General features: G+C 43.3%; 185 protein-coding genes and 1 tRNA gene (2 of these 186 running past the window's edge). 96 read left to right on the top strand and 90 right to left on the bottom strand.

Going from position 1 to position 230,686, the window contains the following annotated elements; translation table 11 throughout:
* From eno to rpsF, 8 genes are all read right to left on the bottom strand, one after another.
* On the bottom strand, nt 1-1,018 hold the 5' portion of the coding sequence (gene eno / locus ABDD94_RS17330) for a phosphopyruvate hydratase (protein WP_345953301.1). 281 nt of this gene lie to the left of the window's left edge; 1,018 of the gene's 1,299 nt are visible here — the first part of the coding sequence; it begins with the start codon at nt 1,016-1,018; its stop codon lies off the left edge, out of view.
* Nucleotides 1,019-1,207: 189 nt separating this feature from the next.
* Complete coding sequence (locus ABDD94_RS17325) at nt 1,208-1,897, bottom strand: DUF2490 domain-containing protein (RefSeq protein ID WP_345953300.1); 690 nt, start codon at nt 1,895-1,897, stop codon at nt 1,208-1,210.
* Nucleotides 1,898-1,971: 74 nt separating this feature from the next.
* A complete protein-coding gene (locus ABDD94_RS17320; RefSeq protein WP_345953299.1) occupies nt 1,972-3,117 on the bottom strand; it encodes an ABC transporter permease in 1,146 nt (381 codons plus the stop codon).
* 93 nt (nt 3,118-3,210) lie between these two features.
* A complete protein-coding gene (locus ABDD94_RS17315; protein ID WP_345953298.1) occupies nt 3,211-3,972 on the bottom strand; it encodes an ABC transporter ATP-binding protein in 762 nt (253 codons plus the stop codon).
* A 263-nt stretch (nt 3,973-4,235) separates the two neighbouring features.
* Nucleotides 4,236-4,931 carry a monofunctional biosynthetic peptidoglycan transglycosylase gene (gene mtgA / locus ABDD94_RS17310; protein ID WP_345953297.1) on the bottom strand — a complete coding sequence of 232 codons (696 nt, stop codon included), beginning with the start codon at nt 4,929-4,931 and terminating at the stop codon, nt 4,236-4,238.
* Between the two features lie 104 nt (nt 4,932-5,035).
* Nucleotides 5,036-5,479: a 50S ribosomal protein L9 gene (gene rplI, locus ABDD94_RS17305; protein ID WP_345950842.1), complete on the bottom strand. Its 444-nt coding sequence runs from the start codon at nt 5,477-5,479 to the stop codon at nt 5,036-5,038.
* A gap of 17 nt (nt 5,480-5,496) precedes the next feature.
* Nucleotides 5,497-5,760 carry a 30S ribosomal protein S18 gene (rpsR, locus tag ABDD94_RS17300; RefSeq protein WP_311952365.1) on the bottom strand — a complete coding sequence of 88 codons (264 nt, stop codon included), beginning with the start codon at nt 5,758-5,760 and terminating at the stop codon, nt 5,497-5,499.
* Nucleotides 5,761-5,762: 2 nt separating this feature from the next.
* The gene (rpsF, locus tag ABDD94_RS17295) at nt 5,763-6,125 is read right to left on the bottom strand and encodes a 30S ribosomal protein S6 (RefSeq protein ID WP_345950843.1); all 363 of its coding nucleotides are present in this window, start codon (nt 6,123-6,125) and stop codon (nt 5,763-5,765) included.
* Between the two features lie 181 nt (nt 6,126-6,306).
* Between rpsF and ABDD94_RS17290 the strand changes: the two genes are divergently transcribed.
* From ABDD94_RS17290 to ABDD94_RS17280, 3 genes are all read left to right on the top strand, one after another.
* The gene (locus ABDD94_RS17290; protein WP_345953296.1) at nt 6,307-7,266 is read left to right on the top strand and encodes a kelch repeat-containing protein; all 960 of its coding nucleotides are present in this window, start codon (nt 6,307-6,309) and stop codon (nt 7,264-7,266) included.
* Between the two features lie 117 nt (nt 7,267-7,383).
* Complete coding sequence (locus tag ABDD94_RS17285) at nt 7,384-8,004, top strand: hypothetical protein (RefSeq protein ID WP_345953295.1); 621 nt, start codon at nt 7,384-7,386, stop codon at nt 8,002-8,004.
* A 246-nt stretch (nt 8,005-8,250) separates the two neighbouring features.
* Nucleotides 8,251-10,179 (top strand): DNA polymerase III subunit gamma/tau, encoded by a 1,929-nt coding sequence (locus ABDD94_RS17280; RefSeq protein WP_345953294.1) that lies wholly within the window; start codon nt 8,251-8,253, stop codon nt 10,177-10,179.
* 64 nt (nt 10,180-10,243) lie between these two features.
* Here ABDD94_RS17280 and ABDD94_RS17275 read toward each other — a convergent pair whose 3' ends face one another.
* From ABDD94_RS17275 to ABDD94_RS17265, 3 genes are all read right to left on the bottom strand, one after another.
* Nucleotides 10,244-10,738, bottom strand: a complete 495-nt coding sequence (locus tag ABDD94_RS17275; protein ID WP_345953293.1) for a hypothetical protein — start codon at nt 10,736-10,738, stop codon at nt 10,244-10,246.
* Between the two features lie 232 nt (nt 10,739-10,970).
* A complete protein-coding gene (locus ABDD94_RS17270; protein ID WP_345950848.1) occupies nt 10,971-11,669 on the bottom strand; it encodes a hypothetical protein in 699 nt (232 codons plus the stop codon).
* A gap of 2 nt (nt 11,670-11,671) precedes the next feature.
* Nucleotides 11,672-12,130 carry a hypothetical protein gene (locus tag ABDD94_RS17265; RefSeq protein WP_345953292.1) on the bottom strand — a complete coding sequence of 153 codons (459 nt, stop codon included), beginning with the start codon at nt 12,128-12,130 and terminating at the stop codon, nt 11,672-11,674.
* A 156-nt stretch (nt 12,131-12,286) separates the two neighbouring features.
* Between ABDD94_RS17265 and ABDD94_RS17260 the strand changes: the two genes are divergently transcribed.
* The gene (locus ABDD94_RS17260; protein ID WP_345953291.1) at nt 12,287-13,516 is read left to right on the top strand and encodes an NADP-dependent isocitrate dehydrogenase; all 1,230 of its coding nucleotides are present in this window, start codon (nt 12,287-12,289) and stop codon (nt 13,514-13,516) included.
* Between the two features lie 216 nt (nt 13,517-13,732).
* Complete coding sequence (locus ABDD94_RS17255) at nt 13,733-14,713, top strand: type I phosphomannose isomerase catalytic subunit (RefSeq protein WP_345953290.1); 981 nt, start codon at nt 13,733-13,735, stop codon at nt 14,711-14,713.
* Nucleotides 14,714-14,831: 118 nt separating this feature from the next.
* On the opposite strand, the gene ABDD94_RS17250 is transcribed toward ABDD94_RS17255, so the two are convergent.
* Nucleotides 14,832-15,314, bottom strand: coding sequence for an ABC transporter ATPase (locus ABDD94_RS17250; protein ID WP_345953289.1), 483 nt, complete (start codon nt 15,312-15,314; stop codon nt 14,832-14,834).
* Between the two features lie 134 nt (nt 15,315-15,448).
* On the opposite strand from ABDD94_RS17250, the gene ABDD94_RS17245 reads away from it, so the two are divergent.
* The 4 genes from ABDD94_RS17245 to ABDD94_RS17230 all read left to right on the top strand — a co-directional run bounded on the left by ABDD94_RS17245 (nt 15,449) and on the right by ABDD94_RS17230 (nt 17,893).
* Nucleotides 15,449-15,847, top strand: coding sequence for a hypothetical protein (locus ABDD94_RS17245; protein WP_345953288.1), 399 nt, complete (start codon nt 15,449-15,451; stop codon nt 15,845-15,847).
* A 705-nt stretch (nt 15,848-16,552) separates the two neighbouring features.
* Nucleotides 16,553-16,625: transfer RNA gene (locus ABDD94_RS17240), tRNA-Phe, on the top strand.
* Nucleotides 16,626-16,775: 150 nt separating this feature from the next.
* Nucleotides 16,776-17,261: a hypothetical protein gene (locus tag ABDD94_RS17235; protein WP_345953287.1), complete on the top strand. Its 486-nt coding sequence runs from the start codon at nt 16,776-16,778 to the stop codon at nt 17,259-17,261.
* A gap of 59 nt (nt 17,262-17,320) precedes the next feature.
* Nucleotides 17,321-17,893, top strand: a complete 573-nt coding sequence (locus ABDD94_RS17230) for a hypothetical protein (protein ID WP_345953286.1) — start codon at nt 17,321-17,323, stop codon at nt 17,891-17,893.
* Between the two features lie 522 nt (nt 17,894-18,415).
* Here ABDD94_RS17230 and yiaA read toward each other — a convergent pair.
* The gene (gene yiaA / locus ABDD94_RS17225; RefSeq protein ID WP_345953285.1) at nt 18,416-18,883 is read right to left on the bottom strand and encodes an inner membrane protein YiaA; all 468 of its coding nucleotides are present in this window, start codon (nt 18,881-18,883) and stop codon (nt 18,416-18,418) included.
* Between the two features lie 132 nt (nt 18,884-19,015).
* On the opposite strand from yiaA, the gene ABDD94_RS17220 reads away from it, so the two are divergent.
* From ABDD94_RS17220 to ABDD94_RS17140, 17 genes are all read left to right on the top strand, one after another.
* Nucleotides 19,016-20,521 carry a hypothetical protein gene (locus tag ABDD94_RS17220; protein ID WP_345953284.1) on the top strand — a complete coding sequence of 502 codons (1,506 nt, stop codon included), beginning with the start codon at nt 19,016-19,018 and terminating at the stop codon, nt 20,519-20,521.
* 160 nt (nt 20,522-20,681) lie between these two features.
* A complete protein-coding gene (locus tag ABDD94_RS17215) occupies nt 20,682-24,854 on the top strand; it encodes a two-component regulator propeller domain-containing protein (protein ID WP_345953283.1) in 4,173 nt (1,390 codons plus the stop codon).
* Nucleotides 24,855-25,008: 154 nt separating this feature from the next.
* Nucleotides 25,009-25,131, top strand: a complete 123-nt coding sequence (locus ABDD94_RS17210) for a hypothetical protein (RefSeq protein WP_345953282.1) — start codon at nt 25,009-25,011, stop codon at nt 25,129-25,131.
* 14 nt (nt 25,132-25,145) lie between these two features.
* On the top strand, nt 25,146-28,301 hold the full coding sequence (locus tag ABDD94_RS17205) for a TonB-dependent receptor (protein WP_345953281.1): 3,156 nt from the start codon (nt 25,146-25,148) through the stop codon (nt 28,299-28,301).
* A 7-nt stretch (nt 28,302-28,308) separates the two neighbouring features.
* A complete protein-coding gene (locus ABDD94_RS17200; RefSeq protein WP_345953280.1) occupies nt 28,309-29,994 on the top strand; it encodes a RagB/SusD family nutrient uptake outer membrane protein in 1,686 nt (561 codons plus the stop codon).
* Between the two features lie 45 nt (nt 29,995-30,039).
* The gene (locus ABDD94_RS17195; RefSeq protein WP_345953279.1) at nt 30,040-33,093 is read left to right on the top strand and encodes a TonB-dependent receptor; all 3,054 of its coding nucleotides are present in this window, start codon (nt 30,040-30,042) and stop codon (nt 33,091-33,093) included.
* A gap of 10 nt (nt 33,094-33,103) precedes the next feature.
* Nucleotides 33,104-34,849 (top strand): RagB/SusD family nutrient uptake outer membrane protein, encoded by a 1,746-nt coding sequence (locus ABDD94_RS17190; protein ID WP_345953278.1) that lies wholly within the window; start codon nt 33,104-33,106, stop codon nt 34,847-34,849.
* 52 nt (nt 34,850-34,901) lie between these two features.
* Nucleotides 34,902-36,728: a glycoside hydrolase family 2 TIM barrel-domain containing protein gene (locus ABDD94_RS17185; protein WP_345953277.1), complete on the top strand. Its 1,827-nt coding sequence runs from the start codon at nt 34,902-34,904 to the stop codon at nt 36,726-36,728.
* A 10-nt stretch (nt 36,729-36,738) separates the two neighbouring features.
* Nucleotides 36,739-37,818: an endo-1,4-beta-xylanase gene (locus ABDD94_RS17180; protein WP_345953276.1), complete on the top strand. Its 1,080-nt coding sequence runs from the start codon at nt 36,739-36,741 to the stop codon at nt 37,816-37,818.
* A 37-nt stretch (nt 37,819-37,855) separates the two neighbouring features.
* The gene (locus ABDD94_RS17175) at nt 37,856-39,067 is read left to right on the top strand and encodes an endo-1,4-beta-xylanase (protein ID WP_345953275.1); all 1,212 of its coding nucleotides are present in this window, start codon (nt 37,856-37,858) and stop codon (nt 39,065-39,067) included.
* Nucleotides 39,045-41,339: a glycoside hydrolase family 3 N-terminal domain-containing protein gene (locus tag ABDD94_RS17170; RefSeq protein ID WP_345953274.1), complete on the top strand. Its 2,295-nt coding sequence runs from the start codon at nt 39,045-39,047 to the stop codon at nt 41,337-41,339. The genes ABDD94_RS17175 and ABDD94_RS17170 overlap by 23 nt, the downstream gene beginning before the upstream one ends.
* 466 nt (nt 41,340-41,805) lie before the next feature.
* Nucleotides 41,806-42,405 carry a sigma-70 family RNA polymerase sigma factor gene (locus tag ABDD94_RS17165; RefSeq protein ID WP_345955991.1) on the top strand — a complete coding sequence of 200 codons (600 nt, stop codon included), beginning with the start codon at nt 41,806-41,808 and terminating at the stop codon, nt 42,403-42,405.
* 192 nt (nt 42,406-42,597) lie between these two features.
* Nucleotides 42,598-43,755: a FecR domain-containing protein gene (locus tag ABDD94_RS17160; protein ID WP_352432874.1), complete on the top strand. Its 1,158-nt coding sequence runs from the start codon at nt 42,598-42,600 to the stop codon at nt 43,753-43,755.
* 263 nt (nt 43,756-44,018) lie between these two features.
* On the top strand, nt 44,019-47,411 hold the full coding sequence (locus tag ABDD94_RS17155; protein ID WP_345953272.1) for a SusC/RagA family TonB-linked outer membrane protein: 3,393 nt from the start codon (nt 44,019-44,021) through the stop codon (nt 47,409-47,411).
* A 12-nt stretch (nt 47,412-47,423) separates the two neighbouring features.
* Entirely contained in the window at nt 47,424-48,944 is a 1,521-nt protein-coding gene (locus ABDD94_RS17150) for a RagB/SusD family nutrient uptake outer membrane protein (RefSeq protein ID WP_345953271.1), read from the top strand.
* Nucleotides 48,945-49,042: 98 nt separating this feature from the next.
* Nucleotides 49,043-49,981, top strand: coding sequence for a hypothetical protein (locus ABDD94_RS17145; RefSeq protein WP_345953270.1), 939 nt, complete (start codon nt 49,043-49,045; stop codon nt 49,979-49,981).
* 2 nt (nt 49,982-49,983) lie between these two features.
* Complete coding sequence (locus ABDD94_RS17140; RefSeq protein WP_345953269.1) at nt 49,984-51,213, top strand: M14 family metallopeptidase; 1,230 nt, start codon at nt 49,984-49,986, stop codon at nt 51,211-51,213.
* Nucleotides 51,214-51,345: 132 nt separating this feature from the next.
* Here ABDD94_RS17140 and ABDD94_RS17135 read toward each other — a convergent pair whose 3' ends face one another.
* Nucleotides 51,346-52,548 carry an amine oxidase gene (locus ABDD94_RS17135; protein WP_345953268.1) on the bottom strand — a complete coding sequence of 401 codons (1,203 nt, stop codon included), beginning with the start codon at nt 52,546-52,548 and terminating at the stop codon, nt 51,346-51,348.
* A 241-nt stretch (nt 52,549-52,789) separates the two neighbouring features.
* On the opposite strand from ABDD94_RS17135, the gene ABDD94_RS17130 reads away from it, so the two are divergent.
* The 3 genes from ABDD94_RS17130 (at nt 52,790) to ABDD94_RS17120 (ending at nt 57,327) form a co-directional block, all read left to right on the top strand.
* The gene (locus ABDD94_RS17130) at nt 52,790-54,205 is read left to right on the top strand and encodes a family 43 glycosylhydrolase (RefSeq protein WP_345953267.1); all 1,416 of its coding nucleotides are present in this window, start codon (nt 52,790-52,792) and stop codon (nt 54,203-54,205) included.
* Between the two features lie 248 nt (nt 54,206-54,453).
* A complete protein-coding gene (locus tag ABDD94_RS17125; protein WP_345950875.1) occupies nt 54,454-54,711 on the top strand; it encodes a hypothetical protein in 258 nt (85 codons plus the stop codon).
* 534 nt (nt 54,712-55,245) lie between these two features.
* Nucleotides 55,246-57,327 (top strand): right-handed parallel beta-helix repeat-containing protein, encoded by a 2,082-nt coding sequence (locus ABDD94_RS17120; RefSeq protein WP_345953266.1) that lies wholly within the window; start codon nt 55,246-55,248, stop codon nt 57,325-57,327.
* Between the two features lie 30 nt (nt 57,328-57,357).
* On the opposite strand, the gene ABDD94_RS17115 is transcribed toward ABDD94_RS17120, so the two are convergent.
* The 11 genes from ABDD94_RS17115 to ABDD94_RS17065 form a co-directional block, all read right to left on the bottom strand.
* The gene (locus ABDD94_RS17115; protein ID WP_345953265.1) at nt 57,358-58,137 is read right to left on the bottom strand and encodes a WecB/TagA/CpsF family glycosyltransferase; all 780 of its coding nucleotides are present in this window, start codon (nt 58,135-58,137) and stop codon (nt 57,358-57,360) included.
* A gap of 380 nt (nt 58,138-58,517) precedes the next feature.
* Nucleotides 58,518-59,051 (bottom strand): acyltransferase, encoded by a 534-nt coding sequence (locus ABDD94_RS17110; RefSeq protein WP_345950878.1) that lies wholly within the window; start codon nt 59,049-59,051, stop codon nt 58,518-58,520.
* On the bottom strand, nt 59,051-60,151 hold the full coding sequence (locus ABDD94_RS17105) for a glycosyltransferase family 4 protein (RefSeq protein ID WP_345953264.1): 1,101 nt from the start codon (nt 60,149-60,151) through the stop codon (nt 59,051-59,053). The genes ABDD94_RS17110 and ABDD94_RS17105 overlap by 1 nt, the downstream gene beginning before the upstream one ends.
* Entirely contained in the window at nt 60,148-60,678 is a 531-nt protein-coding gene (locus tag ABDD94_RS17100; RefSeq protein ID WP_345953263.1) for a serine acetyltransferase, read from the bottom strand. The genes ABDD94_RS17105 and ABDD94_RS17100 overlap by 4 nt, the downstream gene beginning before the upstream one ends.
* A gap of 15 nt (nt 60,679-60,693) precedes the next feature.
* Nucleotides 60,694-61,752: an acyltransferase family protein gene (locus tag ABDD94_RS17095; protein ID WP_345953262.1), complete on the bottom strand. Its 1,059-nt coding sequence runs from the start codon at nt 61,750-61,752 to the stop codon at nt 60,694-60,696.
* Nucleotides 61,730-62,755, bottom strand: a complete 1,026-nt coding sequence (locus tag ABDD94_RS17090; protein ID WP_345953261.1) for a glycosyltransferase — start codon at nt 62,753-62,755, stop codon at nt 61,730-61,732. The genes ABDD94_RS17095 and ABDD94_RS17090 overlap by 23 nt, the downstream gene beginning before the upstream one ends.
* Nucleotides 62,756-62,761: 6 nt before the next feature.
* Nucleotides 62,762-64,231: an oligosaccharide flippase family protein gene (locus tag ABDD94_RS17085; protein WP_345953260.1), complete on the bottom strand. Its 1,470-nt coding sequence runs from the start codon at nt 64,229-64,231 to the stop codon at nt 62,762-62,764.
* Nucleotides 64,212-65,408, bottom strand: a complete 1,197-nt coding sequence (locus ABDD94_RS17080) for an O-antigen ligase family protein (RefSeq protein WP_345953259.1) — start codon at nt 65,406-65,408, stop codon at nt 64,212-64,214. The genes ABDD94_RS17085 and ABDD94_RS17080 overlap by 20 nt, the downstream gene beginning before the upstream one ends.
* Before the next feature lie 170 nt (nt 65,409-65,578).
* Complete coding sequence (locus tag ABDD94_RS17075) at nt 65,579-67,972, bottom strand: polysaccharide biosynthesis tyrosine autokinase (RefSeq protein ID WP_345953258.1); 2,394 nt, start codon at nt 67,970-67,972, stop codon at nt 65,579-65,581.
* A 34-nt stretch (nt 67,973-68,006) separates the two neighbouring features.
* Nucleotides 68,007-68,798, bottom strand: a complete 792-nt coding sequence (locus ABDD94_RS17070) for a polysaccharide biosynthesis/export family protein (RefSeq protein WP_345950886.1) — start codon at nt 68,796-68,798, stop codon at nt 68,007-68,009.
* Between the two features lie 39 nt (nt 68,799-68,837).
* A complete protein-coding gene (locus ABDD94_RS17065) occupies nt 68,838-70,220 on the bottom strand; it encodes an undecaprenyl-phosphate glucose phosphotransferase (RefSeq protein ID WP_345953257.1) in 1,383 nt (460 codons plus the stop codon).
* 367 nt (nt 70,221-70,587) lie between these two features.
* On the opposite strand from ABDD94_RS17065, the gene ABDD94_RS17060 reads away from it, so the two are divergent.
* The gene (locus tag ABDD94_RS17060) at nt 70,588-71,907 is read left to right on the top strand and encodes a right-handed parallel beta-helix repeat-containing protein (RefSeq protein WP_345953256.1); all 1,320 of its coding nucleotides are present in this window, start codon (nt 70,588-70,590) and stop codon (nt 71,905-71,907) included.
* Between the two features lie 55 nt (nt 71,908-71,962).
* On the opposite strand, the gene ABDD94_RS17055 is transcribed toward ABDD94_RS17060, so the two are convergent.
* The gene (locus tag ABDD94_RS17055) at nt 71,963-73,918 is read right to left on the bottom strand and encodes a 7TM diverse intracellular signaling domain-containing protein (protein WP_345953255.1); all 1,956 of its coding nucleotides are present in this window, start codon (nt 73,916-73,918) and stop codon (nt 71,963-71,965) included.
* A gap of 605 nt (nt 73,919-74,523) precedes the next feature.
* On the opposite strand from ABDD94_RS17055, the gene ABDD94_RS17050 reads away from it, so the two are divergent.
* The 5 genes from ABDD94_RS17050 to ABDD94_RS17030 are packed head-to-tail and all read left to right on the top strand — an operon-like array spanning nt 74,524 to nt 83,487.
* Nucleotides 74,524-77,712 carry a TonB-dependent receptor gene (locus ABDD94_RS17050; protein WP_345953254.1) on the top strand — a complete coding sequence of 1,063 codons (3,189 nt, stop codon included), beginning with the start codon at nt 74,524-74,526 and terminating at the stop codon, nt 77,710-77,712.
* Nucleotides 77,713-77,723: 11 nt separating this feature from the next.
* The gene (locus ABDD94_RS17045; protein ID WP_345953252.1) at nt 77,724-79,259 is read left to right on the top strand and encodes a RagB/SusD family nutrient uptake outer membrane protein; all 1,536 of its coding nucleotides are present in this window, start codon (nt 77,724-77,726) and stop codon (nt 79,257-79,259) included.
* A gap of 56 nt (nt 79,260-79,315) precedes the next feature.
* Nucleotides 79,316-80,554, top strand: a complete 1,239-nt coding sequence (locus tag ABDD94_RS17040; RefSeq protein ID WP_345953251.1) for a cytochrome c3 family protein — start codon at nt 79,316-79,318, stop codon at nt 80,552-80,554.
* A gap of 59 nt (nt 80,555-80,613) precedes the next feature.
* A complete protein-coding gene (locus tag ABDD94_RS17035) occupies nt 80,614-82,074 on the top strand; it encodes a glycoside hydrolase family 30 protein (RefSeq protein ID WP_345953250.1) in 1,461 nt (486 codons plus the stop codon).
* A gap of 9 nt (nt 82,075-82,083) precedes the next feature.
* Entirely contained in the window at nt 82,084-83,487 is a 1,404-nt protein-coding gene (locus tag ABDD94_RS17030) for a glycoside hydrolase family 30 beta sandwich domain-containing protein (protein ID WP_345953249.1), read from the top strand.
* A gap of 70 nt (nt 83,488-83,557) precedes the next feature.
* Here the strand turns inward: ABDD94_RS17030 and ABDD94_RS17025 are convergent, their stop codons facing one another.
* Nucleotides 83,558-84,118, bottom strand: coding sequence for a hypothetical protein (locus tag ABDD94_RS17025; RefSeq protein ID WP_345950895.1), 561 nt, complete (start codon nt 84,116-84,118; stop codon nt 83,558-83,560).
* A gap of 136 nt (nt 84,119-84,254) precedes the next feature.
* Here ABDD94_RS17025 and ABDD94_RS17020 point away from each other — a divergent pair, with 136 nt between their 5' ends.
* Nucleotides 84,255-85,544 carry an MFS transporter gene (locus tag ABDD94_RS17020; protein WP_345953248.1) on the top strand — a complete coding sequence of 430 codons (1,290 nt, stop codon included), beginning with the start codon at nt 84,255-84,257 and terminating at the stop codon, nt 85,542-85,544.
* A 61-nt stretch (nt 85,545-85,605) separates the two neighbouring features.
* Nucleotides 85,606-85,866, top strand: a complete 261-nt coding sequence (locus ABDD94_RS17015; protein WP_345950897.1) for a hypothetical protein — start codon at nt 85,606-85,608, stop codon at nt 85,864-85,866.
* 71 nt (nt 85,867-85,937) lie between these two features.
* Here the strand turns inward: ABDD94_RS17015 and pruA are convergent, their stop codons facing one another.
* The 6 genes from pruA to ABDD94_RS16985 form a co-directional block, all read right to left on the bottom strand.
* The gene (gene pruA, locus ABDD94_RS17010) at nt 85,938-87,572 is read right to left on the bottom strand and encodes an L-glutamate gamma-semialdehyde dehydrogenase (RefSeq protein ID WP_345953247.1); all 1,635 of its coding nucleotides are present in this window, start codon (nt 87,570-87,572) and stop codon (nt 85,938-85,940) included.
* Between the two features lie 253 nt (nt 87,573-87,825).
* Nucleotides 87,826-88,584, bottom strand: a complete 759-nt coding sequence (locus tag ABDD94_RS17005; protein ID WP_345953246.1) for a DUF3667 domain-containing protein — start codon at nt 88,582-88,584, stop codon at nt 87,826-87,828.
* A complete protein-coding gene (locus ABDD94_RS17000) occupies nt 88,584-88,832 on the bottom strand; it encodes a hypothetical protein (protein WP_345953245.1) in 249 nt (82 codons plus the stop codon). The genes ABDD94_RS17005 and ABDD94_RS17000 overlap by 1 nt, the downstream gene beginning before the upstream one ends.
* Before the next feature lie 282 nt (nt 88,833-89,114).
* On the bottom strand, nt 89,115-89,324 hold the full coding sequence (locus ABDD94_RS16995) for a hypothetical protein (protein ID WP_345953244.1): 210 nt from the start codon (nt 89,322-89,324) through the stop codon (nt 89,115-89,117).
* A 212-nt stretch (nt 89,325-89,536) separates the two neighbouring features.
* Complete coding sequence (locus tag ABDD94_RS16990) at nt 89,537-89,773, bottom strand: hypothetical protein (RefSeq protein ID WP_345953243.1); 237 nt, start codon at nt 89,771-89,773, stop codon at nt 89,537-89,539.
* 316 nt (nt 89,774-90,089) lie between these two features.
* On the bottom strand, nt 90,090-91,988 hold the full coding sequence (locus ABDD94_RS16985) for a rhamnogalacturonan lyase (RefSeq protein WP_345953242.1): 1,899 nt from the start codon (nt 91,986-91,988) through the stop codon (nt 90,090-90,092).
* Between the two features lie 165 nt (nt 91,989-92,153).
* Here ABDD94_RS16985 and ABDD94_RS16980 point away from each other — a divergent pair, with 165 nt between their 5' ends.
* From ABDD94_RS16980 to ABDD94_RS16960, 5 genes are all read left to right on the top strand, one after another.
* Nucleotides 92,154-92,717 carry a hypothetical protein gene (locus tag ABDD94_RS16980; RefSeq protein WP_345953241.1) on the top strand — a complete coding sequence of 188 codons (564 nt, stop codon included), beginning with the start codon at nt 92,154-92,156 and terminating at the stop codon, nt 92,715-92,717.
* A gap of 151 nt (nt 92,718-92,868) precedes the next feature.
* On the top strand, nt 92,869-93,411 hold the full coding sequence (locus ABDD94_RS16975; protein WP_345950903.1) for a hypothetical protein: 543 nt from the start codon (nt 92,869-92,871) through the stop codon (nt 93,409-93,411).
* A gap of 95 nt (nt 93,412-93,506) precedes the next feature.
* Nucleotides 93,507-94,571, top strand: a complete 1,065-nt coding sequence (gene lpxK, locus ABDD94_RS16970; protein ID WP_345953240.1) for a tetraacyldisaccharide 4'-kinase — start codon at nt 93,507-93,509, stop codon at nt 94,569-94,571.
* Nucleotides 94,534-95,349, top strand: a complete 816-nt coding sequence (locus ABDD94_RS16965; RefSeq protein WP_345950905.1) for a purine-nucleoside phosphorylase — start codon at nt 94,534-94,536, stop codon at nt 95,347-95,349. Before lpxK ends, ABDD94_RS16965 begins: the two co-directional genes overlap by 38 nt.
* 133 nt (nt 95,350-95,482) lie before the next feature.
* Complete coding sequence (locus ABDD94_RS16960) at nt 95,483-97,561, top strand: putative porin (RefSeq protein WP_345953239.1); 2,079 nt, start codon at nt 95,483-95,485, stop codon at nt 97,559-97,561.
* Between the two features lie 88 nt (nt 97,562-97,649).
* Here the strand turns inward: ABDD94_RS16960 and ABDD94_RS16955 are convergent, their stop codons facing one another.
* Nucleotides 97,650-98,906 (bottom strand): asparagine synthetase B, encoded by a 1,257-nt coding sequence (locus ABDD94_RS16955; RefSeq protein ID WP_345953238.1) that lies wholly within the window; start codon nt 98,904-98,906, stop codon nt 97,650-97,652.
* Nucleotides 98,907-99,081: 175 nt separating this feature from the next.
* Here ABDD94_RS16955 and ABDD94_RS16950 point away from each other — a divergent pair, with 175 nt between their 5' ends.
* Nucleotides 99,082-99,519 (top strand): peptidylprolyl isomerase, encoded by a 438-nt coding sequence (locus tag ABDD94_RS16950; RefSeq protein WP_345950908.1) that lies wholly within the window; start codon nt 99,082-99,084, stop codon nt 99,517-99,519.
* Between the two features lie 84 nt (nt 99,520-99,603).
* Complete coding sequence (locus ABDD94_RS16945; RefSeq protein ID WP_345950909.1) at nt 99,604-100,041, top strand: DUF5606 domain-containing protein; 438 nt, start codon at nt 99,604-99,606, stop codon at nt 100,039-100,041.
* A 76-nt stretch (nt 100,042-100,117) separates the two neighbouring features.
* Here the strand turns inward: ABDD94_RS16945 and ABDD94_RS16940 are convergent, their stop codons facing one another.
* Both ABDD94_RS16940 and rlmH read right to left on the bottom strand, forming a co-directional pair.
* Complete coding sequence (locus ABDD94_RS16940) at nt 100,118-101,032, bottom strand: cation diffusion facilitator family transporter (protein WP_345953237.1); 915 nt, start codon at nt 101,030-101,032, stop codon at nt 100,118-100,120.
* A 121-nt stretch (nt 101,033-101,153) separates the two neighbouring features.
* Complete coding sequence (gene rlmH, locus ABDD94_RS16935) at nt 101,154-101,627, bottom strand: 23S rRNA (pseudouridine(1915)-N(3))-methyltransferase RlmH (RefSeq protein ID WP_345953236.1); 474 nt, start codon at nt 101,625-101,627, stop codon at nt 101,154-101,156.
* 68 nt (nt 101,628-101,695) lie between these two features.
* On the opposite strand from rlmH, the gene ABDD94_RS16930 reads away from it, so the two are divergent.
* Nucleotides 101,696-103,513 (top strand): DNA mismatch repair protein MutS, encoded by a 1,818-nt coding sequence (locus tag ABDD94_RS16930; RefSeq protein ID WP_345953235.1) that lies wholly within the window; start codon nt 101,696-101,698, stop codon nt 103,511-103,513.
* Between the two features lie 135 nt (nt 103,514-103,648).
* Here ABDD94_RS16930 and ABDD94_RS16925 read toward each other — a convergent pair whose 3' ends face one another.
* Both ABDD94_RS16925 and ABDD94_RS16920 read right to left on the bottom strand, forming a co-directional pair.
* Nucleotides 103,649-106,210 carry a TonB-dependent receptor gene (locus tag ABDD94_RS16925; RefSeq protein WP_345953234.1) on the bottom strand — a complete coding sequence of 854 codons (2,562 nt, stop codon included), beginning with the start codon at nt 106,208-106,210 and terminating at the stop codon, nt 103,649-103,651.
* 358 nt (nt 106,211-106,568) lie between these two features.
* The gene (locus tag ABDD94_RS16920; protein WP_345953233.1) at nt 106,569-109,529 is read right to left on the bottom strand and encodes a class I tRNA ligase family protein; all 2,961 of its coding nucleotides are present in this window, start codon (nt 109,527-109,529) and stop codon (nt 106,569-106,571) included.
* Between the two features lie 646 nt (nt 109,530-110,175).
* Here ABDD94_RS16920 and dctA point away from each other — a divergent pair.
* Together dctA and sucD are read left to right on the top strand one after the other, a co-directional pair.
* Complete coding sequence (gene dctA, locus ABDD94_RS16915) at nt 110,176-111,429, top strand: C4-dicarboxylate transporter DctA (RefSeq protein WP_345953232.1); 1,254 nt, start codon at nt 110,176-110,178, stop codon at nt 111,427-111,429.
* 239 nt (nt 111,430-111,668) lie between these two features.
* Nucleotides 111,669-112,547, top strand: coding sequence for a succinate--CoA ligase subunit alpha (gene sucD / locus ABDD94_RS16910; RefSeq protein ID WP_345953231.1), 879 nt, complete (start codon nt 111,669-111,671; stop codon nt 112,545-112,547).
* 172 nt (nt 112,548-112,719) lie between these two features.
* On the opposite strand, the gene ABDD94_RS16905 is transcribed toward sucD, so the two are convergent.
* Nucleotides 112,720-113,139: a hypothetical protein gene (locus ABDD94_RS16905; RefSeq protein WP_345953230.1), complete on the bottom strand. Its 420-nt coding sequence runs from the start codon at nt 113,137-113,139 to the stop codon at nt 112,720-112,722.
* Nucleotides 113,136-113,693 (bottom strand): sigma-70 family RNA polymerase sigma factor, encoded by a 558-nt coding sequence (locus ABDD94_RS16900; protein ID WP_345950918.1) that lies wholly within the window; start codon nt 113,691-113,693, stop codon nt 113,136-113,138. Before ABDD94_RS16900 ends, ABDD94_RS16905 begins: the two co-directional genes overlap by 4 nt.
* A 108-nt stretch (nt 113,694-113,801) precedes the next feature.
* Here ABDD94_RS16900 and ABDD94_RS16895 point away from each other — a divergent pair, with 108 nt between their 5' ends.
* The 6 genes from ABDD94_RS16895 (at nt 113,802) to ABDD94_RS16870 (ending at nt 121,654) form a co-directional block, all read left to right on the top strand.
* A complete protein-coding gene (locus ABDD94_RS16895; protein ID WP_345950919.1) occupies nt 113,802-114,140 on the top strand; it encodes a hypothetical protein in 339 nt (112 codons plus the stop codon).
* Nucleotides 114,141-114,269: 129 nt separating this feature from the next.
* Nucleotides 114,270-116,699 carry a TonB-dependent receptor gene (locus tag ABDD94_RS16890; protein WP_345953229.1) on the top strand — a complete coding sequence of 810 codons (2,430 nt, stop codon included), beginning with the start codon at nt 114,270-114,272 and terminating at the stop codon, nt 116,697-116,699.
* Nucleotides 116,700-116,844: 145 nt separating this feature from the next.
* Nucleotides 116,845-117,225 carry a methionine-R-sulfoxide reductase gene (locus ABDD94_RS16885; RefSeq protein WP_345950921.1) on the top strand — a complete coding sequence of 127 codons (381 nt, stop codon included), beginning with the start codon at nt 116,845-116,847 and terminating at the stop codon, nt 117,223-117,225.
* 665 nt (nt 117,226-117,890) lie between these two features.
* Nucleotides 117,891-118,865 carry a ribonucleoside-diphosphate reductase small subunit gene (locus ABDD94_RS16880; protein WP_345950922.1) on the top strand — a complete coding sequence of 325 codons (975 nt, stop codon included), beginning with the start codon at nt 117,891-117,893 and terminating at the stop codon, nt 118,863-118,865.
* Between the two features lie 130 nt (nt 118,866-118,995).
* Entirely contained in the window at nt 118,996-121,374 is a 2,379-nt protein-coding gene (locus ABDD94_RS16875) for a ribonucleoside-diphosphate reductase subunit alpha (protein ID WP_345950923.1), read from the top strand.
* Between the two features lie 70 nt (nt 121,375-121,444).
* Nucleotides 121,445-121,654, top strand: a complete 210-nt coding sequence (locus ABDD94_RS16870) for a cysteine-rich CWC family protein (protein ID WP_345950924.1) — start codon at nt 121,445-121,447, stop codon at nt 121,652-121,654.
* Nucleotides 121,655-121,808: 154 nt separating this feature from the next.
* Here the strand turns inward: ABDD94_RS16870 and ABDD94_RS16865 are convergent, their stop codons facing one another.
* The 12 genes from ABDD94_RS16865 to ABDD94_RS16810 form a co-directional block, all read right to left on the bottom strand.
* Nucleotides 121,809-122,417 carry a DUF1801 domain-containing protein gene (locus tag ABDD94_RS16865; protein ID WP_345953228.1) on the bottom strand — a complete coding sequence of 203 codons (609 nt, stop codon included), beginning with the start codon at nt 122,415-122,417 and terminating at the stop codon, nt 121,809-121,811.
* A 130-nt stretch (nt 122,418-122,547) separates the two neighbouring features.
* Nucleotides 122,548-123,810, bottom strand: coding sequence for a rod shape-determining protein RodA (gene rodA / locus ABDD94_RS16860; RefSeq protein WP_345950926.1), 1,263 nt, complete (start codon nt 123,808-123,810; stop codon nt 122,548-122,550).
* On the bottom strand, nt 123,803-125,824 hold the full coding sequence (gene mrdA / locus ABDD94_RS16855) for a penicillin-binding protein 2 (RefSeq protein ID WP_345953227.1): 2,022 nt from the start codon (nt 125,822-125,824) through the stop codon (nt 123,803-123,805). Before mrdA ends, rodA begins: the two co-directional genes overlap by 8 nt.
* Nucleotide 125,825: 1 nt before the next feature.
* Nucleotides 125,826-126,341 carry a rod shape-determining protein MreD gene (locus ABDD94_RS16850; RefSeq protein WP_345953226.1) on the bottom strand — a complete coding sequence of 172 codons (516 nt, stop codon included), beginning with the start codon at nt 126,339-126,341 and terminating at the stop codon, nt 125,826-125,828.
* A complete protein-coding gene (gene mreC / locus ABDD94_RS16845) occupies nt 126,334-127,170 on the bottom strand; it encodes a rod shape-determining protein MreC (protein ID WP_345953225.1) in 837 nt (278 codons plus the stop codon). The genes ABDD94_RS16850 and mreC overlap by 8 nt, the downstream gene beginning before the upstream one ends.
* 101 nt (nt 127,171-127,271) lie before the next feature.
* Nucleotides 127,272-128,294 carry a rod shape-determining protein gene (locus ABDD94_RS16840; protein WP_345950930.1) on the bottom strand — a complete coding sequence of 341 codons (1,023 nt, stop codon included), beginning with the start codon at nt 128,292-128,294 and terminating at the stop codon, nt 127,272-127,274.
* A 198-nt stretch (nt 128,295-128,492) separates the two neighbouring features.
* Nucleotides 128,493-130,034 carry a bifunctional phosphoribosylaminoimidazolecarboxamide formyltransferase/IMP cyclohydrolase gene (purH, locus tag ABDD94_RS16835; protein ID WP_345953224.1) on the bottom strand — a complete coding sequence of 514 codons (1,542 nt, stop codon included), beginning with the start codon at nt 130,032-130,034 and terminating at the stop codon, nt 128,493-128,495.
* Between the two features lie 114 nt (nt 130,035-130,148).
* The gene (locus ABDD94_RS16830) at nt 130,149-130,838 is read right to left on the bottom strand and encodes a hypothetical protein (protein ID WP_345953223.1); all 690 of its coding nucleotides are present in this window, start codon (nt 130,836-130,838) and stop codon (nt 130,149-130,151) included.
* 166 nt (nt 130,839-131,004) lie between these two features.
* Nucleotides 131,005-131,853, bottom strand: coding sequence for an alpha/beta fold hydrolase (locus ABDD94_RS16825; protein WP_345953222.1), 849 nt, complete (start codon nt 131,851-131,853; stop codon nt 131,005-131,007).
* Between the two features lie 6 nt (nt 131,854-131,859).
* The gene (gene purN, locus ABDD94_RS16820; RefSeq protein WP_345950934.1) at nt 131,860-132,447 is read right to left on the bottom strand and encodes a phosphoribosylglycinamide formyltransferase; all 588 of its coding nucleotides are present in this window, start codon (nt 132,445-132,447) and stop codon (nt 131,860-131,862) included.
* A 44-nt stretch (nt 132,448-132,491) separates the two neighbouring features.
* Complete coding sequence (locus ABDD94_RS16815) at nt 132,492-133,007, bottom strand: hypothetical protein (protein WP_345953221.1); 516 nt, start codon at nt 133,005-133,007, stop codon at nt 132,492-132,494.
* Nucleotides 133,008-133,458: 451 nt separating this feature from the next.
* Nucleotides 133,459-135,042, bottom strand: coding sequence for an FAD-dependent oxidoreductase (locus tag ABDD94_RS16810; RefSeq protein WP_345953220.1), 1,584 nt, complete (start codon nt 135,040-135,042; stop codon nt 133,459-133,461).
* A gap of 189 nt (nt 135,043-135,231) precedes the next feature.
* On the opposite strand from ABDD94_RS16810, the gene yiaK reads away from it, so the two are divergent.
* Complete coding sequence (gene yiaK / locus ABDD94_RS16805) at nt 135,232-136,221, top strand: 3-dehydro-L-gulonate 2-dehydrogenase (protein WP_345950937.1); 990 nt, start codon at nt 135,232-135,234, stop codon at nt 136,219-136,221.
* Nucleotides 136,222-136,253: 32 nt separating this feature from the next.
* Here yiaK and ABDD94_RS16800 read toward each other — a convergent pair whose 3' ends face one another.
* Both ABDD94_RS16800 and panB read right to left on the bottom strand, forming a co-directional pair.
* Nucleotides 136,254-136,994: an RluA family pseudouridine synthase gene (locus tag ABDD94_RS16800; protein ID WP_345950938.1), complete on the bottom strand. Its 741-nt coding sequence runs from the start codon at nt 136,992-136,994 to the stop codon at nt 136,254-136,256.
* Nucleotides 136,995-137,119: 125 nt separating this feature from the next.
* Nucleotides 137,120-137,935 (bottom strand): 3-methyl-2-oxobutanoate hydroxymethyltransferase, encoded by an 816-nt coding sequence (gene panB / locus ABDD94_RS16795; RefSeq protein WP_345953219.1) that lies wholly within the window; start codon nt 137,933-137,935, stop codon nt 137,120-137,122.
* A gap of 293 nt (nt 137,936-138,228) precedes the next feature.
* On the opposite strand from panB, the gene carA reads away from it, so the two are divergent.
* From carA to ABDD94_RS16780, 3 genes are all read left to right on the top strand, one after another.
* Complete coding sequence (carA, locus tag ABDD94_RS16790; RefSeq protein ID WP_345950940.1) at nt 138,229-139,329, top strand: glutamine-hydrolyzing carbamoyl-phosphate synthase small subunit; 1,101 nt, start codon at nt 138,229-138,231, stop codon at nt 139,327-139,329.
* A gap of 194 nt (nt 139,330-139,523) precedes the next feature.
* The gene (locus tag ABDD94_RS16785; RefSeq protein WP_345953218.1) at nt 139,524-139,943 is read left to right on the top strand and encodes a hypothetical protein; all 420 of its coding nucleotides are present in this window, start codon (nt 139,524-139,526) and stop codon (nt 139,941-139,943) included.
* 154 nt (nt 139,944-140,097) lie between these two features.
* Nucleotides 140,098-140,313, top strand: coding sequence for a DUF2945 domain-containing protein (locus ABDD94_RS16780; RefSeq protein WP_345953217.1), 216 nt, complete (start codon nt 140,098-140,100; stop codon nt 140,311-140,313).
* 87 nt (nt 140,314-140,400) lie between these two features.
* On the opposite strand, the gene ABDD94_RS16775 is transcribed toward ABDD94_RS16780, so the two are convergent.
* Complete coding sequence (locus ABDD94_RS16775) at nt 140,401-140,685, bottom strand: hypothetical protein (RefSeq protein ID WP_345950943.1); 285 nt, start codon at nt 140,683-140,685, stop codon at nt 140,401-140,403.
* Nucleotides 140,686-140,990: 305 nt separating this feature from the next.
* Between ABDD94_RS16775 and fabG the strand changes: the two genes are divergently transcribed.
* The 4 genes from fabG to ABDD94_RS16755 all read left to right on the top strand — a co-directional run bounded on the left by fabG (nt 140,991) and on the right by ABDD94_RS16755 (nt 144,811).
* Nucleotides 140,991-141,734, top strand: coding sequence for a 3-oxoacyl-[acyl-carrier-protein] reductase (gene fabG, locus ABDD94_RS16770; RefSeq protein WP_345950944.1), 744 nt, complete (start codon nt 140,991-140,993; stop codon nt 141,732-141,734).
* Nucleotides 141,735-141,777: 43 nt separating this feature from the next.
* Nucleotides 141,778-142,023 (top strand): DUF3253 domain-containing protein, encoded by a 246-nt coding sequence (locus ABDD94_RS16765; protein ID WP_345953216.1) that lies wholly within the window; start codon nt 141,778-141,780, stop codon nt 142,021-142,023.
* A gap of 77 nt (nt 142,024-142,100) precedes the next feature.
* Nucleotides 142,101-144,212 (top strand): hypothetical protein, encoded by a 2,112-nt coding sequence (locus tag ABDD94_RS16760; RefSeq protein ID WP_345953215.1) that lies wholly within the window; start codon nt 142,101-142,103, stop codon nt 144,210-144,212.
* Nucleotides 144,212-144,811: a trimeric intracellular cation channel family protein gene (locus tag ABDD94_RS16755; RefSeq protein WP_345953214.1), complete on the top strand. Its 600-nt coding sequence runs from the start codon at nt 144,212-144,214 to the stop codon at nt 144,809-144,811. The genes ABDD94_RS16760 and ABDD94_RS16755 overlap by 1 nt, the downstream gene beginning before the upstream one ends.
* 40 nt (nt 144,812-144,851) lie before the next feature.
* Here the strand turns inward: ABDD94_RS16755 and dacB are convergent, their stop codons facing one another.
* Together dacB and ABDD94_RS16745 are read right to left on the bottom strand one after the other, a co-directional pair.
* Nucleotides 144,852-146,267 carry a D-alanyl-D-alanine carboxypeptidase/D-alanyl-D-alanine-endopeptidase gene (gene dacB / locus ABDD94_RS16750; RefSeq protein WP_345953213.1) on the bottom strand — a complete coding sequence of 472 codons (1,416 nt, stop codon included), beginning with the start codon at nt 146,265-146,267 and terminating at the stop codon, nt 144,852-144,854.
* Nucleotides 146,239-147,687 carry an amino acid permease gene (locus ABDD94_RS16745; protein ID WP_345953212.1) on the bottom strand — a complete coding sequence of 483 codons (1,449 nt, stop codon included), beginning with the start codon at nt 147,685-147,687 and terminating at the stop codon, nt 146,239-146,241. Before ABDD94_RS16745 ends, dacB begins: the two co-directional genes overlap by 29 nt.
* Before the next feature lie 471 nt (nt 147,688-148,158).
* Between ABDD94_RS16745 and ABDD94_RS16740 the strand changes: the two genes are divergently transcribed.
* The 4 genes from ABDD94_RS16740 to ABDD94_RS16725 all read left to right on the top strand — a co-directional run bounded on the left by ABDD94_RS16740 (nt 148,159) and on the right by ABDD94_RS16725 (nt 154,157).
* A complete protein-coding gene (locus tag ABDD94_RS16740; RefSeq protein ID WP_345953211.1) occupies nt 148,159-150,396 on the top strand; it encodes a sodium-translocating pyrophosphatase in 2,238 nt (745 codons plus the stop codon).
* Nucleotides 150,397-150,707: 311 nt separating this feature from the next.
* Nucleotides 150,708-152,237 carry an amino acid permease gene (locus ABDD94_RS16735; protein ID WP_345953210.1) on the top strand — a complete coding sequence of 510 codons (1,530 nt, stop codon included), beginning with the start codon at nt 150,708-150,710 and terminating at the stop codon, nt 152,235-152,237.
* Between the two features lie 96 nt (nt 152,238-152,333).
* Nucleotides 152,334-153,575 carry an MFS transporter gene (locus ABDD94_RS16730; RefSeq protein ID WP_345953209.1) on the top strand — a complete coding sequence of 414 codons (1,242 nt, stop codon included), beginning with the start codon at nt 152,334-152,336 and terminating at the stop codon, nt 153,573-153,575.
* A 3-nt stretch (nt 153,576-153,578) separates the two neighbouring features.
* Nucleotides 153,579-154,157 (top strand): MarC family protein, encoded by a 579-nt coding sequence (locus tag ABDD94_RS16725; RefSeq protein WP_345950954.1) that lies wholly within the window; start codon nt 153,579-153,581, stop codon nt 154,155-154,157.
* A 139-nt stretch (nt 154,158-154,296) separates the two neighbouring features.
* On the opposite strand, the gene ABDD94_RS16720 is transcribed toward ABDD94_RS16725, so the two are convergent.
* Nucleotides 154,297-154,599, bottom strand: a complete 303-nt coding sequence (locus tag ABDD94_RS16720) for a hypothetical protein (protein ID WP_345950955.1) — start codon at nt 154,597-154,599, stop codon at nt 154,297-154,299.
* A 131-nt stretch (nt 154,600-154,730) separates the two neighbouring features.
* On the opposite strand from ABDD94_RS16720, the gene guaA reads away from it, so the two are divergent.
* From guaA to ABDD94_RS16705, 3 genes are read left to right on the top strand one after another with little or no spacing between them, the layout of a single operon-like run.
* Nucleotides 154,731-156,260, top strand: a complete 1,530-nt coding sequence (guaA, locus tag ABDD94_RS16715) for a glutamine-hydrolyzing GMP synthase (protein WP_345953208.1) — start codon at nt 154,731-154,733, stop codon at nt 156,258-156,260.
* Nucleotides 156,217-157,491: a hypothetical protein gene (locus tag ABDD94_RS16710; protein WP_345953207.1), complete on the top strand. Its 1,275-nt coding sequence runs from the start codon at nt 156,217-156,219 to the stop codon at nt 157,489-157,491. Before guaA ends, ABDD94_RS16710 begins: the two co-directional genes overlap by 44 nt.
* A complete protein-coding gene (locus tag ABDD94_RS16705; RefSeq protein ID WP_345953206.1) occupies nt 157,488-158,681 on the top strand; it encodes an RsmB/NOP family class I SAM-dependent RNA methyltransferase in 1,194 nt (397 codons plus the stop codon). The genes ABDD94_RS16710 and ABDD94_RS16705 overlap by 4 nt, the downstream gene beginning before the upstream one ends.
* Before the next feature lie 6 nt (nt 158,682-158,687).
* On the opposite strand, the gene ABDD94_RS16700 is transcribed toward ABDD94_RS16705, so the two are convergent.
* Together ABDD94_RS16700 and ABDD94_RS16695 are read right to left on the bottom strand one after the other, a co-directional pair.
* Nucleotides 158,688-159,782, bottom strand: coding sequence for an AI-2E family transporter (locus ABDD94_RS16700; RefSeq protein ID WP_345953205.1), 1,095 nt, complete (start codon nt 159,780-159,782; stop codon nt 158,688-158,690).
* Nucleotides 159,783-159,866: 84 nt separating this feature from the next.
* The gene (locus tag ABDD94_RS16695; protein ID WP_345953204.1) at nt 159,867-160,742 is read right to left on the bottom strand and encodes a nucleoside phosphorylase; all 876 of its coding nucleotides are present in this window, start codon (nt 160,740-160,742) and stop codon (nt 159,867-159,869) included.
* 203 nt (nt 160,743-160,945) lie between these two features.
* Between ABDD94_RS16695 and ABDD94_RS16690 the strand changes: the two genes are divergently transcribed.
* Complete coding sequence (locus ABDD94_RS16690) at nt 160,946-161,602, top strand: CatB-related O-acetyltransferase (RefSeq protein ID WP_345953203.1); 657 nt, start codon at nt 160,946-160,948, stop codon at nt 161,600-161,602.
* 54 nt (nt 161,603-161,656) lie between these two features.
* A complete protein-coding gene (locus tag ABDD94_RS16685) occupies nt 161,657-161,839 on the top strand; it encodes a DUF6496 domain-containing protein (RefSeq protein ID WP_345953202.1) in 183 nt (60 codons plus the stop codon).
* Nucleotides 161,840-161,920: 81 nt separating this feature from the next.
* Here ABDD94_RS16685 and ABDD94_RS16680 read toward each other — a convergent pair whose 3' ends face one another.
* The 14 genes from ABDD94_RS16680 to ABDD94_RS16615 form a co-directional block, all read right to left on the bottom strand.
* Entirely contained in the window at nt 161,921-162,439 is a 519-nt protein-coding gene (locus ABDD94_RS16680; RefSeq protein ID WP_345953201.1) for a DUF2911 domain-containing protein, read from the bottom strand.
* A 37-nt stretch (nt 162,440-162,476) separates the two neighbouring features.
* On the bottom strand, nt 162,477-163,460 hold the full coding sequence (locus ABDD94_RS16675) for a Gfo/Idh/MocA family oxidoreductase (RefSeq protein ID WP_345953200.1): 984 nt from the start codon (nt 163,458-163,460) through the stop codon (nt 162,477-162,479).
* On the bottom strand, nt 163,460-164,458 hold the full coding sequence (gene mgrA / locus ABDD94_RS16670; RefSeq protein ID WP_345953199.1) for an L-glyceraldehyde 3-phosphate reductase: 999 nt from the start codon (nt 164,456-164,458) through the stop codon (nt 163,460-163,462). The genes ABDD94_RS16675 and mgrA overlap by 1 nt, the downstream gene beginning before the upstream one ends.
* Before the next feature lie 86 nt (nt 164,459-164,544).
* Nucleotides 164,545-165,852: a folylpolyglutamate synthase/dihydrofolate synthase family protein gene (locus ABDD94_RS16665; RefSeq protein ID WP_345953198.1), complete on the bottom strand. Its 1,308-nt coding sequence runs from the start codon at nt 165,850-165,852 to the stop codon at nt 164,545-164,547.
* Nucleotides 165,853-165,947: 95 nt separating this feature from the next.
* Complete coding sequence (locus ABDD94_RS16660; RefSeq protein ID WP_345953197.1) at nt 165,948-166,769, bottom strand: energy transducer TonB; 822 nt, start codon at nt 166,767-166,769, stop codon at nt 165,948-165,950.
* A 6-nt stretch (nt 166,770-166,775) separates the two neighbouring features.
* Nucleotides 166,776-167,174 (bottom strand): biopolymer transporter ExbD, encoded by a 399-nt coding sequence (locus ABDD94_RS16655; protein WP_345950968.1) that lies wholly within the window; start codon nt 167,172-167,174, stop codon nt 166,776-166,778.
* Nucleotides 167,171-167,884 carry a MotA/TolQ/ExbB proton channel family protein gene (locus ABDD94_RS16650; RefSeq protein ID WP_345950969.1) on the bottom strand — a complete coding sequence of 238 codons (714 nt, stop codon included), beginning with the start codon at nt 167,882-167,884 and terminating at the stop codon, nt 167,171-167,173. The genes ABDD94_RS16655 and ABDD94_RS16650 overlap by 4 nt, the downstream gene beginning before the upstream one ends.
* On the bottom strand, nt 167,881-169,176 hold the full coding sequence (locus ABDD94_RS16645) for a hypothetical protein (protein WP_345953196.1): 1,296 nt from the start codon (nt 169,174-169,176) through the stop codon (nt 167,881-167,883). The genes ABDD94_RS16650 and ABDD94_RS16645 overlap by 4 nt, the downstream gene beginning before the upstream one ends.
* 45 nt (nt 169,177-169,221) lie before the next feature.
* On the bottom strand, nt 169,222-171,030 hold the full coding sequence (locus ABDD94_RS16640; protein ID WP_345953195.1) for a hypothetical protein: 1,809 nt from the start codon (nt 171,028-171,030) through the stop codon (nt 169,222-169,224).
* A 23-nt stretch (nt 171,031-171,053) separates the two neighbouring features.
* Nucleotides 171,054-174,125 (bottom strand): tetratricopeptide repeat protein, encoded by a 3,072-nt coding sequence (locus tag ABDD94_RS16635; protein ID WP_345953194.1) that lies wholly within the window; start codon nt 174,123-174,125, stop codon nt 171,054-171,056.
* A 185-nt stretch (nt 174,126-174,310) separates the two neighbouring features.
* A complete protein-coding gene (locus tag ABDD94_RS16630) occupies nt 174,311-174,673 on the bottom strand; it encodes a response regulator (RefSeq protein WP_345953193.1) in 363 nt (120 codons plus the stop codon).
* A 687-nt stretch (nt 174,674-175,360) separates the two neighbouring features.
* Entirely contained in the window at nt 175,361-175,927 is a 567-nt protein-coding gene (locus ABDD94_RS16625; RefSeq protein ID WP_345950974.1) for an L-threonylcarbamoyladenylate synthase, read from the bottom strand.
* Nucleotides 175,920-177,047: a glycosyltransferase family 1 protein gene (locus ABDD94_RS16620; protein WP_345953192.1), complete on the bottom strand. Its 1,128-nt coding sequence runs from the start codon at nt 177,045-177,047 to the stop codon at nt 175,920-175,922. Before ABDD94_RS16620 ends, ABDD94_RS16625 begins: the two co-directional genes overlap by 8 nt.
* A gap of 122 nt (nt 177,048-177,169) precedes the next feature.
* The gene (locus ABDD94_RS16615; protein ID WP_345953191.1) at nt 177,170-177,988 is read right to left on the bottom strand and encodes a 2,3,4,5-tetrahydropyridine-2,6-dicarboxylate N-succinyltransferase; all 819 of its coding nucleotides are present in this window, start codon (nt 177,986-177,988) and stop codon (nt 177,170-177,172) included.
* A 196-nt stretch (nt 177,989-178,184) separates the two neighbouring features.
* On the opposite strand from ABDD94_RS16615, the gene ABDD94_RS16610 reads away from it, so the two are divergent.
* Genes ABDD94_RS16610 through ABDD94_RS16600 form a run of 3 tightly spaced genes read left to right on the top strand, consistent with a single transcriptional unit; the run spans nt 178,185 to nt 179,270 of the window.
* Complete coding sequence (locus ABDD94_RS16610; RefSeq protein WP_345953190.1) at nt 178,185-178,538, top strand: hypothetical protein; 354 nt, start codon at nt 178,185-178,187, stop codon at nt 178,536-178,538.
* Nucleotides 178,539-178,572: 34 nt separating this feature from the next.
* Nucleotides 178,573-178,995: an RNA-binding S4 domain-containing protein gene (locus ABDD94_RS16605; RefSeq protein ID WP_345950977.1), complete on the top strand. Its 423-nt coding sequence runs from the start codon at nt 178,573-178,575 to the stop codon at nt 178,993-178,995.
* Nucleotides 178,992-179,270 carry a SelT/SelW/SelH family protein gene (locus tag ABDD94_RS16600; RefSeq protein WP_345953189.1) on the top strand — a complete coding sequence of 93 codons (279 nt, stop codon included), beginning with the start codon at nt 178,992-178,994 and terminating at the stop codon, nt 179,268-179,270. The genes ABDD94_RS16605 and ABDD94_RS16600 overlap by 4 nt, the downstream gene beginning before the upstream one ends.
* A 143-nt stretch (nt 179,271-179,413) precedes the next feature.
* Here the strand turns inward: ABDD94_RS16600 and ABDD94_RS16595 are convergent, their stop codons facing one another.
* Together ABDD94_RS16595 and ABDD94_RS16590 are read right to left on the bottom strand one after the other, a co-directional pair.
* Nucleotides 179,414-179,884 (bottom strand): nucleoside deaminase, encoded by a 471-nt coding sequence (locus ABDD94_RS16595; protein ID WP_345953188.1) that lies wholly within the window; start codon nt 179,882-179,884, stop codon nt 179,414-179,416.
* 133 nt (nt 179,885-180,017) lie between these two features.
* Nucleotides 180,018-180,629, bottom strand: coding sequence for an OmpH family outer membrane protein (locus ABDD94_RS16590; RefSeq protein ID WP_345950980.1), 612 nt, complete (start codon nt 180,627-180,629; stop codon nt 180,018-180,020).
* Between the two features lie 151 nt (nt 180,630-180,780).
* Here ABDD94_RS16590 and gyrB point away from each other — a divergent pair, with 151 nt between their 5' ends.
* From gyrB to ABDD94_RS16560, 6 genes are all read left to right on the top strand, one after another.
* The gene (gene gyrB, locus ABDD94_RS16585; RefSeq protein ID WP_345953187.1) at nt 180,781-182,739 is read left to right on the top strand and encodes a DNA topoisomerase (ATP-hydrolyzing) subunit B; all 1,959 of its coding nucleotides are present in this window, start codon (nt 180,781-180,783) and stop codon (nt 182,737-182,739) included.
* A gap of 151 nt (nt 182,740-182,890) precedes the next feature.
* On the top strand, nt 182,891-183,229 hold the full coding sequence (locus ABDD94_RS16580) for a PadR family transcriptional regulator (RefSeq protein ID WP_345953186.1): 339 nt from the start codon (nt 182,891-182,893) through the stop codon (nt 183,227-183,229).
* On the top strand, nt 183,226-183,888 hold the full coding sequence (locus ABDD94_RS16575) for a hypothetical protein (RefSeq protein ID WP_345953185.1): 663 nt from the start codon (nt 183,226-183,228) through the stop codon (nt 183,886-183,888). Before ABDD94_RS16580 ends, ABDD94_RS16575 begins: the two co-directional genes overlap by 4 nt.
* Nucleotides 183,885-184,571 (top strand): hypothetical protein, encoded by a 687-nt coding sequence (locus ABDD94_RS16570; protein ID WP_345953184.1) that lies wholly within the window; start codon nt 183,885-183,887, stop codon nt 184,569-184,571. The genes ABDD94_RS16575 and ABDD94_RS16570 overlap by 4 nt, the downstream gene beginning before the upstream one ends.
* 72 nt (nt 184,572-184,643) lie before the next feature.
* Nucleotides 184,644-185,348, top strand: coding sequence for a 3'-5' exonuclease (locus tag ABDD94_RS16565; RefSeq protein WP_345953183.1), 705 nt, complete (start codon nt 184,644-184,646; stop codon nt 185,346-185,348).
* Nucleotides 185,345-187,252 (top strand): DUF294 nucleotidyltransferase-like domain-containing protein, encoded by a 1,908-nt coding sequence (locus ABDD94_RS16560; protein WP_345953182.1) that lies wholly within the window; start codon nt 185,345-185,347, stop codon nt 187,250-187,252. Before ABDD94_RS16565 ends, ABDD94_RS16560 begins: the two co-directional genes overlap by 4 nt.
* A 76-nt stretch (nt 187,253-187,328) precedes the next feature.
* On the opposite strand, the gene ABDD94_RS16555 is transcribed toward ABDD94_RS16560, so the two are convergent.
* The 3 genes from ABDD94_RS16555 to ABDD94_RS16545 form a co-directional block, all read right to left on the bottom strand.
* Nucleotides 187,329-187,757 (bottom strand): retropepsin-like aspartic protease, encoded by a 429-nt coding sequence (locus tag ABDD94_RS16555; protein ID WP_345953181.1) that lies wholly within the window; start codon nt 187,755-187,757, stop codon nt 187,329-187,331.
* 92 nt (nt 187,758-187,849) lie between these two features.
* Complete coding sequence (locus ABDD94_RS16550; RefSeq protein WP_345953180.1) at nt 187,850-190,102, bottom strand: BamA/TamA family outer membrane protein; 2,253 nt, start codon at nt 190,100-190,102, stop codon at nt 187,850-187,852.
* 4 nt (nt 190,103-190,106) lie between these two features.
* On the bottom strand, nt 190,107-195,365 hold the full coding sequence (locus ABDD94_RS16545) for a translocation/assembly module TamB domain-containing protein (protein ID WP_345953179.1): 5,259 nt from the start codon (nt 195,363-195,365) through the stop codon (nt 190,107-190,109).
* A gap of 126 nt (nt 195,366-195,491) precedes the next feature.
* Here ABDD94_RS16545 and dnaE point away from each other — a divergent pair, with 126 nt between their 5' ends.
* Entirely contained in the window at nt 195,492-199,076 is a 3,585-nt protein-coding gene (dnaE, locus tag ABDD94_RS16540) for a DNA polymerase III subunit alpha (protein ID WP_345953178.1), read from the top strand.
* Nucleotides 199,077-199,224: 148 nt separating this feature from the next.
* On the opposite strand, the gene ABDD94_RS16535 is transcribed toward dnaE, so the two are convergent.
* Nucleotides 199,225-201,327: an LruC domain-containing protein gene (locus ABDD94_RS16535; RefSeq protein ID WP_345953177.1), complete on the bottom strand. Its 2,103-nt coding sequence runs from the start codon at nt 201,325-201,327 to the stop codon at nt 199,225-199,227.
* A 688-nt stretch (nt 201,328-202,015) separates the two neighbouring features.
* Between ABDD94_RS16535 and ABDD94_RS16530 the strand changes: the two genes are divergently transcribed.
* From ABDD94_RS16530 to ABDD94_RS16515, 4 genes are all read left to right on the top strand, one after another.
* The gene (locus ABDD94_RS16530) at nt 202,016-202,444 is read left to right on the top strand and encodes a VOC family protein (protein WP_345953176.1); all 429 of its coding nucleotides are present in this window, start codon (nt 202,016-202,018) and stop codon (nt 202,442-202,444) included.
* 98 nt (nt 202,445-202,542) lie between these two features.
* Nucleotides 202,543-204,531: a DUF1800 domain-containing protein gene (locus tag ABDD94_RS16525; RefSeq protein ID WP_345953175.1), complete on the top strand. Its 1,989-nt coding sequence runs from the start codon at nt 202,543-202,545 to the stop codon at nt 204,529-204,531.
* Between the two features lie 31 nt (nt 204,532-204,562).
* Nucleotides 204,563-205,837 carry a DUF1501 domain-containing protein gene (locus ABDD94_RS16520; protein WP_345953174.1) on the top strand — a complete coding sequence of 425 codons (1,275 nt, stop codon included), beginning with the start codon at nt 204,563-204,565 and terminating at the stop codon, nt 205,835-205,837.
* A 79-nt stretch (nt 205,838-205,916) separates the two neighbouring features.
* Nucleotides 205,917-206,492, top strand: a complete 576-nt coding sequence (locus ABDD94_RS16515) for an NUDIX hydrolase (RefSeq protein ID WP_345953173.1) — start codon at nt 205,917-205,919, stop codon at nt 206,490-206,492.
* Here ABDD94_RS16515 and ABDD94_RS16510 read toward each other — a convergent pair whose 3' ends face one another.
* Complete coding sequence (locus ABDD94_RS16510) at nt 206,493-207,191, bottom strand: pseudouridine synthase (RefSeq protein WP_345953172.1); 699 nt, start codon at nt 207,189-207,191, stop codon at nt 206,493-206,495.
* 197 nt (nt 207,192-207,388) lie between these two features.
* On the opposite strand from ABDD94_RS16510, the gene ABDD94_RS16505 reads away from it, so the two are divergent.
* The 6 genes from ABDD94_RS16505 (at nt 207,389) to ABDD94_RS16480 (ending at nt 215,842) form a co-directional block, all read left to right on the top strand.
* Nucleotides 207,389-209,590: an ATP-binding protein gene (locus ABDD94_RS16505; protein ID WP_345953171.1), complete on the top strand. Its 2,202-nt coding sequence runs from the start codon at nt 207,389-207,391 to the stop codon at nt 209,588-209,590.
* Between the two features lie 125 nt (nt 209,591-209,715).
* On the top strand, nt 209,716-210,819 hold the full coding sequence (locus ABDD94_RS16500; protein WP_345953170.1) for a glycoside hydrolase family 43 protein: 1,104 nt from the start codon (nt 209,716-209,718) through the stop codon (nt 210,817-210,819).
* Nucleotides 210,820-210,967: 148 nt separating this feature from the next.
* Complete coding sequence (locus ABDD94_RS16495) at nt 210,968-211,423, top strand: PA2169 family four-helix-bundle protein (protein WP_345950996.1); 456 nt, start codon at nt 210,968-210,970, stop codon at nt 211,421-211,423.
* Nucleotides 211,413-211,931 (top strand): TspO/MBR family protein, encoded by a 519-nt coding sequence (locus ABDD94_RS16490; RefSeq protein ID WP_345953169.1) that lies wholly within the window; start codon nt 211,413-211,415, stop codon nt 211,929-211,931. The genes ABDD94_RS16495 and ABDD94_RS16490 overlap by 11 nt, the downstream gene beginning before the upstream one ends.
* A 40-nt stretch (nt 211,932-211,971) precedes the next feature.
* Nucleotides 211,972-212,511 (top strand): hypothetical protein, encoded by a 540-nt coding sequence (locus tag ABDD94_RS16485; protein WP_345950998.1) that lies wholly within the window; start codon nt 211,972-211,974, stop codon nt 212,509-212,511.
* 241 nt (nt 212,512-212,752) lie between these two features.
* Complete coding sequence (locus ABDD94_RS16480; protein WP_345953168.1) at nt 212,753-215,842, top strand: T9SS type A sorting domain-containing protein; 3,090 nt, start codon at nt 212,753-212,755, stop codon at nt 215,840-215,842.
* 10 nt (nt 215,843-215,852) lie between these two features.
* On the opposite strand, the gene ABDD94_RS16475 is transcribed toward ABDD94_RS16480, so the two are convergent.
* Nucleotides 215,853-216,566: a ZIP family metal transporter gene (locus ABDD94_RS16475; protein WP_345951000.1), complete on the bottom strand. Its 714-nt coding sequence runs from the start codon at nt 216,564-216,566 to the stop codon at nt 215,853-215,855.
* Entirely contained in the window at nt 216,566-217,129 is a 564-nt protein-coding gene (locus ABDD94_RS16470; RefSeq protein ID WP_345953167.1) for a phosphatase PAP2 family protein, read from the bottom strand. The genes ABDD94_RS16475 and ABDD94_RS16470 overlap by 1 nt, the downstream gene beginning before the upstream one ends.
* Nucleotides 217,130-217,249: 120 nt before the next feature.
* On the opposite strand from ABDD94_RS16470, the gene glmM reads away from it, so the two are divergent.
* Both glmM and ABDD94_RS16460 read left to right on the top strand, forming a co-directional pair.
* Entirely contained in the window at nt 217,250-218,638 is a 1,389-nt protein-coding gene (gene glmM / locus ABDD94_RS16465) for a phosphoglucosamine mutase (protein WP_345953166.1), read from the top strand.
* Between the two features lie 79 nt (nt 218,639-218,717).
* Nucleotides 218,718-219,851, top strand: a complete 1,134-nt coding sequence (locus ABDD94_RS16460; RefSeq protein ID WP_345953165.1) for a cysteine desulfurase family protein — start codon at nt 218,718-218,720, stop codon at nt 219,849-219,851.
* Nucleotides 219,852-219,922: 71 nt separating this feature from the next.
* Here the strand turns inward: ABDD94_RS16460 and ABDD94_RS16455 are convergent, their stop codons facing one another.
* The 4 genes from ABDD94_RS16455 to tgt all read right to left on the bottom strand — a co-directional run bounded on the left by ABDD94_RS16455 (nt 219,923) and on the right by tgt (nt 224,360).
* Nucleotides 219,923-220,219: a hypothetical protein gene (locus ABDD94_RS16455; RefSeq protein WP_345953164.1), complete on the bottom strand. Its 297-nt coding sequence runs from the start codon at nt 220,217-220,219 to the stop codon at nt 219,923-219,925.
* A 955-nt stretch (nt 220,220-221,174) separates the two neighbouring features.
* Nucleotides 221,175-222,098: an EamA family transporter gene (locus tag ABDD94_RS16450; protein ID WP_345953163.1), complete on the bottom strand. Its 924-nt coding sequence runs from the start codon at nt 222,096-222,098 to the stop codon at nt 221,175-221,177.
* A gap of 22 nt (nt 222,099-222,120) precedes the next feature.
* Nucleotides 222,121-223,230 carry an LptF/LptG family permease gene (locus tag ABDD94_RS16445; RefSeq protein WP_345953162.1) on the bottom strand — a complete coding sequence of 370 codons (1,110 nt, stop codon included), beginning with the start codon at nt 223,228-223,230 and terminating at the stop codon, nt 222,121-222,123.
* Entirely contained in the window at nt 223,230-224,360 is a 1,131-nt protein-coding gene (gene tgt, locus ABDD94_RS16440) for a tRNA guanosine(34) transglycosylase Tgt (protein ID WP_345951007.1), read from the bottom strand. The genes ABDD94_RS16445 and tgt overlap by 1 nt, the downstream gene beginning before the upstream one ends.
* Before the next feature lie 199 nt (nt 224,361-224,559).
* Here tgt and ABDD94_RS16435 point away from each other — a divergent pair, with 199 nt between their 5' ends.
* From ABDD94_RS16435 to rsmG, 3 genes are read left to right on the top strand one after another with little or no spacing between them, the layout of a single operon-like run.
* The gene (locus ABDD94_RS16435) at nt 224,560-225,681 is read left to right on the top strand and encodes a glycosyltransferase (protein ID WP_345953161.1); all 1,122 of its coding nucleotides are present in this window, start codon (nt 224,560-224,562) and stop codon (nt 225,679-225,681) included.
* The gene (locus ABDD94_RS16430; RefSeq protein WP_345951009.1) at nt 225,672-226,265 is read left to right on the top strand and encodes a sigma-70 family RNA polymerase sigma factor; all 594 of its coding nucleotides are present in this window, start codon (nt 225,672-225,674) and stop codon (nt 226,263-226,265) included. Before ABDD94_RS16435 ends, ABDD94_RS16430 begins: the two co-directional genes overlap by 10 nt.
* Nucleotides 226,266-226,904, top strand: a complete 639-nt coding sequence (rsmG, locus tag ABDD94_RS16425; RefSeq protein WP_345953160.1) for a 16S rRNA (guanine(527)-N(7))-methyltransferase RsmG — start codon at nt 226,266-226,268, stop codon at nt 226,902-226,904.
* Here rsmG and ABDD94_RS16420 read toward each other — a convergent pair.
* Together ABDD94_RS16420 and ABDD94_RS16415 are read right to left on the bottom strand one after the other, a co-directional pair.
* On the bottom strand, nt 226,893-228,599 hold the full coding sequence (locus ABDD94_RS16420; RefSeq protein ID WP_345953159.1) for a M56 family metallopeptidase: 1,707 nt from the start codon (nt 228,597-228,599) through the stop codon (nt 226,893-226,895). The two genes, rsmG and ABDD94_RS16420, sit on opposite strands and share 12 nt — an antisense overlap.
* Nucleotides 228,600-228,622: 23 nt before the next feature.
* Entirely contained in the window at nt 228,623-228,997 is a 375-nt protein-coding gene (locus ABDD94_RS16415; RefSeq protein WP_345951012.1) for a BlaI/MecI/CopY family transcriptional regulator, read from the bottom strand.
* A gap of 218 nt (nt 228,998-229,215) precedes the next feature.
* On the opposite strand from ABDD94_RS16415, the gene dprA reads away from it, so the two are divergent.
* Nucleotides 229,216-230,316 (top strand): DNA-processing protein DprA, encoded by a 1,101-nt coding sequence (dprA, locus tag ABDD94_RS16410; protein WP_345953158.1) that lies wholly within the window; start codon nt 229,216-229,218, stop codon nt 230,314-230,316.
* Here the strand turns inward: dprA and ABDD94_RS16405 are convergent.
* Nucleotides 230,309-230,686 carry the 3' portion of a histidine phosphatase family protein gene (locus ABDD94_RS16405; RefSeq protein WP_345953157.1) on the bottom strand. 105 nt of this gene lie beyond the right edge of the window, so 378 of the gene's 483 nt are visible here — the last part of the coding sequence; the start codon falls outside the window, past its right edge; it ends in the stop codon at nt 230,309-230,311. The genes dprA and ABDD94_RS16405 overlap by 8 nt on opposite strands.

Here is a 230,686-nt window from a genome sequence, read left to right as displayed (position 1 = left end):
CTAAAATAGAATTACCCACATTGGTATCAATGCCTTGTTGTAAACGGGTTACGTTAGTTACAAACAAATCATCACCTACCAACTGAACTTTATCACCAATTCTTTCTGTCAGCAATTTCCATCCATCCCAATCGTCCTCGGCCATGCCGTCTTCAATAGAAATGATCGGATATTTTTCGGCTAACTGGGCCAGGTATTCAACCTGCTCAGCGCTGGTACGGATAGCACCTTTTTCGCCTTCAAACTTAGTGTAGTCATATTTGCCGTCTACATAAAATTCAGATGCAGCACAATCAAACGCCAAAAAAATCTCTTCGCCAGCTTTGTAGCCTGCTTTTTCTATAGCTTTTAAAATGGTTTCAACACCATCCTCGGTGCCTTCAAAGGTCGGGGCAAAGCCGCCTTCATCACCTACAGCGGTTGACAGGCCGCGGTCGTGCAAAATCTTTTTCAGGTTATGAAATACCTCAGTTCCCCAACGTAAGGCCTCAGAGAAAGAAGGAGCGCCCACTGGCATAATCATAAACTCCTGAAATGCGATAGGTGCATCAGAGTGTGAACCACCGTTAACGATGTTCATCATAGGGATAGGCAGCGTGTTAGCATTAACGCCCCCAATGTAACGGTATAAAGGCTGGCGGCTTTCTTGTGCAGCAGCTTTAGCAACGGCTAATGATACACCCAGGATGGCGTTTGCGCCTAAGTTGCCTTTATTAGCGGTGCCGTCTATTTCAAGCATTACTTTATCAATGGCATTTTGCTCAAAAACGTCCATGCCTTGTAACTCTTTAGCCAGTTTGTCATTTACATTAGCTACAGCTTGTAATACGCCTTTGCCCATGTATTTGTTTTTGTCGTTATCACGCAGTTCAACCGCTTCGTGAGCACCTGTTGACGCGCCCGATGGTACAGCAGCACGACCTAGAGCGCCGTTCTCGGTTAAAACTTCAACTTCAACAGTTGGGTTACCGCGCGAGTCGAGTATCTGGCGGGCATGTACATTAATAATTAAGCTCATAATGCTATTATAATTTTTTGGTAAGTGTATGGGTATACAATTATTTGCGCGCTAAGATAAGGGCAAAAAATGATATTCAAAGTGTAAAAATTGAATACTTAGTGTTTTGTTTACAATAACTTAGTATGCTACCTGCGTAGCCTTGCAAATAAATAAAAATAACGTTTTAACGGGGCATCTTGTTCCTGACTACTTGCGCAGTATGTTATAAGTGGCAGTTAAGATAAGGTAATTCTTATCAGCGCTTGAAGCTAAATCATAATCACGCTGATTGATGTAGCCAGCCTGAAACGAGAATTCTTTACTAAATTTATATCCGAGCGAGGGAGTAAAGCGGTTCCTTTCTAAATTAGGTTGGTTGTTGTTAAAAAAAACTTCGCCAAAAGCGGCTGCAAAGAATGTATGTGGATCAAGCGCCGGTTTATTGATAGGTATAAAAACGTTGAGCCGGTAACGGAATCGGTTGCGATATGCGGAATTTACCCAGCGCTGCTCAATACGGTAGCGATGTTCCATTTTGATGCGGCTTATGTAGTGGTTGTAAGTAAATTGCTCCCATAAGCGGTTTTCGGTGGCTGATGGACCTTCATCTACTGCATCAAAGCCATAGGTGGTATAGCGGCCTCCGCCTATTAAAAAAAAGCTGTTATCGTCTAAATTATAGCTTACGCCCAGTTTCTCCTCATGGTAATAAAAGTTGCTCACAACCCCGTAGTTACGGTTTTGAGCTTCAAAATAGCCGCCAATCCGGTGTTTGGTATTACCCGGAAGATTAATTGTTATGATATTCCAACTGCCTAACCCATGATTAGTTCCCTGTCCATAGGTTTTAACCGCTGTAATTATGACTATTAAAGTAATGAATATCTGTCTTAACATAAAGCGCGCTTGTTAAGCTAATATTAACAAGCACACAAATATAAGGGTAGTTTAAACTTTATGTTAATTTATTGTTATTCCCATTTGAAAGATTTTACAGCTACTGCATAGATGACTATTCCCCATATAAATAGTATAAGCAACTGGTGTGTAACGTCTCCTAAACCGGCGCCTTCAAACGCTATTTTACGCATTGCGTTGTTTAAGTGGGTTAGGGGCAATGCATTGCTAACAGGTTGCAGCCATGTTGGAAATGCAGAAGTGGAGAAGAACGTGCCTGATAATAGAAATTGCGGTAGTGTAATAATGTTTGAAAGCGGCGGCACACTTGTTTCGTTTTTGGCCAAGCCTGATATGATAAAGCCAAAACCCATAAATATGACCAGTCCAATAAAAGCGAGCAACAACATATTTAAAACAGTGACGGCACCGTGTACCAGCGTAAAGCCAAACGCGTAATGGCCTATGCCAATAATTACAATTGCGCCGAGTAAAGCAAAAGCCACCCGGGCAAGCATCTCACCCAGCACAATGCTATACCTTTGTACAGGTGTAGCAAAAAAGCGTTTTATAACCAGTGTTTGGCGCAGGCTCAGGAACACAAAGGCGGTGCCGAATACACCGATGTTAAGCAAGGAGAAGCCAAGCTGACCGGGTAGAATAAAGTCGATGTACTTGTACTCGCGGCCTTTTACAACAGTTTCTTGCAGTTTAACTATTTTAGGCATGCCACTAAGCGCAAACGTATTAATTTGATAAATAGTACTGTTTAATACCGACTTAAGAATGTTGACTTTATCGGGCGATGCAGCACTGTACTGTGTGCTAACCTCAAAAGGTGATCGGTTTGCTGCTATTGGTGCTTGTGGCAAGGCAGAGAGCGGCGGGTATATAGTGAAGGAACCATTTACCTTGATGTTAATTACGGCATCTATACTGCCTTTTTTTAGATTTTTAAGCATATTAGCCTCATCCTGGTTATGTATAAGGTTAATGATTTTGCTTTGCTTTAAAGCGAGATAAACGAAATTAGTGGTATCACAGCCTTTTGCAACGCCTACATCCACACTTACTGCCCCGCCACCCACATTAGCGAAGATGACAATAAAAATAAGCGGAAACAGCAGGCTGAAAACTACAGCCGATGGACTGCGGAATATAGATCGTAAACTGGCTTTAGTTATGGCTAACGTTGCACGGGTATTACTATAATTGTTCATGTGATTAGGGTTGATTTGTTCGGTGGTTTATTTGTTTTAATGGATTGTAAGAGTAGGGAAAAGCTGATAGCGGTAAGCTGACAAGCAATTCAATTACTCCCTCCATTCCTTTCCCGTAAGGTTAATGAACACATCTTCCAGGTTAGCTTGCTTAACAGTTTTCTTGCGTTCAAAACCGGTGGCTACCAATTCATCAATAAAGCTGTCGGGGGTGTTAATGCCTATTACACGGCCACCATCAATAAAGGCTACCCGGTCACAAAGCTCCTCAGCTTCGTCCATGTAGTGGGTAGTAATTACTACTGTGGTTCTGGCATTGCGTATTTCACGAATAAGTTCCCACAGATTGCGGCGTGCCTGCGGATCGAGGCCGGTTGTAGGCTCATCCAAAAAAATAATGCGGGGGTTGTTAATTAGGGTGGTGGCAATAGAAAAACGCTGTTTTTGTCCGCCCGAAAGGTCTTTGTACTTGGCTTTCGCCTTATCAGTCAGGGCAACTTTAGCCAGCATATCCATGGGGTTAATGTGGTTGCCATACAGACCTGCAAATAGCTCCAGCAGTTCGGTTAAATTGAGGCCTGGGTAATATCCTGCCGCTTGTAGCTGAACGCCAATGCGCTGTTTAATTTGGTTGGCTTGCTTATCGATCGAAAAACCATCAACGCTTACCTCGCCGGATGTTTTGGAGCGAAGCGTTTCAATAATTTCGAGCGTAGTGGTTTTGCCTGCGCCATTGGGGCCCAGCAGACCAAAGATCTCGCCTTCGTATACTTCAAAGCTAATGCCCTTAACGGCTGTAAAATCAGCGTACTGCTTTACCAGATTGTTAACTGAAATGATAGGTTGTGTTGCCATGCCCTAAAAGTAAGGTTCAAGACGTGGCATAGGAAACTATTTTCGGTGAATGGCAGAATTTAAGGGGCGAATGGTGGGATAGAAGTTGTAGATTTTTATGCCTGATGAAGTTTGGTAATCAATTAAGCAGAAGAGAAGGATGTTTGGTCTTCTAAAACAATTATGAGAGGCGTTATACCGGAGCAAGATATGTATCAGGCAAGAGCTCTCACAATTGTTCATGATAGCAATTCTTTAAATTCCGAAAATAAAAGACAACAACATTAAAAATCAAGCGGACCTAACCTGCGCATGTTTTTCATGATGAGATAGCGACGGTGCCTGATAAAACGGGTAGGATTGGTAGCCGATCTTTTTAACGGACTGGGAAAGATAGCCGCAATAGCCGCCGCTTCGCGCCGGGTAAGATTAGCTGCAGGTTTATGGAAATAGTTTTGTGCTGCGGCCTCAGCACCATAAATGCCATCGCCCATTTCAATAACATTCAAGTACACCTCCATAATGCGTTGTTTGCTCCACAACAATTCCATAAGCATGGTAAAATATGCTTCGAATGCCTTACGGATGTAAGAACGGCCTGACCATAAAAAGACGTTTTTGGCCGTTTGCTGAGAAATAGTACTGCCACCAATAACCTTTTTACTCTTTTGGTTCTTGGCGATTGCTCGTTCAATGGCTTTAAAATCAAAGCCATTATGTTCCAGAAAAGACTGATCCTCGCCGGCTATAGCAGCTTTCTTCATGTTTATGGAAATTTCGTCAAAGTCTTTCCATTCTTTGTCAATTTTCCAGGTCTTTCCGGCAGCTTTGCGTTCAAAGCCCCTGCTCATCATGAGCCAGGTTACCGGCGGATTGACAAAGCGGTACAGCAGTACCCATAAAAACGAAATGCCTATAAATGCGATAACAAACAGCCTAACAAAGCGCCAGATCAGCTTGCCAATGCCTCTTTTAATCATGCCATAAAAGTAAATAAAAAAGGTGTTTAGCCTAAACTAAACACCTTTTCAATATTATAATGTTCTCAAATCCGAAATTGACATTCCGGATGCTGAAATCAAAATTACTCAGCTACTACTTCGAAAGGTACCTGAACTTTAACCTCTTTGTGCAGGTTTAAGATTGCGGTGTACTCACCAACAAATTTAGGATCCTCGTTAAAAGTAATGCGACGACGGTCAACCTCAAAACCTTGTTTTTTAAGGGCATCAGCAACCTGGATAGTGTTGATAGCTCCAAAGATTTTACCGCTTTCACCGGCTTTAGCACCGATAGTTAATTTAACGCCTTCTAAACGTGCAGCAACTTCATCAGCATCCTTACGGATTTTGTCTTGTTTAAACTGAGCTTGTTTCAAGTTTTCAGCTAAAACTTTGCGTGCTGATTCGGTAGCCAGGATACCAAAACCTTTTGGGATTAAAAAGTTACGACCGTAACCGGCTTTAACTTTAACCACTTCGTCTTTCTCGCCGAGGTTTTTAACGTCTTGTTTTAAAATAATGTCCATTTTGTTAACCTCCTATATTATTTTAACGAGTCAGTAACGTAAGGTAATAAACCAATGTGACGGGCACGTTTAACAGCCTGGGCCACTTTACGCTGAAATTTCAATGAAGTACCAGTTAAGCGACGTGGTAATACTTTACCCTGATCGTTAATGAACTTTAATAAAAAGTTAGCGTCTTTATAGTCAATGTACTTGATACCGTTCTTTTTGAAACGGCAGTATTTTTTGCGGTTATCGTCCACTTTAGGAGCGGTAACGTATTGAATTTGATCGTTTGCCATAATTAAGCTGCTGCCTCCTCTGTTTTAGGTTTTTTGTTGAAAGCACCGCTGCGTTTTTTCTCATTGTAAGCAATGGCATTTTTATCCAAAGCAATAGTTAAGAAACGCATTACACGCTCATCACGACGGAATTCAACCTCCAGTTTATTGATTAATTCACCCGGAGCGCGGAATTCGGTGAGGTGGTAGTACCCGGTCGATTTTTTTTGAATCGGGTACGCTAGTTTTCTCAAACCCCAATTGTCCTCTTGAACAATTTCGGCTCCGTTATCAGTTAAAAGCTTGCTAAATTTGGCAATTACCTCTTTAGCAGCCTCATCCGATAACAACGGGGTTAGAATGATTACGGTTTCGTACTGTTGCATTTTATACGTTTTGTTAATTAATTACCCGTGCAAAACGGGGACGCAAATGTAGAAATATTTATAGTAAAATGCAAGCCTGATTCGGATAATTAATTGAGCTTGTGTATGCTTGGCATGAAGTTGCCTGTGTTTTACTAATTTGGTAGTAAACTTTTTTAGTGGTTTAAAGTCTAAATATTATATGAAAAGAGCTTACCGCAGCCTTACCTGTATGGTTCTGGTTTTAATGTTAGTGCGCTTTGGTGCGCATGCACAAAGTACGCCGGGAGGTGCGGCATTAAACTTTACAGATTTTGCAGACATGCCCGAACGGGTTATATACTCATCATACGCTAATGATGGGCAGTATTTGTACAGTTTAAACGGTATGTTGTATAATAAGCGTATATCGCCAAAAGCTCTGCGGTTTGACCCGGCCACCAAAAAATGGCGGCAAATAACTGACAAGTTAATACCTAAAATTAATGCGGCCTCCGTTTATGTGCCATCAGTACACAAAATATATATTATGGGGGGTATGAAGGTATTTTCGAACGGCTTATTTTTCAATGTTGAGACTCTTGATACACAAACTGGAGAGGTAAGTATTTTAAAAACAGAAAATCCTAACCCGCAAATAAACTGTGCGCTGGCCGTTTGGGATAACAAGATCTATTTGTTTGGTGGTAGTGATAACGGCTATGGTTCGAGCAGGTTGTATGAGTTTGATGTAGCTACCGAGAAGTTTAAACGTTTAAAGGACATGCCTTTTACTGCGCAAACAGCCGGTACAGTGATAGACGGCGTGCTTTATACTTTTGGTGGTTATAATCCCTACAATAAGTTCATTTTTGATGAAGTTTATGCTTACGATATTAAGACTGATACTTGGAAGCGTGCAGGTAAGCTACCCAACCGGGTGTCGGCTACGGGCATAGCGTCAACCGGCAAAAACGTTTATGTTATTGGATCATACGGCGACCCCGATTTTATTGGGTATTACAATACCGATAGTGGTCAGTTCATTAAATTGAAAAGCAATATGGCCGGAAGGCGTTTTGCCAGCTCGGGAATTGTTGGCCATAAGCTATGGGTATATGGCGGTAGTAGCTCAGTAATTGATCCGGGAGTTATCAAAGTGCAGGCTGCTGACATTCAGTGAGAAATTTTTAAGTAGCTGTATTAAAAATTGTAAACAAAGTTTTGCTACCTATAGCATATGCTAAAGACTATGTACATGTACCGATAACTCTATATTTGCAGCAAACTAACACTTGTCATGCAAAAAATATCTTTGTTGCTTATTATGGCTTTTACTGCTATTACTACACTTAAAGCACAAACCAAGCCCGGCCCGGCCGAAAAGAAACTGACCGACAGTATATGCAATTGTGTAAATCAAGTAAATGTTAGTTCAATAAAAACAACTGAAGCTGCCAACGCGGCTATTATGGATTGTTTTACCAAGTATACATCCATACTTATGGAAATTGCCGAAGAGCGCAAAATTGAATTTACCAATGACGATGCTATGAGCCAGATTGGAACCGATATTGGCAAAAATCTACTAAAGCAGAATTGCAGCAATTTTATTAAGCTCTCTGTAATTTCAAATAAGCAGGATGAAAGTGCTGCCAATAATACCTCAGGAAGCACCACCGGCACCTTTAAGCGTATGGAGAACAAGGGGTTCAATTATATAGTTTTGCTGGATGCCGATAGCAAAGAGCGCACGTTTTTATGGTTGCGGCAGTTTGCCGGTTCAGAAAATTTGTCTAATCGTCCAGCTTTATACGCCGGTAAAAAGGTTAAAATTAACTGGAAGGAGATTGAAGTATACCTGCCGCAGGCAAAAGGCTATTATAAGGTAAAAGAAATCACCGCAGTCGATATTTTGTAACAACCCATTCGGCACATCACAGCTAAGCTTAGGAGTAAAGGCATTGTATTTAAGGGCACAGCAACTTGCTTGTGCCCTTAAATAACCATTACAATAATGCAGGTAAACTGTGATAAGTACTTGTATAAAGGTTGAAAGTGCAGGCCACTAATTTAACAATTGCATGTAAAGTTGAGGTTAAGTTTTAAGACAGTTGAATGATTTTCTGCCTTGAGCATTTCAGCAAATTTGCCTAACTTAGTGGCTGTGGATAATTTTATTGTTTCGGCTCGTAAATACCGCCCGGCTACTTTTGAAAGCGTTGTAGGTCAGCAACATGTGACCAATACGCTAAAAAATGCGATTAAAAACAATCAGCTGGCGCAGGCATTTTTATTCTGCGGGCCACGTGGGGTGGGTAAAACAACATGTGCGCGTATACTGGCTAAAACCATTAACTGCACTAACCTTCAGCCTAATGGCGAAGCCTGCAGTCAATGTGATTCCTGCCGCGCATTTCAGAACGGAAACTCTTTTAATGTGCACGAGCTGGATGCTGCATCTAACAACTCGGTTGATGATATACGCAGCCTGATTGAGCAGGTACGGATACCACCACAAGCCGGCCGTTACAAGGTTTACATAATTGATGAGGTGCACATGCTTTCACAGGCCGCGTTCAACGCGTTCCTGAAAACGCTGGAAGAGCCGCCCAATTATGCCATCTTCATCCTGGCTACTACTGAGAAGCATAAGATACTGCCAACCATACTTTCGCGTTGCCAGATTTTTGATTTTAACCGTATACGGGTAGAGGACATGGCCAATCACCTGGCCTCTATTGCCCAAAAGGAAAGCATAAGCTATGAGCCCGATGGGCTGCACATCATTGCCCAAAAGGCCGATGGCGGCTTGCGCGATGCCTTGTCCATGTTCGATCAGATTGTAAGTTTCTCGGGCGGTCAGGTTACTTACCGTTCGGTAATAGATAACCTTAACATACTCGACTACGATTACTATTTTAATGTAACCGATAGTTTGTTGGGCGAAGATACAACCAATACCTTGCTGCTGTTTGACGAGATCTTATCTAACGGATTTGATGGCAGTCATTTCATAACTGGCTTATCAGGGCATTTACGCAACCTGCTTGTGGCTAAGGATGCACCCACACTTAAGCTGCTTGAGGTAAGCGAAGGCATACGCCAAAAATACCTGCAGCAGTCTCAAAGAGCATCTGCATCGTTCCTGCTATCGGCCATGAATATTGCTAATCAGTGCGATTTAAACTATCGGCTGAGTAAAAACCAGCGCTTGCAAGTGGAGCTGGCCTTGTTAAAAATATGTCATTTGCCCTCGGTGTTTGCCGCTGCAAGTGTATCTACACAAACTTCACCACAGGGTGAGGTCTTAAAAAAAAACTCTAATGCAGGCGTAGCCGAGGTGCCAAAGCCGGCAAATGCTATTTCGATAGAGGTCCCAAAAGCTGATAAGGTTGTGGTGGCACCACCTGCAGTGCCGGTGGTAAATGAGCCTAAACCGGCTTATCAGCAGGCAACTCCATCGCTCCAGGCTACACCGCAACTTTCGGCAACACCATCGTTACAGGCACAGCCCATAGCAAAACATACCGAGGCGCTGCCGTCTGCATCGCCACAACCGGAGGTTAAGAAACCAGCACCAACCGTGGCCGAAAATCCGGGCATGGTAAAGCCGCTTGTTGCATCTTTATTAGCTACACCATCGCTAAGCCCGTCGCTAAAAGGGGGAGGAGGCGGTACGCTTGTGGTTGAAGAAGAGGAAGACCCTTACCTGTACGGTACCGATAAAGAGGATTTTACAACAGATGCTTTCTTGAAGTGCTGGCATGATTACGCAGCCAAGGTTAAAGCAGATGGTAAAGCGACGCTGGTTACCATACTTACCGCCAATGCACCGGTAATGCACAAACCTTATCAATTCGAAATTGCCGTAAGTAACCGTACGCAGGAGAACGTTTTCAGGGATGAGAAACCAGGCTTGATGAATCACTTACGCACCACGTTGCGTAACTTTGACATTGAAGTAACTACGCGTATAGATGAACAAACGGTAGTAAAGAAGCCTTATACCGCAATGGAAAAGTTTCAGCACATGGCAGCCAAAAACTCCCAGTTGATGGAATTAAAAAAGCGGTTTAATCTGGAGTTAGATTAAAACCGCTTTTTGATATATTCCTGTCAGTATGAACTGCTTTGTTCAGGCTGACAGGATAAGATTACTATTTCAAATATTCGTTATCTTCATCCTCGGCACTAACGTCGGAGTCAGATTTTGAATCGCCTCCACTTAAGTCAGCATCGTTTTTTGGATAACCTTCTTCGTCCAGGTCATCGCGGTCATCCTCAGGTGTGCGGGCAAGCGATTCGTCAATTGGGTCAAGCTCCACAATCTCACCGCTGTCAATATGCATTCCTAAACCATCAACATCTGTTTCGAGTGAGCGGTTCTTGTCATATTCCCCTTTGGTGTCATAAGGATTAGCCTCGTCATAACTTGAGTCGAAATCACTGCCTCCGGGCGCTGCCGTATCAAATAATTGAGGCGGATCATAATCCGGATCATCGTTTTCCACAGCAATTTCGTAACTGTCAGTTTCCGGGTCGTATTTCAAATCGTGTGATGATGTTTCGCCATCCAGATCATCTTTCATTTTCTTATCTCTGTCCAGGTTCTCATCATTAAAACCAGGATAGAAGGTATCGTCGTTTTTCATAGGTTTAAACTTTGTATATAGATGAACATTAAACATCCTGTCAAAGTTTTAAACGGTTTGAAATATTAAGACGAAAGCTCTTGACGCATCATCATCAACCACACCGTCATTCCCGAGCGTAAGCAAAAAATCTTTTCAAAGCGATGAACGAAACCAGTATGAAAAGACCTCTCCACTATTGGTCGAGATGACAGGTAGGTGTTAAGAAGATTAATTTTTTAGGAGGAACTATTTACCTTAATGTAAGCGGCTTGCGGTAGGAGGTGAAACCGCCAACTGCAAATTTAAAGCCCAGTACAAACTGGCTGTACAGGTCTTTACGGGTACCCGCCTTTATGCCGTCAAGTTGGTCGCCTAATACGTAATTAGCTTGCCAGCCAAAGTCCACTTTAATGGTAGGCTCGTTATAACTATTAAATATTTTTAGCTCGTAACCTAGTTTTAGCGGTATCATGAGTTCACTGCTGGTATTGCGGCCGGTGGATGTAAAATCGGGTATGTATAGCGAACTGCGGTTAATTTCAGTTATGTTGTTATAAATAACACCCAAGCCGGCACTCGCATAAACGTTTTTTAATGCGTTAAAAAATGGCTTGTTGTTGTAATCCATCAACTCGCCAGCTTGTATTTGCGCCCTAAAAGTTACCGCTGTATAATTGTTTTTAAACTGCCGGCCCGATAGCGTATTGAGCGAATCGCCGCCTGCCAGTTTACCAATTTGCACCTCAGCAATGTAATTTAAGAATGGAGTATGGTTGTAGGTGAAATTTATGTGTGCAGCAGGTGTTCCCTTAACCGTTTCGGCATCGGTATATGCATAATTGAGCGCTGCAGCAAACCCTAAATCATATTGGGCATAATTATAACCTAACTGCGCCTTTGCGAAAAGGAAGGAAAGGCAGATACCTATTGTTAAAAATAGCTTTTTCATTATTATGGTATCCGGCTGTAGGTGTAACGATTAGTTATGGTTGTGGTTACGCCCCCAACAGTGCTGGTAGTAGTTTCATAAATAACAAACTGCAGCGTGTCTATACTTTCCACTTGGTATTTCAACAGCAAATTTGCGCTTTTAAAACTTAGGGTTTGCGGGGTGGTTGAGGAGTTGGCAGAATAATAGCCTTCAAACACTCTTCCGTATAAGGTAGATGAGTAGGTAGCCTGGTTGTCGGTTTTAAATTCAAAATAATCCTTATCAGTAAAATCGGTTAAGTTAACCGTGGTAGGAGCATCTGCATCAACCTGGGTGGTGATCTCAAAATCAGTTAAAAACCACTTGCCCAGTAGTTTAAGGTTTTGCAAACTATCCGGAACAACAGCCGGATCCGTTTTGCAACCACTGGCAAATAGTATAGTTACCAGTAATAAAACGCCGTAAATCTTTTTCGTCATGTCTTTCGCCTTTAAAATTAGTGTTTTATTTATCGGCCACCAATTTTTCCTTGTTACGATTAAACAAAAGTTTAAGTTATAAAATAAATTCGGCTATAGGCAAAATGTATATATTTGGGCGTTTTTAAAATTAAATACAACTACAACAAACCCGATATGTCAAAAATTAAAGTAGAAAATCCGGTAGTTGAACTGGATGGCGATGAGATGACCCGCATCATCTGGCAATTTATCAAGGACAAATTGATATTCCCTTACCTTGATCTGGATGTTAAATATTACGATTTAGGTATTGAGTACCGCGATGAAACTAACGACCAGGTTACCATTGATGCGGCTAACGCTATCAGACAATATGGTGTAGGTATCAAATGTGCTACTATTACGCCAGACGAAGCCCGCGTAAAAGAGTTTGGCCTGAAACAAATGTGGAAATCACCAAACGGTACTATCCGTAATATTTTGGACGGTACAGTTTTCCGTGAGCCAATTGTAATGAGCAACGTTCCGCGTTTGGTTCCAAACTGGACAGCGCCTATCTGCATTGGCCGTCATGCTTTTGGCGATCAGTACCGTGCTACCGATTTTGTTACTAAAGGTAAAGGTAAATTAACCATCACTTTCACTCCTGAGGATGGTAGCGAAGAGCAATCGTTCGAGGTGTTTAACTTTAAGAGCGATGGCGTTGCCCTGGCTATGTATAATACCGATGAGTCTATCCGTGGTTTTGCACATGCTTGTTTTAACCAGGCGTTGATGAAAGGCTGGCCTTTATACCTGTCAACCAAAAACACCATCCTTAAAAAATACGACGGTCGTTTCAAAGATATCTTTGAAGAGATCTATCAAAACGATTACAAAGCTAAATTTGACGAAGCAGGTATTGTGTACGAGCACCGTTTAATTGATGACATGGTTGCATCTGCCCTTAAATGGAACGGTAACTTTGTTTGGGCTTGTAAGAACTACGACGGCGACGTTCAGTCTGACACCGTAGCACAAGGTTTTGGTTCATTAGGTTTAATGACCTCTACACTGGTTACACCCGATGGTACTGTAATGGAAGCTGAAGCTGCACACGGTACCGTTACCCGTCACTACCGCGAGCACCAAGCCGGCCGCCCTACATCAACCAACCCTATTGCTTCTATCTTTGCCTGGACCCGCGGTTTGGAGTTCCGTGGTAAACTGGATAACAACCAGGAGCTGATTGATTTTTGCCACATTTTAGAGCAGGTTTGTATTGAAACTGTTGAAAGTGGCAAAATGACTAAAGATTTGGCCATAACAGTAAAACCTAAAGTTGAGCATGGTACCGATTACCTGTACACCGAAGAGTTTTTAGAGGCTATCAACGAAAACCTGAAAGCTAAGTTGGGTAAGTAAGCCTAATTAGTTTTTACATAAACAAGCGATGCTCTACTTCCCCATAAGTAGGGCATCGCTGTTTATAGAATGTATTGTTCATGTTGAGAGCATCTTAAACACAGGTGTTGTACACCAACAACAAGTTGAGTGCAAGTAGTTTTATAACATAAGGTTTAAAAAACTAAATTTGAACAATTTTTATTTATCAACTTAGTATTTAATCAGTAGCTTATCATGTCGGTACTTTATCCTTTAAAATTCAAAACCATTTATAAAGATAAAATTTGGGGCGGCCAAAAAATCAGAACTTACCTGCATAAAGACTTTGGCGACCTGCCTAACTGCGGAGAAACCTGGGAAATATCGGGCGTAAAGTCTGATGTGTCAGTTGTAAACGGTGGCGCGCTTGAAGGGCAATCTTTAGCCGATTTATTGGAGCAGTATAAGGATGAATTGGTAGGCAAGGCGGTTTACGCGCGTTTTGGTAACATTTTTCCGTTGCTGGTAAAGTTTATTGATGCCAATGATGATCTTTCTATACAGGTACACCCTGATGATGAATTAGCCAAAAAACGCCATAACTCATTTGGTAAAACCGAAATGTGGTATGTGATTGAAGCCGATCCAGGTTCGAGCCTCATTGCCGGCTTTAACCAGGAAGTGAATGAGCAGGTTTATGTAGACAAGTTGAACAGCGGTCACCTTACCGATATACTTAACCGCGAGGATGTACAGGCGGGCGATGTATTCTTTTTACCTGCAGGCCGGGTACACACCATCGGAAAAGGCCTACTGATTGCCGAAATACAGCAAACATCAGACATTACCTACCGCATCTATGATTTTGACCGTGTAGATGATAAAGGCCAAAAACGCGAGTTGCATACCGAAGAAGCTTTAGCGGCAATTGATTACAAAAAGTATCCTGAATATAAAACCCAATACCAGCCTAAACAGAATGAGGCCGTACACCTGGTAAGCTGCCCGTATTTTACAACTAATGTGCTCGATTATACCGAAGGGGTGAGCAAGGATTATTCCTCATTAGATTCCTTTGTTATACATGTTTGCCTGGAAGGTAGCTACGAGATTAAATACAACGGCGAGACCTATTCAGTAAAGATGGGTGATAGTATTTTGTTGCCTAACAGTGTGAACGAGGTTGAGCTAACTACCTCAACCAGATTTAAAATATTAGAAAGCTATATAGCTTAATCATACAACCAGAACTCTTATTTCGAGCGTATGCGAGAAATCTTTTCATGCAACAGCCTTGTCAATATGAAAAGATTTCTCCCTATCGTTCGAGATCACAGATTTGAAAACTTCCTTACTATGCCAGTAACTGACCAAACAACTGCACATGCCAGCTATCCTTTAGCGGCACTTCCCATTTGGTTTGCAACTCAGCTATGTTTTGTACCAGGTTGTTGAATACAACGGTATCTGCAGTTATTTCGCCAGCTTTAATCAGTTCCTCAAACTCATTACGCGGAACCGAAAAGATGTTCCCGCCATTACGATAGGCCAGGTTAAAGCGGTCGAACAGGTTAATTTGAAACTGTTCTTCTAACTCTTTCAAAAAACGCACCGACTTATCAATAGAACAGCCGCTGGCACCAGCCTGGCTTTCATCAACTACTAATATAATGAAACGGTTGTATTTAACTTGCGCACCTGCTTTAAGCTGGTTGTTATGAGCGGTCCAGGCTTGGGTAAATTCCTGAAGCTGTTGTTGTAGTTGCTGAGTTTGATCATTCGTCAACTCTTTGTTTGATTGGTAGATCCACACTCTTGAATTTTGAGAAAATTGCATATACAAAGTTATCATTTTTGTAACTTCGGGATGAGGGTATTGTTGTCATGCTGAAATCAGGTTTTCGAACATATAGGGGGCTATTCGTAGGAGGGCTTATTGCCTTGGCAGGAGCGGCGCTTAGCTTCACTACAATGCTCGATAGGTTTCAAACCCTTACCTGGGGCAATAAATGCCTGTTCGAGGCTTATGACCCATCTGACGAGATAAAACTGCGCAGGTGGGAGCTTAATTTAACGCATGATGACTTTTTACGCTTCAAGAAAGTTTATCAAAACGGTAAGCAGGAATATTATTCCGTTAGCTTGCGCCGCTTCAAAGACATGGATTACCTGGGTACCACCACCCGCGGCATACTCCGCATAAAAACCCAAACCGACGATATTATTGTACAAACCTATAATGACCCTAAAGGCAATGTAGACTCTATGACCACCACGCTGATAATTCCTGTCAAAAATATGGAAGCCGAACGGTTGGATAGTTTGTACACTGCGTTGAATTTTTTGAAGATACCAACGGGCGCAAAGTAGTTCTTGTTTAACCACGGTTAGCTTAGCGTTCTTAGTGCCCAATTTTTGTCCATATCCGATCCCTCCATGAAACTGTTTACATGCCAGGATTATTGGCGGTGAAGATTGAAACCGTAGCCTTGCCATCTTTGATGAGTTGCTAGTACAAGCTTCCAATGCACGGTAGAGCGAATAATACGTTTCACCGAACCGTTACAATCATTAGCCAGCTCGATATATATAATGCCGCTTTTAGCAGAAGCGCTTAAGAAAGCTACATCAAAATAGAAGCTTTAAACCAAAGCGTATCGCCATCACATAAACCCGCTTGTCGATATGTAAATACATTTTTCAATTTCCTGCTGATGCATGGCTATCAAAGGTACTGACAAGATTATAGACCTGGCCCCGGTGAGAGGTTTGCGCATAGTCATTGCTTGTGACATAAAGCAGCACTAACATAGTAGGCCGATAACCCGATAACGAATGCACCATGCCTTTAAGCATAATTTGAGTTTGGGCAGGTAGGATAGAGCTGTTTTTTTAAAAGTATCTATCTCCTGATATATTTACTACAGGCTCTCGAAAAAAAATAATTACCTTATTCGTCTTGAAGTCAATTAATTAAGCCGCTGATTGAGATTTGGCAGGAGAAAAAGTGAAAATATTTTCAAAATAAATTTTCATAAATCAAAAAACAAGCTACATTTGCAGTCCCAAAACGACGGTATCATAGCTCAGTTGGTAGAGCAAAGGACTGAAAATCCTTGTGTCGCTGGTTCGATTCCAGCTGATACCACAAAATAGAAACCCTCTCAGAGAAATCTGAGAGGGTTTTTGTTTACAGGTTGTTGTAATAACCATAGCACAGCACGGATACTTTGTGTAATACAAGTGCAAATATTATTTATCTTAAAGCTTTCTTATCACTAACTTAAAAGTACTTACTATGGGGATTTTCGACCTTTTTAAGAAGAAAAAACCGGCTGTTGACAATCAGTTATTTTACAGTAAACAGTATCAAACAGAAATGTTAGCATATGCCCAAACCGTATATTTCCAAAAAAAACAGAGCTATGAAGCAGTAACAATAGAACTTTTCAACCAAGGACTGAGCAACGTACAGATTGCTGAGTTGATTGAGAAGCTTAAAAGTTTTAATGCCACAATGGTCACTGATTTCCAGGAGAAAGTAGATTCGGGTGAAATTATTGACATTAAGATAGACCCAGACGACGAGGACGTGAAAGGCAAGGTAGATGCCGGCCAAGTCGACAGATACATAGGTTACGGCGCTTATCAATTAGAGCAAGGAAATCTCGACAACGCACTTGAATTGCTTGATAAGGCACTTGAGTTAGATGATAAGGCAACTTTGGCCTATGCCAACAAAGGCTCATTGATGCCAAGAAAGGCGATAATAAAAAAGCCATAGAATTTTATGATAAAGCTCTTGTCTTAGAGCCTGGGAACGTAAAGGTACTGGAAAATAAAATGGATTTGCTTTTTGAAGATATCAGCCAGTCGGGTGAAGCGAAATTTATTGATACTGTCAAAACCATACTTATTTATGATCCTGATAGTCCGAACGCACTTATTTACATCATTCAATTTTATTTGAAGGAAGGCGATTTAACAAACGCGTTAAATTCACTAAAAAGATTATTCGCCAACTACTATTCTGAAGGAATTGTAATTCAATTATTGCTTGATACATTTAGCAATTTAACTAAACAAGATGCCTTAAAGGAGTTTGAGTTGTTTAAACAACAAATAAAGCCCGAGGCGCAATACCAGTTAGGATACTGCAAAGGACTTTATTTAAAGGGTATAGGTGACCGTCAATCTGCGTTTGAGGTGTTTGAAAACTTAAATAAAATACAGCCGTTCTCTTGGAACTACTATCGAATGGCAATTATGTCAAACCTTGAGAATAGAACTGCAGAATGTTTGCAATTGTTGAACAAAGCCTTTGAGTTAGAGCCGCAGATTAAAATGGATGCCAAACGATACCCGGAACTTCAAAATTTGTGGGAAAACGAAGAATTTATTGGAATTACCAAGTAAGGGTGTTGGTTATTACCATGACACTTTCTTAACAAAAAATTTAAAAAGTCTAAATTCGCTAATAATTGCAAATCAAATAGAAAATGGTTCGAGATTTGTAAAATCGCCACCAAAACGAGTATCAACTAAGATTAAAACCCTGTAAAGCTGATTTACAGGGTCTTTGTTTCAGACTTGCTTGAAATTGATCAAAGCTTCTCTATAGTTGTAGTACCTTAAAGGATGTCTGCCAAAGCGTTTTACTTTTGCAGGTACTAAATGGCTCAGATCCATATTCGGATGGTTAAGAACGAATGTCTTTTAAATGAATATACAATTCCCATTGGCGCTACCAACTTAATTGTAACTCCATTTATCATGTTTACTTAACGTTAACTATTGGTGCTCGTGAGTTTGGGAGCAATAAACTTTTCAGATATTTAAATAAAGGGTTGAAGTCGGCTGAGTAATTTAAGAAATTAGGGTACACAAAAAACCCCGCAGGCTTGCAAGGCAAGGCACTGCGGGGAAGTAACCGCTACGTTACAGTTCTTTATCTCCAATAAACTTTGCGTCGCGGGTATTCTTTTGTACAGCAATGGCCGAAAATATGCTGAGGCAGAAAGCCATTGCGTAAAAGCCTTTCTCACTTCTGGCGATGCCAGCATTCCATAAGCCAATCGTTAACAGAATCATTGAAGCTATGGTGGCAAACCAGCTCAGGCCGTAGTATAAGTCGGTCACTGCAAGTCCTTCGGCCCGGTCCCTTACACTCTTTTGCACGGAGATTACGGCGAATAGGCCAAACAATAAAATGGTAAAGTAATAGCCTTTTTCGTTCAGCTGCATACTGGCATTCCATAAGCCAATGCAATAGGCTACTGTTCCGGATAACAAGGCAAACCAGGAGGCACCTATAAACGCGGCAGTTGGTTTGAACGGGTTTCTACCGTTCTCAGTAAGTTTTGTGAAAGTTGAATTTTCGTCTGTTTTGTGTTGTAGCGGTTCCATGTTGTTTTTGTTTTAATGATTAATATGGAAGCAAATGTGCGCTATAAAACAGCACTTATAAACTCAGATTTTGCTGTTTACTGACGATATATTCTATGATAATATTAGCTTTATAAGTATTATTGCATCCTCATGGATCCACTTTCAGCGTTAATCAGTTTGCTCGATACTAACGATAAAAAGCTTTTCAGGCAGTTTTTAAAGCGCAAAAACAAACGGAACGATGTAAAGAATTTGCAACTACTGGATTTGATAGAAACTGACGATATCAGCAGGTTAGACCAACTCTATCATCCAGAAAAAAACAAGGACGCCTACCACGCTTTACGTAAAAGGCTGCAGGATAGCCTGCTCGTGTTCTTGTCGCAAAAAGCCTTCGAAAGCAATCAATCGGACACTTATGACGCGCTACGACTCGTGGTGGTAGGGCGTTTCCTGTTAGAAAACGATGTGGTGAAGGTGGGTTTCAAATGTTTGGATAAGGCAGAACGGCTGGCTGAGCACTTAGAGCAGTTTAACTTGTTGAATGAGCTTCTGCTATTAAAGCTGCAATATGCGCACTTACCGGAAGCCGAAGATTTTGAAGGTTTAACGGCACGCTTCCTGCACAATCAATCAGATATGCAACGCGAGGCCAAACTCAACATGGCCTATGCCTTTTTAAGGCATGAATTGCAGCAGATACACTTGGGAGGGAAGGTTGTTAATCTGAATACCTTAATGCTGACTACTATCCGGAAATACAAAATTTCGGTGCAGGATCTGATGACTTACAAGTCCGTTTACCAAATCCTTTTTATTGCTAATGAATACGCCGCTATACAGCATAATTATGGGTTAATAGAACGCTACATCGACCGGACTAATCAGTTTATACAAAGGCAGGCTAACCAAAAGAAAGCCTATCTCTTTTACCATATCTCCATTTTGTACTTTCTATCAAATTTCCATTTACGACAAAAGGATTTCGGAAAGAGTACGGCTATACTAAAGGAAATGATGGACTTGATGACTTTGGATATTCGTTATCATGCAGTGTTTTATTTGCGTTATCAGTTGCTCTCAGCCCTCAACCTATTCTTTACCGGTTTTGCTGATCGGGCAGTAGTCTTATTGCGGGAATCATTATCGGTTTCCAAACCTTCGTCTAAACCCGAGGACATTGAGGATATACGAATATGCCTGGCTATGTTTTTAGCCCTCTATAACAACCGCGAAAGCTTGAAGCAGTTAATGCTGCTAACACGTACAGACGCCTGGTATGAGAAGAAGATGGGCATGCTTTGGGCCATCCGCAAGAACCTGATGGAAATTTTGGTACAAGCACAATTCTCTAACATTGAGCTTGCTATGTCCCGCTTAGCCAGCTTTCGCCGCAGATACAGAAAGTACTTGCTTAAAACATCTGAAGAGCGTGTGCTGATGTTTTTAAGTTTGGTGGAGAGATACCTGTTAAATCCCGACGTTGTTTTTGAAACATCTTATCAAAAAAAGGTATTGAACCTTCAAGGCGAGACCGGCAATAGCGACATTTTTATTTTAAGCTTTATCAGTTGGTTAATAGCACAGTGTAAGAAGAAAAATGCATATCAAGTGGTGTTGCAACTAATTCAGGATGATAGCCAGTTACAAGAATAAGTGCGGGTACTCTTCCTCTTTCAATCTCCCTGTTCTCAAAATAATCCGGTCTGCATCTAATCTTTACTACATGGCTATCCATTGAGCAGGATAGCGCTAAATTAGCCGTTATTTTAGAAATTTAATTATATTTACCTGAACCAATTGTTAAAGCTAAAGTATGAGCGGATTTATGCAGCGAAAGCATACTTTCTATATACTTGTTATTTTCTTTTTATTTCAGTTTGCTGCCACCTTAGCTCAACAGCCACTGAGGTTTAATCATTTGTCTTTCAAGGAAGGGCTTATACAAAGTCCTGTAGCAACATTGTTTCAGGACGATAGAAACTTTGTTTGGATTGGTAACTGGAAAGGCTTAACCCGTTATAATGGCTATGAATTTACCACTTTTAAGCATCAGGAGAATAACCCCGAAAGTTTAAGTAATAACCGGGTAAATGCTATTTGCCAGGATAAAAAAAAACGGCTTTGGGTTGCTACCTCAAACGGGCTGAATATTTATGATCCTAAGACTGAAAAATTCAAGCATATAGGTATCCTGAACATCAAAGGCGGGCGCAATTATATCTCGTCTGTTATTCAGGATCATAACCGTAATATTTGGATAGCAACTTTTGGTGGTGTAAAACAGGTAGATACCGCAACTTTAAAAATCGAAGACGTTGCGGCTTTTAAAGGTGATGGCCATTCAGACATCAATAGTGGCATTACCTTTACACTTTTTCAGGACAGGTCATCCGTCATCTGGATAGGTACACGCCAGGGAGTTAAGCGATTCAATCCCCAAATCAAAGCAATAGTTCCCCTTCCACCATGTTTGGCTAACAACACAGAGCTATCTCAATCCAAGGTTCTGGTGATCAGGCAGGACAGGCAAAACAACATTTGGTTTGGTACAGAAACATCGGGCCTGTTTGTTTACAATCCTGCTACGGGCAACTGTCATCAATACAAGCATGATGATCAAAACGCTAGATCACTGCAGTCCGACTGGATTAAAGCTTTATTGATACGTAATGATAATACCATTTGGGTGGGTACCCGTCGTGGCTTAAGCATTTTCCACCCCGAAAGTGAAAAATTTGATAATTACACACACGACCCGGCCAATGCAAGTAGCCTGAACGACCACACAATCTGGAGTTTTTTGCAGGATAATGCGGGCGGAGTCTGGATAGGTACTTTTGCTGGTGGGATCAACATATCCTATCCCGGAAATAACAATTTTACCAACATCGGCGAACGGGTAGGTAACGAGGCCGGCCTAAACCACCCGGTGGTAAATGCCATATTAGAGGATACTGGCCATAAGTTGTGGATTGGCACTTATGGGGGTGGCCTTAACCTGGTTAACCGCGAAACGGGCAGCCACATTTACTACTCTGTTAAAAACACACGACAGGGCAATTCTAGCAACGGTGTAAAGTGCTTGGCGCAAGACAAGCAGGGCAACTTGTGGATTGGTACGCTGGATGGTCTTTGTAAATTTAACAAGCAAACTAAAGCCGTTACTTATTTTAAATTTGCCATTCATGAGGGTAAATTAAGTGAAAATCTGATTAATGCTGTTTTGCCCGATAAAGATGGCGTTTGGGCGGGCACCAACGGCGGAGGCTTGCAGTTTTTAAAGCCCGACGGTTCTTACACAACCCTTACGCACCAGGAAAGCGACAAGCACTCGCTAAGCGATAATTTTGTTACCGCACTGCTGTATGATGAAAAAGGTAACCTGTGGATAGGGACGCAAAGTGGTTTAAACTATTATAACAAGGCACAAAAACGTATAACAGCCTGCTATAAAAGAAAAGGACCTTTCGCTATAAGCCATAATACAGTTACCTGCCTGTTTTATGACAGTAAAAAACGTCTTTGGGTAGGTACGGAGGGTGGAGGCCTCAATTGCTTTGATGAAAAATCGGGCCGGTTTTACAATGTCAACACTAAGTTGGGTGTTACGGATGATGTAATACACACCATTGTGGCAGATAACACAGGTAAACTATGGGTAAGTACTGACGACGGCTTGTTCAGAATACGCTTCAGCAATCATCAATTTCCCTTTACCAGCCGTAATACACACATCACTCAGTTCACGGCCAATGATGGCCTTGCCAGCAACCAGTTTTTAACCAACTCGGGGCTCAAAACTAAAAATGGCGAACTGCTTTTTGGAGGCATTAACGGTCTAACTATCTTCAATCCCCAAAGCTTGCTTAAAAATAGCCATAAACCACAGGTGGTGCTAACCCGATTGTCGATCAAAAATAAGCCGGTGGCAATTAATGACGAAGATTCACCCTTAAAAGAAGCGATAACGGAAACGCGAAATCTTACACTTCAATACAATCAGGGCTATATTACGCTTGATTTTGCTGCATTAAACTTTAATAATCCTGAAAATAACCAGTATGCCTATAAGCTTGAAGGATTAAAAAGTAGCGATGATTGGCATTACGTGGGTGCGCAGCATAGCGCCAGCTACACCAATTTAGATCCGGGCAATTATGTGTTTAAAGTAAAAGCGTCCAATAACGATGGTTTATGGAACGATGAGCCAACGGTGCTTAACATTAAAGTATTGCCTCCGTTTTGGCTCACCTGGTGGGCTTATGCTTTGTATGCAATAACCTTTTTCCTTGTTCTGTATGTTATCATCAGGTTTTTTAAAGTACAGGCTCGCCTGGAGCGGGATCTGTATCACGAACACCTGCACAACGAACGGCAGCAGGAGCTTTACCAACTGAAACTGAACTTTTTTACCAATATATCGCACGAAATACGTACACCACTAACGCTCATTTTAGGTCCGCTGGAAAAGCTAATGGAAAGCACGCGGGAAAACTTCACCCTTTACAGGCAGATTGGTACCGTAAAAAACAATGCTGACCGCCTGCTGCGCTTAGTTACGGAGTTACTCGATTTTAGAAAGGCAGAAGCCGGCCACCTAAAAATGTACTATGCCGAAAACGATATTGTAAAGTTTGTAGAAGAAATCTTCCTTTCGTTTCAGAACCTGGCCATTAGCAAAGACATCAATTATAAATTTTCTTCGGTCTATCACCATCAAGAAATTTATTTCGACAAAGACCAGTTAGAAAAGGTATTCTTTAACCTGCTTTCCAACGCTTTTAAGTTTACACCTAACGGAGGCTGTATTACCTTAACTATACAGCAAAGTAGTGCAAACGAGGGCTGGATTGAGATCAGTGTAAAAGATAACGGCAGGGGTATTCCAGAAAATGGTCAGCAAAACCTTTTTCAGAACTTTTTCCAGGTAGAGGATGGCCAAAATCATCCGATAGGAACTGGTATTGGTTTGGCGCTTTCCAAAAACATTGTTGAGTTACATAAAGGAGAAATTGATGTACGCAGCAAAATGGCCACTGCCACTGCTGCGGGCGAAACTGAGTTTATTGTTTCTCTTCAAAAAGGAACGCAACACCTGAATGCTGGTGCCATTATAGAACATGATGCCAGCGGTGAAGATGCAGCCCAATATTATTTACATACAGAAGTTGACAATATAACCGAGAATCACAGTAATGCTTTAACCGTTGAAAGGGCTTATACCATTTTAGTGGTAGAAGATAATGATGAAGTACGAAAGTTTATAACCGAATCGCTCGAAAGCCAATACCGGGTAATAGGAGCAATGCATGGAGTTGAAGGGTTGACGACTGCACTTGAGTATTTGCCCGATTTGATAATTACTGATGTGATGATGCCCGAAATGGATGGCACAGAGTTTTGCAGGCAGGTAAAGAGCGATGAACGGTTGAATCATGTTCCCGTAATTATGCTTACGGCCCGGGCAAACTATGTGCATCAGTTAAGCGGTTTTGAACATGGCGCCGATGCCTATATTACTAAACCTTTCAGCTTGCAACTGCTGCAGTTACAGGTGAGCAACATTTTGGCATCCAAGCAGGCTATAAGACAAAGGTTTAGCCGGGAGTTGCTATTGCAGCCACAAAAAACAACACTCGTATCCCCAGATGATAAGTTTTTAGCCAGGCTCATGAGTGTTATTGAAAAGCACTTGGATGATGCTGGTTTTGGGGTAGCGGAACTGATTGATGAAATAGGCATGAGCAAAAATGTACTCTACAAAAAAGTACAGGCTTTAACCAATCTTTCTGTGGCCGATTTTATAAAGTTCATTCGCCTTAAGAAGGCCGCTCAGTATTTTGACGAAAACAAACTCTCAATTGCTGAGGTAGCTTTTGCCGTTGGTTTTAACGACCGGAAGTACTTTAGTAAAGAGTTTAAAAAGCAATTCAACTTGTCGCCATCAGAGTACCTGTCTAAGCATGCCCCCGAAGCTGCCAACTAACACGTTATAATTCGCAAACCCGTATCGGTAAAGTTTAAAATAAGCCGATTTTTGCTTTATGGCGAAGATTTTACCCCTATTTAAGGAAATTTGACGCCCCCTGTCCATGTAAAATCGCAACATATTTGCCTAACCAATTTAACTAATTTTTGAGATGAGAGACTTTTACCTTCACCAGGGCAAAGGCAACTTCGTGTTGTATACGCCTGCCTTACCTATGCACCCGGCATGTGTGCCCGGTCAATCAGCCTTTGGCAAATTCATAAAAACCACTTAACCAAAAACCACTGTATGGACAAATTTTACTCTGTAAAAGCGTCTGTTGGGAACAGTTTTTTTAGCAAGCTCAAAGCAATAGTAACTATCCTAATAACAGGTATTGTACTTTGCTCAGGTTTAAACTCGTTTGCTCAACAGGCCATAACGGTAACCGGTACCGTAAAAGATTCAAAAGGCGAGGCGCTGCCCGGCGTAAGCGTGCGCATCAAAGATTCGCAATCGGGTACTACTTCACTGGCTACCGGCAACTATAGCATCAGGGTGCCTAATGCCAACGCTACGCTGATATTCAGTTTTATTGGCTTTGGTACACAAGAAGTTGCCATTGCAGGCAGAACCCGAATTGATGTTACCATGGGCGATAATGCTACCGGTCTTAATGAGGTGGTAGTGTTGGGCTTTAACCAGCAACAAAAGAAATCATCATTAACAGCGGCAGTAAGTACCGTTAGCGGGCGCGAAATTTTGCAGTCGCCAACAGCTAATACTACCAATAGCCTGGTTGGTCGGGTAACGGGTGTTACCGCTGTGCAGCGCAGCGGGCAGCCAGGTGCAGATGGTGCCGTACTTAACGTACGCGGGCAGTCCACTTACAACAACTCAGGTGCTATTGTGGTGGTTGATGGTATTGAGCGCCCCAATTTTGGCGACATTGACCCTAACGAGATTGAAAACATCAGTATACTAAAAGATGCCGCTTCAACGGCCATTTATGGTATACGTGGTGCCAACGGTGTAATTGTAGTTACCACAAAGGTGGGCCGTATAGGTAAACCCAAAGTAAGCTATACCGGTAACTTCAGTTTGCAAAGCTATACCGGTATTCCTAAGGCGTTAAGCGCCTATGATAATGCTTACCTCATGAACGAGGGCATGCGTAATGATGGCGTTGCACCACGCTGGACCGATACTGAGCTGCAAAAGTTTAAGGATGGTTCAGATCCCTTAGGTTATCCGGATGTAAACTGGTTTGATTACCTCACGCGCAAATATTACCCGCAAACGCAGCATAACGTAAACATTAGCGGCGGTACCAATGTGATCAGATACGCTGTTTCTGCCGGCTATTTATATCAGGGTGGTATCTTCAAAAAGTTCGATTCGCCTTTTGGCATCAACTCACAACCCGATTATAACCGTTATAATTTCAGGAGCAACGTTGATATAAACCTGAGCAAAAGTTTAACGGTAAGCGTTAAACTTGGCGGACGTATGGAGCGCCGCTATCAGCCGGCGGGTTTGCGCGCTTCATCGGGCAATTTCTCGTACGATAACCTGGAAGGTATGATTTCGCGTATTTTACAAACGCCGTCATTTGCCTATCCGGTTATGTTGCCCGATGGTCGCATTGCGCAAAACTCCGAAGTGGGTACCAATATCTGGAATCCACTGGCTGTAATTACCCGCTGGGGTACTCGTAACGATGATAATAACACGGTTGAAAGTACCTTTAACCTTAACTGGAAACTGGATGCCATAACTAAAGGACTAACCTTTACTACCAATTTTGGTTACGACTCCTATTACACCAGCGCCACCCGCCGTAATGCCGTTTGGGCCGCCTATACTTACGATAGGCAAACAGGTGCAATAACGCTATCGAGCGATAGGCCGCGCGATGAGCCTTTGAGTACACTGATATCTGAAAGCGGCGGTACATTGCGTACCAATATCCAAACAGGGTTTAATTACAACCGCAGTTTCGGTAATGATCATAACGTAAGCGGGTTATTGTTAGGCACCCGCCAGCTCATAAAAGGTGAGGGCACTACACAATACACCATACCGCCACGTGCCGCTCAGGGCGTATTAGGCCGTATTACCTACAACTTTCGCGAAAAATATTTCTTTGAAGCTGATGCTGGTTACAATGGTTCTGAAAACTTTGCCAAAGGAAAACAGTATGGTTTCTTTCCGGCAATATCGGCCGGGTGGACTATCTCTAAAGAAAGCTTCCTGAAAAATGTAGAATGGCTGGACTTTTTGAAGATTAGAGGAAGTTACGGTAAAGTGGGTAATGATCAACTCGATCAGCGCTTCTTATTCCTTACCAATTACGCTATTACCACCAACGGTATACAGTTTGGCCAGGTAACTGCGCCAACCAACAACCAAATAGTTTATCTGCCAAATACCTCAACCCTTAACGGGTTAGGCAACCCAGATATTACCTGGGAGACCGGTATTAAAAGGAACATCGGTTTTGAGAGTGAGTTTTTTAATCATCGCTTGAAAGTAAATGTGGATTTCTTTGACGAAAAGCGTTCGGATATCTTAACCGACAGGCGTTCGGGCTTATTAGCATTTGGGCACTTATACCCATCGCTTAACGTAGGTGAAGTATACAATAAAGGTTACGAGGCCGAAGTTGACTATCAACACAAAATTGGTAAGCTAACATTGGGCATTAATACCCAGCTATCATTTGCACGCAACCGTATTGACAATGCCGATGAGCCAATTGGTGCGCCCGACTACCAAAAGCAGCAAGGTAAAAGGGTTGGCCAGTTCTTTGGTTATAAAACCAACGGATTCTTTACCTCTGAACAGGATATAGCCAACTCGCCTTTAGTAAGTTTTACAACTAAATCCATCCCCGGCGATTTGAAATATGTTGACGTTAATGGCGACAATGTAATTAACACGGATGACCGCGTAGCGATAGGTTATTCGCGCATACCCGAGTATACTTACAGTTTTACACCACGTGCATCATGGAATAATATCTCATTATCCATCCTGTTTCAGGGGGTAGCCAATGTAAGTTCGGATGTTTTTTTGTCTGAGCAAAACAATGGCCAGCAGATGTATGAATTCATGCTAGACAGGTGGACGCCACAAACCGCGGCCAGTGCAACATGGCCTGCTATACACTCACGTTCGAGCACGTACCCCAACTACCAGCTTAATGATTTTGTGCTGCAAAACGCGGCTTACCTCAAAATTCGTAACGCTGAGTTAGCCTGGATGTTGCCTTCGCGCTGGGTTAAGGCATTAAAAGTAGCGTCCATAAGGGTATTTGCCAACGGTCAAAACCTGCACACCTGGACCAAATTTAAAATGTATGTAGATCCGGAGAATGTGAACCTTTCTAACACGAGCTTCTCTAAGCAATCGCTTTACCCGTCATCACGCATCTACAATTTTGGTGTTAACCTCCAATTTTAAACTTGTTATGAAAGCTTTTAAATTATACACTATCATATGCACCGCTTTACTGCTCACCTCATGCAGTAAAGACTTTTTAGACCGCACCCCGGGTGTAACCCTACCTGAAGATGCCGTGTTTACAGATCCGGTACTGGCATCACAATATGCCATTAGCGCCTACGCTTACCTGGTGGACGATTATGTGCGCTTTGACGACCACCGCGGTACCACATCGCAGGCCTCAGACGAGGCCGTATCCGGTAACCTCGACCGCTCAGTGCTTTATCTGAACCAAGGGCTTTTTCATGATCATTCAGAAAGGGTAGCCTCGCTGAATGATATTGTGAACGTTTGGGACAGGGAGTACCAAGGGATTGCCATTACCAACATGATGCTTTCTAAAATGGCCACCGTGCCCTGGACAAGCATTCAAAACCCGGCACGTATAGAGGGTGAAACACGTTTTCTACGGGCATTTTTTTATTTCGAACTTATTAAAAGGTTTGGCGGTGTGCCGATTATAGATCGCGTTTATGGCGTTAATGAAGATATTGACCTGCCACGTGCAAGCTACAATGATTGTGTAAAGTTCATCATGGCCGATCTGGAGAAAGCCGAAACACAATTGCCTCGGGCAGAAGATTTGCCCCTTGCCGAGAACGGCCGCGCTACAATCGGTGCTGCCAAAGCGCTGAAGGCAAGAGTACTGTTGTATGCGGCCAGCGCTTTGAATAATGAAAGTAATGATTTATCTAAATGGGCACAAGCTGCCGCAGCCGCTAAAGCGGTTATGGATTTAGGCACTTACTCATTACAACCTACCTACAAAGACATTTTAAATGTAACCTCATCAACCGAGTATATCATGATGAAGGTTAGATCGACCCGTGTTAATACGGACGGTAAAATCATCGACTTTGCACAATCCCCAGGTTCGGGCGGAGCCAACGGGCAGATGAACCCTACCCAAAACCATGTGGATTTGTATGAAATGACCAATGGCAAGGCCATAGCAGATCCCACCTCAGGATATGACCAGCAGCGGCCTTACGCTAACCGCGATCCGCGTTTAACCTGGAACGTTATTTATAACGATGAAAATTATCAGTCTCGCAAAATAGAGATGTGGTCGCAAAACAATGCTAACGGTACCGTAACCTACGGCAAAGATTACAATGCCAACAACATAATTTATACTGCTACCCGCTACTATTGCCGCAAATACTGGCCCGAGGTTTACATTAACCGTGTAGCAGGTGCCACTTACCTGAACTTTCTGTTTTTTAGATATGCGGAGGTATTGCTCAATTATGCCGAGGCACAAAATGAAGCAGTTGGTCCGGATGCCAGTGTGTATGATGCCATAAACCAGATAAGGGCACGAGGCGATGTAAACATGCCACCCTTGCCCCTCGGCCTAACTAAAGATCAAATGCGCGAACGTATCCGTAATGAGCGTGCCGTTGAACTAGCCTTTGAAGATCATCGCTGGTATGACATCATGCGCTGGAAAAAAGGCCCCGAGATTGTGGCCCAGCCGGTTTATGGAATGAACGTGATAAAAAATGCTAACGGCAGTTTTACCTACAGCAAGGTGCTTTTAGGTTCCAACTACCAAAAAGTATTCAGGGATTATATGCACCGCTACCCCATACCACGCACCGAGATATACAAGAGTAAGGGCAAACTGGTGCAAAATACCGGGTGGTAGCGTAACTAACAGTCGGGAAATATTTCTCTTAACCCTAAATTCATTATGAGCTTAACCAAATACAAATATATTCTTTCGGTACTGTGCTGTTTGCTTTGGGCAGGTATGGTACTGGCCCAAAGGCCTGATGAGCAGCTTACCATTTCGGGTAAAGTGCTGGGCGCTAACAGGCAGCCACTGGCCGGCGTAAACGTTTACAAGCAAGAATCGGGAGCATCGGTTCAAACCGGTGCCGATGGTGGCTTTTCCTTTCAAGGTACAGCTACCGACGTTATTGTGTTTCAATACGCAGGATACATAACTATAACCAAAATAGCCCCGGAGTTATCAAACGCCAACGTGGTGCTCCAGCCCGCATTGATAGATGCTGGCGATGCCGACGATGTATATATACCATTCGGCATTCGTAAAAAGCGGCAGTTAACAGGTACGGTAAGTGCTGTTAAGGGAAGCCAGTTACCACAGTTGCCTTCATCAACTTTAAACAACGTACTGGTGGGCCGCCTTGCTGGCTTGTATATACAGCAAACTGATGTTGGGCCCGGTGCTGATGAGGCAACGTTTCTGGTACGCGGGCGCTCCTCATATAACAGCAACCAGCAACCAATTATATTGGTTGATGGTGTGCAGCGCAACTTTACCGATATGGATTTGAACGAAGTTGAAAGCATCAGTGTGTTCAAGGACGCAGCATCGCTTTCCTGGTACGGTATGTATGGTGCTAATGGCATTATATCGGTACGTACCAAACGTGGTTCAGCTACACGCACCCGTATTACGTTTGATGCACAGGGAGGTATGCAAACACCGTTAAGCCTTACCAGGCCATTGGATGCTTATACCTATGCTTCTTTATACAACGAGGCGCAGGCAAACAGCGGAGCAGCTCCTGTATATAACCAGGCTGCATTAGATGCTTACCGTAATGGAACAGATCCGATAGCCTATCCGAACAACAACTTTGTTGATCAGTTTATTAAAAAAGCTGCACCGGTACAGCGCTATGTAGCCACGGTTAGCGGTGGTAACAGCTTTGCACGTTACTTTACCATGATAAGCTATTTTAACCAGGATGGCTTATACAAAGGCGCCAACAACCCGGAGTATAATGCTAACAGCAATTTTCAACGGTATAACTTTCGTACCAATCTGGATCTGCATGTTAACAAAAATCTGGATGTGCAGGTTGACGTAGGCGGCCGTATTAACAGCTTGCGCCATGCCGATGCTACTAACTCAACTATACTGGGTGCTATTTATACCACACCGGCAAATGCCTATCCTTTGTTAAATCCAAATGGCTCATTTGGTGGTACTTCATTGTTCAGAAATAACCCGCTGGCACTTTTAACAGCCGATGGTAATGCCACCGATTTAACCCGAAGCCTGTTGGCCACCTTAACCGCCCGCCAAAAGGTAAACTTTATACCAGGCCTTTCTATAAATGTATTGTATTCATATGACATACGCAGCAATTATACCTCGGGCTATGCGCAGGATTTTGCCGTGTATGAACCGGGTGCAACCGTGGGTAGCTACTCGGCTTATGGCACAGCAACCCCATTAACTTTTGCCAATACCGATTTTAACAGCAACCTGCGCAGTAACGAGTTTTGGGGCGGTTTTGATTATGATAAGACGTTTGGCAGTCACGGCATCAATTTTACTACACGCTATATGCGTACTGTTATATCGGCCCCTGGTTCACTTGATGACAAGGCAGAGGGTTGGTCTAACCGGCTTTCTTATAACTACAACCAACGTTACTTCGTGGATGTAATTGGTACCTATTCAGGTTCGCAAGTGTTTGCGCCGGGTAAGCAATGGGGCTTTTTTCCAGCCGTGTCTGCCGGATGGATTGTCTCGGAGGAAAGCTTCTTAAAGTCGGCGAAGTTTTTAAACTACCTAAAACTGCGCGCATCATACGGCATAGTAGGTAACGATGACTATAGCCTGGGCCGTCGGTACGCTTATAACAACTACTTTAGCCGCGGGCAAACCGGCTTTATATTTGGTACCGGCTTTTCTGCACCAAACGCAACAACCCAAAATGCATTGGCCAATCCTGATCTTACCTGGGAAAGAGCCCGCAAAACCAGCATAGGCTTTGATGCCAAATTCCTGAACCAGATGTTTAGCCTAAGCGCTGATTATTTTCAGGAACTGCGTTCGGACTTGTTGACCAATTCGCTCACACCAAGTATTATAGGCCAGAACTTAATACAGGTTAATGCCGGCAAGGCACGCTATCGCGGTGTTGAAACAGAACTGAGCTTTTATAAAAAACTGAATAAAGTTGAGCTGAACCTATTTGGTAACTATACTTATCAAAAAAGCAAAGTTCTGGCTATTAATGAAGAGGCTGGTTTACCCGCTTACCAGAAACCGTTAGGCCATACTATTGGCAGTGTAATGCAGGTAAGTTCAAGCGGCCCTACCTACATTAGCAACTTTTTACAGGCCGACGGTGTTTTCCAAAGCGATGCCGAGGTTGCTGCTTCACCCGTACAGCGTTTTGCCGGTACAGTTAAAGCTGGCGATATCAAGTACAAAGATATTAACGGCGATAACGTTATTGATAATTTAGACTTTGTGCGTACCGATTACAATTATGTGCCCAAGGCTTACTATGGTTTTGGTGGCTCGGTGAAGTATGCAGGTGTTGATGTGGCTGTGATGTTTCAGGGAACAGCAGGCCGAACAATTTCTATTAATAACCTGGTAAACAGCGGCACTGCAAGTAATGGTTACCTTAACCAGTTTAGCGTTAACCGCTGGACACCCGCCAACGCTGACGCTGCGCTTTACCCGCGCCTGCTGGTGGCCGACCGCGCTAACAACACGCAAAACTCTGACTTCTGGCTGCGCAATGGCGATTACCTGCGCCTCAAGCATGCCGAAATCGGCTATACCTTACCCGCCCGTTGGGTTAATAAGATAAAGCTCTCATCATTGCGCGTCTACCTGAGTGGCTTTAACCTGCTTACGTTTGATAAGCTCGATGGTTTGGGTGTAGACCCGGAGATGCCACAATCGGGCTATGCATTTGCCTATCCCAACCTCAGGACCTACTCTGTTGGTATAAACGTGAAATTTTAATTGTGAACCTATGATGTTGAATGAGATGAAAAGTAAAAAATACACCTTTTACATAGCTATCATGCTGCTTACAGCGTTGGGCACAGGTTGCAAAAAGTATCTGGACGATGGTAGTGTTACCGAAGGCCCTATAACCGGCCAGCAGGTTTGGGCAAATAATGATTATGCCCGCGGTGTGTTAAACAGCGCCTACACCAATGTTCCCGATCGTTATGACATTGACGATAACGGTGCTATGCAGGCATCGGCCACCGATGAGGCAGTTAACTCCAACCTGAACTCAAGTGTCTACACCTTTACCAACGGCACTTGGAGCCCGTTTCGCACGGTTGATGATCTGTACAGTAACCTGTATACCGGCTTAAGACGGGCCAACCTATTCCTGGCTAATGTAAATGCCAGTAACATTGTTAGCGTACCTTCTGAAGTGGTGAAAGACCCGGATCCGGTAAAGGCCGCTTATGATTCGACCTTAACAGGCCAAAAAGCGAGATTGAAAGGCGAGGCATTTTTTCTGCGTGCCTACTTTCATTTTGAGCTGTTGCAACGTTATGGCCGTATTGTGTTGGCTACCCGCGTTTTTGAGAATAACGAAGAGCTTAACCTGCCCCGCAATACCTTTGCTGAGTGTGTAAGCCAGATAACGCTCGATTGCGACTCGGCAATTCAGCGCCTGCCTGCTTATACCGATTCCTACAGTAATACTTACAAAGGCAGGGCCACACAGACTGCAGCTATGGCGCTAAAATCGCGTTTGCTGTTATACGCTGCCAGCCCTCAGTATAATCCATCGGCCGATGTTGCGAAGTGGCAAACCGCCGCCAACGCTGCTAAGGCTATCATCGACCGTAATTTACACTCTTTAATTACGCCTTACAACAACATATTCCTGTTCGGCACAGCGCCATATAATAAGGAGGTGATCTTTTCCGGGCAACCCAGCAGCCGTAACGATATAGAGCAGAACAATGCGCCCGTTGGTTATGATGGTGCGCTGGGCAGAACCAATCCTACACAGGAAATGGTAGATGCTTTCGAAATGCGTACCACCGGTCGCCTTGTTACCGATCCGCTTTCGGGTTATAGCGCTACCAACCCTTACGCCAACCGCGATCCCCGCTTCGATCTGGTTATTCATTACAATGGCAAAACTTATAAAAGCCGCGCTATCGAAACATTTGTGGGTGGTCGTGATGGACTAGGGGCTAATGTGAATGCTACAAAAACAGGTTATTACATGCGTAAGTTTTTTAACGATGGGGTTACCTGGAACCAGCAAAGCAATACCAGTTCGCGCCGGCCATGGGTAATTTTCCGTTACGCCGAAATATTACTCAATTATGCAGAGGCGCTTAATGAGGTGCAAGGTCCTAACGCCGAGGTGTTAAGATACGTAAATTTAGTTAGGCAGCGTACAGGCGTAGCTTTGCCAGCCCTGCAAACTACCAACCCGACAGGGAATGCTTACGTACAGCCTACTAAAGAGGCCATGCGCGAGCGTATACATCATGAACGCCAGGTAGAACTTTGTTTTGAAGGCCATCGCTTTTTTGATGTACGGCGCTGGAAAGAAGGTGCCCGTTTCTTTAACGTGCCTGTAAATGGTATGCGCATTACAAAAAATGCTAACGGTACCTTTAATTATGAGCGCTTCCAAGTACAAAACCGTGTATTCGGAGATCAAAACTATCTATATCCCATTTCCCAGAACGAACTAAACCGGGCGCCTGCTTTAGGGCAAAACCTAGGCTATTAACAAACATCTACCCCGCCGGCAACATTATGGTTGCTGGCAACACAAAACCAGTATGCGAAAACTACACTACATACTTTTTACCATTCTGTTATTAAGTATTAAAGGCGCTGTTGCTCAAACAGCACTCATTCAAAACATTCAGGCACGTAAGATATTGAGCCTTAACGGCCGATGGAATTATATTGTTGACCCTTACGAAAACGGCTATTATGATTACCGGCATGAGGCTTTCGATCAGTCGGCATCAGGTACCGGTGGTTTTTATGATGATAAGAAGCCAAAGGACAAAGGCGAATTGATTGAGTATGATTTTGACTACTCGCCAACCTTAAATGTGCCGGGTGACTGGAACTCACAAGTTGAAAAGCTCGAAATGTACGAGGGAACGGTTTGGTACCGCCGTAAGTTTAAGGCCGATGTTAAAGCGGGTAAACGCTATATCTTGTACTTCGGCGCCGTAAATTACGAGTCGCATGTTTACCTGAACGGTAAAAAGCTGGGCACACATAAAGGCGGTTTTAACTCGTTTCAGTTTGATGTTACAGGTAAGTTGAAGGATGGTGAAAACTTTGTGGTAGTTAAAGCAGATAACAGCCGTAAGCAGGACGAAATACCCACCATTAATACCGACTGGTGGAACTATGGCGGCATAACCCGCGATGTATTTATAGCCGAAGTGCCTGATACTTACATAGCCGACTACAAAGTGCAGTTAGCCAAAGGCGATGCTGCGCACTTGGAAGGTTATGTGCAGTTAGATGGTAAAGACCTCTCGCAAACAGTGACATTGAACATACCCGAAGCGGGCGTAAAAATTAAGCTTAAAACTGATGGTAATGGGCGTGCTTTAATTAATCTGCCGGTTAAGAAATTAAGCTACTGGTCGCCCGAAAACCCTAAGCTTTACAATGTTACTTTAAGCAGTGCAAGCGATAACGTGGCCGACCGTATAGGTTTCCGCACCATACAGGTAAAGGGTACAGATATATTGTTGAATGGTAAGTCGGTTTTTTTAAGAGGTATTTCAATACACGATGAGAACCCGTTATTAAAGGGCCGTAACCGTTCAACCGGTGATTTAAAAATGCTGCTTACTTGGGCTAAAGAGATGAACTGTAACTATGTTCGCCTGGCGCACTACCAGCACAACGAAGAAATGCTGCGCCTGGCCGACGAGATGGGCTTAATGGTTTGGGCCGAAGTGCCGGTATACTGGACTATCTCATGGGAAAACGCTGCTACTTACCAAAATGCAGAAAATCAGCTTACCGGATTAATAACCCGCGATGCCAACAGGGCCAGCATTGTTGTATGGTCAATAGGTAACGAAACACCCGTAAGCGAACCACGGCTTAAATTTATGAGCAGCCTGGCCAGTAAAGCCCGCAGCTTGGATAATACCCGTTTAGTTGCTGCCGCCTTAGAAGTGCACCGCAAAGGAAATGAGGCTATTGTTGATGATCCGCTTGGCGAAAAACTGGACCTGGTAAGCTTTAACGAGTATGCAGGCTGGTACTGGGGTGGAGATCCATCAGGCATTACCAAGTACAACTTCAACATTAAATACAACAAGCCGGTAGTGATAACCGAGTTTGGCGGCGATGCCCTGGCCGGTTACCATGCTGATGCTAATACCCGCTGGAGCGAGGAATACCAGGAAGCATTATATAAGAACCAGATAGCCATGCTGGGCAAAATTACCGCCTTGCGTGGTATGACGCCCTGGATACTGGCCGATTTTCGTTCACCACGCCGCCAGCACCCGGTTTATCAGAATTTTTGGAACCGTAAGGGACTGGTGTCTGAAACGGGCAAAAAGAAACTTGCTTTCTACGTGCTCAAAAATTTTTATGATCAGGTACAACTGAAGTATAAATAACATCAACTTTATGAAAAAGCTTCTTCTGTTAGCCATGCTATCCTGTTCTATGGTGCTGGCTTGTTCAAAGCGCGGCGTAACCACCGATCCAAATCCTGCGGCACCTGTCGTACCAGTGGTTCCGGATAATACAACCTTGCAAAACAGCTTGCCGTTTCCGTTTGGTGCGGCGGTAAACATCGGGTTGCTAAAAACCAATACGGCGTATAGGGCCACTGTTGTAAAAGAATACAGCAGCTTAACGGCCGAAAATGCCATGAAAACCGGCAGTTTGCACCCACAGCAAAACACGTATGACTGGACCGATGCCGACTACCTGGTTGACTTTGCCAAACAGAACAACAAGCGTATACACGGTCATACCCTGGTGTGGTACAAATCTTTGCCGGCATGGATCACCAATTTTCAGGGTGATGCCGCTGCTTGGGAGAACTTGCTTAAAACACATATTCAAACCATAGTAACGCACTTTAAAGGTAAAGTAGCCTCGTGGGATGTAGTTAATGAAGCTTTTGAAGATGACGGTACTTTGCGCAACAGTATCTGGCTGCAAAAGCTGGGGCCTGATTACATAGCCCGCAGCTTTCAATACGCACACGAGGCCGACCCTGACGCCTTGTTGTTTTATAATGATTACGGTCATGAATATGGCCCAACCAAGCGTACCGCTATCTTGAACCTGGTTAATAATTTAAAAACAAGAGGTATTCCTATCAATGGTATAGGTATGCAAATGCATACGCGTTATAACCTGACCGAAAGCAACTGGCTAACTGCCATAACCACTGCGGCGCAAACCGGCTTAAAAGTTCATATATCTGAATTGGACATTGCCATGAACCCGGATGACAATCAGAGCCTCACCTTAACTCCGGCTTTGGCTCAAACGCAGGCACAAAAGTACGCATACATTGTAAAAGCATACAATGCCATACCTAAGACACAGCAATTTGGCATTACTACCTGGAACGTGTCAGACGCCGACACCTGGATAACCGGTAACTATAACCGACCCGACTGGCCACTGCCTTTTGATAACAATTACAACCGAAAACCTGCCTACCAAGGCATTTTAGATGGCGTAAAATAAACAGCTGCTAACCATATGAAACCAATAAATCTATATTATGAGAAATGTAACATTAACCTTAATTGCTGCTTGCATGGCGATGGGCGCCTGCAAGAAAGAAGCGGCAAACACAGGGCTTTCGAAGGACCTGATTGAAACCGGTAATTACCATGCCTTCGCTGATTCTGAAAAGATTTTAAAAGAGGCTAACCCCAACGTGCTGGTTGGTGCAGCAGTTAACTCTTCGTTGCTGGCAGAGGTGGGCTCTGCTTATCGTGAAATGGTTAAAAAGCAGTACAGCTGCCTTACCGCTGAGAACGACATGAAGATGAATGCTTTAAACACATCAAAGTATGTCTGGAACTTTACCGCTAAAAGCACTATTCCTCAGTTTGCCAAGGATTTTCATTTTGCACGTATTCATGGGCACGTTTTGGTATGGCACCGGGCATTGCCGCAGCATGTTACGGATATTCGTACGGCCAGTGCATCAAACGCGCAAAAGGCAGATACGCTACGGAATATGATGAAGCGGCATATTGACAAAACCATAGCTTACTACACCAACAACTTTAAAGATGTGAATGGCCAGCCGTTGGTAAAATCATGGGACGTGGTGAATGAGGCTTATGATGATGCAGGCGCACTGCGTACCGGCAACACTGCCGAAGGCAGCATTTGGATGAACTACATGGGCGAATCATATATTGAAACAGCTTTCAGGTACGCGAGGCAAGCAGCTAACGCCAATAACAACCCCGATCTGAAGCTCTTTTATAACGACTATGGTCATGATTATAGTGTGAGCAAACGCAACGCGATCTATAACAAAGTAATGGCCTTAAAAGCCATAACCGAAGGTGGCCTGCCCATTATTGATGGCGTAGCCATGCAGATGCATATACGTTACAATACACCTAAGGAAAACGTAGAGGCTGCCATTTTAAAAATGAAACAAACAGGCTTAAAAGTATTCATAGCTGAGCTGGATGTAAACCTGCGTTCGGCAGCCGAGCAAGATGCCAATACCGTATTATCAGCTTCAACAATAACCACTCGTGAGTTGCAGCAAAAGCAGCTTTACAAGGATGTAGTTGAGATATATACCCGTATAGTACCGGTTAACCAGCGATGGGGTATTACACTGTGGAATGTAGGTGATGCTGATTCGGCTTGGGGTGATGATGCCAGAGCCTGTTTGTATGATTTAAATTACTTAAGAAAAACAAACTTTTATTACTTCTTTGATGGCTTGCAGATACGGCCCTGATGGGCTCTGGCGAGAACTCAAAGACGATGATTATTCCTACAACATGTTTAGTTACAGAAAACTCCTTGGCACGCTGCTCATACTTGGCATATGGGCGGCAACGGCAAGCGCACAAAAGAAAACGATTAACCAGCGTGTGGATTCCTTACTACGGTTAATGACGCTGGAGGAAAAGGTAGGCCAGCTAAACCAGTACTCAGGTAAAGAGGTAACCGGTCCGGTAAGTGAGCGTAAAACCAACCAGCTTAATGATATCAAAAGTGGGCTGGTAGGTTCTATGCTTAACGTAAAAGGTGCTAAGGACACGCGCGAAATACAGGCGGTAGCTATGCAGTCGCGCCTTAAAATTCCGTTGTTGTTTAGCCTTGATGTTATACATGGGTATAAAACCATATTTCCTATCCCGTTGGCCGAAGCGGCTTCATGGGATATGGATGCCATCAGGCAATCGGCTCATATTGCTGCCAAGGAAGCAGCTGCAGTTGGTCAGCACTGGACGTTTGCACCTATGGTTGATGTAGGCCGTGATCCGCGCTGGGGCCGTGTAATGGAAGGTGCGGGTGAGGATACTTACCTCGGCTCAATGATTGCAAAAGCGCGGGTGAAAGGCTTCCAGGGTGAAAAGTTGGGTGGTATAGATGCGGTAATGGCCTGTGCCAAACACTTTGCGGCTTACGGTGCAGCCTTAGCCGGACGTGATTATAACGCAGTTGATATGAGCGATAATATGCTTTGGGAAACTTATCTGCCACCGTTTAAAGCGGCAGCAGATGCAGGGGTGGCTACCTTCATGAACTCGTTCAATACGCTTAATGGCATACCAGCCACAGGAAACACCTATCTGCAACGTGATATTTTAAAAGGCAAATGGGGCTACAAAGGCTTTGTGGTAAGCGACTGGGGGTCTATAGGCGAAATGGTTTCGTGGGGTTATGCAAGTAACAATACCGATGCGGCACTTAAAGCTATAACCGCTGGCAGTGATATGGATATGGAAAGCCATGCCTACATTACCAGCTTAGTGCAGCTTGTAAAAAACAAGAAAGTAGATATAAAACTCATCGACGATGCGGTACGACGCATTTTGTATAAAAAGTTTGAGCTGGGCTTATTTGAGGACCCTTACCGTTTCAGTAGCGAAACCCGTGAAAAGCTGGTGTTGAATGATCCTCAGCACAAGCTCATTGCGCGTGATGTAGCTCAAAAATCTATGGTGTTACTTAAAAATGAAAACCATTTATTACCTCTTTCCAAAACAATAAAAACCATTGCCTTAATCGGTCCGCTCGTTAAATCAAAGCGCGATTTGGAGGGCAGCTGGATACCGCAGTCAGACACTACACTGGTTACTAGTTTGTACGAAGGTTTAAAAAATAAAGTAAACGATAGTATAAACTTAATTTGTGCTGAGGGTACAGATGTTATGGGTAATCTAGGCGGCAACTTTGACGATGCTGTAGCTACCGCTCGAAAAGCTGACATTGTGGTAATGGCGCTCGGCGAATCTTGGGATATGAGCGGTGAGTCTAAATCAAGGGCTGATATTCGCTTACCTGGCCGGCAGGAAGCATTATTTAACGCCATCAGCGCTACAGGTAAACCGGTTGTAGTTGTACTAATGGCTGGCCGCCCCATGATCTTTAACCAGATTGCTGAAAAAGCCAAGGCTATACTATATGCATGGTGGCCAGGTGCCGAAGGTGGGAATGCTATAGCCAATGTGCTTTTTGGCGATTATAATCCGTCGGGCAAACTACCGGCAACCTTTCCGCGGGCAGTAGGGCAGATACCTTTAAGTTATGCCAGTTACACCACAGGCCGCCCCATCAAAAGTCCTAAAGACATTAAGTATAAATCAGCTTACATTGATGTGCCCAACACGCCGCAGTACGCTTTTGGGCATGGATTGAGCTATACTACATTTGCATATACCGATTTAAAGCTGGGCAAAAAAGCAGTAAAAAGAAATGAAATGGTAGGTGTTAGCTTTAAGCTGACCAATACAGGTAAGTACGCCGGCGAGGAGGTAGTACAATTATATCTTCAGGACCCGGTAGCTTCCTTGGCCCGCCCGGTTAAAGAGCTTAAAGATTTTCAGAAAGTATCATTAAAGCCCGGAGAATCCAAGATCATCAAGTTTCAAATTACTTACGATAAGCTTTGTTTCTACAACAGAAAGCTGCAGTGGGTGGCCGAACCCGGAAGGTTTAAAATTATGATTGGTAGCGCATCTGATGATATTAAGCTAAACGCCGAATTCGAGCTTCAGTAAATCGAACGCTGAAATCACATTCAGGCATAGCAGTGCCTGTTAGCTTCTACCCGGTTATTTTATCATTACCTAAGTTTGTAAGGATAGAAATAAATCCGTTTAATCAGAGGCAGGACTTATTAAAGTATTTACATTAAAAGCTAAAGCCGTTCCTTTTAGGTAACGGCTTTAGCTTTTACATTAAGTTGTATTTACTATAGCCATACTAAGAATCTCTGTTATGGGCAGCTATCTGACCGTTAAACTATTTGAGTTAGCAGGTGCTTCCTGGCATTTTAAGATTTATTATTTTTAAAGATAATTTTATTTAAAATGCATTTATGTTGACGTTATGTAAAAGGAATTGCATCAAAATGTTTTAAATTTCATAATAATGCATCAATTTATTGGGGAATTACTCTTAATAACATGTTTTTATTTAAATTACGGTCGTAAATGTGAGTTTAAGTGTTATTCTGTGAAAGTTATGCCAGCTTATGACGTTCAAAATGAAAAGTTGCTTCTTTATCGCTTATCAACTGGCGATGAAGCAGCCTTTAAGTTATTGTACGATGCATACAAGAACAAAATTTTCACTTTTGTAAGCAAGTTTGTGCACTCAGCAGCAGATGCAGAAGAGATTGTGCAGGAAACATTCATGGTTTTATGGAAGAATAGGGCGGGTCTTACGCTAATTGAACAGCCGCGCAACTATGTATATACTATAGCACGCAACAAAACTTACGATTATCTTTCCCGAATAGCCCGAAACGAGCAATCAATTACGCTGGCATGGAGCAACATGCAACAGGAGGCTAATACAACCGAAGATTCTTTATTAGCAAGAGAGTGTGGGCTATTGATCAACTCTGCACTTTCTCAGCTATCAGATCAAAAGCAGGCAGTTTTTAATATGAGCCGATCGGATCATATGAGCCATGAAGAGATTGCCGCAGCAACCGGCTTATCTAAAAGCAGGGTAAAAAATATTATAGTTGAGGTGCTAAAACATATTAGGTGTTATTTAACTCAAAATTCGGTAATAGTAAGCCTGTTGCTTATGGTAATTACCGGCAGCAGACCCTAATTTTCCAGCTTTTACTTGTAGCTGATAGCAAACTTATCAGGTCTTGTTCATCTCCTCTTTCACTTTTCTTAACAATTATAAAATATTTCCGGTCCTATATTGAGTTTTAACAGTCTATACTATTAAACAGCCAGGCTATGTACTGTCTGCTTAAGAAATATGTCTGTGGATAAAGAACGCCATAATTACCTTTTGAAAAGGTACACCGATAAAACATGTACGCAGGAAGAACTTCGTGAGCTGTTTGCCATTATCAAGCAAGGTGAAAGCAAAGACGACTTGTTGGCTTTTATGGATGAAACTTATAAATCCAGCGAGATCAATGCAGACGTGCATCAGGTGGACTGGGATAATGTTTACACTAACATAACCGGCGGTAAGCCAGCGAAACCTGTACAGACTAACACATGGATAAAGTATATGGTTGCCGCTATGCTGTTGTTAATAACCAGTTACGGTTTATGGACACTGCAGCGGCCACAACAACAGCATCAACAGGTTGCAGCTAAAAAAGATGTTAAGGCAGGTGGCAATAAAGCCGTACTAACATTAGCTAATGGCTCGCAAATAACTTTGGATAATGCAGGCAAGGGAATTATAAGGAAAGAGAACGGAATTGCCATTGATAAGGCTGGTGACGGCCTGCTGGTTTATGAAGCCGCAAATGATAAACAGGTGGCGGCTGTACAAAACAGCGATGTGCCCTATAATACATTAGCTACTCCTCGGGCCGGGCAGTACCACCTGGTGTTACCCGACGGCTCTAATGTGTGGCTAAATGCTGCTTCATCTATTACCTACCCGGTTGCATTTGCAGATAAAACCCGTAAGGTTACATTAAGTGGTGAAGCGTATTTTGAAGTTGCCAAGGATAAGACAAAGCCCTTTATAGTACAAACAGCCGATGCCGAGGTAAAGGTATTAGGAACTCACTTTAATGTGATGGCTTACCCAGACGATAAGGTTAAGGAAACTACCTTGCTCGAAGGCGCTGTACAAGTTGCCCATTTATCGCATCAGCAAATTTTAAAACCGGGTCAGCAGGCATTGTTTCAGGCAGGGGTAGACCAGCTTCAAATAAAAGAGATTGATGCAGAAGATGTGATAGCATGGAAAAACGGCCTGTTCTTATTTGATAACCATACCATTGATGACGTTATGAAACAGATTGAGCGATGGTATGATTTGGAAATTGAATATGCAGGTGCCAAGCCGCAAATGAGCTTTACCGGTGTAATACCACGTAACAGCAATGTGTCTAAAGTACTACATGTTCTGGAGCTTACAGGAGGTGTAAGGTTTGAAATTTCAGGCAATAAGATAATTGTAAAAACTATTCGTAAACATTAAAACTCCCCCGATTAATTGATGAAACCAGCTACTTAGAAGAGTATGCAATTACAATTCCAGATAAAAAACCCTCCCCGGTTGCAGTCGGAAAGGGCCATAAATGTCTGGTCTTAATTAAAACCCTCTATTGATTTAATGACAAACCCAAACACAACAAATGTATGAAACAACCTATACATTGTAAAGCCCTTGCCATGCCTTTATCGGCGCATCGAAACACGCATTCAAAGTATAAAAAAGGAGTAAGAAAGGCCTTCCTCATCATGAAAATTACAAGTCTTATAGTGTTGGTTTTTGCTTTACAGGTAAGCGCAGCAACCTATGCTCAAAAAGTAAGTGTATCTGTAAAAAATGCATCAATCAAGTCAGTATTTAAAAAGCTGCGCCAGCAAACAGGTTACTTTTTTATTTACAACAACGTTTCCTTATCAAACGCCAACAGCATTACTTTAAATGTAAAAAACACTGAGTTGAATGATGTGCTCAGCGCTGTGTTTAAAGATCAGCCCTTTACTTATGAGGTGCAGGAAAAAATTATCATCGTAAAAGAAAAAGCCGATCAGGTTACAGTAGTTAATTCAAATGCTATAAAAGTGGTTACCGGTATAGTAACTGCTGCCGATACAGACTTTCCGCTTCAGGGCGTAACGGTGCGTATCAAAGGCAGCCAAACCGTGGCAATTACAAATAAAGAAGGCCGTTTTTCCATTAACGTACCTGATAATGTCAAAACTTTACGTTTCAGCTTTTTGGGATATGCAACTTTAGAGGCTCCCATTGGTCCGGGCAACAAAATAAGTGTGAAGCTGGAGCCGCAGGTAACGCAGCTGAACGAGGTGCAGGTCGCCTTCGGCACATCAACCAAGCGTGAACTTACCAATTCAGTAGCGCAAATTACCAGTAAAGATTTTGATAAGAGAGCGATTACCAATTTAAACAGCGCTTTGGTTGGCGCTTTCCCTGGCGTCCAAACTAATGCTGGCAGCGGGCAACCGGGCGATGGTCCTGATATTCGTATTCGTGGATTCAGTTCTATCAACAATGGTAACGGGCCGTTATACGTGGTTGACGGGGCACCATACGAGGGTGTGATCAGTAATATCAACCCCGATGATATAGAGAGCATATCGGTATTAAAAGACGCTTCTGCAACGTCCTTATATGGTTCGAGGGGAGCAAACGGCATTGTACTCATTACCACTAAACGAGGCAAGCGTAACCAAAATAACATTTCGGTAAAGGCAATGCAGGGCATTATCTCACGGGGATTGCCAAATTATGAAACTGTAAATGCCTACCAATATTACCCTTTAATGTGGGAGGCCTTACGTAATACATTAGTAAGCGCTACCGTTACTACAGAGCAGGCGAACCGTATAGCATCCGGTCTGGATCCTGATCCCGGCCGTGGCGCTATCTATGGTGTTAAAGACGCATTGGGTGTAAATCCGTTTAACGTTGCCGATAATAACATTGTACTGCCTAACGGAATCATCAACCCTTCGGCCTCGTTGCTTTATCCGGATGATCTGAGTATAAAGAATGCTATCAAGCGTACGGGTGTACGTAGTGATTACACTCTAAGTATGAGTGGTGGCGCTGCCAAGAGCGATTATTTTGTGTCGTTAAATTACCTCAACGATAAGGGTTTTGCCATTGGTTCCGATTTTAGGCGTATATCGGGGCGGGTGAAATTAAACGCGCAGCCAAAAACCTGGTTAAACGCAGGTTTAAACATTTCAGCCAATCGTAGTATATCTAACCAGGCTAATGAAGCCAGTGGTATAAATGAAAATCCTTTTTATGCAGATTTAATTTTAGGCCCCATATATTCCGTTTACCGGCATGACCCGGTAACCGGCGATTACTTGTATGATAGCAATGGCAATAAAATATTTGATAACGGCGATTCACGTTCGGTAATGACCGGACGTAATATTGTTGCCGAAACCATGTACAACATAAACGAAATTAATCGTAGCGCTATACTGGGTAATGGTAACGTTGACATTACCTTTTTAAAAAATTTCAAGTTCAGTACCAACTTCAGCGTTAACTTGGGTAATTACAGGTCTATTGCTTTTGATAATCCTATTATAGGTGATGCCATTGGTGCGGGGCGTACCTCACGTACCAATACCACTTCAACATACAGCAACTTTAACCAGTTGCTTAATTACAGCAAAACGTTTGATAATCATAGGGTAAAGGTGTTATTAGGCCATGAAAACTATTATAATGGCTATGATAACTTCAATGCTGCCCGTCGCGGGCAAATTGTGCAGGGCTCCATCGTGCTCGATAATTATACAACAACTACCGATGTGGGGTCGTATGATCGTGAGTACAAAACCGAGGGTTATTTTTCGAGACTGGATTACGATTATAAGGGTAAGTATTTAGTAAACGGCTCGTTCCGTCATGATGGCTCATCGAAGTTCAGCCCTGATAAAAGATGGGGTAACTTTTGGTCTGTCGGTGCTGCCTGGAATATAGATCGTGAATCATTTTTCAAGTCCAAGTGGATAGATTATCTTAAGTTACGCAGTTCATACGGTAAAGTAGGTGCCGACAATCTTTCTGGTTATTTCTTGTACCAAGCCTTATACACTATTGGTTATAACAACGGTTCAGAACCTGGCGTGCAGCAAAGCACAGTAGCCAGTAATGATCTGCAATGGGAAACTAACAGCAGTGCAGATGCGGCAATAGAATTTGCCATGTTCAAAAGCCGGGTAAGCGGAACTATCGAAGTCTTTCACCGCGAATCGAGCAACCTGCTGTTCAGCCTGCCTTTGCCGCTTACTAGTGGTTTGCTAAACCGGAACGTAAACCTGGGCGGTATGCGTAACCAGGGTATTGAGGTGCAGGTTGCGGTAGATGCTGTAAGGAAAAAGAACTTCAATTGGAATATCAATGTAAATGCTACCACATTTAAAAATAAGGTAGTTACGCTACCGGCCGAATACAGAGGGCGTATAAACGGAACTAAAAGGTATGAAGAAGGCCGCTCTATGTATGAGTTTTGGTTACGCGATTGGTACGGTGTAAACCCGGCCGATGGTCGTGAGCTGTATTTTGCCGAAAACACTAAGGCCACCACGGGTTTGGTTTATATTGGCACCGATACCCTTACCACCAGTGCAACCAATGCCAAATATCACTACACCGGTAGTGCTATACCTAAGGTTTATGGCAGTATCAGCAATACATTTACTTATAAAAGCTTTTCGTTACAGGTGCAAATGATTTACCAGTTGGGTGGTAAAACTTTCGATAGTGATTATCAATCGTTAATGTATCAGGGTACTTACGGCCGGGCACTGCATGTAGATGCATTAAAACGCTGGCAAAATCCTGGCGATGAAACCGACGTGCCACGCCGCATAACAGGTGCAACCATGTACGATAGCGACCGCTGGCTGGTGAATTCCTCATACCTAAACCTGCGCACTGCCACCCTTAATTACAACATAAGCAAAACCCTGTCAAACAGGCTCGGAATACAAAATGCCCGGGTGTACGTAAGCGGCGAAAACTTGTTTATATCCACAGCCCGCAAAGGCCTCGATCCAACTCAAACTTTTACAGGTGCGCCATCATACACGTATGCCCCGGCTCGTGTGGTTAGCCTTGGTTTAAATGTAACCTTATAAATATAAAGTGCAATGAAATTAAAAAGATTAACCCAATACGCACTGTTATTGATATTAACTGCGTTTGCATCTTGTAAAAAAACATATTTAGATACCAAGCCTTCTGATCAGGTATCAGAAGCCGACGCTTTAAGTACCGTTGCCAATGCTCGTGTGGCTTTAAACGGTATATACCGGGCCATGTATATGCAGTATTCCGATCAGGAACAGGATGGTTTTCCGGCACTGATGATATTTTCTGATTTTATGGGTGAGGATATTGTGCATTCTGCAGCCGGAACGGTTTACTTCAGAGGTGGTTTACGGTGGACCGATCACCGAAGTGTTTCAAGCGACCTGAACTACTTTTCGTACCGATTCTTTTACAAGATTATTGCCAATGCTAATATGATATTGAGCCGTATTGACGATATGGATGGCGTAGCAGCCGAAAAGGCAGCCATTAAAGGTGAGGCATTGGCTTTACGCGGCTGGGCACATTACCAATCGGTACAATTTTTTGGCAAACGCTACGATGCAACTACGGTACCTAATTCGCAGCCGGGCATCCCGATTTTACTAACCAACTCGTTGGATGCACAGCCACGAAGCTCTGTTGAGGATGTATATAAGCAGATAACTACCGATCTAAATGCCGCTATAACGAGTTTGTCTTCTGCAGGTGCGCGTGCTTACAAAACACATATTGATTTAAATGTAGCCAAAGGTTTAAGAGCCCGTGTTGCCTTAACCATGCAAGACTGGCCAAACGCCGCTAAGTATGCTGCAGAGGCACGTGCCGGCAGCAGCCTGATGTCGGCTGCCGATTATTTTTCCGGTTTCAATAACCTGGCGAATGCAGAGTGGATGTGGGGAGCAAATCAACTGGCCGATCAACTACCTACTTACGGTTCGTTCTTTGCCTACATGTCGGCCAATTTTAATTCGGCGCATACTCGTCCAAATCCAAAGCTTATCAATTCTAAACTGTATGCTTTAATTACCGCTACTGATATACGTAAAAAATTGTGGTGGGACGGAACCACCGCCGATGCCGTGAATTTTCCGGGAGTTATCAATGCATCAACCGGACAGCCCGAACCTTCGCAGAGGAAGGCCCGCTACCAGCACCGTAAGTACCTGGTAAAAGATCCAACCGTAAGTGTAGGCGATATACCGTACATGCGAACAGCCGAAATGTATTTGATAGAGGCTGAGGCCAATGCTCGTGCCGGCCTTAACGATGCTGCGGTAACCGCCTTATTTCCATTAGCTGTTGCGCGTGACCCAAGTTATAAAAAGTCGACCAAAACCGGCCAGGCGCTTATTGATGAAATCATGATACAAAGGCGAGTGGAACTTTGGGGTGAGGGCTTTAGGTTTTTAGACCTTAAACGTACCAATAGCCCGCTCGATCGCAGTGGCACGGGTGCTACCGTTGCGTTAGCCACCGTAGGTATTACCACGCCAATTCCTGCAGGCGATGTACGCTGGCAATTTCTTATTCCGCGCAGAGAAATTGAAAGCAATCCATCAATAGAACAAAATCCTTAAAGTTAATGGTGTATGCAATAATGCTGCACTTTGTGTTAGTTAAATAGTTAATATGGGCATTTGTGGCTTAGGCTGCAAATGCCCTCTTTATTCCGTTTATGAAAATTTTTATAAAATATACCCTTGCATTTTTCGCATGCCTTGCTGCATATGCATACCCTAATAAGGCTCTTGCCTTACACTGTATAGCTGATACAACTGCTACTCTGAAGCCGGGTTCCGTTATTTATGGCTCTAACCGGTACACACAGTTTGTGGTGGGCGATCTTGCTTCTCCAATAATATTATCCTCTCCGCATGCAGGCACGTTGAGGCCCAACGAAATTCCAGACCGTACGGAAGGCGTATTAAAGTCGGACGTTTTTGTGACCGACCTTGTTCTAAAAATGGCCGATACTATTCAAAAGCTTACTGGCTTACGCCCGCACATTATCATTAATAATTTGCACCGCATAAAAATGGAACCTAACCGCTCTTTAGATGATGCATTTTTAACCAATGCTGATGCTATAGCCGCTTGGAACGATTACCAGGGCTTTATAATGAAAGCGCGTAAAATAGTAAAACAGCATGTTGGTAAAGGCCTGTATCTTGATATGCATGGGCATGCGCATCCTATACATCGTATTGAGGTTGGTTACCTATTGCGCCCGGCCGAACTGAACGAGGATGATGCAGCTATTGATAAAAAGGCAAGTCAATCCAGCATCAGGGCCTTGGCATTGAGTACAAAAAAGCCTTTTTCGGCACTAATAAGGGGCGATATAAGTTTGGGTACCCTGCTACAAAACGAAGGTTATCGTGCCGTACCGAGCAAGCAGGAACCTACTCCCGGCACCGACAAATACTTTAATGGCGGATATTGTACAGCTGAATATGGATCGCGCAACGGAGGCAATATTTCGGCTATACAATTAGAAACACCCGGTGTTGACGTAAGGAATACCCCGGCTTTAAGGGCAAAATCATCAGGAGCCATAGCAAGGGCGGCACTCAAATACCTAAGCCTGAACTATGGCATGAATTTAATTCGGTGATTATGAGTACTTCAGATAAAAAGTGGATTTATTTTACTGTGCTGGGGTTCTGTGTTTTATATGCTTGTACGATAACGAAGAAGGTGGAAGCCACTCGTGTTATCAACAAAGCGGTGATTGAAATGCAAGCCCGAAAAACCTTCGATTTTGATGCTGTGCATTTCAGCAACCAATTTGCGACCGCCCGCGCCAATGATGTTCTTCAGCAAGATGACAGTACATTTGCAATACTTATTAAACCCGAAAATACGCCTGTTAACCCAAGCCCATGGTACGCGTTTAAAGTTTGGGGCAAGGCAGGTAAGCGTATAACGATCATACTAAATTATGCAAATGTAAAACACAGGTACAATCCTAAAATAAGTTACCAAGCTAAAGTATGGACTGATATTGGCCGGGTTACTTTAAGTCGTGACAGTACCCAAGCCTCCTTTAAACTAAATCTAACCGGTGATACAGCATTAATCGCCGCACAGGAGATTATATCGTCCGCTAATTCTTATGCCTGGATGGATAGCCTGGCCCGCAGTCCGTTTATTAAGAAGTATGTTATTGGCAATAGCTTGCTGGGTAATCCCATTGTGGCCTTAACAACCACGAACGATGATGGTAAAAAGCTGGTTGTGGTATTAAGCAGGCAGCATCCACCAGAGGTGACAGGTTATATGGCCATGCAGGCATTTGTAAATAGCGTAACAGGCAATACTCCGCTGGCTCAAGCTTTTAGGAAACAGTACCGTTTAGTGCTGATTCCTTTGCTTAATCCCGACGGTGTTGATGAGGGTAATTGGCGTCATAGTGCTGCAGGAGTAGATTTAAATCGTGACTGGGATGCCTTTAAACAGCCCGAAACACAGGCTGCTAAGCAGTTCTTGACGAAAATGGTGGCTCATGAAGATGCCAAGGTGTATTTCGGAATCGACTTCCATTCAACTTATCATGATGTGTTTTACACTAATATTGATACCCTTCACACTACGGTGCCCGGGTTCACTAATAAATGGTTGAATGCCTTCCAACAGGCCATTCCGGGTTTTAAAGCAAGAGTGCAGGCATCGGGTAACGGAGGGAATGTATCTAAAAGCTGGATGATGCGTGCTTTAGGTACGGATGCCATTACCTATGAAGTTGGCGATAATACCTCGCGCCAGATGTTGCAGAACAAGGGTAGAGTTGCTGCAGAAAAGATGATGGATTTGTTATTAAAAGACAATAGGAGGGGTAAAGAATGATATGAGCTATCTATCGGCTCGCTTAAAAGGTCTGTGATTAATTAGCAAGGACCAGTTACCACCGGCACAGGCAAGTTCCTGTGTCGGCAATTAACAAGCATAATAGGCGTAGCGCTTAATAACAATTATTTGCTATAACAAGGTATTTGATTGACTGCGATTAATAATGGCGTTCGTGGCGCCTACAGCATCTTGCAGTGCTTCGGCATAAGGCAGGTGAAGCATTCGCTGTTGTATGTGGTCTGGCGTCTCTACCCGATCCCATAAGCCGGAATGGTGCCAGTAACTTAGATTGTCCCAATCTGGGCGGTCTATAATAGGGTAGAGGCAAACTCCCCATAACGGAAAGTCTTCTTCAAGCAATAACTGGCACTCTTTTGCAATAAAAGTGATCCAATTAGGCCTGTCGGTACCCGAGTGACTGGTTTCTGTTAATAATACCGGCCTGCTGTATCTTTCATGAGCTTCTTTTAACAAACTGCTTAATGAACGCCACCTGGGATCAGGCTCCAAGTTAGCCCAAGGCAAAAAGCCTTGTTGCCCAATTATCCATTGATTGTTGTAGTAGAAATTAAATCCTAACAGGTCAGCATACTCCGGCTTACCGCCCAACTCAGGGCAAATTCTTCCGCAAAGCATATCTACGGCCTGGTATTGCAGTTCGTGCTCTTTTAAAGCCTCTTCAATCTCCTCGTCAGTTGCATTTAAAGGAGGAACCATATTAACCAGCGGCTCGGTTGTGAGTATACGTATGGTAGGGTCTAACTCTTTCATAGCAGCAACTCCTTTAATATAAGCCCTCATGAGCTGGTATTTAACATCCCAGCCTTTTCCCGCACAATAGGGTGCTGTACCCCCGCACTCACCACCCAGCCACGAAAGGTAGCTTACCTCGTTAATAGGCGTTACGATTAGTGCGTCATCTGGTAGTTGTGAACGGTAAAATTTAACGAATGCGCAACACAGGGCAACAAACCGGTCTGAAAAATCAGGATGAAATGGATCCAGATCATCCGGAAAGCCGAAGTGACAAATATCCCAAACCTGTTGAATGCCATTCCTTTTACCACTTTGCAACATTTGTTCTACTGCCAACCAATCGTACTTGTACGGCTCAGTTTCAACAACACTCCAGCGGATTCCTTCACGCACAGTCTTTATTCCGAAAGGCTTTAGTAAAAGGTAGTCCGAATCGATATGTTGCAGGTGTCCGGTTTCGGTAAGTAAGTCAACACGCTTACGGTGTAAGTTCAGTTTGTCAGAGCATTCGTAACCGGCCATCCAGAACGAATGAAATGGTGATGTTTCAGCAGCGTAAGTAATTGAATTAAGCACTATATATAAAATAGGTTGAAATAAATATTAGTTTTCATGCCTTGCTGGCAGAGCAATAAACGATAGAACCAGCTTTTGTGTTTTAACTAAACCGCCGGTAATCGTTAATCCAAAATTTCTCGTATCATCGTCCTTCTGACGCTGTGTTTGTAAATTGACAAATATATAAGCAACTTTATCACTGGTTGCCAGGTGGTTTGCATTGATAGCATTATAAGGTTACCCAAATAAAAACTCGACTTTGAAAATAAATAGACACCTAATACTGGCGTTTGCATTATTACTAATTGCCTGCAACTCATTTGCGCAAAAGCTGGGCAAATACAACGCTATCTATTCGGGCATTCCGTGGTTTGATAATAATGGAAAGGTGGTTAGTGCACACGGAGCTAACATGGTGAAAGACCATGGCAAATTTTATATCTTCGGTGAAGCGCATTCTGATACCAGTAATGCGTTTGCCGGTTTTAATTGTTATTCATCCGCCGATTTGTATAACTGGAAATTTGAACGTATTGCCTTACCTGTTCAGGTCAGTGGCAAACTAGGGCCTGGCCGTGTTGGCGAACGTCCGAAAGTGCTGAGGTGCCCTAAAACGGGAGAGTATATAATGCTTATGCATACGGACAACTTAGCTTACAAAGATCCTTGCGTTGGTTATGCGACGGCTAAAAGTATTACGGGTCCTTACAAGTTTCAAGGGCCACTACTGTTTAACGGAGAGCCTGTGCGTAAATGGGACATGGGCACATTTCAGGACAGTGATGGTACTGGCTACCTGATTATACACAGCGGCCTCCTTTTTAAACTGGCCGATGATTACAAAAGCATTACTGAAAAGGTGGTAGACAATAAGTGGCGCGGACACGAATCTCCGGCGATATTTAAAAAAGGTGGCATTTATTTCTGGCTGGCTTCAGATCTGACGAGTTGGGAGCGTAATGATAATTTTTATTATACAGCTACAACGCTCAAAGGGCCTTGGATTGCGCGCGGTAATTTTGCACCCAAAGGCACCCTTACCTGGAACTCGCAAACTACGTTTGTAATGCCAATAACAGGAGCAAATGACACCACGATTATGTTTATGGGCGATAGGTGGTCATACCCGCATCAAGCTTCATCGGCCACTTATGTTTGGCAGCCAATTAGTGTAAACGGAAGTACTGCTTCCATTTCACAGTATATGGAGGGCTGGCAAATTAACACCTCTGCTGCAGTTGTACGAATAATTGATGCTAGGAACAAGGGTATTAACCGAGTTAGTAAAACGGGTATACAGTATAAAGGAAACTGGCAGCATACATTGTCTGATACGGTGTTAATAAGCAGATCTGATAAGAAAGGCGACAGTTTTTCTGTACAATGTAATGGTACACAGATTGGATTCTATGGGCAGGCCGGACCTGATGGCGGTTATGCCAGGGTAAGTTTGTTTGATAATAAAGGAAAAGCAATGCTGCATGCCATGATTGATACGTATAGCAAATATCCGGTAACAGGGCTTAGATTCTTGAGTCCTGTTTTACCTAAAGGACTGTATACATTAACCGTTTCGGTATTGGGAGAACATGGAAGCTGGTCAGATAAGCAAAGATCTGATTATGGTAGTAAGGGAAATTTCGTTTCGCTGGAAAAGATTACTGTTATGGACTAAATGGCTTGGGAAGACAGCATAATGTAGGGGCTTAAAACACACCGGTGAAATTCAACCTTCGTAGGTAAACGCAGTTGGTTATTAGTTGCTGTACCTGGTACACAAATCTGCAGAATTATTAAGCTTTTCTCATCAAAGTGAAGTATTTATTATTTCAAATTTGAAAATAATAATTTAAATTTAAAAAGTTTTATATAACCTTTTGACCCAGGTTGTCGTAAAACTTAATATTAGTAAATACCTGTTATATGAGTGCCGCAAATAATAGCTTAAAGTTAAATGGTCAGAAAATGCGTGACCTTGCTGATTACGTAAAATCTGAAATTCCGGGTTGTGGTTTTGCAATTATTGCTTTTGAAGTTGAAAATGGCCCCAAGGTTGGGAATTACGTTTCAAATGTGCAAGACGAATTCATGATCAAGGCGTTAGAGACTCAACTCAATGCTTTAAAGCGTGGCAAAACGTTTAAAACTCCCGAAGTCGAAACTTCCCAATTACAATCTTAAGCCAACTGTTGGCAAATACCTTCTTTGGTTTATTTACCTATTTCATTTAAAGTAAAATAATAAATAATAACGATATTATTTGTCTTTAAAGCGCTCTCCCTTCATTTTAATTAAAATAAAATTACAAATTCAGTGCCTTTGGCACGGGGTATTTATCTGGCCGCTTTTCTTTTCGAACATACGTTTCTCCAAATCTTTGGGTTCTGCATTGATCCACTAAACAGCCTTTTTAGTCAATTATCGGCTCTTCTTGTTAATAAATGGCTAAGCTGGCATACGTGTTATCTGCCTGGTTTTTTAAATTTTTATCCTTGGTGTAGTATTTTAAGGTCGCTGTGTTTGTTTTTTGCGACAATTTTTTGCTTTTGTGTAACCTTCTTTATAACTTAATCGTAATAACTAATATGACACAAAAAAACTACATAATAAGCACTAATAAGCTAGCTATTATTATCGCTTTAGTTATGGGAAACCTTTGTTCATGGTTAATTATTTATAGCCTATTTAGTTACTTTTTTATATAAGCGCCGATACATGAAAATATTTGATAACTTGTATAAAGCTATCGGTAAAACGATAGCTTTATGCTTGCTAACAGCACTATCTAACTCTGGATATGCTACAGTATATTACTTCTCCAGCTCAACTGGTAACGATGATTACAATAGTTTGCAGGCGCGCAATCCGGCCACACCCTGGAAATCCTTAAGTAAGCTAAACACATTTTTCAGGAACTTGAATTCGGGTGACTCTGTTCTTTTTAAAAGAGGTGATGTATTTAATGGCTCTATCATCGCATCAAAATCAGGCGCGGTATTTTCACCTATTTATCTTGGCGCCTATGGCAGTGGTAAAACACCCGAAATTAACGGCTTGGCCACATTAACCAACTGGAAACAGGTTAAAACAGGCGTATTCCAAACGGCATGTGAGGCAACCGGTTCATTGCTCTTAGTTAACGGCGCGCAAAAGCCTATGGGTAGATATCCTAATGCCGGTTACCTTTCATATGAGTCACACCAGGCTAACAGTTCAATTACTGACAAGGAACTCGCCGACGATATAAACTGGACTGGCGCTGAAGTGGTGATCCGTAAAAACAGGTGGATTATTGACAAGAGCCAAGTAACGTCACAGGCTGGTGGTACCTTAACCTATGCCGCCGGTACTCGCGATATGCCGACTAACGGATATGGTTATTTTATTCAAAAGAGCGCAAAAACACTTGATGTTTTTGGCGAGTGGTACTATGACGCTGCCGGAAAAAATATGCAAGTGTATTTCGGATCAAAAAATCCAAATGCGTTGGCTGTTAAAACATCGGTTGTAAACAACCTGGTAGATATACGCCGGTTCAATTACATCACTTTCGAAAATCTTTCGTTTACAGGCGCTGGCAATAACACTTTCAACATTATCCAGGCCAAAAACATTACCATTAAAAACTGTAGCATAGACATGACTGGCGCCGAAGCTGTATATGCAAACTACACGCCTTTTATGTCGGTTGAAAACTGTCAGATCAATCATTCATTAAGCAGTGGTATTTCTTTTGATGCCGGTTGCGCCAATTCGTCTATCCTAAATAATCACATCCAAAACACCGGACTAATAGCTGGTGCTGGTAAAAGTGGTTCGGGTACTTATGAAGCCATCACTTCGTTTGGCGATAACACCAAAATTGTAAAAAACACAATTGATAGTGTTGGATATAACGGCATATACTTCGGTGGTAACTCGTCTTATGTTAAGAATAATTATATAGCCTATTTTTGCCTTGTTAAGGATGATGGTGGTGGTATCTATATTGGCGACTGGACCAAGACTATCAACAAGAAAGTAATTGGTAACATTATACTACACGGTGTTGGCAATGCTTCGGGTGCAGGTCGGTCTACCTCTTTGCAGGCTGAAGGTATATACATTGACGATAACTCGCAAAGTGTAACTATAGCCAGCAACACTGTAGCAATGTGCAATAATAACGGTATTAAAATTCATAATGCGAAAGATGTAACCATCCACAACAACAATGTAGTGAATAATGGTGTACAGCTAAGATTAGAGCAGGACCATTACCTGGCAACCAGCAGCTACATCCGCAATAACAAAATTCGTAACAACACGTTCATGTCCGCTTCTCCGGTTCAGTCTACCGCTAAGTTTTCAACCCACCAGGATGATCTTAGCGAGTTTGGCCAACTTGACAGTAATTACTATTACCAGCCGGCCCGCAAAACAGCAACTATAGAGGCCGCGACAGTGAAGAACGGAAAAAATGATTTTAAAAATTATAACCTGGCTAATTGGAAATCAACCTCAGGTAAAGATATATCTTCTACAGAAGCTAACTCAGAGTCGATGTTGTTTGAGTACAATGCCAGCAATAGCAGCAAAACTGTGGTATTAAAAAATCGCTATGTGGATGCGCACAACAACGTTTATTCAGGTAAAATAAACATTGGTTCTTATTCATCGGTGGTGTTGCTTTTAAGCAGCAGGCAGCCCGCAAAAGTTTCGAGAGTGGCTGCAGTTGATGTGCCACGTAGTAACGCAGTAAGCTATTTGGCAGCTAATACCTCTCGCTCTGCATCTTCGGGCAGGCTGCAAAGGTAGGCAGCCTGCGGTGGCATAGTGAAGTATTTGCTAGTTTAACGACGCTTTATGCATAATAGACTTATAAGCGCTAGGTCTAAACTTTTCTTTCAATATTAATCCAACAAATACAGGTCCGTAGTACAGGTATCTTTTCCATAAGCGCTTTGGCTCATGCACCAAACGGCCCAACCACTCTAAACCCAAATTTATCCATACCTTACTTGGGCGTTCAACCGTACCTGCGTAAAAATCAAACACGGCGCCTATAGTGCATATAACCCTGGCATTGAGTTGTGCTTTGTGCTGGTAAGCCCATTTTTCTTGTTTAGGAGCAGTCATGCCTATAAACAATACATCTGGTTTGTAAGCGTTAACCGCTTTAACCATATCAGCGTTATCCAAATCGCTAAATTCTTTTTTGAATGGGGGAGAGTAAGAACCAACTTTAACGTTCGGATATTCCTTAGATAGCTTTTCTTTGATTTTTTTTAAAGTGCTTTCTGATGCACCCAAGTAAAAACATTTTCCACCATCCTTATTCAATTTTTTAAGCAGGAAACCATGTGCATCTGCGCCGGCTATCTTATGTAGTTTCTCGCCGGTTAAAAAGCGTGTAGCGGCAACCACACCAACGCCATCCGGAAGTAGTATGTCCGAGTGTTGCAATGATTCCTTGAAATCTTTGTCTTCAGCGGCCATGCAAAACGAGTACTGGTTTATGGTATTAATCAGCACAGATTTTTGGGGTAAATTGTCGGTCAAAAGATCATCAATATTATGATCGAAAATCGGATACTCGGATAAGCTGTATTGATTTTGAAGTAACATTTTTTACCTATGGTTAATATTGTTAATTAATGAATAATATTAATTCTATACTGTTAATAAAGTATTATTAATATCTAAAATCATGTTAAACTATGCAGTAAGCATGCCAATTAACTAATACGCTATAATATTTTCAAAAAATATTATATATTACTTTTTACAGTAACTTATTTGGTTCAATATCGTATAAGTTTTAGACAAGAAGTGTTTAAACTTCAATAGTATAGGTTTGTAAAATTTTTTAACTGTTCAGTTTAGTGAACAACGTGCATATAGGCACAAATCTACTAAATTTTAGCGAAATTTAATATGTTAAAAATTAAGCGTATTTCGCATCCGGAAATATTAGGAAACTGCAGTTAAGTTTACAGTAGCGAAAATTAGGCACTTTTTATATGTTGCTCTAATTCTTGTTGAGAATTGAATCGGTCTTTGATCTTTTTAGCAGGCACTCCTGCATAAATAGAGTAGGGTTCTACATTTTTGGTAACTACAGAGCCGGCTGCGATAATGGAACCGGTGCCGATTCTAACGCCACTCATAATAATACATCCATAGCCCACCCAAACGTCGTCACCTATAACGGTAAGATTGTCCAAGCCGAGCCAGTTATAGTCTTTATCACGTATTTGCGAGGCCAGTCTAACCGGTACGCCTACCTGCTGGTAATTATGATCGTACCTTCCTACCAGTGCAACACGGTTTGCCCAAAGTACGTTATCGCCAATAACCACGTCGCTTTCAATAAATGAGTCGCGGCCAATGTAAAAGTTTTTGCCAATAACTATTTTCTGCCGCGCCCAAATCCGTACCCTGATACCGCTGTGAAAGCCAGGACCAATCTGGTATCTGCGGTAAATTACTCTACGCAACAGCTCGTTTCTGAGTTTTTTTAAAGCAGTTATTAACCACATTACAATTTAATTGACTGATTAACTATTTGAGCGAGCTCCAAAGATACCTGCTTTTTGCTGAACGATTCACCTTTGGCAACATTATTATCCCGCATACTTAGTGCCAATTGGGGGTTGTTCAGTAATTTTTGTACAGCGTTGTATACGCTTTGGCTGTTTTGTGGTTCAACCCACAGGCAATTAACCGGCTCAGTCAGGTAGTCTGCCGCGGCGCGGGTAGGGGTAGTAATAACGGCTAAACCAGCAGCTACCGAATTAAACAGCGACATTGGAAACCCTTCAGGGAAATAAGTAGGAAAAACTAATATATCGCTGTTGGCATAGTAGCTAACCACATCCTGCTCGGGTATGAAACCGGTAAAAATCACTTTTTCATTAATGCCCAACTCCTGGCATCGCTTTTTTAAGTTTTCCTCTTCGGTGCCCCAACCCACTACTATCAATATCACATCGGCATTGTGCGGTAGTTTGGCAAAGCCTTCAATTACTTCATTAATACCTTTTTCGGGTATTAGTCGGCCAACAAATAGTAGAACCTGTGTGCTTTCTGTTACATTAAGTTTCGCTTTAAATGCCGGATCTTTTTTGAAATGATTAGTGCGTACAATATTCTTAGTTACAAACACTCTATCAGCTGGCAAAAAGCCCGAATCCACAATGTTAGCCTTTTCTTCTGACGACAAAAAAAGCCAGCCCGTTACATTTTTTCGTAAATAAGGGAGCACCAGCTTTTGCAAAGTACCTTTGGTGCTTTGCAGTACGGCCATGTCTGAACCATGCGATTTAAGCAGGAACTTTACAGGCTGCCGGTAAAAAGTTTTGAATAATGATATAGTTATAAAATCGCGTATGCCGGCAAGCGCTTCCAGCCTCGAGTTTAAATAAATAACATCGGGTTTAAACTGGCGGGCAGTTTTAATGAGCGAAAGCGCATTTTGCACAATTACTTTCAACCTGCCGGGCGTAGAAGTAACACCTTCTTTAGCTGCATAGCTGAACTGTCCGCAAGTATATCCAAGTTCCTGCAGGCCATCCAACTCATCTAACGCAATTTCAACATGGTGGCGGGTGGGCACACTAAATAATATACGCGGTTTCATACAGTTGTCGAATTTGTTAGGGCACTTGTTATTCTTCTCTCAACACCGGGGTTGCCGGTTACAACGCTGTAAGGTGATACGTTTTTAACCACCACAGTTCCGCAACCAATCTTAACATGGTCCTGAATTACAATGTTGCCTATTATGCACACGTTGCTGCCTATGTCTACATTATTTCCAATAATTGGCGAAGCGCTAAAGCCACCGTCTTTTAATTGCTTATTGCCAATAGTAGTGCTTTGCCTTAAGGTGCAGTTTTCACCAATCACAACCTGGTTGGTCATTACTAAGGCCTGACCATGATACAGGCGCAGGTTCTTGCCTATTTTAGTGTTCCATGGTATTTCTACACTAAAGAACCACTCTACCAAGATGCGGTAAAATAACAGGTACACAAAACCTATATAATAATAGATTTTACGGGTAGAGCAAAAATTAGCTATTCGGAAAAGCAGGAGTATAACACGGCCTTTTATATTGCCTTTGTTTGCATCCCAGTCTTGAAAAATAAAAGTAAAGAAGGACATATACGCTATAATAATTTATCCTGTTATGTACCTCCCGTAAGGTAGTTTACTAACAGCCCATGCTATAAAGCAGGTAATTAACAGGCAAATAATGGTAGTTAAAGGTATCCCTATTAACGGGGTTACCAAATTATAGTTCAAATTAAAGTGAACCATAAACATAAGTGGTAACGGGTGAATCAGGTAGATACTAAACCCGTACCGGGTCATAAAATTTCTTACGTTCAATAAAGTATCAGGCGGCGTACCGGTAAAGGCGCTTTTAATAAAAATAAAGCCACCTGCTGATAGCAAAACTACGTTAAGCGTAAGATATTCATACAAGGATGCTGTGAAAGTACCGGCCTTATGCGATAGTAAATACGTGCCTGTAAAAGTTATGAAAAAACCAGTTACTATAAGCGCCACCGCAAGGTATTTAAGTGCTTTAGTAATGATAACGCGGTTAGCCAGGTAATGGCCAAGTATTAAAAATCCAACATAACCACTAAAATACCGCAGCTCTATAGGAGATGAAGCAGGCACGGCCTTAAATTGATTTAAAGCCAGTGTAATAACCCATATAATTAAAAAGTATTGCAAGGCGCGGTTGCTGGCTTTTTGTATCCAGGGCTGTAGTACGGGTATAATAAGGTACAGGCCAATAAGCACATAAATGTACCAGTAGGAGTATATGGGGCCATCCAGCAATTGAGTGCTTAACCATGGGCTAATATTGCCAAATGCCGCCTGCCCCTCGTTTTTATATTTGATGCCGAAATTATAGGCCACATAAACACACCCCCAAAAAAAAGCCGGCCACAATATGCGGTTAAGTCTCTTTTTTAAAAATGCCGTTAAGGGTAATTCTTGCGGCAGCAATAACGCGCCGGTTAACATCAGGAAAAAAGGGACACAGCACCTAAAAGCCGACTCGTAGAAATTGCAAGCCCACCAATTGTTGGTAGCACCCACCTTATTAAACTCATTAACTACCCCATAAGCCGTAACATGGATGCCTATAACAAAGGTTATAGCTACAACCCGTAAGTTGTCTATCCAGTTAATACGATTATTGAGCTCCGGTAGCGGCATCTATAGTTGAGGGTTGTTTTTGAGTTCGTTTGGTTATTTCGGCACCGGTTAAAACGCTATACAAGTACATGATGTGCGTATACAGCCAGGGCGATGCAGTAAACATACGGTAAGCATACTTGTGCTTTCGCCGCACATGTCCATCTTTATTTATAAAATAGCTATAGTGCTTTAGGGTGTGCGTTACCCGGTTATATTGTTCGGGGTATGCATCCTTACCCGACAGCAGTAACAGGTTTAGTAATGAGATATTGGCCATCACATCGAAGGCCTGTGCCTCGGGCAGGCAGTTAACCGCTTGCTCTTGTACCCGGTTTACAATGCTGGCCGACACGGCTGTCGTCTCAAAATATCTAGGGCTAAACTGCCCAACACTCACCGAGTTATCACGCACCAGGTAGTTATATTTAATAGCGTTTTCCAGTACGGTATTTTGCGCTTTCAAAAATATCTGACTCAGGTACAAAATATCTTCATACATACGCCCGGCAAATTCAACAGATTTAGCTAATGCCGCCTTATAAACCTTTGTATTAGCGCTCATATCCAGCTCTCCTTTCAAAAATAGCGATAATGCGTGTTCCCGATCATATTTTTCTATCCCTGGCGTTTCCTGCGGCGCTACCACTTTATTAGGAAATATAGTTCTGAGCCTGCAAACAGATACATCGGCATTGTATGTCTTAATATTCCTCAAAAGCAGCTCATACATATCAGGGTCTATCGTATCATCACTATCTATAAAGCCTATATATTCTCCCAAAGCCTCGTTTAAACCGCGGTTACGTGCAGTAGATACACCTCCGTTAGGTTTGTTGATTAGCTTTACGCGTTTATCTGTTTCGGCAAAGCGCTGGCAAATGGCTGCGCTATCATCTTTTGAGCCATCATTAACCAAAATAAGTTCAAAATCGGTAAATGTTTGATCCAAGATGGATTGAATGCAAGCGGCAATGTATTGCTCTTTATTATAAACCGGTACAATTACAGATAGGGTAGGCATGTTGGCTTACAGTTTAATTTCATTAATTAGCCCGCCTGCATTTAATCGTTTTTGCCCAAAGGCGTATAACATAAATACAAGCGTTAAAATTGCAGCAAAACATACAAAAAACAAGTAAGGGTTCATTATAGAGCTGAAATACCAGCAGCTTACAATGGTTCCTAATAAAATGACGTAAAATAGCAGGCAATGGCTCACGGTCATTATTTTACGGCGTATAAGCGATACATCTTGCAGCACATGAAATGCAAAGAAAGATATGAATATGGAGTAGTTCACTATGTAAAGCTCCTTGTAAAAGTGTAAACCAATTAAGCAGCCAATCACATTAATAACTAAGCTTAGCAGATTAAACCACATATCCAATTTCTCGAGCCCGATGGCTACAATAATGTTGGCTTGTAAAATAACCGTAGGCAACAGCAGAAAGGTTAAAAACATTTGCTGCATACAAAGTGCCGCACCCGGATAATTATTACCAAACGCTAAAGGCACAATGAGCCCAGAAAATGCGTAGATGAAGGCATACGATAGGACCGCAAAAGCAGTATACAACATAAAAACCTTATGAAAGAAGCCCTTTAGATCTGCCTGCCTGCCTTCGTTGTAATATTTAATAAATTGCGGATAAACCGTTGATGCCGCTACTACCGGTACAATCTGTAGTACAGAGAAAATGCGAAAAGCAATTTCATAATCGGCCACATTGGCGAGGCTTAGTTGTTTGGAGATGATGATGTTACCAATTTTCCAGTAAATAATAGAGATACTGCCTATCACCATAAACTGCCAGTTTTTAACAACCAGCTGTTTCACATCCTCCCATACGATTTGCGCCTGCCAAAGCAGTTTTAAACTAATGCTGTTTGATGAGCCTACTTTAATGAACAAGCTTACCGTTAACAGACGTACCACAATCATCAATACCGATAACACCACGGTGCTTAGAGGATAAATGAACAGAAGGCAGCCTACCAGTAATTTTAAAAAGCCGTCGGCCGCTAAGATGACTGCCGTCTTCTTTTGCTCACCCTCTGCTATGTTCAAGGTTTTTATTGCATTAATAAAATTGTCAAAAATGATGTTGGTACCCAGTATAAAGCATAAGATGCGAATCTGCGCATCAGGATATATAACCAGTGCAAGCAGTATGTTTACCACCATAAACAGCAGGCCGAGGCCTGCCTGCATTTTCAAAAACTTACTGGTAAATGATAGCTTATCATCCTCCAATACATACTGCCTAATAAACCACTGACCCAAACCCATCGATGAAAATGCTGCTACGATTTGATATACCGTATTCGATATTAAAAACCGGGCAAACTCATCAGGATGGTACTTGCGTGCTACTATGGCGAAAAAAAGGCATACAAATACAATTTGTAAAATATTGGCAATAATTCCCCAAGCGCTGTTTTTAACCAGCGATGATTGCAAGAGCTTATTTTTCTTTTCAGGCTGCGCTGTTAGCATCGTAATCGTTTCGTGGGAATGATATAATCAGGATAAGCATGCTTGTTATCATGATGAGTAGCCGAAATTCGGATATAGTATAAACAGTGTAAAAGGCAACCATCCAGCTAATGAGCGCCGCAATCAACAATAAAACACGCCGGTCGTACACGCCTGTAAAAAAGTTAATGAACCCTTTAAGGATAGGTATGGCCAAAAACAATACAAATATGGCAAAGCCTGTATAACCCAGTTCAACCATAATTTTCAGGTAGCCGTTCTCGGGCTGTGTAAAGTAAACCAGCTCGTTGTTTTCCACCTCCAGGTACTGATCCTGTACGTGCCGCATAATATAGTTCTGATAGTTATTACTGCCAATGCCCAGGTAAGGGTGCTTTTTAGCAATTTGTAAAGCTTCTTTCCAAATAGAGGCACGGAATGAGTAGTCTTCAGAAATACTGCCAGCCCGTTCAAAGATGCCTGATGAGGGCGTGAATACCAGGTAAGCAATTAAACCCGCGCCTATTACAATGCTACCGTATAACCGGTACTGGGCTGACCCAAGCATGATTACAACAACCAAACCTAAAACAAGGCCCCCTAATGCAGCCCGGCTGCCGGCCAGTATTACACCTGCAACGGCAATGGCAAATACCAGGTAGTTAAGTACGGCTGTTTTACGTGGTGCGTTTTTCTCAAAGTATAAAAATAAAAAACTGCCCATAGCCAGAAACTGACCGCTGGCCTGCGAATCGTAAAATACGCCGGGGTAACGTATCGTCTTAAATACCGGGTCGACTGTGTTTGGTGCCAGTGAAGGATAGAAGGTAAGTTTAAGCCCTACAACTACCTGCAAAAGCAGGAAAGCCAGCGAAACGAAATACGCAACCTTTAACGCTTTTATGGCCCGGTAATGAAACGTTGGGTCTTTATAAATCTCAGTTAGCAAAAACCGGCCAAAAATGAATATGGTGCATGTTTTTACTACGTTAAGGTATGTTTTATCCGGAAACTCAGATGCCAGGCCACCTATAAGCGTAACAATGCCGAGTAGCAGGAATAGCAAAAAGTAAAGGTTGTTATTTACATTCAGGTTGATGGTTATAAACTCCTTAAGCAGGAACACAAGACAGTAAAGGCAAATAAAATCAAACACTTTAAAGCCACCCCAGGCCTCAATGGTTACTTTGAGATCCATGAGGGGCAAAAAAGTTAGGATGAATAACAGGCATGATTGTACTGTATTCCCTTTATAAAAAACGTTAATAAAGAACAGCAGTAAGGTTATGCCCGGTAAAATGAAAATCAATTTATCCGACATTGAAAAATATCAAACAGTATATTGTTAAATAAGTAAATGGCCGGTAATTAAAACCGGCTCATAAAGCGTTTAAACGAACCCGTAAATGTTGCTTTTTGTGGCTCAGAATAGTAGCTGTTGTCATAGCGGTAACCATAGCCGTACTTATTAGTGCGAATGCCATTGAATACCAAATTCAAATTAGCTATCTTTTCACTATCGTTAACCTCTTTGATAAAGGTGAGCTCTTCCTTACCGGTATACCCTTGTCTGATTACATAAAGATTAATATCCGTCAGTTTAGATATAATCATAGCATCTGTTACCAGGTGCAAGGGCGGAGAATCAATGATTACGTCGTCATAACGTTCGCGTAGTTCGGCAATCAGTTCGGCTAGTTTGTTGCTTTCCAATAATTCTGATGGCTCACTCGAAATTTCACCGCTTCCTATAATATCCAGGTAAGGGATGCCCGATGGCCGTATAATACTATCAAGATTGGCTTTGTGGGTTAAGTAGTCGGTTATGCCTATATGATCCGGCGACAGGTCAAAATTCATTAGAATTTTAGGCTTACGCAGGTCCATTTCTAAAATAACTGTTTTTCTGCGTAAGGCGGCTAATGCTACGGCTGTGTTAGTGCTCACAAAGCTTTTGCCTTCTTTAGCAATGCTCGATGTAAAGAGAGTTACACGGGCATGGTTATCATTGCCATCATGTAATGAACTGCTCTCCAAGCTGCCGTTGTGCAGGTTTAGCTTAATGGCAGATGGACTAAGCTTACGGTTTTGATGTAAATAGTACAAATTGGTGCGTAAGGTTCTGAATTGCTCGCCCAGCAAACTGTGCTTGTTGTTTACAACAATCACTTTGTTGTCACTGGTATCATATGAAACTTCACCCGCAATAGGTACGTCTACAGCACGCTCAATATCACGGCGACTGGTAACCTTATCATTAAAAGAATCGCGGAAGAAGATGAGCAGGAATGGCAACCCTATGCCGCACAGTAATGCAATGGCAGATATAAGCGCCGGCCGTGGCCATTTCACATCACCAACGGTAGCATTATCTACTATGCGGGCATCGGTAAAGGTAGAGGCATAGCTTAAAGCCAGCTCTTCCCGTTTTTGTAATAGATAAACATACAAGTTCTCTTTAATAGACTGCTGCCTTTTCATATCCACAAACTGACGTTCCTGAACAGGCAGGTCGCGGATAGAAGATTGTGTTCTGTTGTTTACTGATTGTAACTCACGTTTAGAATTTAGCAACGATGATTTTACACCGCTAATAGCATCTTTAATTGATTGCTTGGTTAGCGTAATTTGTTTGTTGATTGGGTTAAACATAGGGTTGCTCTCGGGCGTGGTGGCCAGCAACGCACTGCGTTTTAGTTGAAGCTCTGAAAGCTTGCTTACCAAATTTACCAGGGTAGGGTCGGAGATACCCATGGTTGATGGTGGATTGTCTGATGATGAATTTACATACTGCTCAATACCGTTTATAATATTAAGTTGCACGTTTACATCATTCAGTTTCGAATCGTTAGACTGGGTGTTTTCGAGATAGGTTTTAGCCTGGGTGCTGATGTCGGTTAATCCCTGGCTGCTGCGGTATCCCTGAACGCTTTTTTCGGCATGGCTTAGTTCTCCCGAAAGTGAAGATAAACGATTGTCGATAAAGTCGATAGTAGATTTGGTTTTACGCTTTTGCTCCGCCATTGCCGCATCGTTGTATGCAGTAATTAAGCCGTTCAAAAAGTCGCGTCCGCGTTGAGGTACTTCGTCACTCACAAATAAGCCAATAGTTGGTGCCGTTTTATCGAGTAAATGTGCATCAAGCGATTTAACGTAGTTGTTAGTAACCGCTTGTTCATCATCAACCTCAATAGTGATGGTTGAGCCAATATATTGGTCAATAAAATCTGTCGGTTTAAGTTTCCAGCTTCCAAACTCGCTTTTGTAAGGCGTGTTAAAAGCAACTGTTTGCTTTTGGCCGCTTAGGTTTTCAATCTCAAAGCTATTTTTATCTTTTATAAGCACTTCAAGAGAGTGGGCAGTAAGCATACCTGCTTTCTGCACCATCTCAAATTTTACCGGGGTTGACTCATACAAATCAAGTGTTTTTAAGCCTCTTTTGGTCTTGTAAGTGGTCCATAACTGAAATCTGTTCACTACCTGATTAATGAGGTTTTTTGAACGCAATATTTCAATTTCGGCCTCTGCATTTTTAGGAGAGGCCGATTGATCCAGTTCTGGTACCATAGATTTCTCTTCGGGCGACTTTTTTTCGTCTTTAACCAAAATGGTTGCGCTAACTTCGTAAACCCGGTTTGCAGTTTGCAGATAAGTATAGGCTCCGGCAGCGGCTAATATAAGCCCCAGTAAAAATAGGGGCCAGTGGTAGAGGTATCTTTTTAAAACAGACCTGAGATCTGTAAAATGACTTTTATTGTCCATTTTAACACTTAATTGTATAGTAACCGGTTAAGGCTTAGTTGTTATGAAATAGGGATATAGCAATGGCAATTAATGATAATGCCGAAATGATAAGTGATGCTTTTTGGTAACCGTTATCGGCGTTGGCTAATTTAAGTTTACCCGGTTGCACATAAATCAAATCATTTGGCTTCAGGTAGAAATATGGCGACTCGAACAATTTTTTAGAAGTCAGGTCGATAGGAACGTAAACTCTTTTACCATCAACTTCTCTTACCAGCACTACGTCATCGCGGTGACCGGTAATATTTAAATCGCCTGCTAAGCTTAATGCCTCAGTAATGGTTAACCTTTCGCTTGGGCTGGTATATACATTCGGGCGTAATACATCGCCTAATACGGCAACTTTAAAATTTACCAACCTAACAGATACTGTTGGTGTTGTTAAGTAAGTAGCCAGGCGCTGCTCTAGCATGGTAGCTACTTGCTGAGTAGTCATTCCGGACACTTTAGTTACACCTACTAATGGCAGCTTAACTTCGCCGTTCTGATCAACCACATAGCCATAAACAGGGCTTTCGGTTGTAGTGCCTGCATTTTGTACGTTGTTAGAGAATACATTGGCAGCGTCCTGATTTAAACTCGTTACGCTGATTGAGATTTGGTCTTTAGCCTGAATGGTTGGGAAAGATAAATTGTTGATTTCGGTACTGGTAATTTGGCTACGGCTCAAGTCCTGAAAGTATGGTACTTTTTGGTATGATGCACATGAGCTTAGGAACAGTACAGCTACTGCAACAAGCAGCTGAAAGAAGTTAGAAGATTTAATGGTAACGTTTGTTTTCATAATGGTACTTGTATTATATAGTAGATTTAAAATTTAACTTTAATAAGCGTTCTTTTCGCCCCTTATCATATTAATTATCGTCAGGAACACAATTTTAAGATCGAGCATAACCGACCAGTGTTCCATATACCAGATGTCGTGCTCCACTCGTTTTTCCATCAGGTAACTCTCACGGGTTTCACCGCGATAGCCGTTTATTTGTGCCCATCCGGTAATACCTGGTTTTAGAAATTGGCGCACCATGTACTTATCAATTATTTTACTGTACTGCTCGGTATGCGAAAGCATGTGCGGCCGTGGGCCAACAATACTCATATAACCCAGCAAAACATTAAAAAACTGCGGAAACTCGTCAAGACTCGTCTTTCGGATAAACCGGCCAATTGGCGTTATGCGGTCATCGTTTACACTGGCCTGCCGTTTATCACTGTCCCTATTCATGCGCATGCTTCTAAACTTGTAGCACCAAAATGGCCTGTTGTTACGGCCTGTGCGTAACTGGGCAAAAAACACCGGGCCGCGGCTTTGTAATTTAATAAGTACGGCCAGAAGCGGGTATAGCCAACTGAAAATGAAAACGATCACCCCAAGGCTAACAGCAATGTCAAATACACGTTTTTTAAACCTGTTTGTTATATCTTCCAAAGGCTCACGGCGTGCACATAACACTGCGAAGTCTCCCATGCGGTTAAATTTAAATTTTGATTCTAATCCGCTCAAATCAGGTACAAATTTCAGGCGTATGCAATTTTGTTCGCCTACTTTAAGCAGGTAGCTTAGGTTGTCTATCTTATCTGGCTTAACAGATATATAAACTTCCTCCACTCCATTTAATGCCGCGTTACGTATATATTGTACAGCATCCGACAGGTCAACATCCTCATTGCTGTGAGCGTTTGCCCTGTCCTTATCCAGGATACCTACAAAATTTAAACTGTTTTGTTTGATCAAATAGGACGCCAATTTTAGGCCACACTCATTCATACCCAACACAGCCACCGCTTTACCCATGTGTAAATTCTTGCTGTAAAGACTCATTATCAGTGTTCCGATAAAACGGCTGAGCAAAAATCCCATCACCATTACCGCATAAAAATAAATTAAGAATCGCCGCGGAAAATGAGTTTGCTCACAAAAGAAAAGAAACGTTAGAAACAGTACGAGGTGCAGTATAATACTTTGCGAGGTGGTTTTGTACACGCTTTCTAATTTATGAATGGTTTTATCGAAGTATAAACCATATATAGATGTACATAGTATCCATAATAAGTTGCTTATGATTAAATCATAGCGGTAGTCAAGTGTAAAAGTTGAATCATAAGTATTTGATAAATTGGAAGCAGCATAAAAACATAAATTGACCAGCAGCATGTCGCTAAAAGCGAGTGCATATCTCAGAATGTAAAAACTCCTTGTTTCCATGAATTAGTGTATAACTTATACTTCAAATTGTTTAAAATTCAATGCAAGTTTTATTTACTAATAGTTTAAATGCAACAATTTAAGCACAAGCATTCAACATTTATGCCAAAGCAGATGTTAATGGTAAACCCAAGGCTTTTGGTATCAGCTATAGTTTTTTAAAGGGCGGTTATAATTTATTGTGGGATGATATTATTAACTCATAATACATATATAATATATTATGGTTAATTAAAGCGGCAATTTGCGGCAGCAAACCTAAATATAAAATCCGACTTTGCGAATCGAGTTGCAATAAAAAATTGGCCAGGTCTTTCATTTAATTTCGCGCTGTTCTGAAATTTGTCTATTAAGTAATACTCCTTACATGAAATTTTTATACGCTTTTTGTTTCCTGATCCTGTGGCTGCCTGTTGCCGGAAAAAATTATTATGTAAGCAGCCGTACTGGTAACGACAGCTTTAACGGGCAGAGTCCGGCAAAAGCAAAAAAGCACTTGCAAAATGCCGCCACGCTAACCAAAGCTGGCGATACTGTTTTTGTAATGAACGGTGTGTATAGCAATGATTGTGACGTTTGTGATGTGCTCTCTATAACAAAAGGCGGCAAAAGGAATAAGTATGTTGTGTTCACTAATTTTCCGGGACACCACCCTGTAATTAAGTTTGATGGTTGGGCGGGTATATCTGTAAAAAAGGGTGCTAGCTATGTTCGTATAAATGGATTTGAAGTGGTGGGAGACAATGCCAACGTAAAATTGGCAAAAGCACTAGCGCAACCACAGGGTTGCGTAAATAAAAAAGGAACGCTCGATCCGCTTTACAATGGTAACGGCATTATAGTTCAGCCCGAAAAAAATAAGCGTTCGCACCATATTATTATCTCCAATAACACAGTACATGATTGTGGGGGTGGCGGTATTGGTGCTATACAAGCCGACTATATTATAGTAGAAGGTAACACTGTTTACAACACCAGCTGGTATACGGTATTTGGTACCAGCGGCATTGCATTTTACCAGTTTTGGAATTCGGACAGGGCAGGGGGCTATCATAACATTATCAGGCGTAATAAATGCTATAACAATAAATCATTGGTGCCGTGGATGAAAAACTGTCAGATTAGCGATGGAAACGGCATTATCATCGATGATTTCAGGAACAAGCAAAACGGCTCGAGATTAGGTAACTACCAAGGGCGTACCCTTATTGAGAATAATATTAGCTGGTTTAATGGCGGTACTGGCATACATACCTTTCAAAGCGATCATATTGATATTATCAACAATACGGCTTATTGTAACTCGCGTACCAAAGGGCTAAATGCCGGTCAAATTCTTTCCGGATTAAGCAACGATAATAAAATTATCAACAACATTCTGGTGTCAGATTCGACCGTTATGATCAACTCAAATTATGTTAATACTAATTTGACTTATCAAAATAATATACATTACAATATTACCTATCCTAAATATGAAAAACTGGGCATTACAGGCCCTGCCTGTATAAACGGTGTAAATCCGGGGTTTGTAAACCCGGCTAATTCACTTAAGGCCAGTTTTAAATTACTAAGCAATAGTATAGCTATTGATAAGGGCCATACCATAATATTTAGTAAAACAGATTTTGACGGCCGCATAAGAGATCAGGCTACCGCACCAGATATAGGGGCCTATGAGTATTAGTGGTTAGAAAGGTCGACTTCTTACTATCAGTTATTTATGCAAGTGTTAACAAAGGTTATTTTGTAACCATAGCCGGGCTTTTTACAGCGGTAACCGGTTGCTCTAAAATAAGTTTGCTCCATCCCTGGCGTGTGTTTTTCTTGCTCCGGTGTTTATGCTCCTCCATTACTTTTTTAATGCGCAGGGCATACTGCCAGCAGGTACTTTGCCTTATCTGCAATTTTTCGGACAATTGATAAGATGAAATAGTGCCTTTGGTGGTATAAATTAAATACACAATATAAAAGGCCTTGTTAATAGGAATGCGGTTGTTCTGAAATATAGTGTTAAACAGTACCGACTCTTCATAATTGCATTTGGTGCAACGGCGGCTATACGGCGCCCTGCCATGTTTATATGCGTCATGACTGCATTTTTTGCAGGCAAAGCCGTTAGCCCACTTAATATCCGCTAAGAATTTATTGCAGGTTTCCTGATCTGGGTACTTGGAGCTGAACTCCTCAAATGATAGCTCAGTTGAGAGTACCCGGGCATCGGTCACTTTCTCAATGTTGGTTTTAAGTTCAATATTGTCTTTTTCCAGTAACACATTCATCCGGGTAATCTCAGATGCCTGCTCTTCGAGCTGATGGTTTATAGTAACCAGTTCTTTGTTCTGATCTTCTATTATTTGCGACTGCTTGATGATCTCTTCTGATTTTTCAAGTACCTCCCGCGTGCGCTCATTTACCTTAATTTCGAGTTCTTTATTGATGGAGTCTTTCAATTTGTAATTGATATCCATTTGCCTGATGGTTTCGTCCTGCGCTTTTTCTTTCTGCCGGCGCAGCAACCGTACCTGATCGCCAATGGAGAAAGACAGGAACAGCATTTCGAGTACAAAGCTGAAACCAAGACTATAATTAGATACCACGCCCGGTATAATACGCGCATAACCCAGCACCGTAATTGCTTTAACAATAAAGCCAAGGGCAAGGAAAGTGTAGCCTAATACAAAAAACCGAGCCGGCTTAAAGCCATTGAGCCAGATACGCACGCCGGTAGCAAAAGCAATAGCCAGCGGAATAAATTCAACAAACTTGTAATAAAAAAGGCTATGATCAAACAGCAGGCAGTAAAGGAAATAGGCTGTTCTTAAGGCAATAACGTAATTAATAAGGCGGTGCAGCTTGGGCGCTTTTTTTCGTACATGCAAAAGTTCTTTAGTAAAAACCAAGGCAAAAAAGCTTAAACTGTACAAGGCTACGCCATAGGCGTACTGGTTCCAGTTAGGGGCGTTGGGCCATATATATTGAAAGGCGATACCATCTGTGCTCATCTCAAACACACCAACACTCAGTATATATAATACATAGTACAGGTACTGGCGCTTTTTAACCGCCATAAACATAAGCAGGTTATGAAAGCTGAAAATTAAGATAATGCCGTAGAACAGGCCATACGTTAAATACTCCGTTAAAGCATAATGTACAAAAAAGCTTACCGTACGGTACACGATAATCAGATTCACGCCATCTTTAGACCGCACCTTGAAATACAGGGTATGGTCGCCTTTAGGTAAGGCACGCAATTGAAACTCGAAGTTTTTATGCTGGTAAAGCCGTTGGGTGAAATTGTAATCGGCACCGGCGCGGCTTTCGTAATAGCGGCCATTTGAATCGGGTAAAAACGCAGTAATTTGATTAGTGGTCTGATCAAAAAACTCTATCACCGCTGCTTTATCGCCTATGGGTTCTGTAACGTGTATTTTTACCTTATACCAGTAAGTTGCGTTGGGTTCATTTTCGGGGTAATAATTGTAGTTAATTTTGAATTGATGGTTCCGGTCGGCACGTTGCGCATCGCCGAATGTTAGCGGCTTTTTACCCTCTTTAAGCACATTTACTTCACCATGTATAAAAATATGCTGCTCGATTTTGTTGTTTATCTCAACAGTGTTTTGAGCATTTGCGGTGTGCCAAAATATAATTACAAAAAGTACAAACAGACTAGTAAAAGTTTTTCTGCCCATAGAAAGTTGCCTACTGTTATAAGACGGTAAATAATAATTGGTTAGCAAAGCTGTGTAGCCATTAAGGCACCATCAGTATGCATTTGGAGCGTAAATATACGTTATAAAGCACCAAAATTTTAACGTATCCGGAGCATATTATTTTAATACGCTTTATGCAAAAATAGCTGTCAATTTAACACTTAAGCTTCGTTTTAGCGCAATAGAGGCGTTTTTGCCTAACCACTGTTGCCGCCATAAAACTTTTTTTTCAGGATTTTAACGTATTGCTTTTCTCCCCAGATAGGTTGCAAAACCTGTTATTGTATTAATAATGAGCATTAAACTTAACTAAGGACCTGTTCATAAAGCGTATTAATATCTGTGTAAATTATTTATTATCAGTAAGTTATAAATTTTTTTCTTGTTTAATTGAATCGAAATTCAATAATTTTGACTCATTAATAATGGCCGCCTCCCGGCCGCCATTTTAATTTAACCAATTAAAACGCCATGTTCAAATCTCTGTGCTATCTAACAGCGTACGGCTAAGTTATACGTCAACGCCAACAATGTAGCAGCCTTAGCTGCCGATCTTAACCCGTCAATTTTTAACAATAACATTTATGAGAAAAATTTTTACACTTATTATTTGCTTGCTCATAACCCAATATTCGATTGTGCTTGCTCAGTCTTCGGCCGTGCAGGGCAGGGTGAGCGACAAGGCCGGTGAGCCACTGGTAGGGGTAACCGTAAAAGCAAACGGAACTACTAATACCACCATTACCGATGTTAACGGCAAGTATTCGATAACCCCGGCTGTAAACGGAACATTGACCTTTAGTTATATCGGATTTGCGTCGCAGACTGTTACTATAGGCGGTCAGTCGGTAGTTAATGTTACCCTAACCGAAAGCCAGAACAATCTGAACGATGTAGTAGTGGTAGGCTACGGTACCCAAAAGAAAAGCGTGGTTACGGGCGCCATTTCAGGCGTTAGAGCATCCGATCTCGAAAACCAGCCTGTAATTCGTATAGAGCAATCGCTGCAGGGCCGTGCTTCAGGTTTAACCATCGCATCCAATTCAGGCCAGCCGGGTGCAGCTTCAACGGTGCGTTTACGTGGTTTCACCTCGTTAGGTAACGGTAAGAATGAGCCCCTGTGGGTAATTGATGGTGTGGTTATCGACAATGGCGGTATCGGCTACCTTAATCAGGATGACATCGAGTCTATAGAAGTATTGAAGGACGCGGCCTCGGCAGCTATTTATGGTACTCGTGCTGCTGCGGGTGTTATATTAGTTAGCACTAAAAAAGGCAAAGCCGGAACCATGAATATTAATTACAACGGCTACTACGGTACGCAACGTGCTGCAAAAAAGGTTGATTTACTAAACGCAACCGAGTATGCTACGTTAAGAAACCTGGCCTTTACCAATAATCCGGCTAATGCAAACCGGCCATTACCATTCCCTAACCCTTCGCAATACGGCGAGGGCACCGATTGGCAATCTGTGATATTTAATAACAGTGCACCTAAACAGATCCATGAGTTTAGCGTAAGTGGTGGCAGTGAGAAAGCTACTTTCTTTACCTCATTCTCTTACTATGATATTAAAGGTATCGTAGCTACGCCAATATCTAAAGCTAACCGTGCCAACATCCGTTTAAACTCAACCTACAAACCGGCAAAATGGATAAGCTTTGGTGAAAACTTAGGATATGCACACGGTGTAAACAGCGGCATTGGCGAAACTAACCGCGAGTACGGTGGTGTTTTAAGCTCAGCTGTAAATTTGGATCCTTTAACCCCTGTTGTCATTACCGACCCAGCCTCACAAGGCGCATTCTTCCCGGCTGCACCTCCGGCAGGTGTTTCGCCAACGGCGGCTTATACAGCAGCAGTGAGAGATCAGCAAGGCCGTTTTTATGGTATATCGCCATATGTAGCTAATGAGATGAGAAACCCGCTGGCTTATATCCAAACCCGTTTGGGTAACTATGCCTGGGACCACAACATCGTAGGTAATGCTTTTTTGGATATCGAACCGGTAAAAGGCCTGAGGTTCCACTCATCATTAGGTACTAAACTGGCATTTTACGGCAGCGAGACTTTTAACCCTTCCGTGTATTTTAATACCTCATCGTCGGTTCAGCCAAACTCGTTATCACGTGCTAACAACTACCTTATTAATTGGAACATCGAAAACACGTTATCTTATAACCGTGCTTTTGGCAAACACAACCTTACCTTGTTGTTAGGCCACGGCGAGTATAAAGACAATAATACCCGTGGTACAACGGTAACTTACTCCAACATTCCGGCCACCAACTTCGACGAGGCTTCGTTCCGCTTTAATGCATTACAGGCTAACCGCACCAGCGAAGGTCGCGATGGTACCGATCACCGTATTAACTCCCTGTTTTCACGTGTGCAGTATAATTATGACGAAAAGTACTTGTTAACTGCGTTAATCAGAAGAGACGGTTCATCCAGGTTTGGTGCTAATAACAAGTTCGGCTATTTCCCTTCGGCATCAGTTGGATGGGTACCAACACTGGAGTCGTTCTTCCCCAAAAATGATGTAGTGACTTTCCTGAAGCTTCGTGGTAGCTATGGTGTTACCGGTAATGACGGTATAGGCGATTTTGCTTTCGTATCACAAGTTGATGCAGGCGGTCAGCGTAACTATACTTTTGGTACCAGTACGGTGGAGTCGATTAACATCGGCTACAGCCCTGGCGTGCCTGAGAACCGTGATTTGCGTTGGGAAGAAACCAGCCAGCTCGACTTGGGTTTTGACGCTACCTTGTTTCAGAATTTAACTGTAGCGTTTGACGTATACAAAAAGAAAACTACCGGTATTCTTCAAAACCCACCTATTCCGGGCTATGCAGGTTATGGCAGTTTTGCACAAAATGCTGCCGATATCGAGAACAAAGGTTTGGAACTGGAGCTTGGCTACCGCAAAAAAATCGGCGACTTTAACTTTGGTGTAAATGGTAATGTATCATTCTACAAAAACAAAGTTACCAAGCTGCTGCCGGGTATTCAATTTATTAATGATAACAACGCTACTTTCCAAACACTGGGTGATATTACCCGTACAGGCTTAAACCGTCCATACAATCAGTTCTTCGGTTACGAAACTTTGGGTATTTTCCAAAGCCAGGCCGAAATTGACCGTCACGTAGGTGCCGATGGCGTAACTAAATTACAGCCTAACGCCCGTCCTGGTGATTTGAAATACGCCAACTTAAACAACGATAACACCATTAACGGTGATGACCGTGACTACATTGGTAACCCTAATCCAACCATGAGTTATGGTTTGACTATTAACCTGGCTTATAAGAACTTCGATTTTACTGCATTTGGCAGTGGGGTAGGTGGCAACAAAGTATTCCAGGGCTTAAGAAGGCTTGATTTGGCTACAGCTAATTATCAGACTAAATATCTGAATACCTGGTCGCCAACAAATACATCTGCAACGCTTCCAAGACTGTCTGAAGGTGAAAATACATTTAACTATACCCGTTTAACTAACCTTTACTTGGAGAATGGCAGCTATTTCCGTCTCAGAACAATTCAGCTTGGCTATAATTTACCGTCAAAATTGATCAGCAAAATCAGCATGAAAAAATTGCGTGTTTATGTGTTGAGCGAAAACTTGTTCACTATCACAAAATATTCCGGTTACGATCCGGAGTTGGGTGTGAGTGCTGATGCAGGTGGTGGCGCTGTGTTTAGCGTTGACCGTGGTGCATATCCACAAGCTCGCACGTTCTTATTTGGTGTAAACGTTGGATTTTAATTAACATAACGATGAAAAAGAAATATACATACTTAGCTGCACTGGTTATTGCCACTCAGTTATTAGGCTCATGTAAGAAAGATTTGGATGTTAATCCACAGAATCGTATCCTTTTAGAAAATTATTATAAAACAGAGGCCGATGCATTTGCCGCTCTAGTATCAGTTTACGACCGATTTGGCTTTCAAGCCAGCGGCCTGTACGACAAGGTGGCCATTATGGACGTAGCTTCTGATGACCAGGTTGCCGGTGGTGGTAGTGCAACAGATATTAACGATTTACAAGTTGTATCGAATTATTCGCTAAGTGCCAACGTTGGTCCGCAGGGTTATTTATGGAACCGTGGTTATTCAGGCATTTTTAGGGCCAATACGTTACTTCAAAAAATTGATGGCATTAATATGGATGCCGGTAAAAAAGCCCGCATTGCCGCCGAAACCAAAACTTTGCGTGCTATATTCTATTTTGACTTGGTTAGGTTCTTCAAAAATATACCATTAATTACAGGTATTGTTGATCCTAACGATTTGTATAATGTAGTACAAGCTGCACCCGCAGAAGTGTATGCACTTATTGAAAAAGACCTTACCGAAGCTATACCGGGTTTGCCTAACACGGTAGTAGCAGCCGAGAATGGCCGTATCACCAAAGGTGCAGCACAGGCATTGTTAGGTAAAGTATACCTATGGGAAAAAAAGTACCAGCAGGCTGCTGATCAATTGCAAATTGTGAATGGCCCAACTCCCGGACAAGCCAATCCCACTTATGGTTATAAACTGATACCCAACTTTGGCGATTTGTTTAAAACAACCAATAAATTCAATTCCGAATCTATTTTAGAGATTGTACACAGCGCAAACTCTTTGGGAGGATGGGGTGATGCGGGCGCCAGCGAAGGTAATTTGTTAAGTATTATAGCCGGTCCCCGCGGGTATGCAGCGTTAACTACAACTGCGCCCGATTATCATACCGGATACGGCTTTCTAAGTTTCTACAAAAGCTTTTTTGATCTGATTCATTTTGACCCAAGAAATAAAGCTACTGTTGCTAACCTGGATAGTTTGAAAACTAATGGTATAGCTAATTACCAAAACAGCTTTAACAATACCGGCTATTTTCTGGAAAAATTTGCGGGCCGTGTGTCAAACCGTACCACACAGCCTTCCGCAACCATCGACCTGAATTTTCCACATGATATTTACGAAATCCGGTTGGCTGATACCTACCTTCTTGAGGCTGAAGCGCTATTAAGTGCCGGTGCAAACGTAAGTGCCGGAAGCCGGGCCTACCAGCTGCTTAATGCAGTGCGCGCACGTGTAGCGCTTAACCCTGTAGCTGTCACTATGGATAACATAGAAAAAGAACGCCGCCTTGAACTGGCCGGAGAAGGCCATCGCTGGCTGGATTTGGTACGTTGGGGCAAAGCTGCGAGTGCCCTTGCATTTAAAGGCTTTGTGGCCGGCAAACATGAAGTGTTCCCAATTCCGCAAAGTGAGCTGAACAACACTAAACTCCAACAAAATAAAGAGTGGGGCGGGACTAAATAATTGAACCTTATAAACCAGGGTATGGCAAGTGCGTACCCTGGTTTGTTTTTGATTGTATGACAGGTAATATCAGGTCGGTCATTATAATAATTGCATTGCTGGCAGGTGTTCTTACACTTGCAGGTATTCAGTGCACCAATTCTGCCCAAGTTAAAGCCGATCCGAGGGGTGCAGCTTATGCGAGCGAAGCAAGTTGCGTTAAATGCCACAATGCCATTAGCCGCAACTATGCACATACCAGTCATTATACCACATCGGCACCTTTAACTGAGCATGCGCTGCCAAAAAACATAGTGGCTAAGGTGAATACATTCCTGTTTAACGATACGCTAAAAGTGAATGTAACGCAACAACCCGATGGTATGTATCAGGCCGCTTATAACGGTAATCGAAAATTACGTGCTGAGCGATTTGATGTGGCATTTGGTTCGGGCACAAGGGCGCAAACTTACGCGTACTGGCAGGGTAACCGGCTCTTGCAACTGCCGCTTTCTTACTTTAAAGAGATACACAACTGGGCCAACAGCCCGGGGTTTCCTTCGCAGGCGGCTAACTTTAACAGGGTAATCATTAGCCGATGTCTTGAATGCCATGCCTCATTTGCCGAAAATCAATTTGTACAAACCGGTAGTCTGTCGGTAACCCAGGAGTACGATAAAAACAGTATGATTTATGGTATTAATTGCCAGCGCTGCCATGGGCCGGCAGCACAACATGTAGAATACCAGGAGCAGCATCCGGATAATAAGCACGCCAAGTACATGGTAAGGTATCAATCATTAACCAGAGCACAAAAAGTAGACATGTGTGCTGTATGCCATTCGGGTAGCGATAAAGAGCTTCAGAAAACAACCTTTGCCTTTAAGCTTGGCGACAGGTTAAACGATTATTATGTGCCATTCGGCCAAACGAACGATATACCCGATGTGCACGGTAACCAGGCTAACCTGCTTAGCAGCAGTAAGTGCTATACCAATAGCGCCGTTATGACGTGTACAACCTGCCACAGTTCACACACAAAAGAAACTAATAAGCTAACGGCTTATACACAAAAGTGCATAACGTGCCATAAAGAGGAGAACCATACCTTTTGCAAAATGGCCCCTAAGCTTGGTGCGGCAATTAATAATAAGTGTATTGATTGTCACATGCCTGCTATGCCTTCAAAATTGATTACTTACCAGGTAACAGCAGCTAAACAGAGATCATCTTACTATCTGCATACCCACCAAATAGCTGTTTACCCCGATAAAACTAAGGAGATAACAGCCTTTATAAAAAGAACAAAAAGTTGATTGCGCTTAAAATATAATATGAATAATTACAAGCTACCGCAGGTAGCAAATCCAGTCTTATGAAAAAACAATTGTTACTACCCATTTTGTTAGGATGCGCATGCATAGCAGGAGCCCAAACTAAGCCCGTGGCAAAAAAGCCAGCGGAAGTTTCTGCCAGCCGTGTTAAAGTATTTGTAACGGCTAAGGGCACCGATTATCGCTTCAAGTCAACCGAAACACTAAACTTGGCTGTTACGCCGCAGCCTGTTGAAACTGAAGTGTCGGTATTTGTGGACCCAACCAAAACTTTTCAAACCATGGTAGGCATTGGTGGAGCCCTGACTGATGCCGCTGCCGAGACTTATGCCAAGCTGCCCGCTGCTAAACAGAAGGAATTTTTAACCGCTTACTATGATAAAGAAAAAGGCATAGGTTACACTTTTGCACGTACGCATATACAAAGCTGCGATTTTTCGAGCGGTAGCTACAGCTATGTACCCAATGTCGATCTGCAGTTAAAGTCGTTTGATATAAGCCATGATAAGCAATACCGCATACCTTTTATTAAAGCAGCACAGCAGGCTGCCGGCGGCAAGTTTACCCTGTTTGTTAGCCCCTGGAGCCCGCCTGCCTGGATGAAGGATAACAACGACATGCTGCATGGTGGTAAGTTAAAGCCAGAATATCGCCAAACCTGGGCAACTTTTTACACCAGGTTTATAAAAGCTTATGAGAAGGAAGGCATTCCCATTTGGGGATTGAGTGTGCAGAACGAGCCTATGGCCAAGCAGCGTTGGGAATCATGCATTTTTACGGCGGAAGAAGAACGCGATTTTGTAAAACAGTACCTGGGCCCCACCCTGCAGAAAGAAGGTTTGGCCAGCAAAAAGCTGATTGTATGGGATCATAACCGCGATTTGCTGTATCAGCGTGCCAGTACCATACTAAATGATCCGGCGGCGGCCAAGTATGTTTGGGGTGTAGGCTACCACTGGTACGAAACCTGGACCGGCGGTGGTATGCAGTTTGAAAGTACACGCCGTGTAAACGAAGCTTTTCCAAATACCCATTTGGTTTTCACCGAAGGCTGCATCGAAAAATTTGATTTTAACCGTTTGGATGATTGGGCATTGGGCGAAAAGTACGGCAACTCCATAATAAACGACTTTAATGCCGGCACCGTAGCCTGGACAGACTGGAACATACTGCTCGATGAAAAAGGCGGCCCCAACCATGTAGGCAATTTTTGCTTTGCGCCCATACATGCCGATACGCGCGATGGCAGCCTGCATTATACCAGCGAATACTATTACATTGGTCACTTTTCAAAATACATTAAAGCGGGTGCTAAGCGAATCGTAAGCTCATCAAGCCGCGATAAGTTGTTAACCACCGCTTACCTGAACCCCGACGGTAAAATTGCCGTAGTGGTAATGAATCCGGGAGATGCTGCCATATCTTATAAACTATGGTTAAAAAACAAGGCTGTAGCAGTATCAAGCCTGCCGCACTCTATTGCTACACTAATAATTGAGTAAGGCTACAACATGATTAATTTAAAAAACACACTGTTATCAGCTGCATTTACGCTATGCACAGCTGCGTTATTTGCACAACAAAAGGGTGCTGCAGAGATATGGCTTACTAATGCTGATCAGTCGGCTTTGTTTGAGAAGCAGGCTAAGACTCTCGCGTTTGAAAAAGCCACCGGCGCTGATTCTACTATCACAATTAACGCTAAAGAGGTTTACCAATCTATTGATGGCTTTGGCTTTTCCTTAACCGGCGGCAGTGCACAGTTGATGATGAAAATGTCGGCTGAGAGCCGCAAGGCGCTGATTAAGGAGCTTTTTGCCGCAAACGACAAAAATATTGGCATTAGTTATTTACGGGTAAGTATCGGTGCATCAGATTTAAACGAATTTGTTTTTTCATATGATGATCTGCCTGCCGGTCAGACCGACGAAAAGCTCGAAAAATTTGACCTGGCTCAGGATAAAAAAGACGTGGTGCCGGTATTAAAAGAAATTCTGGCGGTAAACCCCCGGATAAAAATATTAGGTTCGCCATGGTCGGCACCGGTATGGATGAAGGATAACGGCGATGCTCGCGGTGGCAGCTTGAAGCCAGAATATTTTGATGCCTATGCCCGTTACTTGGTCAAATACGTTCAGGCCATGAAAGTTCAGGGTATAACCATTGATGCCATTACGGTGCAGAATGAACCCCTGCACCCGGGTAATAATCCCAGTATGCTAATGCTTGCACCCGACCAAGCCAAATTTGTGAAGGCTAATTTAGGACCGGCATTTACAAATGCCGGGTTGAAAACGAAGATTATTATTTATGATCACAATTGCGATAAACCCGAATACCCAATATCTATCCTCAACGACCCGGAAGCTAAAAAATACATTGACGGATCGGCATTTCACCTTTATGCCGGCAAGGTTGAAGCACTAAGCGAGGTGCACAAAGCGCACCCCGACCGCAACGTTTACTTTACCGAGCAATGGATGGGCGCGCCGGGCAATTTTAAGCGCGATATATCGCAACACATTAATAAACTTACCATTGGCGCTACCCGTAACTGGAGCCGTAACGTAATTGAATGGAACCTGGCTGCAGACCCTAACAGTAACCCCCATACCGACCGCGGCGGCTGTAGTAGCTGTATGGGGGGCGTTACCATCGATCAGGATAAGGTAACACGCAACCCGGCTTATTACGTAGTGGCACATGCCGCTAAATTTGTAAGGCCTGGCTCGGTTCGCATAGGTTCTAACCTGTTGGCCAACCTACCTAATGTGGCCTTTAAAACGCCCGATGATAAAGTAGTTCTTATTGTAATAAATAATAGCAATGAAGTTCAAAACTTCAATATCAATTGTAACGGTCGCATAGCCAAGGCGGCATTAAATAGTGGTTCGGTAGCTACTTACGTGTGGTAAAACCTCATAAATGTTCAATAAAAAAGGGAGTAAGCCACGGCTTACTCCCTTTTTTATGTGACGGCAAAGCTTAGCTTTCCAGTTGGGTTAAAATGGTATAAAAAGCATGATAAACCAGACGCAGCTCTGCGGGGTCAATAAGGCCTTGGTTGATGTTCAGCTCTAAAAAAGGCTGTTCGTAGCCGGTCTCCTCAAGCGCGCGGTGATGTATGCCCAAATCAAAGTCTTCCAATGTGCTGAGCACCTGTCTTACTTCCGGGTCGGCAAAAAGCTCCCGTACTTTGGGTTCGTGGTTGGTTTTTATAATAACGTGCTCATCCAGATCGGGGTAACCGGTTTTTACACTGTCGAGGCCAAAAAAGCTGCCTATGCTGTCTAAAAAGTCTTCATCATGCACGGCAAACTTAAATTCGGGTGTTATAGATAAAGGGGCCGAAAGCTGGGTAGTTTCAGAACCACCTTCAAAGCCGCCGCCCAAGTCAATGTCAATGTAAAGCTCAATCTGTCTCGAGCCATGATTAATCAAGGCGTCGTAGCTTAAAATTTCTTCTTCTGTAGAGGTGAGGTCGGCCTCAATGGCTGCAAATACTTCCTGCTCGGTACTTCCTGTTATTACTCTTTGATCTTCCATAATTGGGTTGTGATATAGCAGCAACAAGTTGGTTATAATAATGTTTAAAGGCTGCCATTATTGGCTGTATTAAACTGCGTATTGCAACTACTGTTATAAATGCTATTTTAGTAGCAGCTGCCATATGCAAACTACCATGCAATCAACCACAAGCGTTAAATTACACCAGTTTAAAGCCATATTTGGCGGCTCGGTAGGCAATCTTATAGAGTGGTACGATTGGTATGCTTACTCTGTATTCTCATTATACTTTGCCTCAACATTCTTTCCAAAAGAAAGTGAAACGGCACAGTTGCTTAACACGGCTGGCATATTTGCTATTGGCTTTTTAATGCGGCCTATAGGCGGGTGGCTAATGGGAACCTATGCCGACCGTAAAGGGCGCAAAGCCGCGCTTACCCTATCAGTATTATTGATGAGTGCCGGCTCGCTAATGATTACGCTGGTACCGGGCTACAGGCAAATTGGAATAGCAGCACCCATTATACTGGTGCTGGCCCGGATGGTTCAGGGATTAAGCATAGGCGGCGAGTATGGCACAGCCGCTACATACCTGAGCGAGATAGCACCGCCCAACCGCCGCGGGTTATACTCCAGCATTCAGTACGTAACCACCACTATGGGGCAGCTTATTGCCTTGGCGATACTAATGATTTTGGAACGCTGGTTATTAACGCCGGAGCAATTGGCCGAGTGGGGGTGGCGCATACCGTTTGCCGTTGGTGCGCTGCTGGCCTTATCAGCCTTATACCTGCGTCGTAACCTGCCCGAAACGGAATCTTTTAGCGTAGAAACCGTATCGGTGGAAAAGCGGGGTACGTTTACCGAGTTAAAGAAATACAACCGCCAGGTACGTACCATAGTGGGGTTTACGATTGGGTTAACGGTGTCTTATTATACGTTTTCAACCTATGTGCAGAAATTTTTGGTGAACACGGCAGGTTTTACAAAGCGCGATTCTACCTTGATTACTACGCTTGCCTTGCTGGCTTTTATGCTCATGCAGCCCCTTGCCGGTATGCTGGGCGATTACATAGGCCGCAAACGCTTAATGATTATTTATGGTGTGTTGGCCATGGTTACCACAACGCCTATTTTGATGATGCTGGGCAACACCCACCAGGCATGGCTGGCTACCTTGCTCATTGTTATTGCTTTGGGCATCCTGAGTTTGAATACCTCTATTTCAGCAATCATCAAAGCTGAGTTGTTCCCTGTTAATGTACGCTCGCTAGGGGTGAGCTTTCCGTATGCATTTACAGTGGCGCTATTTGGCGGAACGGCCGAGTATGTTGCCCTGTTGTTTAAAAATGCGGGTCATGCCAGCTGGTTTTACTGGTATATTACCTTGTGTATTGCGTTATCGCTGGTGGTCAGCATCCGCATGGCCAACCCTGAAAAGCATTCTAAAATGGAAACTAAGTAAAAGCGTGACCAAACAAAGCCTTTCGTAATTGCTTTAATAGGATACATTAAACATAAATCATATGGCATCCGAAAATACAGTTCCTATTAATGAGGAAGAAAATGAAAATGCAGCCAGCCGCGATCCGCAAGACACCTCTTTAGGTTCGGCAGAATTGAATGACATTGAGAAGAATGAACAGGCAGGAGAAGTAGAAGCATGGAACCGTGCTTACGAAGCATCCACACCATCTTATGAATTGAACCTGGATGCCGGAGACTTTGCCGGCGGCACTGCAGGCGAAGCAGAGGGCGACCCTGATGATGCGAACCTGAAACAGTAAAAAAGAACCAGGAGCCAAAACATTGATGATTTTTTCAGTCTCATTTGAATCTGGCTCCTGGCTCTACTCTTTTAAAGTTCTTTTGTTAAAAACGGGTATCTATAATCCTTCGGTGGATCAAAGGTTTCTTTGATAGTGCGTGGGGATACCCAACGCAGCAGGTTAAGCATCGAACCAGCTTTATCATTTGTGCCTGAGCCCCGCGCGCCGCCGAAAGGCTGCTGACCAACCACTGCACCAGTAGGCTTATCATTAATATAGAAGTTACCGGCAGCATTACGCAAGCGTTGGCTGGCCATATTAACGGCATAACGGTCTTGCGCAATAATAGAACCTGTTAAGGCATAGGCCGACGTTTTGTCGATGATGTTCATGATCTCTTCAAACTGCTCATCCTCATAAACGTAAACTGTTAATACCGGACCAAAAAGTTCCTCGCACATGGTTACGTAGTAAGGGTCCTGCACCTGGATCACGGTAGGCTCTACAAAATAACCGATAGATTTATCGTATATACCACCCGCAATAATCTCAACATCAGCATTAGCCTTGGCCTCGTCAATATACTTAGCCAGTTTATCAAACGATGCCTCGGTGATTACTGCGTTCACAAAGTTTTCAAAATCTTCAACCGGACCTACTTTCAGAGTAGCAATATCGCGCTGCAATTTTTCTTTTACCGCAGGCCATAATGATTTGGGAACATAAGCGCGGGATGCAGCCGAGCATTTTTGTCCCTGGTACTCAAACGCACCACGTACCAAGGCTACATTTACCACATCGGCATCGGCGCTTGGGTGGGCCAACACAAAGTCTTTACCACCGGTTTCGCCCACAATGCGCGGGTAAGTTTTATACAGGCTAATGTTATTGCCAATGATTTTCCACAGGTTTTGGAACACATGTGTTGAACCGGTAAAGTGCAGGCCTGCAAAATCTGGGTGACTAAAAATTACGTCGCCAGCTACCGGGCCATCCACACTGATCATGTTGATAACACCCGGAGGAACGCCGGCCTCGTTAAAGATCTGCATCAGTACGTTGGCTGCATAAATTTGGGTAGGAGCAGGTTTCCATACCACCACGTTACCCATAAGGGCAGGGGCGGCGCAAAGGTTGCCGGCTATAGCCGTAAAGTTGAACGGCGTAATAGCAAATACAAAACCTTCCAGCGGGCGTTGCTCTACACGGTTCCATACACCTTTGCCCGATATAGGCTGCTGGGCGTAAATCTCCGTCATGAAATGCACGTTAAAACGCAAAAAGTCTATCAGTTCGCAAGCGGCGTCAATTTCGGCCTGGTAAGCATTTTTGCTTTGGCCCAGCATGGTAGCGGCGTTGATTTTAGCGCGGTACGGACCGGCAATCAAATCGGCAGCTTTCAGAAAAATGGCGGCACGGTGCTCCCAGGGTAAATTTTCCCAGTTGGCTTTAGCGCCCAAGGCAGCATCAATAGCCGCTTGTACATGGCTGGCATCACCCTCGTGGTAGGTGGCCAGCAGGTGTTTATGATCATGCGGTGGGCGTACTTCCAGTGTTTTGCCGGTGCGTACTTCCTCCCCGCCAATGTACATAGGTATATCCAGTTGCTGCGCACGAGCTTCATCCAGTGCAGCCTTTAAAGCGGCACGTTCCACACTGCGCGGACCGTAATTTAAAACCGGCTCGTTCACTGGCTCGGGTACATTAAAAAATCCTTTTAACATAGGGTGTTATTTTGATGCCGCGAAGATAGGGGTAAATGTGCACATGTGCGAATGCCCGTTAGGCAAATGACACAAGCATGTGAGTTATTTACTGAATGTTATGCAAAGGCTTTGAGTATTTACCAGTTAACCTGTATACGCACAGTTAAGGCAATTAAGCTAACCGAAAGCTGGCAAACTTGCGGCTAGCTTAATGCTGATAGTTGCAAGGTGTTAATTGCAAGAGATAAACCACGAAAATAGATTTAAAGCCTTAATGAGATTTAATGGTGAGAATAGCGCAAACTATACCTATTACAACCGGAATCATAAAAAAGGAAACTGGTACTAAAATGCTACGTATCAACAGCGATTTTTTTGAATAGCCTGATTTAGAAAAAAACTGGTAATAAAACCATACTGCGTAAAAAAACAAGAAACCTTGTATACCTATATAATAAATTGCAGCTAAGCCATTTATATTGTGATAAAAGATAGTAATTATACTAAACAGCAACAAAACTAATAACTCCGCTGATGACTTGTAAGAATTGAGTACCAGGTGTTCGGAGTAATTGAACTTAGCTTTTCTGAACCATATAAAACTGAAAAACGAGCTGATAGGGATCATAACCAATAAGGTCAACTTGGGATGTTCATTTACCACCCGCTCAAATTCAGTTATGCTTTGTTTACTGGTTTCCGACATGATATCAGAAACCTTAAAGTGTGTGTAATGGCTTAACAGGGTCGAAATACCAGTAACCAACAATATGAGGGTAACAAAATTGAAATAGTTTGCTCTTCTACCCATCACAAAACCCCTCACACTATGGCCTGGGTTAGTAAAAAGCTGTGCAATAGTATAAAAAAAGCCTTTATCTACATGCCAAACGCCGTGTATAAAGTCGTGCTCGATAAAATGTTTAAACGAGTACCGGTGCGTGTGTGCGCTTTGTCCGCAGTTGCCACAAAACTTTTCGGTTACGGGGTTGCCGCAGTTCAGGCAACTTGCTGCTACATGTAATTCCATTAGGTGGTTTGGTTGCGCTTTTTTATTTCGTTGTTAATTTCGGTAAGGCTAACAAAACCGGGCAAAAGGGTAATAGAACAGCCCAGGCCAACAGCTATAAAGGCGTAATTTTTTGTTGTTACAGCAACGTAAATCAAATACACTACGGCAAGAGCCATAAAAATTCCCAACGTAATGTAAACAGTAGTTAGTTTTTTCTTTCTCTCGCTTAGCTCTGTAATAGTCAGCAGGCTTAGGTCTTTTTTCATTGTGAAGGTTGCTTCAATAGTTATAAAAAGGGTGTATTTTACACTGGCAAGTTACAAAACTTGCTTTTAATTTGACAAATTGCATGTGAATTTAATTGTGAATTAATCATGTGCTGCATTTTAAGCAAGCGCTAAATCCCGGCGGCTTCTTGTTTCAGGTTATTTGGTTTAAACATAGCAATAACCGCACGCCAAATTAAAAGGCAGTGGGCTTCGGGCAAAAGGATTTATGGTTCGTAGAAGATAAAAGCACAGTATCAGATGCAAAATAGGGCCAGGTATCTAGTGCCTGACAGCTAATTCATTTACTAATTGCTGCTCCTGATTATGCCGGGTTGCGTAAGTAACGGCCTCCATACGGCTCTTGAACGACATCAATCTGTCATCTCCCTGGAAAGTGCTGTAACGTTCTTCCCCTGCGGCAGTTTTCCAAGTCACCACATGATAGCCATCGGGAATCTGCTTTTTAAATAAAACTAATTTGATTTTCATGATAGGTATAGGTTTAGCGAAGGTTTCCTCACTAACTATACGGTCCAAATATTTGTAACGCTGGGTTATAACATCACAAATCTACCTGTTCTTGCACTTACAACTTTTGATCTTAGCCTGCAAATCTTGCTGATCTTGTTTCAGCAAGCCCTAGGACAGGTAGTACACTAAGCAGGCAAGATGCTGAAACAAGTTCAGCAAGGCTTTAAATATTAAGTACGTTCTTGCAACTTCCGCTCATACCTGCCCCTCACTGCCTTGCTAATAAAGGTACTTAGCCCACGCCCTTGCCGGGCTAACTCCTTCATTTGTTCCACCATTACTTTGCCGGGTTTTTTGTAGGTGTAGGCGTATATATCGCCGCTGGCAAATTGCACCAGGATGCGGTCGGCCTCAATTTGGTAGGCTACAACGCCCGAGTCGCGGCTGGTATTTTGGTAGCGGGTCATGTGTACATAATAACCCTAAACAGCAATTTGTTTAGCATGAAACACTATTGCAGTAGATGCCTTCATTGTTGGGGAGCTGCTGCCGCCTGAGAGAGAACTGCCTCGAAAAACATGTTTATCCGGTATTTCATTGTTCAAGACAATAAACACTTGGCAAAAATGGCATATAGCGACTGCTTGAAATTCAGCATTATTATACTGAACTAAATCGTGAGTTTAGCGTGTATTTTATGAGTGATGATTATTAAGGGTGTTTCATAAAAATACATTTTTCATGAAACACCCTGATTGTTATGTTGGACAACAATTAAGATAGTTATTTTGCTTTCTCTCCAACAATTACAATGTTAGGTTTAGGCGGTGTTTTCATGCCCTCGCCTATGTAAAAGCTGGTATGGGGTGGCTGGTTGTAGGCTACGTTTTGCCAGGCAATACTTACGCGGTATTGCGGATCGTGCATAAAGGTGTAAAAGCGGTTCATGGCTGGTATGGTGGTGGTAAAGATACGCAGTTCCTTACCATCGCGTGTGGCGTAAATGGCTTCTTCGCGCCAGTCGCCCAGTATATCGCCGCTCAGTACTGGGTTTTGCTTGGTGCCGTTGTTGCTCACACAATCGTATAAGGCAGCGTTCAGGAGCATATCGGGTTTACTGTTGAGGTAATCCCATTTGGTTATGCGGGTACCGTCCAGCAACTCGCTCAACATATCATCGTCCCAAAAAATACCAAAGTTTACAGATGGGTTGCGCTCGGCTATCTTATTTCCTTTCACATCAAACATACCCGAAATACCAGCCCCGGCCACCCATGATTCGAATCCGCGGTAACGCGGGTCAACATCCAGCGAAAGGCCACGGCCTGGCCCCTCGCCATCATCGCCCGCCTTCACCGAACTCTTTTTCCAGATCATTTCGCCGGTGCGTGCGTCTCTAAAATTAGCCCCGGCATCACCAAAGCGTTCCTGTATGTCAAATACTTCCAAGCCAGGCCGGTCGGGGTCAAGGTCAGACACGTGCAGAGCATCTGCATGGCCTATGCCAGTGGTGTACAAGCCCTTGCCGTTATCGTCGAGCGTCATGGCGCCGTATACAATTTCATCTTTGCCGTCACCGTCTACATCAGTAACGGTTAGGTTGTGGTTGCCCTGGCCGCGAAAAGGACGGGTTTCGGGCGTGGCATCGCTGTCAAATACCCAGCGCTGTTTCAACTGGCCTTTTACTAAATCCCAGGCTGCAATAACGGTGCGGGTGTAATAACCGCGGCACATAATTAAGCTGGGGTGTTTGCCATCCAGGTAGGCTACTGCAGCCAAATAACGCTCGCCACGGTTGCCGTAGCCATCGCCCCAAATGGCTTTCATTTCTTCGGTAGTAGGGTCTTGTTTGGTAGGATGACGGCCGGGCACATAGGCTGTGGTATTAATGGCAGCGCCGGTTTGTCCGTTAAAAACGGTTAAGTACTCGGGACCTTGTAAAACGTGGCCGTCCTGGTTTCGCCAGGTTTTGCTAGAGTCTCCAATTACCTTGCCTTTACCATCCATACTGCCATCGGCTGTTTTGCAGGCAATTTCAGCTTTGCCGTCGCCATCCAGGTCATACACCATAAACTGGGTGTAGTGTGCACCCTCGCGTATGTTACGGCCAAGGTTAATGCGCCACAATAAGGTGCCATCCAGTTTGTAAGCTTCCAATATGGGTGGGGTGGTCATACCTTTATGCGAATTATCGTGCCCCATCCCAACCTGATGTACAATAACTTCGTACTCGCCGTCGCCGTCCAGGTCGCCTACCGAACCATCATTAGGCTTGTATCCGTCTGGGGTTTGTAATGGCACAGATAAATAAGGTTTGGCACCGGCACGCAGGGTGAAAGGAGCGCTTGCTTTGCCTTCTTTGCCATTTACTACTTCTTTTACAAAGTAAGCGGTTGTAGCAGTGGTATCGGTAAGTTGGTCTACATAATTTGTAGTTGCCATAACAGGCTCTTTATTGAGCTTTACAGCCGTTTTGTTCCCCGCTTGGCGGTATAAATTAAATGCCAGTTTATCGGGGTCGGTTCCCAGCAATCGCCAGCCTACGTACACTTTGCCGCCGCCCTGGTTAACGGCTACTACGCCGCGGCCCAGCTTTTCCATCATTTTTTGTGAAAATGCAGATGTGCCTGTACACAGCGTTGCCGCGCAGAGCAGGCACGCTGTCTTTAAATAATTTCGCATTTTAGGTAATTGGTTTTAATTGATGAGGTTAAAATAAATTTCGTAGGGCAAACAACTGTGATGCACTGTAGGGTAGTAGCCAAAATGTTACACTGATGCTGTAGCTGCGTAAAAAACAGGATTGTAGCTGCGTTTAATGTGTTGTAATGTTGTTATTATTGTAGAATGTTTAGTAGCTGCAACTTATTACGTATTAAAAGTGGTTTATTATCGGTTTTTGCGCTGGTAATAGTTTGTTTGTGCTTTGTAGAGAGCGGCACTGCGCAAACTAACCAGCTTGACGTTGACCGCTTGTACGAAAAGTATAAAGGCCATTCAGAAACCACCATTTTTGTGGGCGACCGTGAAATAACTGCCCGGGTGCTTATTGGCTATAATGGCAAAAATAAGCCGTACCGTATTATAGTTTACGGCGAAGCAGCAGCCGATACCGATTTACAAGAACTGGTTGATCAGTTGGGAGAGGCTAAAGTAAAATCGGGTTACCGAAAGCTCGGCGGCGCCAACGTGGTAAACTTTGATCAGAACGGCATGTATGAGAATAACATACCGGTGCGGGCATATCAAAAAGGTACACAGTACGCTAAATATGGTATTAAAGATATGGAAGCCCGTAATCAGCTTACTGGTGAAAATGGCACCGCCCGCTTCAATTCAGATTTTTTTTATTTTGAAGTAGGTGATACCGCGCGTAAAAGAACCAGCAAGCCTGAAAAATTTGATTTTTAAACTGCCGGTTGTTGTAGTAGTTAACTAATACGTTACCTAAGCAAAAATAGTGTTGTAAAAGGTATTTTGCGCTACAATAAACCTGTGATTTATGAAGTTATGTTGTATTATACGTATTATTGTACTTCGGTACAGGCGTTAAACAGCGTACATGAAAAAAGTTTACTTCATTATTATTAGCTTATTATTTGCGCAGGCTGTTGTGGCTCAAAAGAAAGCAACCGGTCCTGAACTGGATGTGGACCGCATTTACAACCTTTATAAAGATACCAGCGACATCGTCATCAAAACCGGCGGCAAGGAAATCAAAGCTAAAATCAAGATATCTTATAACGCCCTGGATAAGCCTTACTCCGTAATTGCCTACGGCGAGGCAGACGCTGATATGGATGAAGTATTACAAAAGCTGAAAACAGAGCTTGGCGTGGCCAAATTGCAGGCCGGCTACAAGCAATCGCCGGGCACATTTCCTGTGGCGTTTAATCCATCAGGCAGTTACGAGCATAACATCTTAATTTCATACTTTCAAAAAGGAACCCAATCGGCCAAGTATGGCATTCAGAAAATCATGTATAATGACCAGGATGTTAACGGCATATCTGTTCAGCGCCATGTGAGCGATTTTTTTTACTTCGAGGTTTGTGATGAAAGCCGCCGCAATGAAACAAAAGCAGGCGATAAATTTGTGTTTTAAACCGTCTCCATTTAAATCTGACGCATCCTTCACTTAAGCCGCTCTACACCTTCTGTTAAAGGCTATTTGCTTTTCGTATCTTTAGCCCTTTAGTTATGAAATACCTGCGCTGGTTATTATTTCCTTTTTCGCTGTTGTATGGGCTGGTTGTTATATTACGCAACTGGTTTTACGATACCGGAATATTTCAAAGCCGGCGGTTTACCATTCCGGTTATTTGCATAGGTAATCTGGATATTGGTGGGGCAGGCAAAAGCCCTATGACGGAGTACCTGGTAAGGTTGCTTAAAAACAATCATCAACTGGCTACCTTAAGCCGTGGCTATGGCCGTCAAACCAAAGGTTACCTGATAGCTGAGAAAGATGCTACTGCTGCCCAAATAGGGGATGAGCCTGCTCAGTTCAAACAAAAGTTTCCGGATGTTACCGTGGCCGTGTGCGAGAAGCGGGTTATAGGTATTGAGCAATTGCAAATCAACCACAGCCTGGTGATTTTAGACGATGCTTACCAGCACAGGGCAGTACAGGCGGGTTTTAATATTTTATTATTTGATTATAACCGCCTGCATGAACCCCACCTGCTTTTACCTGCAGGCAACCTGCGGGAGCCCTTTGTAGGCCGCTACCGGGCCGATGTTATGATAGTGAGCAAATGTCCCGTCAATCTGACGGCCAACCAGCAGCATGCGGCACTGCAACGATTAAAGCCATTTGGCTTTCAACAGGTGTATTTTACCGCGATAGACTACCTGGCTATGCTTGATTTATACGGAAAACCGGCTAAAACATTGCCCGATGCCGATACTGCCGTTTTTGTGCTAACCGGAATAGCCAACCCGCAGCCTTTATTGCAATATATTAAACAATACAGCGTACATATTGTACATCATAATTATCCCGACCATCACCAATTTAGCTTAAAAAATATTGCTAAACTTGCGCAGGATTATAACAACTGCAGTGCCGCAAAAAAGGTAATTATTACTACCGAAAAGGATGCACAGCGCTTAAGAGAACCCGAATTGCTGCCCTATGTACAAACCTTGCCTATATGGACTTTACCTATAGGCATAAGATTTTTAAACAATGGTGAACAGCAGTTGAACGAAACGATAAATAACTATGTTAAACAGTATAAAAAGCACAGTAGCTTACATTAAAAGCCGTATTGGCGAATTTGAGCCCGAGGCTGGTATTATTTTAGGCACCGGCCTTGGCGGCTTGGTAAAAGAAATGGAGATTGAAAAGCAATTACCTTACTCCAACATACCCGGCTTTCCCATTTCAACACTGGAGTTTCATTCAGGCAGGTTAATATTTGGTACTTTGGCAGGTAAAAAAGTAGTGGCCATGCAGGGTAGGCTGCACTATTACGAAGGATACAGTATGCAGCAGATCACTTTTCCGGTTAGGGTAATGAAAATGCTGGGCATTAAAACGCTTTTTGTATCAAACGCCAGCGGTGCGCTTAATCCGGATTTTAGAAAAGGCGATCTGATGGTGATAGACGATCATATTAACCTGCAACCTACAAACCCACTGGTGGGTACTAACGATGAGGAGCTTGGTCCACGTTTTCCGGACATGAGCGAGCCCTATAGCCGCCGTTTAACCGAAAAAGCTTTACAAATTGCAGCCGCTAACAATATTACTTGCCATAAAGGAGTTTATGTAGCGGTAACGGGGCCTAACCTGGAAACGCGTGCTGAGTACCGGTATCTGCGTATAATAGGCGGCGATGCCGTGGGCATGAGCACTGCGCCCGAAGTTATAGTAGCCAATCATATGGGTTTGCCGGTTTTTGCCATATCGGTACTTACCGACGAAGGTTTCCCTGACACGCTGCAGCCGGTATCTATAGAAGAGATTATTGATATAGCACAGCATGCTGAGCCGCATATGACACACATTTTAAAAGAATTGATTGCGCAGGGTTAGCGTAAACTATGTAAACAAGCAGAAATTACAAGAAGTGGTTTCTTTAAAGTTTCGGCTTGGCCGTTGAGCGGCGCGCTTCTTTTTTCTTGCCTTACTTAATTTAGATAACAAAGGTCTGTTTTGACTGATTTAAATGCTGAACAAGCTTAAATACCTTTTTACAACGTTGCTGCTGCTGGCTGTAGCTCATACGGCGTTTGCACAAATACCTGACCGCCCTTATGGTGCCGATACCCTGCGCAATGGCCGCAGCAAGCTCACCGATGCTCAGATGATAGACAGTACGCGCAAGCGCGAAGAAAATAAACGCGATACAGTCATCTACACATCTAAATTTGTTAAGGTGACCAACGAGCGCTTATTGAATGATAGCACGCAGGTATTTCCGTTGGATACCGGGTTGGTGAACTTTGAAAATTACAGCCCCCTTAATCAGCCACGTAGTCCGCGTATACACTTGGGCAGTACCGGCCTGCCACAACGCCCGCTGTTGTTTGAACCATTAAAAGGGGTAGGGTTTGATGTGGGTAACCATGCGCTTGATGTGTACATGATTACGCCACAGGATATTATGTATTACCGTACCCGGGTAGCCTATACGAACTTGTCGTTTTATAGCGGAGCCTTTGGTAACCCCAATGCCGATCAGATATTTAAGCTGGTACATACGCAAAACATAAAGCCAAACTGGAATTTTACATTCAACTTCAACTCAACCGGTTCGCGCGGCTTTTATCGCCGGCAAAACGTTAGTGATTTGAATGCCGCGGTGGCTACCTGGTACGAGTCGAAAAGCAAGCGGTATAACTTGTTAGCCAACGTTATATTCAATAATATGAAAGCGCCGGAAAGCGGGGCCATTGTTGATAATAATATATTTAACGCTTCAACATTTAATAACGATAAGCAGAACCTGCCGGTAAGGCTAAGCAGCGCTTACATAAACAACCGTAACAATGGCTTATATGTAAAGCAATTTTACTACCTGGGCCGTATTGATACCATAGTGAACCAGGCAAAAGATGCGCAAAAGATATTGCCCACGCAGCGCTTGTCGCACACTTTTTATTACAATGTTCAAAAGTACAGGTTCTATCAAAATGAGCCTGATAACTATTGGGTTTTTCCCGATTACTTCTTTAATTCGACCGTAGGGCAAGACTCTTTGGCGGTAACTGATATACGTAACGACTTTTCCTACAGCTTTTACCTCAGAGGAAAATCGGTCAGTTTTGTTAAAAACGAAGTGAAGTTGGATGTCGGCTTAACGCATGACTTATTTCACTATTCGCAATACATTATTGATTCTATAGACGTAAATACAAATTTGCGTAACCAGCAGCGCCGGGTGCAAAATGCTACTTATCAAAACATCAAATTAAACGCTAAATTCAGTTATCGCTTTAGCGACAGAGTAGGGTTGGAAGGTGACTTTCAGCAGGTGGTTCAGGGTTACAACTTCGGAGATTACCTGTATGATGCCAAGCTAACCTTGGCCGGAGGGCAAAAGGCCGGGCGCATAATTTTAGGTGCTTATGCACAAAACAACGAGGCCCCGCTTATTTTTAAAGACTGGATATCTAACCACTACATTTACCGTAACACGGGTATTGGCAAGCAGCAGATCAATAACATATCGTTCAATTACATTAACGATAAATTGCAGCTGGATTTAAAAGCAGAATACTTTTTGGTAAATGGTTACCAGTACTTTGCCGCGCAAACGCCTGGCGGTATTGATGCCGCACCGGCACAGCTCAGTTCGCCGCTTAACTTGCTTAAAATTAGCGCAGGTAAAAAGTTCGATTTAGGTAACTGGCACTTTGAAGACTATTTTGTTTACCAGCGGTCAGATTACCAGTCGACCTTGCGCACGCCGCAGATTTATAATTACATTAACATCTATTTTACCAAGCTGTTCTTTACGGTACTTAATACCAGCATCGGTGTTAATGCACGTTACAATACCGCTTACACGGCACCTAATTATGCCATAGGAATCGGCCAGTTTTATAATAGCACCGATATATCTTTTTTAACTTATCCGGTTATCACACCATATGTTAAGGCCACGCTTTTCCGTACCAACTTGTTCCTGATGTATGATTATGCCAACCAGGGGTTGCAAAGCAACGGTTACTACATGGTGAACCGTTACCCTGGCCCAGACAAGCTGTTGAAGTTTGGCGTGAGCTGGACTTTTTATAATTAATTCAGATATAATAGCTGCTTAAAGGATACTGTGCGCTATAGTATATTTGCTTGATTGAGACAAAAAAAGGTCATCAAAGCAAGATAAATTAAGTCTTCTGCTTTTTCTTTTTAGCCGCAGGGAATAACACGTTATTCAGGATTAAGCGATAACCCGGCGAGTTAGGGTGAAGTTTCAGGTCTGTGGGTGGATCCCCAACGGCGTGCTGATAATCTTCAGGATCATGACCGCCGTAAAAAGTCCACTGGCCCTTGCCATATTCTCCGTGTATGTAGCGGGCTTCGTTTTGGGTCTTCATTTCACCCATAATAGTTACACCCGGCTTTAACCGGCTTTTATTGTAGGCTGTTGTTAAACCCATAAAGCCTTTAATAACTTTATCATGGTTTTGGGTTAGCATGCTAGGTACGATATCCCACTTGGCTGAAAAATCAAATAGCGTAAAGAAATCGTGCGTACGCTCAACCTGCCGGTAAGGCGTTACGTCAATATCGCTAAATTGGTGCGACATCGGGTTCATATCCAGCCGGAAGTTTTGAAACGCAAAGGTTTGGCTGTAATCAAGCTTTCCCTGGGCACGGTAATCGGCCGGGTCGCCATCAAACATGGCCTCACAAATATCGGTTCCAGCCGAAGCCAGGGCAATGTCAAACGTATCAGTACCCGAACACATGGCAAATAGAAAGCCGCCACCACCGCAAAAATCATGTATGTGCTGTGCTACCGAGAGTTTCATTTGCGACACCTTTTTGAAGCCCAGCCTTCGTGCCGTAGCTTCTTGCGCTTTTACATCATCCTGGTACCAGGGCTGGAAGCGAAAGCTGCCGTAAAACTTGCTATACTGGCCTGTAAAATCTTCGTGATGCAGGTGTAACCAGTCATACTTCTGCAGGTCGCCTTTTATCACTTCCTCATCATAAACCACATCATAGGGGATCTCGGCATATTTGAGCACCAGGGTAACGGCGTCATCCCAGGGTAGCTTATTTTTAGGAGAGTAAACTGCCATTTTTGGTGCTTTTTCCAGCTTTACCACGTCCATGTTAACCGACGGATCGCTCACCTCGCTTAATATGGCGTTTACCTTAGCATCGGCCACCACTTCGTAGCTTACGCCGCGTATTTTGCATTCATCTTCAATTTGCTTGCTATACTTGGTCATGAAACTGCCGCCCCGGTAATTAAGCAGCCAATCAATAGACTCTCCGTTGCGTAAAACCCAGTAAGCAATACCGTATGACTTTAAATGATCTTTTTGTACCTCATCCATCGGCAGCAAAATTGAGGCTGCCCTTAGCATGGATGAAAAAAATATAAGGGAGAAAGCTAAGAAGTATTTCTTCATTTCGGATACCGGATATTCGATTTCAGATTGCTGGAGCCCTTTTTTTAAGTACTCTGTAACCAGGAGTATGAAGCGGGCTTATCAAATGTAACGATTAAATATTGAAGCTATTATAAATTTACGGTAATGCACAAAATGTTTAACTTTGCCACCTTGTTGAAATAATTGAGAAGATATGAGCAAAGCAATAATGAGAACCGAAAAGGGCGACATGACTATCGAATTTTACGATAAAGACGCTCCTAATACTGTAGCCAACTTTCTTAACCTGGCTAAAACCGGCTTTTACAATGGTGTAACTTTTCACCGTGTAATACCTAATTTTGTTGTACAAGGTGGCGATCCTACCGGCACAGGCGCTGGCGGTTCTGGTACCCGTATCAATTGTGAATTAACCGGCGAGAACCAATACCATGACCGTGGCGTGCTTTCTATGGCACATGCAGGCCGTAATACCGGCAGCTCTCAGTTCTTTATTTGCCACAGCCGTGATAACACTGCTCACCTTGACAGAAACCACACTTGTTTTGGTAAAGTGGTTGAAAATGTTGATGTGGTTGATGCTATCCGCCAAGGCGATAAAATTTTGAGCGTAGACGTAATTGAGGAATAATATACGGTTGTAAGTTTTGTGTTGTAAGTTGAATGCCTGGCTTTGCTTACAACACGAAACTTATAATTCACATACTTAAAAGAAATGAATTTACAAGGAATTGTATCGGTAGCGGGTAAGCCGGGCTTGTGGAGAGCGCTGGCCCAAAACAAAACCGGTTTTGTGCTCGAAAGCCTGGATGAGAAAAAGACCAAACTGGTTGTAAACTTATCGACCGCTAAACTGGCTGCTTTAGATGAGATTACCATTTTTAGTAACGATGAAGATATTAAACTGACTGACGTATTAGAGCGTATGAAAAACGCAGCATCAGTGCCCGAGGCTAAAGCTGATGGTAAAACGATGCGCGAGTTTTTCAGAGAAGTAGCGCCCGATCATGATGAAGAGAAAGTTTATGCATCGGACATGAAAAAGATCTTAACCTGGTTTCACCTTTTAAAAGACATGCCGTTGTTTAACGAGGAAGCAGCAGCACCTAAAGCTACTGAAGGCGAGGCCGAAGTAGCAGCGGTAGAAGAATAAAAGTTTAAGCGCTTAAATAACAAAAGCCGGCAGGTAGCCGGCTTTTGTTATTCAAAAGGAAATGATAGCAGCAGATTTAGCTGCATATCTTTTCGTGACATGGCTCGCCTGCAAACTCAGGCTCAAATGTGCTATGCTGAATGTCCAGGTGCTCAAGCCTGTGGCGCAGGTCGTGCTTTATATCATTGAAATTAGCCATTTCTTCTGTGTGTATAACCAGGTGGGCCGTTAAAGCGTTCTCTGTAGTGCTGAGCGCCCATACGTGCATGTGGTGAACATCTTTTACACCTTTGGCCTTTAGTAATTCTGCTTTAATTTTATTAAGCTCCATTTGCTTGGGTACGCCGTCAATTTCCAGGCGTATGCTATCCATCAGTAGCCGCCAGGTACCCGTAATAATAACCACTACAATAATGAGGCTCACGGCGCTATCTATCCAATACCACTTGGTAAAATAAATAATGATACCCGATACTACTACCCCTAATGACACCAGTGCATCAACAGCCATGTGCATGTAGGCTCCTTTTACGTTCAGGTCTTTTTCCTTATCTCGCATAAATAGCCATGCCGTAACGCCGTTTACCAGTATGCCAGCAAAGGCCACCCAAGCTACCGTAATGCCCGAGATAGGCTGGGGATGACCAATGCGCATGATAGCCTCATAGGCAATAATACCGACAGCGCCTACCAATATTATAGCGTTGAGTAATGATACCACAATGGTTGACCGCTTATAACCATAGGTATAAACATTGTTGGCTCTCATTTTAGACAGTTTGAAGGCCAGCAGGGCAAGGGCTAAACTGGCCACATCGCTCAGGTTATGGCCGGCATCGGTAAGCAGTGAGAGCGAATGATTGGCAAAGCCTACTACCGCCTCAACAACTACAAACAAGGAGTTTAGTATGATACCTACTATAAAGGCTGTGTTCAGGTGATCGAGCTTTGGCGCGTGATCGTGGTGGTGATGTGCGTGGTCGTGACCCATAATTTTAGCCAGGCTAAGCGTAACTGCTCTATATTGTATTTAACTCAAATATAACAAGCTATATTACTTATGTAATTGGATTATTCGAGGATTGTTTTGTAGTTGTAAATAACAGCGCACACTATTGATGATGATAAGGCTCCCCTTTAATGATGGTGTATGCCCTGTAAAGCTGTTCCACAAAAAACAGGCGTACCATTTGATGCGAAAATGTCATGCGCGATAAGGCCAGTTGTGCATTGGCTCGTTGATATACGCTGGCATCAAAACCATACGGACCACCTATAATAAACACGATGTTCTGCACTGAGGTTATCGCTTTTTTATCCAGGTAATCGGCAAACTGAACAGAACTAAATTCCAGGCCCTTTTCATCCAGCAAAACCACATGGTCTGTAGCTGTGATTTTTTTCAATATCAGCTCGGCCTCCTTGCTTTTCTGCTGGTCTTGCGTTAGGGCTTTGGTGTTTTTGAGTTCGGGCAGATCAACCATATCCAGCTTGGTATAGTGCTTTAGTCTTTTCACAAACTTATCAATCCCTTCCCTAATATAAGCATCTTCGGTTTTACCTACGGTAAGCAAAACGATTTTCATGCTGCAAATAAACGCTAAAAATGCCGGGCTCGTAAAATTTCGTTTAATTTGTTCAAATTTCAGCCGCTATGTCTACAAATGTCTTATCTGTTTATACGCAGAATATCAGTCTTTCCGAGCAGCAAATTAAGTACTACCAACAAAGGGTAAACCTGTTTTCTGTATTGCGCTTAGTAGCGTTTGGCTGCCTGCTGGCGCTGGTTTACTGGTCGGTAAAAATTGGGTCTTTAGGTATGTTTGCCATAGGAGCCGTTGTAATAGGCGCGGTTTTTAACTGGCTGGTAGGGCAGCAAAACCAGTTTGATAAACAACGAAACTATTACGAGAGCTTTAAGGCCGTTAATCAAAACGAGATAGAGAGCGTAAATGCGCATACCAATATATATGATAACGGACAGGCTTACGCTGATGACAAGCACTTTTATACCGCCGATCTTGACATATTCGGTCAGGCGTCCCTTTATCAGCTTACCAATCGTGCTGCTACAGTGCCTGGCAAAAACTTGCTTGCTCGCTGGCTCAAAGCGCCTGCCAGCAAACCCGATATATTAAGCCGCCAGGAAGCTATTGAAGATATTGCTTCCAAAACTGGGTGGAAGCTTAAAATGCAGGCCATGCTGCTGTTTAACAATAAGCAGGAGACCGATGAACTGGACAGGTTGTTTAGCTACCTCAACAAGCCGGTAATCATTCCGGGCGAGGCCTGGCTGCGCTATTATGTAAAAGTTGCGCCTTGGATAATGATTGTCGCCATCGTAGCCTCCTTTTATTATGCGCCGGTTAAGCATCTCGCTACGTTTTTAGGTTTGCTTAATTTTGCGATCACAGGCTTAACCAGTAAGGCAACCCAACAAACCGATCTTATAGCAGGCAGAATAGGCAACACACTGAAAAGCTATGCCGATATTTTTAAGAGCATAGAGGAGGAGCAGTGGGCGGCCAAGTTGAATATTGCACTTGCACAGGAAATAAAACCAGCAAACGGCAAAAGCACCGCATTGGTTGTTGCAAAACTTTCCGCACATATCAATAGCTTAAATGCCCGTTTAAACCTGGTTGTAGGTTTTGTTTTGAATGTAGGGCTGGTATGGAATGTGCGTTATGTAATAGCCATTGAAGACTGGAAGCGCAATAACCATGAAAATGTAGAGGCAGCGTTTGGTGCAATTGCCGGGTTTGAAGCCTTGCTGAGTGTTGCAGGTCTGCGTATTAACCACCCTGAATGGTGTATGCCACAGATAGCCGAAGGGGCGGATTATACGTTAACTGCTGAAGCAATAACCCACCCGCTAATAAAGAGAACAGTTGCGGTAGCTAATGATTATACGTTGGTTAATACTCGTACGGTAGATATTATAACAGGCTCAAACATGGCCGGCAAAAGTACCTTTCTGCGTACGCTTGGTATTAATACTGTGCTGGCTTTAGCCGGTGCACCGGCTTGTGCACAGGCTATGCAGGTTTCGGTAGTGCAATTATTTAGTTATATGCGCATTAAGGACTCACTTAATGAGAGTACATCTACATTTAAAGCAGAGCTTGATCGTTTGCAAATGCTGCTGCAGGCAGTAGAGGAGCAGCCAAACATCTTCTTTTTAATTGATGAAATGCTCAGGGGGACCAATTCAGTTGATAAATACCTCGGCTCGAAAGCGGTGATAGAACGGCTGGTTAGCCGCCGCGGAGTAGGCCTGGTGGCCACGCATGATTTGCAGCTGGCCGAGCTCGAGAAGCAATACCCTGACTACATACGTAACTTTTACTTCGACATACAGGTGCAGGATGGTGAGATGCTGTTCGACTACAAACTTAAGCCCGGCGAGTGCAAAACCTTTAATGCATCGCTGCTGCTGGAAAGAATAGGCATTAAAACGCAGGCTGAGTAACAGCATAGTTGATCTTTCCGTAGCGAAACAAGTTCGGCATAACACTATAAGGACTAAAAAGAAAACGCCATTCCGGATCTACGGAATGGCGTTTTCTTTAAAAGCCGTCTTGTTTCGCGGCTCTGTTGTATTTGCTTATTGACGAGGTGCACCGCCTTGGCCACCTGGGGCACCGCCCTGGTCGCCGCCTTGCAGTAAGTCGTCGTTGTTTACGCCTTTTTTCTTGGTTTGCTGACCATAAGTAACACTACCAAAGTTGTAAGTAAACGAGATACCGAATGATTGCAAAGGATATCTGATTTTCTGAGTTTGGTTTAGGTTAGGTGTATTGATCGACTGATCCAGCTTTAAGTATTTCTGGAACGGTGACAATGCGTTTAATCCTAAGGTGAATTTTTTAGCAATAATCTCTTTCTTCACACCAAAGCCAAATAAGTTAAAGGCTGGGTTTTCGCCTTGTATGGTACGGCGTGGCGAGTTAAATACACCAAAGAATTCAGTTGTCCAGCCACCTTTTATAGTTGCCGAAGCACTCAGGAACGCATTATATTGAAAATAAGTAGTGCCGGTAGCAGTTTGCTGGGTCTGATTGGCAGGGTTAACGGTTGGCCGGTAAGTATAACCATTAACACTTCCTCTGATGGTTAAAGGCTTCCACGGTGTAACCGATCCAAAAAAGCTTGCACCGAATGATTTGTTGCTACCTATGTTTTGAAAAACTGTTCTTGATGCTGATCCATTAGGGTTGCTTTCGCTTCTCAGATCGGGGTCATTAATGGTTTGAACAATGCCTTCAATCAAATTATTAGTGTACTTGTAATAAGTTGATAAGTTAATTACAGACGTTTTAATAAAGGTTGTATAGCCCAATTCAATGGTTTGGGTAACCTCCGGTGATAACTCCGGATTACCTTGTGATTGGTTTTGGTTATTAGCCTTGTTAATAAACGGATTTAAGAACTGTAAGCTTGGGCGTTGAATACGCTTGTTGTAACTTAATTTGTATGTCTGCGTGCCTTTTACGGTTTTTGACAGTATAAAGCTAGGTACAAAGGTTGTATAGCTTTGTGAAAACGGCTGAAGGTTTCTTTGAACTAAGTTAGTGGGGTCACCATCAATTTGTGTGTTTTCAACACGTAAACCTGTTTGTAACGAGTAGTTTTTAGGTAAAGTAAAGCTTAAAACTGTGTATCCGGCATAAACATTCTGGCTGTAATCATATTTGTTAGATGCCGTATCGTTAAGCGTATAAGGTCCCTGGTTAATGATCTGCCCTTGTGCGTTTATCTGTCTGAAAACGTCATAATCGCTGTTTATTTTTCTTAAAATAGCTTTACCACCAGCTTCTAGTTTAATTACCTTACTTAAAGGATTAGCATAATCAGCTTGAGCGGTATATTCATCATTAACGCCGTTGTTGCTACCTTGTTGGTTAGGGAATGCCCTTGGCGGAACGTTAAAATATTCAGAGGTATAATCTGATGCTATTTTACTATGGCTCCACTGTCCGGCAATGGTCAGTTCTTCGCCTTCTTTTTTAAATTTATGAGTGTAGTCGGCATTGTAATCAAAACCGCTAAAAGAGGCTTTATTAAAGTTGTTGCTGGTATAAGCAAAGTTTTGTGGTATAAAGCCCACCGGATTAATTCTGGTGGTTCTAAAAGAGTTGGTAGCGCCTCCGTTGGTTTCAAAACCACCGCCATTGATTCTAAGTGTGGTAGTAAAACTATTGTAGTTATTTATATCATAGCTGGCATTTACGGACCCAATAGTTCCAAAGCGCTTAGTTCTGGCGCTTGAGTTCTGAACGTTTGTGGTTGTAGTATCATTGCTTCTGCGGGCACTTTCAAAATCAACCAACGAAGTTTGAGGCCATGCGAAGTTACTGCCAATGTTAGCGCCTAAGCTAAAACGGTTCTTTTTGTAGTTGATATTAACGTTGCCATTGTTTTGACGGGTACCAACTCCACCACTTACTGAGCCGCTTAAGCCCGATACGTTTTTGCTTTTGGTAATGATATTGATGATACCGCCTGATCCTTCTGCATCGTACTTGGCAGATGGAGCAGTGATTACCTCAATACTTTTGATCTGATCAGCAGGGATGGTGCGCAATACGTCAGCCAAACTGCTTGATAGGGCACCTGATGGCTTACCATTTATCAATACACGAACATTTTGGTCGCCACGCAGAGATGGTTTACCGTCTAAGTCTACCGATACCAGCGGTACTTTACGCAGCACGTCGGTAGCGTTGCCACCAGCAGATGTTACGTCTTTCTCGGCATTGTAAACAATCTTATCCAGCTTGTTTTCAATGATGGCTGTTTGGCCGGTTACAGTAACGGCGCCCAGGGTTTTGCCACTTGGGGCAACTATAACGGTACCTACGTTGTTATCGGGTTTGCCAGGAGTGGTCTCAACCGGATCGATAGTTTTGGTTGGGTAACCAATATAGGTAACCGCAATTTTATATTTGCCCGGCGCAATATTGTCCAGTCTGAACGAGCCTTTACCGTCGGTTAGGGTACCGTTCAACACCGCTTTTCCGCCGCTGCGGTAAAGGCTTATGGTAGCATAATCTAAAGGTTTTTTAGTAACAGAGTCGATAACCGTACCTGAGATGCGACCTGTGATTTGGGCGCTGGCACTCAGCATGGTACCTATTAATGCAATTAGGGTAAAAAAACGTTTCATTTATAATGATTTTGGTAGTAAGATTGGATAAGGATTGATTTGTTACAGCCTTATCACCTATTTTTTTTAAAATATGCGTAAAGCACCTTTTGTATCACAAATGTTGCAGATTAAGCTAAAGGCATGCTGCTGTGTGGTAGAGGTGATCATGCAGCAAAGGTGCATTGCAGATTTAAAACAGCGGTATGTTTTTGGGCGAACGGTTGTTTTTGTGGCGCAAATGGTGCGAAAGAATGTATTAATGCATTTATAAATGTCATCTGGAGCAGATAGCGAGATACCTTTAAAAAGTAAGCTGATCACTTAAAAAAAGACTTCCCGCTATCAGCTCAGATGACAGTATGGAGAAGTGAAATTCTTATATCACAATATTTACGATACGGCCTTTTACTACAATTACCTTCTTCGGTGTCTTACCTTCAAGGTATTTTTGTACATCGGCATGGGCCAGTACAAGAGCTTCTACTTCTTTTGGCTCCATAGTCAACGGCATGTTGATATTTAGACGGGTTTTACCATTTACCGATATAGGATAAGCAAATTCATCTTCTACCAGATAAGCAGCGTTAAATACCGGGTAAGCAGCGTAGGATAAGGTGCCGGCTTCGTTGCCCAGTAAGGTCCAAAGTTCTTCACAAATATGCGGAGCATAAGGAGAGAGGATGATGACCATATCCTGCAATATGCTGCGCTTATTACATTTCAAATCGGTCAATTCATTTACCGCAATCATAAAGCTGGAAACTGAGGTATTGAACGAAAAACGCTCCACGTCTTCTTCAACCTTACGGATTATTTTGTGCAGTGCTTTTAGCTCCGCTTTAGTTGGCGCTTCATCAGACACCTTAAAATCCCACTGCTCATTGTGGAACAAACGCCAAAATTTGCGCAGAAATTTAAAGACGCCCTCAATACCGTTGGTGTTCCAGGGTTTACTTTGCTCCAGTGGACCTAAAAACATCTCGTACATACGCAGTGTATCGGCGCCGTAACGCTCAATCAAATCATCGGGATTTACCACGTTGAACTTTGATTTCGACATTTTCTCAACCTCTACATCGCAAATAAACTTGCTCTCGTACTGTGTATCATCATTAGGATAACTAACGCTGCCGTCTTCTAAAATCACGATAGCACCGGCGTTATCCGGCCGCCATTTACGGAAAGCAGCTACGTCAAGTGCATCATTGCTTACAATGTTTACGTCCACATGCAGCTTGCTGAACTCCATTTCGCCAAGCTCTGCACCTTCGGGAAGCAGATCTTTGTAAAAAAGTGCAATTTGCTCAATAGTATCAAAGTCGCCCTCTTTGTAAAGCTCATAAATACCTTTAGAGACATAAACTTCGGGTTTGGCAAAGTTCTCATCGGTATTTAACAGCAAGGGGTTCAGCCTATAAGTAAAGCTCGAACGACCTTGTATCATGCCCTGGTTAATGAGCTTTTTGAACGGCTCTTCCTCAACGGCTAAACCTATATCCTTCAAAAACTTGTTCCAGAAACGGCTGTACAGTAAGTGCCCGGTGGCATGCTCCGAGCCGCCAATATACAAGTCAACGTCTTTCCAGTAGTTGATAGCTTCTGTTGAAGCAAAAGTATTGGAGTTTTGTGCATCCATGTAGCGGTACCAATACCAGCTGCTGCCGGCCCAACCTGGCATAGTGCTTAGCTCATACTCGTACGCATCCTGATATTTCCAGCCGTCGGCACGGCCCAGTGGTGGCTCGCCGCTTTCAGTTGGCAGATATTTGTCTATTTCGGGCAGTATAAGCGGTAATTCGCTTTCATTGATCAGATAGGGCAAGCCGTTTTTAAAGTAAACTGGTACAGGCTCACCCCAATAACGCTGGCGACCAAAAATGGCGTCACGCATTCTGAAGTTTACCTTGGCTTTACCAGCGCCAATTTCTTCCAGTTTAGCTACAACTGCAGCAGTAGCTTCCTTATAACCTAAACCGTTAATGAAATCAGAATTAATATACTTTCCGTCCTTGGTGGGGTCGGCCTCCGTTTCGATGTTCTGAATATCGATGATAGGAACAATAGGTAAATTGAAATGCTTGGCAAACAGGTAATCTCGCTGATCGCCTGATGGAACGGCCATAACGGCACCTGTTCCGTAACCAGCTAATACATAGTCGGCAATCCACAGCTGTATCTTTTCGCCGTTTAGCGGGTTAAGTACATAGCTGCCTGTAAAAGCGCCCGACACGGTTTTAGTATCGGCCATGCGGTCCAGTTCTGATTTCTTTTTGGTTTGAGCAATATAAGCTTCCACTGTTTCTTTTTGCTCAGGCGTGGTTAAGCTTGGCACCAGTTCATGCTCGGGTGCTAGTACTACAAACGTAACACCAAAAATGGTGTCGACGCGGGTGGTGAAAACCTCTATGTAGTTGTCTGTTCTCTGTTGTGAGCTGTCAGATAAATGACCACTGTTAACTGCTAACGGAAAACGCACACTCGCGCCAACGCTTTTACCTATCCAATTGCGCTGCATTTCTTTCAGAGGCTCGGGCCAGTCAATGGTGTCCAGTCCCTGCAGCAGGCGCTCGGCGTAAGCGGTAATGCGCATGCTCCACTGCATCATTTTCTTTTGCTCAACAGGGTAGCCGCCACGTTCTGAAAAGCCGTCTTTCACCTCATCGTTAGCCAACACCGTACCCAGTGCTGGGCACCAGTTAACGGTGCTTTCGCGCAGGTAGGTTAGGCGGTATTTTAACAGTTCTGTTTGTTGCTCTTCTTCGCTCATGGCGTTCCATTCGGCAGCGGTAAAGGTTAATACCTCATCATCGCAAACGGCATTGATGCCGGCAGAGCCGTTGGTGGCAAAATGAGCAGTTAGTTTTTCAATAGCTTCTGCTTTCTCATCGGCCTTGTTGTACCATGAGTTAAACAGTTGCATGAAGATCCACTGCGTCCATTTATAATAATCGGGCGAACTTGTGCGCACCTCGCGGCTCCAGTCAAACGAAAAGCCTAGCTGATCCAGCTGACGGCGGTAAGTGGCAATGTTTTGCTCGGTTGTAAGAGCTGGGTGCTGACCGGTTTGTATGGCGTACTGTTCGGCCGGTAAGCCAAACGAATCGTAGCCCATAGGGTGCAGCACATTAAAACCCCGCAGGCGTTTATAGCGCGAAAAAATATCTGAAGCAATATAACCAAGCGGGTGACCTACGTGTAAACCGGCTCCCGAAGGATACGGAAACATATCGAGCACATAATACTTTGGCTTGGCCGATTGGTTATCGGCTTTATAGGTGTGATGGCTTGCCCAAAATTGCTGCCACTTATTTTCGATTTCTTTAAACTGATAATCCATTTCGCAGGGTCTCAACAAATAATGCGCGAAACTACGAAAAAAATCAGAAGCTACTTTTTAAGCGTATAAGTAAATTCAGCAGATAAACTGCCTGTTTTACTTTCTGCTATTCTATTTAACGAAAGCTATCTGCAAGAGATTATTAACCCGGCACTAATTGGTTTGTGCGGCCTGACGTATTAGCTGAACAGGGTAAATAGAAAATTCAGCATAACTGTAGTCCACCGCAAATTTGCTATCTGGCAAACTATTTTAGTCCGAATGTGTATGTACTGATAACTAACAGAAAATCAAAAACTTGCTTCATGCGAAAATAATTTTTATTATTGTAATCCTGAACCTGCTAATTACTTAAATGGATCTACTATCCGCCAGAAAAAGACCGGGTAAAAATGGCCGGCTACCTCTTTGTCCCGTTTGCGGGCACGAGTTTAAATATCGTGTAAAGCGCAGCCGCGTGGTAAAAATCTTGCTCTTTTGGCTAACCATGAAACGTTATTTTTGTGAACACTGCTTGGAGCGCTACTATGTTCGTAAGCCTCAGTATGCTGATTAATCTATAAAAGTTACTTCTCTAAAACGGCTTTAAGATTTACTTTAAGCAACAATTATATTTATACTTGTTGCCTAATGTCATGCCCGTTTTATGAAACGTTTACTCTCTAATCTTACTTTTCAGGTTATTGCTGCCATTTTGCTGGGCGTGCTGGTAGGATTGTATCTGCCTGAGTTTGCCCCCGCAGCACAACGTATCAGTAAAATGTTTATCAGCGTAATTAGCATGCTGATAGCCCCCATCATATTTTTTACCATAGTGCTAGGTATTGCCGGTATGAACGATATGAAAAAGGTGGGCAGAGTGGGCGGCAAGGCTTTGCTGTATTTTGAGCTGGTAACTACTTTTGCCCTTGTTATAGGTGTAACGGTTGCTAATTTAATTAAACCAGGTGCCGGCCTAAATATGCAACTCCCGACCGACCTAAGCAAGGTAGCCCAATATCAGAAGCAAGCCGGCGAGATGAACTGGGGCGACTTTTTTACACACATTATACCCAGTAATTTTATAGGTGCCTTTGCTGAGGGCGACATTTTACAAGTGCTTTTTATAGCTGTTTTGTTTGGCTTCGGGCTAAGCCGCATGGGCGGAACCGGCCAAACCTTGCTGCAAAGTTTTGATAAAATTGCCAAAGTGTTTTTTAACATGATGCATATTGTGATGAGGGCCGCACCGCTCGGAGCTTTTGGCGGCATGGCCTATACCGTAAGCACATATGGTATAAAAACATTAAAACCCTTGGCTATGCTCATGGGATCGGTTTACCTTACCATGGCGCTGTTCATTTTTATAGTGCTGAATGCCATTTGCTATTTTTTTAAATTCAGCTTGTTTAAATATCTCCGGTACATTCGCGAAGAAATATTGATTGTGCTCGGAACATCATCCTCTGAACCAGCATTGCCGCTAATGATGGAGAAGTTGGAAAAGCTGGGTTGCGCCCGTTCGGTGGTAGGACTGGTTATCCCTACGGGTTATTCCTTTAACCTGGACGGTACTACTATTTACCTATCTATGGCTACCATATTCCTGGCGCAGGTTTTTCATGTGCCGCTAACCATAGGGCAGGAGCTTACCATTATAGGTATACTCATGGTAACGTCAAAAGGTGCAGCGGGCGTAACCGGCAGCGGCTTTATCGTACTAACGTCTACACTCGCCGCCATAAAGATTATCCCGGTAGAAGGCGTGGCCCTGCTGCTGGGCGTAGATCGTTTTATGTCTGAAGCGCGGGCTATTACCAACGTAATTGGCAACGGCGTAGCTACTATGGTGATAGCCATCAGTGAGAAGGCATTTGACCGCAATAAATACGAGGCAGCCACAGCGAATAGCTCCTCATAAATATCTTAGTGAGTAGTAGGCAACAAGGCAAGGTATACGGACACTCATACACATTTCTTCTCATTCTGTGATGCTCGGCCTTCGTATGTATAGCCTGTACTTGGTGTCTGAAACCTGTACTTAGTACAAAACTGCCACTTTCGCTGCTTCGTAACCTAAGCCCCTGCTCCAAATTCTTCATTACATTCACTTGTGCCTTATTTCTTTTTTTATAGCTTTGCCGTACAAAAACTAAAACCATGAGTGTTCTCGTAAATAAAGACTCCAAAGTAATTGTACAGGGTTTTACCGGCAACGAAGGTACTTATCATGCATCGCAAATGATTGAGTACGGAACCCAGGTAGTAGGTGGTGTTACGCCCGGTAAAGGCGGTCAGCAGCACCTGGAACGCCCGGTGTTTAATACCGTTAAGGATGCGGTTGACCAAACCGGCGCCGATGTATCTATCATTTTTGTACCACCTGCGTTTGCAGCAGATGCCATTATGGAAGCTGCCGAAGCTGGTATTAAGGTAATTGTTTGTATTACTGAAGGTATACCAACCAAGGATATGATACAGGTTAAAGAGTATTTAACCGACAAAGACACTCGTTTAATTGGCCCTAACTGCCCGGGTATTATTACTGCCGATGAGGCTAAGATAGGCATCATGCCCGGTTTTATCTTTAAAAAAGGTAATGTGGGTGTGGTATCAAAATCAGGAACTTTAACTTACGAAGCGGTAGACCAGGTAGTAAAAGCCGGTTTAGGCATTACTACAGCTATTGGTATTGGTGGCGACCCTATCATTGGTACTCCAACCAAAGAAGCGGTGGAATTGCTAATGAACGATCCGGAAACACACGGTATCATCATGATTGGTGAAATTGGTGGCGGTATGGAAGCTGATGCTGCCCGTTGGATTAAAGAAAATGGTACTAAACCCGTAGTAGGCTTTATTGCCGGCCAAACCGCGCCTCCGGGCCGCAGAATGGGTCATGCTGGTGCTATTGTGGGTGGTGCTGATGATACAGCTGCAGCCAAAATGAAAATTATGGCCGAGTGCGGTATCCGCGTGGTAGAATCGCCAGCCGAAATTGGCGCTGCCATGGCAGAAGAATTGGCTAAGTTAGCGTAGCTGAAACTGCAAAGCTAAGAATAAGAGCCAAGTATGGCTTGAAACATATAAAGATCCCGGTCAACTATGGCCGGGATTTTTTGTTTGCGCTGAATTTTAAAATAAACTTTCTGATAGTATCTTGCTGCTTCAATAACAGCCGTTTCCAATCAACTACCTTACTTACCTTGGCTTAGCCAACTTGCTTTTCCTTCACCAGTTTCCAATCTAAATACTGCACCGCTATTAAGCCCAGCGCTGCAAATACAATAGCCCATTTGTAAGGGCTTATGGCATAGGCAAGCTGGGAGGCAAGAGGTGTACGGGCGTAGTAAAGCATAACAAACGTCAATATGGTGCTAAACATTACAAGTAATGCCAATAAGCCATATAATCCACGGCTTTGTGCCCGTTCCGTTTGCGCTTTTACCCGCCGCATTACCCCGGCCGAAAAGTTATAAGGCAAGCCTTTGACCGGCTCTTGTTTAAGGGCCTCAAATACCAGTTGATAGGCTTGCCATTCATTCTGCTGTTCTTGAGCCACAGGCAAATTTGCTTGGTTCAAGCTATTGTCCAGCAGCTTTTGCAGTTCATCATCATTTAGTTCTTTCATAACTGTTCGTCTTTCAGGTCCTGTTGTATTTTTTCCTTAAGCCATTTTCGCCCCCTGAAAAGGTGGCTTTTTATATTGCTTTCGGGTATGCCGGTTATCTCCTCAATTTCCTGGTAGCTAAACTCGTTTAAGTGATATAACGTAAGTACGGTTCTGTACTGTACGGGCATTTGCGCAATGAGCAGGTTAACATATTCGGCAGTGTTTTTACGGGTTAAGGTAAGCTCTGGTGTATCGTAGGTAAAATGGAAGTTCTCAATATCATCTGGGTAGTGTGTTATCCTTTCGGTTTTGTTTTTGCGTAAGTGGTTAATGGCTGTAAGGTAGGCTATACGGGCAATCCAGGTTGATAGTTTAGATTGAAACGCAAAGTTGTGCAGGCTTTTATGCACCTTTACGAACACTTCCTGGCAAATATCTTCCATGTCCTCGCGGTTGCTGATAAGCCGGTTCACTACAAAAAAGACCAGTCGCTCATATTGTTTCACCAGCAGTTCAAAGGCTTGCATATTGCCCTTTAAAATACTGGAAACGACCTCCTTTTCATTAAACATGTACAAGTAGTCACAGGTTGTGCAGTAAAGGTTGCAATTAATTTTTATAAATTGTTGCAACCCTTTGGGGCCGAGTGTTGACTACTGGGCAAATTAAAGCACAAAACCATGAGATATATTGAAAGCATAACTATTACGCTGGCGTTTTTTTTAGCGCTTGTGGTGATCATAATGGCAATACTCAATTTTATTTTAAAAATGCGTATCCTCAATTCAGATAGTAGGGATACCTATGCCTACTTTTTCAAAAAAACGAGTGACTATAAAGGAGCGGCTCTTAAATGGGCTATCATGTTGTTTTTTGCCGGATTAGGTCTTATAGTCATTCCATTTGTGCCATTGGACGAAATGGCCGTTAACTCGCCCTTGCCTTATGGTACCGAAGCTGTATTTCTGGCCATGGGCTTTTTTGTGTACTACCTGGTAGCACGCAAGCCGCAAGCTTAATCTTCTCGGTTCGGATCAGCCTGTTCCAACCATAGCTCCCAATTTATTAACCGTCAATATTTAAAAAGTGCATTTAGCCTTTAAGGGGATTGCTATGCCTTTTACTTCCAAAATTTTAAGCTAATAGAAATGAAAAACAACCTTATCACCCTGCTTGTGGCAGTTCTTATCATATGTACAAACCAAGCGGTGCAGGCGCAAAAAGCTGCGGCTTACAAAATATATGGTACAGTAATCGACTCCGCAAACAACAAGCCTGCAGACCTGATTACGGTGAATCTAAGAATTGCCGACAAGAACATTAAAACAACATTAACCGCCGTAGACGGCTCTTTTAGTGTGGAAGTAACCGAGCCACAACCCTATAAACTGGTGATAGTAGGGGTAGGATATCAAACCAGAACCATAGCGGTTGCTATTAACACGGCATCGGTCCTCCACATTAATGTAGGTACAATAGCTTTAATTAGGCAGAACACACAACTGAAAGATGTGGTGGTGGCGGGTAACAGGCCAACAATAAAGCAGGAGGCCGGCCGCATTATATATGACCTCACGGCCGATCCTGAAAGTAAGGGGAATAACCTGATGACCATGATGCGCAAAGTGCCCTTTATTTCAGTAGATGCCAGCGACAATCTTTTACTTAAGGGCAATAGCAGTTTTAAGGTATTTATTGATGGTAAGCCTTCCAATATGGTTGAGAATAACTTAAAGGCTATTTTGCAAAGTATGCCTGCTTCTACCATTGAGCGTATTGAAGTTATTACCAACCCACCAGCCAAGTATGATGCTGAAGGGCTGGCGGGAATTATTAACATAGTTACCCTGAAAAAGATAGGTGACGGATACAAAGGTACATTAAACACCAATGGCAATTATCCGGTTGGTGGGCCGGGCTTGGTTAGCAGCTTTTCGGTTAAGCAGGGCAAAGTGGGTTTTAATTTTAACGGGGGTGCTAATTATAGCCGTTCGCCCGCTGTACAGAATTTAAATAGCAGGCAAACCTTTGGCTCCAATGCTACCTTGTTAACACAAACAGGTAACCGTAAGCCTGAAAGCCGCACAGGTTATATGGGCACAGAGTTAAGCCTGGAGATCAACCCGCGTAATTTGCTCACTGCACAACTAAGTATTAATGGCTATCATTTTGATAGCGACTATAGCCAGCAATCTTTACTTGCCGGCAATACAGGCACCTTAGAAAGCTATAATCTGTATAACAATAATACGGGCAGTAATAACGGCTTCGATGTTGGGCTAAACTATCAGGCCGGCTTTAAGAGCGATAAAAGTAAGTTGCTTACCTTTTCGTACCGCTACACTAATTATGGAAGTATTCGTAACGGACAAATAGATATTGCGAACCCCGTAAATTATAACCAGGCCGACTACGAACAGGATAATAGTACACAAACCGCCGAACAAACCCTACAGATTGATTATGTACAGGGCATTAAAGCGCTGGTTATTGAAGCAGGGCTAAAAGGTATACTGCGCAAAAGTGAAAGCGATTTTCAATACCTGTTATATAATGCGGGTACCAGCAAGTTTGAGCCTTTTTCAGAATTTTCGAACCAGTTTAATTACCATCAAAACGTGTTTAGCGCATACAATTCCTACCAATATAATTTAAAAAGCTGGAGTGTTAACGCTGGAGTCCGTTTAGAAAAAACCTTTATCAATGCTAATTTTATCTCATCCGGTACTGTTATTAGTCCCAATTACTTAAACGTAGTGCCATCGGTATCGCTCAACAAAACCTTTACAGATAAAAGCAGCCTGAGCGTTGGCTATAACCAGCGTATCAAGCGTCCGGGTATAAACCGGCTTAATCCTTTTGTAGACAGGTCTAACCCTAACTATGAAAGCACCGGTAACCCAGCGTTGCAACCGGTTTTAATCAATAATTTTCAGTTAACTTATAACCTGCCTAAAAAGTTAGCCGTTACCATGGGGCTGAGTTATTCTTTTATAAATAACATCGATCTAAGGGTTTATATAACAGATCCGGCTACTGGCATTACCCGTAGTACCTATCAAAACATGGGTAAGGCAAGTAATTTAAATCTCGATTTTAACCTCAGTTACCCGCTTACACAACGCTGGAACCTGAGCGCTAATGGCAACCTGGCCTACTTTAACGTTATGGGCGTGGTAGACAATGCCGAAATCGAAAATAAAATGCTGACTCGAAATGTTACAGTTTCTACCAGTTATAAGCTGGATAGGGGCTGGCGTTTAAATGCCGGTGCCGTAAATATTGGCCGTAACATTACCGACCTGCAAACCAAAGCTAACGGATTGTTACATACAAGCTTTAGCGTTAATAAGGAGCTGATTAAAAATAAACTGAACTTTGCAGCCGTGATCAATAATCCATTTACCAAATACCGCAATAACGAGCAAAGAACCATAGGGGCAAACTTTACGCAATTGAATATTACCCGCGATTATTTTCGCAGTTATAGCGTAAGCCTTAATTATAACTTTGGCGAGTTAAAGAGTAACATTAAAAAGAATATAAGAGGGATAAAGAATGACGACGTTTCGAACTGATAAAATTGTTGGCTGTGACGTTGGTCAGGCTCGCGTCAATAAGCAACCATTGCAAACCAATCAAGTCAAATATTAGTATATTAGGTAGTCACTGCAAAACTTTTCAATTAGTGCAATCAAAACAATCGGTGACGTGATAAATAAAATGGAAGACAAAAAATATAACGAGTTAACACCTGCCGAAGAATACGTAATATTACATAAAGGTACCGAGCGCCCTTTTACCGGCGAGCTTTTAAATAATAAGGCGCAAGGCCTGTATGTATGCCGCCGTTGTGATGCGGCCTTGTACCGTAGCGAGGATAAATTTGAATCGTTTTGCGGCTGGCCAAGTTTTGATGATGAGATACCCGGAGCAGTTACCAAAGAGACGGATGCTGATGGCCGCCGTACGGAAATACTGTGCTCAAACTGTGGTGCGCATTTAGGCCACGTGTTTACGGGCGAGCGTTTTACCCCTAAAAATACCCGTCATTGCGTCAACTCTATCTCGATGAAGTTTGTACCACTTAACGAGGCTAAATAATTTTTAACTACGATATCGAAAGCCCTGTTAAGCTTATAGTTTAACAGGGCTTTTTGTGGTTATAGAGTACCGGTTGCCTTTGGTAAATAAGCGTTACCATTTGTCATCCAAATGTATGTGTTGCACTATGGTTTTAATTGCACGGGTTTAAATGTTTACTTGAAATTCTTAAGAGTAAAAATATTAAACTAAATAATTATTAATTCGCGTAAAGCATCATGTATTACTGCTTCTTACCTACTATGCACATTATTTTAAGTGAGCTTTTTGTTGAGGAAAATTATGTACTTGATGCTTTTATGCCCTTAAATTGCTGATTTACATAACCCTTGAATGTAGGTAGCTTTTCGGCAAAAATAGTTCCCTACACTGATGTTGATAACTATTTGGGGCATGTGAAAAACTACGTTAAACCACCATGAAATCCAAACGTAGTTAGTATGTACATTTGATACCATGAGTTCTTCACAGAATTCATCACAGTTATCGGCTGTCTCCGGTAAAGCAAGGGTAGTTAGGCAATCTAAGTCTGCTGGCCCCGAAATGTGCAGGTGAAGTAACTAAAAACCACCACTATACAGCAAACACAATAACCTGATTAACAGTTGGGCGGCTGGGTTGGCTGTCGGTATTTGAGAGAGAAATAAGATATTAAAAGGATGAATATGAGCCAGGAAAACGAAGTATTATTAAAAGAGAACAAAGACCGTTTTGTTATCCTGCCGATCAATTACCCGGCAATTTGGGAGATGTACAAAAAGCATGAAGCCAGCTTTTGGACAGCAGAAGAAATTGATCTATCAGACGACCAAAAGCATTGGGATGGTCTAAACGATGGCGAACGTCACTTTGTATCGCATGTGCTTGCTTTTTTTGCGGCCAGCGATGGTATTGTGAATGAAAACCTGGCCGTAAACTTTATGAGCGAGGTACAGGTGCCAGAGGCGCGTTGTTTTTACGGTTTCCAGATCATGATGGAGAATATCCATTCAGAAACCTACGCCTTACTGATTGATACGTATGTTAAAGACCCGGTAGAGAAAGATCGTTTATTTCATGCTATTGACACCGTGCCTTGCGTGGGTAAAAAAGCGCAATGGGCTTTAAAATGGATCAATAACGGAACCTTTGCTCAACGCCTGGTTGCTTTTGCTGCCGTAGAAGGCATCTTCTTTTCCGGAAGTTTCTGCTCTATCTTTTGGTTAAAAAAACGTGGCTTAATGCCGGGCTTAACCTTCAGTAATGAATTGATCTCTCGCGATGAAGGTATGCATTGCGAATTTGCCTGTTTGTTGTACTCAATGTTAGAGAATAAATTGAGCAAAGAAGAAGCTACCGGAATCATTACTGAGGCTGTAGAAATTGAAAAGGAATTTATTACCGATGCGCTGCCAGTTAGATTAATTGGTATGAATGCCGACTTGATGAGCCAGTACATTGAGTTTGTGGCAGATCGCTGGTTACAGGAACTAGGATATGACAAAGTGTACAACGCTACCAATCCGTTCGATTTTATGGAAATGATATCATTGCAAGGCAAAACCAACTTCTTTGAAAAACGCGTTGGCGATTATCAAAAGAGCGGTGTACTTAACGCGCAACCTTCGGGTCAGGCATTTTCATTGGATGAGGATTTTTAAGAAGCGCTATCAAGTACCTAGCATCAATTATCACGATTAACAACATCATAAGTAATTAACAATATTCAACATAAGCAGCTAGTAAAAGTGTCCATACTTAATATTAGCTACTAAATAATAAAACATCGCCATGTTTGTAATTAAAAGAGACGGAAGAACGGAGTCGGTAAAATTTGATAAAATTACCGCGCGTATTGAAAAATTATGCTACGGCCTAAACCCGCACCTGGTTGACCCGGTAGATGTGGCCCGCAAGGTAATTGAAGGTTTATACGACGGAGTAACCACTTCCGAACTGGATAACCTGGCTGCAGAAACTGCTGCATCACTAACCACTAAGCATCCCGATTATGCTTTGCTAGCTTCGCGTATAGCAGTATCAAACCTGCATAAAAACACGGTTAAGTCGTTTAGCGAAACTATGCGTAAGCTTTATAATTACAAAGATCCTAAAACCGGCAGAAACGCATCTTTAATAGCCGATGATGTTTGGGATGTAATTGAAGCCAATGCCGATGTATTAGACAGCAGCATTATTTATGATCGCGACTTTGGTTTTGACTATTTTGGTTTTAAAACCCTTGAGAAATCATACCTGTTAAAGTTAGACGGCCGCATCGCCGAGCGTCCGCAGCATTTGTTCATGCGTGTATCGGTAGGTATCCACAAAGAGGATATTGATAGCGCTATCAAAACATACAACCTGATGAGTGAGCGTTGGTTTACGCATGCTACACCAACCTTGTTTAATGCAGGTACGCCAAAACCTCAAATGTCATCATGCTTTTTATTAACCATGAAAGATGATAGCATTGAAGGTATTTACGATACGCTTAAACAAACTGCACAAATTTCACAAAGTGCCGGCGGTATTGGTTTAAGCATTCACAATGTACGTGCAACCGGTTCTTACATCAGCGGTACTAACGGTACCAGCAACGGTATTATCCCAATGCTGCGTGTGTTTAATGATACTGCCCGTTACGTTGACCAGGGTGGTGGCAAGCGTAAAGGAGCTTTCGCTATTTACCTGGAACCATGGCATGCTGATGTTTTCGAATTTCTTGACCTGCGCAAGAACCACGGTAAAGAAGAAATGCGCGCACGCGATCTATTCTATGCCCTGTGGATTTGCGACTTGTTCATGAAACGTGTAGAAGCTAACGAAGATTGGAGCTTATTCTGCCCGCATGAAGCACCAGGCCTGGCCGAGTGTTTTGGTGCAGAGTTCGAAGCTTTGTATACTAAATACGAAAATGAAGGCCGTGCACGCAAAAAAGTAAAAGCACAAGAACTTTGGTACGCTATATTGGATTCACAAGTTGAAACCGGTACGCCTTACCTTTTATATAAAGATGCGGCTAACAGCAAATCAAATCAGCAAAATTTGGGTACCATTAAAAGTTCAAACTTATGTACCGAAATTATGGAGTATACCTCCGCTGATGAGGTAGCTGTTTGTAACCTGGCGTCGCTGGCATTACCGCGCTACGTAATAAACGGTAAGTTTGATCATGAAAAATTATATGAAGTAACCTATCAGGCTACTTTAAACCTGAATAAGATCATTGACCATAACTACTACCCGGTTAAAGAAGCCGAGTATTCTAACCTGCGTCACCGTCCTATTGGTTTAGGTGTACAAGGTTTGGCAGATACGTTCATTTGCCTGCGTATGCCATTTGAAAGTGACGAGGCCAAGCAACTGAACAAAGAGATTTTTGAAACCATCTACTTTGCAGCCATGACGGCTTCAAAAGACCTGGCTATTAAAGATGGTGCTTACGAAACATTTAAAGGCTCGCCACTTTCTGAAGGTAAGTTTCAGTTTGACCTGTGGGGTGTTAAACCTGCCAGCAGCCGCTGGGATTGGGAAAACCTACGCTTGGATGTAATGAACCATGGCGTGCGTAATTCCCTGTTGGTAGCGCCAATGCCCACAGCATCAACATCGCAAATTTTGGGTAACAACGAGTGCTTTGAGCCTTATACCTCAAATATTTATACCCGCCGTGTATTAAGCGGTGAGTTTGTGATTGTGAACAAGCACCTGTTACGTGACCTGGTTGACCGCAACCTTTGGAACGGTAACATTAAAGATCAGATCATTACCGCAAACGGATCAATACAGGGCATTGCCGAAATTCCGGCCGACTTGAAAGAACTGTACAAAACAGTTTGGGAGATCAAAATGCGTAACATCATTGATATGGCTGCCGACCGTGGCGCTTACATTTGCCAGTCGCAATCGCTTAACTTGTTTATCAATGCGCCAAATGCATCTAAGTTAACATCGATGCACTTCTATGCCTGGAAAAAAGGTTTGAAAACTGGTATGTATTACCTGCGTACACAGGCAGCATCGCAAGCAGTTAAGTTTACAGTAGAAAACCAAGGCGGCAAAAACATGGATCCGGTTATTCCGGCCCAGGTTGCCACCGTTGCAGATGATGTGCCAGCCGGCCCAACCTGCTCAATGGAAGAAGGCTGCGTAACCTGCTCTGCATAAGCACAACCTCTTACAATAAATGACTAAGCCCTGAAGTATTATTACTTCAGGGCTTTTTATATTTGTAATCATGCACACCACGTTTCAAAAGCACGAAATAATACAATGCGACCGCTGTCGCACGGCTTTTGAGTGCAAGGCCAATTCTTACACGCGCTGCCAGTGCAGCGCGGTTCAGCTCACTATAAACGAGGTGCAATACGTGGCAGAGCTGTACGACGGCTGCCTATGCGCCAACTGCTTGCTCGAGTTGCAAAAGGAATACCAGGAAGGGCTATAACTTAAACACGTACAAACTTCCTGACGGTCTCAACATACTTGTTCATCCGACCGGCAGTGAGGAATCTTTCCACTCGGTGAGCTTGTTAATTCGAAAGGACCTCTAACTACCGTTTGAGAGGATACCGACTTATTATCGTGGACTACTTGAAATTTTATTTCTGATACTTCCAATTTTTTGACTTGCCCTCACTTAAAAGTGCTACTGCAGATTGCATACGCTTTAAGCGGGTGGCTTCCGTTTTAGCACCGGTAATCCACTCCAGGTATTCCTTTTTGTGCGAGTAAGCGTACTGGTTAAATTGTGTCTCAGCTTTCGGATGGCCTTTCAGAAAATCAACAAAGTAATCCGGAATAAGCAGTTCCGCTTTTTCGGCAGGTTTACCTTTTACCACTTTTACACCCTTTTCGTTGAGCGCCACAGCCTCGCGTATATACGCTATCAAAATTTCCGCCGAAGGCATATCAGTTACAGCGGTTATGCGTCCCAACTGGCCCGTGGCATTATTATCTTTAACACTAAGCAGGTTATGGGGATCGGTGAGTAATGAACCTTTCCAAAAACCGAACGCACAATGCTGCTTAAACGAGGCCATGTTGCAAACGGCACCTTTGCACTCAAAAAAAGGCATGCTCCATTTAATAGTTTCTTCAATTTCTGGACAGGCTTGGTGTACTAACTCGCGTAAATGAATAAGAATGGGTTTTGCAAAATCGGCCGCTTTGCCAATGTAGGCGTCGTGTTGTGGGTTACAGGATGGCATTTTTTTTACTGATTGGTACTACAAGTTAAGCAACCGTTTTAAAAATAACAAGCAGGCCAATTTAACGCTTGCAGTAGAGCAGCGAAGTTAATTACATTGGTTATTATAATTTGAGTTTATAAACTGCTTGTTATAGCACGTGGCCTAACCGGTTCGAGTCCAGCTTAATCAGAATGAATAACAGGATAGTAAAGCTCCACAGCGACGAACCGCCATAGCTAATAAAAGGTAAGGGGATGCCTATAACCGGCACCAGGCCTATCGTCATACCGATGTTGATAACCAGGTGAAAAAAGAGGATGGAGGCTACCCCGTAACCGTAAACGCGCGAGAAAGGCGATCGTTGCCTTTCGGCCATCATGATGACGCGCATGAGCATAAACATAAACAGGCCAATAACCACCACCGAGCCTGCAAAGCCCCATTCCTCGCCAATAGTACAAAAAATAAAGTCGGTACTTTGGGCGGGTACAAACGAGTACTTGGTTTGCGTACCCTGTAAATAACCTTTACCCCACAGCTTACCCGAACCAATGGCAATCTTAGACTGATTAACATTATAACCCGCTCCCCGGGGGTCGCTCGATATACCCAAAAGCTCGTCGATACGGGATTTTTGATGCGCTTGGAGTACGTTTTTGTATAAGAAGTTAACGCTGAATATAAAGGCAATAGAAACTATTAATGCGCCCACTAACGCAATAATAGCGTCTCTTCGCAAGCGCAGCAGGTAAACCACTAAAACGGTTAAAACTACCAACGCTCCAATTAAGTACAATTGATTAAACAATAGTGATAATACAAACAAGGCTATAAGCACACCTGCAATAATGAGAAAGTAGGGTGAAAGGCCTTCGCGATAGAGTACAAATATAAGCGAACAAAAAACGAGTGTAGAACCGGTATCGGGCTGCAGCATAATAAGCATCATGGGTAATGCAATAATACCCGCCGCTGTAAAAAAAGATTTAGGTTCTGTAATACGAACGTTTACACCGCTTAAGTATCGAGCCAGCAACAGGCAGGTACTAAACTTGGCAAATTCGGAGGGTTGAAGCCTGAAGCTGCCCAACGGTATCCAGGCCTGGTTGCCGCCCACATTGCGGCCAACTACTAAAACTACTAATAACAACAGTACGGTAACAACATAAAATACCGGAGCCAGGCCGCTAAAAAAGCGGCTATCCAAAAGCAAGATAACAGCGCCCAATACAATGGCCGATAGGATGAATATGAATTGCTTGCCATAATTGGTATCCAAATCAACAATACTTGGATGCGTTTCGTCAAAAACGGCAGCATGAATGTTAAACCAGCCAATGGTGCAAAGGGCCAGGTAAAGTAATACTGTTAACCAGTCTACATTAAAGAAAAAACTACGCTGATTATTCATCCTCTCTTCGTTTTGGCTCATAAGCCAGTATCTTGTTTACCGTATCGTTCTTGTTTTTCTTACCTGCCGACCGCAGTTCGGGTTTAACGCTGATGGTATCGGCCTTGCGTTTTTTTATGCTGTCCTTTCTGAGGCTATCTCTGCGCAAACTATCTTTTTTGGACAGCTTCTTTACCGGAGGCTTCCATCCCGGAGGAGGGGGGAGTAAGTTGGCGTTGAGGATGTAACGTACCTCGGCCTTAGGTTTGGTGATAGTGTCGCGCAAGTATTTTTCAACCAGATAGCTGGCAATAGGGGCTGCCCATGAGGAGCCGTAACCCGCGTTTTCTACCACTACGGCAATCGCAATTTTGGGGTTTTCGCGTGGGGCAAAGGCTACAAATACCGAGTGATTCTTGCCATGCGGGTTCTGTACTGTACCGGTTTTACCACACATTACAATGCCCGGTATGCGCGCCTGTGCAGCTGTACCACGGTCAACCACATCCTGCATGCCATCAATTACAGGCTCAAAATATTGTGCATCAATACCCACATAGTTTCTTTGTGTATATTCTTTTTTTATGATCTGCTTATCGCCAATGGCCTTAATTAAGTGAGGTTTGTAGTAAAACCCATGGTTGGCTATTACCGCTTCTATATTGGCCATCTGTAAGGGTGTGGCCAGTAATTCTCCCTGGCCAATAGCCAGCGAAATAATAGAGCTTGACCGCCAGCGATTTTTGCCGAACACCCTGTCATAACGTAATGGAGTCGGCACGTTACCTTTGTACTCAAACGGAAGTTCCACATCCAGCTTAACCCCAAACCCAAACTTGTTCACTTTTTCTTTCCACGTGGTGAGGGTGTTACGGATGTTTCTCGATCCGTTAACGTTCATCAGCTTATCAAACACATTACAAAAATAAGGGTTGCATGATTGAGATATGCCTTTTCTGAGATCGGTGACACCGTCAAAGTGCTCGCAATTTACCCTATGGTTACCCGCCATGTAGTAATGCGGACAAAAGAATGTTGTTTGTGGTGTAATTATACCTTCCTGCAAAGCAATAAGCGCATCCAAAGGCTTAAATGAAGAACCCGGCGGATAGGTAGCCTGAATGGGGCGTACAAAGGTTGGCTTGTATGGGTCTTTCAGCATTTTGGCCATGTTGTTTCCACGTTCGCGGCCAGCCATAAGGTTAGGATCGTATGTGGGGCTGCTTACAAAGGCCAGGATTTCGCCCGTTGATGGCTCAATGGCTACTATGCTGCCTACTTTATTCCTCATTAACTGCTCGCCCAATTTCTGTATGCGAATATCCAGCGATGATATCAGTCGCTCGCCTGCTACGGCTACAGTATCATATGCGCCATTGGCAAAGCTGCCTTTTTTTACATTGCGCGAATCAACCATGTCATTCCGCACACCGCGCTGTCCGCGCAATACTTCTTCAAATGACCTTTCGATACCTGAGATGCCTACATAGTCGCCAGGGCGGTAAAAGCCCCCCGACTTCTCTATAGTGGCTTGGCTGGCCTCACCAATGTAGCCTAAAAAGTGTGCAGCAACAGAGTCGGGGTAGGTACGTACGGTGCGGGCCTGTACGGTAAACCCTTTAAATTCATCAGACAATCTCTCCTGCAAAGGGGCGTAAAGCTGCACCGAAATCTGTTTCTCAAAGACAGACGCGCGGAAAGGAGAGTATTTTTTGGCTTTTTCAAAGCGTTTATCAAAGCCAGTTTTATCAATGCCAATCAGGCGGCAAAACTCCAGCGTGTCAAAGGGCTTTACCTCCCGGGGGGTAACCAAAATATCATATACGGGTACGTTTTGCACCAGTATTTTATTGTTGCGGTCAAATATAGGGCCGCGGGCAGGGTAAATAATAGTACGCCGTAATACGTTGCCTTTGGCAAATAGAAAATAGCGGTCGTCAATTATTTGTATATAAAACAACCTTGCCAGCAGTATGAAAGCAATCGTAATAAAAATAGCGGTAATTACGTAGCGTCGCTCAAAATAGCTGTTCATTTTAACGTTCTTTCCTTCTGTAAAATAAAAAGCTGGATATTAATATCAAAAATAAGGTAAATACTGAACTTGACAGGAAACGCAGTAAAGTATATTGTATTTCGTTTAAACGAAATACCTCGAGGTTGAAAAGAAAAAAGTGATGGAACAGGGTAAGTATAGCAGCATAAGTAAAAAACCACCTGAAGCCCATGTTGCCCAGCGTAGGCTCGGGCTCGTTATCAAATCCATCTTTTTGCACCGTTATGCTCACAAACAACACCCGAACAAATGCCAGTACCACACTGGCTGCAGCATGCAGGCCGGGCGTGTCATAAAACGCATCAATGGTTAATCCCATTAAAAACGATAAGGCAAATAGCAAGAGGTTCGGCGTTTCGAGCGGGAGCAGCAGAATAAACAAGATATACAGGTAGGGTACTGATAAGTTGTACAGGCTGATGTTCTTTAACAGAAATACCTGTAAAAGCACCAGCACAATAAAGCGAATGAGGTTATATATCAATGCTCTACTCATCTTGTTTTTCCTGCCCCTCCAGTGCCTGGCGCTCTAACGAAAGTTTGTTATTTACTACGTACACGTATTGTAGTTTGCTAAAATCGACCGCTAAGTTAACCTCCATGTTAAGGAAGAAACCGCCACTCTTTGCATGCAGGTTACTTACACGGCCTAGCGGTATGCCGGCAGGGTACAAGCTGGAGTAAGTGGAGGTAACTACCCATTGGCCAATGTGCGGTTTAACATGATTTGGCACATCCTTCAGTAAGCCTTTATGCGGATCGATATCATCACCCCATACCAGGCTGCCAATGTCTTTGGTATCGGCCAGCATGGCACTCACTTGCGAATCTTTGTGTAACAAAGATTGCACGATAGATAAATGCTCTGACGCATAAATGATTTTACCTACCACACCCGAGCTGCTGATTACGCCCATGCCTTTGGTGATACCATCTTTGGTGCCTTTAAGTATAGTGATATAATTGTTGCGCTTATTTACCGAGTTGTTAATTACACGTGCCTCGGTGTAGGTGTACTGCTGTTTGTAAACACTGTCGGTAACGGTGCGTTTAGCCAGCGTATCAGCATAGTAGGCCGAGTTAAGCTGGCCCCGCAGCCTGGCATTTTCACGTGCAAGGCTGTCGTTAACGTCTTTAAGCAATAAATAGCTATTTAACTCGTTCACCCGGGCATACATGCTGCCGGTAATATCATTAGCCGTATTAATGTAAGTAGCCCGCTGAAACGAGTTGTACTTTACATAAATAACCAGCGCCGAAACCTCAAAAATAAGAAACAGGAAAAATGCGTTGTACTTACTGATGAAGATCAAAAGGTTACGCATGGGCTATATGAGATGTGAGAACTGAGATGTAAGATGTGAGATAATTTATTACAAGGCTTGCGCATTGGCTCATTTCTCACATCTGTAATCTCATATCCAAATTATTGCATTAAGAATTTATAGTTACCGATATTTTTAAGGGCGGTGCCGGTGCCGCGTACTACCGCACGAAGCGGATCTTCGGCCACGTGTACCGGTAATTTGGTTTTGGCTGCAACGCGTTTATCCAAACCACGCAGTAATGCGCCACCACCTGTTAAATAGATACCGGTCTGATAAATATCAGCAGATAGCTCCGGAGGAGTGATCTCGAGGGCCTTTAAGATAGCTTCCTCAATTTTAGAGATTGATTTGTCGAGGCAGTGAGCAATCTCAGTGTACGATACAGTAATTTGCTTAGGTACCCCGGTCATTAAATCGCGGCCTTGTACTGCAAAATCGCCCGGAGGATCGGCAAGCTCAGGAAGAGCGGCACCAACCTCAATTTTGATCTTTTCGGCCGTACGGTCGCCAATCATGATGTTATGCTGACGGCGGATATATTGCACAATATCAGAGTCAAAATTATCACCTGCTACACGGATAGACTGATCGCACACAATACCTGATAGAGCAATAACGGCAATTTCGGTAGTACCGCCGCCTATATCGATAATCATGTTACCCATGGGTTCTTCCACATCAATACCAATACCAACAGCAGCTGCCATAGGCTCGTGAATAAGGTAAACCTCTTTAGCGCCTGCAATTTCGGCCGATTGATGTACCGCCCGTTTTTCTACCTCAGTAATACCTGACGGAATACAGATTACCATACGCAAAGAAGGGAAAAACCAGCCCTTGCCTTTGTTAATCATCTTGATCATACCGCGTATCATGTGCTCGGCTGCATCAAAGTCGGCAATTACGCCATCCTTTAGCGGTCGTACTGTACGAATATTATCGTGTGTCTTACCTTCCATCTGCATAGCCTGCCTTCCAATGGCAATTACCTTGTTGGTTTTTCGGTCAAATGCTACGATAGATGGTTCGTCGACCACTACTTTGTCGTTATGTATAATGAGGGTATTTGCAGTTCCTAAATCAATAGCAACTTCTTGCGTGAAAAAATTAAATAAACCCATTGAATGTTTGTGTCAAATAATCTGCAAAGATTAAAAAATTATGTGTAAGTATATCAATAAGCGTTTGCATTTCAAAACAAACTTCAAGAGACAAGGGCCGAAAATTAATAGTGAAAACGATGGCATTTTTTTGACGCCTATTGTACTTTGTAAGTACCGCTCTCTTACTTTTTGGCTCTTCTTTCCTGGTTCTGTTCCTTAATGTTTAAAATGCCTAACGCCAGTTGTAACCATGGCAATGCCGCGGGCATTAGCCATGTCAATTGAATCCTGGTCTTTGATTGATCCGCCCGGTTGTAAAACTGCTGTTATCCCAGCTTCGGCAGCTATCTCTACACAATCTGGGAAGGGGAAGAAAGCATCCGAAGTCATTACAGCGCCATTCAAATCAAAGCCGAAATTACGGGCTTTGTCAATAGCCTGACGCAAAGCATCAACCCTTGAAGTTTGCCCAACGCCGCTGGCCAGCAGCTGGTTGTTCTTAGCCAGTACTACCGTGTTCGACTTGGTGTGCTTTACTACTTTATTGGCAAAGAACAGATCTTTAAGTTCATGCTCAGTTGGCTGTTGCTGCGTCACTGTAGTCATTTGCTCCGGACCTTCGATCACCAGGTCCTTATCCTGCTCAATTACGCCGTTGAGCAAGGTTTTAAACTGCTTAACACCGAGCTCAACCCGCTGGCGGATGAGTATTATACGGTTCTTTTTGGCTTTTAGTATCTCGATAGCTTCATCAGTGTAGGCCGGAGCAATCAATACCTCGAAGAAAATTTTACTGATTTCTGTCGCAGTTTCGGCGTTAATTTCCTCATTGGCAATAATTACACCACCAAATGCTGATACCGGGTCACAAGCTAAAGCATCAATCCAGGCTTCTTTAATAAACGACCGTGTAGCAATACCACAGGCATTAGTGTGTTTTAATATGGCGATGGTAGGGTCGGTAAATTCATCAATCAGTGCAACGGCTGCATCCACATCAACCAAATTGTTGTAGGATAGCTCTTTACCGTGCAGTTTGGTGAACATAGCATCCAGGTTACCATAGAAAGTGCCTTGCTGATGTGGGTTTTCGCCATAACGTAGCGTTTGGCTGGTTTGTATGCTTTGTTTAAATACCGGTAAAGGCTGGCTCTGGTCATCTTGCGCTATATTAAAGTATTGAAATATAGCCGTATCATAGTGCGATGAGATGTTGAAGGCTTTTTGTGCAAAGTTGCGGCGTTGGTCAAATGTGGTTGCTCCATTTTGAGTTTTCAACAGTTCTTCAAGCTGCTGGTAATCATCTTTGGATGCCACAATAACTACGTCTTTAAAGTTTTTTGCCGCTGCACGTATAAGTGATATACCGCCAATGTCAATCTTTTCAATTACATCGGGCTGTTCTGCACCCGAGCGTACAGTTTCCTCGAAAGGATATAGGTCCACTATAACGAGATCAATTTCTGGTATTTCGTATTCGGTCAGCTGCTGCTCGTCGCTTTCAAAACTGCGGCGGGCCAGTATGCCGCCAAATACTTTAGGGTGGAGTGTTTTTACCCGGCCACCCAGTATAGAAGGGTAGGATGTTAGGTCTTCGACTGCTATTACATCAGCGCCCAGGCTGCGTATAAATGTTTCTGTTCCGCCGGTTGAGTAAATTTTAACCCCCAGGCGTTTTAATTCGTGAATAACAGGTTCCAGGTGGTCCTTGTAATAAACCGAAATTAAAGCATTTTTTATTTGAACAGACTGGCTCATGTAATAATGTTTTTTTTGAGCCGCAAAGGTAGTGATTTTAAAAAAGAATAGCTGTTTGCCTTTGTTGTTTTGTATTGAAATAATGTTTGATGAATTTTGAAATTTCTCGTAGGTCTACCTTCTTAAAGTTGAGTACACATTTACAACAACATTCATGACGACTTTGCATTCCACCGTGGTATGGTTAACGGTAGCAGGGATAAATTCTTTAGAGTCTTCGTCAAACTCTTTGTCAGTCACTAAATAAAGCTTGCTGGTGTTATTAACCGTAACCAGTGCTTCATGCTTAATTAGTTTACCCTCCGGACTAACCGTGAAAATATGATCGCATGGAAATTGGTTTGTGTTAGGAAAGTCATTTGTCAGGGTTCTTACCAAATTGGGTTGTGCGTTAACAAATGAATTTAAGCCATAATAGGAGCCACCAATTTTTACAGGATAACGTACAGTATCGCCTTGATGCACGCTATCTGTGAAATGATATTTCAGATACTTTGCATCGTCCGGGTTATAATAATATAGCTTTTTATTACTGTAATTATAGTTCTGCACAGGTTCGCCTTTATAATTATAAAAAACCCAATGCCCAATTCTTTTACCCTGACTATATAGACCTTGAGCTATTAGCGTGTCTTTGCTATCGACAGCTTTATAAAGCCCGTGTCGAATTTTTTTATCTGATTTAAGAACTTCAAATTTTTCGGTGTAAAAGCTTAAGTTCTTATTAGTTCGCTTAACCGTTTCTTGCGCATGGCTGGCTGGCAGGTTAAATAACAAAATCAAAAGGAAAAATAACCACTTCATGGGACGACTAAAAAATTATTTCAGGCGAAATCTCATAAAATAAAAGCTGATATGCAAACAAGCCCAATCATTAAATAGCAATCCGTTGATAAGCTGCCTATTTGAATATAGTATCTTCTGTAACCACCTGGTTTTTTTCAATTGAATTAGGCTTACTCTGGTCATTCTAAATTGATTTGGGTGAACTAGAGCTTAACCATTCTGAAATGAGCTTAGCTAAGGCATCGGGCTTTTTTAGCCAGCTAAAATGGTTTAATGGAGATACATTTAAAGTGATTTCATCTAAATGCATGTGTTCTAATGGCGCTGTAGGGAATTTGTTTACCAAGTTAATTACGGAGGTGTAAGTAGCCAGCTTATCCTCTTTAACAGACAAGGCCAGCACCGGAATGGAAAGGTTATGCAAAGCCTCATCATAATTAAAAGCCGATTCAGATAGGTTGTATTTTCCAGTTAAGGCGTTGCTGCACCAATCTTTCATAACCATTCGGGCTTCGTTACCGGCAAATCCTATTTTATAACCTGGAAAATATCCGCAGACGTTAGCCAGACGATAAAATGTGCAGCCGGCCAAAAATACCTTGAGTTGTTCTTTGCCGCGCCAGCCCTTGTAATAAACGTTACATGATGTAATTAATATTATTGAGCTAACCAGCCTATGGAACCTACTGGCAAACAGTGCCGCAATTTGCCCGCCTAAGCTATGGCCTATAATGATTTTGGTGGTCGAGGGAAAATGAAGTTCGGCTTGTTCAACAAGGTCTTTTACATCAAATATAAGGCGCTCGTAACCGAAGTTGACTTTACGACCTGGTCTTACGCTTGAGTGGCCCGAGCCTCGCCAGTCCATAGCAATAACATTAAAGCCTGCTGTTTTAAGATTGTCGGCAAACTTTTTATAAAGAATAGCCCGGGTGCCCATAGCGGGCAAAAGTATAATGGTAATTTTTGCTGTACCGTATGTAAAATCAAAGGCTTTGTTGGTTGCGCCGTCACTGTGATGAACAACCATCATAGCAATTTAAGCCTTCAGGCTTTTCATTTTAGCAGCTAAGCCTTCGATCACCTTCGGAAAGTGGTGGTGCTCTAGTTGCTGCCCTTTAAGTTTGATGGAGTCGAGCGTGTCGGCAGAGTCTATCTTGAATTTGGCCTGGTGTATGATTTCTCCCTCGTCAAAGTGCTCGTTCACAAAATGTATGGTAATGCCCGATTCGGCTTCACCATCGGCCAGTACGGCTTTGTGCACATGATCTCCATACATGCCTTTGCCGCCGTATTTGGGTAGCAGAGCTGGGTGTATGTTTATAATTTGATTGGGGAAAGCCTTGAGCAGTGAAGCTGGCACCAGCCATAAAAAGCCGGCCAGTACAATCAAATCAACTTCCATCGTCTTGAGCAGTTTTACTACATCATCCGTCTGGTAAAACTCCTGGCGGCTGAAGATGTGTGTTGGTATCTCAAAATTATCGGCCCTTTGCAGTACAAATGCATGCGGGTTGTTGGTTAATACCAATACAATTTCGGCTTGAGTATGGTGTTTAAAGTACTCCATAATCTTTTGGGCGTTCGATCCCGATCCTGAAGCAAAAATGGCTATTCTGGTTTTCAAAGCTGCAAGTATATGTTTGGAGATAAATATAACATTTTTGGGATTTAATGAATAAACCCGTACCGTGTAATTTTGCGCCTTAATACAACAACCGGGGTTTTACGAAACGTATCAATAATCACCGTTTGTAATATGAGCGAGTTTCGGCCCAGGTTAATCACCTGCGAACGGGAGAATGGCCTTATGGTGCCAATCTTAGTGGTGTCCTTACAAACCAAAGGTGAGCGTAAGAAAACGGAATCATAATCATTTGAGGTTAGCTCCCAGGTGCTGCTTGCGCTATCGTTAATGCAGCTATAATACTTGTATGTGCATCTGGCGTCATCGGTAAACTTAAACGACTGTGCAAAACCGCAGTTAGTGTTTAAAGTGTCTCTGCGTATGGTGGTGTCGCCATGCAAGGTTTCAACCCGCATTGAGGCAAGGCGCCATATGCCGTTACCCGTTAGCAGATTGTTTATGCTGGTATCGGGCTCCTTTTTGCACGAACTCACCAATGCGCCCGTGAGCATAAAGGCAATAACGATTAACACAGGTAGCTTACTTTTGATGGTGTACACGGTGCAAAAATACAAAATCCCGCAAACTACTGGGTACGGGATTGTACATATATAAACGCTGCTTGCCGTTATAAATTGTATGCGTCGAATAGTATACGTTACTCTGTTTTTAATTTCTTGATGGGATTGGCCAGCGCTACCTTAACCGATTGAAAGCTGAGCGTAAAAGCAGCAATTAAAACCGCCGTTAAGCCTGCTAGTGCAAATACCCGCCAGCTAATGGCGACAGGTAAGTAAAATTTTGCAGCGATTTGTGCCTAGCGAGCCATGCGGCTGGCGATGCCATAACAATGGAAGTATAATAAGCCGGATGGAATCCTTAAATAACAGTAACGTGATCTGCACAACCGAAGCTCCCAGTACTTTGCTGATACCATAAACGTTCAAAAAGCGAACACTTGTGTGTTCGCTTTTGCTTAAGTATACGATACGTATTCTTTTTGAAAATTATTTATTGTTCCGGAACCTTCACCTCTTCGAGATTTGAATTGGCCGGGCCGTTCATTAATTCGCCTTTACAGCTAAAGCGTGATCCATGGCAGGGGCAATCAAATGATTTTTCGTCGTTGTTCCATTGTACTACGCAACCCATGTGCGGGCAAACCGCGCTGTAGGCGTTAAAGGCGCCGGCTTCATCGCGGTAAACGGCTACCTTTTTAAGCTTGCCTACTATGGCCGCTTCGCCGGGTTTAATATCGGTCAGCTTTTCAACATCCGATGGCAGCAGGTAATCAACAAACTGCTTTAGCGTGGTGTACTGTTCTTCAATGTAGGTTTTGGTAGTTTGTAGGGTCACCGTAATACGGCTGGGGTCGTACAATTCTGCCCAAGGGTTTTGTTTGCCGGTAATCAGATCGGTGATGAGTATGCCAGCTAAGGTTCCGTGCGTCATGCCATTACCTGAGTCGCCGGTTACAATGTAAATGTTTTCATCACCAGGATTCTTACCAATATAACCCATATCATCCACAGGCTCCATTACCTGGCCCGACCAGCGGTAAACTATTTCCTGTGCTTGCGGAAACCGTTCACGCAGCCAGGTTTCCAAACGTTGGTAGCGTTCTTCCTCAACCTCTTCCTCTTTGTTGGCCTGGCCGGTTTTATGGTCGGCACCGCCGTGTATCAGTAAGTCATACTGGTCGTCAAAAGGCTGGGTACGTACATAATTATAAGGCATAGTAGGCCAAACAGAATTTTGATCGCCGGTATCCCACCACAGCGCTGGTTCAATAGCATCCTTAGGCACTTTTGCCACAATAACATAAGTGCGGTAAGGCGCTTGCTTGGTGTGCATGGTTGCCCAGTCGTTAAAAGGGGTGTTGGTAGCTACCACAATTTGTTCGGCTTCTACTTTGAAGCCGTTGGCTTCAACCAAGCCTTCTTCAACCTTGTCAGCACGGGTTTGAGTGTAAATCTTGCCACCCAGTCTCACAAAGGCTTCAGCCAGGCCGTTCAGGTATTTTAAGGGATGAAACTGCGCCTGGTTAGGATAGCGCAGGCTTGGTCCGCTTTCAGACGGAATACCCGGTACGCTGTATACCATTTCGGTAGCTATGCCCACTTTGTGTGTTGCGTCTAATTCTTCATCCAATGATTTTTTTTCATCGCTGGGGTGCAAAAATAAGTAGCCGTTAACCCGCTTAAAGTCACAGTCTATGTTTTCTTCGGTCACAATTTTTTCAACCAAATCTATAGCGGCGGTATGACTTTCGGCAGCGTAGCGTGCTTTTTCTTCACCAAACAAACTTTCTATTTCGCTATAAAGATCATCCAGTGCATTCACTATATGGGCTGTAGTGCGACCGGTTTCGCCACTACCAATCAAACCATCCTCAATAACCACCACCTGTTTGCCGGCTTTGGCCAGGCAGTAAGCCACGGTAAGTCCCGAGATGCCTGCGCCTATAACGGCCACCTGTGTTTTAATATCGCTAGTTAGTTTCTCGAAAGACAGCGGTTGTGCCGTTGCCGTCCAGCAGGATAAATGCGTGCCCGATGTGGTCTGACCATCGGTATTGATTTGGTTTTGTTCCATGTTATTCAAGTAGATAAATGATTATAGAAATAACCCTGGATGGGTGTGTAAGGTTTTAAGGAAATGAAGACCGGGAATAACTGCTGCACGTTCTAAGTTTTACGTTATCATAAAAACCATCAAGCAGCATAATCCTTTAAATAAACAGCATTTGTTAACTTACCCTCAATATATAGTCATCGTACACCTATGAGAGTACCTTTTGAAACCCTGCAGGCCGAATTTAAGCGCGTGCTACTTAGCCTTAACTTTTCAAGCGAAAAGGCGCAGCAATGTGCTACCCTTTTTGCCGAAAATAGCCGTGATGGTGTTTATACCCATGGATTAAACCGTTTTCCGGTGTTTGTGCAGTATGTGAAAGATGGCTTAGTACATCCCCATGCTGAACCTACACCCGAGCAGGGCTTAGGCTTGGTAGAACGCTGGGACGGCCACCTAGGCCCCGGCCCGCTAAACGCCCGCTTCTGTATGGACAGGGCTATCAAATTGGCGCAAGAACATGGTATAGGCTGCGTAGCCATACGCAATACTAATCATTGGATGCGCGGCGGTACCTACGGCTGGCAGGCAGCGGACGGTGGTTGCATTGGCATTTGCTTTACCAACACCATTGCCAATTTACCGCCGTGGGGTGGTGTAGACCCACGTTTGGGTAACAATCCTTTAGTGATAGCTGTACCCCGTGCAGAGGGGCATGTGGTGCTGGATATGGCCGTATCGCAATACTCATTTGGCAAGCTGCAGCAGTATAAAGCAAAAGATGAGGAGTTGCCCTTACCGGGTGGTTATGACCAACAAGGGGCGCTATCGGTTAATGCTGCGGATATTATGGAGAGTGGCCGTTTGCTACCGGTGGGCTTTTGGAAAGGTTCGGGCTTATCGTTAATGCTTGATCTGCTGGTAACGGTGTTAAGTGAGGGCCGCTCCACGGCAGAGATTACGAAGAGCCAGGCCGAATACGGCGTATCTCAAGTGTTTATTTGCATAAAGCCTGCCAGCGATGCACAAATAGCCGGTTTAATAGAACAGATCGTCAGCTTTACAAAAACCAGCGGTTTGGTTGATGATCAGCAGTCTATTCGCTATCCTGGGGAAAGTACCTTGAAAACCAGGTTACAAAATATGAAGGAGGGGATCCCAGTAGATGAAGAAATTTGGAATAAAGTACTGGAGCTATGATTGCTAGATGTTCCCTGGTATTGGCCCGCGCCTTAGTTTTCTTTCAAAACAATTTCACTATCCTTATCCTGTACCAGGTGAGCAAACTTTTCCCAAAAACCGTCTTTAGGTAGTGGGGCTTTGATATCAACAGGTTCCTTTTTTACCGGGTGAATAAACTGGAGGCGACGCGCGTGCAGGCAGATGCTCTTTTTTAAACTACCACGCGGATAGCCATATTTATTATCTCCAACTATAGGGCAGCCCAAGGTAGAAAGCTGTACCCTTATTTGGTGCGGCCTGCCGGTTATAGGGTTAACTTGTATAAGGTAATAGCCGTTTAATTCGCCTGTTAGGCGGTAATGCAACTCCGAGCGCAGGCTGCCCTGTACCTCGTGCCCATGAGCCTTGGTTACATTCTTTTGCGGATTTTTAATCAGCCAGTGTACCAGGTTGCCGTAAGGTGGATCGGGGCGGTTACGTACTACGGCATAGTAGGTTTTACGCATTTCGCGCGTTTTAAACATCTCGTTTACCCGCTCAAGCGCTTTGCTCGTTTTAGCAAACAGGATAACGCCGCTTACTGGCCTGTCCAGCCGGTGTACCACACCCAAAAAGGCGCCGTTTGGTTTGTTGTATTTTTTAGCCAGGTAACGTTTTACTTTCTCATCTAATGGCTCATCGCCGGTATCATCAACCTGCACAATATCTCCCGCGCGCTTATTGATGGCAATCAGGTGATTGTCTTCATACAACACATCATTATCAGTAACGTCGGCGTATATTTCTTGCATAGGTTTTTGTAGTTGGAAAGTCAGTGGGCCGTAAGTCAGTTAGTGTATATAAAAATACGGATTTAGAGAGTGATTGTTTTATTCAGTATGAGCCATGATCGAAGATGGACTTTCGTCTCTTATAGCTAATATTGTTCTTTTTCGTTCGGAAAAGCCTTGGCTTTTACATCGCCAACATAACCTTGAATGGCATCGTTCATCACTTCATACAAAGTGGCGTATTGGCGCAAAAAACGCGGACGGAAGCCTTTGTTTATACCCAGCATATCATGTATTACCAGCACTTGTCCATCGCAATGCTGCCCAGCACCAATGCCTATGGTAGGTATTTGCAGGCTTTGTGAAACCTCTTGGGCCAATGCAGCCGGAATTTTTTCTAACACCACCGCAAAACAGCCCAGCTCTTGCAATTTCTGCGCATCCTCCCGTAGTTTTTGTGCCTCAGCTTCTTGCTTGGCGCGTACGGTATACGTACCAAATTTGTAAATAGATTGAGGCGTTAAGCCCAGGTGACCCATCACTGGTATACCTGCCGTTAAGATACGTGTAACAGATTCTGCAATTTCTATACCGCCCTCAAGCTTTACGGCATGCGCACCCGATTCTTTCATGATACGTATGGCTGAGCTTAAGGCTTCTTTTGAATTACCTTGATACGAGCCAAAGGGCAGATCTACTACTACCAGGGCGCGGTTGGCGGCTCTAACCACAGATGAAGCATGATAGATCATTTGATCTAACGTTATAGGCAATGTGGTTTCATGACCAGCCATTACGTTAGAAGCTGAGTCGCCCACCAGGATTACATCCACACCGGCATCATCCACAATTTTGGCCATAGAATAATCATAGGCGGTAAGCATGGCTATTTTTTCGCCCTTGCCTTTCATGGCCTGTAATATGTGGGTAGTAACGCGTTTTATTTCTTTGTTAACTGACATGTTTTAAATAAGGTCAAGAGTAAAGAGTTAGTAGTAAAGATCAGGACTTACAGAAAATATGTTAAGCAGCCTTTGGTAGCTCACCGTAAATTCTTAACCATGATTCTAAATGTTACAAAGGTAGAAACTACCCATCATATAATTATTGAAAATTTACATGGCGTAAACATAAAAATAACGTATTTTTGCGGCGTGAATACAGACGCAAGTTTACTGCTGCTACAACACTGCTTTCACGGAGCTGCAACGCAGGCCAACCGGCCCATCATTCATCCTTTTATTTTTTTTGTAAAATGACTAACTACACAAAGTTACCGGCTATTTTATTACTGGCTGATGGTACTGTTTTTCATGGTAAAGCAGCCGGAAAAATAGGTACTACAACCGGGGAAATATGCTTTAATACCGGTATGACGGGCTATCAGGAAATTTTTACCGATCCATCATACTTCGGACAAATTATGGTAACTACCAATGCGCACATTGGTAATTACGGCGTAACTAACGAAGAAACCGAATCGAATAAAATACAGATAGCCGGTTTAGTTTGTAAGAATTACAACATCGCTTATAGCCGTAAACAGGCCGATGAGTCAATTCAGGATTACTTCCAGGAGCAGAATATTTCATGTATTTCAGATATTGATACCCGCCAGTTAGTACGTCATATCAGAGATAAGGGCGCTATGAATGCTATTATCTCATCCGAGATTTTAGATGTTGAAGAACTGAAAGCCCGCTTGAATGCCGTACCATCAATGGATGGACTGGAGCTTTCATCGCAGGTGTCAACTACAGAAACTTACACTTTTGGTAACGAGAACGCTGCATACCGTGTTGCCGTGCTCGATTTAGGTGTGAAGAAAAATATTCTGCGCAATTTTTCTGAGCGCGATGTATACGCCAAGGTTTATCCAGCCAAAACATCGTTCGAGGAAATGGAGAAAGATTTTCAACCTAACGGTTATTTTATTTCTAACGGTCCCGGCGATCCATCGGCCATGCCTTATGCTATTGATACGGTAAAAGAAATTCTGGAAGCCGACAAACCTATGTTTGGTATTTGCTTAGGTCACCAGTTATTAGCTTTGGCAAATGGTATACCCACCAAAAAAATGTTTAATGGTCACCGTGGACTAAATCACCCCGTGAAAAACATAGTGAAAGACCACTGCGAGGTAACTTCACAGAATCACGGTTTCGGTGTGGTGCAAGATGCTGTTCGGGCTTCTGATAAAGTAGAAATTACCCACATAAATTTGAACGATCAATCTATAGAAGGTATTCGCGTGAAAGACAAAAAGGCTTTTTCGGTACAATACCACCCGGAATCATCGCCTGGCCCGCATGATAGCCGTTATTTATTTGATGACTTTGTTGATTTGATGAAGTAAGAAAACAGATAGGGTTAGCACACAGCTAACCCTTTTTTTATCATAAGCGTAAGTTTATCGATACAATTTCTAATTTTAACGGTGGTTTATTGTTTATTTAATAGTTAACAGGTAGCTTTACAGCACAATTAAACCTATTTGATTTTTCTGTAGTCGAAATTGTGTAGAAAAGTTCACGTTACAACCGCCTGAACATGAAGAAAATTTTATCAGTACTTACCATTTTAACTGTGCTTACAGCCGTTTCTTGCCAGAAATCGGAGCTGAAGGACGTGGTAAATGCCGATAACTTCTTTAGCGTGAAGCAAGCAGCTATAGCCAGCGTAAACGGCCCTACCACGGCTACTGTTAATCAGAACGTTGCCTTCACCGTATCATGGCCTTACACCGGTAATTGCGAAAAATTTAGCAAGTTTGAGGCAGATAGCCTGAGTGATACCACAAAAATCAAATTATTTACATCTACTAACATAGCCGACGACTGCACCGGCAAAGAAGTGCAACACTCGTCGGTATATAAGTTTAGGGCAAAAAAGGCAGGCACTTATTTTTTAAAATTCGTTGGTCCTGATAGTAATGCCCGCCCAATTGTGGATACGCTAACTGTAAAGTAGCTTTTTAATCATTCTGTTAAGCTGCTCCGAATGGTTGCTGACGTATTACAACCTCCATCTTGCCTCCTGATAACATTTTTGTAAAGCCACAACTCGTTGTTTTAAAGTAAATTGTTGGCCGGCGTTTTGTGTAATCTTACCTAAACATACTACTATGAAAAAGGGAGATAACGTACACTGGGCGTGGGGAAAATCAGAGGCAGAAGGCAAAATAGAAGCTAAGCATACCGAGCCGGTAAAAAAGAAAACCAAAGGCACCACGGTAAAACGCAATGCCAGCAAAGACGAACCCGCCTATGAGATAAAGCAATCCAACGGCACAAAAGTGCTCAAATCAGAAAGTGAATTGAAAAAGGGAAATAAAAAATAAAGTCAAAAATCAGGAAATAAGAGCCAAGGGCAAGATTGTTTACATCGCAATGTTAGCTCCTTGGCTGTTATTTCTTGACTCTATTACTTATTCCTTGATGTATACCTCTCCCTTATACGGCGTGATGGTATCGTAAAAATTGTACCCCGCTACGTGTAACAGGTAGTAGGTCATGATATCGCACCAGCAAATCTCGTCATGAAACATGGGCACTTTGGGAAATTTGCCTTCCTGGCGGCTTTCTTCCTTGTTGTAATTATATTCGCCTTCATGCTGTTTAATCCATTCCCTGAATTTGTCAAACTCGGCAGGTTCCGAAAAAACGATCTTGAAATGCGTTTCCTCTTTAACCTCTTTTAAATCATCATTCATATAATGATGGTATTTATGCCTGTGACGAATAATTTTGGCTGTATACATATACTTGGCTCCGCTTAATGTGTGTTAGCCTAACAAAGAAAGTTGCCTTGCGTTTGAACGAATAATAAGTATCACTGAAATTAAAAAATTTCTCTATACCGCACCGTTCACTGGCTAATATGTTCGGTCAATGAAATAACGACAAATTTAGGTCAACAACTACTTAAATCCTTGCTCATTAAGTCTACTTGTCATCACGCCTATGAACTAAAAACTAATTTCCCTACCTTCACGCCCTCTTATATTATCCTAAAAATATGAAATTGTTAGAAGGAAAAACCGCATTAATAACCGGTGCTTCAAAAGGCATTGGCCGCAAAATAGCCGAAAAGTTTGCCGAGCAAGGCGCTAATGTAGCATTCACTTACTTATCGTCGGTAGAAAAGGGCCAGGCGCTGGAGCAAGAACTACAGGCGTACGGTACCCAGGTAAAAGGTTACCGCTCTGATGCCTCCAAATTTGATGAAGCCGATAAACTCATTAATGATATAGTAGCCGATTTTGGCAAACTGGATATTGTGGTGAACAACGCCGGCATTACCAAAGACGGCCTATTGATGCGTATGACCGAGGAGCAATGGGATGAAGTGCTGAACGTAAACCTGAAATCAATTTTCAACGTAACCAAAGCAGCATCAAAAATCATGATGAAAGCTCGCCAGGGTGTATTCATCAATATGAGCTCGGTGGTAGGCATTCAGGGCAATGCCGGCCAGGGTAATTATGCAGCCTCTAAGGCGGGTATTATAGGCTTTTCTAAATCAATGGCTAAGGAGTTGGGTTCGCGCAATATACGTACCAACGTGGTAGCCCCCGGTTTTATCAAAACGGAAATGACCGAGGTGCTTGACCCGAAAGTGGTTGAAGGATGGACTCAAAATATTCCATTAAAACGTGCAGGTGAAACCGAAGACATTGCCAATGCCTGTGTTTTCTTGGCGTCAGACATGAGCACTTATATAACCGGTCAGGTAATATCGGTTGATGGTGGGATGGCTTAACAAAAGAAACAAGAATTAAGAGCCAGGAACCAATATTTTTTGTTTGGATAAAAGTGCAATACAAGAACGTGTGCTAAGCATGGCTACCGAGCGTGGAGCAGATAAAACCGTCTGCCCGTCGGAAGTGGCCAGGGCTTTGTTTCCTGCTAACTGGCGCAAACATATGGATGAGGTACGGGAGGCCGCCGTTGCACTGCAGCAACAGGGCAAGGTTGTCATCACCCAAAAAGGGGAGCCGGTTGATGTAAATCACATTAAAGGGCCGGTACGTATCAAAATAATAAAGTGAGTAGTTAAGGAGTTGATTGGTGAGTTGTTGCCAAAATTAAATAACTTTAAAAGCGATACCCCCTGAGGGTAACAACAATGAACTACTTAGCTACTCACTACTTACTATTCAACAGTATAACCTGGGGTTCGGTATCGGGCTGGTGGACCCTGCCTTGTTTGCTATTGGGCGGGCTTTATGCCTGGCTCATGTACAAGCAGCCAAGCCATCTATCTTCCAATTTCCGTTTTTTACTGTCTGGTTTTCGTGCGGTAGCCGTTTTTCTGATCGCTTTCCTGCTCGTATCGCCATTGGTTAAAACGGTTAAATATCAGCCACAAAAACCGCTGGTGCTGATAGCGCAGGATAACTCATCGTCCATAAATACTTTTAAACCGGCCGGTTTGAACATCAGCCAGTTTAACAGCACACTCGGCACACTTAAGCAATTGTTGGGTAACGATTATGAGGTCCGCGAGTTTAACTTCGACAGCAATTTGCACCCAGGGCTTTCCACCACATACGGGGGCAAGCAAACCAACATTGCCTCTGCATTACACCAATTAAATGAGCGCTTTGTAAACCAAAATGTTGGTGCGCTTATCCTTTCAACTGATGGTTTGTATAATCAAGGAGCCGATCCGCAATACGAGGCACGCAATCTTAAAACTAGTATTTATACCATTGCCCTGGGCGATACTGTGCCCCGTCGTGATTTAGTAATTAGCAACATTAATTACAATAAAACGGCCTTTTTAGGCAACGATTTTATGCTTGAAGTACTGGCCGAAGCTTACCAAAGTCAGGGCGAGGTATTAAGACTTAGCATTACCGAAGATGGGCGTAGTATTTATAATCAAAATATACCAGTTGCATCAGCAGCCTTCCGTAAGACCATATCGGTTAAGCTGAACGCCGATAAAAAGGGCATACATCAGTTTACCGTGAAACTCGCGCCGGTAAGCAACGAGCTTTCGGTGCAAAACAATACTGAAACTGTTTATATTGAGGTGCTGGACGCCCGGCAGAAGGTACTGCTGGCCTATGCATCACCACACCCCGATATTAGCGTTATTAAACAACTCATAGAGCGCAACAAGAACTACGAACTTAAAGCTGTACAACTGGATAAGCTATCCACTGTAAAGCTTAGTGATTACGGCATTATCATCCTTCACCAGATAACGGCTGCCGATAATCTGTCGCTTAAAAGCTTTATAACACAAAGCAAGGTACCACTATGGTACATCGCCGGCGCGCAAACCGACCTGCAAGATTTAAACCAAGAACAAAATACCATACGTATTATAGCAGGCCGTACCGATGTGCAGGAGGAGTTTGCCGTGCCGGTAACCGGTTTTTCCCTCTTTACCCTAACCGATTCTACGATAAATAAATTGGGTAAGATGCCGCCGTTAATGGCGCCCTTCGGTAATTATGGATCAGCTGCCACGGCATCTATACTGCTCAAACAAAAAATAGGCAGTGTAAGCACAACCTACCCACTAATGGCCTTTAACGAGGCGGATGGCCGGCGCACAGCAGTGTTAGCTGGCGAGGGCCTCTGGCGCTGGAATTTATCGGAGTACCAGGATTACGGCTCGCACTATGCTTTGGAAGAACTTTTTAGCCAAAGTATTCAATACTTAACGGCTAATGCTAACCGCCAACGTTTTAGAGCTTACCCTGCTAAAAATGTTTTTGATGAAGGAGAGAATATACTGCTTAATGCCGAACTATACAACGAGGCGCTCGAACTGGTGAATGCCCCTGACCTGAATATCAACCTCAAAAGTACCAGTGGTAAAAATTACAGTTATCTGTTCAGCCGTAGTGGTAAAAGCTATCAGTTAAATGCCGGTATGCTGCCGGTAGGTAATTACAGTTACACGGCAAATACAAAACTGGGCAAGCAAGCCTTTAGTGCAAAAGGGCAGTTTACTATTAAGCCATTAAATCTCGAAAGCAGGCAAAGTACCGCTAATCACCAGTTGCTTTACAACCTTTCCACTCAGTCGGGCGGGCGCATGCTACAGCCTGCACAAATCAATCAGCTGGCTAATCTGATCAAGAAGAATGAAAATATTAAAACCATTGTATATGACGACCAGCGCTTTAGCGACCTGATTGATAGTAAATGGCTGTTTGCACTCATTGTTGTTTTGTTAGGCATGGAGTGGTTTTTACGCAAGCGGGAAGGGGAGGTGTAATGTTGAGCGTAACCTCCGTTATAGAGCTACTGGGTACTATAGCCTTCACCATATCGGGCGCTTTCTCGGCCATGCAAAAGCGGCTGGATGCCTTTGGGGTAATTGTAATAGCTTTTATAACCGCTATTGGCGGCGGTACCATACGCGATGTGCTTATTGGCTATACACCTGTAAGCTGGATGCGCAATTTGAATGGTCCAATCCTCATAACCGTGACTGCCGTTGTGGCCATCCTATTCAAAAGGAATATCAAGAACTTTAAGGTTACGCTGTTTGTTTTTGACGCCTTGGGTTTGGGATTATTTACCTTAATTGGCTTGCAAAAAGGTATAGATGCCGGCCTGAAACCTGGTATATGTGTCATACTGGGCACTATTACCGGGTGCTTTGGCGGTGTACTGAGGGATATTCTGCTTAATAACATCCCGCTCATATTCCGCAAAGAAATTTATGCCACGGCCTGCATTGTTGGCGTCGTCGTTTACTTTGCCCTCATACCGTTTATGGATCCCAATTGGGCTAAAGTAATAGCCATAGCTATAATTTGTAGCATACGTATATTGGCCGTTAGGTATGATTTGAAGCTGCCGGTAAGGTAGAAAAGATGTCTTGGTCCTGAAACCAACACCTTATCATAACTTACTTCAACTCGTCCAAAACCTTAAACAGCTTTTGCCTTACGGTGCTGGTTGAGCCATTGTAATTGTTAATGATAGCCGAAAAACACAAACGGCGGCCGTTATGATCTTGGTAACCTGCGTAGGCCACCACGTCGGCTATAGTGCCGCTTTTCATGTGCATGCCGTTGTACAAGGGCAAACTATCATAAAAAGCGCTGAACCAGGGTTGCGCCACTGCTGATTGTAAAATGCTGGCCAGCGTATGGGTGGTTATGCGGTTGCCGGGCGACAGGCCGCTGCCATCATAAATATTCATGGAGTTGGCATCAATGCCACGTGCTTTCCAAAAGTTTTGCAACGTTTGTACACCGGCATTGGTTGATACTTTTTTGCCTGCTTTGAGCGCCATGGTCTTAAGTAACTGCTCTGCATACAGGTTAATGCTTTCTTTATTGAGCCAATATACAATCTGGCTAAGTTGCGGTGACGTTAAGGTAGCCAGCTTAGTGCTAATTGCAGGAGCTTGTTCTGCTTTTGTGTTGAGTGTAATTACCGATTCCGGCTCGCGGCTTACCGTAATACCTATGCGTTTCAGCGTATCAGTTAAGCGCCATGCGGCGTCGTAAGCAGGGTCGGGCAGGGCAACGGTGATGCTCTTTTTGGCCTTGTCTATAGCGTATGCGCCCCGTATGTACATCGATTTGTTACCAACCGGCAAGTAAGCGTAAGAGTGATCGCCCGAACCTGGGCCAGAGGTGGCAACCTCGCTCTTAAAATCAAAATAAGGCATGGCCGGTACAGTGCGCAATATTTTTACCGGACTGCCCACCACACCCGTTTCATATTTAATATCAAAAGTGTTTTCGCGCCAGCATAAGGCCGATGGACCAGCGCCGTAGTAATTGCCCAAATCCTGCCATATCCAGCCATCGGGTACAGACTGGGTATCAAAAAGGGAATCATCACCTATAATGCGGCCATTGATCTGTTTAATGCCGGCTTGTTTAAGGCTGTTAACCAGTTCGGCCAAAACGTGGCCCTCCTGCGTGTTAGGCCAGCGCCAGCTGCCCAGGGTAGGGTCGCCGCTACCTTTCATGATCAAGTCACCATTTAGCGTGCCGGCAGCATCTATAGCGCCGGTGTAACCAAATTGGGTTTGAAACTGGTAATCGGCACCCAGTAGGTTAAATGCAGTTATTGAGGTGGCCGTTTTTAACGTAGAAGCCGGTGCCAAACCCATTTTAGGATTTACGGCAAAAACCTGTTGACCTGTTGCCGCATCGAGCACGGTTAACGAGATGGAGGCATACTGGCACTGGCTGTCTTGTTGTAAGCGATTAAAAGCCGTTTGCAGGCTTTTTTGTAAAGTGGTTTGCCCTTGGGTATAAGTATTAACAAATAAAAAACTAACTATCAGAAAGTATGGTATCCTCATGCTTTACGTTGCGTTGCGATATATAATATATAGGGATGCCAATCAATACAATAAACAGGCCATAAAGTGTATATTCCCTTTTATAAATCAGTAATAATACGCAAAAGGCAAGCCCCATTAGTATATAAATAGCTGGAAGCACGGGATATCCAAAAGCTTTATAAGGCCGGGGTGCATCTGGACGTTTTGCCCTTAGTATGTATATGCCAATTATTGTTAACACATAAAATACAACTACCACAAACGAGATCATATCTAGTAAATCCCCATAACGGCCGCTTAAGCAAAGTATGCAAGCTACCAGGCATTGTATCCATAAGCCAAATTCAGGAACCGCGTTCTTATTTAAAGTGCCGGTTTTTTTAAAAAACAGGCCATCCTTTGCCATTGTGTAATAAACCCTCGCGCCGGCTAATATCAATCCGTTATTACAGCCGAAAGTTGAGATCATAATCATAATAGCAATAATAACAGTACCCACGTTGCCAAAAATAACGGTAGATGCAGCAACGGCTACGCGGTCTCTTTCGGCGGTTGCAATTTCTTGTAAAGGTAAAACGGCGGTATACATAACGTTAGCCGAAACATAAATCAGCGTGACGATCATGGTGCCTAAAAACAAGCTCAGGCCAATATTGCGCTGGGGATTCTTCATTTCTCCGGCAATGAAGGTTACATTATTCCATGCATCACTGCTAAAAATCGAGCCCACCATTGCTGTGGCTATCGCCCCCAATGCAGCGCCAATTATGTAATTAGAAGTGCTGCCGTTGGGATTTAATTTGTGCATGTCCCATGCGTGTGTCCAGTTGGTTTGCCATACATCAGCTTTAAAGGCAATAAAACCGAAAATAATGAGGCCAAATAAACTTAATAGTTTGGTTAGTGTGAATGTTGTGGTTATCAATTTGCCGCCTTTAACGCCCTTGGTGTTAATGTAAGTAAGCAATATGATAATTACGATGGAAACTAATTGAGCGGCACTTAGCGTAAAAGTAAAGCTACCGAGGGGGAGGCTAAGCAAAATATTGGCTTCACTAACCGCAGGTATCAGGTAAGCTGCAAACTTAGAAAATGCTACACCTACCGCAGCAATGGTACCTGTTTGTATTACTGCAAAAAAGCTCCAGCCGTATAAAAAGGCGATGAGTTTATTATAAGCTTCTTTAAGGTAAACATACTGGCCGCCCGCTTTAGGGAACATGGCGCTTAGCTCGCCATAGCTTACAGCTGCGGTTAAGGTCATAAAACCGGTAATTACCCAAACGGCAATCAGCCAGCCGGCCGACCCTACGTTGCGAATAATATCGGCGCTTACAATAAAAATACCCGACCCGATCATAGAGCCGGCTACCAGCATAGTGCCATCTAAAAGGCCAAGTTCACTTTTAAGTTTAGGTTGCGTAGAGGTTTGTTCCATTAATGGTTACAGCTTAAAAGCCCTAAGCTATTTAAAAATGTTTGCATTTTGAATGGGTAACAAAAAAATGGCGTTGGCGCTTAGCGTCAGTTAACCGTGCATACCCTTAATGAGCCACGCCGCACTCGTTGCTGTATGGTTATGCTGCAGGCAAGTTTATGCGTTAGGGTTGATAGCCGCTACCAGCCTTTAGATAAAACCTGCAGGTCTATACGCGGATGACTCGGACCCGGGGAACTCCCGTATAGAGGGAATCGAAACAAAGCCTGAATTATCCAGCCTGCTTATAAGCTTTAGCGGTATATATATACAATCAACGAAGATTAAGGCTTTTGTAAAGCTGCAACACGGGCATTTTGAATGTGGATATTTTATAATAAATACCTGAAAGTCAAGCCGTCGACTTGCAATATTCAATTATTTTTTCGCACATTCGTTAATACCAATCTTTTATAAACCAATTTACTTATTATGGATTTTTTGTACCACAATTTAATTTACCTTATTCCGGCTATGGGCCTCGTTGGCCTGGTAGCAATGGCGGTAAAATCGGCCTGGGTAACCAAGCAACCAGCCGGCGATGCAGGCATGAATCAGCTGGCCGGCTACATTGCTGATGGGGCAATGGCGTTTTTGCGTGCCGAGTGGAAAGTGCTGAGCTATTTTGCTGTAATAGCCATAGTGCTATTGGCGTGGTCGGGCAACGCGGTCGAAAACTCAAGTCCGGTGATTGCCGTTTCTTTCTTAATTGGCGCATTCTTGTCGGCTTTTGCCGGTTATTTAGGAATGCGCATTGCCACTAAAGCAAACGTGCGTACCACCGAGGCTGCTAAAACCAGCTTGGCAAAAGCCTTAAAAGTATCGTTTACCGGCGGCACCGTGATGGGCCTTGGCGTTGCCGGTTTAGCGGTTATGGGACTAGGCGCGTTGTTTATTTTATTCTACCACATTTACGTGCTTAAAACAGGCGGTAACGTTAACGGCGAGGCCATGTCAAAGGCACTGGAAGTGCTGGCCGGTTTTTCGTTAGGGGCAGAGTCTATTGCGCTGTTTGCCCGGGTAGGCGGCGGCATTTATACCAAGGCTGCCGATGTTGGTGCCGATTTGGTGGGTAAGGTAGAAGCCGGTATTCCGGAAGATGACGTACGCAACCCCGCTACCATTGCCGATAACGTAGGCGATAACGTAGGAGACGTGGCCGGTATGGGTGCCGATTTATTCGGCTCATACGTAGCCACCATTTTGGCTACCATGGTTTTAGGGCGCGAAATTGTATCACACGATAACTTTGGCGGTATTGCGCCTGTGCTTTTACCTATGGTAATAGCTGGTTTAGGTTTACTTTTTTCGATTGTGAGTGCCTCGTTTGTACGCATTAACAGCGAGACCGACAGCGTACAAAAAGCTTTAAATATCGGCAACTGGTCGTCTATTTTATTAACGGCTATTGCTACCTACTTTTTAGTGCAATGGATGTTGCCTAACGAAACATTTCACTTAGTACGTGATGAGGTTAGTCCTAATGTAACTAAAGCCGGGGCCTTACTGTTTACCAAAAACGGCGTGTTTCTATCTATCCTTGTTGGCCTAGTAGTAGGCACATTAATGTCTATCATTACCGAGTACTACACGGCCATGGGCAAGCGGCCGGTGTTGAGCATCATCAGGCAATCGTCAACCGGGCATGCTACCAATATTATTGCAGGTTTAGCTGTGGGTATGGAGTCGACTGTATTACCTATCCTGGTATTAGCCGCTGGCATATTTGGGTCATACCATTTTGCCGGACTGTATGGCGTAGCTATTGCTGCTGCTGGTATGATGGCTACTACGGCCATGCAGTTGGCTATTGATGCTTTTGGGCCAATTGCCGACAACGCCGGTGGTATTGCCGAAATGAACCAACTGCCCGAGGAAGTTCGTCACCGTACCGATAATCTGGATGCTGTGGGTAATACTACTGCTGCAACCGGCAAAGGTTTTGCCATAGCATCAGCGGCGTTAACCTCGCTGGCCTTGTTTGCGGCCTTTGTAGGCGTGGCAGGTATTGAGCATATAGACATTTACAAGGCAAATGTGCTGGCCGGTTTGTTTGTAGGCGGCATGATACCGTTTATCTTTTCGGCGCTGTGTATATCGGCTGTTGGCCGGGCAGCTATGGCCATGGTAGAGGAGGTGCGCCGGCAGTTTAGAGAAATACCTGGTATAATGGAGTACAAGGCTAAGCCTGAATACGAAAAATGCGTAGCTATATCAACCAAGGCTTCCATTCGTGAGATGATAGCGCCTGGCCTTATCGCGCTGATTACACCTATTATCATCGGCTTCGCTTTCGGGCCGGAAGTATTGGGCGGTCTGCTGGCCGGTGTGACTGTATCGGGTGTGCTGATGGGCATATTCCAAAGCAATGCCGGCGGTGCGTGGGACAATGCCAAAAAGTCGTTCGAGAAAGGTGTAGAAATTAATGGCGAAATGTATTACAAAAAGTCTGACCCGCACAAGGCATCAGTAACAGGTGACACAGTTGGCGATCCGTTTAAAGATACATCAGGGCCGTCTATGAATATCCTGATCAAGCTGATGTCTATCGTGTCGCTGGTTATAGCCCCGCATTTAAACCAGGAGGTAAATTCCAATAAGCATATACAGAAAGAATTACGAATGCAGTCACAAACCATACATGTTTTAAAGGCTGATAAAAAGGCCTGAAGAAAAAAGGGATGCGAAAGCATCCCTTTTTTGGTAATTAGTTATGTAGGATTGCTGGCAGACATCATTTTTATGCACAGAAACGCCAGAATTATGGATACTGTAAAGCACATTTAGTTAAATTATCTAAAACGCTTGGGCGGTTTTATAGCGACGCCTGTGCTATTGAAAATAGTTAACTTCATGAATTTGAACATGAATTAAAGGTTACATTATCATCATTTTAATGTTACAAGCGGTGTTTTATCTTTTCAATAAAAATAAGTACGTTTGGGGAAACATGATTAAATCTATACAACTGATCAAAGAACATGAGTTTATTTATTAAAAAGTCCATTCAGTCGTTGCTGGCTGCATCAGCTGAATCGGATAAGAGCTTAAAGCGCACTTTAGGCCCAACGGCGTTGATTGCCTTGGGTATAGGTGCAATTATTGGTGCAGGTTTGTTTGTGCGTACAGCTGCTGCGGCAGGTGGTAATGCCGGTCCGGCCGTAACCATTTCGTTCATCATTGCTGCTATTGGTTGCGCACTGGCTGGTTTATGCTATGCTGAGTTTGCCAGTATGATTCCTATTGCAGGCAGCGCCTACACTTACTCTTATGCCACCATGGGCGAATTTATTGCCTGGATTATTGGCTGGGACTTAGTGCTTGAATATGCCTTAGGTGCAGCTACTGTAGCCATTGGTTGGTCGCAGTATCTCAATGATTTGCTCATGACGTTTTTTGGTACCTCTATACCGTATGAATGGAGCCACTCGCCATTTCAGTCGGCAGGAGGTGTGCATGGTATCGTTAATTTACCGGCTATCCTGATCATATTTTTGCTAACCATGCTGCTTATCCGCGGTACTGCAGAATCTGCAGTAGTGAATAACATCATTGTAATGGTTAAAGTGGCTATTGTGTTGCTGATTATCGGTTTTGGCTGGCAATTTATAAACCCGTTAAATCACACTCCGTACATGATACCTGCTGATGCCGGTACTGTAAAACTAAGCACTGGTGTATTGCACGATTATGCAACCACAGGTAACCATGGTTGGTTTGGGGTACTACGTGGCGCTAGTATTGTGTTCTTTGCTTTCATTGGCTTCGATGCCGTATCTACAGCCGCTCAGGAAGCTAAAAATCCACAAAAAGATATGCCTTTGGGTATTCTTGTATCGCTGGTTATTTGTACTGCTTTGTACATATTGTTCTCTCACGTTTTAACTGGTATAGCTTCTTACAAAGAGTTTTTAACCCAGGGCAGCGAAGCTTCAGTTTCTTATGCAATCCGTCATCATATGCCGGGTTACGAGTGGTTGGCTAAGCTGGTAACCGTAGCTATTTTAGCAGGCTTTTCATCAGTTATCTTAGTGATGCTGATGGGTCAAACCCGTGTATTTTATACCATGAGTATTGATGGTTTGGTTCCTCCGGTATTCTCTAAACTGCACCCTAAACATCGTACACCTTATAAATCACAATGGTTATTTTTCGTTTTTGTATCGCTGTTTGCAGGCTTTGTGCCCGATAGTATCGTGGGTGATATGGTAAGTATTGGTACCTTGTTTGCATTCGTACTGGTATGTGTGGGTATATTCATCCTGCGTTCAACCGACCCTGACCTTAATCGTCCTTTCAAAACGCCATTGTACTTCATAGTATGCCCATTGGGCGCTATTGTTTGTTTATTCATGATTGCCAGTGAAGGCTGGGAGAATTGGGCACGCTTAATTGTATGGTTAATTATAGGCTTTATTATTTACTTTAGTTATGGTATTAAGCACTCTAAAGTACGTTTAGGGGCAGATAAAACACCACTGGATCCGCCAAATCCTAAATTTGTTGATTAATCAAATATTGTATATAAAAGAAAGGTTCTGCATATCGTGCAGAACCTTTTTTGTTTTCAATCCTTTGTTATCCGTACCAGCAACTACACAGCCTGAATGAAAGGAGATAAGAATTTATGGATACTGGTTTTTATATGTGTAATCAACTCTATGGGGTTTGGCATCATTGTGCCTTTATTATATGATTATGGTAAGAAATTCGGTTTAACGGGACAGACCATCGGTATTCTTACCGCTTCATTTTCTGTTGCCCAGTTTTTTGCTACGCCGCTATTAGGCGCACTTTCAGATAAATGGGGCCGTAAGCCACTCCTAGCTATAAGCCTGGCAGGTACATGTCTGTCCTTCCTGATGTTTGCATTGGCGCAAAATCTGATTATGCTGTTTGCCGCACGTGTTTTAGACGGCATCACAGGTGGAAATATATCAGTGGCCCAAGCCATGGTATCAGACCGCTCCACACCCGAAGACCGGGCCAAAAAGTTTGGTATCCTGAGTTCGGCATTCGGTTTCGGCTTTGTATTAGGGCCGGCTCTTGGGGGCTTGTTAAGCAAGCTGGGCATGCAGGTGCCCTTCTTTTTTGCAGCAGGTATTGCTTTAGTTGGTGCACTTTGTACGTTTTTCTTTTTAAAAGAAACCAAGCCTGGAATAGAGCAAGGAACTACGAGCCATGAGACAAGCACTGGTAACAATGGCGGTAAGGCAACTGGCAGCCAACAATCTAAAACAAACCATCAAAAACACAAGTTTTCTTTTGCATCGCTTATTACTTCATTAAAGATACCGGTAGTAGGTACTGCTGTATTTGTTGGGTTTTTACTAACCATGGCGCAGTTTATAATGATCATCGGCTTTCAAACCTTTTCGGTTGATGAGCTTAAGATTAAGCCCACACAAATTGGTTTGTTGTATGCGGGGTTTGGCATAACCGGCATTTTAATGCAATTGGCCGTGCCTTTTATAACGCGGGTTATTTCTTCAAAGGCGGTAATCCTTTTACTTTCAACTGCTGTATGTTTAGGTGCTATGCTTTTTACCGGCTTTACAAACGCTCTAATCCCGTTTGCGGCCTGCTTGTTTATATACGGTTTATTCAACGGCTTGCGTAACCCCATGCTCAACGCCATTATTGCCGACCGAAGCGACGATAACACGCAAGGCGAAATCCTGGGTGTAAATCAATCATATGCCTCGGTAGGGCAAGCACTGGGGCCTGTTGCTGCCGGTTTAATGACAGCCGTATCCATACACGCGGTGTTCTTTTTATCGGCATTTTTTATTTTGATGGGCTTTTTGCTTACCTTTCGCTTAAAAGCAAAAGAGAAGCAAACAACCTAATCCATGTTCAATACGTTCGATCCGCGGCAAATACTATCTGTAACCATGATTCTGTTTGCCATTATTGATATTCTGGGAGCTATCCCTATCATCATCGATCTGCGCCAGCGTGCAGGCCATATCGAATCTGAAAAGGCCTCTTTCACAGTATTAATTTTGATGATCGTATTCCTGTTCGTAGGGGAGGAACTGCTTAAAATTATTGGGCTCGATATATCGTCTTTTGCCATTGCCGGTTCGTTGGTCATTTTTATTATCGCTATGGAGATGATACTGGGCATTACCTTTTTTAAGGAAGACGAGCACATAGCATCTACCGTTTCCATCGTACCGCTGGCATTCCCCCTTATTGCCGGTGCCGGCACCATGACTACGCTGCTTTCGTTAAAATCTCAATACGCTACCGCTAACATCATTGTAGGCATTACACTAAATACCATAATTGTATATGTGGTATTGAAAAACGTGCAGTTGCTGGAAAAAATGCTGGGTAAAACCGGCTTGGGCGTACTGCGTAAAGCTTTTGGCATCATATTGCTGGCCATTGCTATCAAGCTGTTCAGAAGCAACAGTGGGTTGTAGGCAGTAATTGATTGTACAGAACGTATCTAAGTGAAACTTTTGATTGCCAGTTGCCAGATAAGGGTGCTCTATCAAATCCTTACTTGAGTTTAAGAGCAATGGTAAAGGCGGATTGGTACCTGTAGGTGATTATTGTACCTTACTTGATAACCTTATTAATTTGTATAAACACAGCCACACCATAAGCAATAACCATTACGGCGTTAACCACTAAAAGCCAGTTTAGCTCCTGAACGTTAAACTTTTTAACGGCCGCAGTAATCATCAATCCCACAAAGCCACCAAGTAACAACACCGGGAATATCAGTTGCCATTGAAGTAGATTAATATAACCTAGTTGTTGTAGTTTACCGGTATTTTGCATAATGCCAAAACCAGCCGCCAGAAGCAGGATAAATACCAATCTGATAACCAGCTTAGCTAAAAATTTGCTTAGTTTCATAAGTGCTATAAGCTGCAAAGTAATTCAAATTATCTGGCAATTTCATACAAATTATGTGCGTAACTGCGACTACTGCGGTCTTATCTTAAATCTCTTATCTCAAATCTCACATCTAAAAACTATCTTTGCCCATGCCTGAAAAAATTCTTATTCTCGATTTCGGCTCCCAGTTTACCCAGCTAATAGCCCGCCGTGTCAGAGAGCTTAACATTTATTGCGAAATCCACCCTTTCAATCATTTTCCTGAAGTTGACAGCACTGTAAAAGGTATCATCCTTTCCGGCAGCCCATATTCAGTTCGTCAGGAAGATGCGCCGCAGTTTGACTTTGCGCCTTACCATGGCGAAATGCCTATATTGGGTGTATGCTATGGCGCACAGTATTTAGCGCAGCATAACGGTGGCGAAGTACAAGCCTCAAACACCCGCGAGTATGGGCGGGCCAACCTGCAATACATTAATCAATCCAACCGGCTGTTCAAAAATGTTCCGGCTAACTCACAGGTTTGGATGTCGCACGGCGATACCATTACCAGCCTTGCCGATAATTTTGAGATTATTGCCAGTACCGATACCGTTGAGGTAGCCGCTTATCAAATAAAAGACACACAAACTTACGCCATACAATTTCACCCGGAGGTTACCCATAGTTTAGATGGCAAGCAACTGCTGCAAAACTTTTTGGTTGATATTTGCGGTTGCCACCAGGAGTGGACTTCAGAATCATTTGTAGAAACCACCGTTGCCGCTTTAAAAGAGAAGCTGGGCAATGATAAAGTAGTTTTAGGCCTTTCGGGCGGTGTAGATTCATCAGTAGCGGCTGTGCTACTGCATCAGGCAATAGGCAAAAACCTGTACTGTATTTTTGTTGACAATGGGTTGCTGCGCAAAGATGAATTTGAATCGGTGCTTGACTCTTACAAAGACATGGGCTTAAACGTAAAGGGCATTGATGCTAAACAGCGTTTTTATGATGCACTGGAAGGCTTAAGCGACCCTGAAAAGAAACGTAAGGCGATTGGCCGTGTATTTATTGAAGTGTTTGATGACGCTGCCCATGAAGTACAAGACGTAAAATGGTTGGGCCAGGGTACTATTTACCCCGACGTAATTGAATCCGTATCGGTTAACGGCCCATCGGCTACCATTAAATCGCATCACAACGTAGGCGGCTTGCCCGACTTTATGAAGCTAAAGGTAGTGGAACCCCTAAACACTTTATTTAAAGATGAAGTAAGACGCGTAGGGAAAACGTTAGGCATTGATGATAAAATTTTAGGTCGTCATCCATTCCCAGGGCCTGGTTTAGCTATCCGTATACTGGGCGAAGTAACACCTGAAAAGGTGGCTATATTACAACAGGCAGATGCAATTTATATCAACAATTTGCGCCAGGCTGGTGTTTACGATAAGGTTTGGCAGGCGGGCGCTATTTATTTGCCGGTACAATCGGTGGGTGTAATGGGCGATGAGCGAACCTACGAGAACGTAGTTTGCTTACGCGCCGTGGAATCCTTGGATGGCATGACGGCCGACTGGTGCCACTTACCATATGAGCTGCTTGCTAAGATATCAAATGAGATTATTAACAACGTGAAAGGAATAAACCGGGTTGTATATGACATTAGTTCAAAACCACCGGCTACCATTGAGTGGGAATAAGGCTCTCTGGCTGCTGGCCTTACTTTGGGTAAGCGCTTGCTCGCCCAAGGTAAATCCGGTAACCAAAACGCCAGCACGCAAGCCTGCGCCGGTTACAACGCAGCCCGCAGTACCACCGGTTGCGGCAACGCCTGTTAAGCCGCTAGTTACGCCTGCGTCTGCCAAAACATCAACCGTTGCTTTGCTATTGCCATTCAGCTTAGATAATTTGGGTTCGGTGAGAGGTTACCGTGCCGCCGATTTAAAGAAAGCGAACATTGCCATCGAATATTATCAGGGCTTTAAACTCGCGCTCGACTCGCTTACCAGCCGCGGTTATAACTACAAACTGCAGGTTTTTGACACCAAGGATGAGCCTGCTTACACGCACAGTCTGGCGGGTAATCCAAATGTGCGTGGCAGTCAGTTAATTGTAGGCCCCGTGTTTCCGGAAGGTATCAAGTCTTTCATCGGTAAGCCGGCCGCTTTGAACAAGCCTTTGTTATCGCCGCTGTCGCCGGCGTCGCCCGATGAGTTTGGAAGCGCTAACCTCATAACCATCAACCCACCGCTGGAGTATCATGCTCGGTCGGCCGCGTTGTATGTAAACAATAAGCTCAGGCCCCGTAAAATATTTATCCTGCGGTCGGGCTTCAGTGCAGATAACAAATACATCGACCCTTTTAAAAAAACGATTGACACCGCTAGTAAGCGGAAGATACAAGTGATTAACTTTACTGTATCGCATGGTAGCCTTACTGCTTTATTGCCCCAACTGAATAACAAAGTAGAGAACGTTTTTATTGTGGCATCGGTTAATCAATCGTTTCTGTCGGTCACTCTGCGGTCGTTGGATACGCTCTCGCGGCATTATCCGGTTACGGTAATTGGCCACCCTAATTGGGAAAAAGCCACCTTTTTAAAGGCAGACTTGTTGCAACGTATCAAAACGCACATAACTTCGGCTGATAGGGTAAATTACCGGTCGGCAGCTACCATTAATTTTATCAAAGCTTATCGTAAAACCTTTGCTAGTGAGCCCACTGCTTATGCTTACAAAGGGTTTGACGAAGGAATGTACTTTGGTGAAATACTAGGGCAGGATGGGAATGAAATGACCCGGTTGAACCAGCATAAGTTTACGGCCCTGCATAATGACTTTCAATTTATAAAAAAGCCAGGCCTGGGTTGGGTAAACACTCATGTAAGTGTGCTGAAATATGTAAACTTCGAGTTAAGGAAAGTAGAATGAAAGCCCTCAATCAGCTCAAAACATTTCAGCGCATATTAGCCGAGTTTCCAGAGAACACCCAGCTTAGTAAATTTTTACCTGGCTTTTTCAGGCAAAACAAGCAGATGGGCTCAACAGACCGGCGTGTGGCAAGCAGGCTGGTGTATAATTATTTTCGGCTGGGTAATGCCTTGCACGGCTTACCGGCTGAGGATCGCCTGATGGTTGCCGAGTTTTTATGCAATATCCAAATCAACTCTTTTTTGCAGCATTTTAAGCCTGAGTGGGCCGCCTGCGTACATTTTGAGGTGGATGAAAAGTTAAAAATGGTAAAAGCGGCGTATCCTGATTTCAAGCTTGAAGACATTTACCCCTGGCATGACCAATTATCGGCAGGGATAGATAAAGAGGCTTTCTTGAAGTCGTTTTTTATACAGCCCGATCTGTTTATACGTGTACGCAAAGGCTTTGAGCAGCAGGTGAAAGCCATACTAAGCAAAGCAGAGGTTATTTTTAAAGATGAAGGCAATAATTGCCTTACCCTGCCCAATGGTACAAAATTAGAAACCTTATTTCCAAACCAATACTGGTTTGATGTGCAGGACTACTCATCGCAGCAAACGGCACGTTACTTTAAGCCGCAAAAGTGGGAGAACTGGTGGGATGCCTGTGCTGCATCGGGTGGTAAGTCATTACTGCTGCATGAGCAGGAAGTAAATTTGAAGCTGGTAGTGTCAGACATTCGCGAATCGATACTGGCTAATTTGGACGAACGTTTCAGGCAGGCGGGGCTGATGAAGTATCAAAAGAAGATACTCGACCTGACACAAAATGCCGACTATATCATGCATAATTATGCCTTCGATGGCATTATACTGGACGCGCCCTGCACCGGATCGGGAACCTGGGGGCGTACGCCGGAACTCATTACGCAGTTTAACGGCCACCGTATTGAGTTTTTTCAGCGTTTGCAGCAGAGCATAGCCCGCAACGTAGTAAAGTACCTGAAGGGCGGAAAACCGCTTATTTACATTACTTGCTCAGCCTTTAAAGCCGAGAACGAGGACGCTGTGGATTTTATGGTAAAGGAGTTGGGCCTTAAGCTCGAAGAAATGCAGGTACTAAAGGGATATGAGCACAAGGCCGATACCATGTTTGTAGCCCGTTTAATATCTACCGCACCGGCCAAAGACGAACAAGTGTTGGAGTAGTCGAAGCTACTCCGTTTTCATTTCTTCCTGCGCTTCACGCTTATATTCATAATCGCCGCCTAGTAAGTATCCCCATGGCCGTAAGCCAGTAATGTGATCAAATATGATCTTGCATATGGCAATCACCGGGATAGACAGGAACATGCCTGATAATCCCCAAAGCATTTCGCCTAGTATAATACCTATAAAGGTAATCAGGGCATTTAAACGTACTTTGGAACCCACTACCATAGGCAGGATCACGTTCGAGTCGACCGCATGGATAGCAATAACCACCAGCGCCACCACCAGCGCTTTACTGATGGCGCCCGTAGCAAAGGTGATGAGGGAACTCAACACGAGTGCCGAAAATATGCCAACATAGGGTATAATATTAAATATGCCAGTAATGATGCCCAAAAGAATAGCATATTTCACCCCAATAATCCAAAAAGCGATGCAAGATATAGTGGCTACAATCACCATTTCCAGCAACAAGCCGAGGATATATTTGCGGAGAATGCTTTGTATGTTTTCTACCACAGCCTGCACTACAGGTGTCGACTCTTCATCGAATACATAAAGTACAAAGCGGAAAAGCAAACGCCTGTAAAAAAGAATCAGGAAGGTAAAAATGATGATAAACAGATAAAACAGGAGCAGAGATGATAATGCACCAAACGTTGTGCCCAATACGGTAGTGCCCGAAGCCACAATCTTATCGGTGGTGTCATTCACATACAGCATTTGTTTTTCCGCATTTACATGAAAGGTCTTTTGGATCCATACCTGCAGATCAACCAGTGATTTACTTACCTGTTCTTTAAGCTGCGGCCAATCATTAGCCAGGTTAGATATTTGTGTGCCCACCAGGTATATAATACCGCCTAAGAAAGTTACCATTAATAATATAGACAGAAAAGCTGCCATGCTGCGGGGTAATTTTATACGGCGCTCAAAAAAGTTAGCCAATGGCAGCAAAAGTATGGCAAACAGAAAGCCGAACATCAGAGGGTCGAGGAGTTCTTTACCCAGGATAATCAAAAAGCCGAGCGCCATGATACCAATGAGTATAAAGGCAAGTTTGGCATAAAAGGGCAGAGGCGTATTTTTAACTATCATGGGCTGGCTGGTGTCGCGTAATATGGATCAAAGGGTTAACATGACTCGTGGCTTTTGGTTTTGAAACGAAGTTGTAACTAAAAATTATAAAGCACTTGTGATGCGGTTAAGCACCTCACGTATGTGTTTGTCCATAATTTTAAGTGGCTGCCTGCTGAATTGATGTGTGACCCGGTTGGCCAGAATAATGTTGAACGATATGGCCTTATGATCCAGGTTGGCCCCTAAACCGTATATACCCGCTGTTTCCATTTCAAGATTGGTGATGGGTTGCTGGTGTATGCTAAAATCGCTGATAAGGTTGAGCAAATTGGGTGTAGAAGACTTAGCGCGCACTTGCCGTCCTTGTGGTGTGTAAAAGCCCGGTGCGGTAATGGTAATGCCTTGCGGTAAACCGGTAGCGAGGGCACTTATTAACTCGGCACTGGCCGTGGCAACATAAGGGCGTAGTTTAAAATGCGCCGGTAAGCTGTTGTTAAATGCAGTCAGTATCTCCGCTTCCTGCTTACTAAGGCTGTGCTCATAATAATGCATCAGCGGGTCCAATCCTATAGCCGCGGCCGATACCAGCAGGCTATCCACAGCAACATCGGCCTGCACAGCACCCGATGTACCTATGCGGATAATATTAAGGCTGCGTAACTTTTCGTTCACCGTACGGGTATTAAAATCAATGTTTACCAGGGCATCTAATTCATTCAGTACAATATCAATATTATCAGTGCCTATACCGGTAGATACAACGGTGATGCGTTTTTGGCCAATGTAGCCCGTATGTGTAGTAAATTCGCGCTTACCTTTTCTTAGTTCTATGTTATCGAAATGCTTACTTATTTCGGCCACCCGGTCCTGGTCGCCAACCGTAATCACAATGTCGGCAACATCCTCAGGTAAAATATTAAGGTGGTAGGCGCTGCCATCGGCATTTAATATCAAATCAGTTTCAGAGATGTAATTCATGACGCGTTAAAATTAGGCGTAATATGTTGTTTGCTTTAACAATAAATATCTAATTTTGTAAGGCCTTAAGCATAAGGCAACTTTACCAATGGTAATATAATCGACCTGCTGCACACGTTATTGCTTCTCATCTTCAGCCCCTTTAAGATTGCAGGTCGGTAATTCCCGGTTAACATTTTCTGGTACCATTTAAATTAACTGTTATGCTTTTAAAAGGTCCTAACCCGCATAAGATACACCCTTTAGAAAATTATCCTCATCTCGTTTTTCTAAAAAATATTATTACGCATCCCAATATCGAGGTGGGCGACTATACCTATTACGATGATACGCTCGATCCCTACAATTTTGAAAAGAACGTATTATACCACTTTGATTTTATAGGCGATAAGCTTATCATCGGTAAATTTTGTGCCATTGCCTGTGGTGCAAAGTTTATTATGAATGGCGCTAATCATGAAATTACGCCTATATCTACTTTTCCCTTCGGCATATTTGGAAATGGGTGGCAAAAGATAAATGAAGGTGTTGATCTGACTGAAAAATACCCTAACAAAGGCAACACAGTGATTGGTAATGATGTGTGGATAGGACATGATGCTACGCTGATGCCGGGTATTAAAGTAGGCAACGGCGCTGTAATAGCCAGTAAAAGTGTAGTGACCAGGGATGTGCCGGATTATGCCATTGTAGGTGGCAACCCTGCCCAAGTGATCCGGATGCGTTTTAACGAAGATACTGTTGAACGCTTGCTCGGTATAGCTTGGTGGAACTGGAGCGCCGAAAAGATAACCGAGCATTTGCACCTGATTAATTCCATAAATTTGGATGAACTGGAGACGGTAGCTCATAATAAATAAACCAATCTCTGTCTTAATTGTACTTATGGAAGTATCCACTTAAAATTGAGTACCATGGCAAAATATTCAGAAAAAGCACAGGAGAAAGTTGGCGAGGCCCTGCACGAAATGAAGGAAGGCAAGCTGAAGAGCGGCAAGAGCGACAAAAAGGTAACCAATCCTAAACAAGCAGTAGCCATTGGCCTTTCGGAAGCACGTAAAGACGGTGCGAAAGTGCCCAAGAAATCTTCAAAATAATACAGTTTTGTAAAAGACATTAAAAGAAAAGCCCCGGGTTTGTGCCGGGGCTTTTCTTTTAATGAGTATTGACTGATAGCCTTATTTCACTGTAAAGGCAACTAATTTATCGCCCCAGGCCAAGCTTACTTTGCCCGATGGGTCTACTGTAAATTTGAGCTGCTCCACAAAGCCGCTTGATTTACCCGGTTTAACATTTACACGCAGTACATCGTTTTCTTCTTTGTAAACCGTACCCCAGTTTTTGATGTCTTTATTAAATATAATTACCCACTCGTTCTCGTTAGGAATGCTATATAAGGCGTATTTGCCTGCAGCAAGTGCTTTGCCTTCCACTTTTACATCTTTGCTAAACTCAATTGTAGTCACCTCATTAGCGCCGGTACGCCACCATTTGCCGTAAGGAGCAATATCAGTACCAATGGTACGGCCTTTTACCGATGGCTGGCTGTAAGCAATGGTAATGTTAACACCGCTTTTGGTCGTAGCTTTAACGGTATCAGCAGGGCTGGGTCTTGGTTTTTTAGGCGTTTGTGCCGATGCCGAAATGGTAGTTAAAATAAAGCCGGTTATGGCCAATAATTTGAATAACTGTTTCATGGTTTATGTGTCTTTTTTATGGTAACTAAAGATAGTGTTATTTGCTGGGTTTGCTCGAAAAAGCGTCCATGATTTTCATGAGGGTTAGCGCCTCATCAATGGTGCAGGGATTTGGGCCTTCGCCATTCAGATAGCTTACTACGGCGGCAATCATTGGGTGCTGTATGTTTTCTGGGGGTACAAAATCAATTACCTGTTCGTCTTCGGCAGTTATTAAGGTAACCGTATTGCCGAATATAGGGAAGCTGATCTTGCCTTCACTGCCTATCATCTCGCAACTGTCAACGTTTTCGGTCTCGGCCACACTAAAGCACCATGAACCATTTACCACCACGTTGTTCTCAAACAATATGGAGCCACATACATGGTCATCGGCTTTATTGGTTTGGGTTTGGTTAAAGCCGAACCCCTGATAGTAAGCGGGGTTTCCAAAAAAGTATAGCATCAAATCTAACTGATGAGGAGCGAGGTCATGAAAATAACCACCGCCGGAAAGTTCGGGTTGTACACGCCAGTTAGGTGCTCCTGTGGTTACCAACGCCGGTTTGCGGCTTTGCCATAGCCTGAGTTGTACAGTACGCACTTCGCCAATCGCTTGCTGTTGTAATAGCTCTTTTACCTTTAAAAACATAGGCAATTGCCTGCGGTAATGGGCAACCACCAACTTTCCATTGTGCTTTTGAACTGCGTTAGCCAGTTCCTCAGCCTGTGCAGCGTTTAGCGTAACCGGCTTTTCTACATAAACGGGTAGGCCTCTTTTTAAAGCGGTTAGTGCATACTCCAGGTGTGATGAAGGCGGCGTAGCTATGTAGATGGCATTCACTTCAGTATCATTAAAAAGATCGGCCGCATTGCTAAACCATTTTCCAACGCCGTGGCGTTGGGCATAGTCGGCAGCTTTTTCGGCATCACGGCGCATTACGGCTACTAGTTTACTGCCCGTTACTTTGTTAAATGCCGGTCCGCTTTTCTTTTCGGTAACATCGCCAACGCCTATTATTCCCCAGTTAAGGCTCGCCATTAGGGTTTATTGTTTAAAATGTTTTCTATTTGAGTGAGCTCTTCGGTCGCAAAGACGCTATTGTGTAAACATTGAAGCGAGTCAGCCAGTTGCTCGGGCCTGCTGGCACCTATAAGAACGGAGGTAACGCGCTGGTCTTTTAATAACCACGCCAGTGCCATTTGTGCCAGTGTTTGGTTGCGTTGCAGGGCCAGTTCATTAAGCTGTTTAATTTGTGCCAGCTTATCATCGGTCAATTGCTTAGTTTGCAGATTTCCGGTGGTTTTAGCTGCCCTTGAATCTTGCGGTATGCCGTGTAGATACTTATCAGTAAGCATGCCTTGTGCCAGAGGTGAAAACGGTATGCAGCCAACGCCTTCCTGCTCCAGCACATCTAGCAGGCCGCCCTCTACCCAGCGCTCAAACATGGAGTATTTAGGCTGGTGGATAAGGCAGGGCGTGCCCAACTGCTTCAATATAGTAATTGCTTTTTGCGCTTCATCGGCCTTATAATTAGAGATACCTACATACAAAGCCTTGCCCTGCCGTACGATCAAGTCAAGTGCCATCATCGTTTCTTCAAGTGGTGTGTCAGGGTCAGGGCGGTGATGATAAAAAATGTCCACATAGTCAAGTCCCATGCGTTTCAGGCTTTGATCTAAGCTGGCTACCAGGTATTTTTTTGATCCCCAGTTGCCATACGGACCAGGCCACATGTCATAGCCGGCTTTGCTTGAGATGATCAACTCATCGCGGTAGGCCGCAAAATCCTTTTTTAATAGCAGCCCAAAGTTTTCTTCGGCCGAGCCATACGGCGGACCATAATTGTTGGCCAAATCGAAGTGTGTAATGCCGCTATCAAACGCCAGGTGCAAGATTTTTCGGTAATTTTCGAACACGTCTACACCGCCGAAATTGTGCCACAAGCCCAGCGACAGTGCAGGCAACTTAATGCCGCTTTTGCCGCAGCGTCGGTAAGGCATAGTTTCATAGCGGCTGGAAGAAGGTAGATAAGTCATGTAGTTGATGGTTTATAGTTCGTAGATACTAGGTTCATATTCTTTTTAATATAAACCATTATCCATGAACATCAGCTGTAAATATATCAAACTATTTCGGCCACTACAAAGGTGCTGCCGCCTGCAAAAACCAAATCTTTTGGGCCTGCCTGTTGTTGTGCGGCTTGCAGGGCTTCAGATACCGTTGGGTAGGTTTTACCCTGCAAGCCAACCATCATAGCTTGTTGTTGCAAAGACTGCACCTCAAGCCCGCGAGGAATATCTGGTTTGCAAAAGTAGTACGTGGCATCCTTAGGCAGCAGGTTTAATACCTTGGTAATATCCTTATCGTTCACCATGCCTATCACAAAATGCAAGTGCTCGTATGGTACGGCTGCAATGTTTTTCAGCACTTCCAATATGCCATCAGGATTATGGCCGGTATCGCAAATGGTAAGCGGGTGGGTGCTCAAGGTTTGCCAGCGGCCCTGTAAACCGGTTAGGATTTTAACCTGGCGTAAAGCTTCGGCTACATGTTTAACAGCAATATTAAATCCCTGTGTGTTTAACTCCTGCACTGCACACAGAACCGTCTTCACATTCTTAAGCTGATAACTGCCTGTTAAGTCGAGTTGTAAATTATGGGTAGCGTTGAGAGATTTAAAGCTTGCAGATAAATATTTATCATTTTCAAAGGCTTCCCGTTTCCTGGTGCCCGGTTCTATGCTTCCTTCATTCCATTGTTCGGATGCGAATATTAATTCGGCTCCTGCTTTTTGCGCCTTTTCAATAAATACCTGTGCTACTTCGGGCTGGTGTTCGCCAATGATGACCGGGATGCCCGGTTTAATAATGCCGGCTTTTTCGGCAGCTATTTCGGGCAGGGTATTGCCTAGCATGTTCATGTGGTCCCAGCCTATGTTGGTAATGATGGATAACAGCGGCGTAATAATATTGGTTGAATCGAGCCGGCCGCCCAGGCCCACTTCAATAACCGCAATATCTACCTCATGACGGGCAAAGGCATCGAAGGCCAGGGCTACAGTCATTTCAAAAAAAGAGGGTTCAATTTCCTCAAAATCTGTCCGGTGCTTTGCCACAAAATCAACCACCTCGTCTTCGCTGATCATTTGCCCGTTGATGCGAATACGTTCTCTGAAATCTTTAAGGTGAGGTGAGGTATACAATCCGGTTTTATATCCGGCAGTTTGTAACACCGCCGCCAATATATGCGATGTAGAGCCCTTTCCGTTAGTTCCCGCTACATGAACGCTCTTAAATTGGTGCTGTGGATTACCCAGCCGGTCGCAAAGGGCTATGGTATTGGTTAAATCTTTCTTAAATGCCGATGTGCCCACCCGAGTAAACATAGGGAGCTGGTTGTACAGATAGTTGAGCGTTTCTGCGTAATTCATTCTGGAAGATGTAGGCAATGATGGATTGCCATGGGCGCAAAGCTATCAACTAAAATTGAAAAGGAAAATTAGGCTGTAAGCCATTCAAAAAACTTTTACTGTACCCTGAATACAAATACTACAGTGCCTTGCTGCATTTCGGGGGCACTGTCTAAAGAGTTGAGGCGGGAGCGTTTTACGGCGTCTTCACATTTTTCGATCAGCACCTGGTCGGTTATGGTAGTACCACGGGCGCCGCCGCGGGCGTAGGTTACGTTACCGTCCTTATCTACGCGTATATCAACCACCACTTTTCCTGTATGGCGGCTATCATCACTAACCGATGGTTTGCTTACAAAGTTGCGCTGAGGCATGCCGGTAAGGTTACCGCCGTTGCCTGAGCCCGTACCGTTATAATTGTTGGTTAAGGTCGTACCCGTTGTTTTGCCCTGGTTGCCGGGTGTGTTGCCAGTTCCATCTCCCTCGCCTGTACCATTGTTGGTTTTGCCTTTGTAAAGGGCGTTTTGGTTTATAGTAGGCTTAGGTGGCTCTTTGGTAGGCTGCTGCTGTGTATTTACCGATTGTGTAGGCTTTTTGCTGCTGGCAATTTCAGGCGCATCCTCAGTGTTTTGAGTTACTACCTGTTTGCTGCTGTTGTCTGTTGTGTTCACCTGCTCGGTTGGCGGGGCAGGGGTTACTTTATCAGGCTTGGTATGGTTGGCATTTTCGGCAACAGATGGCTCCTCGGTGCTCATATAGTCATCGCCCATGCCTTCATCTACTGTGCCGTAATTTACCAGGATACCGCCCGTGCCGTCTTCTTCTTTAGCCGGATGCTGAAAGACAATAAAATAGCTCAAGCCTATCAGCAAAGCCAGTATAATGCCGGTTGCTAAAAAGGCCCTTGGGTAATTATTTTCTTCCTGACGGTAATCCATATCCTGTTATTTAGGCTCGGTGGCTAATACCAGTTTAATATTCAATTTCTGTGCTATGTCCATCACCTGTACCACATCCTGTATAGCAACCGTGCGGTCAACATGCAGTACAATAGTCAGTTCGCTGGCTATGTTTTTGTAACCGGCTAATGTAGGTTGTAAAGCATCAACCGCTACTTCTTTCTTCTCCACGTAATACCTTAAGTCTTGCGTAACCGAAACAGTAATGGTTTTTTTAGATACCGCCTGGCCTGATGAAGACTTGGGCAGCATCAATTTGATTACGTTAGGATTGGTAACAGTTGAAGCTATCAAAAAGAACAGCAACAAAAAGAACATAATATCATTCATGGCCGAGGTATGTACCTCGGCTGATGCACGGCTATGTTTTTTTCTCAGGTTCATTTGCTGGGCTCTTCTAACAGATCAATAAATTCAATGGCGTCAGTCTCCAGTTTCAAAATTACCTTCTCCACCATCATGTTCAGGATGTGGTAGCATACATAAGCTACTATGCCCACAAATAAACCAGCTGCTGAGGTCACCATTTTTACATACAAACCTCCTGATATAACGCCCATACTAATGTTATCTGTTTTAGAGATATCATAAAAGATCTTAATTACACCGGCAATGGTACCTAAAAAGCCGAACATGGGCGCAATACCGGCCACGATGCCAATAATGCCAATGTTTTTTTCCAGTTTGGCTACTTCAATTTTGCCAACGTTTTCAATAGCGCCTTCAATGTCTTTAATAGGCCGGCCAATGCGCAGCAAACCTTTTTGCAGCATGCGGCCTAGCGGCGTATTACTATTACGGGCAACCGCAACGGCCGAGTCCAATTTACCCGATGTTATACTGCTCCGGATCTGGCTCATCAGGTTCGATTCATCTTTAGCGGCCTTACGGATGGTAAAATAACGCTCAAAAAATATAACCAAACCTAAAACGGCCAGTATTCCGATAGGAACCATAACCCATCCACCTTTTATAAGCAGATCGCCAAAGCGTAAATCATCAACAGGGGCGGCAGTGGTGGCAGGCAGTGCTGCACGGTTTACCGAATCAACAACATTTTGAGCTGTATCCTGTAACAGCATAAATAGCATCATTTCTTTTTATTTCTTTTAGTTTCAACATAAAGATCGCTGCTTCTGAGGTGTTTCAGTTTCACGAGTCTTACTTTAGCTGCCTGTCCTTCGGCATAGGTTTTATAAAATCCAAGTCCAACCTTAACGTATTTAGTTGGATTAAAGTCTTTAACAATGCCAGCATTAATGCCTACGGCCTTGTAACGGTTTACAACTTTAATGGCTTCTGCCTCGTTGCTGAAAGCGCCGCTCATGAGCACATTGTTGTAACCCTTAGGGTTGGCCAATACTACCGAAGTGTTGTTTTTACCAGTTGCAACAGGCGTTTCCACCTCGGGAGCATACTCGGTTGAAGCCGGTAAGGCTTGTTTTTGTGCAGATGTATCTGGCGTTATTGGTGTTTGGTGCTGTTCGGTGCCGGTATCTGCTTTAACTGGTGTTTTAACCACTACAGAATCCATGCTTGGTGTAGTCGTTGTTGTATTGTCCGACGCTACTACAGCCGGACGGGTGGAGACGTTCTGTTTTGAATAGAATACCGCTACTGCTGTTGCAATAAGCACAGCTGCTGCTAATCCCCAAAACCAGGGCTTGGCGTAGAATGGTTTGTTAGTTTCTGCCGTACTGTTTGCAACTGCTATCGGTTGGGGCTCAGCCGCTGGTTTAACGTCGGCTGGCTGTTGCTCCACAACTGGTTTTGCTGGTTGAGCTGTAGGTTTAACAGACTGCCTTAACAGAGGTGAGGTTGCCGTTACCGGCCCTTCGGGTATGGCATTGCCTGCTTTTAAAGCGTCTTTTTCGACTGAGAATAAGGGCGTATTAACGGGTGGCAAAGCTGGTGCAGGTTGCGGCTCTGCCACCACAGGAGCATCGTCTGGTAAATGCTCCTCAGCTGTATTTGTAACCGGCTCTGGTTGAACAGATACTGGTGTGAAGCCAAATGGAGAGGTACTGGTATCTACATCAGGTACAGGTCTGAAGTTCAGTGTATCTTGTTCTTTAGATAACCAACCTAATCTGCCCAACATAACTTCGCCTATTTCGGCTTGTTGCAAAATGCTGTGCAGATAGCGGTCCATAAAATACCTGGCCGATGCACCCGATACCTTGCTTTTAGCAACCAGGTATTGTAACAGGCTTTCATCCTCTACCGGTTGTTGCTCAAACTCGGTTTCATAATAAGGTGGATACAGTTTGCCTTCATCAGCATTATAGTAGCCCCTTTTACGAACCTGCTTAAACACCCCTATCTGAGGGATGCTTACAGTGCCTTGTTCGTTAAGCAGCTCACTGATGTAAACAGATAAATCCATTTTTTAATAATGTCCGGGGTTTAATTTGCGGTGAGGCAAATATAGTTAAAAAGTGAACCCTGCACCGCCAAATATATTAAATCCGTAGTTGGGGTAGTTTAAGTAAGTTTGATATGTAGTGTTTAAAATATTGTTAACCTGAACAAAAACCGAGATTTGCTTGGTAGCTTTGTAATTTACACCACCGCTCAAATCGGCAAACGATTTTAGGGTAACTACCTGCTCATTGGTAAGCAAATCTTTAGTTGTGCCTCTAAAAAGTAAAGAACCGTTGATGTCCACTTTATCGTTGATATGAATAGCGGTACCGGCTGTTAATTTAAACTTAGGCAGGTTCCAGGGCTGTGCCTGGCTGGCTAGTTTATAATCGCGAAACTCCACACGTCCAAAGATATTTACATCGTCGGAAGCTTTGTAATCCAGCTCACCGTTAAAGCCGCTGATGCGGGCGCGGCCATCATCATAAACTACGTTAAAGCGGTGCAAAGTGCCCGGTATAGGCTGGTTGCCGGTTAAGGCCGGTTGTACATTACTTACAAACAACGGCAGATCAGAGACCGTGTTGCGGAAGATAGCGGCTTTGAACCCTAAGCCAGGTATAATGCGGCCCTTCAAACCCACGGTGATGTCAAGCTTATCAACCGAATTTTGAATACCGATATTCTGGTCGAGGAACGGATTGGCTTCTGATAGATTGCGCAAAGAAGTACGATTCACATCGCCTTTAGCTTCGGCAAACAGGCGCACAAAATCAGGTATTACCTGGAACTCCAGCTTTACGGCCGGAAAGATGAAGAAGCGCGATGAGAAGCCAAATTCCTGAGCAATATTTACGCCTGCATCAATTTTATAATTATCGCCCTGAAACTTTAAGTAAGGGTTTAAGCGTAAAAAGCTGTTGTTTAAAGAATATAAGCTGTCTTTTTGAGAGGCCAAGTCTAACGATGCACCCAAGCCTGCATAAAATTGGTTGATAGTTTGATTTAAATAGCCGCTTAAAACCACGTTGTTTTCCTTTGCTTTAAAGGCATTGTTAAACAGGTAGCCGTTCACCTTTAGGGCATAGGTAAGTACGCGGTCGGTATCCTGGTAATTGCGGGCCAACTCACCTTCGGCACTTAGGGTGTTATAATGCTGCTTCCTTGGTTCAGCTGCCGGGTTTGTTAGGGCCAGTGTATTATAGCCATAGTAATAATTGTTGCGACGCAAATAGTTTACACGCCCTGTGATGGTGTTAGCCTCGCCAATACTTTTGCCGAATACACCAACCTCGCTGCGGCTTTCATTTTGTTTAGGAAGGTTGCCCTGCTGACCGAAATGCTTTAAAAATGCACCTACCTGCAACGCTTCATCTTGCCCATTATTAAAATATGCCTCGCCGAAAGTTGTTTTTAGGCTTCCAAAGCCGGCGCGTACAAAGTTGTTAGCGGGTAAGGAGTCGCGTTCGGCAGGCATTTTCATGGCCTCCAACTGGCGTATATCACTGTTTTGTTCCAGGCGTTTATCAAGCGTAGTGTAGCTCAAAGGGGCTTTGTACGGTTGGGTATCATCGAGGTTCGGGTTACGGCGTATTTTAACGGCATCGGCCAGTACTGGTTTGTAAACCGTGGTTACCACAATCTCTTCAGATAGGCTACCGCCGTTTTGAGCGGAATTAGCGGGCGTTGTTTGACCTCCTTTTTTAGAGGTATCCTGTTTTGCTTTAGCTGCGGCATCTCCAAGCTTTTTTGCTGCCGGCTTGCTTTGAGTAGATTTTTGTGCCGGCTTTTTGGCCGGTTGCTTCACTTGTGCCTGTGCAGTTGCACTTGCAGCCAGTAATATTGTAAGTAATATATATATAGGTCTCTTTATCATGACTATGGGTTGGGTATTGCTCATTAATCCTGTTTGTTGGGGTCGGTACCGGTGGCGGGTGCGGTGCCGGTAGCCTCATTCAGTTTTTGCAATTTCTCTTTAGCTTTAGGCAGTATATCATCATCGCCCTTATAATTCTCAATTACACTTTGCAGGGTAGCTTTAGCCTGGAAGGTGTCTTTTAATGCGGCGTAGTTGTCAGCAATCAGAATGTAAGCCTTGGTTAGCCAGTAGTCGTAATTGGATAATTTTTTGGTTAAATCGAAGCAGGTGTTTAACGAGGCTTTGTAGTTACGCTTTTTATATTCAATTAAAGCAACGTTGTATTTCGCTTCGGCAGCTGCTACAGTTTTGGTATTGTTAACCGTATAATTAAACTCTTTTACAGCGGCTGTAGTGTCGCCTTTATCCAAGTGAGCTAAGCCGGCGTACAATCCGGTTTTAAACTTATCCTCTTCGGATGATTTTTCGTTTTCGCGAACGAGTTGAACATAATGCAGGGCATCATCGGCCATTTCCATGTGTGCATAGCACAGCAGCAGGTTATTAATAGCAAAAGTATAGTCGGCTTTATATTCAGAATTGGTTTCTAAACGTTTAAGGAATACAACCGCCTCGTTATATTTCTTTTGCGCCATATAAAGCTTAGCCATGCTAATGAGCGATTTTTCAGTGTATGCGCTGGTCCAATCGTTCAAAATAACATTGTAATCGGCCACTGCTTCATCCGGGCGGTTTAAGTTCACTAAGCTTTGCGCCCTTATAAAGCGCATTTGTTTATCGTAAATAGGGCGTTTGGCTTTATCGTAATAAGCACCTACGGCAGCAACGGTACCTGCCCAGTCGCCTTTTAAATACAAATTGTTGGCGGCAGTAGCCATAATGCTTTCCTGCTCAGCAGCGCTGTAATTACCAATCGGGGTAGTGCCGGCATAGTTAATAAAGGTTTGTGCATCGCCCTTATCGGTGTAAATTTTTTCGATCTGCTTAAGCGCTTGTTTAGCCTCTGGCGCAGAAGGGTAGGTTTGTACCACTTTTTTAAATGACTCTACAGCCAAATCGTCCTGGTTGGCGTTGTAATCAATTAACCCCATCGTAACCAACGCGCGTGGTACATAGCTGCTGTTTGGATACTTTTGTATCATTGATTGCAAATCGGCCTTAGCTTTATCACCCTCATTTTTCAGGAAGTAGGTATAAGCTATCTCGAAGGCGGCATCATCTGCGAAGTCAGAATTCGGGTAACGCGTCAGCACATCATTCATGGTGCTAATTTTTGCGTCGGGTGCCGATTGCAGGCCTTGTATCATACCGCGTTGAAACAGCGCATAGTCCTGACTTTGACTGCCACTGCTCCTCAAACGATCATAGTAGTTCAACGCTGTGCTGTAGCTCTTTAATACAAAATAGCTGTCGGCAATACGTGCTGTAGCATCGTTGATCGTATTTTTATCCTTTGGCTCGCCTGCTAAAAAGCGTTCAAAATAGGTAGCCGCTTTTTTATATTGCTCATCGCCAAAAGCAGCGTAGCCTAAACCGTAATTGGCGTAGTTATATACCCCGGATTGCTTGGCTTCCGGGTTAGCTAAAAAGTCCTCAAACTGCTCAACAGATTCGCCATACTTTCGTACCTCGTACATTGATTCGGCAAGCCAGTAGGTAGTTAGCGCCGTAATTTTCTCATCGCGCGGATGTTTTAAAGACCGTAAGAAGATGCCTATGGCATTCTCAAAAGCACGCTCATTGTAAAATTCCAAGCCGCGGTAATAAGTCACTTTTTGATAAGCTTCCGCAGCGCCGGGGTTAGTTGCAACTACGGGTTCGAGTATCTCAACAGCCTCCTTATAATTTTTAGAATTGAGCAACGCTTCGCCCAATAACGTTTTAACTTCGTCTAAACGTTTTGAACGCGGATAATTGCGCAGGTACAGGCGTGTTGCCTCTAAAGCCTGGTTGTTAAAGTCCAGTTCGTATGATAGCTTTGCATATTCAAAAAGGGCATCTTCTTGCAACTGCTTGTCAAAATCGAGCTTGGATGCAACCTGGAATGCGTTGCGGGCGGCTTGTTTGTTGTTAAGCTTTAAAAAGATACTGCCCAGAGTGTAATTACCACTTTGGCTGTAAACGTCGTTTTTATCAATCAGTTTCTCCAGTTCCTTTGTAGCCTTAGCATTGTTGCCTGTTTTGTAATACGCATAGCCAATCTGGTAGCTGTCTTGCGTGTTTTGTGTTTTGCCTAAGTCGCGTTCCTGGAAACGGCTGTAATATTTTACGGCGTTTGCATAATCGGCTTTGGCAAAATAAGAGGCGCCCACAATACGCAGCATATCTGTTTCGTGCTGTTGTTGTGTGCTGTTTAAAATAGGGATGGCGTAATTGATGACGTCATCATACCGCTTGTCTAAAAAATAAACTGCGGTAATGTAATACGGATAGCTATTCTCGTACTTTTTTGAATTTTTAAGTTTCTCAAAACTGGCCAGTGCTACATGGTAATCTTTGTTCAAATAAGCAATGTAGGCGTAATAGTAAGTGGCATCTTCAGAGAACTGCGATTTCTTATCCTTAATATCACTAAACTGCTGTTGGGCGTTTGGGTAATCGGCCAGCTCGAAATATGCGTAACCTTTGCGAAACTTGTATTCAACATATTCGCGGCCACTTAACTCGCTGCCATCAATTTTATTGAACCATAGCAGTGCATCGCCATACTTGTGTTGTTTGGCGTATGACTTACCAATCTGATAAAAAGCCAGTTTAGCTAAGGGATTTTCGGGGTGCTCTTTAATGAAACGCATAAACATGCTTTCTGCATCATCATTATTGAGTTCGAGCGCGCAAAGCGCTTCATAGTATTGTGCGTTTTCCTTCAGCAACGAAAGTTCAGATTCAAACTGAGGCTGATTGGCAGCCTTAAGGCGCGATTGTTCGATTAGACGAAACTGTTCGGCTGCGGCTACATATTGACCATTGTTAAGCAGCGTAGTAGCGGTATGGTAAGTGCGGTATATTTGAAACGAGGCGTTTTGCTGGGCCTTTACAGTAAGCGTGCCCAACAGCAATGCACACGCGGCAATAGGTTTGAGTTTAATCATAGAAAGCGTTTAACAAAAGCAAATGCAAAAATGCAATCCGTAGCATGTTTTCACAAACCGGATAGCATATTTTTAACGAAAGTAAAGATTAGATGGTATATGTAGGTAAAGTTTCTGGAACAAAGCGTTTACCTACAGCACATTAAATTTAAAGTATCCGAAACAGCTTGTTAAGGCTTTTAGAGTTAAGCAGCCAGTTGGCGCTGTATTTTAATGAGTAGTGTATTGATGTCAAACGGTTTAGCCAAGAAATCATCTGGAGCACATTCCTGCTTCAGAACGTCAGACACATTATGACTGGCTGATATCATGATCACCGGAATATCGTGCGTTCTCATATTCAGCTTAACATTCTTGCAAAGATCTCTGCCATCAAGGCCGTTCAGCATAATATCCATCAAAATGAGGTCAGGCAGTTCCTCATTTAATTTTTCAAAAAGTAGGTGACCGTCAGAGAGGGTGTTAACCTGATAGCCAGAATCTTCAAGTATCAACTGAAGTACTTCCAAAATATCCTGATCATCGTCTACCGCCAATATCCTATTCATCGCTATATATAAGTCTTATGTTTAATGGCTGCCTAACTCCTTGGTCTTACAAAGGTTTGTAATAATTGAAGTAAGCAGTTAACATGCATTTACAATATATAAGCCAAACAATATGCTTCGGCCGTTTTATAAGCTATTGTAAAGCAAATAGTGCTTTCTGACAGTTAAAATTAAGCTTTTAATTTATGGCGGGGATTAGAAAAACTAGCTATTTCGTTACCTAAGTACTTAGGTAGAGTGTAACAACATCTTTTAAAACGATGTTAAAGCACCTTTTTTGCACAAAAATTTATCATTTCTTAACAATTGCAAAATTTGCTGATGGGCGTATATAAAATGTGTGTTTTTTAAAAAACAACGGCCTGTTTTTTATACACTTCTATCAGTTTTCTGCTATAACGTTGATAGACAGTTGCTAATAACGAAGCCAGCCCATTTTGTTTACTTATTTTGCCTTACTAAATTGAAAATAAGAATTAGTTTGGTGACTGTTTCTCTGTAATAATTGATGATTGCTATTTCGTCATTGTTGTTAAAAGTTCGGCAACGTTGGATTCATCCTAATTGGCCAGCAGCTTGGCAATAAATGTTTCCCTGACAGGTATGGTTTTACACACAACTTAGTTATTAATAGGCATACCCGTAAAAGTTCTTTAAAAAATTTAAGGTATGATACAGGTATTAAACTTAACGTCTGATAAATTCAAACTTTCCGCTTGGATCCAAACGCATGATGGTAGACGGCTTTTTGGCCGAAAGGTCGTGCTGGTCGATATCAACTACATAATCCACACCATCAATAATTTCCGGCGATATTTGCTGAAAGTTTTGTGGCGATGGCTGTCCGCTTATATTAGCAGAGGTTGATACCAGCGGTTTGCGCAGGCGTTGTATAAGTTGCTGGCAAAAGGGGTGTTTACTGACACGCACACCAATGCTGCCGTCCTCGGCAATAAGAGCCGGTGGGAGATTTTTAGCGCCGGGCATAACCAGTGTTAACGGGTTTTCTGCAAACTCAATTAAATCATAAGCAATGGCCGGTACCTCACGTATATAGCTTTCCAGCTTGTTCTCCGTATCCAGCAAAACAATCATGCTTTTTTCTTGAGCACGCTGCTTTAGTTTATATATCTTCTCTATGGCTTCGGTATTGGTAGCATCGCACCCTAAACCCCAAATAGTATCGGTAGGGTACAAAATAATACCTCCTTGCTGTACAACGTCAAAAGCCTTTTTTACCTCGTCTCTAAGCATGTGTAAGTGTGTTTTGGTACAGGGCCATTAATTGGCCGGCAAGTTTTTCATCGTCAAAGTTATGACAATATTCGAAGCCTTTCAAAGCCATGTTTTGCCTCAGCGCGGGCATGTTCCAAACACGGTTTATCTTCTTAGCCAGGTCGTGCTCGTTGTCGGGATCAACATAAACGCTATCCGGGCCGCCAGCCTCTTCCAGGCAGGAGCCGGTTGCAGCAATAACAGGTGTACCTGAGTGCAAGGCTTCGAGTACAGGTATGCCAAACCCTTCGTAGCGTGAGGGGTAAATAAATATGGTTGCCAGCTGGTATATAGCCGGCAGCTCATCAAAGCTCACCTCATGCAAAAAAGTTACGCGATTGCCCAGCTGATGCTGTTCTATAAAAGCTTTTACTTGATCAAGATAAGGCGTAGGCTTGCCAACCACAACTAAAGGAATGTTTCCCCGCGTGTATTGCAGCGACTTGACAAGCAGCAGCAGGTTTTTACGCTCCTCAATTGTCCCAACCGTTAGCAGAAACCTTTTAGGCAACTTGTATTTTTTTTGCACGGTGGTTTTGTAATTATCGTTTTGACGTAGCGAAAAGGCCCGGTCGCAGTTTTGATATACTACCTCAATCTTAGCTGCATCGACTCCGAGTAATTCAATCAGGTCGTTTTTGGTCTTTTGGCTAATGGCAACTATACGGTTAGCCGCTTTACAAGCGTATTTAATTTTTACTTTGTAAATGGTGCGGTTTATCCAGCCGTAATAATGCGGAAAGCGCAGAAAGATCAGATCGTGCACAGTTAGCACGCTTTTTACGCCACTTTGCTGAATGCCAAGAGGCAGTTCATGACTTAACCCATGGTATAACTGAATCTCATCGCTTTTCAGATTTTTAACTATACCCTTTGTGCGCCACCAAGAAGAAAGAAATTTGTTATCCGGCTCAACGCATTTGGTGTTAAGCAAACTTTGTAACGAGCCTAAATGCCGATTATCTTTTATTTTAGGCGTGTATAACCAATAACTGTTATCAGGATAATACGTTGCCATAGCTTTGATCAACCACCTGCTGTAATTACCCAGGCCGGTATTATTTAAAAAAGCTCGCTTGGCATCGTAGCCGATGTTCATAGATTGGTTATAAGTTAAAACGGCATTGCGAGGAACAAAGCAATCTCTGAGCTGGATACGAACAATAGAAATGTCCCCCCGCAGCGATTGCTTCATTCCCCGCAATGAGGAAATAAGATTAATTATACAGCTACGTTGTTATCACGTAATGCATCGTTTAATGAAGTCTTTTTATCGGTTGATTCTTTGCGTTTGCCAATAATTAAAGCACAAGGAACCTGGTATTCACCGGCAGGGAACTTTTTAGTGTAAGAGCCAGGAATAACTACCGAGCGGGCAGGTACGCGGCCTTTATACTCAACTGGTTTTTCGCCGGTAACATCTATAATCTTAGTAGAAGCAGTTAATACTACGTTGGCGCCTAAAACGGCTTCGCGTTCTACATGTACGCCCTCTACTACAATAGCGCGTGAACCAATAAAGCAGTTATCTTCAATAATTACCGGTGCCGCTTGTACTGGCTCCAGTACACCACCAATGCCTACACCACCGCTCAGGTGGCAATGCTTGCCAATTTGTGCACATGAACCTACTGTTGCCCAGGTATCTACCATGGTACCTTCATCTACATAGGCGCCTATGTTTACGTATGATGGCATCATGATTACGCCTTTGGCCAGGTAAGCGCCATAACGGGCAATACCATGAGGCACCACACGCACGCCGGTTTTCTTGTAATCGGTTTTTAGCTTCATTTTATCATGAAACACAAACGGACCTACCTTTATCTCCTCCATTTGCATGATAGGGAAGTACAGGATAACAGCTTTTTTAACCCAGTCGTTTACGTGCCAGCGGTTAGTGATTAATTCGGCAACACGCATTTCGCCCTTATCAAGGCGCTCAATAACGGTTTCAACCGCATTGACATATTCATTCATATTGAGTAATCCCCGGTCTTCCCAGGCATCCTCGATCATTTTTTTTAAAGTAGCGGGCATGATTAAAGTTTTCGCAAATTAAGGGAATTTTAGGCATATTAGGAACGCTTGTATCATCAACACGCGAATAAGCACTATCCCTACCTTACATTACTCAGCAATGCAGTACGTCAAAGCCCAATACATTTTTATTTTAACCGCGGTAATTGTTATATTTTTCGGTTGGCTAAGTTCTTCCTGGCAATTCGTTATCAGTATGAATGATACTTACTACATTATAACTTGGTGGTGGTGGTCTGGTATACCAGCAATGGTGTTAATTGGGTATGGTATTATATATGAACTGTTTGACAGCTATAATAAACCGGTAAACCGTTTTATAGCGTTAAGCCATGTTCTACTGAGTGTTCTATTCATATTTACAGCGCTTTATGCCGGCACATTCAACTATGCCGGGCCCAGGCGCTATTATTCTTTTATGCGGAAGTCGCCTATTTTTTATGAGCAAACGTTAATGTGGTTTGCAATTGTTGTGTTTGTTTTAAGTCTGCTTGTTTTTTTAGCGGGTATCATTAGCGCGTTGGTAAAAGGTAAACTATCTGTTCGTTAAATCAATTTTAAGCAGATAGTGTTAAATTTGTACTATGCCTGAAAAAGAAAAGCTCCGTATAGATAAATACCTGTGGTCCATTCGCCTGTTTAAAACACGTACGCTGGCCTCTGATGCCTGTAAAGCTGGCCGTGTAAAATTAAATGGCACCAATATCAAACCCTCGCACGAGGTTAAGGTAGGGGAGATATACCATGTATCTAAAGGGCTAGAACGCAAAGTGGTGAAAGTAACGGGTTTGCTGGAAAGCAGGACTGATGCCAAAACTGCTGTAATGTTTTATGATGATATTACGCCCGTTGAGCAAACTACGGCTTTTAAATCTATGTTCCATGCACCTGTACTAAGCCGTGACCGCGGTGCAGGCCGACCGACCAAACGCGACCGCCGTGAGATTGATGATTTGCAAGGCGGCTATTTTACCCCTGCCAAACCTGACGAAGAGGACAGCGAATGAAGCCGACTATCAGTATAGAATATTGCCCCAAGTGCGGCTGGATGCTACGGGCGGCCTACATGTCGCAAGAACTGCTCACCACATTTACTGATGATGTGCACGGCGTGTTATTGCAGCCGAGCGAGGTGAGCGGCAGTTACGTGATTCGTGTCAACGATCAGGAGATCTTTAACCGTAAACTTGAAGACCGTTTTCCGGAGATTAAAGAATTAAAACAATTGGTACGTGATGTAGTGGCCCCTGAAAAAAGTTTAGGGCATTCAGATAAGAAGTAATTTATTTAAGTCACTGTCATCCCGAACAACAATAAGATATCTTCCCGAAGGAATTTTCATCGGTTCACCGCTTCGAAAAGATTTCTCGCCATTATCGAAATGACAGTGCTCGTTGATTGGCTCCCGCTTTACGAGCCCGCATTTTAATAATGTGTTTTCGATACCGAAGTTTCCCAAGCCTTAAATGCCCCTAAAGCTTCGTCGCGCAGTAACTCTACTACGGGTAACTTGCGTTGGTCTTTCGGGCGCTCCAGTTCTTCATAAATAAACTGATCATCAAAGCCTATAGCAGCCGCATCACTTTTGTTGTTGGCATAGTATATCTTGTCTAACCGCGCCCAATAAATAGCGCCCAGGCACATGGGGCAGGGCTCGCAGCTGGTGTAAATTACGCAGCCTTCCAAACTAAAGGTTCCCAATTCCTGGCAGGCCAGTCGTATAGCCGATACCTCGGCATGGGCAGTAGGGTCATTGCTGGGTACCACCTTGTTGCCGCTGGCCGCTACAACTTTATCACCTTTTACAATTACGGCACCAAACGGACCGCCCAATCCCAGCGCAACATTTTGCTCTGAAAGGCCAATGGCCATGCGCATAAATTCTTCGTGGTTCATAAACCCCTCCTAAGTCCTCCCCCTGAAGGGAAGACTTTAATGTGAAAATTAGTAGTTAAAAATAATGCCTTCTGCTTTTGATCAGCAGAAGGCACTCTATATTTGTTCCATCCCTCCAGGGAGAGTTAGGCTATTATTTTTTGTCTTTAGCGTAAGCCTCATTTAGTTTTTTAACCACATCGCTGGTTATATCCAGGCTTGGGTCGCCGTATAAAATACCACTGTTGCCTTTTTGGTAGGTCATTACCATCTTGTAGCCTTTATCTTTAGCATAAGTTTTCAAAAACTCGGCAACTTTTTCATAAAGTTTAGCCTGCTCGCCGGCCTGGTCATTTTGTACCTGGGCTCCTGCATTTTGCTGGTAAGCTTGTAATTCCTGCTGTTTGCGTTGCAGGCGTTGCTCGGTAGCCTGGCGCTGATCGGCAGGCATGGTAGCAGCAGCTTTTTGATACTCGGCCACTTCACGTTGAAAAGCCTGGCCTCTGTTCACAAGGTCGGCCTGTGCAGCTTTGCCTTTTTTCTCCAAACGCGCGCTCATGTCTTTAAAGTAATCGTACTTGGTTAACAATGAGTCAGAGTTTACAAATACAATTTCTTCAGCCTTAGGTGTTGCAGAAGCAGAGGTTGCCGCTGGTGTGGCAGCTGTAGTTTTTTCTTCGGTTTTGTTCTGGTTGCAGGCGGCTAAGCTTCCTGCCAGTAATAAGCTTAAAGTAATTTTCGATATCATCGAAGCCGGGGTTTTCATCTTGCTCAATTAAAAAAATTTCACAAATATATCATTTCAATCGCACTATCCTAATCATTTTTAATGACCTGTGTGTGACTGCCCAAGTTATCAACATACGTTTAAATTGCTCAAAAAAGCGTATATTTGTTAGTTATTTTTAAACTTAAACATGAGCGAAGAAATTCAGGACAGATCCAATTACTCAGCAGATAATATTCAGGTTCTGGAAGGCTTGGAAGCAGTACGCAAAAGACCTTCCATGTATATTGGCGATACGGGCGTAAAAGGCCTGCACCACCTGGTATATGAGGTGGTTGATAACTCGATTGACGAGGCCATGGCTGGTTACTGCGATACCATTAAGGTTACTATTCACGAAGGAAATTCCATCACTGTTGAAGATAATGGCCGTGGTATTCCTACAGGTATCAATACCAAAGAAAATAAATCCGCGCTTGAAATTGTAATGACCGTATTACACGCCGGTGGTAAATTTGATAAAGATACCTATAAGGTTTCGGGCGGTTTGCATGGTGTGGGTGTAAGTTGTGTTAACGCACTCTCTACCCATTTAATAACACTGGTACACCGCGAGGGTAAAGTATTTACCCAAGAGTACGAGCGTGGTAAACCCATGTTTGAGGTAAAAGCCATTGGCGAATCAAACCGTACGGGTACCATTCAATGGTTTCAGCCCGATCCGGAAATTTTTACCCAAACCATAGAATATAAATATGACACACTGGCCGCCCGCTTACGCGAGCTGGCTTTCTTAAATAAAGGCATCCGCTTAACGTTAACAGACGAGCGCGTTACCGAAGATGATGGTACACACCCAACAGAGGAGTTCTACTCTGAAGGTGGCTTAAAAGAGTTTGTTAAATTTTTGGACGGCACCCGTGCATCTATTATTCCTGAGCCTATTTATGTAGAGGGTATTAAACAGGGCATACCGGTTGAACTAGCCCTGCAATACAACGAAACTTATAGCGAAAACGTTCACTCTTACGTCAACAACATTAATACTATTGAGGGCGGTACGCATGTGGCCGGTTTCAGAATGGGCTTAACACGTACTTTAAAAGCCTATGCTGATAAATCGGGCTTGCTAAAGAATGTGAAGGTTGATATTACCGGCGATGACTTCAGAGAGGGCTTAACAGCAATTATTTCAGTGAAAGTAGCCGAGCCTCAGTTTGAAGGCCAAACTAAATCCAAACTGGGTAACAGTGAGGTAAGTGGTGCGGTTAACGTTGCCGTGGGTGAGGTATTAGGAATTTACCTGGAAGAAAACCCAAAAGAGGCAAGACTGATTGTTAACAAAGTGATTTTGGCAGCTACTGCCCGTGCAGCTGCTCGTAAGGCGCGCGAAATGGTACAACGCAAAAGCGTAATGACAGGTTCGGGCTTGCCTGGCAAACTGGCCGATTGTGCTAATAGTGATCCTTCGGTTTGTGAAATATTCCTGGTGGAAGGTGACTCGGCTGGTGGTACAGCCAAACAAGGCCGTGCACGTGATTTTCAGGCTATATTGCCATTGAGGGGTAAGATCCTGAACGTGGAAAAAGCAATGGAGCATAAGATCTACGAGAATGAAGAGATCAAGAACATGTTTACAGCTTTAGGTGTAAGTATTGGTACGCCTGAGGACGACAAAGCACTGAACATTTCTAAGCTGCGTTATCATAAAATCGTAATCATGACGGATGCTGACGTGGATGGCTCGCACATTACCACGCTAATCTTGACCTTCTTTTTCCGTTACATGAAAGAGCTGGTTGAGCACGGTTATGTGTACATAGCATCGCCGCCATTGTACCTGGTTAAAAAAGGTAAAGAGTTTGAATACTGCTGGACCGATGAGCAGCGCAATACCGCCATACAGCGCCTTAAAGGTGCCGGTAAAGAGGATAGCGTACATGTACAGCGTTACAAAGGTTTAGGTGAGATGAACGACGTACAGTTGTGGGACACTACCATGAACCCTGCAACCCGTACTTTGCGCCGTGCAACCATTGAAAATGCTGCCGAGTGTGATCACACTTTCTCTATGCTAATGGGGGATGAAGTTGCACCACGTCGGGAGTTTATTGAGAAAAATGCCAAGTATGCACGTATTGATGCATAATTAGTGTTTATAACGTTTTTGCGAGATAAATATCAATCTCTTTAGAAATAGAGGTAAAGCAAAAGCCCTGCTTAAATAAGCAGGGCTTTTTTTGGTTAAAATGAATTACCTAATTTTCTTAGGTATATAAAAAAGTTATACATTTGCTTATATGAGCACAAGCCCTTTATTAAAAGGAACTTTACAAACCATCATCCTCAAACTATTGGAGGATAATAAGCAAATGTATGGTTATGAAATTACTCAAAAAGTAAAAGATCTTACCGCAGGCGAATTGAAGTTGACTGAAGGCGCCTTGTATCCTGCCTTGCACAAGCTGGAAGCTGACGGGCTACTGGAAACCTTTAACGAAGTAGTAGATAACCGTGTGCGCAAATATTACCGGTTAACCCAACAAGGAGGGCAGGAAGTAAGCAGCAAGCTGCAGGAAGCCCAGGCATTTATTGAACAACTGCAGCTATTGTTAAACCTAAAATCACACACCGCATGAAAATGACCGTTGCACAGCAGGAAAATATCCGCGAGGTGCTTTGGAACCGGCTGAAGTACCGCGAAACCTTTGACGAATTGTACGATCATATACTCACTGCTATCGAAGAAGATGAGGATGATACACCTCCACACTTAATTGCGGATACAATCATCAAGCAGGAATTTGGCGGTTGGGATAACATCAAAGAATTAGAGAAAGGCCGTGAAAAGAACGTGCAAAGTCAATTCAGGAACGCCTTGTGGGTAGAGGTAAAAAGTTATTTTCGTGTTCCGTTCATTGCATTTACCCTGCTGGTCGCCGTAAGCTTTTACTTTTCGGCCGACTATATATCCCGTAAGCTTTTAATGCTCATTTTGTTTACAGCGGTAATGATGCCAGCCGTGATGTGGTACCGTATAGCACCCTGCAACCGTTGGAGCAGGAAATATAAAGCTTCTGTTAAAGAAAGCAGCGCCAACAACTTAGGTACCTTAGGCATATCACTGTTTAACATGCTTATTTTTTTACCGGCTTTGTTTTCAAAGCAGCAAAACTATAAATTTATGTTGCAGGCTCATGCGTCACTGGTTGCGGTAGCGGCTGCAATTTTAATCATTTACAGTGTCAGTGCTGTTAAAGTATTTCAGCAAAATTTAAAAACTTCGCTGGTGTCATGACCCTCACAGCAGTTGATATCAATCAGATCAAACAGTTTGTTTCCAAGCGCGGCTTTACCGAGCCCGATTTGCAGATGGAAATTATTGATCACGTATGCTGCCGGGTTGAGGAGTTGATGGCTGCTAAGCCTACGTTGCTTTTAACTGATGCTATTGGTTTGGTACATTCCGAATTTGGTCCGTTAGGTTTTAGTGTTTTTGAAGACAGCATGCGCAGCAACCTGCGCACACGCTACCTGCGTATGTTTAAGCAAAACCTTTACACTGTGGTTAACTGGAAAACAATACCATTGATGCTGGGCATAGGATATTTACTTTCCATCCTATTTAACTCTATTCAGCGACCACAATACCTGTTTGGTGTTACCGGTTTTTTGATGCTTTTGGTACTGATTTTTTACGCTATAGCTAACGAAATCCGTTTTAAGCGATATAGTCGAATGCTTACTTTTAAAACAGGTAACAGTTATCTGCTCATTAGTACCACAGCATTCCAGGTTTATAACCTCCTGTTTATACAGCTAAAAGTTTACCAACGGCTACAAGAAGAATTTATGGGCATAGTATGGGCGCTGGTGATTTTACTACTATCGGTCATTTTTTACGCCATTAATAAAACGCAGCTTCATGCTATTGAAGCCTGTAAAGAGTTAGAAGAGAAATACACTTTGGTAAACGGCTGATGCTTTAAATCAATATCGGTATTAATGGTTGTAATTTAGTATTTTGCCCAAGCAAACAATTACTAACCACTGGTGACCAATTACCTCCTCTTTGTAGATGTTGAAACATCCGGCTTGCCGGTTAACTGGCACCTGCCATATTCGGCGGAGGGTAATTGGCCATCGGCCGTACAGGTAAGCTGGCTGGTATATACTCCTGACGGTCAGGAAGTAAAACGCGAAACCCATTATATACTTAACACCGATTTTTTTATAACGCCACGGGCTATGGAAATACATGGCATTAACCCGGGTATACTGGCTGTAAAAGGCAAATTGCGTAACCAGGTAATGGAAATGTTAGCTGATGACCTGAATAAATATCAGCCACTGGTGGTAGGCCATTTTGTGCAGCTGGATTATCATGTACTGGGCGCCGATTTTTACCGGGCCGGTATAGATAATCCACTGCCGCAATTACCCCTGTTTTGCACCATGCTGGCTACTACCCAATTCATCTGGAACCCTATGCCGCAAAGCTTGCTGCTGGGCGATTTATATGCTTATTTGTTTTATAAACCAATGCAAAACCAGCATAATGCCCTAAATGATGCCGAGGCTACAGCGCAGTGCTTTTTCGAACTGATGCACAGAGGGGAAATGAATGAGAAGCTAATTAGCCTGCAGCAGGACCAGGCCGGAATCAAAAATTTGAAAGCAAAATCGGGCAAGTTATTACAAGTATTTATTCCGCTGGTAATTTTGATACTGATAATTCTATTAGCACACCATCTATGAATGAGCGTGTAAAATATTTGCAAAGCATCACCCCCTTTAATCTCTTACCCATAGAGGTTTTGCAAAGCGTTGCGGAACAGCTACAGGAAGTAAGTTATAAAAAAGATACGATTATATACCAGCAGGAAACCACCAAGCTGAAAGGGGTAGACATTATCGTTAAAGGGCAGTATGAGTCGTTTTTTTATGATAGTATACAAAATAAGCGCCTGATAGAATACCACGATGCTGGTTTTTGTTATGGCGGCGTTTCGGTGTTGCTTAACCGCAGGCAATCGTTACGCACGGTAATTGCCAAAAAAGGTACGCTGGTTTATTTTTTGCACCGTAAAGACTTCAGGGCCCTGTGCAAGGCATATGAGGATTTCTTCCTGTACTTTACCGCCGAGTTTGGCAAGCGCATGCAAAATGAGGAGTTTGTGCATTTCTTTAAGCGCCCTGCCGCCTTTGAGGAAAGCTATTTGGCTGCCGATCAGATTTATTCGCGTAAAATTGAGAGTGTAGAGTATCGTCCCATTGTGCAATGTACGGGCGATACACCTATTTTTGAAGCGGCCGCACACATGGCTTCGCATAAAGTAAGTTGCCTTTTTGTAACCGACGAAGCGAACCATATAGTTGGCTACGTAACCGATATTACCCTGCGTGATAAGGTAATTGCCCAGCAACGCAGTGCCGCTGATGCTGTAAGCAGCGTAATGGATAACCCCATTGTTGCCATTGATGTGGAAGCTTATGTGTATGAGGCTGTGCTGATGATGTTCAGTACCAAAACACGTTACTTACTGGTAAAAAAGGATGGCCAATACGTTGGCTTTTTAAGCCGTAACAAACTGCTGAGCGAACAGGCACAATCGCCTCTGGTGTTCATACAGTCGGTTAAATCTGCAGTAAGTGATGAAGAGCTGAAACGTAAATGGGATTCGGTACCGCACTTTGTAAACCAGTTGTTGGAGCGCGGTGTAAACGCCCAGATTGCCAACCAGGTAATTAGCACTATTGCCGATACCATTGCGCAAAAAGTAATTGAAAGCACTATTGATGTGGTAGGTTTACCGCCGGCCAAATTTGTGTTTATGGTATTGGGTAGTGAAGGACGCAAGGAGCAAACTTTTAAGACCGACCAAGACAATGCCATTATTTACGAGGATAAGGCCAACGAACACCGAGAAGAAGTAAGGGAGTATTTTCTCGACTTTGCACAGCAGGTATCAGGCCGGTTAAATAGTATTGGCATTAGTTACTGCACCGGAGGTTTTATGGCGCAAAACCCAAAATGGACGCATTCACTTTCGCACTGGAAACGTAATTATATAAGCTGGATGGCTGAATCGCTGCCCGAAACGGTGATTAATTTTTCTACCTTTTTTGATTGCCGTTTTGTGTATGGAGATGCGTCTATTATGGATGAGTTGCACGAGTTTTTAAACGAGGAATTGCAAAAGCCTATGGACAAGTTGTTCCATAACATGGCCATAAATGCCTTGCAGTATGAGCCGCCGCTAACCTTTTTTAACACCATACGCACGTTTAAAAAGAATGAGCGGGAAGTGTTTGATATTAAAAAAGCAATGACGCCTATTGTGGATCTGGTGCGGGTATACGCCTTAAAGAACCGTGTTTTTGAAGTAAATACAGGTGAGCGGATGAAAGCATTGCGCAAGTTGGAAGTATTCTCAGAAACGGCTTACCATGAGCTTTCACAATCATATTACTTTTTAATGAGCATGCGCCTTAAAAAACAAGCCGTGCAAATTATTTACGATAAAGCCTCACCCGATAATTACATTGACCTATCCAGCCTTACTAAAATTGAGCGGGTAACTCTGAAGGAGATCTTTAAAGTGATTGGCAATTTCCAATCGAAAATAAAGATGGATTTTACCAACAGCGTATTAGGTTAGATGTACGTAAGAGGCAAGAGACAAGATGTAATTTGGCATTTTAGACCATCATGACCCTCGGTCATCACCGATTCTTTTACATTTGCTTTAATTTCAGGGTTTTCTTTCCGTAATCTATCACCGCATTGTATTCCATTAAAATATCGCCGCCAAGTACGCCCAGCACCTGCGGGTGGTTGAATTGAGCATAGGCCTGATTAATGGTTGAGAGGTCTAAGATAGCAACCTCAAAGCCGGTCAATTTAAAACGTCCCAGCTTTAACTCGGGTATAACTGCCGTGAAAGATTCCATGGATAACGTGCCCAAGCCGGCTGAAAATCTGTTGGTAGATTCGATATCAATCTTATTAGGAGTCTGTAATAGCGTTTGGTGATCAAAAACCGTTTTTGATGCACCGGTATCTAACACAAGTTTGTAGGCTTTACGGCCAATTTTGACGTCAACCAGTAGGTGATAGCCGTCGCCTTGCATATCGATGATATGAAGCGGAATGTTGATATTCATGAGCGGTAAAAGTAACAGAATAGTAAACGGTATTAAAATAAAAACGCCATCCACGTAGTACGAGATGGCGTTTTTTATTTTGTTGTCAGTATTTAGAATGGATACCCAATAGCTAAGTTAAATACCATTTTATCATTAGCAGTATCAGACTTGTAAGGGCGGGTCAGCGGGAAACCAAAGTCGGTACGTAATACCAGTATGCTGGCATCAAAGCGCAAACCAAAGCCAGCATCGGTAGCCAGTTGGGTTAAAAACTTCTTATTGAACGTGCCGCCGGGCAGCGTTGCATAAGATTTGGCGTTCCATATGTTACCTGCATCGAAAAACAGCGCGCCATAAACAATGCTGAAAAGGTGAGGACGGTATTCTACGTTGGCTTCTAATTTAATATCACCCGACTGATCGCCTATAAAGCCGTTAGGATTTGCTGACAGAGGATCAACTGTACCCGGACCGATAGAACGAGCCCTGAAACCGCGTAAGCTGTTAGCACCGCCAATAAAGAATTGTTGACTGTACGGCAATATAGTGGAGTTTCCGTAAGGCAAACCAGCACTTGCAATTACACGCGCAGCAACTGTGCTTTTTGGGCCAAGCTTGTGAAAAAATCTGAATTCATTTTCCAGCTTAACATACTGGTTGTAGTTGGTTCCGAATAGTTTTTTTGCGTTACCGGCTAATGTATCGGCACCGCTCACAATACCCAGTACATTGCCCGATAAGCTCACACGGCCGTTGTAATAAACGGTATTAGTACGATAAGTTTCGGTAGTATTGGTGTAAGTATAACTGTAAGTTGGACCAAAAGTAAACTGCGGATCAATAACATGCTTAAGGGCCGGGTTTGGTGTCCTTCTAATGCTGTCCCTATATAATTCGGTTACACTTGCAGGTTTTACATAAGTTACCATCAGCAAGTTAAGCTCATGTTGTTTGTGTACGCTTTGTTTCCATTGATAACCAAATGATCCGTTAAACGAACTTAAATTATAGAGCTGACTACGGTTGATGATGGAATAGCCCAAGCTAAAGTTAGTGCGCGGAATGTAAGCGTTATCGGCACTGAAATTAAAAGGACTAATAAACCTCGGCCACGATAATGTGGTTTGAATACCTACCTGCGATAAAGCATAGCCACCGTTGTTAGCAGCTATTTGTCCATCGGTGCTACCAAACAAAGTAACGGTGAGCGCCTCGGCACCTTTAAAGGCATTGCGGTGACGCCAGTTAATATTTAGCTGTGTACCATTATAATTGGCCGATGTAGTACGTACCAAGGCATCAAAAGAAAGCGTTTTACGTGGGTACTGTGTTAAAAAGTAAAACACATTAAGTTTGGCCGAATCTGTGGTTACATCCTCAAAGCGGTTCTTTACGAATTTAAACGGCCCTAATTCTACAAAGCGGTTTAGTGAGTTATTATGGTCGGTACGGTTATAAACTTCGCCTGGGTGCAGTAAAACCGTGTTTTTAAATACAAACGGCCTTACGGTTCGGCGGCGAGTTTCTATAATATTATACCAGCGATAAGATAGGGCAGAATCTAATTTAAGCGCAGTGTCTCTTAACGAATAGTTAGGATACACATAAATCTTATTGATCTTGTAAACCTGCCGTGCACGATCGCTCACGTCGTCTTTAATTTTGATACGCGCATCGATTTGATGACCGGCTACGGTGGTGTCGAACGCGCTGAAAATTAGATTTTCGGGCGCAAAGTAGTAAAAGCCTTTTTCCTTAAGCCGGGCATCTATTCGTAAGCGTTCGGCCTTAATGGCATCCAAGTTATACTGGTCGCCCTTTTTTAAGATAGTCTCGCCTGCAGTAGCCGCAATTGCGCTATCTAACGGGTTGGTACCACTTGGCCATATGATATTGCGGTACTTGTAAGACGGGCCTGCCGATACGGTATAAACCGCCTTGGCAACCTTCTCTTTACCCACAGTATCTCCCGCTACCTGGGCCTGAAAATAGCTGCGGTTTTGCAAGCGATTTTGTAAAATACTGCTGTTTTGTACCAGGTCTACAGCGCTTACCAATACAGGTGGCTCGCCAAACTTGGTATTTAGCCAGTGCTTTAAACCTTTAGTTTTGGTAGTACGTGTTTTTTGGTAAACCCAAAGTTTAAACCTGAACGGACCAATCTTGCCGTTAGGCTTTGGTCTTAATAAACCTTGCAGGTCACTTTTTATAAAGCTTTTTTCTTTTTTAGGCAGGTCTTTATCAGTAAAATTTATTTCAGCACCGGTATATAATTTTTGGCCTGCAGGCAAATCTTTGGTGGTACTGCATGCGCTTAAAAGTATAACCGATGTTAAAGTAAAATATGCTAAATTTTTAATCATAGGTTTAGTTTGTCGTAGCGGTAGTAGTCTGCTTTGGTTCTTCAGCAGGCTGTTGTTGTTTTTCTTTTTCTTCTTGTTGTTCTTTGCGTTCTTTTTCTTCGCGTTTCTTTTGACGCAGTAACGCTTTTTCTTCCCGGCTGTTTTTCGAGAAGATCTCTTTAAAGCGGTTGTAATCTACATTGAGCGAGAAGCCAACGCCGGTTTCAATAACCTGACCCTGTATTACAATGTATTGGTCGCGGCGGTAAGCACGTAGCATATAGCGGCCATCTTTAGTTAGGCGGTAATTAACAGATACGTTGCCCGCAATGGTGCTTGATTGCTGACCCGGTTGCTGTTTACCCTCTAATTGGAAGTTGTTACCAATGGTTACAGTAAGCCTGTCGTTCAGGAAGCGTTTGGATAGCCCTACGTTCAGGTCCGTCCGGTTTTGTTCGGTACCGGTTGAGTAATCCTGTCCGGATTGCAGGTCGAAGTTCAAATCGAAGCCTCCGATCATGTTACCAGCCAGTTTATTCAGCTGGTTTGAAAGTAAGCTGCTTACACTGTTACGAACGGCGCCTTCAACACCTGCACTGCCACCCTGGCTTTGCAGTGGGTTATCTCCAATGAAGTGGCCCAATACCAATACACCCAGTACTTGTTTATTCATTTCATTAGGATCTCGGCGTATTTGGCCAAGACGAACATTTACAGCGTCTATAACATCTGGCTGAACGGTGTAATTACTATCAGGCAAAACGATATCGAAGCCAATACGCGGAGTTAGTAATTGGTCGCGTAGGCTCAGGTTTACATTGAATGGCAGTTTTTGTTTATACATACCGCTTTGTGCATCGGTTCCGGCCGACTGGTTTTCAACCAGGTCAATAGGTGGAATATTGGCTACATAAATAGCCGTTAAGTCAACAGTTGCATTGGTGGGGTCGCCGTTCCAAACAATGGTACTGCCTTGTTTAAAGCGGAACAGGCGATTAACCGGACCATAAGATAACTGATAAGAACCTTCATTAACTGTATAGGTACCGGTTAGGTTGATTTTACCACTTGGATCAATGCCGGCACTTAGCTGAGCGTCACCTTTAATGTGTACTACATCACCATTGCGTTCATCAATCACAATGTTAAAGTTGGCGTTCTTACTAACGTTCAGCGTAGCATTTAAATCCAACCCGGTTACGTCCGATTTCCGTAAAGAGTCCAGTCGTTTGGCTATAAGGATTGAATCAAGGTTAGGGTCTTTGGATACAAATTCAACCACGCCTTTCCGGTCTTCAATACTTGGATCGGTTGTGGGCAGCACAAAGGTCATATCCGTTTTGTCGTTCACGGTAAGGCTGGCATCTACAATAGGCTTGTTCATGTCGCCACGTATTTTCACCCGGCTGTCTACATAAAGTTGTCCATAAAATAACTTATTGTCGGCACGTGTAGAGTTAACCGCACGGAAATTATCCATACGCATATCAATACCAAAGCGGAAATCCGTATAGGTCTTGGTATAAACTGCCCCGGTAACCACAGCTTTATTTCCGGTCGAGTCGACCAGGGTAAAGTCGTTGAAGCGCACACCTTCGCTGGTAAAGCTTATGCTCTCGTTTGGCATAGTGAAATACGAGTTCAGCATCGATACATTAAAGCCAACCTGGTTGAACTTTATATCGCCGCGTACGCTTGGTGCAGTGGTAGTTCCGGTAATTTTTAAACCACCGGTTATATTACCCGAAGCCCGGCGTATGTTACCAAAGCTGAAGCCTTCAACGCTCTTCATGCTTAGGTTTACAATGTTCAGGTTCAAGTCCATACGGCCTTCGGGTGCAGTATAGTACATGCCGGTTAAATCAACCTGGTTGCCTTTACCTGTTATACTTACATTGGCTGCATAGGCATTAGCAGTTTGATTGTTGACCTTAATGGCAATGTTACCCACTGTATCGCCTTTAAAGCTAAAGTCACCAACGTTCATGTTAGCCACAAAAACAGGGGACGCTTGCAGGTTGCTTACTACGGCGTTACCGTTAATGGTACCACCTACCAGTAAGGAATCCTGTTGAGCTAAACGGGTTAAAGTTTCTATATGGAAATTAGTGAATTGGACAGTTAGCGGTGCATTGGCCTGCGGTGGGTTGCTGTTGATACTTAGTACCTGATTGTTACTGGTGATGGCAAAATCGCGTGCCAGGATGCCTTTATTGCCATACTGGAACATGTTGTTAGGGTTAACAGCCCACTCGGTATAATCGAGTAATAAACCGTTTTGCAGGAAGTTGAACTGGTAAGCGCTTGGCAATACACTGAAAACACCGGCAATACGGTAACGCTCTTTGCGGGCAGCATCACGTACTTGCAGGCTCAGGTTCAGTTTATCATTTGCGGCGTTGCCAGTTATACTTGGATAAAGCAGCTTTAAGCTCGAGCCGGCCTGTATCTGGTCGAAAGTTAAGCTATAGTTTAATGCGTTGTTTGTATTAATGTTCAGCTTGCCATTGCTTACAATGTTAGTGCCGTATACCACACGCGGTATAGAACCGTTTACCAGTAATTCACCGGATTGACTGTTAAAGCGGCCGTTAATCACTATAGGATCCAGCTGTTTCAAATCAGGAACAAACTGTGTAACTAGCGGTGTTTTTACCATGCGCAGGTCAAAGTTAAACTGCTGTGGCGAATAAGGTGGCGTTTTAACTGCACCGCCACGTGTGGTTGGGGCAGCGGCTAAAGCGGTGTTGAAGTACTTGTTAATGTTATCTTGCAGTGCGGTGCCTATTTGGGTAAGCTTGTATTTACCACCCAAATGGGCGCTTAAAAATGGCGTGCTTAGGCGAAGGCTGCTACTATCGGCGTTAGCGGTGGATACCACACTCACGGTATCTAGCTGTATGCGCTGGCCTTTGTTTACAACCAGCATGTCGGTTAGCAGGACGCTACCGTTCAGAAAATCCGGGTCGGCAGTTGGCAAATTAGCCACCAGCTTGCCATGAAAACGCATATCATCCTTTACAAAGTTCAATTTTTGCAGGTTAATGCTGTCTATCATCATCGTTGCATTGACAGACGGATACTTCTTGTTCATGTTAGCCTTTGCATCCAAACTAAAGTTGATGTTCGGGTCTTTCATGCGGGCATTAGCCACATAGCTGCCGTTGCGGGCGCTGCCTTTAGCAACCAGATTGCGATAAGTGTAGCCTTTAACCTGCGCGCTCACAACATTAGCTGCAAAACGCACGTTCAAATGTTTTGGATCAGCTCCGGCACCTTCCACATTGGCCGTAAGGGTTAAGCGTCCTACGGTTTGGGGCTGCTTTGTTAGCGCGCCTGCGTTAAGGTTATTTACCCGCACTTTGGCGGCGTATTGTATGCGGTTGATGTTGGTAGCATTCTTCACGTTGGCAGTTACATCGGCACTACCATAGCTCGAGCGCAAGTTCATTTGCGTGGCCAGGTTAGCCATATTGCCTTTCAACTTGCCTTTTAAGCTCATGTATTCTGGTATGCTTACGCTCGGCGGAATGGTGCCCCGTGGTGCCAGGCGCATAATATCGCGGCGGCTGGTGGTAAAATCGGCCAGGTTTACATCAAAGTAAGCTTTGTTTACATCGGGCAGTCCGCGTAGTACGGCCGATGTTTTAATGTGTGTATTAGATAGGCCTATCAGTTCAAAGTTTTGTATCCGTAAATCGTTTACCCGGCCACTCACCCGGCCGTTTATGCGTAATACCGCATTAGGCGTGCTTCTGAAAGGTTCCATGCTGGCCATTGTAGGCATCAGCAGCAACACATCGCGCAATCCCAAACGGCTGCCGTCCAAATTGGCGTTAATACCTAAAGCGCCAATGTTCTTAGTCAGGCTTTCAATGCTGGGGTAGGTTACTTCTAAATTACGTTGAATAACTGTTTGCGGCGTTTCTACATATAAGTCTTTCAGGTAAGCACTTTTTGGACCGTATAAAAAGCTCGTGTGAAACTGTTTCAGGTTAAAACCACTTTTGTCGCTGAAGGTAAATTGGTTTACCTTACCGGTAATGGTATCGGTTGTATAAGCCAGGTCATCAATATCGGTAGATAGATTTTTAATGTCCATGTGGGCAAAGTCCAAACCCCGACGCAGGGGCGCTGTAGCATCGTTGTCAAACTTAATGTCGTTATTGGCGAAGGTGATTTTGCCTACAGTAGCGCGCCACGGTGCACTACTTTTAGGCGCGGTTACCAGTGTATCCAGCTTTTTAACACCTTTCTCTATCGCTTTAGCAACCGATTCGGGTTTAGACAAACGCAGGTTAGCTTTGGTGTCATTTAACGTAATGCTCTTAACACCCACGCGCTGGTTCTTAAGGTCTATCTTATCCATCTCAACCAGTAATTTACCCAGGTTGGTAACGGTAGACATTTCTTTAGTGCGGTAATCAACCTTAATTTTAGAAAAATCGATGGTACCCAGCTCCAATTTCAGATTAAGCGGCGTAGTAGCGGTATCAACAGCGTTGGTTTGGGCGATGGTAGATCCTGCCGGGGTTTGTATAATGCGGGCGTTAACATCGCTCAGGTTTATCTTAGGGATAGCGAACCGCATGCTGTCCAAATCAAAAGTCTTAATGCGGGTGTCAAAGTGGCCCAGCAAAAATTTAACGTCGTTGCCTGTAGTTACATCCTTATAGGCAATGTTAATACGGTCGAGGATGATCTTATCCAGCGCAAACTTCATGCTGGAGGTAGTATCGGTTGGTTTAGGTTCCTTTTTTTGCTCGCCGGCAAAGGCCTTAATAATGTAATCGAAGTTAAAGGTACTGTCGGCACCGCGGCTTATTTTGGCAGTAATGCCTTGCAAGTTAATTTCGTTAATTTCAACCTGGCTTTTCAGCAGTTTCATCATGCTGATGTCAACCTTCAGTTTGTCGCCTGCAATAAGGGTATCGCGTTTCTGATCTTCAAAGTAAACGTCTTCCAAAACCAGCATTTTCGGAAAGCCGATGGTGATGTGACCAATTTCAACTTTGGTATGAATTTTACCTTCTAAAAAGCTTACGGCTTTATTTTTTGCGAATTGTTGTACAGCGGGTACTTGTATCAAAAGAACTACAAGCAGCACCAGAAAAATGACACTGCCAACTATCCAAAGAATGGTTTTTAAAGCTATACGTCCAAATTTTTCCAATTTTAGTAGATTTTCAAGGTGGAGTTTGATGTGTGTTTGAAGTAGTACAAACACTATGCCTCCGGCTTCCTGAGCGAAGTGCAGAGGGGTATCTAAGTTAGAAACCTGCATGGCCTAAAAATGTTTTTACAGATTATTTTTGTTGAAAAGTAGCCCGCCTTGTCAGTAATTATTTGCCACCCGTTTAGTAGGCCGTAGGGCTTTTTCGTATCTTTGTACTGCTGGAACGGATAAGCTATGCCTGATTTTTCTCATTTACACGTACATACCCAATTCTCACTGCTAGACGGTGCTGCCGATATATCTAAACTTTATAAAAAAGCAGCTGCCGATGGCATGAAAGCCCTTGCCATAACCGACCATGGTAACATGTTTGGTGTGTTTAAATTTGTGGCCGAGGCTGCTAAGCACAATGTAAAACCCATTGTGGGCTGCGAGTTTTACGTAGTAGAAGACCGCCATAAAAAGCAGTTCACCAAAGAGAAAAAGGATGTTCGTCATCACCAGTTATTCCTGGCAAAGAATGCCGAGGGTTACCGCAATTTGATAAAGCTGTGCTCCCTAGGGTATATGGAGGGCTTGTATAGTAAATGGCCTCGTATTGATAAGGAACTTATTTTAAAATATCACAAAGGGTTAATAGCCACTACCTGCTGTATCGGTGCATCGGTACCACAGGCTATTCTCAAAAAAACAGAGGAGGAAGCTGAAGCTGAGTTTAAATGGTGGCTGGATATTTTTGGTGAGGACTACTATATAGAGGTGCAACGCCATGAAATACCCGAGCAAGAGATCATCAACAATACGTTGCGGAAGTTTGCCCAAAAGCACCAGGTAAAAATAATCTGCTCCAACGACTCGCATTACGTTGACCAGCAGGATGCCAACGCGCACGATATTTTGCTGTGTGTAAATACCGGCGATATGCAGAGCACGCCCATTGCTACCGACGAGGAAGGCGGTAAAGGCTATCGCTTCGGTTTCCCGAACGATCAGTTCTATTTTAAAACGCAGGCCGAAATGGCCCAGTTGTTTCATGATATTCCAGAATCGTTGGATAATACCAACGAGATTGTTGATAAGGTAGACGTGCTGAAGCTGAAGCGCGACATCATGCTGCCTAATTTCCCTATACCGCCCGAGTTTAAGATACACGATGGACCCGAATCTGACGTGCTGAACCAGTGGGAATACCTTAAGCACCTTACCATGACCGGTGCGCGCGAACGGTATGTTGATTTTACGCCCGAGGTTGAGGAACGCATTAACTTTGAGCTGTTCACCATTAAAACCATGGGTTTTGCAGGTTACTTCTTAATCGTGGCCGACTTTATTAAGGAAGGCCGAAACATGGGCGTGTTCATTGGGCCCGGCCGTGGTTCTGCGGCGGGATCAGTGGTGGCCTATTGTACGGGTATCACTAATATAGATCCTATAAAATATAACCTGCTTTTCGAGAGGTTTCTGAACCCCGACCGTAAATCCATGCCCGATATTGATACCGACTTTGATGATGCCGGTCGCCAGCGGGTTATTGACTATGTGGTTGATAAATATGGTAAGAATCAGGTGGCCCAGATCATAACTTATGGTTCTATGGCCGCACGTACCAGTATACAGGACGTAGGCCGGGTGCTCGATATGCCGCTGAGCGAGGTAAACGCCATGAAAAAACTGGTGCCCGATACCTTGGGCATCAACCTTAAAACGGCTATTGAGCAAGTACCCGAACTGCAGGCTATAAAAAACGGTAACGATTTACGAGCCACTGTGCTGCGCGAGGCCGAAAAGCTGGAAGGCTCGGTACGTAACACAGGTGTGCATGCTGCGGGTATCATCATTGCGCCAGACGATTTAACCAATATTGTTCCGGTTGCAACGGCTAAAGATTCGGACCTGCTGGTTACCCAGTATGACGGTCGTGTAATTGAAGATGCCGGTGTAATTAAGATGGACTTTTTGGGTTTAAAAACCCTTACTATTATTAAGGATGCCCTGCGCCTCATTAAGCAAAACCATGGCGTTGAAATTGATATAGACTATATACCGCTCGATGATCAAAAGACATATGAGCTATACCAACGTGGCGATACCAACGGTACATTTCAGTTTGAAAGTGATGGTATGCAAATGTACCTGCGCGACCTGAAGCCCGATAGGTTTGAGGATTTGATTGCCATGAACGCCCTTTACCGCCCGGGTCCGATAGAGTACATCCCCAGCTTTATTAAGCGTAAGCACGGCTTAGAGCCCGTGGCGTTCGATTTGCCTGATATGGAAGAGTACCTGGGCGAAACCTATGGCATTACGGTGTACCAGGAACAGGTAATGCTTTTATCGCAAAAGTTGGCCGGCTTTAGTAAAGGCGATGCCGACGTTTTGCGTAAGGCCATGGGTAAAAAGCAAATTGAGGTACTTAACAAGATGGAAGCCCAGTTTATGGACGGGGCAGCGGCCAAAGGCCACCCAAAAGATAAGCTTACTAAAATTTGGACCGACTGGAAAGCTTTTGCACAATACGCTTTCAATAAATCGCACTCCACCTGTTACGCATTTGTGGCTTACCAAACGGCCTACTTAAAGGCGCATTACCCGCCCGAGTATATGGCTGCGGTATTAAATAACCAGAACAGCATTGATAAGATTTCTTTCTTCATGGAAGAAACCCGCCGGATGGGTATCAAAGTTTTGGGACCCGATGTGAACGAATCGGACATGGCCTTTGCCGTAAATAAAGCGGGCGATGTGCGCTTTGGTTTAACCGGTGTAAAAGGCGTGGGCGATAAGGCGATTGAAAGTATTATAGAGGAGCGTAACGAGCGCGGCCCTTACAAATCTATATTCGATTTTGCACAGCGCAGTAACGTGCGCAACGTTAACAAAAAATCATACGAAAACCTGGTGTATAGTGGTGGGTTTGATAGCTTTGGTTTAAATCGTTCGTGCTTTTTTGCCAAAACCGAAAACGGCTTGCTCACCGGTATAGAGCGTTTGATAAAATATAGTAACGATTACCAGAACACCAAAAATAGTTCGCAATCATCATTATTTGGCGGAACAGTAGAAGCTTATATACCCGAGCCTGCTCTGCCCGAGTGCGAAGAGTGGCCGCTGATTGAGAAGCTGAAGTATGAAAAGGATGTGATTGGTATCTATCTAACCGGTCACCCGTTAGATAATTACAAGCTGGAGCTGGAAAAATATTGCCAGAACAAGGTATCGGACCTTAAAATATTAGTTGCCATGCGTAACGGCGAGGCACCGCCCGAAATTATGGAACGCTTTGCTCACTTGCGCAAGCAGGGCGAACTTACCATTGGCGGCTTAATGGCTAACGTGCAGCACAAAATGACCAAAACCGGCAAGCCCTTTGGTACCTTTGTAATAGAAGATTACTTTGACAGCTACGAGTTCGCGCTTTTTGGCGATGACTACATTAAATTCCGAAACCTGCTGGGCGACGGCTACTTTATACAAATTAAAGGTAACGTAGAAGAAAAATACCGCCAGAAGGATAACTGGGATTTGCGCCTCTCGGCCATCAACCTGTTATCTGAAATGCGCGATAAAATGACAAAGTCCCTCACGGTGTGTCTGCATCTGCATAACATTAATGAGCAATTGGTAGAAAGCCTGGAGCGCATGGTTGAAGCCAATAACCAAAAGTACGAGGTGAAAAATTGTGCCTTACGCTTTATGGTGAAGGATAGCGAGGATACTTTGTTTATAGACCTCCCATCCAAAACATGCCGCGTAAACCCAAGCGACGATCTGCTGGAAAGTATTTATGCGTTAACTAACGTACAGCCGGTGCTGAAGTAAGTAATAAATTCAGTTTCAAAAAAGAAATATTGTCGTCGTTATTACTCACTCCTAGGGTTACCGACTAATAGTATTGCCTTGATTTAGATAAACAACGAGGGCTGCCCTTTTGAGGCAGCCCTGTTGCGTAGTTGGTATTTAGAAATAGTTATTTGCTGTATATTTTAGAGTTGTCTCTGAAACCGGCTAATACACTGCTGTACCAGTCAGGGAATAATGTACCACCTGATTGTGCCCACTCAGCAAAGTGCAGGTAAGCACCGGTTACAGGTTGTAATTCTACAGGGTACTTGTACTCGCCAACAAAGTTAATAGCCCATGGGTAGTTTTCTTTCGACAGGTAATATTTGCCACTTGCAGGAGCCGAAGCATCATCATCAGTTCCGAACAGGCTGGTGGTAGCTTTATCGGTAGGTGCAAAACCTGGCAGGTGAATTTCATAACCGCGGCGACCATTGCTGATCAGGAACGGATTGAAGTTAGATACCTGTAAGGTTGAAGCAGATACTGCTGAGGCAAAATCAACAATCACAGTAGCCACGCTGCCGGTAACTTTGTTTTTATCCATCAGGGTGTTGATAAAGAAAGCACCGTCAGGATTTCTCAGCAGGTTCTCGTGGTTATCGAAAGGAACGATTACCGCTTTGCTCTGGCCGGCTTCAACACCGTTAGCAGCTCTGCTAATGATACCTGTAGTAAGGTTCTGACCGCTAACAGCGCTAACTGTTGATGCTGCAACCGGTAATTGTATACCAAAACCGTTTTTGAATGATGCACCAGAGGCTAAAGGTAAAAACTCACCTTTTAATTGCACTACCTGGTTGTTGGCATTGCTGGTAAAAGTATAACGATAGTTGATTACTAAGTCGTTCAGGTCAAAATCGCCTTTTTTAGGCCAGTTGTCTTCAAAAGCAATGCTGGCATAACCGGTTTGTGATGGGTAGTAGCTTACAAAAGCTTTAGTAGGATCAGTAGGAAATGCGTCTTGCTCGTCTTGCACGCCATCGCCATCAGTATCTCCGCCTTTATCAATAGCTGGTACACCGATAGGTGATATAGCAGTTACCGGGTTAGAAGTAGCATATACTACAAGGTCATTAAAGTCTTGGTCTGAACCATTTTCGCGGTTAATGTCCTCAAAACCCATTAGGAACAATTTGTGAACGTCATCCCAAAGGGTAACTGAGTGTTTTTTATTACTGGTTCTGATCTCAGGGTTCAGTTTGTAATCTGAATAGAATTTAGTGTTGCCGGTTAATACGCCACTGCCATTCCAAGCATTTTGAATTAAAACAAAGCCCACAGAAGTACCTGCGCTAAAACGGCCGATTTTAACTTTGTCACCAGCTTTTAAGCCACCGCCTGAACCGTATGACGATGCATTAGGAAATACCAGTGTAGCATTGTCAACATCATAAACGCTTTGCGGCGGAGTGTTAGTAGGGTAGGTGTAGTAAGCAAGGCTGTTTGCGTAACCTGCACCTTCAGATACAAATGTTATCCAAACATCAGAAGTTGCAGTTATATTCAGGTTAGGCACTGCAGTAGTAGTCAGATACTCCGGGTGTGAGGTTGGTAATGCTACGCCTTCTGGTAATGATGCATTGATATAAGAAAGTAGGGAAGCATCAATGTTATCGGGTGTTGCCTCAAGGTAAACCGGGCGACCCAATTTAAACGGATAAGTAGTAGTATTAACAATAGCGCTTGATGAACCGCTATAAGGACTTGGGTAAGCAATTATCGGATCGCCGTAAGCAACCGTTGATTTGGTTGAGGCTGTACCGGTTGTGGTACTAACAGTTACCTCCTGAGCAGTGATATCACCACTAAAACCGTCTTTGCCACCAATAGTAGCTGTAATAGTATTGCTGTTAGTGATAGTGCCTTGTGCATAACGCATCAATCCAACATAAGCCGGATCTATAATTAACTGGCTAACAGAAGCAGGTACAGTAATAGTGCCTTGCAATACGCCATTGCTATTAGTTACGCCTTTAAAAATAGGCTCTTCAGTATTGGTTGGTAAGTAAACGCTTACTACTACGCCGCCTAACGCATCATTATTGTTGGCTTTTAATGTAAGGTTTAAAGCTACATTTTTGGTGGTAGAAAAATTAAAGCCATCAGGCGCTATTTTATTTCCGGTAACAGTAGTTGTGGTTGTTTCTTCCTGCTGCATTGTGTCTTTCTTACAAGCTGAGAATGTTACTACTCCCGCTAATAATGCACATGTAAAAAGGTGTTTCATATAATTATTTATTCGTTGTATGAATACCTTTAGGCAAACGGTGTTCCAACGCCTATTTATAGCTAAAAAAGGAGTTACCCCAATATATTTGTGGTGGCATTTCCCCAAAACATGAGAGAACAAAGCCTCAAACAGTGGTTAATTAATCCCCATACTTCCACAGTGCGCAAATATGCGCTTGTTGTTTAATAAGTAATATTTAGTAGCGGAATACTTAATATTTATAAACAAGCAGGAAACTGAGTTTGAATTTTTAAAGAATAATTAACGATGCTACTACTTCTTGGGTGATTTAGCCACCGGGTCGAATTGCAGGCACAGGTGGAGCCACTATTTTGCATGGGCAGGCTTTTCCAATGTTGTGGTGTTTACCTATGCGTAATCTTTCATCAGCCGTTCGGTATATATCACTGGGAGGCAATTGTTTTTTTCTACCACAGCTAAAACCTGTGTTTTACCATTCGACACAAAAGGTGATTTGCATTTGCACAAATACACATCTAATCATCCACTATGTAGCATATTCCTCGAACATCTTTTCCAAGTCTACATTGAGCCCATTGCATAAGCTTCGCAAATCACGTTTTAAATGGTTGCGGCAGTGATTATTGGTAGTTGATGAATTGTTAATATGTTATAAGGCGGCGCTTATAAAAATATGTATAAATTTGAGCATTAGTAAATAGTAATGAGCAGATTAACACCTTTTCATGTAGCGGTGCCAGTTTATGATTTAGACGAGGCACGCCGGTTTTACCGCGATGTTTTAGGCTGTGCAGAAGGCCGCAGCTCCGACCACTGGACAGATTTTAACTTATACGGACATCAATTTGTTATTCACTTAAAATCCAGGCCGGCCAGTCCGGAAGAACATCCAACCAATTTAGTTGACGGTCACAATGTACCCATACCGCATTATGGTGTGGTATTGGAATGGGAAGCATGGCACGAGTTGGAAAGCCGCTTGCGGAAAAAAAATATCCATTTTATTATTGAGCCGGGAATTCGTTTTGTTGGCCAGCCGGGCGAGCAGGCCACTATGTTTTTCCTGGACCCGTCAGGCAATGCCTTAGAGTTTAAGGCATTTAAAGATATGGGTCAGTTGTTTGCAGTGTAACAAGTTCATTATCAAAGTTAAGTTTGTGTTAAATTCACTATATCGCTAAACCTTGATGAAAATTTAGCGTCTAAAATCCGCTATCAATAACCTTATTTATGAAAATTCGCATCCAACAACTGTTATATGTAGTTGCCATTTTGTTTATGGTAACCGGGCTTTGCGCTTTTTACAGTATTCCGCATGCTTATAAAGCAACCGTAAAGTTTCCCTACAAGCAAGCGGGGTTAACCGAGCGGCAGGCAGCGGCGCACTTATTAAGCCGTTTCACTTACGGCGCTACGCCCGGGCAGGTTGATGAGGTAATTAAAATAGGGTTGGAGAACTGGTTTGCTCAACAACTCGAAGCAAAGAAGTCTGACGATTCGCTCACACAACTACTTAACCGTTTGGATGCGGAAACCATGAGTAATGCGCAACTGGTTGCCAAATATCCGCGTAACGGCCAATTAGTTAGAATGGCCATACGCGATGGCGTGGTGAACAAAGATTCGGTTAAAACCGATAAAAAAGAATATCGTACGGTGCTGCTCAACTACATGCAGCAAAAAGGCATGGCGCCTGAGCAGGAGCTGTTTCGTCAGTTTATTAACCAAAAGGTACTGCGTGCAGCCTATACGCAAAACCAACTGCAGGAAGTAATGACCGATTTTTGGTTTAACCATTTTAACGTGTCTATTACTAAAAATCAATGTGCCGTGTTTATTCCGGCTTATGAGCGCGATGTAATTAGGCCAAATGTGTTTGGTAAATTCGGAACCATGCTACTGTCCACCGCAAAAGCGCCCGCTATGCTGGTTTACCTTGATAACTTTACCAGCGTTGGTGAAAATGCAGGGGGAGCTAAGCCGGTAGCTGCACTTAAGCGTAAGCGTTTAGCTGCCATGATGCAAAGCAATCAGGGCGATTCGATGATGACAAACGCACCAATGGTTAAAAAGCTGCCTAAAGCAAAGAGGGCGCAAGGATTGAATGAGAACTATGCCCGTGAGGTTATGGAGCTGCATACTTTAGGCGTTGATGGCGGTTACTCCCAGCAAGACGTTACCCAGGCAGCACGAGTGCTAACTGGTTGGACCGTTTACCCAATGGGTGACGAAGCATACGGGGGCGGAGTGAAGAAGGTTTTGGAGCGTTTAAGCTCAGAACAGTTGGATAAGCAAGGCTTTGTACACGAGGGCGACTTCCTGTTTATACCTAACCGCCATGATAAAGGCGAGAAAACTGTTTTGGGCAAAAAGTTTGGCCCTAATGGTGGTTACCAGGAAGGGGTGGATCTACTTTATATGCTGGCCCATCATCAGTCTACAGCAAAATTCATAAGCCGTAAGTTGGCCGTGCGTTTTGTGAGCGATGCGCCTGCACAATCATTGGTTGATAAAATGGCCCGCACTTTTAAAGAAAAGGATGGTGATATTAAAGAAGTTTTGTTAACCATGGTATCATCGCCCGAGTTCTGGAGCGCTTCAGCTCTCAGGGAGAAGACCAAGTCGCCGTTTGAATTAGCAGTTGGTGCTGTACGGAGCTTGCATGCCGAAATAAGGCAACCTTACCAGCTTTATAGCTGGGTAAACAAAATGGGAGAGAAGAAATATTACTACCAGGCACCAACCGGTTTCCCTGATAAGGGACAATACTGGATAAACACCGGAGCGTTATTAAACCGTATGAACTTTGGCTTGGCCCTAGCCTCTGGCCGTATACCTGGTGTTAAGGTAGATCTGGCCTCTTTAAACAATCATCGCGAGCCAGAGAGTGCACAAGATGCCTTAGCTACGTACAGTAAATTGATTATGCCCGAACGTAATTTAAGCGAGACCATTAAGCGGCTTACACCTTTATTAAATGATCCGCAGTTGATGACCAAGGTAGAAGTAGCCAGCGCACAGGCCAAGCCGGCAGGTAATTCAGCTGTGTTACCTGATGACCCAATGATGGGTGGTAGTGAACCTGCAGTGAAAGGAAAAGGGCTCAAAGGAAAAGGTAGGAATGCCTATACGGCTGTGCAAACAGCTAATGGTAATAATTCTATGCTGGCACAGGTGGTAGGTGTTATTATTGGATCGCCGGAATTTCAGCGCCGTTAAACTAATTATAAACAAAACAACTCCAAATGTTATGGTAAACAGAAGATGCTTTTTAAAATCTGGCGGTTTAGCGTTAATGGGTGTAGGCCTTATGGGCGGTATACCTGGCTTTTTGGCCGAAGCCGTTGCCGGTGAGCAAATCATAAAACCTTATGGTAAACGTAAAGTGCTGGTGTGTATATTTCAGCGCGGCGCTATGGATGGCTTGATGGCCGTAACGCCATTTACCGATACGTATTTAAAAGCTGCGCGGCCCACGCTGTTTATGTCGGCAGCAAAAGCAAGTACCACTGGCAAGCCGCTAATTGATTTAGATGGTCATTTTGGTTTGCACCCGGCCATGCAGGCATTCGAACCAACGTTTAGAGAAAAGCGTTTAGGTATTGTACATGGTATTGGTTCACCTAACACCACCCGCTCTCACTTTGATGCACAGGACTTTATGGAGTCGGGCACGCCATTTAATAAAGGTACAGCCAGTGGCTGGCTTAACCGGGCTGTAGGTTTGCTGGGGCATGATGCCGTTACACCGTTTACGGCGGTAAGTTTAACTTCGGCTATGCCGCGTTCTTTTTATGGCGATAACCCGGCTGTAGCTATTAGCAACTTGCAAGATTTTGCCATACAAATGCAGGGTAACAAGGCGGGGGCTAACCTGGCTGCTAAAAGTTTTGAAGACCTGTATGATAAAACATCAACAGGCTTACTGCATAACACCGGCAAGGAAAGCTTTGATGCCGTAAAAATGCTGCAGAAAGCCGATATTAAAAATTATAAGCCGGCCAACAATGTAACTTACCCAACCTCGGCGTTGGGCAATTCACTTAAACAAATAGCCCAGTTAATTAAGATGGATGTGGGGCTTGAAGTGGCTTTTACTGAATCTAACGGATGGGATACCCATTATAACCAAGGCACAGAAAACGGTATTTTTGCTCGTAACGTTGGCGACCTAAGTAATAGCATGATGGCCTTTTGGAACGACCTGAGCGCTTATCAGGATGATGTAACCGTAATGACGATGACCGAATTTGGCCGTACCGTGCATCAAAATGGTACTGGTGGTACTGACCACGGTCGCGCCTCTTGTAACTTTATTTTAGGTAATAATGTTAATGGTGGTTTGGTACACGGTAACATTAAGCCGCTGGCTGTAGAAAATTTGGAGGATGGCCGTGACCTTGCTGTTACCACCGATTTCCGCAGCGTATTTAGCGAAGTAGCCGACCGCCAGCTTAAAGTGAACAATGACAGACTACTATTTCCGGATTGGAAAGGCGAGAAGATAGGTGTAATGAAAGCATAACAGGTAATAAAGCATGCACACTGTTGTGCTTTAGCTGCCGGCAGATTGCGGGAGGCAGCTTTTTTGCTATTTTAGCCGCATGAAGGCTAACAATGATATTCAAAAGTGGAAAGTTCTGAATGAAGAAGACGTGTCGCCAAGCCCTTGGTTTCCGCTATTGCGCCATACCGTTGAAATAGCTGAAGGTCAGGTTATAGACGATTACTACTTTTCACCACTGGGTGATGTGGTACAAGTGTTAGCGCTTACACCATCGCATGAGGTGATATTAGTAAGGCAATACAAACATGGCTTAGGCGAAATATTGCTCGAATTACCCGGCGGCATGCAGCAAAAAGGTAAGTCTCTTATTCAATCGGCTTTAAATGAATTGGAAGAGGAAGCCGGTATTAAAGCCCACGAGAACCAGCTGATATCATTAGGCATGATAGCCAATAATCCTACTAAAACCCGGCAAATCACCTACGGATATTTGCTCTTCAATGCGGAGATTAATTCGGTTCAGAAATTTGATATTACTGAAAATATTGAAGTGCTCACCATGCCAGCGCCCCTGGTATTGCAATACGTAAAAGAAGGTAAAATATGGGTAACTGATTCCATGAACTTTATACTCAAAGCAGCCTTGCAGTACCCGGAGATATTTGGGTTGTAATTAGAGCATAATTAATGCGTCGTTCCATCCCATCAGCAACATCATTCGTTCAAACTCGGATTGCAATGACGCTTGTACGGTAATTGGCTTGTCGTTCATAGGGTGTGTAAATTGTAACTGCTGTGCATGTAACATCATGGTGTTCATTTCCCATGTTTCGGTAAATAGCTTGTTTTGTTTATTGCAGCCGTGCGTACGATCTCCTATAATAGGATGGAAGATATGACTGAAATGCTTGCGCAATTGGTGCATACGTCCGGTGGTCGGGTTTGCCCTAATTAATGAATAACGCGAGGTAGGGTGTTTACCCAAGGCAACCGGCAGCTCTGTATGTGCAAGTGTTGTATAAGCGGTAAAGGCCTCCTGGACAGTGCCATTCTCCTTTTTCAATGGGTAGTCAATTGCGCCTGTTTCGGGCGTATGCCCGCGCACAATCGCCAAATAAGACTTTATGACCTGATTGTTGGCGAATTGCTGCTGCATGGCAATTTCTGCCGGCTTGTTTAATGCAAACAACAATACACCAGAAGTTTTACGATCAAGCCTATGCACGGGGTAAACATGCTGGTTAATTTGATTGCGCAACAGTTGTAAAGCAAACTCCGAAGCATCAGCAGCAATAGGCGATCGGTGAACGAGCAGGCCATTAGGCTTATTAATGGCAATCAGATCTTCATCTCGGTAAATTATAGATAACATTCAGGAGCAAAAGTAGCCATTTCCGGTGCATTCAATTAATAAATAATCGTATGATGCACTTAAATGGCTTTTCAGTTATTATGTCAAAATAATATCTTAAATAGTTTGCCTTTTAAAATATTATTTTGTTTACTTTGTTTATAAAACCTGGGTTAACCAACCTCCGTATAAACACCAATTTTTATCTTATCAAGCTCATGAATGTAGCGGCTATGGTCCCTGAATCTGACGTAATTGAATTGCTCAGTGATGCCTATAACTGCCGTGGCCATAACCCTAATCATAGCATTAGCCTGGCCAAAAAAGCGCTTCAAATTAGCAAAGACCGAAGTGACCAAAGCCTCATAGGTAAAAGCCTTAACCACCTCTCGCTGTTTTACATGATTAGGGGTGAGTATAAGCGCTCCATTAGTGCAGCTAAAGAAGCCATGCGGTATTTCAAAGCGCTTAAAGATGAAAGAGGAATAGCCGATGCACAGTACAGTATAGCAGGTGTTTATTATAAAACAGATAATTATCATTTGGGCTTAATGCACCTTATTGATAGCCTTGTTATATACCGTAAGTTTAACGACTATCATAATGAGGCCCGTGTACAAAAGTCGTTAGGAACCATATACGAGTATTTTGGCGACCGTAAAAATGCAATACGCTCTTACGAGGCCTCGATTGAGGCAGCCAAAAAAGTAAAAGATGCAGATCTTATTGCCAACGCTTACAATCCGCTTTCGGGTATTTATCTTAAGCAAAATAAGATAAAAAAGGCGATGGACATTATACAACGGTCTATTGCTATCAAGCAAAAAACAGGCGATGTAAGGGGATTGGCATTTGCCCTCTATGGCCGCGGAAAAGTCTATGCAGCACAAGGACTTTGGCATGAGGCCGAGCTTGATTATCAGAACGCGCTTAATATACATCAGGAGATGGGCGAAAGGCTTGGCTTAGCTATGGCCTATTGCAAATTAGGCGAATTATATATCAAAACCAACCGGTTTGATGAAGCCAAGCACATACTCGAAAAGGCTGTTCAGTTCAGCACGCAGTACAATATCATTTATATCAAGTTCAAGTCTAATTACCAGCTTTATCAGCTTTATAAATCAGAGCAGGATACGGTTAAGTCGTTAGCATACCTCGAACAGTATCTGCATAATAAGGAAGCGGTTATTAACACGCAAACGCTCAAGATTATTGAGAATTACGAATTGATAACACGTATGGAGTCGCTTGAAAAAGCCGCTCAAATGGAGCAGGAGCGGGCCCGTATTATGGAGAACCAGGCCAGGGCTGAGCATACCGCAAAAATGAAGCAGAACTTTCTCTCCACCATGAGCCATGAAATTCGCACGCCGCTTAATGCTGTTATCACCATAACGTCACTATTAAGCGAACGCATTGTGGATGAGGAGAAGCAGTTGATGGATTCGCTCAAGTTTGCATCCAATAACCTGCTCATGATTATTAATGATATTCTGGACTTTACCAAACTGGACACCGGCAAAGTAAATTTAGAATGCCGCCCAAGCAGCTTAATTAAGCTGTTGAACGGCCTTTGCGAAGCCTTTAGCAAAGTAGGCAAAGCAAAAGGGCTGGAATGTGAACTAATTATAGATAACCGTATAGCCGACATTTACGAACTGGATGAAACTAAACTCTCCCAGATACTCAACAACCTGATCGGAAATGCTATAAAATATACTAATGCAGGTAAAGTAACAACACAAGTGACTTTGCTTTCGACCGAACCAGAGCACGATGTTATTCGCTTCACTATTACCGATACGGGCATAGGTATACCCGAAGAATTTTTCGCTGAAATGTTCGATAGTTTTTCGCAGCCTAAAGCAATTACTACGCGTAGGCAGGGTGGCTCAGGTTTAGGCTTGGCCATTGTTAAAAAGCTGGTCGAATTACACCGTAGTGAGGTGGGCTTTAATAGTAAAATAGGGCAGGGTTCGCAGTTCTACTTCGATATTAAATTCAAGAAAAGCAGCCTGCTACAAAAAACACCTACAAAGCATCTTAATCAGTTGCAAAACAAGGTGGCGCTCCTTGCTGATGATAATATGATCAACGCTATGGTAGCTCGCAAGTTATTGTCAAAGTGGGGGATATTGGCAGAGCACGCCATAAATGGGCTTGATGCAGTAGAAAAAGCCCAAACCAAAGCTTTCGACTTTATTTTAATGGACATACACATGCCCGAAATGAACGGCTTTGATGCTACCGTGCATATTCGTAAAAACCAGAATCCTAACTTACTTACGCCCATATTTGCTTTAACGGCAGATATAACGGCCGAGAATAACGAGGAGTATGCTGACTATTTCACCGGCTTTTTAAGGAAGCCAATTGAAATTGAAAAACTGTATGAGGCTTTATTAGCAGTGTCTTAAGTTCAGTTACCATACTTCTTTCCCTAAAAGTATTCTGCATCAAATGATTTTTAAAATAGCAGGCAATTAAAAAAAAATTTGTTTCTTTATGCAACCGATTGCAAAACTATTTTACAACATCAATTATGCTTAAAATCACCCATCTGCCTGCTGTTGCTTTGTTAAGCGTTGCCGCATTGGCTTCATGTCAAAATGCCGGTAATAAAACGGGCATACCTGGCGTTACCCGTAAAGAAATACCGAAATCAAAATTTATATCTCCACCATTAGTTACCCATATTTATACGGCAGATCCGTCAGCACATGTGTTTAACGGTAAGGTTTACATTTATCCATCTCACGATATTGATACCGGTACGCCCGAGAATGATAATGGCGACCATTTCAATATGAAAGATTTTCATGCGTTATCAATGGACAGTGTAGGTGGAGAGGTTAAAGACAACGGGGTAGCATTAGATATTAAAAACATTCCGTGGGCAGGTCGCCAGTTGTGGGCTCCGGATGCAGCCTTTGAAAAAGGGACTTATTACCTGTATTTTCCGGTTAAAGACAAGCAAGACATATTCCGTATCGGCGTAGCAACCAGCAAATCGCCGGTGGGGCCGTTTAAAGCACAACCTAAGCCAATTGAGGGAAGCTTTAGTATAGATCCTTGCGTTTTTAAAGATACCGACGGTAGTTACTACATGTATTTTGGTGGTATTTGGGGAGGCCAGTTACAGCGCTGGGCTACCGGAAGCTACTCAGGGCCTAATGGGTCTAAAACGGATTTGCAGAAAGACGATGCGCCGGCGTTAACAGCTAAAGTAGCTAAACTGGGCGCAAATATGCTCGAATTTAGCGAGAAACCTAAGGATGTAATTATACTGGATGAGCAAGGCAAGCCCTTGCTGGGTAAAGACCACGATCGTCGTTTTTTTGAAGGCTCATGGATGTATAAATATAACAATAAGTATTACTTCACCTATTCAACCGGCGACACGCATAATTTATGCTATGCTATTGGTACCAGCCCTTACGGGCCGTTTACTTATAAAGGCGTAATTCTGGAACCGGTACAAGGATGGACCACTCACCACTCTATTGTGCAAATTAAAGATAAATGGTATCTGTTCTACCACGATACGGAGCTATCTGGCAAAACTCACCTGCGTAATGTAAAAGTAACCGAACTAAAGCATCGTCCTGATGGCAGCATCGAAACCATCAACGAATTTGCTAAATAAGCCTCCTGATTTTTTGTTATTGATAAAGCGGATAGCCAACAGGGCTTCCGCTTTTTTTATATAAAGGTATTCTCATGTGAATATCACAAACCTGATTACGGTAAACCACACGTGCGGTTATTTTGTAGTGTTAATAAACGCTACAGTTATGGAAGGTACCCTTAAAAATACGGCCGACGGCTTAAATCATTTAATCATTATTGCCAACGATGGTAAGGAAGGCTATTTACAAGCTACAGAAATTGTTGGCGACTCCATATTAAAAGCGGTATTTGCCAGGTTGGCTGCCGAGCGGGCGGAGTTTGCTGATGAGTTACGCACGCTGGTACAAGCCAGTGGCTTTGAAGCCGAAACAGGTGGTGGACCGGTAGGCGCACTGCACCGGGTTTGGGTTGATATTAAAACAGCGTTGGTAAGCAACGATGAAAAGTCGGTATTGAATGAATGTATAAGAGGAGACCGCGCGGCAGAAACAGCTTACGAAACAGTAATGGATGAAAATACATTAACTGATGAGCAGCGAAACATTCTGCTTAAACAATTGAAGCTAACCCGCGACGCTTTGTTTTCATTACAGCAGGAATTAGATAGATTTGCAGATTAATGCAACCCTCATTGTGCAATCTGCAGAACACCGTATTTTTAAATTATGGCCGTTAATCGTTAGCCTGCTTATTACGTTATGTATAGCTGTAACGGCGTCGTTATTTACTATACCGCAAATACCGGGCTGGTACAGCGCGCTTAACAAGCCATCTTTTAATCCGCCAAACTGGTTGTTTGGCCCTGTGTGGTCAGCATTATATGTAATGATTGCGATAGCCGCCTACCTGGTTTATCAAAAACGAAACAGTAGTGCACAATATAATTCAGCCCGGATAGTCTACTTTGTACAACTGCTGCTCAACTTTTTATGGTCTGCAATGTTTTTTGGTATGCACCAAATTTGGGGAGCGCTGGTTGTGATTGTATTGCTCTTAATAGCTATTGTAGCTAATATTTATTACTTTGGTAAGTATAGCAAAGTTGCGGCGGGGCTTCTTGTTCCCTATTTAATATGGGTAAGCTTCGCCTCGGTGCTAAATCTGTATATTTACCTGCTCAACAGGTAGTAGCTTTAAGAGCCTAAGCCTTTGTCATCCTATAAGTACAATGAGAAAGACACTCTTTTCAGTAATGTTGTTTATGCTGTTTGCAGGCTTGGCCATGGCAGATACCGTTAACATTAAGCGTTTCGTAATTAAAGAAAATCCGTTTGCACAAAAGGAGATCGCCATTGTGGCCACCGATACGCTTAATCAGGTACAGGAAAACATCAGCGGTAAATATACCTTCACCCTAAATGGATTCGAGAATGAACTGACTTTTCAGAACGGCACAGCTTTTTACAGGCATAAGGTCGAAAAGTCTGCTTTTATGTTTATTAAGCACAAAAACGAAAGCGGTTCTTACTCTACGCTATATTATATATATAAGCATGGCGATAAGCTAAGTCCGCTGCGCATAAGCTGGATGTGGTTGGTGGCTATTCCGCTTATTATTGTATTTATAGGCTACCTATTTAAACGCTTCATTGTAATAGCAGCCATCGTGCTCATAATCTTTCTGTATTTTAATTATAGCAAAGGGTTAAGCATTCCTACATTTTTCGAAAGTATCTTCGACGGGCTGAAACATTCTATCATAGGCTAACGTACAAATTGATAAAGAAATAATTACAAATAACAGGTAATTTAATTTCTATTGTATTAATATTTGTATATTTGAGTTGAAACTTTTTTGTAAATAGTTCGCTATTGTTAAAAACTTCACAAAAGTTGCACAGTTCACTGTGTAATTGTCTACTTCACAGTATACACATCTTTTAGCTGGTACCCAAACATATTTGCGTTGCGTGCAAATTAATCTCGAATTCCATTTTATATAAGCTTTTATGCGCAGTAAGTATTTTTACCACGCCTTAGGTGTGCTATGTTCGGCAACGATCATATTTTTCTTCAATGTACGGTGTTTAGCTCAATCAGAACAGAGAATACCTGTCATCTCCGTTAATGCCAGCGAAGATACAGGTCAGGATTACTCATCGCTATTAAATGATGATCTAAACAACCTGATACCTGATGCCTGGCAAAATAATTTTAAGTATGTTGATGTAACGCTGCGATTACAAAAACGCAGTACCATTTCACGTCTGTCATTATACGATTACAAAGGCGTATTCGATGATAATCCTGCGGATATTTATATTTTAAATGGAAAAACTAAAACCCTCATAGGAAAGTTTACCGGTCCAAGCTACATGGTAATGCAGGATATGAATCTGCCACAGCCAATGGAAGCTGATGCCATTATAATACATAAGTATTGTAACAGCATGCCGCAAAAGGTGTTCGTGTACGGATATTTGACAGAAGAGGCTAAACCCGAACCTGTAGAGCAAACTCCGGCACCTGTTGAAACACCTGCTGATCCGGTAAAAACGCCGCCGGTAGTATTGCCTGAACCAACTCCAGCACCTGTTGAAGCACCAGCCGATACAGTAAAAAAGCCACCAGTAGTGCTGCCCGATCCAACTCCTGCGCCTGTAGAAGTACCAATCGATACGGTAAAAACGCCGCCTGTGGTATTGCCAGCGGAACCTGCGAAACCGGCGCCGGTTGTTACTACGCCCGACCCTGTAATCACTCCCGCTCCTGACCCTGCGCCAAAGCCTGATCCCGCGCCTGCAGATCCGGCAGCTATTGTAAAAATTCCTATTGAAGCTAAAAGATGGTACCAGATCAACAGCAGCAATGATGGTATAGCCGATTTGTTTGACGGTGTGGTTGATGTACCTATTAGTAATACCTGGGGAAAGATATTTAACAACTATGACGCCTGGTACCCGGTTGCTGATGGTGAGAAGATCACGTTATCAAAAATTAAGTTTTATGATGCTTCAGGTACATTAGGTGATAAGCCATTTACCGTATCGGTAATTACCAGTAGCGGCAAAAGAATACAAATTGCAACGTTTAACGGCGACAGGTATAACACCTGGGTTGGGCCTTACCCCGAAAGAAACTTAAACGGCGATGGCCAGTTTGAATTGGATAACCCAATTACCGACGTTAAATTTATTGTGTTTAACTGCTGGTACATGTTCCCGACCGAGGTAGAGTTTTATGGCACCTATCAGGCGGCGCATGCAGTTACGGCAGCACCAAAAAAAGACGTACCTTTTAATCATTACTTTGGTGTAAATGCCTTTGAGTGGGATTTTGAAGATCCGAACAAGCCGTACGAGATAGATGAATCGCGTTTAAAAGCCATGAAAACCTTTACCCAGGTAAGGCATTATCTGGATTGGCAACGTATTGAACCGCAACAAGGTCGTTTCACTTTCAATCCTTCGCATAGCGGTGGCTGGAATTATGATGTCCTGTACCAACGTGCCAAGGCCGAAGGAATTGAAATACTTGCTGACTTAAAAACGTTACCTGATTGGCTGCTCGATAGCTATCCAGGCGATATGCGCGATGCTGAAAACGTACCTGTAAAATATGGTCAGGATTTTACCAAACCAACATCTTACATTGAGCAGGCCAGGGCTGGCTTTCAGTTTGCGGCCAGGTACGGTTCAAGTACAGGCGTGGATGCATCTCAGCTCAGCGTAAATACCACGCAACGCTGGTATGGCGATGGTGTAAACACCGTAAAGCAGGGGATGGACCTAATTAAGTACATTGAATGTGATAACGAGCGCGACAAATGGTGGAAAGGCCGCAAGGCTTATCAAACCGCCTTTGAATATGCAGCCAACCTTTCTGCTTTCTATGATGGGCACAAGAATACCATGGGGCCGGGTGTGGGTGTTAAAAATGCCGACCCGAATATGAAAGTAGTAATGGCTGGTTTGGCTTCGCCCAATACCGATTACTTACGCGCCATGGTTGACTGGTGCAAGCAAAACCGGGGTTACAATGCCGACGGCAGCGTAAATTTATGCTGGGATGTAATTAATTACCACCTGTACTCAAACGATGCTAAATCATCACAGGGTGGAAACGCTACACGCGGCATGGCGCCCGAAACCGGTGAAACTGCCCAGGTAGCGCAAGGCTTTATTGCAGCCGCTCATCAATATGCTGCAGATATGCCGGTATGGGTTACCGAACTTGGATATGATGTTAACCAGGGTAGTTACTTAAAAGCTATTCCGATTGGCGACAAAACGGCGTTGCAAACCCAGGCCGACTGGATATTGCGTTCTGCGCTGTTGTATGCCCGGGTAGGTGCCGACCGTATTTTCTTTTACCAGGCTTATGACGATAACCCAAATAGTTCTATACAATTTGGATCATCTGGCTTGCTTAACCGCGATAAATCACGTAAGCCGGCGGGAGACTTCATTTACCAGGCGCAGCAATTGTTGGGTAATTATACTTTTAAACAAACTGTTCATAGCAACCCGATTGTAGACAGATATGAGAACAACGGGCAATCGGCCTATATGCTTGTTATACCTGATGAAAAGGGCCGATCGGCCGATTATACGCTTGATCTGGGCAATGCAGACTCAGCCAGCATATACACACCCAAAGTAGGAAGCGACCAGATGGAACTGAAAAAAGTGCAGATCAGTAATGGTCAGTTAGCGCTTACCGTTACCGAAACGCCTCAATTTGTGATACCCTCATCACCTAAAGCTTTTGAAACAGGAGAGATGTTAAAACTGGCCACTAAAGTTGCCAATAAAACCGACTCGGTGCAAAACGGTATCATAAGCAATACATTAAAGGTGTACCCTAACCCGGCTATTAATTATGTTGACGTAACATTTAACAATAAATTGAGTGGCAAAGTAGATATTAAAGTCTATGATGCGCGCACAGGACGGGCGTATCGCACTTATAGCTTTAACAAGCAAGCCGACGAGTTCTCGCAACGCATTGATTTAACGGGTACACCTTATGGCGTTTGCCTGGTAGAGATCAGGCAGGACCAGGCCATAGTTACCCGGAGGGTGATTAAATTAAACTAAATCTGTAATACTATATCTCGCTAACAAATCCGGCTAAGGCAATCGCAACACCTAATAAAACAGCAATTAACTTACGCCGGTTAAACTTGTGATCGGGGCCTGCTTCAAATAAAATGGTAGTTGATATATGCAAAAATATACCAATAACCACACCCATAATGCGGTTAAAATATTGCTGTAGGTTTCCAATTCCGCCGCTGCTTAAGGCATTGCTGAAAAAGTAGCCGGCAGGTGCCATAATTGCAAACAGGGCTATAAAAAAAATAGTCCTGTTTTTGCTTTGGTGGTTGGCCAGTAGCACCGTAGCCAGTGCAAATGCTGCAGGAATATGATGCAACGCAATACCAAAAACCAACTGGTTTTGGTAACCGCCAGCCAGGGGCATACCTTCTAAAAAGCCGTGGAGGCATAAACTTACCATAACACCCAACGGAAATGCTGCTTTTTCATGTTCGTGTACATGCATGTGGCCGTGCTCAATGCCTTCTGAAAATTGCTCCAGCACGATCTGAAAAATAAAGCCGGCTAAAATAAATACGCCAACCAGGTGGTCGTTGCCATGATAAGCATCCGGAATTAAGTGCAGTACCGTTATGCCAAACAAGTAGGCACCACTAAAAGACAATACCAGCTTTAGCTGTTTGTGATTACCGCCTTTAAACAGAAAGACGGCCATGCCGCCTAAAAAGGCCGCCAAGAAAAGCAGAACTAAATACCAGTACATTAAAATTGAGGTTGAAGTTTTTTAAACACTTGCGCAAAAATAGAGCCTATTAAAGCACCAAACAGAGCCCCGGCTGTAACATCAACCGGAAAATGTACGCCTACATATACTTGCGCAAAGCATACCAGCACCGCCCATAGCAATACCCAAACCCATACCCAACGCCACCTGCGGCTGTAAACCATGCCTAAAAACACCGACATGGCAAAATGATCGGTAGCATGGGTTGAGGGGAAGCTGAAGCCTGTACCGCAGGGGGCCCGGCTTATAATAGTTTTCGATACCACATCGTCGCGGCAGGGCCTTAAGCGTTGCACTTGCTTTTTTATGAGGCTTGCGCTGCTAAAATCGGCTACGCCTACTGTAACTATGAGTAGTAAAATAAGCCATGCGCCGGTTTTCTTGTACTTCCAAATACTGAATGCGATGATGAACACATAAACAGGTATCCAAAACTTGGCGTTGCGCAACCAGGGCATTACTACATCAAATACCGGATTGGCAAGCGTATAGTTAAAAAAATGAAATAACTGCCGGTCTAGCTGCAGTAAAAAATCGGGCATTGATAACGGTTTTATAAGCGCAGCAAATATAACCAATTAACTATGGCATAAATACCACACGCTTTTTATAAGCTATACATCAATAAATTTTTACTTTTGCTCCATTAATTCATACTCATTTTGACGCTCATTAAATCTATATCAGGCATAAGGGGTACCATTGGTGGTAGTGCCGGCGATGGTTTAACACCCCTGGATGTTGTAAAGTTCACCTCGGCTTTTGGCGCATGGGCTCTTAAAAAGACCGGGATCCGCAAGATTGTGGTAGGCCGTGACGCCCGCTTATCAGGCACAATGGTGAACAACCTGGTTATAGGAACGCTACAAGGATTAGGCATCGACGTGATAGACCTGGGTTTATCTACAACACCTACGGTTGAGATTGCCGTACCCGCCGAACGGGCTGCAGGTGGTATTATTTTAACAGCCAGCCATAACCCTAAGCAATGGAATGCCCTGAAATTGCTAAACAGTACCGGTGAGTTTATCACAGATACTGACGGTAAAGAGGTGCTGGAAATGGCGGAGAACAGCGCATTTGATTATGCATCTGTAGATGATTTGGGTAAGGTAGCTATCGATAATAGTTACCTGCAAAAGCATATAGACCAAATATTGTCACTGCCTTTGGTAGACAAAGAAGCAATAGCGGCTGCTAATTTTAAGGTTGTGGTAGATGCGGTAAATTCTACAGGCGGCATTTATGTACCTGCATTATTGGAGGCTTTAGGTGTTAAAACCGTTCATCAACTGTATTGTGATCCAACCGGTAATTTCCCGCATAACCCCGAGCCACTTCCTGAAAACCTGACTGAGTTATCTGCGCAGGTATTGACTAATCAGGCTAATTTGGGCATAGCTGTTGACCCTGACGTTGACCGCCTTTGCTTTGTTTGTGAAGATGGTAAGATGTTTGGCGAGGAGTATACCCTGGTTGCAGTTGCCGATTATCTATTGCAGCACGTTAAAGGCAATACAGTATCTAACCTATCATCAACCCGTGCCCTGCGCGATGTAACCGAGCGGGCGGGAGGAGAGTACCATGCTGCCGCTGTTGGTGAAGTGAATGTGGTTACTAAAATGAAAGAGGTAAACGCTGTGATAGGCGGTGAAGGTAACGGTGGCGTCATCTATCCGGATACACATTATGGCCGCGACGCCCTGGTTGGTATTGCCTTATTTTTAACGCACCTTGCCAAATTTGGCAAACCGGTATCTGTATTACGTGCCAGCTATCCTAGCTACTTTATTTCTAAAAATAAAATAGAGCTAACAGCAGGTATGGACATAGATGGGCTATTGGTAAAGGTGGAAGAGATGTACATGTCGCAACCCCACAGTACTATTGACGGCTTAAAGATAGAGTTCGATAAGCAATGGGTACACCTGCGTAAGTCGAATACCGAGCCCATTATCCGCATCTACTCGGAGGCCGAAGATGAAGCCGCTGCTAATAATTTAGCACATAAGATTATAGCTGACATAAAAGGAATTTTGAATATACAATAGGTAACTGATGTGTTAGTGGTTGATTGGTTTCAAATAAATCGATTATTAACCCAACAGGTACTTAAATAATCACTTAAACATGCGAATTTATCTCGATAACGCAGCTACTACGCCAATTGATCCCGAAGTAATGAAGCAGATGGTGCAGGTGATGGAAAGCCAATATGGTAACCCGTCGTCCATCCATGCTCATGGTCGCGAGGCTCGTTCCATAGTGGAAAAGGCCCGTAAAACCATCGCTAATTTGCTGCACACGTCACCGGCCGAAATTTTTTTCACGTCGGGCGGTACCGAGGCTGATAATACAGCAATTCGTTGCGGTATCATTGATCATGGCTTAAGGCATGCTATTACCAGTCGTATCGAGCACCATGCGGTAGTACACACGCTTGAAGCACTGGAAAAAACAGGTGCTATTAAGCTAAGCTTCGTAGATATAGATGATAAAGGACATGTTAACTACGAGCATCTGGAGCAATTACTGAAGGATAACGAGCGCAGTTTTGTTTCGCTTATGCATGCCAATAACGAGCTGGGTACGCTTAATGATTTAGAGCGTATCGGTGCTCTTTGCGAGCAGTACAATGCATTGTTTCATAGTGATACTGTGCAAACGGTTGGGCACTATGCGCATGATCTGAGCAAGTTAAAAGTTCACTTCATGGTTTGCGCTGCGCACAAGCTTCATGGGCCAAAAGGTACTGGCTTTTTGTACATAAATCATAAAGTGAAGATAAACCCGATGATTTACGGCGGTTCTCAGGAACGAAATATGCGCGGGGGAACCGAGAATGTGTACGGCATTGTGGGTCTCGCTAAAGCCTTAGAAATGGCTTATAGCGAGATGGCTCATCATCAGTCATACATACAAGGCCTAAAAAGCTATATGATGGAGCAGTTACAGCAAATTCCGGGTATACACTTTAATGGAGAGACTGATCCGGATAAGAGCCTGTATACGGTTCTTAACGTTTCTTTCCCGGAGATGGAAATGGCCGATATGCTTTTATTTAGTCTGGACATTGCCGGCGTCTCTGCATCGGGTGGTAGCGCGTGTAGCTCCGGTACTAATATTGGTTCACACGTTTTAAATGGTATAGGCGCTAATCCCAATCGCCCTGCTGTTCGCTTCTCTTTCTCCAAATACAATACCCGCGAAGAAGTAGATTTTGCCGTGAGCAAGATCAGAGAGATTTGCGCAGTTAACGCCTGATCTGGAATTTCCTCTATTCCATAAGTATATAAAAATCCAATGTTTTTAACATTAGCTAAGCACCAAGGTGCTTAGCTAATGTATTCTCTATCCTCGTCACTTAGTGTATCGGGACGCCTTCTGGGATGCTCGTCATCAGTGTCATTTTCCTGGTCATCTTCGTATCGTCTTACCACCTTTTTCTGCCGAGGCCGACTAACCAGTATACCCAAAATAAAGGCACTTGCAGATATAGCTGTTAGCATTACCAGCTTAGGTAAGGTTACCGGTACAAACAGAATTACAAATTCTGTTTCCTCTGTATTTTGCATAATAGTAACCGTGAGGAAGACAGTTATTATGATAGCCAAGGTGGTTCTAAAGCTCATGATTCTTTAAAGGTTGTGTGGCCTAATATGCAAAATTTTCGGCAAACCCTTCTTCAGCTAACGCTATACTATCCAAATTTAAGCTTACGCCAACTCTTGCAAAAGACTTAGGGTTAACAAAAATGGATGTAATAATTTACAAAGGATTAAATAGGGTAATATACATTTTACTGAAACTAACACTACTCCTAACAAAAACTATCGTACCTCAACTTTTTGTTAATTACACTAACCTAAATTGGCTTATCAACAAACGTTGTAGTAAAATTAGTTTATATGATTTGTATTAAATATTTGATATACAATTCTTAAAGTAGGTATCATGACGCTAGAAAACGTCAATTGCTAATTTTGTTAGTAAGACCATTTTCTAAATGGTGTAATGGTATGTTTTTTATGTTTATATGATTTTTATAATTAATTGATAATCAATATATAATAGAATTTTTGTAAAGTGAATTACTGGACGTGTTCAGTCTTTTATTAGATAAATTTGAAGAATTTTATAAGATGGCCATTTCTAAATCTATACACTAAGCAAAAAATGGATTTTACATCTGCTCAATTATTTTAATGATGGTGTTCCTGTGTAGCTAAAAAAAGCTAAACTTCAATGCAGGTCTTTAAAATGAGTTTTAGAGGTGAGTGCCCAACTTAGGCTTTGGTTCATAATTTAAGAAAGGCGAGCCGCCTAGATTATTGAATCTAAATGCTTAGAAGAACTTGTACGCTAAAAAAGTATGGAGGTGTCTGGTAACGATCAGCAAGTTTTGGATAACCGGAGAGCAACTTGAAGTCACATGCTTTTCGTCGGCAAGAAGTCAGGCGACATTAATACGCCAAACAAACGGTGGAATGTGATTGCTTAGGACAGTCTGGCTAAAAGGACATACTTAGCAGTGAAGTTGTTGCTTTTTATAATAGCCAGGAAAATTTCTTAGTGTATCGTTGATGATTATGCCGGTGTGCCAGCTCTTCGGTTTTTAAGTCGTGATGCTTGCTTCTGTACAACCGGGAAAAGAAAAATGGTAGATAATATAATAGCCGCACCTATCCAAAAACCTAAGCTCATAGTATGCAAATCTCCAAAAAACATGAAGGCCATAATAATGCCGTACACGGGTTCCAGGTTGGTTATAAGTGCTACTTTGAAGGCGGATAACTCGCGCATAACGGATACGCCTGCCACGTAGGCCAGTGAAGTGCAAATGGTTCCCAATATAACCAGGTAGCCAATATCATTGGCCTTAGGAATGTGTAAATCAGTCATGCCATTGGTTAACAGCATAAACAGTGTAATCCAAAAGAAAGCGCCTATAAGCTCGTAAAAAGCAATGATGGCAGGGTGGTGGCTTTTTACCTCATTTGAGTTAATTATCGAAAATAGACTAGCGGCAGCAGCGCAAAGCAGCCCTAAAAAAATTCCTAAAGTATACTGAGACTCGAATTTAAAAATGAGTACTATGCCGGTAATAATGAGCAATCCTGAAAAGATCTCCAGTTTGGATACAGGCTTTCGTTTAATAAGCGGCTCAAACACAGCGGTAAACAAGGTAAGCGATGACAGGCAAACCAACGTTACCGATACGGTAGAAACCTTAATGGCCTGGAAGAAAAGTATCCAGTGCCCGCCTACCAAAGCGCCTGTGAAAAACAATTTCAGGAACGTTTTGCGATTTACTTTAAGCGCCTGCTTATTAAATTTGAAGTAAAGGAAAAGTGTACAAAATGCAATGAGAACCCGGTACCAAACCAGGTTTACCGCCGTAATAGTTATTAGTTTGCCCAGTATGCCGGTAAAGCCCCATATAAATACAGTAAAGTGCAGAATAAGTAAGTTCTTATTCAATTCGGTATTGGGCGCTGTAAGTTTGGGCATAAGAACAATATTTTTTTAGCGCTTATTTAGGCGCTTTTTGTAACATGTATAAACCGGTAAGGCCAAACAGTACATTGGGAATAAAAACGGCAATGATAGGAGCTAAGCCGGCTTTGAGTGAAAATACGTTCGCGAAGCGGTCTACTACGATGTATAAAAAGCACAGCAGTATGCCTACTCCCAAGGGCAGGCCTATCCCCCCGCGCACTTTACGTGATGATATGGAAACGCCGATGAGCGTAAGCACAAAAGCAGAAAACGGATAAATAAAACGCCTGTACTTCTCCAACTGCAGTTCAATTAACCTGCCTGTGCCCCTTATTTTTTCTTTTTCAATCTGCTTGCTTAGGTCGGGGGTAGATATAGCCCTGTATATGTTGGTGTTGATATCGGTGTTTGCCTCAAAGTCTGTTGGCTTCATATCTAGCAGTGTGTCTTTCCGTGAGCCTTCTATCATTTGCTCCTTTAGGCCGTTTACATATCGTACTTTGAAATCTTGTATCGACCAGGTGTGTTTCAATGAGTCGTAACTAATTCTCTGAGCAGTTAGCCTTTCCTTCAAAACATCACCGTCAAATTTTTCGAGCATGAAATTATAACCCGCTTTTACCGCATTATCGTACGATTGGAGATAAACGAAGGTGCGGTCGTCCAGTTGCATGTGCATCTCTTTTTTGGTTGGATCCGATTCGTTGGTATAAGTGTCAGCGAATTTTACGCTTAACTGATTGGTTAACGGGATCAGGTAAACGTTACCAATAAAAAAGAAGACGAAAATAACACCCGACGCGATGAAGTAAGGTCTTAAAAAGCGGTTAAAACTCGTCTTGCCGCTTAATATGGGCACAATCTCAGTTTGGTTGGCCATTTTGGCCGTAAAAAATATCACCGCCAGGAAATTGATAAGCGGCAGCAAAATGTTGGCGTAATAGGGTAGGTAACCCCCATAGTACTGAAAAACAATAGCGCTCAGGGGGGCTTTGCTCTTCAAAAAATCATCCAGGTGTTCAGATACATCGAACACCACGATTATTACCAAAAACAGCGACAGCGTGAACACAAAGGTGCCCAGATACTTCTTAATGATGTACCAGTCGATGATCTTGATGTAGTTATCTAAGAATTTAAACATCAGAGGCGTTGGGCTAATTGTTTAACCATGCTATTCTTCCAACTGTAAAACTCTCCACTTATTATCTTTTCGCGAGCTTGCGTTACCAGCCACAGGTAAAAATGCAGGTTGTGTAAGCTTGCTATTTGTGCACCCAGCATCTCGCCGGAGGTTATTAAGTGTCTTAAATAAGCTTTAGAGTGCTCGCGGTCTACCCATAGGTCGCTATTCTCGTCAATCGGCGAAAAATCGTTCTTCCATTTCTCGTTACGCATATTGAGGATGCCGTTGCTGGTAAACAGCAATCCGTGCCGGGCATTACGGGTGGGCATTACACAGTCAAACATATCAACGCCTAAGGCAATGTTCTCCAGTATGTTAGCAGGCGTGCCCACGCCCATAAGGTAACGGGGTTTGCTTTCGGGCAGTATATTGCATACCAGTTCCGTCATCGCGTACATCTCCTCGGCGGGTTCTCCAACCGAAAGGCCGCCTATAGCATTACCTTCACGCTCAAAGCTGGCAATTACCTCGGCTGATTTTACCCGAAGATCTTTGTAAACAGATCCCTGCACAATAGGAAAGAGTGTTTGGCTATAGCCGTACTTAGGCTCAGTGCTATCAAACCGGTCGCAGCAGCGTTTAAGCCACCGGTGCGTCATTTCTATGGACCGGCGTGCGTAGCCGTATTCGCAAGGGTAGGGTGTGCATTCATCAAAAGCCATAATTATGTCTGCACCAATAACGCGCTGTATGTCCATGGCCGATTCTGGCGTAAACAAATGCTTCGAGCCATCAATATGCGACCGAAATGTAACACCTTCCTCCTTAATTTTACGTGCCTGACTCAGCGAATATACCTGATAGCCACCACTGTCTGTTAAAATGGGCTTATCCCAGCCGTTAAATTTGTGCAGGCCGCCGGCCTGTTCAAGTGTGCCTAACCCGGGGCGCAAATAAAGATGATAGGTATTTCCCAGTATAATTTGCGCTTCAATATCATTCTTCAGTTCGCGCTGATGGACCGCTTTAACGGTTCCGGCGGTACCAACGGGCATAAAAATGGGCGTTTGTATAACGCCATGGTCTGTAGTTATTTCGCCGGCCCGAGCCTTTGAAAATTTATCTTGAGCAGTTAAATTAAATTTCATTGTAAGTTGACAAAATTACTAAATAAATAAACCTAAGCCAAAAAGCCGTTTAAGTGCCCTTACAGAAGGATTTAGCCGAAATCAAAGAGGAATAAGTGGTGTGTTTAAAGCAGAGGTTAGCTACAGGTTAATTTGAAGTATTTGCCCTATAAGTCGCTTAAATTTAACAAATTTGCCCTTTATTTTAGTTGGTTAAAATTTGGAACAATATATACCCGAAGTTTTATTTTATCTATTCCTGTTTTGCTTTGTGGTGCAAATGGGGTTTTTGCTGATACAGCAATGTCGCCTGGCTGTTTATCGTTTGCCCGAGCAGGATTTGTCGGCTGTGCAACTGCCAGTTTCGGTTATCATCAGCGCACGTAATGAGGCCCAAAATCTAGTTAAATATTTGCCTGCAATTTTAGGGCAGCAATATCCAACCTTCGAAGTTGTGGTTGTAAATGACTGTTCAGTTGATGATTCACATCATATTTTACTGAATATGAGTGAAAACTATCCGCATCTTAAAATGGTTACTGTTACAGAGCATCCGCGTTTTAAAACCGGAAAAAAATTCGCCTTAACCATGGGTATTAAAGCTGCTACCTACGAGCACTTGCTATTCACTGATGCCGACTGTCAACCGGCTTCCGTTAACTGGATTGCCCATATGGCAGCTAATTTTACCGGTGCAACAGAGATTGTGCTAGGCTATTCGCCTTATGTAAAAGCAGGTGGCTTTATAAACGCTTTTACCCGGTTCGAAACTCTAAAAACAGGTATTAACTACTTTTCAGCCGCTTTAGGCCGCAACGCGTACATGGGTATTGGTCGTAATCTGGCTTATACTAAATCATTGTTTTTTCGTACAAAGGGTTTTGCCTCGCACCTCCATATACTGGCTGGTGATGATGATTTGTTTGTAAACCGTAATGCCACTCCAGATAATACGGCCGTTGAACTACACGCCGATTCCTTTGTTTATACCGATGCCAAGGAAACTCTTCAAGCCTATTATCGCCAAAAGAAGCGACACATGGGTGTGGGCGGTTTATATAAAAATAAACACCGGCGTATGCTGAGCCTCGACGCTATGGCAGGGTTTTTATTTTATGTAACGTTAGGTTTATGCTTGCATTACCATATGCAGCCCATGGTAATTGCTGCAGCATATTTTGTGCGCTTGATAACTCAAGTTATTATTTATAAAAAATCGGCTAATAAATTGACAGGGAAGGACTTAATATGGTTTCTTCCCTTCTTTGATTTATTGTACTACTTATACCTGAATGTATTTGGCCTAATAGGAACCTTTATAAAAACCACCCAATGGAAGTAAATGCCAATTTTACTGAGAACGCCAAAAACGACTTTCAACTTGTAATGAAAGCCAAAGAAGGCAACCAGAAAGCTTATGCTGATCTGATGCAGCGCTATAAGGATTCGATCTACTTTATGTCGCTTAAAATGGTGAACAATAGGGAAGATGCAATGGATATAACGGTGGAAACGTTTGCGAAAGCTTTTGAAAAGTTGGACAAGTATCAACCGGAGTATGCATTCAGTACCTGGTTGTTCAGGGTGGCAACTAATAACTGTATCGACTTTTTGCGTAAAAAGAAGTTAAATACTGTATCCATTAACAACATGATGGACGAGGAGGATGACCGACCACTGCAAATAAAGTCGGATACATTAAATCCTGAGGAGACCTCTATTAAGAAGCAACAATCAGCAGAGATAAAGCTACTGATCGAGAGCTTGCCGCCAAGATATCGTAACTTGTTAACCCTAAGGTATTTCGACGAGTTATCTTACGAAGAGATTGCACAGCAACTGGACTTACCCTTGGGTACAGTTAAGGCCCAATTGTTCCGCGCCAAGTACTTGCTTGGTAACATCATCAACCGCATAGACAGATAAATGGACGCCGGACTAATACTTAAATATTTTCCTGAATTAACCGAACTACAACAGGCGCAATACGGCCAACTGGCCCAGTTGTATAGCTACTGGAATGAGCAGATCAACGTTATCTCCCGCAAGGATTTGGACTTGCTATACGAGCGGCATGTGCTGCATTCATTGGGGATAGCCAAGGTAATGCGCTTTTTGCCTGGCGAGCAAGTGTTAGACGTTGGTACCGGAGGCGGATTTCCGGGTATACCGTTGGCTATTATGTTTCCGCAAACCAGCTTTCATTTGGTTGATAGTATTGGCAAAAAGATTAAAGTGGTGCAGGAGGTAGCTAGCGCCTTGGGTTTGCAAAACGTAAAAGCTTCGCATAGCCGTGCTGAGCAAGTGCCCGGTAAGGTGAACTTCGTGATATCAAGAGCAGTAACGCAGTTGAAGGATTTTTATCCTTGGGTAAAAAACAAATTCATCAAGCAGTCTGACAATCAGCTGGCTAACGGAATTTTATATTTGAAAGGTGGAGACCTGAAACAGGAAATTGCCGAGTCGGGTTTAGCCGTTCAGCAATACTTCCTGAAGAACTACTTTGAGGAAGAGTTCTTCGAGACTAAGCAGGTGATTTATGTGAAGGGGTGGCTACAAGTTTGACGAAATTATGCCGACAAATTCTTCTATGCCATCTTTGGCAATGGAGCCGTATTTGGCTATATCATCCGGATTATTAGGTTTGTGATAAATTACCTTTTCGGCATGTAGCAGTCTGCCTGTTTTGTTCTTCGTGCTAATGCTAGCTGACCGTCTTTCTAACTCATCTACCGTATATATTTTGCCATCAATAAGATAAATAGGGTTGTCGCCAAATACGATAGGCTTGTTGGGTTCGATATTTTCCATTTTAGGGTTATTCACCTGTATGTAAACCTTTTGAGGCCTTATTAAGTATTCGTCTGTCATGTTGTCGAACTGCATTTCTGGCGACGACCCTAAAAACACATTACCTACAAAGTGTTTAAGTCCGGGTAATGCAGAAATCAGCCTTCCCTTACTGTCGTTAATAGCAGATGATAAGGTGCCTGGCTGCATAGCTTTTTCCGATTTGTTTTTAACCGGTTTTACATCTGGTGGCGGCGGCAAGCCTTTAACCTCTTCCATTACCCGTGGAGTGATAGCTACTACAGCTGGTTTTTTAGGCTGCCGTGATGCTGTAGGGGGCGTGGGCGGTGAAACAATACTTGTAGTGGTTGCTAATGCGCTGGTTATTTCAACCCTTATTCCATAATTTTTTAGTAATAATTTCTTGTCCTCCTCAACTAATGTTTTAGCAGTATAAATAAAGGTTTGGCCTGGCTTGCCTTTAATTTCCAATTTGTCCGTAATTCCTGTCACGCCTCCACTAGTTACCTTTAATCTTAATTTTTTTGCTGATGTGTCACTAGAGGTTTTTTGCATTAGTTCACTAACTTTCTGTGTTTTAAGATTAAGCTTAATCCAACCATAATCTTTGCTAAAGGCTAAGGTAGAAGCACAGAGCAGGCCGGCGCAGAGCGGTATGGCCACAAGGTAGTTTAGCCTGGCTAACTTACCTGATCTTTTTTGATAGAGCTTCATTATTCTTGATTTTAAAAGTTGCTGGTTTGAGAAATGATTGGCAAACGGTACGCCACTGGTTTGATAGGCTTGAGCGATCAGGAAATTGACATACTCGTCCTTTTGCTCAGCGCCCGACGCTTTGCTATCAGCCTCAAACTCATGGAGAGCTTTCAGGCTGTTTTGCAGCAAGTACACGAGTGGGTTAAACCAACTGATGATTTTAACCAGTTCGGTGAATAGGATATCCCAACTATGTTTTTGCCGGATATGCACCAGTTCGTGCTGTAAAACGGCATCTTCTACTTGTCGATTACATTCAACAAACAAGTAGCCAAGAAACGAGAATGGAGCAGGGCTGTTATTAAGGCAAATTAATGTGTAGCCTTTATGCTTGATTCGGGTGTTTTTAAAAATCAATTTAAAAAGGCTGTAAAGCTTTAAGACGAATAAAGTGAATGCTAGTATCGCTCCAGTTGTGTAAAGCGCTGTAGCGGCTTTATTTCGCGTTATAAGCGGCTCTATAGTCGGTTGCTTACTAACCAAATGTGTAGATTGGCTAATTATGGTTATTGTTTGCTGCGGTTGCAAAGCCCGATGTGACCGCCCGGGCGTGCCTAACTGTACCACTGGCATTACAAAGCAAATTACGGTGCTTAGCAGCAGGTAAACCCGGTTGGCGGTGTAAAACGTTTGTTTGCGGAATAGTAACCAATAGCATCCGTAAGCCACCGCAAGGTATAAGTTTGCTTCCAAAAGGTATTGTAGCCAGCTCATCATCATTTGTCTTTATTGCGGCTGCGTTCGGCCAGTAAAATCAACTCTGCCAATTCGCTCAAGTTTAGCTTTTGCTCCTTTACGAGGTAGGATACCAAGGTTTTGTACGAGTTGTTAAAATAGCTTTTGATAACCTTATCGAAAGCAAATTTCTTGTACTCTTCTTCGCTCACGATAGGGAAGTAGACGTGCGAGTTGCCATACGCCTTGTGGTCAACAAAGCCTTTGCTTTCCAACACCCGTACTACGGTACTTACAGTGTTGTAGGCCGGCTTTGGGTCATCGGGCATTTTGTCTAATATCTGTTTTACTATGGCTTCTTTCAACTGCCATAAAATCTGCATTACCTGCTCCTCTGCTTTAGTTAATTCTTTCATGATTTTTTCGCTCCAAATAAATAACTATTTCTGTAGTTTGGGTAAACTATGCGAATAGTTTGCAAACTGTTTTTATAGTTCGGATAGTCAAATATACTACTATAACTATAGTTTGCAAACTATTTAAATAGTTTTAATGTGTAACAGTCTGATTATTAGGTATAATTATTTATTGTTGGTTGGAATGAAGGCAAGTGTGTACTTTAGGGCAAATAGTTATGTCACTTAAACACCAATTAGCCTTATCATTTATTAAGGGCATAGGTCCTGCATCGGCTAAAGCCTTAATTACCTATTTCGGTAATGCTACAGCAATCTTTAATGCACCATTAAGCCACCTTAAAAGAGTTCCGGGAATAGGCGCCTTCAGGGCCGAACTGCTTAACACAACGGAGGCTTTGGAGCGGGCCGAGGAGGAGATGGCGTTTATCAGTAAGAACAATATTGAGGTTATATTTTATACAGATAGCCGTTACCCGCAAAAACTTAAGCACTGTAATGATGCCCCCATATTATTATACAGCAGAGGTAATGCCGATTTAAACAACCAGCGCATTGTAAGCATAGTGGGTACCCGCAACGCCACAGATTATGGAAGGCAACTGTGTAAACAACTGCTGGAGGATTTGCAGCAATATCAGGTACTGGTAGTAAGTGGTTTGGCGTTGGGTATAGATGTAGCTGCACACAAGGAGAGCTTGCGCCTTGATATACCGACAGTAGGTGTGTTGGGGCATGGATTAGACAGGTTGTATCCTACTCAAAACCGGGGAGTGGCTGAGAAGATGTTATTGAACGGAGGCCTGCTTTCCGAATACCCATCGGGCACCAAACCCGACCGGGAAAACTTTCCGCAACGTAACCGCATTGTGGCCGGCATGGCCGATGTAACAGTAGTGGTAGAAGCCGGAATTAAGGGAGGGGCTTTAATAACTGCCGAGATAGCCAACTCGTATAACCGGGATGTATTTGCTTTTCCGGGCCGTACTACTGATGAGTTTTCTGAAGGTTGTAATTTCCTGATCAGGCATAACAAAGCCGGCTTGCTCACTTGTGCGGCCGACCTGGCTTACTTGTTAGGGTGGGATAATGAAAAAAGCGGAAAGCCGGCCGTTAAGCAATTTGCCCTACCTATAGATTTGAACGATCAGGAGCGCATTATTTTTGAGACTTTGTACCAGCACAGTGCACCATTAGCTATTGATGAGTTAAGCTTTAAGCTCAATATGCCTACCAGTCAGCTGGCCATGAATTTGTTAAACATGGAAATGCAGGGATACATCAGCACCCGACCCGGTAAAATGTATGCTATTAATTAGCCTCTTTTGGGGAGGTATAATAAGCTATAGAGCCAGAACCTGGACTTACAGATTGCCAACTATCCACCTCAAACGTCACCAGTATAGCGGTGCAGGGCGGTACGTCCCTTATTTCGCCCGATAAGCCGAGCAGCAGGTAGCTGATGCCGGGGTTGTGGCCTATCAGTGCCATAAAGTCGTGTTCATCCGGAAAGAGGTTGATAACTTTTAGTAAAGTGTGCTCAGACGCTTCATAAATTGCTGGATCGGTGTGCGGTTCTGATAAGTGTAATTCCTTTGCCAGTATCTGTGCCGTGGTAATGGTACGCATTGCCGGGCTGCATACAATTGCATTGGGTATGATATTGTATTGGTTTAGTTTGCCAGCCAG

Source organism: Mucilaginibacter sp. PAMB04168 (assembly GCF_039634365.2).
In the GTDB taxonomy this organism is placed as follows: domain Bacteria; phylum Bacteroidota; class Bacteroidia; order Sphingobacteriales; family Sphingobacteriaceae; genus Mucilaginibacter.
The sequence above is the reverse complement of the archived record's forward strand: the minus strand, read 5'-3'. Positions and strand labels throughout refer to the sequence as shown.

Bases quoted from the DNA above. Each gene is read 5' to 3' on its own strand.
- ABDD94_RS17325 (WP_345953300.1), bottom strand. From the start codon at position 1,897: ATGTTAAGACAGATATTCATTACTTTAATAGTCATAATTACAGCGGTT.
- ABDD94_RS17320 (WP_345953299.1), bottom strand. From the start codon at position 3,117: ATGAACAATTATAGTAATACCCGTGCAACGTTAGCCATAACTAAAGCC.
- ABDD94_RS17315 (WP_345953298.1), bottom strand. From the start codon at position 3,972: ATGGCAACACAACCTATCATTTCAGTTAACAATCTGGTAAAGCAGTAC.
- mtgA (WP_345953297.1), bottom strand. From the start codon at position 4,931: ATGATTAAAAGAGGCATTGGCAAGCTGATCTGGCGCTTTGTTAGGCTG.
- rplI (WP_345950842.1), bottom strand. From the start codon at position 5,479: ATGGACATTATTTTAAAACAAGACGTTAAAAACCTCGGCGAGAAAGAC.
- rpsR (WP_311952365.1), bottom strand. From the start codon at position 5,760: ATGGCAAACGATCAAATTCAATACGTTACCGCTCCTAAAGTGGACGAT.
- rpsF (WP_345950843.1), bottom strand. From the start codon at position 6,125: ATGCAACAGTACGAAACCGTAATCATTCTAACCCCGTTGTTATCGGAT.
- ABDD94_RS17290 (WP_345953296.1), top strand. From the start codon at position 6,307: ATGAAAAGAGCTTACCGCAGCCTTACCTGTATGGTTCTGGTTTTAATG.
- ABDD94_RS17285 (WP_345953295.1), top strand. From the start codon at position 7,384: ATGCAAAAAATATCTTTGTTGCTTATTATGGCTTTTACTGCTATTACT.
- ABDD94_RS17275 (WP_345953293.1), bottom strand. From the start codon at position 10,738: ATGAAAAACGACGATACCTTCTATCCTGGTTTTAATGATGAGAACCTG.
- ABDD94_RS17270 (WP_345950848.1), bottom strand. From the start codon at position 11,669: ATGAAAAAGCTATTTTTAACAATAGGTATCTGCCTTTCCTTCCTTTTC.
- ABDD94_RS17265 (WP_345953292.1), bottom strand. From the start codon at position 12,130: ATGACGAAAAAGATTTACGGCGTTTTATTACTGGTAACTATACTATTT.
- ABDD94_RS17260 (WP_345953291.1), top strand. From the start codon at position 12,287: ATGTCAAAAATTAAAGTAGAAAATCCGGTAGTTGAACTGGATGGCGAT.
- ABDD94_RS17255 (WP_345953290.1), top strand. From the start codon at position 13,733: ATGTCGGTACTTTATCCTTTAAAATTCAAAACCATTTATAAAGATAAA.
- ABDD94_RS17250 (WP_345953289.1), bottom strand. From the start codon at position 15,314: ATGCAATTTTCTCAAAATTCAAGAGTGTGGATCTACCAATCAAACAAA.
- ABDD94_RS17245 (WP_345953288.1), top strand. From the start codon at position 15,449: ATGCTCGATAGGTTTCAAACCCTTACCTGGGGCAATAAATGCCTGTTC.
- ABDD94_RS17235 (WP_345953287.1), top strand. From the start codon at position 16,776: ATGGGGATTTTCGACCTTTTTAAGAAGAAAAAACCGGCTGTTGACAAT.
- ABDD94_RS17230 (WP_345953286.1), top strand. From the start codon at position 17,321: ATGGATTTGCTTTTTGAAGATATCAGCCAGTCGGGTGAAGCGAAATTT.
- yiaA (WP_345953285.1), bottom strand. From the start codon at position 18,883: ATGGAACCGCTACAACACAAAACAGACGAAAATTCAACTTTCACAAAA.
- ABDD94_RS17220 (WP_345953284.1), top strand. From the start codon at position 19,016: ATGGATCCACTTTCAGCGTTAATCAGTTTGCTCGATACTAACGATAAA.
- ABDD94_RS17215 (WP_345953283.1), top strand. From the start codon at position 20,682: ATGAGCGGATTTATGCAGCGAAAGCATACTTTCTATATACTTGTTATT.
- ABDD94_RS17210 (WP_345953282.1), top strand. From the start codon at position 25,009: ATGAGAGACTTTTACCTTCACCAGGGCAAAGGCAACTTCGTGTTGTAT.
- ABDD94_RS17205 (WP_345953281.1), top strand. From the start codon at position 25,146: ATGGACAAATTTTACTCTGTAAAAGCGTCTGTTGGGAACAGTTTTTTT.
- ABDD94_RS17200 (WP_345953280.1), top strand. From the start codon at position 28,309: ATGAAAGCTTTTAAATTATACACTATCATATGCACCGCTTTACTGCTC.
- ABDD94_RS17195 (WP_345953279.1), top strand. From the start codon at position 30,040: ATGAGCTTAACCAAATACAAATATATTCTTTCGGTACTGTGCTGTTTG.
- ABDD94_RS17190 (WP_345953278.1), top strand. From the start codon at position 33,104: ATGATGTTGAATGAGATGAAAAGTAAAAAATACACCTTTTACATAGCT.
- ABDD94_RS17185 (WP_345953277.1), top strand. From the start codon at position 34,902: ATGCGAAAACTACACTACATACTTTTTACCATTCTGTTATTAAGTATT.
- ABDD94_RS17180 (WP_345953276.1), top strand. From the start codon at position 36,739: ATGAAAAAGCTTCTTCTGTTAGCCATGCTATCCTGTTCTATGGTGCTG.
- ABDD94_RS17175 (WP_345953275.1), top strand. From the start codon at position 37,856: ATGAGAAATGTAACATTAACCTTAATTGCTGCTTGCATGGCGATGGGC.
- ABDD94_RS17170 (WP_345953274.1), top strand. From the start codon at position 39,045: ATGGCTTGCAGATACGGCCCTGATGGGCTCTGGCGAGAACTCAAAGAC.
- ABDD94_RS17165 (WP_345955991.1), top strand. From the start codon at position 41,806: ATGCCAGCTTATGACGTTCAAAATGAAAAGTTGCTTCTTTATCGCTTA.
- ABDD94_RS17155 (WP_345953272.1), top strand. From the start codon at position 44,019: ATGAAAATTACAAGTCTTATAGTGTTGGTTTTTGCTTTACAGGTAAGC.
- ABDD94_RS17150 (WP_345953271.1), top strand. From the start codon at position 47,424: ATGAAATTAAAAAGATTAACCCAATACGCACTGTTATTGATATTAACT.
- ABDD94_RS17145 (WP_345953270.1), top strand. From the start codon at position 49,043: ATGAAAATTTTTATAAAATATACCCTTGCATTTTTCGCATGCCTTGCT.
- ABDD94_RS17140 (WP_345953269.1), top strand. From the start codon at position 49,984: ATGAGTACTTCAGATAAAAAGTGGATTTATTTTACTGTGCTGGGGTTC.
- ABDD94_RS17125 (WP_345950875.1), top strand. From the start codon at position 54,454: ATGAGTGCCGCAAATAATAGCTTAAAGTTAAATGGTCAGAAAATGCGT.
- ABDD94_RS17120 (WP_345953266.1), top strand. From the start codon at position 55,246: ATGAAAATATTTGATAACTTGTATAAAGCTATCGGTAAAACGATAGCT.
- ABDD94_RS17115 (WP_345953265.1), bottom strand. From the start codon at position 58,137: ATGTTACTTCAAAATCAATACAGCTTATCCGAGTATCCGATTTTCGAT.
- ABDD94_RS17110 (WP_345950878.1), bottom strand. From the start codon at position 59,051: ATGTGGTTAATAACTGCTTTAAAAAAACTCAGAAACGAGCTGTTGCGT.
- ABDD94_RS17105 (WP_345953264.1), bottom strand. From the start codon at position 60,151: ATGAAACCGCGTATATTATTTAGTGTGCCCACCCGCCACCATGTTGAA.
- ABDD94_RS17100 (WP_345953263.1), bottom strand. From the start codon at position 60,678: ATGTCCTTCTTTACTTTTATTTTTCAAGACTGGGATGCAAACAAAGGC.
- ABDD94_RS17095 (WP_345953262.1), bottom strand. From the start codon at position 61,752: ATGCCGCTACCGGAGCTCAATAATCGTATTAACTGGATAGACAACTTA.
- ABDD94_RS17090 (WP_345953261.1), bottom strand. From the start codon at position 62,755: ATGCCTACCCTATCTGTAATTGTACCGGTTTATAATAAAGAGCAATAC.
- ABDD94_RS17085 (WP_345953260.1), bottom strand. From the start codon at position 64,231: ATGCTAACAGCGCAGCCTGAAAAGAAAAATAAGCTCTTGCAATCATCG.
- ABDD94_RS17080 (WP_345953259.1), bottom strand. From the start codon at position 65,408: ATGGATCTCAAAGTAACCATTGAGGCCTGGGGTGGCTTTAAAGTGTTT.
- ABDD94_RS17075 (WP_345953258.1), bottom strand. From the start codon at position 67,972: ATGGACAATAAAAGTCATTTTACAGATCTCAGGTCTGTTTTAAAAAGA.
- ABDD94_RS17070 (WP_345950886.1), bottom strand. From the start codon at position 68,798: ATGAAAACAAACGTTACCATTAAATCTTCTAACTTCTTTCAGCTGCTT.
- ABDD94_RS17065 (WP_345953257.1), bottom strand. From the start codon at position 70,220: ATGGAAACAAGGAGTTTTTACATTCTGAGATATGCACTCGCTTTTAGC.
- ABDD94_RS17060 (WP_345953256.1), top strand. From the start codon at position 70,588: ATGAAATTTTTATACGCTTTTTGTTTCCTGATCCTGTGGCTGCCTGTT.
- ABDD94_RS17055 (WP_345953255.1), bottom strand. From the start codon at position 73,918: ATGGGCAGAAAAACTTTTACTAGTCTGTTTGTACTTTTTGTAATTATA.
- ABDD94_RS17050 (WP_345953254.1), top strand. From the start codon at position 74,524: ATGAGAAAAATTTTTACACTTATTATTTGCTTGCTCATAACCCAATAT.
- ABDD94_RS17045 (WP_345953252.1), top strand. From the start codon at position 77,724: ATGAAAAAGAAATATACATACTTAGCTGCACTGGTTATTGCCACTCAG.
- ABDD94_RS17040 (WP_345953251.1), top strand. From the start codon at position 79,316: ATGACAGGTAATATCAGGTCGGTCATTATAATAATTGCATTGCTGGCA.
- ABDD94_RS17035 (WP_345953250.1), top strand. From the start codon at position 80,614: ATGAAAAAACAATTGTTACTACCCATTTTGTTAGGATGCGCATGCATA.
- ABDD94_RS17030 (WP_345953249.1), top strand. From the start codon at position 82,084: ATGATTAATTTAAAAAACACACTGTTATCAGCTGCATTTACGCTATGC.
- ABDD94_RS17025 (WP_345950895.1), bottom strand. From the start codon at position 84,118: ATGGAAGATCAAAGAGTAATAACAGGAAGTACCGAGCAGGAAGTATTT.
- ABDD94_RS17020 (WP_345953248.1), top strand. From the start codon at position 84,255: ATGCAATCAACCACAAGCGTTAAATTACACCAGTTTAAAGCCATATTT.
- ABDD94_RS17015 (WP_345950897.1), top strand. From the start codon at position 85,606: ATGGCATCCGAAAATACAGTTCCTATTAATGAGGAAGAAAATGAAAAT.
- pruA (WP_345953247.1), bottom strand. From the start codon at position 87,572: ATGTTAAAAGGATTTTTTAATGTACCCGAGCCAGTGAACGAGCCGGTT.
- ABDD94_RS17005 (WP_345953246.1), bottom strand. From the start codon at position 88,584: ATGGAATTACATGTAGCAGCAAGTTGCCTGAACTGCGGCAACCCCGTA.
- ABDD94_RS17000 (WP_345953245.1), bottom strand. From the start codon at position 88,832: ATGAAAAAAGACCTAAGCCTGCTGACTATTACAGAGCTAAGCGAGAGA.
- ABDD94_RS16995 (WP_345953244.1), bottom strand. From the start codon at position 89,324: ATGAAAATCAAATTAGTTTTATTTAAAAAGCAGATTCCCGATGGCTAT.
- ABDD94_RS16990 (WP_345953243.1), bottom strand. From the start codon at position 89,773: ATGACCCGCTACCAAAATACCAGCCGCGACTCGGGCGTTGTAGCCTAC.
- ABDD94_RS16985 (WP_345953242.1), bottom strand. From the start codon at position 91,988: ATGCGAAATTATTTAAAGACAGCGTGCCTGCTCTGCGCGGCAACGCTG.
- ABDD94_RS16980 (WP_345953241.1), top strand. From the start codon at position 92,154: ATGTTTAGTAGCTGCAACTTATTACGTATTAAAAGTGGTTTATTATCG.
- ABDD94_RS16975 (WP_345950903.1), top strand. From the start codon at position 92,869: ATGAAAAAAGTTTACTTCATTATTATTAGCTTATTATTTGCGCAGGCT.
- lpxK (WP_345953240.1), top strand. From the start codon at position 93,507: ATGAAATACCTGCGCTGGTTATTATTTCCTTTTTCGCTGTTGTATGGG.
- ABDD94_RS16965 (WP_345950905.1), top strand. From the start codon at position 94,534: ATGTTAAACAGTATAAAAAGCACAGTAGCTTACATTAAAAGCCGTATT.
- ABDD94_RS16960 (WP_345953239.1), top strand. From the start codon at position 95,483: ATGCTGAACAAGCTTAAATACCTTTTTACAACGTTGCTGCTGCTGGCT.
- ABDD94_RS16955 (WP_345953238.1), bottom strand. From the start codon at position 98,906: ATGAAGAAATACTTCTTAGCTTTCTCCCTTATATTTTTTTCATCCATG.
- ABDD94_RS16950 (WP_345950908.1), top strand. From the start codon at position 99,082: ATGAGCAAAGCAATAATGAGAACCGAAAAGGGCGACATGACTATCGAA.
- ABDD94_RS16945 (WP_345950909.1), top strand. From the start codon at position 99,604: ATGAATTTACAAGGAATTGTATCGGTAGCGGGTAAGCCGGGCTTGTGG.
- ABDD94_RS16940 (WP_345953237.1), bottom strand. From the start codon at position 101,032: ATGGGTCACGACCACGCACATCACCACCACGATCACGCGCCAAAGCTC.
- rlmH (WP_345953236.1), bottom strand. From the start codon at position 101,627: ATGAAAATCGTTTTGCTTACCGTAGGTAAAACCGAAGATGCTTATATT.
- ABDD94_RS16930 (WP_345953235.1), top strand. From the start codon at position 101,696: ATGTCTACAAATGTCTTATCTGTTTATACGCAGAATATCAGTCTTTCC.
- ABDD94_RS16925 (WP_345953234.1), bottom strand. From the start codon at position 106,210: ATGAAACGTTTTTTTACCCTAATTGCATTAATAGGTACCATGCTGAGT.
- ABDD94_RS16920 (WP_345953233.1), bottom strand. From the start codon at position 109,529: ATGGATTATCAGTTTAAAGAAATCGAAAATAAGTGGCAGCAATTTTGG.
- dctA (WP_345953232.1), top strand. From the start codon at position 110,176: ATGAAACGTTTACTCTCTAATCTTACTTTTCAGGTTATTGCTGCCATT.
- sucD (WP_345953231.1), top strand. From the start codon at position 111,669: ATGAGTGTTCTCGTAAATAAAGACTCCAAAGTAATTGTACAGGGTTTT.
- ABDD94_RS16905 (WP_345953230.1), bottom strand. From the start codon at position 113,139: ATGAAAGAACTAAATGATGATGAACTGCAAAAGCTGCTGGACAATAGC.
- ABDD94_RS16900 (WP_345950918.1), bottom strand. From the start codon at position 113,693: ATGTTTAATGAAAAGGAGGTCGTTTCCAGTATTTTAAAGGGCAATATG.
- ABDD94_RS16895 (WP_345950919.1), top strand. From the start codon at position 113,802: ATGAGATATATTGAAAGCATAACTATTACGCTGGCGTTTTTTTTAGCG.
- ABDD94_RS16890 (WP_345953229.1), top strand. From the start codon at position 114,270: ATGAAAAACAACCTTATCACCCTGCTTGTGGCAGTTCTTATCATATGT.
- ABDD94_RS16885 (WP_345950921.1), top strand. From the start codon at position 116,845: ATGGAAGACAAAAAATATAACGAGTTAACACCTGCCGAAGAATACGTA.
- ABDD94_RS16880 (WP_345950922.1), top strand. From the start codon at position 117,891: ATGAGCCAGGAAAACGAAGTATTATTAAAAGAGAACAAAGACCGTTTT.
- ABDD94_RS16875 (WP_345950923.1), top strand. From the start codon at position 118,996: ATGTTTGTAATTAAAAGAGACGGAAGAACGGAGTCGGTAAAATTTGAT.
- ABDD94_RS16870 (WP_345950924.1), top strand. From the start codon at position 121,445: ATGCACACCACGTTTCAAAAGCACGAAATAATACAATGCGACCGCTGT.
- ABDD94_RS16865 (WP_345953228.1), bottom strand. From the start codon at position 122,417: ATGCCATCCTGTAACCCACAACACGACGCCTACATTGGCAAAGCGGCC.
- rodA (WP_345950926.1), bottom strand. From the start codon at position 123,810: ATGAATAATCAGCGTAGTTTTTTCTTTAATGTAGACTGGTTAACAGTA.
- mrdA (WP_345953227.1), bottom strand. From the start codon at position 125,824: ATGAACAGCTATTTTGAGCGACGCTACGTAATTACCGCTATTTTTATT.
- ABDD94_RS16850 (WP_345953226.1), bottom strand. From the start codon at position 126,341: ATGAGTAGAGCATTGATATATAACCTCATTCGCTTTATTGTGCTGGTG.
- mreC (WP_345953225.1), bottom strand. From the start codon at position 127,170: ATGCGTAACCTTTTGATCTTCATCAGTAAGTACAACGCATTTTTCCTG.
- ABDD94_RS16840 (WP_345950930.1), bottom strand. From the start codon at position 128,294: ATGGGTTTATTTAATTTTTTCACGCAAGAAGTTGCTATTGATTTAGGA.
- purH (WP_345953224.1), bottom strand. From the start codon at position 130,034: ATGAGCCAGTCTGTTCAAATAAAAAATGCTTTAATTTCGGTTTATTAC.
- ABDD94_RS16830 (WP_345953223.1), bottom strand. From the start codon at position 130,838: ATGAAGTGGTTATTTTTCCTTTTGATTTTGTTATTTAACCTGCCAGCC.
- ABDD94_RS16825 (WP_345953222.1), bottom strand. From the start codon at position 131,853: ATGATGGTTGTTCATCACAGTGACGGCGCAACCAACAAAGCCTTTGAT.
- ABDD94_RS16810 (WP_345953220.1), bottom strand. From the start codon at position 135,042: ATGGAACAAAACCAAATCAATACCGATGGTCAGACCACATCGGGCACG.
- yiaK (WP_345950937.1), top strand. From the start codon at position 135,232: ATGAGAGTACCTTTTGAAACCCTGCAGGCCGAATTTAAGCGCGTGCTA.
- ABDD94_RS16800 (WP_345950938.1), bottom strand. From the start codon at position 136,994: ATGCAAGAAATATACGCCGACGTTACTGATAATGATGTGTTGTATGAA.
- panB (WP_345953219.1), bottom strand. From the start codon at position 137,935: ATGTCAGTTAACAAAGAAATAAAACGCGTTACTACCCACATATTACAG.
- carA (WP_345950940.1), top strand. From the start codon at position 138,229: ATGACTAACTACACAAAGTTACCGGCTATTTTATTACTGGCTGATGGT.
- ABDD94_RS16785 (WP_345953218.1), top strand. From the start codon at position 139,524: ATGAAGAAAATTTTATCAGTACTTACCATTTTAACTGTGCTTACAGCC.
- ABDD94_RS16780 (WP_345953217.1), top strand. From the start codon at position 140,098: ATGAAAAAGGGAGATAACGTACACTGGGCGTGGGGAAAATCAGAGGCA.
- ABDD94_RS16775 (WP_345950943.1), bottom strand. From the start codon at position 140,685: ATGAATGATGATTTAAAAGAGGTTAAAGAGGAAACGCATTTCAAGATC.
- fabG (WP_345950944.1), top strand. From the start codon at position 140,991: ATGAAATTGTTAGAAGGAAAAACCGCATTAATAACCGGTGCTTCAAAA.
- ABDD94_RS16760 (WP_345953215.1), top strand. From the start codon at position 142,101: ATGAACTACTTAGCTACTCACTACTTACTATTCAACAGTATAACCTGG.
- ABDD94_RS16755 (WP_345953214.1), top strand. From the start codon at position 144,212: ATGTTGAGCGTAACCTCCGTTATAGAGCTACTGGGTACTATAGCCTTC.
- dacB (WP_345953213.1), bottom strand. From the start codon at position 146,267: ATGAGGATACCATACTTTCTGATAGTTAGTTTTTTATTTGTTAATACT.
- ABDD94_RS16745 (WP_345953212.1), bottom strand. From the start codon at position 147,687: ATGGAACAAACCTCTACGCAACCTAAACTTAAAAGTGAACTTGGCCTT.
- ABDD94_RS16740 (WP_345953211.1), top strand. From the start codon at position 148,159: ATGGATTTTTTGTACCACAATTTAATTTACCTTATTCCGGCTATGGGC.
- ABDD94_RS16735 (WP_345953210.1), top strand. From the start codon at position 150,708: ATGAGTTTATTTATTAAAAAGTCCATTCAGTCGTTGCTGGCTGCATCA.
- ABDD94_RS16730 (WP_345953209.1), top strand. From the start codon at position 152,334: ATGAAAGGAGATAAGAATTTATGGATACTGGTTTTTATATGTGTAATC.
- ABDD94_RS16725 (WP_345950954.1), top strand. From the start codon at position 153,579: ATGTTCAATACGTTCGATCCGCGGCAAATACTATCTGTAACCATGATT.
- ABDD94_RS16720 (WP_345950955.1), bottom strand. From the start codon at position 154,599: ATGAAACTAAGCAAATTTTTAGCTAAGCTGGTTATCAGATTGGTATTT.
- guaA (WP_345953208.1), top strand. From the start codon at position 154,731: ATGCCTGAAAAAATTCTTATTCTCGATTTCGGCTCCCAGTTTACCCAG.
- ABDD94_RS16710 (WP_345953207.1), top strand. From the start codon at position 156,217: ATGACATTAGTTCAAAACCACCGGCTACCATTGAGTGGGAATAAGGCT.
- ABDD94_RS16705 (WP_345953206.1), top strand. From the start codon at position 157,488: ATGAAAGCCCTCAATCAGCTCAAAACATTTCAGCGCATATTAGCCGAG.
- ABDD94_RS16700 (WP_345953205.1), bottom strand. From the start codon at position 159,782: ATGATAGTTAAAAATACGCCTCTGCCCTTTTATGCCAAACTTGCCTTT.
- ABDD94_RS16695 (WP_345953204.1), bottom strand. From the start codon at position 160,742: ATGAATTACATCTCTGAAACTGATTTGATATTAAATGCCGATGGCAGC.
- ABDD94_RS16690 (WP_345953203.1), top strand. From the start codon at position 160,946: ATGCTTTTAAAAGGTCCTAACCCGCATAAGATACACCCTTTAGAAAAT.
- ABDD94_RS16685 (WP_345953202.1), top strand. From the start codon at position 161,657: ATGGCAAAATATTCAGAAAAAGCACAGGAGAAAGTTGGCGAGGCCCTG.
- ABDD94_RS16680 (WP_345953201.1), bottom strand. From the start codon at position 162,439: ATGAAACAGTTATTCAAATTATTGGCCATAACCGGCTTTATTTTAACT.
- ABDD94_RS16675 (WP_345953200.1), bottom strand. From the start codon at position 163,460: ATGGCGAGCCTTAACTGGGGAATAATAGGCGTTGGCGATGTTACCGAA.
- mgrA (WP_345953199.1), bottom strand. From the start codon at position 164,458: ATGACTTATCTACCTTCTTCCAGCCGCTATGAAACTATGCCTTACCGA.
- ABDD94_RS16665 (WP_345953198.1), bottom strand. From the start codon at position 165,852: ATGAATTACGCAGAAACGCTCAACTATCTGTACAACCAGCTCCCTATG.
- ABDD94_RS16660 (WP_345953197.1), bottom strand. From the start codon at position 166,769: ATGGATTACCGTCAGGAAGAAAATAATTACCCAAGGGCCTTTTTAGCA.
- ABDD94_RS16655 (WP_345950968.1), bottom strand. From the start codon at position 167,174: ATGAACCTGAGAAAAAAACATAGCCGTGCATCAGCCGAGGTACATACC.
- ABDD94_RS16650 (WP_345950969.1), bottom strand. From the start codon at position 167,884: ATGATGCTATTTATGCTGTTACAGGATACAGCTCAAAATGTTGTTGAT.
- ABDD94_RS16645 (WP_345953196.1), bottom strand. From the start codon at position 169,176: ATGGATTTATCTGTTTACATCAGTGAGCTGCTTAACGAACAAGGCACT.
- ABDD94_RS16640 (WP_345953195.1), bottom strand. From the start codon at position 171,030: ATGATAAAGAGACCTATATATATATTACTTACAATATTACTGGCTGCA.
- ABDD94_RS16635 (WP_345953194.1), bottom strand. From the start codon at position 174,125: ATGATTAAACTCAAACCTATTGCCGCGTGTGCATTGCTGTTGGGCACG.
- ABDD94_RS16630 (WP_345953193.1), bottom strand. From the start codon at position 174,673: ATGAATAGGATATTGGCGGTAGACGATGATCAGGATATTTTGGAAGTA.
- ABDD94_RS16625 (WP_345950974.1), bottom strand. From the start codon at position 175,927: ATGCTTAGAGACGAGGTAAAAAAGGCTTTTGACGTTGTACAGCAAGGA.
- ABDD94_RS16620 (WP_345953192.1), bottom strand. From the start codon at position 177,047: ATGAACATCGGCTACGATGCCAAGCGAGCTTTTTTAAATAATACCGGC.
- ABDD94_RS16615 (WP_345953191.1), bottom strand. From the start codon at position 177,988: ATGCCCGCTACTTTAAAAAAAATGATCGAGGATGCCTGGGAAGACCGG.
- ABDD94_RS16610 (WP_345953190.1), top strand. From the start codon at position 178,185: ATGAATGATACTTACTACATTATAACTTGGTGGTGGTGGTCTGGTATA.
- ABDD94_RS16605 (WP_345950977.1), top strand. From the start codon at position 178,573: ATGCCTGAAAAAGAAAAGCTCCGTATAGATAAATACCTGTGGTCCATT.
- ABDD94_RS16600 (WP_345953189.1), top strand. From the start codon at position 178,992: ATGAAGCCGACTATCAGTATAGAATATTGCCCCAAGTGCGGCTGGATG.
- ABDD94_RS16595 (WP_345953188.1), bottom strand. From the start codon at position 179,884: ATGAACCACGAAGAATTTATGCGCATGGCCATTGGCCTTTCAGAGCAA.
- ABDD94_RS16590 (WP_345950980.1), bottom strand. From the start codon at position 180,629: ATGAAAACCCCGGCTTCGATGATATCGAAAATTACTTTAAGCTTATTA.
- gyrB (WP_345953187.1), top strand. From the start codon at position 180,781: ATGAGCGAAGAAATTCAGGACAGATCCAATTACTCAGCAGATAATATT.
- ABDD94_RS16580 (WP_345953186.1), top strand. From the start codon at position 182,891: ATGAGCACAAGCCCTTTATTAAAAGGAACTTTACAAACCATCATCCTC.
- ABDD94_RS16575 (WP_345953185.1), top strand. From the start codon at position 183,226: ATGAAAATGACCGTTGCACAGCAGGAAAATATCCGCGAGGTGCTTTGG.
- ABDD94_RS16570 (WP_345953184.1), top strand. From the start codon at position 183,885: ATGACCCTCACAGCAGTTGATATCAATCAGATCAAACAGTTTGTTTCC.
- ABDD94_RS16560 (WP_345953182.1), top strand. From the start codon at position 185,345: ATGAATGAGCGTGTAAAATATTTGCAAAGCATCACCCCCTTTAATCTC.
- ABDD94_RS16555 (WP_345953181.1), bottom strand. From the start codon at position 187,757: ATGAATATCAACATTCCGCTTCATATCATCGATATGCAAGGCGACGGC.
- ABDD94_RS16550 (WP_345953180.1), bottom strand. From the start codon at position 190,102: ATGATTAAAAATTTAGCATATTTTACTTTAACATCGGTTATACTTTTA.
- ABDD94_RS16545 (WP_345953179.1), bottom strand. From the start codon at position 195,365: ATGCAGGTTTCTAACTTAGATACCCCTCTGCACTTCGCTCAGGAAGCC.
- dnaE (WP_345953178.1), top strand. From the start codon at position 195,492: ATGCCTGATTTTTCTCATTTACACGTACATACCCAATTCTCACTGCTA.
- ABDD94_RS16535 (WP_345953177.1), bottom strand. From the start codon at position 201,327: ATGAAACACCTTTTTACATGTGCATTATTAGCGGGAGTAGTAACATTC.
- ABDD94_RS16530 (WP_345953176.1), top strand. From the start codon at position 202,016: ATGAGCAGATTAACACCTTTTCATGTAGCGGTGCCAGTTTATGATTTA.
- ABDD94_RS16525 (WP_345953175.1), top strand. From the start codon at position 202,543: ATGAAAATTCGCATCCAACAACTGTTATATGTAGTTGCCATTTTGTTT.
- ABDD94_RS16520 (WP_345953174.1), top strand. From the start codon at position 204,563: ATGGTAAACAGAAGATGCTTTTTAAAATCTGGCGGTTTAGCGTTAATG.
- ABDD94_RS16515 (WP_345953173.1), top strand. From the start codon at position 205,917: ATGAAGGCTAACAATGATATTCAAAAGTGGAAAGTTCTGAATGAAGAA.
- ABDD94_RS16510 (WP_345953172.1), bottom strand. From the start codon at position 207,191: ATGTTATCTATAATTTACCGAGATGAAGATCTGATTGCCATTAATAAG.
- ABDD94_RS16505 (WP_345953171.1), top strand. From the start codon at position 207,389: ATGAATGTAGCGGCTATGGTCCCTGAATCTGACGTAATTGAATTGCTC.
- ABDD94_RS16500 (WP_345953170.1), top strand. From the start codon at position 209,716: ATGCTTAAAATCACCCATCTGCCTGCTGTTGCTTTGTTAAGCGTTGCC.
- ABDD94_RS16495 (WP_345950996.1), top strand. From the start codon at position 210,968: ATGGAAGGTACCCTTAAAAATACGGCCGACGGCTTAAATCATTTAATC.
- ABDD94_RS16485 (WP_345950998.1), top strand. From the start codon at position 211,972: ATGAGAAAGACACTCTTTTCAGTAATGTTGTTTATGCTGTTTGCAGGC.
- ABDD94_RS16480 (WP_345953168.1), top strand. From the start codon at position 212,753: ATGCGCAGTAAGTATTTTTACCACGCCTTAGGTGTGCTATGTTCGGCA.
- ABDD94_RS16475 (WP_345951000.1), bottom strand. From the start codon at position 216,566: ATGTACTGGTATTTAGTTCTGCTTTTCTTGGCGGCCTTTTTAGGCGGC.
- ABDD94_RS16470 (WP_345953167.1), bottom strand. From the start codon at position 217,129: ATGCCCGATTTTTTACTGCAGCTAGACCGGCAGTTATTTCATTTTTTT.
- ABDD94_RS16460 (WP_345953165.1), top strand. From the start codon at position 218,718: ATGCGAATTTATCTCGATAACGCAGCTACTACGCCAATTGATCCCGAA.
- ABDD94_RS16455 (WP_345953164.1), bottom strand. From the start codon at position 220,219: ATGAGCTTTAGAACCACCTTGGCTATCATAATAACTGTCTTCCTCACG.
- ABDD94_RS16450 (WP_345953163.1), bottom strand. From the start codon at position 222,098: ATGCCCAAACTTACAGCGCCCAATACCGAATTGAATAAGAACTTACTT.
- ABDD94_RS16445 (WP_345953162.1), bottom strand. From the start codon at position 223,230: ATGTTTAAATTCTTAGATAACTACATCAAGATCATCGACTGGTACATC.
- tgt (WP_345951007.1), bottom strand. From the start codon at position 224,360: ATGAAATTTAATTTAACTGCTCAAGATAAATTTTCAAAGGCTCGGGCC.
- ABDD94_RS16430 (WP_345951009.1), top strand. From the start codon at position 225,672: ATGGAAGTAAATGCCAATTTTACTGAGAACGCCAAAAACGACTTTCAA.
- rsmG (WP_345953160.1), top strand. From the start codon at position 226,266: ATGGACGCCGGACTAATACTTAAATATTTTCCTGAATTAACCGAACTA.
- ABDD94_RS16415 (WP_345951012.1), bottom strand. From the start codon at position 228,997: ATGAAAGAATTAACTAAAGCAGAGGAGCAGGTAATGCAGATTTTATGG.
- dprA (WP_345953158.1), top strand. From the start codon at position 229,216: ATGTCACTTAAACACCAATTAGCCTTATCATTTATTAAGGGCATAGGT.